Annotated in this window: 188 protein-coding genes and 4 tRNA genes (2 of these 192 running past the window's edge); 80 read left to right on the forward strand and 112 right to left on the reverse strand. The window is 70.6% G+C overall.

The genetic code is table 11. The annotated features are described in order from the left end of the window. The 3 genes in view from ACIA8X_RS04900 to ACIA8X_RS04910 are tightly spaced (at most 17 nt apart) and all read right to left on the reverse strand, a layout consistent with a single transcriptional unit that may run on beyond the window. Window positions 1-428 carry the 5' end (the start) of a dipeptide/oligopeptide/nickel ABC transporter permease/ATP-binding protein gene (locus ACIA8X_RS04900; RefSeq protein WP_393451140.1) on the reverse strand. 1,561 nt of this gene lie to the left of the window's left edge, so only the first 428 of its 1,989 coding nucleotides appear in the window; it begins with the start codon at window positions 426-428; its stop codon lies off the left edge, out of view. Next, on the reverse strand, window positions 425-1,384 hold the full coding sequence (locus ACIA8X_RS04905) for an ABC transporter permease (RefSeq protein WP_393451143.1): 960 nt from the start codon (window positions 1,382-1,384) through the stop codon (window positions 425-427). The genes ACIA8X_RS04900 and ACIA8X_RS04905 overlap by 4 nt, the downstream gene beginning before the upstream one ends. Window positions 1,385-1,401: 17 nt before the next feature. Next, window positions 1,402-3,030 carry an ABC transporter substrate-binding protein gene (locus ACIA8X_RS04910; protein WP_393451146.1) on the reverse strand — a complete coding sequence of 543 codons (1,629 nt, stop codon included), beginning with the start codon at window positions 3,028-3,030 and terminating at the stop codon, window positions 1,402-1,404. A gap of 258 nt (window positions 3,031-3,288) precedes the next feature. On the opposite strand from ACIA8X_RS04910, the gene ACIA8X_RS04915 reads away from it, so the two are divergent. Then, on the forward strand, window positions 3,289-4,014 hold the full coding sequence (locus ACIA8X_RS04915; RefSeq protein ID WP_393451149.1) for a FadR/GntR family transcriptional regulator: 726 nt from the start codon (window positions 3,289-3,291) through the stop codon (window positions 4,012-4,014). Window positions 4,015-4,126: 112 nt separating this feature from the next. Here ACIA8X_RS04915 and ACIA8X_RS04920 read toward each other — a convergent pair whose 3' ends face one another. The 6 genes from ACIA8X_RS04920 to leuA all read right to left on the reverse strand — a co-directional run bounded on the left by ACIA8X_RS04920 (window position 4,127) and on the right by leuA (window position 12,375). Then, window positions 4,127-5,329: an exo-alpha-sialidase gene (locus tag ACIA8X_RS04920; protein WP_393451152.1), complete on the reverse strand. Its 1,203-nt coding sequence runs from the start codon at window positions 5,327-5,329 to the stop codon at window positions 4,127-4,129. Between the two features lie 69 nt (window positions 5,330-5,398). Next, the gene (locus ACIA8X_RS04925) at window positions 5,399-6,058 is read right to left on the reverse strand and encodes a response regulator (protein ID WP_393451155.1); all 660 of its coding nucleotides are present in this window, start codon (window positions 6,056-6,058) and stop codon (window positions 5,399-5,401) included. Continuing rightward, window positions 6,055-7,350: a sensor histidine kinase gene (locus tag ACIA8X_RS04930; RefSeq protein WP_399457800.1), complete on the reverse strand. Its 1,296-nt coding sequence runs from the start codon at window positions 7,348-7,350 to the stop codon at window positions 6,055-6,057. The genes ACIA8X_RS04925 and ACIA8X_RS04930 overlap by 4 nt, the downstream gene beginning before the upstream one ends. Before the next feature lie 68 nt (window positions 7,351-7,418). After that, window positions 7,419-9,494 carry an MMPL family transporter gene (locus tag ACIA8X_RS04935; RefSeq protein ID WP_399457801.1) on the reverse strand — a complete coding sequence of 692 codons (2,076 nt, stop codon included), beginning with the start codon at window positions 9,492-9,494 and terminating at the stop codon, window positions 7,419-7,421. A 166-nt stretch (window positions 9,495-9,660) separates the two neighbouring features. Continuing rightward, window positions 9,661-10,359: a TerB family tellurite resistance protein gene (locus ACIA8X_RS04940; RefSeq protein WP_393451162.1), complete on the reverse strand. Its 699-nt coding sequence runs from the start codon at window positions 10,357-10,359 to the stop codon at window positions 9,661-9,663. A gap of 294 nt (window positions 10,360-10,653) precedes the next feature. Then, a complete protein-coding gene (leuA, locus tag ACIA8X_RS04945) occupies window positions 10,654-12,375 on the reverse strand; it encodes a 2-isopropylmalate synthase (RefSeq protein ID WP_399457802.1) in 1,722 nt (573 codons plus the stop codon). A gap of 319 nt (window positions 12,376-12,694) precedes the next feature. On the opposite strand from leuA, the gene ACIA8X_RS04950 reads away from it, so the two are divergent. The 4 genes from ACIA8X_RS04950 to ACIA8X_RS04965 all read left to right on the forward strand — a co-directional run bounded on the left by ACIA8X_RS04950 (window position 12,695) and on the right by ACIA8X_RS04965 (window position 16,741). After that, on the forward strand, window positions 12,695-13,765 hold the full coding sequence (locus ACIA8X_RS04950; RefSeq protein WP_399457803.1) for a M4 family metallopeptidase: 1,071 nt from the start codon (window positions 12,695-12,697) through the stop codon (window positions 13,763-13,765). 21 nt (window positions 13,766-13,786) lie between these two features. Next, entirely contained in the window at window positions 13,787-14,053 is a 267-nt protein-coding gene (locus ACIA8X_RS04955; protein WP_093909440.1) for a protealysin inhibitor emfourin, read from the forward strand. Window positions 14,054-14,150: 97 nt separating this feature from the next. Next, window positions 14,151-15,494 (forward strand): GH1 family beta-glucosidase, encoded by a 1,344-nt coding sequence (locus ACIA8X_RS04960; protein ID WP_393451170.1) that lies wholly within the window; start codon window positions 14,151-14,153, stop codon window positions 15,492-15,494. After that, entirely contained in the window at window positions 15,491-16,741 is a 1,251-nt protein-coding gene (locus ACIA8X_RS04965; protein ID WP_393451173.1) for an MFS transporter, read from the forward strand. The genes ACIA8X_RS04960 and ACIA8X_RS04965 overlap by 4 nt, the downstream gene beginning before the upstream one ends. 106 nt (window positions 16,742-16,847) lie before the next feature. Here the strand turns inward: ACIA8X_RS04965 and ACIA8X_RS04970 are convergent, their stop codons facing one another. Then, on the reverse strand, window positions 16,848-17,702 hold the full coding sequence (locus ACIA8X_RS04970; RefSeq protein WP_399457974.1) for an NAD-dependent epimerase/dehydratase family protein: 855 nt from the start codon (window positions 17,700-17,702) through the stop codon (window positions 16,848-16,850). Window positions 17,703-17,848: 146 nt separating this feature from the next. Between ACIA8X_RS04970 and ACIA8X_RS04975 the strand changes: the two genes are divergently transcribed. Both ACIA8X_RS04975 and ACIA8X_RS04980 read left to right on the forward strand, forming a co-directional pair. Further along, on the forward strand, window positions 17,849-18,697 hold the full coding sequence (locus ACIA8X_RS04975; RefSeq protein WP_399457804.1) for a helix-turn-helix transcriptional regulator: 849 nt from the start codon (window positions 17,849-17,851) through the stop codon (window positions 18,695-18,697). 180 nt (window positions 18,698-18,877) lie between these two features. Further along, the gene (locus ACIA8X_RS04980; RefSeq protein WP_393451179.1) at window positions 18,878-19,354 is read left to right on the forward strand and encodes a hypothetical protein; all 477 of its coding nucleotides are present in this window, start codon (window positions 18,878-18,880) and stop codon (window positions 19,352-19,354) included. Window positions 19,355-19,404: 50 nt separating this feature from the next. Here ACIA8X_RS04980 and ACIA8X_RS04985 read toward each other — a convergent pair whose 3' ends face one another. Next, the gene (locus tag ACIA8X_RS04985) at window positions 19,405-19,743 is read right to left on the reverse strand and encodes a P-II family nitrogen regulator (RefSeq protein WP_399457805.1); all 339 of its coding nucleotides are present in this window, start codon (window positions 19,741-19,743) and stop codon (window positions 19,405-19,407) included. A 231-nt stretch (window positions 19,744-19,974) separates the two neighbouring features. Here ACIA8X_RS04985 and era point away from each other — a divergent pair, with 231 nt between their 5' ends. From era to ACIA8X_RS05010, 5 genes are all read left to right on the forward strand, one after another. Continuing rightward, entirely contained in the window at window positions 19,975-20,943 is a 969-nt protein-coding gene (era, locus tag ACIA8X_RS04990) for a GTPase Era (RefSeq protein ID WP_093909436.1), read from the forward strand. Window positions 20,944-21,319: 376 nt separating this feature from the next. Continuing rightward, complete coding sequence (locus tag ACIA8X_RS04995; protein WP_399457806.1) at window positions 21,320-22,390, forward strand: PhoH family protein; 1,071 nt, start codon at window positions 21,320-21,322, stop codon at window positions 22,388-22,390. Window positions 22,391-22,405: 15 nt separating this feature from the next. Continuing rightward, complete coding sequence (gene ybeY / locus ACIA8X_RS05000; RefSeq protein WP_093909433.1) at window positions 22,406-22,903, forward strand: rRNA maturation RNase YbeY; 498 nt, start codon at window positions 22,406-22,408, stop codon at window positions 22,901-22,903. Beyond that, the gene (locus ACIA8X_RS05005; RefSeq protein ID WP_393451189.1) at window positions 22,900-24,207 is read left to right on the forward strand and encodes a hemolysin family protein; all 1,308 of its coding nucleotides are present in this window, start codon (window positions 22,900-22,902) and stop codon (window positions 24,205-24,207) included. Before ybeY ends, ACIA8X_RS05005 begins: the two co-directional genes overlap by 4 nt. 4 nt (window positions 24,208-24,211) lie before the next feature. Beyond that, the gene (locus ACIA8X_RS05010; RefSeq protein ID WP_393451192.1) at window positions 24,212-24,571 is read left to right on the forward strand and encodes an MmcQ/YjbR family DNA-binding protein; all 360 of its coding nucleotides are present in this window, start codon (window positions 24,212-24,214) and stop codon (window positions 24,569-24,571) included. Here the strand turns inward: ACIA8X_RS05010 and ACIA8X_RS05015 are convergent. Beyond that, window positions 24,533-26,017 (reverse strand): MFS transporter, encoded by a 1,485-nt coding sequence (locus tag ACIA8X_RS05015; protein WP_393451195.1) that lies wholly within the window; start codon window positions 26,015-26,017, stop codon window positions 24,533-24,535. The genes ACIA8X_RS05010 and ACIA8X_RS05015 overlap by 39 nt on opposite strands. Window positions 26,018-26,165: 148 nt before the next feature. Between ACIA8X_RS05015 and ACIA8X_RS05020 the strand changes: the two genes are divergently transcribed. Both ACIA8X_RS05020 and ACIA8X_RS05025 read left to right on the forward strand, forming a co-directional pair. Continuing rightward, the gene (locus tag ACIA8X_RS05020; RefSeq protein ID WP_393451198.1) at window positions 26,166-26,987 is read left to right on the forward strand and encodes a helix-turn-helix transcriptional regulator; all 822 of its coding nucleotides are present in this window, start codon (window positions 26,166-26,168) and stop codon (window positions 26,985-26,987) included. A 72-nt stretch (window positions 26,988-27,059) separates the two neighbouring features. Further along, a complete protein-coding gene (locus tag ACIA8X_RS05025; RefSeq protein WP_393451201.1) occupies window positions 27,060-27,413 on the forward strand; it encodes a cytidine deaminase in 354 nt (117 codons plus the stop codon). An 81-nt stretch (window positions 27,414-27,494) separates the two neighbouring features. Here the strand turns inward: ACIA8X_RS05025 and ACIA8X_RS05030 are convergent, their stop codons facing one another. Next, window positions 27,495-27,908, reverse strand: a complete 414-nt coding sequence (locus ACIA8X_RS05030) for a nuclear transport factor 2 family protein (RefSeq protein ID WP_393451204.1) — start codon at window positions 27,906-27,908, stop codon at window positions 27,495-27,497. 112 nt (window positions 27,909-28,020) lie between these two features. On the opposite strand from ACIA8X_RS05030, the gene ACIA8X_RS05035 reads away from it, so the two are divergent. Further along, entirely contained in the window at window positions 28,021-28,821 is an 801-nt protein-coding gene (locus tag ACIA8X_RS05035) for a VOC family protein (protein ID WP_393451207.1), read from the forward strand. A gap of 53 nt (window positions 28,822-28,874) precedes the next feature. Here the strand turns inward: ACIA8X_RS05035 and ACIA8X_RS05040 are convergent, their stop codons facing one another. The 3 genes from ACIA8X_RS05040 to ACIA8X_RS05050 all read right to left on the reverse strand — a co-directional run bounded on the left by ACIA8X_RS05040 (window position 28,875) and on the right by ACIA8X_RS05050 (window position 32,363). Next, a complete protein-coding gene (locus ACIA8X_RS05040) occupies window positions 28,875-30,032 on the reverse strand; it encodes a carbohydrate kinase family protein (RefSeq protein ID WP_393451210.1) in 1,158 nt (385 codons plus the stop codon). Between the two features lie 106 nt (window positions 30,033-30,138). After that, window positions 30,139-31,428 (reverse strand): glucarate dehydratase family protein, encoded by a 1,290-nt coding sequence (locus ACIA8X_RS05045; protein WP_393451213.1) that lies wholly within the window; start codon window positions 31,426-31,428, stop codon window positions 30,139-30,141. Beyond that, window positions 31,425-32,363: a 5-dehydro-4-deoxyglucarate dehydratase gene (locus tag ACIA8X_RS05050; protein ID WP_399457807.1), complete on the reverse strand. Its 939-nt coding sequence runs from the start codon at window positions 32,361-32,363 to the stop codon at window positions 31,425-31,427. The genes ACIA8X_RS05045 and ACIA8X_RS05050 overlap by 4 nt, the downstream gene beginning before the upstream one ends. 113 nt (window positions 32,364-32,476) lie before the next feature. Between ACIA8X_RS05050 and ACIA8X_RS05055 the strand changes: the two genes are divergently transcribed. Beyond that, a complete protein-coding gene (locus ACIA8X_RS05055) occupies window positions 32,477-33,262 on the forward strand; it encodes an IclR family transcriptional regulator (RefSeq protein WP_393451219.1) in 786 nt (261 codons plus the stop codon). A gap of 231 nt (window positions 33,263-33,493) precedes the next feature. Further along, on the forward strand, window positions 33,494-34,681 hold the full coding sequence (locus ACIA8X_RS05060) for an MFS transporter (RefSeq protein WP_399457808.1): 1,188 nt from the start codon (window positions 33,494-33,496) through the stop codon (window positions 34,679-34,681). A 30-nt stretch (window positions 34,682-34,711) separates the two neighbouring features. On the opposite strand, the gene ACIA8X_RS05065 is transcribed toward ACIA8X_RS05060, so the two are convergent. The 5 genes from ACIA8X_RS05065 to ACIA8X_RS05085 all read right to left on the reverse strand — a co-directional run bounded on the left by ACIA8X_RS05065 (window position 34,712) and on the right by ACIA8X_RS05085 (window position 40,926). Further along, the gene (locus tag ACIA8X_RS05065) at window positions 34,712-35,704 is read right to left on the reverse strand and encodes an adenosine deaminase (protein ID WP_399457809.1); all 993 of its coding nucleotides are present in this window, start codon (window positions 35,702-35,704) and stop codon (window positions 34,712-34,714) included. A 20-nt stretch (window positions 35,705-35,724) separates the two neighbouring features. Further along, window positions 35,725-36,630 carry a ribonuclease Z gene (locus tag ACIA8X_RS05070; protein ID WP_393451228.1) on the reverse strand — a complete coding sequence of 302 codons (906 nt, stop codon included), beginning with the start codon at window positions 36,628-36,630 and terminating at the stop codon, window positions 35,725-35,727. Window positions 36,631-36,651: 21 nt separating this feature from the next. Then, window positions 36,652-37,005 (reverse strand): histidine triad nucleotide-binding protein, encoded by a 354-nt coding sequence (locus tag ACIA8X_RS05075; protein WP_393451231.1) that lies wholly within the window; start codon window positions 37,003-37,005, stop codon window positions 36,652-36,654. Window positions 37,006-37,125: 120 nt separating this feature from the next. Next, entirely contained in the window at window positions 37,126-40,353 is a 3,228-nt protein-coding gene (locus ACIA8X_RS05080) for a S41 family peptidase (protein ID WP_399457810.1), read from the reverse strand. 75 nt (window positions 40,354-40,428) lie between these two features. Then, window positions 40,429-40,926 carry a hypothetical protein gene (locus ACIA8X_RS05085; RefSeq protein WP_393451237.1) on the reverse strand — a complete coding sequence of 166 codons (498 nt, stop codon included), beginning with the start codon at window positions 40,924-40,926 and terminating at the stop codon, window positions 40,429-40,431. Between the two features lie 222 nt (window positions 40,927-41,148). Here ACIA8X_RS05085 and ACIA8X_RS05090 point away from each other — a divergent pair, with 222 nt between their 5' ends. Next, on the forward strand, window positions 41,149-41,553 hold the full coding sequence (locus tag ACIA8X_RS05090; RefSeq protein ID WP_399457811.1) for a hypothetical protein: 405 nt from the start codon (window positions 41,149-41,151) through the stop codon (window positions 41,551-41,553). An 11-nt stretch (window positions 41,554-41,564) separates the two neighbouring features. Here the strand turns inward: ACIA8X_RS05090 and ACIA8X_RS05095 are convergent, their stop codons facing one another. The 4 genes from ACIA8X_RS05095 to hrcA all read right to left on the reverse strand — a co-directional run bounded on the left by ACIA8X_RS05095 (window position 41,565) and on the right by hrcA (window position 45,622). Then, window positions 41,565-42,317: a 16S rRNA (uracil(1498)-N(3))-methyltransferase gene (locus ACIA8X_RS05095; protein ID WP_393451243.1), complete on the reverse strand. Its 753-nt coding sequence runs from the start codon at window positions 42,315-42,317 to the stop codon at window positions 41,565-41,567. Further along, on the reverse strand, window positions 42,314-43,390 hold the full coding sequence (locus tag ACIA8X_RS05100; RefSeq protein ID WP_399457812.1) for a nitronate monooxygenase: 1,077 nt from the start codon (window positions 43,388-43,390) through the stop codon (window positions 42,314-42,316). The genes ACIA8X_RS05095 and ACIA8X_RS05100 overlap by 4 nt, the downstream gene beginning before the upstream one ends. A gap of 78 nt (window positions 43,391-43,468) precedes the next feature. Then, window positions 43,469-44,605: a molecular chaperone DnaJ gene (gene dnaJ / locus ACIA8X_RS05105; protein WP_393451249.1), complete on the reverse strand. Its 1,137-nt coding sequence runs from the start codon at window positions 44,603-44,605 to the stop codon at window positions 43,469-43,471. Next, window positions 44,606-45,622 carry a heat-inducible transcriptional repressor HrcA gene (gene hrcA / locus ACIA8X_RS05110; RefSeq protein ID WP_393451252.1) on the reverse strand — a complete coding sequence of 339 codons (1,017 nt, stop codon included), beginning with the start codon at window positions 45,620-45,622 and terminating at the stop codon, window positions 44,606-44,608. It abuts the gene before it with no gap. 346 nt (window positions 45,623-45,968) lie between these two features. On the opposite strand from hrcA, the gene ACIA8X_RS05115 reads away from it, so the two are divergent. Beyond that, the gene (locus tag ACIA8X_RS05115) at window positions 45,969-46,700 is read left to right on the forward strand and encodes an MBL fold metallo-hydrolase (protein ID WP_399457813.1); all 732 of its coding nucleotides are present in this window, start codon (window positions 45,969-45,971) and stop codon (window positions 46,698-46,700) included. Window positions 46,701-46,742: 42 nt separating this feature from the next. Then, complete coding sequence (locus ACIA8X_RS05120; RefSeq protein ID WP_399457814.1) at window positions 46,743-47,552, forward strand: DUF3097 domain-containing protein; 810 nt, start codon at window positions 46,743-46,745, stop codon at window positions 47,550-47,552. 14 nt (window positions 47,553-47,566) lie between these two features. On the opposite strand, the gene hemW is transcribed toward ACIA8X_RS05120, so the two are convergent. Further along, window positions 47,567-48,799, reverse strand: a complete 1,233-nt coding sequence (gene hemW / locus ACIA8X_RS05125; protein ID WP_393451261.1) for a radical SAM family heme chaperone HemW — start codon at window positions 48,797-48,799, stop codon at window positions 47,567-47,569. A 75-nt stretch (window positions 48,800-48,874) separates the two neighbouring features. Then, window positions 48,875-50,971: a SpoIIE family protein phosphatase gene (locus ACIA8X_RS05130; RefSeq protein WP_399457815.1), complete on the reverse strand. Its 2,097-nt coding sequence runs from the start codon at window positions 50,969-50,971 to the stop codon at window positions 48,875-48,877. A 102-nt stretch (window positions 50,972-51,073) separates the two neighbouring features. On the opposite strand from ACIA8X_RS05130, the gene ACIA8X_RS05135 reads away from it, so the two are divergent. Together ACIA8X_RS05135 and ACIA8X_RS05140 are read left to right on the forward strand one after the other, a co-directional pair. Next, window positions 51,074-55,186, forward strand: a complete 4,113-nt coding sequence (locus tag ACIA8X_RS05135; RefSeq protein WP_393451267.1) for a HAMP domain-containing protein — start codon at window positions 51,074-51,076, stop codon at window positions 55,184-55,186. 12 nt (window positions 55,187-55,198) lie between these two features. Continuing rightward, the gene (locus ACIA8X_RS05140; RefSeq protein WP_393451270.1) at window positions 55,199-55,774 is read left to right on the forward strand and encodes a two-component system response regulator; all 576 of its coding nucleotides are present in this window, start codon (window positions 55,199-55,201) and stop codon (window positions 55,772-55,774) included. A gap of 84 nt (window positions 55,775-55,858) precedes the next feature. Here ACIA8X_RS05140 and ACIA8X_RS05145 read toward each other — a convergent pair whose 3' ends face one another. After that, window positions 55,859-57,733: an AMP-dependent synthetase/ligase gene (locus ACIA8X_RS05145; RefSeq protein ID WP_393451273.1), complete on the reverse strand. Its 1,875-nt coding sequence runs from the start codon at window positions 57,731-57,733 to the stop codon at window positions 55,859-55,861. Window positions 57,734-57,935: 202 nt separating this feature from the next. After that, window positions 57,936-59,804, reverse strand: coding sequence for a translation elongation factor 4 (gene lepA / locus ACIA8X_RS05150; RefSeq protein WP_393451276.1), 1,869 nt, complete (start codon window positions 59,802-59,804; stop codon window positions 57,936-57,938). 230 nt (window positions 59,805-60,034) lie between these two features. Between lepA and rpsT the strand changes: the two genes are divergently transcribed. Then, complete coding sequence (gene rpsT, locus ACIA8X_RS05155; RefSeq protein WP_393451279.1) at window positions 60,035-60,301, forward strand: 30S ribosomal protein S20; 267 nt, start codon at window positions 60,035-60,037, stop codon at window positions 60,299-60,301. 186 nt (window positions 60,302-60,487) lie between these two features. Here rpsT and ACIA8X_RS05160 read toward each other — a convergent pair whose 3' ends face one another. The 10 genes from ACIA8X_RS05160 to leuS form a co-directional block, all read right to left on the reverse strand. Continuing rightward, a complete protein-coding gene (locus ACIA8X_RS05160) occupies window positions 60,488-60,886 on the reverse strand; it encodes a nuclear transport factor 2 family protein (protein ID WP_393451282.1) in 399 nt (132 codons plus the stop codon). A 345-nt stretch (window positions 60,887-61,231) separates the two neighbouring features. Further along, window positions 61,232-62,221: a DNA polymerase III subunit delta gene (gene holA, locus ACIA8X_RS05165; RefSeq protein WP_393451285.1), complete on the reverse strand. Its 990-nt coding sequence runs from the start codon at window positions 62,219-62,221 to the stop codon at window positions 61,232-61,234. Between the two features lie 84 nt (window positions 62,222-62,305). Continuing rightward, entirely contained in the window at window positions 62,306-62,584 is a 279-nt protein-coding gene (locus tag ACIA8X_RS05170; RefSeq protein ID WP_399457816.1) for a hypothetical protein, read from the reverse strand. A gap of 8 nt (window positions 62,585-62,592) precedes the next feature. Continuing rightward, a complete protein-coding gene (locus tag ACIA8X_RS05175) occupies window positions 62,593-62,838 on the reverse strand; it encodes a hypothetical protein (RefSeq protein WP_393451291.1) in 246 nt (81 codons plus the stop codon). Between the two features lie 324 nt (window positions 62,839-63,162). Further along, window positions 63,163-64,002, reverse strand: coding sequence for an arylamine N-acetyltransferase (locus ACIA8X_RS05180; protein WP_393451294.1), 840 nt, complete (start codon window positions 64,000-64,002; stop codon window positions 63,163-63,165). 4 nt (window positions 64,003-64,006) lie between these two features. Then, complete coding sequence (locus ACIA8X_RS05185) at window positions 64,007-66,322, reverse strand: ComEC/Rec2 family competence protein (protein ID WP_393452065.1); 2,316 nt, start codon at window positions 66,320-66,322, stop codon at window positions 64,007-64,009. Between the two features lie 704 nt (window positions 66,323-67,026). Next, on the reverse strand, window positions 67,027-68,100 hold the full coding sequence (locus tag ACIA8X_RS05190) for a helix-hairpin-helix domain-containing protein (RefSeq protein WP_393451296.1): 1,074 nt from the start codon (window positions 68,098-68,100) through the stop codon (window positions 67,027-67,029). Window positions 68,101-68,503: 403 nt separating this feature from the next. Beyond that, window positions 68,504-69,349 (reverse strand): DegV family protein, encoded by an 846-nt coding sequence (locus tag ACIA8X_RS05195; RefSeq protein ID WP_393451299.1) that lies wholly within the window; start codon window positions 69,347-69,349, stop codon window positions 68,504-68,506. Between the two features lie 93 nt (window positions 69,350-69,442). Then, window positions 69,443-70,255 carry a hypothetical protein gene (locus ACIA8X_RS05200; RefSeq protein ID WP_393451302.1) on the reverse strand — a complete coding sequence of 271 codons (813 nt, stop codon included), beginning with the start codon at window positions 70,253-70,255 and terminating at the stop codon, window positions 69,443-69,445. A gap of 193 nt (window positions 70,256-70,448) precedes the next feature. Further along, a complete protein-coding gene (leuS, locus tag ACIA8X_RS05205) occupies window positions 70,449-73,343 on the reverse strand; it encodes a leucine--tRNA ligase (protein WP_393451305.1) in 2,895 nt (964 codons plus the stop codon). A gap of 470 nt (window positions 73,344-73,813) precedes the next feature. Between leuS and ACIA8X_RS05210 the strand changes: the two genes are divergently transcribed. Then, window positions 73,814-75,181, forward strand: coding sequence for a cytochrome b/b6 domain-containing protein (locus tag ACIA8X_RS05210; RefSeq protein WP_393451308.1), 1,368 nt, complete (start codon window positions 73,814-73,816; stop codon window positions 75,179-75,181). Continuing rightward, window positions 75,181-76,794, forward strand: coding sequence for an NADH-ubiquinone oxidoreductase-F iron-sulfur binding region domain-containing protein (locus ACIA8X_RS05215; RefSeq protein ID WP_393451311.1), 1,614 nt, complete (start codon window positions 75,181-75,183; stop codon window positions 76,792-76,794). The genes ACIA8X_RS05210 and ACIA8X_RS05215 overlap by 1 nt, the downstream gene beginning before the upstream one ends. A gap of 166 nt (window positions 76,795-76,960) precedes the next feature. On the opposite strand, the gene ACIA8X_RS05220 is transcribed toward ACIA8X_RS05215, so the two are convergent. Continuing rightward, window positions 76,961-77,033 (reverse strand) — tRNA-Ala (locus ACIA8X_RS05220). Between the two features lie 112 nt (window positions 77,034-77,145). On the opposite strand from ACIA8X_RS05220, the gene ACIA8X_RS05225 reads away from it, so the two are divergent. Continuing rightward, complete coding sequence (locus tag ACIA8X_RS05225) at window positions 77,146-78,348, forward strand: glycosyltransferase 87 family protein (RefSeq protein WP_393451314.1); 1,203 nt, start codon at window positions 77,146-77,148, stop codon at window positions 78,346-78,348. Here the strand turns inward: ACIA8X_RS05225 and ACIA8X_RS05230 are convergent. The 8 genes from ACIA8X_RS05230 to ACIA8X_RS05265 all read right to left on the reverse strand — a co-directional run bounded on the left by ACIA8X_RS05230 (window position 78,327) and on the right by ACIA8X_RS05265 (window position 83,303). Continuing rightward, window positions 78,327-78,560, reverse strand: coding sequence for a hypothetical protein (locus ACIA8X_RS05230; RefSeq protein ID WP_003976229.1), 234 nt, complete (start codon window positions 78,558-78,560; stop codon window positions 78,327-78,329). The two genes, ACIA8X_RS05225 and ACIA8X_RS05230, sit on opposite strands and share 22 nt — an antisense overlap. Window positions 78,561-79,006: 446 nt before the next feature. Next, window positions 79,007-79,079 (reverse strand) — tRNA-Ala (locus ACIA8X_RS05235). A 98-nt stretch (window positions 79,080-79,177) separates the two neighbouring features. After that, window positions 79,178-79,849: a histidine phosphatase family protein gene (locus ACIA8X_RS05240; RefSeq protein WP_393451317.1), complete on the reverse strand. Its 672-nt coding sequence runs from the start codon at window positions 79,847-79,849 to the stop codon at window positions 79,178-79,180. Next, window positions 79,846-80,292, reverse strand: coding sequence for a ribosome silencing factor (rsfS, locus tag ACIA8X_RS05245; RefSeq protein ID WP_393451320.1), 447 nt, complete (start codon window positions 80,290-80,292; stop codon window positions 79,846-79,848). Before rsfS ends, ACIA8X_RS05240 begins: the two co-directional genes overlap by 4 nt. A gap of 98 nt (window positions 80,293-80,390) precedes the next feature. Further along, window positions 80,391-82,103, reverse strand: coding sequence for an LCP family protein (locus ACIA8X_RS05250; RefSeq protein ID WP_393451323.1), 1,713 nt, complete (start codon window positions 82,101-82,103; stop codon window positions 80,391-80,393). Between the two features lie 25 nt (window positions 82,104-82,128). Continuing rightward, window positions 82,129-82,767 (reverse strand): nicotinate-nucleotide adenylyltransferase, encoded by a 639-nt coding sequence (gene nadD / locus ACIA8X_RS05255; RefSeq protein ID WP_393451326.1) that lies wholly within the window; start codon window positions 82,765-82,767, stop codon window positions 82,129-82,131. 79 nt (window positions 82,768-82,846) lie between these two features. Then, on the reverse strand, window positions 82,847-83,011 hold the full coding sequence (locus tag ACIA8X_RS05260; protein WP_093909386.1) for a hypothetical protein: 165 nt from the start codon (window positions 83,009-83,011) through the stop codon (window positions 82,847-82,849). 130 nt (window positions 83,012-83,141) lie between these two features. Beyond that, on the reverse strand, window positions 83,142-83,303 hold the full coding sequence (locus tag ACIA8X_RS05265; RefSeq protein WP_393451329.1) for a hypothetical protein: 162 nt from the start codon (window positions 83,301-83,303) through the stop codon (window positions 83,142-83,144). 124 nt (window positions 83,304-83,427) lie between these two features. On the opposite strand from ACIA8X_RS05265, the gene ACIA8X_RS05270 reads away from it, so the two are divergent. Next, entirely contained in the window at window positions 83,428-84,564 is a 1,137-nt protein-coding gene (locus ACIA8X_RS05270) for a M48 family metallopeptidase (RefSeq protein ID WP_393451332.1), read from the forward strand. 55 nt (window positions 84,565-84,619) lie between these two features. Here ACIA8X_RS05270 and ACIA8X_RS05275 read toward each other — a convergent pair whose 3' ends face one another. The 5 genes from ACIA8X_RS05275 to proB form a co-directional block, all read right to left on the reverse strand. Then, window positions 84,620-85,693 carry a hypothetical protein gene (locus ACIA8X_RS05275; protein ID WP_393451335.1) on the reverse strand — a complete coding sequence of 358 codons (1,074 nt, stop codon included), beginning with the start codon at window positions 85,691-85,693 and terminating at the stop codon, window positions 84,620-84,622. Between the two features lie 121 nt (window positions 85,694-85,814). Continuing rightward, window positions 85,815-86,393, reverse strand: a complete 579-nt coding sequence (locus tag ACIA8X_RS05280) for a hypothetical protein (RefSeq protein WP_393451338.1) — start codon at window positions 86,391-86,393, stop codon at window positions 85,815-85,817. Window positions 86,394-86,578: 185 nt separating this feature from the next. Continuing rightward, the gene (locus tag ACIA8X_RS05285; RefSeq protein ID WP_393451341.1) at window positions 86,579-87,865 is read right to left on the reverse strand and encodes a glutamate-5-semialdehyde dehydrogenase; all 1,287 of its coding nucleotides are present in this window, start codon (window positions 87,863-87,865) and stop codon (window positions 86,579-86,581) included. A 74-nt stretch (window positions 87,866-87,939) separates the two neighbouring features. Next, window positions 87,940-88,395, reverse strand: coding sequence for a hypothetical protein (locus ACIA8X_RS05290; RefSeq protein WP_393452068.1), 456 nt, complete (start codon window positions 88,393-88,395; stop codon window positions 87,940-87,942). A 194-nt stretch (window positions 88,396-88,589) separates the two neighbouring features. After that, window positions 88,590-89,696 (reverse strand): glutamate 5-kinase, encoded by a 1,107-nt coding sequence (gene proB / locus ACIA8X_RS05295; protein ID WP_393452071.1) that lies wholly within the window; start codon window positions 89,694-89,696, stop codon window positions 88,590-88,592. 212 nt (window positions 89,697-89,908) lie between these two features. Between proB and ACIA8X_RS05300 the strand changes: the two genes are divergently transcribed. Next, window positions 89,909-91,315, forward strand: coding sequence for a polysaccharide pyruvyl transferase family protein (locus tag ACIA8X_RS05300; RefSeq protein ID WP_399457817.1), 1,407 nt, complete (start codon window positions 89,909-89,911; stop codon window positions 91,313-91,315). A gap of 121 nt (window positions 91,316-91,436) precedes the next feature. Then, window positions 91,437-93,509 (forward strand): hypothetical protein, encoded by a 2,073-nt coding sequence (locus ACIA8X_RS05305; RefSeq protein ID WP_399457818.1) that lies wholly within the window; start codon window positions 91,437-91,439, stop codon window positions 93,507-93,509. Here ACIA8X_RS05305 and ACIA8X_RS05310 read toward each other — a convergent pair. The 27 genes from ACIA8X_RS05310 to ACIA8X_RS05440 all read right to left on the reverse strand — a co-directional run bounded on the left by ACIA8X_RS05310 (window position 93,478) and on the right by ACIA8X_RS05440 (window position 133,242). Further along, window positions 93,478-94,704 carry a glycosyltransferase family 2 protein gene (locus ACIA8X_RS05310; protein WP_393451350.1) on the reverse strand — a complete coding sequence of 409 codons (1,227 nt, stop codon included), beginning with the start codon at window positions 94,702-94,704 and terminating at the stop codon, window positions 93,478-93,480. The genes ACIA8X_RS05305 and ACIA8X_RS05310 overlap by 32 nt on opposite strands. 268 nt (window positions 94,705-94,972) lie before the next feature. Beyond that, entirely contained in the window at window positions 94,973-97,045 is a 2,073-nt protein-coding gene (locus ACIA8X_RS05315; RefSeq protein WP_399457975.1) for a hypothetical protein, read from the reverse strand. 161 nt (window positions 97,046-97,206) lie between these two features. Next, window positions 97,207-98,706, reverse strand: coding sequence for a D-ribitol-5-phosphate cytidylyltransferase (locus ACIA8X_RS05320; RefSeq protein WP_393451353.1), 1,500 nt, complete (start codon window positions 98,704-98,706; stop codon window positions 97,207-97,209). A 181-nt stretch (window positions 98,707-98,887) separates the two neighbouring features. Next, window positions 98,888-100,081, reverse strand: coding sequence for a hypothetical protein (locus ACIA8X_RS05325; protein WP_393451356.1), 1,194 nt, complete (start codon window positions 100,079-100,081; stop codon window positions 98,888-98,890). Between the two features lie 93 nt (window positions 100,082-100,174). Continuing rightward, window positions 100,175-101,734, reverse strand: a complete 1,560-nt coding sequence (locus ACIA8X_RS05330; RefSeq protein WP_393451359.1) for an alkaline phosphatase D family protein — start codon at window positions 101,732-101,734, stop codon at window positions 100,175-100,177. Between the two features lie 168 nt (window positions 101,735-101,902). Beyond that, window positions 101,903-103,387, reverse strand: coding sequence for a VCBS repeat-containing protein (locus ACIA8X_RS05335; RefSeq protein WP_393451362.1), 1,485 nt, complete (start codon window positions 103,385-103,387; stop codon window positions 101,903-101,905). A gap of 72 nt (window positions 103,388-103,459) precedes the next feature. Then, the gene (locus ACIA8X_RS05340) at window positions 103,460-104,980 is read right to left on the reverse strand and encodes an FG-GAP-like repeat-containing protein (protein ID WP_399457819.1); all 1,521 of its coding nucleotides are present in this window, start codon (window positions 104,978-104,980) and stop codon (window positions 103,460-103,462) included. Window positions 104,981-105,150: 170 nt separating this feature from the next. Continuing rightward, the gene (locus ACIA8X_RS05345; protein WP_399457820.1) at window positions 105,151-106,638 is read right to left on the reverse strand and encodes an FG-GAP-like repeat-containing protein; all 1,488 of its coding nucleotides are present in this window, start codon (window positions 106,636-106,638) and stop codon (window positions 105,151-105,153) included. Window positions 106,639-106,896: 258 nt separating this feature from the next. Further along, window positions 106,897-108,342, reverse strand: a complete 1,446-nt coding sequence (gene obgE / locus ACIA8X_RS05350; RefSeq protein WP_393451371.1) for a GTPase ObgE — start codon at window positions 108,340-108,342, stop codon at window positions 106,897-106,899. A 106-nt stretch (window positions 108,343-108,448) separates the two neighbouring features. Further along, on the reverse strand, window positions 108,449-108,703 hold the full coding sequence (rpmA, locus tag ACIA8X_RS05355) for a 50S ribosomal protein L27 (protein ID WP_030051735.1): 255 nt from the start codon (window positions 108,701-108,703) through the stop codon (window positions 108,449-108,451). Window positions 108,704-108,717: 14 nt separating this feature from the next. Continuing rightward, complete coding sequence (gene rplU, locus ACIA8X_RS05360; protein ID WP_007381993.1) at window positions 108,718-109,038, reverse strand: 50S ribosomal protein L21; 321 nt, start codon at window positions 109,036-109,038, stop codon at window positions 108,718-108,720. A 283-nt stretch (window positions 109,039-109,321) separates the two neighbouring features. After that, window positions 109,322-113,461 carry an Rne/Rng family ribonuclease gene (locus tag ACIA8X_RS05365; RefSeq protein ID WP_393451374.1) on the reverse strand — a complete coding sequence of 1,380 codons (4,140 nt, stop codon included), beginning with the start codon at window positions 113,459-113,461 and terminating at the stop codon, window positions 109,322-109,324. 262 nt (window positions 113,462-113,723) lie between these two features. Next, on the reverse strand, window positions 113,724-114,506 hold the full coding sequence (locus ACIA8X_RS05370; RefSeq protein ID WP_393451377.1) for a TIGR03936 family radical SAM-associated protein: 783 nt from the start codon (window positions 114,504-114,506) through the stop codon (window positions 113,724-113,726). A 48-nt stretch (window positions 114,507-114,554) separates the two neighbouring features. Further along, window positions 114,555-115,700 carry a hypothetical protein gene (locus ACIA8X_RS05375; protein WP_393452077.1) on the reverse strand — a complete coding sequence of 382 codons (1,146 nt, stop codon included), beginning with the start codon at window positions 115,698-115,700 and terminating at the stop codon, window positions 114,555-114,557. 182 nt (window positions 115,701-115,882) lie between these two features. Then, window positions 115,883-116,521, reverse strand: a complete 639-nt coding sequence (locus ACIA8X_RS05380) for a hypothetical protein (protein WP_393451380.1) — start codon at window positions 116,519-116,521, stop codon at window positions 115,883-115,885. Further along, the gene (locus tag ACIA8X_RS05385) at window positions 116,463-116,972 is read right to left on the reverse strand and encodes a putative T7SS-secreted protein (protein ID WP_393451383.1); all 510 of its coding nucleotides are present in this window, start codon (window positions 116,970-116,972) and stop codon (window positions 116,463-116,465) included. The genes ACIA8X_RS05380 and ACIA8X_RS05385 overlap by 59 nt, the downstream gene beginning before the upstream one ends. 732 nt (window positions 116,973-117,704) lie before the next feature. Next, on the reverse strand, window positions 117,705-119,678 hold the full coding sequence (locus tag ACIA8X_RS05390; protein WP_393451386.1) for a TIGR03960 family B12-binding radical SAM protein: 1,974 nt from the start codon (window positions 119,676-119,678) through the stop codon (window positions 117,705-117,707). An 88-nt stretch (window positions 119,679-119,766) separates the two neighbouring features. Further along, a complete protein-coding gene (locus tag ACIA8X_RS05395; protein WP_399457821.1) occupies window positions 119,767-121,272 on the reverse strand; it encodes a CHAD domain-containing protein in 1,506 nt (501 codons plus the stop codon). Window positions 121,273-121,385: 113 nt separating this feature from the next. Continuing rightward, window positions 121,386-122,585, reverse strand: a complete 1,200-nt coding sequence (gene rodA, locus ACIA8X_RS05400; protein ID WP_393451392.1) for a rod shape-determining protein RodA — start codon at window positions 122,583-122,585, stop codon at window positions 121,386-121,388. Next, window positions 122,582-124,843: a penicillin-binding protein 2 gene (mrdA, locus tag ACIA8X_RS05405; protein ID WP_399457822.1), complete on the reverse strand. Its 2,262-nt coding sequence runs from the start codon at window positions 124,841-124,843 to the stop codon at window positions 122,582-122,584. Before mrdA ends, rodA begins: the two co-directional genes overlap by 4 nt. A gap of 128 nt (window positions 124,844-124,971) precedes the next feature. Continuing rightward, window positions 124,972-125,652, reverse strand: coding sequence for a rod shape-determining protein MreD (gene mreD / locus ACIA8X_RS05410; RefSeq protein ID WP_393451398.1), 681 nt, complete (start codon window positions 125,650-125,652; stop codon window positions 124,972-124,974). A gap of 13 nt (window positions 125,653-125,665) precedes the next feature. Then, on the reverse strand, window positions 125,666-126,619 hold the full coding sequence (mreC, locus tag ACIA8X_RS05415) for a rod shape-determining protein MreC (protein ID WP_393451401.1): 954 nt from the start codon (window positions 126,617-126,619) through the stop codon (window positions 125,666-125,668). 208 nt (window positions 126,620-126,827) lie between these two features. Beyond that, entirely contained in the window at window positions 126,828-127,847 is a 1,020-nt protein-coding gene (locus ACIA8X_RS05420; protein ID WP_062720616.1) for a rod shape-determining protein, read from the reverse strand. A gap of 268 nt (window positions 127,848-128,115) precedes the next feature. Continuing rightward, window positions 128,116-128,529 (reverse strand): nucleoside-diphosphate kinase, encoded by a 414-nt coding sequence (ndk, locus tag ACIA8X_RS05425; protein ID WP_004001296.1) that lies wholly within the window; start codon window positions 128,527-128,529, stop codon window positions 128,116-128,118. Between the two features lie 117 nt (window positions 128,530-128,646). Next, on the reverse strand, window positions 128,647-128,979 hold the full coding sequence (locus ACIA8X_RS05430; protein ID WP_393451405.1) for a DUF4233 domain-containing protein: 333 nt from the start codon (window positions 128,977-128,979) through the stop codon (window positions 128,647-128,649). Between the two features lie 10 nt (window positions 128,980-128,989). Then, entirely contained in the window at window positions 128,990-130,477 is a 1,488-nt protein-coding gene (locus ACIA8X_RS05435; protein WP_393451407.1) for a bifunctional folylpolyglutamate synthase/dihydrofolate synthase, read from the reverse strand. A 140-nt stretch (window positions 130,478-130,617) separates the two neighbouring features. Then, on the reverse strand, window positions 130,618-133,242 hold the full coding sequence (locus ACIA8X_RS05440; protein WP_399457823.1) for a valine--tRNA ligase: 2,625 nt from the start codon (window positions 133,240-133,242) through the stop codon (window positions 130,618-130,620). A gap of 136 nt (window positions 133,243-133,378) precedes the next feature. Here ACIA8X_RS05440 and ACIA8X_RS05445 point away from each other — a divergent pair, with 136 nt between their 5' ends. Continuing rightward, window positions 133,379-134,389, forward strand: a complete 1,011-nt coding sequence (locus ACIA8X_RS05445; protein WP_393451413.1) for a hypothetical protein — start codon at window positions 133,379-133,381, stop codon at window positions 134,387-134,389. Window positions 134,390-135,204: 815 nt separating this feature from the next. Here ACIA8X_RS05445 and clpX read toward each other — a convergent pair. The 5 genes from clpX to ACIA8X_RS05470 form a co-directional block, all read right to left on the reverse strand. Next, a complete protein-coding gene (gene clpX, locus ACIA8X_RS05450; protein WP_393451416.1) occupies window positions 135,205-136,491 on the reverse strand; it encodes an ATP-dependent Clp protease ATP-binding subunit ClpX in 1,287 nt (428 codons plus the stop codon). Between the two features lie 181 nt (window positions 136,492-136,672). Next, window positions 136,673-137,353: an ATP-dependent Clp protease proteolytic subunit gene (locus tag ACIA8X_RS05455; RefSeq protein ID WP_393451419.1), complete on the reverse strand. Its 681-nt coding sequence runs from the start codon at window positions 137,351-137,353 to the stop codon at window positions 136,673-136,675. A gap of 50 nt (window positions 137,354-137,403) precedes the next feature. Beyond that, window positions 137,404-138,009 carry an ATP-dependent Clp protease proteolytic subunit gene (locus tag ACIA8X_RS05460; protein ID WP_393452080.1) on the reverse strand — a complete coding sequence of 202 codons (606 nt, stop codon included), beginning with the start codon at window positions 138,007-138,009 and terminating at the stop codon, window positions 137,404-137,406. A 345-nt stretch (window positions 138,010-138,354) separates the two neighbouring features. Next, complete coding sequence (tig, locus tag ACIA8X_RS05465; protein WP_393451422.1) at window positions 138,355-139,749, reverse strand: trigger factor; 1,395 nt, start codon at window positions 139,747-139,749, stop codon at window positions 138,355-138,357. A 209-nt stretch (window positions 139,750-139,958) separates the two neighbouring features. Next, window positions 139,959-140,035: transfer RNA gene (locus ACIA8X_RS05470), tRNA-Pro, on the reverse strand. A 132-nt stretch (window positions 140,036-140,167) separates the two neighbouring features. Between ACIA8X_RS05470 and ACIA8X_RS05475 the strand changes: the two genes are divergently transcribed. Beyond that, window positions 140,168-140,238: transfer RNA gene (locus ACIA8X_RS05475), tRNA-Gly, on the forward strand. A 64-nt stretch (window positions 140,239-140,302) separates the two neighbouring features. On the opposite strand, the gene ACIA8X_RS05480 is transcribed toward ACIA8X_RS05475, so the two are convergent. Continuing rightward, complete coding sequence (locus ACIA8X_RS05480; protein ID WP_393451425.1) at window positions 140,303-142,456, reverse strand: serine/threonine-protein kinase; 2,154 nt, start codon at window positions 142,454-142,456, stop codon at window positions 140,303-140,305. 55 nt (window positions 142,457-142,511) lie between these two features. After that, the gene (locus tag ACIA8X_RS05485; protein WP_004001285.1) at window positions 142,512-142,706 is read right to left on the reverse strand and encodes a hypothetical protein; all 195 of its coding nucleotides are present in this window, start codon (window positions 142,704-142,706) and stop codon (window positions 142,512-142,514) included. Window positions 142,707-143,245: 539 nt separating this feature from the next. On the opposite strand from ACIA8X_RS05485, the gene ACIA8X_RS05490 reads away from it, so the two are divergent. Beyond that, the gene (locus tag ACIA8X_RS05490) at window positions 143,246-144,472 is read left to right on the forward strand and encodes an acyltransferase family protein (RefSeq protein WP_393451428.1); all 1,227 of its coding nucleotides are present in this window, start codon (window positions 143,246-143,248) and stop codon (window positions 144,470-144,472) included. Between the two features lie 30 nt (window positions 144,473-144,502). On the opposite strand, the gene ACIA8X_RS05495 is transcribed toward ACIA8X_RS05490, so the two are convergent. Together ACIA8X_RS05495 and ACIA8X_RS05500 are read right to left on the reverse strand one after the other, a co-directional pair. Beyond that, window positions 144,503-144,982 carry an HD domain-containing protein gene (locus tag ACIA8X_RS05495; protein ID WP_393451431.1) on the reverse strand — a complete coding sequence of 160 codons (480 nt, stop codon included), beginning with the start codon at window positions 144,980-144,982 and terminating at the stop codon, window positions 144,503-144,505. 722 nt (window positions 144,983-145,704) lie between these two features. Beyond that, window positions 145,705-146,886, reverse strand: a complete 1,182-nt coding sequence (locus ACIA8X_RS05500) for a PP2C family protein-serine/threonine phosphatase (RefSeq protein WP_393451433.1) — start codon at window positions 146,884-146,886, stop codon at window positions 145,705-145,707. A gap of 162 nt (window positions 146,887-147,048) precedes the next feature. Here ACIA8X_RS05500 and ACIA8X_RS05505 point away from each other — a divergent pair, with 162 nt between their 5' ends. After that, complete coding sequence (locus tag ACIA8X_RS05505; RefSeq protein ID WP_399457824.1) at window positions 147,049-148,305, forward strand: GNAT family N-acetyltransferase; 1,257 nt, start codon at window positions 147,049-147,051, stop codon at window positions 148,303-148,305. A gap of 28 nt (window positions 148,306-148,333) precedes the next feature. On the opposite strand, the gene ACIA8X_RS05510 is transcribed toward ACIA8X_RS05505, so the two are convergent. Continuing rightward, a complete protein-coding gene (locus ACIA8X_RS05510; protein WP_393451439.1) occupies window positions 148,334-149,143 on the reverse strand; it encodes an Fpg/Nei family DNA glycosylase in 810 nt (269 codons plus the stop codon). 321 nt (window positions 149,144-149,464) lie between these two features. Further along, window positions 149,465-149,950, reverse strand: coding sequence for a ribose-5-phosphate isomerase (locus tag ACIA8X_RS05515; protein WP_393451442.1), 486 nt, complete (start codon window positions 149,948-149,950; stop codon window positions 149,465-149,467). A 217-nt stretch (window positions 149,951-150,167) separates the two neighbouring features. Here ACIA8X_RS05515 and ACIA8X_RS05520 point away from each other — a divergent pair, with 217 nt between their 5' ends. Further along, window positions 150,168-151,658 (forward strand): amino acid permease, encoded by a 1,491-nt coding sequence (locus tag ACIA8X_RS05520; protein WP_393451445.1) that lies wholly within the window; start codon window positions 150,168-150,170, stop codon window positions 151,656-151,658. Between the two features lie 81 nt (window positions 151,659-151,739). Here the strand turns inward: ACIA8X_RS05520 and ACIA8X_RS05525 are convergent, their stop codons facing one another. Further along, the gene (locus ACIA8X_RS05525; protein ID WP_399457825.1) at window positions 151,740-153,725 is read right to left on the reverse strand and encodes a protein kinase; all 1,986 of its coding nucleotides are present in this window, start codon (window positions 153,723-153,725) and stop codon (window positions 151,740-151,742) included. Between the two features lie 277 nt (window positions 153,726-154,002). On the opposite strand from ACIA8X_RS05525, the gene ACIA8X_RS05530 reads away from it, so the two are divergent. Beyond that, window positions 154,003-154,728 (forward strand): hypothetical protein, encoded by a 726-nt coding sequence (locus tag ACIA8X_RS05530; RefSeq protein WP_399457826.1) that lies wholly within the window; start codon window positions 154,003-154,005, stop codon window positions 154,726-154,728. An 83-nt stretch (window positions 154,729-154,811) separates the two neighbouring features. On the opposite strand, the gene ACIA8X_RS05535 is transcribed toward ACIA8X_RS05530, so the two are convergent. Further along, entirely contained in the window at window positions 154,812-155,393 is a 582-nt protein-coding gene (locus ACIA8X_RS05535; RefSeq protein ID WP_399457827.1) for a biotin transporter BioY, read from the reverse strand. Window positions 155,394-155,843: 450 nt separating this feature from the next. On the opposite strand from ACIA8X_RS05535, the gene ACIA8X_RS05540 reads away from it, so the two are divergent. The 7 genes from ACIA8X_RS05540 to ACIA8X_RS05570 all read left to right on the forward strand — a co-directional run bounded on the left by ACIA8X_RS05540 (window position 155,844) and on the right by ACIA8X_RS05570 (window position 163,887). Beyond that, complete coding sequence (locus ACIA8X_RS05540; protein WP_399457828.1) at window positions 155,844-157,067, forward strand: ROK family protein; 1,224 nt, start codon at window positions 155,844-155,846, stop codon at window positions 157,065-157,067. Between the two features lie 218 nt (window positions 157,068-157,285). Continuing rightward, a complete protein-coding gene (locus ACIA8X_RS05545; RefSeq protein ID WP_393451457.1) occupies window positions 157,286-158,353 on the forward strand; it encodes an ABC transporter substrate-binding protein in 1,068 nt (355 codons plus the stop codon). Between the two features lie 8 nt (window positions 158,354-158,361). Next, the gene (locus tag ACIA8X_RS05550; protein WP_393451460.1) at window positions 158,362-159,213 is read left to right on the forward strand and encodes an ABC transporter permease; all 852 of its coding nucleotides are present in this window, start codon (window positions 158,362-158,364) and stop codon (window positions 159,211-159,213) included. Continuing rightward, window positions 159,189-159,923, forward strand: coding sequence for an ABC transporter ATP-binding protein (locus tag ACIA8X_RS05555; RefSeq protein WP_393451462.1), 735 nt, complete (start codon window positions 159,189-159,191; stop codon window positions 159,921-159,923). The genes ACIA8X_RS05550 and ACIA8X_RS05555 overlap by 25 nt, the downstream gene beginning before the upstream one ends. Window positions 159,924-160,083: 160 nt before the next feature. Beyond that, entirely contained in the window at window positions 160,084-161,427 is a 1,344-nt protein-coding gene (locus ACIA8X_RS05560; RefSeq protein ID WP_393451465.1) for an LLM class flavin-dependent oxidoreductase, read from the forward strand. 11 nt (window positions 161,428-161,438) lie between these two features. Continuing rightward, window positions 161,439-162,359: a TauD/TfdA dioxygenase family protein gene (locus ACIA8X_RS05565; protein ID WP_399457829.1), complete on the forward strand. Its 921-nt coding sequence runs from the start codon at window positions 161,439-161,441 to the stop codon at window positions 162,357-162,359. A gap of 121 nt (window positions 162,360-162,480) precedes the next feature. Further along, window positions 162,481-163,887: an amino acid permease gene (locus ACIA8X_RS05570; protein ID WP_393451471.1), complete on the forward strand. Its 1,407-nt coding sequence runs from the start codon at window positions 162,481-162,483 to the stop codon at window positions 163,885-163,887. A gap of 105 nt (window positions 163,888-163,992) precedes the next feature. Here ACIA8X_RS05570 and ACIA8X_RS05575 read toward each other — a convergent pair whose 3' ends face one another. Genes ACIA8X_RS05575 through ACIA8X_RS05585 form a run of 3 tightly spaced genes read right to left on the reverse strand, consistent with a single transcriptional unit; the run spans window position 163,993 to window position 166,896 of the window. Next, window positions 163,993-164,772: an SAM-dependent methyltransferase gene (locus tag ACIA8X_RS05575; RefSeq protein WP_399457830.1), complete on the reverse strand. Its 780-nt coding sequence runs from the start codon at window positions 164,770-164,772 to the stop codon at window positions 163,993-163,995. Between the two features lie 13 nt (window positions 164,773-164,785). Then, window positions 164,786-165,439, reverse strand: a complete 654-nt coding sequence (locus ACIA8X_RS05580) for a histidine phosphatase family protein (protein WP_399457831.1) — start codon at window positions 165,437-165,439, stop codon at window positions 164,786-164,788. After that, window positions 165,436-166,896, reverse strand: a complete 1,461-nt coding sequence (locus ACIA8X_RS05585; RefSeq protein WP_399457832.1) for an FGGY-family carbohydrate kinase — start codon at window positions 166,894-166,896, stop codon at window positions 165,436-165,438. Before ACIA8X_RS05585 ends, ACIA8X_RS05580 begins: the two co-directional genes overlap by 4 nt. 167 nt (window positions 166,897-167,063) lie before the next feature. On the opposite strand from ACIA8X_RS05585, the gene ACIA8X_RS05590 reads away from it, so the two are divergent. From ACIA8X_RS05590 to ACIA8X_RS05635, 10 genes are all read left to right on the forward strand, one after another. Further along, entirely contained in the window at window positions 167,064-168,485 is a 1,422-nt protein-coding gene (locus ACIA8X_RS05590) for an ABC transporter substrate-binding protein (protein ID WP_399457833.1), read from the forward strand. 4 nt (window positions 168,486-168,489) lie between these two features. Continuing rightward, window positions 168,490-169,371 (forward strand): carbohydrate ABC transporter permease, encoded by an 882-nt coding sequence (locus tag ACIA8X_RS05595; RefSeq protein WP_093908427.1) that lies wholly within the window; start codon window positions 168,490-168,492, stop codon window positions 169,369-169,371. Beyond that, the gene (locus tag ACIA8X_RS05600; RefSeq protein ID WP_399457834.1) at window positions 169,368-170,222 is read left to right on the forward strand and encodes a carbohydrate ABC transporter permease; all 855 of its coding nucleotides are present in this window, start codon (window positions 169,368-169,370) and stop codon (window positions 170,220-170,222) included. Before ACIA8X_RS05595 ends, ACIA8X_RS05600 begins: the two co-directional genes overlap by 4 nt. Continuing rightward, window positions 170,219-171,304: an ABC transporter ATP-binding protein gene (locus ACIA8X_RS05605; protein WP_393451487.1), complete on the forward strand. Its 1,086-nt coding sequence runs from the start codon at window positions 170,219-170,221 to the stop codon at window positions 171,302-171,304. The genes ACIA8X_RS05600 and ACIA8X_RS05605 overlap by 4 nt, the downstream gene beginning before the upstream one ends. Beyond that, window positions 171,301-172,128 carry a DeoR/GlpR family DNA-binding transcription regulator gene (locus ACIA8X_RS05610; protein WP_393451490.1) on the forward strand — a complete coding sequence of 276 codons (828 nt, stop codon included), beginning with the start codon at window positions 171,301-171,303 and terminating at the stop codon, window positions 172,126-172,128. Before ACIA8X_RS05605 ends, ACIA8X_RS05610 begins: the two co-directional genes overlap by 4 nt. Beyond that, window positions 172,106-173,194 carry an ABC transporter ATP-binding protein gene (locus ACIA8X_RS05615; protein WP_393451493.1) on the forward strand — a complete coding sequence of 363 codons (1,089 nt, stop codon included), beginning with the start codon at window positions 172,106-172,108 and terminating at the stop codon, window positions 173,192-173,194. Before ACIA8X_RS05610 ends, ACIA8X_RS05615 begins: the two co-directional genes overlap by 23 nt. Next, a complete protein-coding gene (locus ACIA8X_RS05620; protein ID WP_399457835.1) occupies window positions 173,191-174,219 on the forward strand; it encodes a 2-hydroxyacid dehydrogenase in 1,029 nt (342 codons plus the stop codon). Before ACIA8X_RS05615 ends, ACIA8X_RS05620 begins: the two co-directional genes overlap by 4 nt. 247 nt (window positions 174,220-174,466) lie before the next feature. After that, window positions 174,467-175,894, forward strand: a complete 1,428-nt coding sequence (locus ACIA8X_RS05625) for an FGGY family carbohydrate kinase (RefSeq protein ID WP_393451498.1) — start codon at window positions 174,467-174,469, stop codon at window positions 175,892-175,894. A gap of 26 nt (window positions 175,895-175,920) precedes the next feature. After that, window positions 175,921-177,018, forward strand: a complete 1,098-nt coding sequence (locus tag ACIA8X_RS05630; protein WP_393451501.1) for a glycerophosphodiester phosphodiesterase family protein — start codon at window positions 175,921-175,923, stop codon at window positions 177,016-177,018. Beyond that, window positions 177,018-177,254, forward strand: coding sequence for a hypothetical protein (locus tag ACIA8X_RS05635; protein WP_393451503.1), 237 nt, complete (start codon window positions 177,018-177,020; stop codon window positions 177,252-177,254). Before ACIA8X_RS05630 ends, ACIA8X_RS05635 begins: the two co-directional genes overlap by 1 nt. Window positions 177,255-177,257: 3 nt before the next feature. Here ACIA8X_RS05635 and ACIA8X_RS05640 read toward each other — a convergent pair whose 3' ends face one another. After that, window positions 177,258-177,902 carry a DsbA family protein gene (locus ACIA8X_RS05640; protein ID WP_393451506.1) on the reverse strand — a complete coding sequence of 215 codons (645 nt, stop codon included), beginning with the start codon at window positions 177,900-177,902 and terminating at the stop codon, window positions 177,258-177,260. A 202-nt stretch (window positions 177,903-178,104) separates the two neighbouring features. On the opposite strand from ACIA8X_RS05640, the gene pepN (ACIA8X_RS05645) reads away from it, so the two are divergent. The 3 genes from pepN (ACIA8X_RS05645) to ACIA8X_RS05655 all read left to right on the forward strand — a co-directional run bounded on the left by pepN (ACIA8X_RS05645) (window position 178,105) and on the right by ACIA8X_RS05655 (window position 183,287). Then, entirely contained in the window at window positions 178,105-180,705 is a 2,601-nt protein-coding gene (gene pepN, locus ACIA8X_RS05645; RefSeq protein ID WP_393451509.1) for an aminopeptidase N, read from the forward strand. 209 nt (window positions 180,706-180,914) lie between these two features. Further along, window positions 180,915-181,976 carry a hypothetical protein gene (locus ACIA8X_RS05650; protein WP_393451512.1) on the forward strand — a complete coding sequence of 354 codons (1,062 nt, stop codon included), beginning with the start codon at window positions 180,915-180,917 and terminating at the stop codon, window positions 181,974-181,976. Between the two features lie 294 nt (window positions 181,977-182,270). Next, on the forward strand, window positions 182,271-183,287 hold the full coding sequence (locus ACIA8X_RS05655; protein WP_393451515.1) for a hypothetical protein: 1,017 nt from the start codon (window positions 182,271-182,273) through the stop codon (window positions 183,285-183,287). A gap of 6 nt (window positions 183,288-183,293) precedes the next feature. Here ACIA8X_RS05655 and ACIA8X_RS05660 read toward each other — a convergent pair whose 3' ends face one another. The 3 genes from ACIA8X_RS05660 to ACIA8X_RS05670 all read right to left on the reverse strand — a co-directional run bounded on the left by ACIA8X_RS05660 (window position 183,294) and on the right by ACIA8X_RS05670 (window position 187,146). Continuing rightward, the gene (locus ACIA8X_RS05660) at window positions 183,294-184,517 is read right to left on the reverse strand and encodes a serine hydrolase domain-containing protein (RefSeq protein WP_399457836.1); all 1,224 of its coding nucleotides are present in this window, start codon (window positions 184,515-184,517) and stop codon (window positions 183,294-183,296) included. A gap of 135 nt (window positions 184,518-184,652) precedes the next feature. Next, a complete protein-coding gene (locus tag ACIA8X_RS05665; protein ID WP_393451521.1) occupies window positions 184,653-186,443 on the reverse strand; it encodes a TIGR03767 family metallophosphoesterase in 1,791 nt (596 codons plus the stop codon). 247 nt (window positions 186,444-186,690) lie between these two features. Next, the gene (locus ACIA8X_RS05670) at window positions 186,691-187,146 is read right to left on the reverse strand and encodes an NUDIX hydrolase (RefSeq protein ID WP_399457837.1); all 456 of its coding nucleotides are present in this window, start codon (window positions 187,144-187,146) and stop codon (window positions 186,691-186,693) included. A 192-nt stretch (window positions 187,147-187,338) separates the two neighbouring features. Here ACIA8X_RS05670 and ACIA8X_RS05675 point away from each other — a divergent pair, with 192 nt between their 5' ends. After that, the gene (locus tag ACIA8X_RS05675; RefSeq protein WP_393451526.1) at window positions 187,339-190,623 is read left to right on the forward strand and encodes a S8 family serine peptidase; all 3,285 of its coding nucleotides are present in this window, start codon (window positions 187,339-187,341) and stop codon (window positions 190,621-190,623) included. 63 nt (window positions 190,624-190,686) lie between these two features. Here ACIA8X_RS05675 and ACIA8X_RS05680 read toward each other — a convergent pair whose 3' ends face one another. Next, on the reverse strand, window positions 190,687-191,415 hold the full coding sequence (locus tag ACIA8X_RS05680) for a hypothetical protein (protein WP_393451529.1): 729 nt from the start codon (window positions 191,413-191,415) through the stop codon (window positions 190,687-190,689). Between the two features lies 1 nt (window position 191,416). After that, the gene (locus ACIA8X_RS05685) at window positions 191,417-191,947 is read right to left on the reverse strand and encodes a sigma-70 family RNA polymerase sigma factor (protein ID WP_393452083.1); all 531 of its coding nucleotides are present in this window, start codon (window positions 191,945-191,947) and stop codon (window positions 191,417-191,419) included. A 308-nt stretch (window positions 191,948-192,255) separates the two neighbouring features. Between ACIA8X_RS05685 and ACIA8X_RS05690 the strand changes: the two genes are divergently transcribed. From ACIA8X_RS05690 to ACIA8X_RS05700, 3 genes are all read left to right on the forward strand, one after another. Continuing rightward, window positions 192,256-193,272 (forward strand): aspartate-semialdehyde dehydrogenase, encoded by a 1,017-nt coding sequence (locus ACIA8X_RS05690; protein WP_393451532.1) that lies wholly within the window; start codon window positions 192,256-192,258, stop codon window positions 193,270-193,272. A gap of 208 nt (window positions 193,273-193,480) precedes the next feature. After that, window positions 193,481-196,057 carry an aminopeptidase N gene (gene pepN / locus ACIA8X_RS05695; protein ID WP_393451534.1) on the forward strand — a complete coding sequence of 859 codons (2,577 nt, stop codon included), beginning with the start codon at window positions 193,481-193,483 and terminating at the stop codon, window positions 196,055-196,057. 143 nt (window positions 196,058-196,200) lie between these two features. Continuing rightward, a complete protein-coding gene (locus tag ACIA8X_RS05700; RefSeq protein WP_393451537.1) occupies window positions 196,201-196,680 on the forward strand; it encodes a DUF1203 domain-containing protein in 480 nt (159 codons plus the stop codon). Between the two features lie 40 nt (window positions 196,681-196,720). On the opposite strand, the gene ACIA8X_RS05705 is transcribed toward ACIA8X_RS05700, so the two are convergent. The 3 genes from ACIA8X_RS05705 to ACIA8X_RS05715 are packed head-to-tail and all read right to left on the reverse strand — an operon-like array spanning window position 196,721 to window position 199,553. Further along, window positions 196,721-197,617 carry a LysR family transcriptional regulator gene (locus ACIA8X_RS05705; RefSeq protein ID WP_393451540.1) on the reverse strand — a complete coding sequence of 299 codons (897 nt, stop codon included), beginning with the start codon at window positions 197,615-197,617 and terminating at the stop codon, window positions 196,721-196,723. Between the two features lie 14 nt (window positions 197,618-197,631). Continuing rightward, a complete protein-coding gene (locus tag ACIA8X_RS05710) occupies window positions 197,632-198,549 on the reverse strand; it encodes a DMT family transporter (RefSeq protein WP_393451543.1) in 918 nt (305 codons plus the stop codon). A gap of 35 nt (window positions 198,550-198,584) precedes the next feature. Then, entirely contained in the window at window positions 198,585-199,553 is a 969-nt protein-coding gene (locus tag ACIA8X_RS05715) for an EamA family transporter (protein ID WP_393451546.1), read from the reverse strand. 135 nt (window positions 199,554-199,688) lie between these two features. Between ACIA8X_RS05715 and ACIA8X_RS05720 the strand changes: the two genes are divergently transcribed. After that, window positions 199,689-200,201 carry a MarR family winged helix-turn-helix transcriptional regulator gene (locus ACIA8X_RS05720; RefSeq protein WP_393451548.1) on the forward strand — a complete coding sequence of 171 codons (513 nt, stop codon included), beginning with the start codon at window positions 199,689-199,691 and terminating at the stop codon, window positions 200,199-200,201. An 11-nt stretch (window positions 200,202-200,212) separates the two neighbouring features. On the opposite strand, the gene ACIA8X_RS05725 is transcribed toward ACIA8X_RS05720, so the two are convergent. Then, window positions 200,213-201,718 carry an FAD-dependent monooxygenase gene (locus ACIA8X_RS05725; RefSeq protein WP_399457838.1) on the reverse strand — a complete coding sequence of 502 codons (1,506 nt, stop codon included), beginning with the start codon at window positions 201,716-201,718 and terminating at the stop codon, window positions 200,213-200,215. 100 nt (window positions 201,719-201,818) lie between these two features. Between ACIA8X_RS05725 and ACIA8X_RS05730 the strand changes: the two genes are divergently transcribed. Beyond that, the gene (locus ACIA8X_RS05730) at window positions 201,819-202,400 is read left to right on the forward strand and encodes a TetR family transcriptional regulator (RefSeq protein ID WP_393451553.1); all 582 of its coding nucleotides are present in this window, start codon (window positions 201,819-201,821) and stop codon (window positions 202,398-202,400) included. Between the two features lie 194 nt (window positions 202,401-202,594). On the opposite strand, the gene ACIA8X_RS05735 is transcribed toward ACIA8X_RS05730, so the two are convergent. The 3 genes from ACIA8X_RS05735 to ACIA8X_RS05745 form a co-directional block, all read right to left on the reverse strand. Next, window positions 202,595-202,852: a hypothetical protein gene (locus ACIA8X_RS05735; protein ID WP_393451556.1), complete on the reverse strand. Its 258-nt coding sequence runs from the start codon at window positions 202,850-202,852 to the stop codon at window positions 202,595-202,597. A 69-nt stretch (window positions 202,853-202,921) separates the two neighbouring features. Then, the gene (gene malQ / locus ACIA8X_RS05740; protein ID WP_399457839.1) at window positions 202,922-205,054 is read right to left on the reverse strand and encodes a 4-alpha-glucanotransferase; all 2,133 of its coding nucleotides are present in this window, start codon (window positions 205,052-205,054) and stop codon (window positions 202,922-202,924) included. Then, window positions 205,055-205,264, reverse strand: coding sequence for a hypothetical protein (locus ACIA8X_RS05745; RefSeq protein WP_393452086.1), 210 nt, complete (start codon window positions 205,262-205,264; stop codon window positions 205,055-205,057). 234 nt (window positions 205,265-205,498) lie between these two features. Here ACIA8X_RS05745 and ACIA8X_RS05750 point away from each other — a divergent pair, with 234 nt between their 5' ends. The 5 genes from ACIA8X_RS05750 to ACIA8X_RS05770 all read left to right on the forward strand — a co-directional run bounded on the left by ACIA8X_RS05750 (window position 205,499) and on the right by ACIA8X_RS05770 (window position 209,909). After that, entirely contained in the window at window positions 205,499-206,104 is a 606-nt protein-coding gene (locus ACIA8X_RS05750) for an RNA polymerase sigma factor (RefSeq protein ID WP_393451562.1), read from the forward strand. Continuing rightward, window positions 206,101-207,015 (forward strand): zf-HC2 domain-containing protein, encoded by a 915-nt coding sequence (locus tag ACIA8X_RS05755; RefSeq protein ID WP_393451565.1) that lies wholly within the window; start codon window positions 206,101-206,103, stop codon window positions 207,013-207,015. Before ACIA8X_RS05750 ends, ACIA8X_RS05755 begins: the two co-directional genes overlap by 4 nt. A gap of 94 nt (window positions 207,016-207,109) precedes the next feature. Next, window positions 207,110-207,910 carry an ABC transporter ATP-binding protein gene (locus ACIA8X_RS05760; RefSeq protein ID WP_393451568.1) on the forward strand — a complete coding sequence of 267 codons (801 nt, stop codon included), beginning with the start codon at window positions 207,110-207,112 and terminating at the stop codon, window positions 207,908-207,910. Further along, entirely contained in the window at window positions 207,907-209,304 is a 1,398-nt protein-coding gene (locus ACIA8X_RS05765) for a hypothetical protein (protein WP_393451571.1), read from the forward strand. The genes ACIA8X_RS05760 and ACIA8X_RS05765 overlap by 4 nt, the downstream gene beginning before the upstream one ends. Then, window positions 209,301-209,909 carry a hypothetical protein gene (locus ACIA8X_RS05770; RefSeq protein ID WP_393451574.1) on the forward strand — a complete coding sequence of 203 codons (609 nt, stop codon included), beginning with the start codon at window positions 209,301-209,303 and terminating at the stop codon, window positions 209,907-209,909. Before ACIA8X_RS05765 ends, ACIA8X_RS05770 begins: the two co-directional genes overlap by 4 nt. 120 nt (window positions 209,910-210,029) lie before the next feature. On the opposite strand, the gene ACIA8X_RS05775 is transcribed toward ACIA8X_RS05770, so the two are convergent. After that, window positions 210,030-210,566 (reverse strand): HNH endonuclease, encoded by a 537-nt coding sequence (locus ACIA8X_RS05775; RefSeq protein WP_093908392.1) that lies wholly within the window; start codon window positions 210,564-210,566, stop codon window positions 210,030-210,032. A gap of 324 nt (window positions 210,567-210,890) precedes the next feature. On the opposite strand from ACIA8X_RS05775, the gene ACIA8X_RS05780 reads away from it, so the two are divergent. Beyond that, a complete protein-coding gene (locus ACIA8X_RS05780; protein ID WP_393451577.1) occupies window positions 210,891-211,985 on the forward strand; it encodes a mechanosensitive ion channel family protein in 1,095 nt (364 codons plus the stop codon). A 124-nt stretch (window positions 211,986-212,109) separates the two neighbouring features. Here the strand turns inward: ACIA8X_RS05780 and ACIA8X_RS05785 are convergent, their stop codons facing one another. Together ACIA8X_RS05785 and ACIA8X_RS05790 are read right to left on the reverse strand one after the other, a co-directional pair. Continuing rightward, entirely contained in the window at window positions 212,110-212,370 is a 261-nt protein-coding gene (locus ACIA8X_RS05785) for a hypothetical protein (protein WP_393451579.1), read from the reverse strand. A 149-nt stretch (window positions 212,371-212,519) separates the two neighbouring features. Next, window positions 212,520-213,452 carry a LysR family transcriptional regulator gene (locus tag ACIA8X_RS05790; protein ID WP_393451582.1) on the reverse strand — a complete coding sequence of 311 codons (933 nt, stop codon included), beginning with the start codon at window positions 213,450-213,452 and terminating at the stop codon, window positions 212,520-212,522. 149 nt (window positions 213,453-213,601) lie between these two features. Between ACIA8X_RS05790 and ACIA8X_RS05795 the strand changes: the two genes are divergently transcribed. From ACIA8X_RS05795 to ACIA8X_RS05855, 13 genes are all read left to right on the forward strand, one after another. Continuing rightward, window positions 213,602-214,834 (forward strand): MFS transporter, encoded by a 1,233-nt coding sequence (locus tag ACIA8X_RS05795; protein ID WP_393451585.1) that lies wholly within the window; start codon window positions 213,602-213,604, stop codon window positions 214,832-214,834. A gap of 170 nt (window positions 214,835-215,004) precedes the next feature. Next, window positions 215,005-216,216 (forward strand): ROK family protein, encoded by a 1,212-nt coding sequence (locus tag ACIA8X_RS05800; protein WP_393451588.1) that lies wholly within the window; start codon window positions 215,005-215,007, stop codon window positions 216,214-216,216. 93 nt (window positions 216,217-216,309) lie between these two features. Beyond that, window positions 216,310-217,671 carry an ABC transporter substrate-binding protein gene (locus ACIA8X_RS05805; RefSeq protein ID WP_393451591.1) on the forward strand — a complete coding sequence of 454 codons (1,362 nt, stop codon included), beginning with the start codon at window positions 216,310-216,312 and terminating at the stop codon, window positions 217,669-217,671. 6 nt (window positions 217,672-217,677) lie between these two features. Then, the gene (locus tag ACIA8X_RS05810; protein ID WP_393451594.1) at window positions 217,678-218,619 is read left to right on the forward strand and encodes a carbohydrate ABC transporter permease; all 942 of its coding nucleotides are present in this window, start codon (window positions 217,678-217,680) and stop codon (window positions 218,617-218,619) included. A 2-nt stretch (window positions 218,620-218,621) separates the two neighbouring features. Further along, a complete protein-coding gene (locus ACIA8X_RS05815; RefSeq protein ID WP_393451597.1) occupies window positions 218,622-219,512 on the forward strand; it encodes a carbohydrate ABC transporter permease in 891 nt (296 codons plus the stop codon). Between the two features lie 7 nt (window positions 219,513-219,519). Next, window positions 219,520-220,785: a 6-phospho-beta-glucosidase gene (locus ACIA8X_RS05820; RefSeq protein WP_393451600.1), complete on the forward strand. Its 1,266-nt coding sequence runs from the start codon at window positions 219,520-219,522 to the stop codon at window positions 220,783-220,785. Further along, a complete protein-coding gene (locus tag ACIA8X_RS05825) occupies window positions 220,776-221,747 on the forward strand; it encodes an N-acetylglucosamine kinase (protein ID WP_393451603.1) in 972 nt (323 codons plus the stop codon). The genes ACIA8X_RS05820 and ACIA8X_RS05825 overlap by 10 nt, the downstream gene beginning before the upstream one ends. Before the next feature lie 198 nt (window positions 221,748-221,945). Beyond that, entirely contained in the window at window positions 221,946-223,415 is a 1,470-nt protein-coding gene (locus tag ACIA8X_RS05830; RefSeq protein WP_399457840.1) for a hypothetical protein, read from the forward strand. Window positions 223,416-223,429: 14 nt separating this feature from the next. Continuing rightward, complete coding sequence (locus ACIA8X_RS05835) at window positions 223,430-224,545, forward strand: glutamate ABC transporter substrate-binding protein (protein WP_393451609.1); 1,116 nt, start codon at window positions 223,430-223,432, stop codon at window positions 224,543-224,545. Window positions 224,546-224,639: 94 nt separating this feature from the next. Further along, entirely contained in the window at window positions 224,640-225,971 is a 1,332-nt protein-coding gene (locus ACIA8X_RS05840) for a hypothetical protein (protein ID WP_393451611.1), read from the forward strand. A 22-nt stretch (window positions 225,972-225,993) separates the two neighbouring features. Beyond that, window positions 225,994-228,516 (forward strand): tetratricopeptide repeat protein, encoded by a 2,523-nt coding sequence (locus ACIA8X_RS05845; protein WP_393451614.1) that lies wholly within the window; start codon window positions 225,994-225,996, stop codon window positions 228,514-228,516. Between the two features lie 3 nt (window positions 228,517-228,519). Continuing rightward, the gene (locus tag ACIA8X_RS05850; RefSeq protein ID WP_399457841.1) at window positions 228,520-229,995 is read left to right on the forward strand and encodes a PP2C family serine/threonine-protein phosphatase; all 1,476 of its coding nucleotides are present in this window, start codon (window positions 228,520-228,522) and stop codon (window positions 229,993-229,995) included. A gap of 98 nt (window positions 229,996-230,093) precedes the next feature. Then, on the forward strand, window positions 230,094-230,686 hold the start of the coding sequence (locus ACIA8X_RS05855; protein ID WP_399457842.1) for a VWA domain-containing protein. The gene runs 754 nt beyond the window's last position; only the first 593 of its 1,347 coding nucleotides appear in the window; the start codon lies at window positions 230,094-230,096; its stop codon lies off the right edge, out of view.

The following is a 230,686-nucleotide window of genomic DNA, read 5'->3' on the forward strand; positions in this document are numbered from 1 at the left end:
GCGGCCAGTGCGATGCCCGGGAACGCCATCACCACGTCCAGGCAGCGCATCACCGTCTCGTCGACCGCCTTGCGGGAGGTCGCCGCGATCGCGCCGAGCAACGCTCCCACGACCAGCGCGAGCCCGGTCGCGCCAAGACCGATCGCCAGCGACCAGCGGGCGCCGTACATCAGCCGGCTGAGGATGTCCCGGCCGAGGCTGTCCTGGCCCATCCAGTGCTCGGCGGACGGGTGTCCGGTGCCGTCGACGGGGGCCTGCTGGTCGAGCGGGTCGTGCGGGGCGAGGAGCGGGGCGAACAGGGCCATCAGGATCACGACGGCCAGGAAGCAGACGGCCACCTTCGACAGCAGCGGCAGCTTGCGCCAGCCGCGCAGCCGGATGCCGGGCCGGGACAGTGCCTCGGCCAGGCGCTTGCGGTTGAACGTCATGCCGCCTCCCGCAGTCGCGGGTTGACCAGGAGATAGAGGATGTCGATGACCAGGTTGACGACCACGAAGCCGATCGCCGTGGTGAGGACGACACCTTGGACGACGGCCGGGTCACCGTTCTTCACGGCGTCGATCATGAGCTTGCCCATCCCGGGGAGGGAGAAGATCGTCTCGATGACGACGGCGCCGCCGAGGAGGTAGCCGACGCGCAGGCCCAGCACGGTCAGCGGGTTGATGAGCGCGTTGCGCAGGACGTTGCGGCCGACGACGACCACCGGGGGCAGCCCGCTGCCGATCGCCGTGCGCACGTAGTCCTTGTCCAGCTCCTCCACCACCGCCGTGCGCACGATCCGCGTCAGCTGCGCCGCCACCGGCAGCGACAGCGCGAGGGCGGGCAGGGTCATGGTCTTCAGCCAGCCGGTGAAGGAGTCCGCCGGGTTGATGTAGCCGCCGGTCGGGAACCAGCCGAGGTCGACGGCGAGGTACTGGATCATCAGCAGCGCCAGCCAGAAGCCGGGGGCGGCGACTCCGGTGAGGGAGACGACGCGGATGATCTGGTCGGGGAGCCGGTCGCGGTAGATGGCCGCCGTCACGCCGCCGAGCAGCGACAGGACGACCGCGATGCCGAGGCCCAGGAAGGTGAGCTGGATGGTGAGCGGCAGCGCGGTCATGACCTGGTCGACGACCGGCGCCCGGGTCAGGGCGCTGGTGCCCATGTCGCCGTGGAGCAGGTCGCCGAGGAAGGCGACGTAGCGGACGGGGAGGGGATCCAGCAGGCCGTTCTCCTCGCGGAAGTCGTGCAGCTGCTGGGCGGTGGGGTTGGCGCCCTGGAAGAACGCGGACGCCGGGTCGACGTCCGAGAACCGCATGACCAGGAACACGAACAGCACGATGCCCAGCATCAGCGGCACGAGCAGCACGACGCGGCGGGCCAGGATCCTGACGACGGTGACCACTCAGGAGCTCCTAGGGCCTAGGACCATTTGGCCTGGAGGAGGTTGATGCCGGGGTACGGCTGTGCCCTTATCCCGGTGAGCTGCTTCGGGTTCCAGGCCGTCATCAGCTCGTTGTGGACGACCGGGTAGAGCACGGCCTGCTCGGCGACGACGTCGATGTAGTCCTGGACCATCGTCTTCTTCTTGTCGGTGTCCGGCTCCTGGGTGGCCTGGTCCATGTCCTTGAAGAGCGCCTTGGCGACGGAGTTGTCGGCCCACCGCGTGTACTGCATCCACAGGTTCTCGGGGCCGTAGTTGTAATGCATGATCAGGTCGGCGTCGAGGCCGAACTGGTTGGGGTTCGAGGCGGCGGCGACCACCTGGTAGTCCTGCTTCTGGTCCATCTTGGTGAAGACGGCCGTCGTCTCCTGCGGGGAGAGGGTGGTCTTGACGCCGATCGCGTCCCAGGACGCCTTGATGGTCGGCAGACAGTCGACGATCCAGCTCACGTTCACGGCGAGGATCTCGATCTCCAGCCCGCTGACCCCGGCCTCCTTCAGCAGCGCCTTCGCCTTGTCGGGGTCGTGGTCGTAGACGGTCTTGGCCTTGCGATAACTGGGGTTGGCCTCGTTGAGGAAGGACGACGCCGGCTTCCCGTGCCCCTTGAGGGCGACCTCGATCATCTTGCCGGTGTCGATGGCGTAGTGCAGCGCCTGGCGGACCCGTACGTCGTCGAAGGGCTTGTGCTTGGTGTTGAACATCAGGAACAGGTTGTTCATCCCGGCGCCGCCCGCGACCGTGAGCCCGCCGCTCTCCAGCTGCTGGATATTGGCGTACGGAATGTTGTCCGCGATCTGCGCACCGGCGCTGGCGCCCGAGATCCTGGCCACGCGCGGCGCGGCGTCCACGATCGTCAGCCAGTTCATCTTCTTGAAGGCGGCCTTGCGCGGGCCGTTGTAGTCGGGATACGCCTCGAAGGTGGTGTTGGACTTCGGGTGGTGCGCGGTCTGCCGGTACGGCCCCGAGCCGATCGCCTTGCCCGCGATGGCGTCCTCCCAGGCACCCGGCTGGGAGTAGACGTGCTTCGGCATGATCTTGGCGAGGGTGAGCCGCGAAATCCCGTCCGGGAAGGGGAACTTGAGCACCAGCTCGACGTTCTGCGCGTCGATCTTGCGCACTTCCTTCAGCCAACCGGCGAAGAACCCCTTGGCGAGGGTCTGCGTCTTGGGGTCGAGGATCCGGTCGAAGACGAAGACCACGTCGTCGGCGGTCACCGGCTTACCGTCGTGGAACTTCGCGCCCGCCCGTAGCGCGAACTTCCAGGACGTGCTGTTCGGGTCGGCCGGCACCTGGGTGGCGAGCGCGGCGTACGGCTCGCGGGAGATCGGGTCGGTGTCGAGGAGCCCCTCGTAGATGTGGTTGTTGGCGGCCATGCAGAAGGCGGACGCCGTCTGGGTGGGGTCCCAGCTGCCGTCGTTGCCGTAGCCGATCACCGCGGTGAGCGTCCGGTTCTGGCCACCGCCCCCGCCGGTCTCATTGGTGGACTCCGGCCCCGACGAACAGGCCGACAGCGACGCGGAGACGGCGGCGGCCGCGCCCAGCGCGCCGGTGTACTTCAGGAACGACCGGCGGTGCAGCGCCGGCACGTCGTGGGTCACGTCGCGCACGGTTCCTCCAGCGGAGAAAGAGGCCTGATGGGGTTCGGAACGATCTCGGATCGGTGAGGAGATACGACGTCCTACGTCCTGACGGTCAGCGCGACCATAGGTGGGGCGCTGAGGGCGGTCAAGGGATCTCACACGAATGGCGCATCTGCCACAGGTCGGACCAATGGCGCTGTGAAATGGCGAGAGTTGATCCCCCGTCAGAGCCGTATCCGGCAGACATGGGACGTGGGACGTCCGGGTGCGCGTACCATGCGCCGCATGCCCGGGCAGCCCAGGAACAGCCGTACGTCCCGTACGTCCGAGGAGTCCAGGAACAGCCGGATCCAGCGCCAGGTCATGCAGCTGATCATCGACCGCAGGCTCCAGGCCGGCGCCCTCCTGCCCACCGAGGCCGAGCTCATGGACGACCTCGGCGTCAGCCGCAACTCCGTCCGCGAGGCGCTCAAGGCGCTCCAGGCCCTGGACATCGTGGAGATCCGGCACGGCTACGGCACGTACGTCGGCGAGGCCTCGCTCACCCCGCTGATCGACGGGCTGACCTTCCGCACGCTCGCCCGGCACGACCATGACGCCGGGGCCCTCGCGGAGATCCTCCAGGTGCGGGAGGTGCTGGAGGAGGGGCTGATCCGGCGGGTGGCGGCGACGGTGACGGAGGCGGAGCTGGATCGGCTGGAGGGGGTGGTGGTGAGGATGGAGGCGGCGGGGTGTGCGGGGCGGGCGTTCCCGGAGCTGGACCGTGAGTTCCATGAGCTGCTGTACGCGTCCCTCGGCAACGACCTGGTTCCCCAGCTCCTCGGTGCGTTCTGGACGGTCTTCCGCCGGGTGTCCGGCGCGCGAGGGCGCCCCGACGACCCGTCACCCGAGCTGACGGCTCGCTGGCATCGCGAGATCGTGACCGCCCTGCGGGCGCGGGACGTGGAGGGGGCCCAGCAGGCGATGGCGGTGCATTTCCGGGGGATCGCGGCGCGGGCGGGGCGGCCGTAGGGTTTTCGCCCCCGCCGCCCCTACCCCGTCCCATCCTTCTGGGGCTCCGCCCCAGACCCCGCTCCTCAAACTCCCCCAGAGGGGGCACCCCCAAGGGGCTGATTTCAGCCCGCTAACTCAGGTCAGCCACCGGCACCCGCCGGAACTCGATCGTCTCGTACGTCCCCGTCACCCCCGTCTCGTACAGGATCCCGACCGTGCGCCGGTCGAGCGGCACCAGGTCGGAATACGCCGCCCGCTGCTGAGACAGCGTCAGCGCCTTCGTGAACGTCGATCCACCGTCCGTACTGCGCCACACCGCCATCGACTGGCGGGCAGTGGGAACGGAGGGCCCGGAGAACAGCAACGGGGCTTCCGCGCCGGGGAGTTGGAGGACACTCCCCTCCACCACGGGGACGTCGTCCAGGGTGGACTGGACGGTGTACGGGAGGTCCAGGGTCTCGGCGCCGTCACTGGAGTGGGCGTCGAGCCGGTTCCCGGCGCTCGTGCCGTGCTGGTCGCGGGAGTTGAAGTACACCCTGCCGTCGGGGAGTTCGGCGGCAGTGGACTCGTTGGCGTTGCTCTCGCCGTCGTAGGTGTCGTCCACGAAGCCCAGGCGCCAGGTGAGCCCGGCGTCGTCGCTGTAGATCGCGTGCCCGCCGTAGTACCTGGGCTCCTGGCCGGTGTCACCGGAGCCGGCCGGCGGAGCCACCGAGTGGTTCGAGGGGACGACCAGCCGGCCCGCGTACGGGCCCTTCCTGAGCGCGATCGCATGCCCGGGTCCCGTCGCGTACCAGCGCCAGTTCGCCGGCTTCACCTGCCGGGTGATGTCCCGGGGGGAGGAGAAGCGCCGCCCGTCGTCCAGGCTCCGCTGCACGAACACCCGCCGGCTCTCCTCCGGCGTCACCTCGCCCCGCATTATCTCCGCCTCCGTCACAGCACCGCTGTTGTAGGAGGTGACCAGCACGACCGCGCCCGTGCGCGGGTCCACCACCGGCGCCGGGTTGCCCCGCGTGTCGCCCTCCCCGGCGGCGACCACGGTCAGCGGGCCCCAGGTGCAGCCGCCGTCGGTGGAGCGTCTGAGGACGACATCGATGTTGCCGGTGTCCCCCGCACCGTCGTGCCGGCCCTCGGCGAAGGCCAGCACCGTGCCGCGCTGGGTCGTGACGGTCGCCGGGATGCGGTAGGTGTCGTAACCGCCCTCGCCCGACAGGTACGGGACGGAGGAGGTGCAGCCGGTGTCCGCCGAGGCGGTTCCGGTCGTCGTGAGGGGGGCGGTCAGGAGGACTGCGGTGACTAGGAACGTACGGCTGAGTGTGCGGCTCAGGATGGTCATCGAGTTCCTTCGGGTTCCCTTGAGGTCCCTTGAGGTCCTTTGACGGGGTGTCAGCAATTGACCTGTCCGTCACAGGCTCCCCGGTGTCACCATCCCTGACTCATACGCCACGATGACCAGCTGCGCCCGGTCCCGCGCCCCCAGCTTGCCCATGATGCGGCTGACGTGGGTCTTCGCGGTCAGCGGGCTCAGTCCCAACGCCTCCCCGATCTCCGTGTTGTTGAGGCCGCGCGCGACCAGCGTCAGCACTTCGCGTTCACGTTCGGACAGGCATTCGGGCCCGCCGGCAGGGGGTGCGGAGGGGCTGCGCAGGAAACGCTCGATCAGCCGTGCGGTCGGGCCCGGTGACAGGAGGGACTCCCCCGCTGCCACCGTGCGGATGGCGTCGAGGAGTTCGGCCGGCCTGGTGTCCTTGACCAGGAATCCGGAGGCGCCGGCCCGCAGCGCGTCCACGATGTTCTCGTCGGTGTCGTAGGTGGTGAGGACCAGGATCCGCACCCCGGCCAGGTCCTCGTCGGCCGCGATGAGACGGGTCGCCTCGATGCCGTCCAGGTCGGGCATGCGGATGTCCATCACGACGAGGTCGGCGCGGGCGCTGCGGGCCAGTTCCGCGGCCTGTCGGCCGGTGCCCGCCTGGCCGACGACCTCCATGTCCGGGGCCGACTCGACCAGCATGGCGAACGCCTCGCGGACCAGCGTCTGGTCGTCCGCGAGCAGGACGCGGATCACCGGTCACGCTCCCGGTCCGTTCCGACGGTTCCGACCGTTTCGGCGGTTCCGGCAGTCTCGACCGTTCCGACGGGCAGTACGGCCGTCACCTGGAAACCCCCCTCGTCGCGTGGCCCGGCGTCGAGTGTGCCACCCACGCTGCGGGCCCGTTCCCGCATGCCGACGAGTCCGTAGCCGGGGGCATCGTCCGCGCCCTCGGGATTCGCGCCCCCGGGACACACGCCCTCGTCGATGACGGACACCCGCAGGGCGCCCCGCTCCTCGGACAGCTCGACGCGTACGGCGGGTTCGGGCCCCGCGTGCCGTACGACGTTCGTCAGCGCCTCCTGCACGATCCGGTACGCGGCCGCGCCCACGGCGGGCGGCGCCTGACGCACCCGTACCGCCGTCTCGACCCGCGCCCCGGCCAGCCGCGCCGCCGCCACCAGGTCCGGCACTCCGTCGAGGCCGGGCAGCGGGCCGCGCCCCTCGCCGGCGACCCCCTGTTCGCGCAGCAGGTCCAGAGTCGTACGGAGTTCTCCGCGAGCCGTGCGGCACGTCTCGGCGATGTCGTCGAGCGCCTTAGCGACCGCCGCGCGGTCCAGCCGCTCCGGGTCCGCGGCCAGGACGTGCGCGGCCACCGATGTCTGCACGCCGATGAGGGTGATGCTGTGGGCCAGCAGGTCGTGCAGGTCGCGGGCGATGCGCAGGCGTTCCTCGGCGACGCGGCGGCGGGCCTCCTCCTCGCGGGTGCGTTCGGCTCGTACGGCGCGGTCGACTATGGCGGCGACGTACTGGCGGTAGTAGCGGACGTCGATGCCGCAGAAGAGGAACGCGACGACCCAGCCGGAGATCCGCAGGATCTCCATCGTCCCGTCGGGGTTGGTGAGGGTGTTGAGGAGCAGCGTCACGCCGAGGACGGTGGCGCCGACGAGCAACGTACGGCGGACCGTGCCGGTTGCCGCGACCGTGTACAGCACCACCATCGTCGCGAAGATGGGAGCGGCGTGGTTGTTGTCGAGGGCGTGGTACGGCGCGATACAGACCATCACCGCGAGCAGGACCGGCAGCGGATGGCGGCGCCGCCACACGAGGGGTACATGGCCGGCGAGCAGCAGGGTCCAGCCCAGCGCGTCGGGCCGGAGCCCCTTGTCGCCGAGCAGGGCCATCGCCGTGGCGGGGACGGCCCACGCCACGGCCAGCAGCGCGTCGTTGCGGGTGCGGTGCGGGGCGGTCAGGGGGTCGCGGTTGATGGCCGCCATGACCCGCTCACCGATGCGGCGCGGGCCCCCCGCCTTCGTCGTCTGCTGCACTGGCTCATCCTCCGCCACACGGGCGCCCCTCCGGGAGGGGAGGGACGCCCTGACGGTGCGGGCGAGGCTCACACCGGCTCCGGCTGGCGTTCCCGCCGTACCGGGGGCTCGGGCGCCCGGGACAGCTCGCCCGGCCACCACACCTTGCGCCGCAGCGCGACGCTCGCGCTGGTGACCAGGTAGGTGCGGACGAGGAAGGTGTCGAGCAGCACGCCCACCGCGATGACGAAGCCCAGCTCGACGAGGGCGACCAGCGGCATGTTGGTGAGCACCGCGAAGGTGGCGGCGAGGACGAGTCCGGCCGACGCGATGACGCCGCCCGTGGTGCGGAGCGCGGTGAGCGCGGCCGTCGCCGGTTCGGCACCGGTCAGGCACTCCTCGCGCATCCGGTGCATCAGGAAGATGCCGTAGTCCACGCCGAGGGCGACCAGGAACACGAAGGACAGCAGCCCCAGCCCCGGATCCGTGCCCTCGAAGCCGAACACCGGCCCGAAGACGAGCCCGCCGATGCCTAGCGCCGCGCCCCACACCGCGACCACGGCCGCCACCAGGATCAACGGCGCGACGAGCGAGCGCAGCAGCGCGACCAGGATCAGCAGCACGGACAGCAGCACGAGCGGCACGACGACCAGCCGGTCCCGGGCGTTGGTGTCCTTCAGGTCGATCTGCTCGGCGCTCGGCCCGCCGACGTAGGAGCCGTCGAGCCGGTCGCGCAGGGCCTCGATCGTGGCGGTCTCCCCGGCGGACTGAGGAGGTGCAGCGGCGAGGACGGAGATCTCGGTCCAGCCCTCTCCGGTACGGCCCTCCTGCGCGCTGTCGACTCCCCGGGTGGAGCGGATCGAGGCGAGGGTCGCCTCGGCGCGGTCCTGCGGCGTGATGACGCTGATGGGCTGGGTGCCGCGCTCGGGGTAGGCCGCGGCGAGCGTCTCCATGGCGGCGACCGCGTCGGGCTTGCTGGTGAAGGAGTCCTCCTGCTTGAGGTCACCCGGCAGGTTGAGGGCGCCGAGCGCGAGCGCGCCGAGCAGGACGGCGCCGGCCGCGAGGACGGTGCGGGGCCGGCGTCCGGCAGAACTGCCCATCGCGGTGAACAGGGACCGGCGGGCCTTGGGTGTGCTGCCGAAGCGCGGCACGAGCGGCCAGAACACGCGCCGGCCGAGCAGCACGAGGAGCGCGGGCAGCAGCGTCAGCATGGCGGCCAGCGCGCACAGCACACCGACGGTGCCGAGCGGGCCCATGCCCCGGCTGGAGTTGAGGTCGGCGGCGAGCAGGCACAGCAGCCCGACGGCGACGGTGCCCGAGGAGGCGAGCACGGCGGGCCCGCAGCCCTTGAGCGCGGCGACCATCGCGTCGTACGGCCGCTCGATGCGCCGCAGTTCCTCCCGGTACCGGGAGACGAGGAGCAGTGCGTAGTCCGTCCCCGCACCGAAGACGAGGATCGTCATGATCCCGGAGCTCTGGCCGGACACGGACGTCCCGAACCCCTGGTTGAGGCCGTAGGCGACGCCCATCGACAGATAGTCGGCCAGGCCCGCGACGGTGAGCGGCACCAGCCACAGGAACGGGCTGCGGTAGATGAGGACCAGCAGCAGGGCCACCACCGCGGCGGTGGTGTAGAGCAGCGGTCCGTCGAGCGAGTTGTAGACCTCGCCCGCGTCGGTGGCGAGCGCTCCCTCACCGCCGACGTCGACACCGAGCCCGTCCCCGCCCCGCGCGATGTCTCTTACGGCGTTGACCAGTTCGTCCCGGGCCTCCTCGTCCTGGCCCGGCTCGGTGCTGGCCACCGGGTACATCAGGGTGGTGCCGTCCCGGGACGGGATGCCCCGCGGTTCGGCGGTGAGCGGGTGCGCGCTCGCGATCCGCTGAATCTGCTCCGCGGCCGTCGCCTTGTCACCGGCGGTCAGCCCGCCATCCCGGTGATAGACGACGACCATCTCGGTGGCCTCGCCACCGGGCAGCCGGTCCTGGATCTTGGCGACCTGCGTGGAGTCGGCGCTCGCCGGCAGGTAGTCGATGGCACGGTCACGCTGGACGTCCGCCAGCTTCGACGCGAACGGCGAGGCGATCGCGAGCACTGCGATCCACAGCCCGAGCACGAGCCAGGGCACGGCACGCCGTCGCCGCACTGCTGTCCTTACGGCCCCCATCTGACGGGCCTCCCTCCGGTCCGGATGTCTGGGTCGGTTCCAGACTTCCGGCACGGGGGTGCCGATTCGTCGGGCGGGAGGGCGAGTTGGGGGCTACTACCGGGGGCGGCGCAACGACGTGATTACTCCCCGGGGAGTACGCGGCGGCCTCGGGTGACCAGGGTGACTAGGACGGAGTGCGCGCCGCCGCGGCCAACAGGCGGGTCACGTCCTCGGCGCAGATGGTGAGGGCGCCGCCGACCGTCGCGAGGACGTCGCGCTCCGCGGGTGTGTACGGGCCGTCGGCGAGGGCGATCCGGGCGCCCTGCAGCAGGATGGACTCACGGCCGGCCGGAGCGAGGTGCGGGGCGAGCGGGTCGAGGGCCTCATGGAGCTCTATGGCCAGCCCGGCACCGCAGGGCTCGGAGAAGACCCGCCCGGTGTCCGCGGCCAGCGCCTCCACCAGGGCGTTCAGCTGCTCTTCCGTACAGTCGTCGAAGCCGGCCGCACGCACCGTGGCAGCGGCGGCCTCCAGGGCCGGACGGGCACAGGTGCCGCCCGCCGCCAGCACCGCGAGGGCGACGGTGTGCACGGCGTCGCGGAGCATCGCGGAGAAGCGGGTGGTGGTCGGGTGGTCCAGGACGTCGGTGCCGAAGTGACGACGGCAGGCCGCGCACTCCACGACGGGCGCGGTCTCACCGCGCGGCAGGACGGGCATGCCGAGCAGGGTGAAGCGGCGCTGTCCGGTCAGCCGCTGGTAGTTGCGGTCGCCCCCGCATCCCGGGCAGAAGAACTCGCCGTCACCCACGGCCGACCACGCGGTGCGGGTCCCCAGGATGCGCGCAAGCCTGGCGGCACGACCGTCTTGTCCCCGTCCTGGCAGCACGTCGCACCTCCGTAACGCCGCGGCAACATCGCCGCGCTTGCGTGATGTTAGCCACATCCCGGAGCCGGAGTCAGTACCCCGGACGAGACCTTTCCGTGACCTGCACAGGTCAATGGCCGAAAACAGACCCGCCCCGCCCACCGAGAAACGGTGGACGGGGCAACCCTTAGGGGCGCGGGGCTGTATCGACTTGCGGCTCCGCCGCGTGGGCGCGACCAGCCACGACGGCGCCGCAGCCGACCGGCGAACCCATCGGGGCACTTCCGTAGTCGCGCCCCCCAGTGGAGCGAACCGTCAGCGAGCAGCTCGGTTGACGGCGGAGACAACGGCCTTCAGCGACGCCCGCGTCGTGTTGGCGTCAATCCCGATCCCCCACAGGACCTTGCCGTCGATCGCACACTCGATGTACGAGGCGGCCTGCGCGGACGCCCCCTCGCTCATCGTGTGCTCCTGGTAGTCCAGCAGCCGAGCATCCACACCCACGGCGTCCAGCGCGTCGAAGAAGGCCGAGATCGGACCGTTGCCGGTACCGGTCAGCACGGTGTCGACGCCATCGACCATCGCCTCCACCTTCAGCGTGTCCACGCCGTCCGTGTCCGTCGTCGACTGACCGTTCTTGACCTGGATACGACCCCACGGGTTCTCGGGGTTCGGCAGGTACTCGTCCTGGAAGGTCGCCCAGATGTCACCACCGGTGACCTCGCCGCCCTCGGCGTCCGTCTTGGCCTGGATGATCTTCGAGAACTCGATCTGCATCCGGCGCGGCAGATCCAGCTTGTGGTCGTTCTTCAGGACGTACGCGATACCGCCCTTGCCGGACTGCGAGTTGACGCGGATGACCGCCTCGTACGACCGCCCCACGTCCTTCGGGTCGATCGGCAGGTAGGGAACGGCCCACTCGATGTCGTCCACCGTCACACCCTTGGCGGCCGCGTCGGCCTCCATGGCGTCGAAGCCCTTCTTGATGGCGTCCTGGTGGGAGCCGGAGAAGGACGTGTAGACCAGGTCGCCCACGTACGGGTGGCGCGGGTGGACCTCCATCTGGTTGCAGTACTCCCACGTACGACGGATCTCGTCGATGTCGGAGAAGTCGATCTGCGGGTCGACGCCCTGCGAGAACAGGTTCATGCCCAGGGTGACCAGGTCGACGTTGCCGGTGCGCTCGCCCTGCCCGAACAGACAGCCCTCGACGCGGTCGGCACCGGCCATCAGCGCCAGCTCGGCCGCGGCGACGGCCGTACCGCGGTCGTTGTGCGGGTGGACGGAGATGACGACGTGCTCGCGGCGGGAGATGTTGCGGCTCATCCACTCGAAGCGGTCCGCGTGCGTCGACGGGGTCGAACGCTCCACCGTGGCGGGCAGGTTGAGGATGATCTCGCGGCCCGGACCCGGCTGGTAGACGTCCATGACCGCCTCGCAGACCTCCAGCGCGAAGTCCAGCTCGGTGTCGGTGAAGATCTCCGGCGAGTACTGGTAGCCGAACTCGGTCTCCGGCCCCAGCAGCTTCTCGGCGTACTCGATGACCAGCCGCGTACCGTCGACGGCGATCTGCTTGATGTCGTCCTTGGAGCCACGGAAGACGACCCGGCGGAAGACCGGCGCGGTGGCGTTGTACAGGTGGACGGTGGCGCGCTTGGCGCCCTTCAGCGACTCGACGGTCCGCTCGATCAGGTCCTCGCGGGCCTGGGTCAGTACGGAGATGGTGACGTCGTCGGGGATCGCGCCCGGCTCCTCGATGATCGACCGCACGAAGTCGAAGTCCGTCTGCCCCGACGCCGGGAAGCCGACCTCGATCTCCTTGTAGCCCATCTTGACCAGCTGGTCGAACATCCGGCGCTTGCGCTCGGGTGACATCGGGTCGATCAGCGCCTGGTTGCCGTCGCGCAGGTCGGTGGAGAGCCAGCGGGGGGCGACGGTGACGCGGTTGTCCGGCCAGGTCCGGTCGGGGATGTCGACCTGCTCGTAGCGGCCGTACTTGTGGATCGGCATAGTGCTGGGCTGCTGGCGGTTCGCCATGTCTGCGGGGCTCCTCAGGATGTCCGGAAGGACGGCCGACGACGCAACGCGAAGCTCCGCGGGGAGGGAGTCGACCTGGACTACAGGCCCTCGCCGCGGCAGCTAAGAAGAAGCAGCCCAAAACGCATGATGCGCAGCATGCTAGCCGAGCCACTCCCGGTGCGGGGCGTCGTATCAGTATGCGGGACCCGGGGGACGAACAGGACAAAAAGTGCGCTATACCACTTCGTCACGGAGCGTGCGGCTCCCTGTCCGCATATTTCACCAATCATGGTTGCGGGTAGTGACAGAGGCATAACGCAGTGCAAGGGTGCCGGTCATGACGACCAACGGGGGCTTCGAGCCCGTCTTCTGCACCGTCGTACCACCACACGTCCTCGACAAACTGGCCCGGAACGACGACCCCGCGCTCTCCGGTCCCGCCCAGCGGACCCTGATGCGAGACAGCGAGCTGCGCGGCCGGCGCCGCGTGACGACCGAGTTCGCCCTCGCGGCCGCCCCGACGGCGAAGGCACCGTCGGACCAGCCGCTGCGCACCATCTACGACGCCGAGCACAAGACCGCGCTGCCCGGCACCAAGGTCCGCGGCGAGGGCCAGGACCCCGGCCAGGACGCCACGGTCAACCGGGCCTTCTCCGGCCTCGGCGCCACCTTCGAGCTCTTCCTCAAGGCCTACGGCCGGCACTCGATCGACGGCGACGGCCTGCCCCTGGACGCGACCGTGCACTACGACGAGGACTACGGCAACGCCTTCTGGAACGGCGAGCAGATGGTGTTCGGCGACGGTGACGGCGAGATCTTCCTCGACTTCACCATCCCGATCGACGTCATCGGCCACGAGCTGACCCACGGCGTCACCCAGTACACGGCCAACCTCACCTACTACGGCCAGCCGGGCGCCCTGAACGAGTCCATGTCGGACGTCTTCGGCGCCCTCATCAAGCAGTACACGCTCGGCCAGACCGCCGCCGAGGCCGACTGGCTGATCGGCGCCGGCCTGCTCGCGCCCAGCGTCTCCGGCAAGGCCCTGCGCTCCATGAAGGAGCCGGGCAGCGCGTATGACGACGACGTCCTCGGCAAGGACCCGCAGCCCGCGACCATGGACGACTACGTCCGCACCGGCCGCGACAACGGCGGCGTCCACATCAACTCGGGCATCCCCAACCACGCCTTCTACCTGGCCGCCACCGCGCTCGGCGGAAACGCCTGGGAGAAGGCCGGACAGATCTGGTACGACGTCCTGACCGGCGGCGAGCTGACGGACCGGGCCATGTTCACGGACTTCGCCGAGCTGACCGTCAAGGCGGCACGCGAACGCTTCAGCGACGGCAGCGAGGAGCTGCAGGCCGTGTCGAAGGCGTGGGAGCAGGTCGGGGTGCAGATCTCCTGAGTCCGTACTAGACAGAGACCCATGCGTATTCAGGTACGGCGCACGGGTGGATTCGCGGGCATCGAGCGGCTCGCCGAGGTGGACACCTCGGGGCGGCCCGACGCCCAGGAGTGGCAGGCCCTGGCCGAGCGCGCGGTCGCGTCCGGCCGGGGCACGCCCCCGATCGGGGTTCCGGACGGCTTCAGCTACCAGATCACCGTGGACGGCAACACGGTGTACTGCGCGGACCCCCGGCTCACCGACGAGCAGCGCAAGCTGATCTCCAGGGTGCTGAAGGAAGGAGCGTGACGGACGGTTTCACGCGGGGGCCGTGACGGGCGGTTCTCGCGGGCGCCGTAACGGGCAGTTCACGCTCGGCCGTTGACTTCCGTTACCGCCGGTACGGATGATCCGGCGCATGGCGACTGATGCGCGCGGCGCGACGAACCCGATACCGCAGTTCCCGGCCGGCTTCCTGTGGGGCGTCTCGACCTCGGCCCACCAGATCGAGGGAGCGACGGACGAGCGCGAGGCATCCGTGTGGGACGCCTTCACGGCCGAGCCGGGACGGGTGAAGGACGGCTCCACGGCCGCGGTGGCCTGCGACCACTACCACCGCTACCGCGAGGACGTGGCCCTGCTGGCCGACCTGGGCGTGGACGCGTACCGCTTCTCGATCTCCTGGCCGCGGGTGAACGCGCCGAAGGGCCTCGACTTCTACGACCGTCTGGTGGACGAGCTGTGCGCGGCGGGCGTACGGCCCGTCCCGACCCTCTTCCACTGGGACCTGCCGGTCGGGCTCGACTGGCTGGACCGGGACACGGCCGCCCGATTCGCCGAGTACGTGTCCGTGGTCGCCGAGCGCCTGGGCGACCGCGTCAAGAAGTGGATCACGATCAACGAGCCCGCCGAACACACCCTGCTGGGCCACGCCCTGGGCACCCACGCGCCGGGCAAGCAGCTCCTCTTCGACGCGCTGCCCGTCGCCCACCACCAGCTGCTGGCCCACGGCCAGGCCGTACGGGCCCTGCGCGCGGCCGGCGCCACGGACATCGGCATCGCCAACTCACACGGCCCGACCTGGCCGGCATCACAGGAACAGGCGGACCTGGAAGCGGCCGGCTTCTACGACGTACTCCTCAACCGCCTGTTCGCCGACCCCCTGCTGCTGGGCGAATACCCGGAGGGAATCGGCGAGTTGATGCCGGGAGACATCGCGTCGGACCTCAAGGTCATCGCGGAGCCGCTCGACTTCTACGGCATCAACTACTACGCGCCGACCCGCGTGGGCGCCCCGCAGGGCACCGAGATCGAGTTCGGCGGCATCAGCATGCCCGCCGAACTACCCTTCTCGGTAAGGGAGATCGAGGGCGTGCCGACGACGGACTTCGGCTGGCCCGTCGTCCCCGATGGCCTCACGGAACTCCTCACCGGCTTCCGCGAGCGCTACGGCGACCGGCTCCCGCCGATCGTCATCACCGAGAACGGCTGCTCCTACGAGGGCGTCGACGACCAGGAGCGGATCGCCTACCTGGACGGCCACCTCCGCGCGCTGCACCGGGCGGTGGAGGCGGGCGTGGACGTCCGCGGGTACTTCGTCTGGTCGCTGCTGGACAACTTCGAGTGGGCGGAGGGGTACGCGCGGCGGTTCGGGCTGGTGCACGTGGACTTCGAGGACGGCGTGACGCTGACGCGGACGCCCAAGGCGTCGTACGGCTGGTTCCAGGAGCTGCTCCGGGCCCAGAGATGACCGCGGCCCCACCGGGAGCCCTCGCCGAGCCCGGCGACCGGGTCGGCGGGGGCTGGACGGCGGCGCTGTCGCTCGCCAACGTGGCGATCTGGGTGGGCTGGTACGGCCCGCTGCAGATCCTGCTGGCCCAGCAGGCGGAGGACTTCGCACCCGGCACGGGGATGTCGAAGGAGACGCTGCTGGCGTGGGTGACGGGCGTGGGGGCGGTCGTGTCCCTGTTCGCCAACCCGCTCTTCGGCGCGCTGTCGGACCGCACCACGGGCCGCTGGGGCCGCCGTACGCCATGGATCGTGGCCGGGGCGGCGGGCGGAGCGCTGTCGCTGCTGCTGCTCGCCGGGGCGGACGGGCTGTGGACCATGGCGGTCGCCTGGTGCCTGGTCCAGCTGACCCTGAACGCGGCCTTCGCGGCGGTGACGGCGGCGGTGCCGGACCGGGTGCCGAGGCTCCAACGGGGCGTGGTGGGCGGCTGGTTGGGGGCGGCGCAGATCCTCGGGGCGGTCGCCGGTACGGGCCTGGCGACGGCGGCGGGCGGGATCGCGGCGGGGTATGCGGCGTGCGCGGTGTTCGCGGTGGCGGGGGTGCTGCCGTACGTCCTGCGGTACCGGGATCTGAGGCTGGGGGTGGCGGACCGGCCGGCCTGGTCCCGGGGTTCCTTCGTGCGCGGCTTCTGGCTGAGCCCACGCCGCTACCCGGACTTCGGCTGGGCCTGGCTGACCCGCTTCCTGATCAACCTGAGCAACGCGCTGGTGATTCTGTACCTGCTCTACTACCTGCGAGACCGCCTGCATTACGACGACCCCGAGCAGGGCGTACTCATCCTGACCGCGGTGAACAGCGTGACGCTGCTGGCCACGGTCGTGGTGGGCGGCGCCTGGTCGGACCGGGTGGGCCGCCGCAAGCCGTTCGTCCAGTGGTCCGGGGTCCTGATGGCGGCGGCCACCGTGCTGCTCGCCGGCTGGCAGACGTGGACCGGCGCGATCGTCGTGGCGGCGCTGCTGGGCCTGGGCCTCGGGGTGTTCATGTCGGTCGACTTCGCGCTGATGACGGACGTCCTCCCGAAGGCGCTGGACCGGGGCAAGGACCTCGGCGTCATCAACATCGCCAACGCCCTCCCCCAGGTGGCCGCCCCCGCCCTCGCCGCCCCGATCGTGACTTACCTGGGTGGGTACCGGGTGCTGTATCTGGTGGCGGCGGGGGCGGGGTTGGCGGGGGCGGTGCTGGTGGGACGTATCAGGGGCGTCGATTAGACGCCGTTAAGGGGCGCGGGGCTGTATTGGATTTGCGGCTCCGCCGCGTGGGCGCGACCAGCCGCAACGCACCCGCAGACGCCAGACGGCCCACAGCGGCACTCCGTCACAGCGCCCCAGCGTCCCGCGCCGCATAAACCGACGGATACAGCGGCCGATACCCCAGCTCACGACGAATCCGCTCCGTGGAGGTGATCGCAAGCCACGGATCGGGGTCGACACGGTCATGGAGATCCGCAGGCACCTCGACCCCGTTGAGCTGGTGCAACTCAACCGCCGTCACGGGCGCGTCGTCAGCGATGTTGTACACCCGTCCCGCGATGCCCGGCGCATGCAGAATGCGCAACAGCCCCTGGGCGACATCCACATGGTGACCCATGTGCAGCCGCTGGGTCGCCGCCCACTTCCCGGCCCACATCAGGGACTGGGCGAGATGCGGATCCCCCTCGCCGTAGACGAAGGGAAGCCGGCCGACCCGAACGTCCAGCCCCTCCAGCGCGAGCAACTCCCGCTCGGCCTGCGCCTTGGACTCGGGGTAGGCGCCCCACATCGCCCCGCCGGGCCGGGTCTCGTCGTCCTCGGTGAGCGGGCGGCCCCGTCCGACGCCGTACACCAGCCCCGTGCTGACCTGCACGAACCTCCCCACCCCGGCGGCCAGCGCGGCGCGGCCCAGCTCCACGGCCGCATCCCGGTTGACGGCCCACGCCTCCTCGTCCGGCACCCCGCGGAAGGACGCGGCGACGTTCACGACCGCGTCGACCCCGGCGACGGCCTTGCCCAGCACCTCCGCGTCCCGCAGGTCGCCGACGACGACCTCGGCGCCCAGCTCGGCGAAGGGCTCGCCGCGCGCCGCGTCCCGCACCAGGACCCGCACCCGCTCCCCCGGCCGGGCCTGCGCCAGCAGCCTCGGCACGAAACGCCGGCCGACCTGCCCGGTCGTACCGGTCACCAACGTCAACATGTTCTGCGTGCTCTGCGTGTTCCGCATGTTCCGCTCCTCTCGTCACCGACCACCCTCGGCCGGAGCCGGTACGAGCGGGAGAGACCCGTTGATCAGGGGATCGGCAGTCCCTGGATAAGCCGGGCGGTGTGCCGCAGCCTGGAGGGGTGAACCGAGCCGAACTCGCCGACTTCCTCCGCCGCGGCCGTGCCCGCCTCGACCCCTCCGACGTGGGCCTCACGGCCGGCGCCCGCCGCCGTACGCCGGGGCTGCGCCGGGAGGAGGTGGCGGCGCTGGCCGGGATGTCCGTGGACTACTACGCGCGGCTGGAGCAGTCCCGGGGACCGCGCCCGTCCCGCCAGATGCTGACGGCGCTGGCGCGCGCCCTGCGCCTCACGGACGACGAACGCGACCACCTGTTCCACCTGGGCGGCGAGGAGCCCCCGCGGCGCGAGACGGCGTCCGGGCATGTGCGCCCCGGCCTGCTGCTGATCCTGGACCGTCTGCACGACACACCGGCGCAGCTGGTGACCGACTGCGGCGAGGTGCTCGCCCAGAACACCATGGCCAAGGCTCTGGTCGGCGATGTGATGTCCCGCCCCCCGCGCGACCGCAACCTGGCCCGCCTGTTCTTCCTGGACCCGACCGCCCGCTCCCTGTTCCCGGACGAGGACCGCGCTGCCCACGCGCGCGGCCACGTCGCGAGCCTGCGCGCGGTGGCCGCGGCCCGCCCTGATGACCCGGAACCGGCCGCGCTGGTCGCCGAACTCCGGGCGTCCAGCGAGGAGTTCGCCCGCCTGTGGGACGAACACCAGGTGTCCCAGCGCGACCGCGCGACGAAACGCTTCCCGCACCCCTTGGTCGGCCTCCTGGAGCTGGACTGCGAGGTCATGCTCAGCCACCAGCACCACCAACTCCTGATCGTGCACACGGCGCGACCAGGGACGGAGACGTACGAGCGGCTGCAGTTGCTGCGGGTGGTCGGGCTGCAGGACATGTCGCCCAGCAAGGCCTGAATAGTTGAGGCCAGAAATCACCCTTGCCGACCCTCGCCCCACGCGCATCAATGGAAACGGCGGTTCCGACGGACCGTCAGATTCAGCTCTCCACGCAGTGTGCCCGCACCCACCTGCCGAGCAGTTCCGCGACCCCCCACAGGCAGGCATTCCCCCACCCCCGAAAGGGAGCGAATCCCCATGAGACGAACGCGAATCGGAGCAGGTGCGGCGCTGGTGACCGGGGCCCTCGCGGCCACCGGACTGGCCTTCGCGCCCGCCGCCCTCGCCGTCGCCCCCGGAACCGCGACCATCACCGCCGACTGCGGCAGCTTCGGCGGCGGCGAGGCCACCCTCACCGCGACGCAGAACGGCACCGCCGCCACGATCACCGTCAACTCCTCCGCGATCACCGCGCCGATCGCGCTCGGGGAGGACTCGATCTCCTCGACTCTCACCCTGGTGAAGGCAAGCGGCGGCACCGTCGCCTTCTCCGGCACCGAGAACCCGGCGATGGCCGCCGGCGACCCCGTCCAGGTCGGCCCGCTCAGCGGCACCGTCGCCTCCGGGGACAGCCTGGAGGCCTTCGGCGGCTCGCTGCAGATGACCGTCCTCGGCATCACCATCACCTGCACGGCGACCGGGCCGCAGTCGCCGGGCCCGTTCGTGTTCGACTGAGGCGCGTGACGCGCTGACGGGGTGCGGTCCCGGCGTCTGACGTCCGACGCCTACAGCGCGTCGGGGCCGCGCTCGCCCGTCCGTACCCGTACGACCGTCTCGACGGGCAGCGCCCACACCTTCCCGTCCCCGATCTTCCCCGTCTGCGCGGCCTTCACGATGGCGTCGATGGCGTCGTCGGCCGCGGCGTCCTCGACGACGACCTCGATACGGACCTTGGGCACCAGGTCGACCTGGTACTCGGCGCCGCGATAGACCTCGGTGTGCCCGCGCTGACGGCCGTAGCCGCTGGCCTCGGTCACGGTCAGACCGTGCACACCGATCTCCTGGAGGGCGGTCTTGACCTCGTCGAGCCGGTACGGCTTGACGATCGCGGTGATCAGCTTCATGCCTGCTTCTTGACCTTCTGCGCGGCGGGAACGGAAGAGGAGACGGACGCGAGGAGACGGACGCGGTGATCGGGGCACCGTGCCCCAGGACCCCGTGATCGTAGGCGGTCCCGGCGTGCACCGTAAGGTCCCGGCCGGTGCGCTCCGAACCCGGCGACCGCGCCGGACGCGGCGCCCGCGCGGCAGGGGCGGTCGCTCCCTTGTGCGGCAGGGGTTTGTGGATCAGGGAGAATGGGCGCCATGAGCGTTCGCAGCAAGTCATCCGAGCCGTCGGCATCGTCGGAGGCACCCCACCGCGCCGGCTTCGCCTGCTTCGTGGGCCGCCCCAACGCGGGCAAGTCCACCCTTACGAACGCTCTGGTCGGCCAGAAGGTCGCGATCACCGCGAACCAGCCGCAGACGACGCGGCACACGGTACGCGGGATCGTGCACCGGCCCGACGCCCAGCTGATCCTGGTCGACACCCCTGGACTGCACAAGCCGCGCACGCTGCTGGGCGAGCGGCTGAACGACGTCGTACGCACCACCTGGGCCGAGGTCGACGTGATCGGCTTCTGTCTGCCCGCGAACGAGAAGCTCGGCCCCGGTGACCGCTTCATCGCGAAGGAGCTGGCGTCGATCAAGAAGACGCCGAAGATCGCGATCGTCACGAAGACCGACCTCGTGGACAGCAAGACCCTCGCCGAGCAGCTCATCGCCATCGACCAGCTCGGCAAGGAGCTGGGCTTCGAGTGGGCCGAGATCGTGCCGGTCTCGGCGGTCGGCGACAAGCAGGTGGACCTGCTGGCCGACCTGATCGTCCCGCTTCTGCCGGAGGGGCCGGCGCTCTACCCCGAGGGCGATCTCACCGACGAGCCCGAGCAGGTCATGATCGCGGAGCTGATCCGGGAGGCCGCGCTGGAGGGCGTCCGCGACGAGCTGCCGCACTCCATCGCGGTCGTGGTGGAGGAGATGCTCCCCCGCGAGGACCGCCCCGCCGACAAGCCCCTGTTGGACATCCACGCCTTCGTCTACATCGAGCGCCCCAGCCAGAAGGGCATCATCATCGGGCCCAAGGGCAAGCGGCTGAAGGACGTCGGGATCAAGTCGCGCAAGCAGATCGAGGCGTTGCTCGGCACGCCGGTGTTCCTGGACCTCCATGTGAAGGTCGCGAAGGACTGGCAGCGGGACCCGCGCCAGCTGCGCAAACTGGGGTTCTGACTCGGATCCTCGCCCCCGCCGCCCCTACCCGTCCCATCCTTCTGGGGCTCCGCCCCAGACCCCGCTCCTCAAACGCCGGAGGGGCTGGTTTTTCAGCCCGTCCGGCGTTTGAGGACGAGGCCCTTTCGAGGCCGAAACGGGGGTCTGGGGGCGGAGCCCCCAGGGACGGGACGGGTAGGGGCGGCGGGGGCGAGGAAACCGACCAGGGGTGACGGGGGGCGTACCCCGGGTGAGCGGGCCCGCCTCCTGGGCGGACTCGTCCCGTGAAAAGGCCTACGGCGTTGTCAGTCCCCCGGCGTACTCTTGAAATCGCCAGGCCGCCCACGTGGCAGGCGAGTCGTATCGAGGAGGATGAGCAGGCCTACAGAGCCGGCCCATGACTCAGACACCCACAGCTCACACCCCCGCGCAGGGGAACGCACGAGCACAGTTCACCGTCCCCGCCCAGCACCCCATGGTGACCGTCCTGGGGTCCGGCGACTCCCTCCTGCGCGTGATCGAGAAGGCCTTCCCGGCGACCGACATCCATGTCCGGGGCAATGAGATCAGCGCGCTCGGCGACTCCGCGGAAGTCGCCCTCATACAGCGCCTGTTCGACGAAATGATGCTGGTGCTCCGCACCGGGCAACCGATGACGGAGGACGCAGTGGAACGCTCGATCGCCATGCTCAGAGCCAGTGAGAACGGCGAGGGGGACGGCCAGGAGACCCCGGCCGAGGTGCTCACCCAGAACATCCTCTCCTCCCGCGGCCGCACGATCCGCCCCAAGACCCTCAACCAGAAGCGCTACGTCGACGCGATCGACAAGCACACGATCGTCTTCGGCATCGGCCCCGCCGGCACGGGCAAGACCTACCTCGCCATGGCCAAGGCGGTGCAGGCCCTGCAGTCCAAGCAGGTCAACCGCATCATCCTGACCCGCCCTGCGGTGGAGGCCGGTGAGCGTCTTGGATTCCTGCCGGGCACGCTGTACGAGAAGATCGACCCGTACCTGCGCCCGCTGTACGACGCGCTGCACGACATGCTCGACCCGGATTCGATCCCGAGGCTGATGGCCGCGGGGACCATCGAGGTCGCGCCGCTGGCGTACATGCGTGGCCGGACGCTCAACGACGCCTTCATCATTCTCGACGAGGCCCAGAACACCAGCCCCGAGCAGATGAAGATGTTCCTCACCCGCCTCGGCTTCGACTCGAAGATAGTCATCACCGGTGACGTGACCCAGGTCGACCTCCCGGACGGCACCAAGTCCGGCCTGCGGCAGGTGCAGGACATCCTGGACGGCGTCGACGACGTCCACTTCTCCCGGCTCTCCTCGCACGATGTCGTCCGGCACAGGCTGGTCGGCCGTATCGTCGACGCGTACGAGAAGTTCGACAACACGCACGGCACCCAGAACGGCACGCACAAGGGCCGAGGCGGCAAGGCCGGGCACAAGGGGAAGTAGAGAAGACGCACGACCATGTCGATCGACGTCAACAACGAGTCCGGAACCGAGGTCGACGAGCAGGCGATCCTCGACATCGCCCGCTACGCGCTCGCGCGGATGCGCATCCACCCGCTCTCCGAGCTCTCGGTGATCGTCGTGGACGACGACGCCATGGAGCAGCTCCACATCCAGTGGATGGACCTGCCGGGGCCCACCGATGTCATGTCCTTCCCGATGGACGAGCTGCGGCCGCCGTCGAAGGACGATGACGAGCCGCCGCAGGGGCTGCTCGGCGACATCGTGCTGTGCCCCGAAGTCGCCGCCAAGCAGGGGGCGGAGGCGCCCACGCAGCACTCCATGGACGAGGAGCTCCAGCTGCTCACCGTCCATGGTGTGCTGCATCTGCTCGGGTACGACCACGAGGAGCCCGACGAGAAGGCCGAGATGTTCGGCCTGCAGGCCGCCATCGTGGACGGCTGGCGTTCGGAGAAGGGCCTGACCGGGCCCTCCCCGGCCCCGACCGTGTCATGAGCATCCCCCTCGTCTCCGGCGCGATCGCCCTCGTGATCGTCGCCTGGCTCGCCGCCTGCGCGGAGGCGGGCCTGGCGCGCGTCTCCAGCTTCCGCGCCGAGGAGGCCGTACGCAGCGGCCGTCGCGGCAGCGCGAAGCTCGCGCTGGTCGCCGCCGATCCGACGCGCTATCTGAACGTCGCGCTGCTGGTCCGCGTGGCCTGTGAGATGGCCGCCGCGGCGATAGTGACGTACGCCAGCCTCCAGGAGTTCGACAGCACCACAGAGGCGCTGCTGGTCGCCATAGCGGTCATGGTCCTGGTGTCGTACGTCGCCGTCGGGGTCTCCCCGCGCACCATCGGCCGTCAGCATCCGCTGAACACGGCGACGGCGGCGGCGTATGTGCTGCTGCCGCTCGCGCGGATCATGGGGCCGATCCCGTATCTGCTGATCCTCATCGGCAACGCGCTCACGCCCGGCAAGGGCTTCCGCCGCGGTCCGTTCGCCTCGGAGGCGGAGCTGCGCGCCATGGTGGACCTCGCCGAGAAGGAGTCGCTGATCGAGGACGAGGAGCGCCGTATGGTGCACTCGATCTTCGAGCTGGGCGACACGCTGGTGCGCGAGGTCATGGTCCCGAGGACCGACCTCGTCGTCATCGAGCGCTACAAGACCATCCGCCAGGCCCTCACCCTCGCGCTGCGCTCCGGTTTCTCGCGCATACCGGTCGTCGGGGAGAGCGAGGACGACGTGGTGGGGATGGTGTATCTGAAGGACCTGACCCGCAAGACGCACATCTCCCGGGACGCGGAGAGCGAGCTGGTGTCGACGGCGATGCGGCCCGCGGTGTTCGTGCCCGACACCAAGAACGCCGGTGATCTGCTGCGCGAGATGCAGAAGGAGCGCAATCACGTCGCCGTGGTCATCGACGAGTACGGCGGCACGGCCGGCATCGTCACCATCGAGGACATCCTCGAGGAGATCGTCGGCGAGATCACCGACGAGTACGACCGTGAGCTGCCGCCGGTGGAGGAGCTGGGCGAGGACCGGTATCGGGTCACGGCGCGGCTGGACATCACCGACCTCGGTGAGCTGTACGGCCTCGACGAGTACGACGACGAGGACGTGGAGACGGTCGGCGGGCTGCTCGCCAAGGCGTTGGGCCGGGTGCCGATCGCCGGGGCGTCGTCGGTCGTGGAGCTGCCCGACGGCCGTGCGCTGCGGCTGACGGCGGAGGCCGCGGCAGGCCGCCGGAACAAGATCCTGACGGTGCTGGTGGAGCCGGTGGGTCCGGTGGACTCACCGGAGGAGGAGACGAAGCCGGAGTGACGGAGTGACCCCTCAGGAGCTGCGGACCTTCTGTCTATCCTTCAACGCGGCGGTGGAGGACTTCCCCTTCGCCCCGGAGATCTCGGTCTTCAAGGTGCTGGGCAAGATGTTCGCCCTGAGCTGGATCGACGACCGCCCCCTCAAGGTCAACCTCAAGTGCGACCCGGAGGACGCGGTGCGGCTCCGCGGCGAGCACGAGGGCCTGATCATCCCCGGCTATCACATGAACAAGCGGCACTGGAACACCGTGACGGTGGACGGCGACCTCCCGGACCGCCTGGTCCGGGAGCTCATCGAGGACTCGTACGACCTCGTCGTCGCCGGTCTACCGCGAGCCGAGCGGCTCCGCCTCGACCGCTCCTGAGCCGGCCGTCTCTGAACCGGCCGCTCGCCGGGTCCGCAGGCCGAGCGCGATCAGGGCCGCGGCGACCAGCAGGATCCCCGCGTCGAGGGCCATGACCGTGCGGGTGCCGGAGAGCAGGTCGTCGGCGGTCGTCGCGAGGACGCCCAGCAGCGGGATGCCGACCGTGAGGCCGACCTGCTGCGTGGAGGTGACCAGGCCGGTGACCAGGCCCTGCTCCTCATCGGGGACGCCGGAGGTGACCGTCAGGCCGTAGGAGATGATCGCGCCCAGGTGGAACATGCTCGCCAGCGAGACGGCTGCGGTGGCGAGCCAGACGGACCAGGTGTGCGCGTTCAGGAACAGCAGGCCCGCGATGAAGGCGCCCTGGCCGGCCAGCGAGACGACCAGGGTGCGGCGCGCGCCGAGACGGCTGACGAACCGCGGGGTCAGCGCGCCGGCGATCACCGACATGACGCCCTGGAAGCCGAAGACCAGGCCCGTCTCCCAGGCCGACAGGTCCAGGATCTCCTGCAGGTACAGGGTGAGCACGAAGATCACCGTCGACATCATCGAGAAGGTGACCAGACCGCCCAGGTTGCCCCATGCGACCGTGCGGCGGCGCAGCATCGGCAGGGAGACCAGGGGTGCCTCGGTGCGGGACTCGACGACCACGAAGGCGGTGAGGAGCGCGATGCCCGCGATCAGGGTCGCGATGACGTCGGCGCGGCCGAAGCCGTGGTCGGCGGCCGTCGTCAGGGCGTAGATCAGGGACAGCAGACCGCCGGTGACGGTGATCGCGCCGGGCACGTCCAGCCGCGGGCGCTCCGGGGTGCGGGACTCGGGCAGCAGGCCGGGCGCGAGCGGCAGCACGACCAGCGCGAAGAGCGCGAGCAGGGCCATCGTGGAGCGCCAGCCGAGCGCGTCGGTCAGGACACCGCCCGCGACCATGCCGATGGTGAAGCCGAGGGACATGAGCGTTCCGGAGATGCCGAGGGCGCGGGCCCGGGCGGGGCCTTCCGCGAAGGTGGTCGTGAGCAGGGACATGCCGGTCGGGACGATGACCGCCGCGCCGAGGCCCTGGAGCGCGCGTCCGGCGAGGAACGACGCGGGGTCCCAGGCGAACGTCGCGAGCACCGAGGCCGCGGCGAACAGGGCGAGGCCGGTGAGGAACAGCTTGCGGCGGCCGTAGAGGTCGCCGATGCGGCCGAAGAGGAGCAGGAAGCCACCGGACGGCAGCGCGAACGCCGTGACCGCCCACTGCAGCGCCGACTGGCTCATGCCGAGGTCGGCGCCGAGGACGGGGAGGGCGACGTTCAGAACGGAGAAGTCGAGCGCGACCATGAACTGGGCGGCGCACAGGACGAACAGGACGAGTTTGTCGCGCGTCGACATCCGGGGGGTCCGGGGGGTGTCGAGCGGTGGGGTCGTGGGGGAGCTGGTGGTGGGACTGTCGGAGTCGATCGCCATGGGCAAGAGCCTGCGGGCGCCGGAATAGCCGTGGGGAGCGGGAAGTTGTCCTGGTGGTGGCACCACCAGCCAACAGGACGAGGGGGATTCGTACGTGGCCCAGGGCGCGCTGAAGAGCAGACGGCGAAGTGAGCTGCGGGAGTTCCTGATGACCAGGCGGGCCCGGGTGACACCGGCCGAGGCGGGGCTGCCGGACGGTGGGGCGCGGCGCCGTACGCCGGGGTTGCGGCGTGAGGAGGTCGCGGTGCTGGCCGGGGTGGGGGCGTCGTGGTACCAGTGGCTGGAGCAGGGGCGGGAGATCTCCGTGTCGCCGCAGGTGCTGGACTCGGTGGCGCGGGTGCTGCGGCTGAGCAACGCCGAGCGGCGGCATCTGTATGTGCTGGCCGGGATGAATCCGCCCGAGCGTGAAGTGGCGCCCGAGAAGCAGGACATGTGCGACGGGCTGCGGCGGCTGATCGACGCGTGGATGCCGTATCCGGCCCACATCATGGACCGGTACTACAACGGAGTGCTGCACAACGACGCGGCGGCGACGGTGCTCGGCATGCACCCCGGCAAGCGGTGGAACTGCCTGATCGACTTCTTCACGGACCCGATGTACCGGTCGCGGTCGAGGAACTGGGACCGCAACGCCCGTACGGTCGTGGCGCAGTTCCGTGCCGCCTGCTCGGCCTCCCCCGACGACGAGGGGTTCCAGGCGGTGCTGGCCGAGGCGAAGGCGTCCAGCCCGGAGTTCCGCGAGCTGTGGGAGCGGCGGGACATCGAGGACGCCGGGCAGATCCGTAAGGAGTTGGACCATCCGCTGGTCGGGCTGCTGTGCCTGGAGTCGAGCGTGATGCAGATGCCGGTGCGGCCCGATCTGTCGATCGTCCTGCACACGCCGCTGGACGAGGCGAACACGGCGGCGAAGCTGGAGTGGCTGGCGTCGCCGGAGGGGCGGCGCGGGGCGATGTATCCGGTGGCCGGGTAGGCCGTACCCAGTGGCCGGTCGGGCCGTACCCCGTGCTCGGTTGGGCCGGTCGCCGCTACGTATGCTCAGGTCATGACCGACAACAGCGCGCTGGACCCCGAGGACCGCAAGATCGTCACCCTGGCCCGTTCCGCGCGGGCCCGCAACGGTGTGCCCGAGGGGGCGGCCGTACGGGACGAGACCGGCCGTACGTATGTCGCCGGGACCGTCGCCCTGGACTCGTTGCGGCTGAGCGCGCTGCGGACGGCGGTGGCGATGGCGGTGGCTTCGGGGGCGAAGTCCCTGGAGGCGGCGGCGGTCGTGACGGAGGCGGAGTCGCCGTCGGCGGAGGACCTCGCGGCGGTGCGGGACCTGGGCGGGCCCGAGACGCCGGTGTTGGTGGCGGGGCCGGACGGGGCGGTGCGTTCCACGGTGACGGCGGGCTGAGGTCCGCCCCGAAAGAGCCTCGTCCTCAAACTCCCCCAGAGGGGGCACCCCCAACGGGCTGACCTTGCCCGGACCGGCGTTTCAAGTCCGGGCCGCCCCCGTGATGTGGCTCAACACGCACCGCCAACCATCGTCACGACGCACGAAGACGTCGGTCGTCCACTCGTCGGCGTCGAAGCGCTCGCCCTGGTAGTGGGCCGTGTTCGTCACCCGGGCCGTCAGGACAGCCGAGTCGCCGTAGACCTGGATCCTGGGCTCGCCCACGAGCTGGAACGCCGAGTGGGTCAGGTCGCCGGATTCGACGTACGTCAGGAACTGGGCCCTGGTGGAGATGCCCGACTCGGAGACGATGACCCAGTCGTCGGCCATGAAGTCGGCGATGCGGGTGGGGTCGTTGGAGACCATGGCCTCCGCCCAGGCGTGTGCGAGGGCGGCGAGGCGGTCGGCGTCCGGGGGTTCGGGGGGTTCCGGGGCCGTGTGCGCGTCGTCGCTCATGGGCGGATGGTAGCCAGGGTCGGGCGGCGCGGCGCCCGGAGAGCGTCCGAGGGGCGAGTGTCAGTGGCCGGTGTCACGCTGGGGGCAGACAGGTCTGCGAAAGGGCGTCGCCATGATCACCACTGACCTCACCGCCGGCTCCCCCTGTTGGCTCGACCTCGGTGCCCCCGACGTCCGGGCCACCGCGGCCTTCTACGGCGCGGTGCTCGGCTGGGAGTACGAGTCCATGGGCGAGGCGGAGGACTTCGAAGGCGGGATGTTCAAGAAGGACGGCAAGACGGTCGCGGGGCTCGGCAAGCTCACCGAGGAGGGGGCGCGCTCGGCCTGGATGCTCTACTTCACCGTCACCGACGCGGAAGCCGCGAAGCAGGCGGTCGAGGGCGCGGGCGGCACGGTGCGGGTGGCGCCGATGGACCTTGAGGACTGGGGTCGGATGGCGCAGTTCAGCGACCCGTTGGGCGGCCAGTTCGCGGTCTGGCAGCCGGGGAAGGACACGGGCTTCGAGCTGGCGGACGAGCCGGGGTCGCTGTCGTGGACCGAGCTGTACACGAGCGACGCGGGGGCGGCGAAGGAGTTCTACGGCACCGTCTTCGGCTGGCAGTACAGCGATATGGAGCTGCCGGGCGGCGGGGGCGCGTACACCCTCATCACGCCCGCGGGACAGCCCGAGGAGCGGATGCAGGGCGGGCTCATGGAGCTGCCCAAGGAGAACCTCGCGCTGGCGGGCGGGCAGCCGTACTGGCACCCGGTCTTCAATGTCGACGACTGCGACGCCGCGGTCGCCAAGGTCACGGAGAACGGCGGCAGCGTACAGATGGGGCCGGAGGACGCGGAGGGCGTCGGCAGGCTGGCCGTGTGCCTCGACCCGTCGAACGCGGACTTCGTAGTGCTGAAGCCGGCGCCGCCCAGCTGAGGCAACGCCCAGGTGAGGCGACGCCCAGGTGAGGAGTCCTGCCGGACTGCGCTTCACGCCAACCGTCTGAACCCGATCGTCGGCACCGCCCGCCGCAGCGGCCACGGTCTCGTCGCCTCCTCCGGCACCAGGTCCGCCAAGAACGCGTACCGGCGCAGTGCCTCGGGGTCCTGCTGGTCATGGGACTGCACCCGGCGCCACCACGCGCCGATCTCGGCCCAGCCGGGGGCCGACAGGGAGCCGCCGAACTCCTGGACCGAGAGGGCGGCGGTCAGGCCCGCGAAGGCGAGGCGGTCCGCCAGCGGCCAGTCGGCCAGGGTGCCGGCGACGAAGCCGGCGACGAAGACGTCCCCGGCGCCGGTCGGGTCGAGGGCCTCGACCTCGATGGCCGGCACCACGGCCGTCTCCCCGGTCCGGCCGTCCACGGCGTACGCGCCCTCCGCGCCGAGGGTCACCACGGCCACCGGGACATACGCCGTGAGGGCGTGGGCCGCCTCGCGGGGGCACTCGGTGCCCGTGTAGCGCATGGCCTCCTGGGCGTTGGGCAGGAACGCCTCGCAGTGCTCCAGGTCGGCGAGCCCCGCCAGATCCCACGCGCCCGTGTCGTCCCAGCCGACGTCGGCGAAGATACGGGCGCCCTTGCTCGCGGCCTGCGCGATCCAGGGCGCGCGAGTGCCCGGCACCAGGGAGGCGACGGCGGCGCGCGCGCGTGGGGGGCAGTCCGGCGCCGGTTCTTCCGGGGGCGGCTCATGGCCGTGGGAGACCATCGTGCGCTCTCCCTCGTACGCCATCGAGACCGTCACCGACGAGTGCCAGCCCGGCACCGTGCGCGACGGCGAGAGGTCGATGCCCTCGCCGTGCTCCAGCGCGTCCCAGCAGTACTCGCCGTAGTGGTCGTCGCCGAAGGCCGCCGCGAGCGACGTCTTCAGGCCGAGGCGGGCGAGGGCCGTCGCCATGTTCGCGACGCCGCCCGGGCTCGACCCCATCCCGCGCGCCCAGGACTCGGTCCCGCGCACCGGGGCCGAGTCGAGGCCGGTGAAGATGATGTCGAGGAAGACCGGGCCCGTGAGGTACACGTCCCAGGGCGGGTCGGCGGGCGTGCGCAGGCCGACGAGGGGGTCGACCTGGGCCCGGCGATACGGCCCCGCCGCCTTGGGCAGCGGTCTCTGGGGCGAGGGTCCCTTTCCGTTGGGCGCGGTGGGCGTGGTCACGGTGCGCTCCCTGGCGTGGTGCTGATCTGGCCAGTGTGCACCACGCCACCGACAACGCCACGGCGATCCCGCCGGATCCACCCTGTCCGGGCAGGTCGGCGGCCTCCTACCAGCGAGGCACCGTCGGCGTCACCCACCCCGGCTCGGCGATCCGCATCGCGGCCGCGTCGTCGCGTTCCCGCAGCGAGCCGTCGTCTTCCAGCCACCGCCGGTGCAGTTCCGCCAGCCGGTCGCGGTCCAGTTCGACGCCGAGGCCGGGCGCGTCCGACACGGCGACCTTGCCGTCGTCGAAGGTGAGGCGCTCGGTGAGGACGTCCTCGGACTGCCAGGGGTAGTGGGAGTCGCAGGCGTGGTGGAGGTTGGGCACGGTCGACGCGACGTGGGTCATCGCGGCCAGGGAGATGCCCAGGTGGGTGTTGGAGTGCATGGACACCCCGACTCCGAAGGCGCGGCAGATCGCGGCCAGCTGCTGGGTGTTGCGCAGCCCGCCCCAGTAGTGGTGGTCGGAGAGGACGACCTGGACGGCGTCCTTGGTGAACGCCTCCTTGATCTCCGTGAACGTCGTCACGCACATGTTGGTCGCCAGCGGCACCCCGCCCCGCGCGGCCACCTCGGCCATCGCGGCCGTACCGAGGGTCGGGTCCTCCAGGTACTCCAGGACGTCCCCGAGCTCCCGTGCCACCTTCAGCGAGGTCTCCACGGACCAGGCCCCGTTGGGGTCGAGGCGCAGGGGGTGCCCGGGGAAGGCCTTGGCGAGGGCCCGTACGGCGGCGATCTCCTCCTCGGGCGGGAAGACGCCGCCCTTGAGCTTGAAGGAGGCGAACCCGTACCGCTCCTTGAAGCGGCGCGCCTGCTCCACGACCCCCGCCGGGTCGACGGCGGCACCCGAGTCGTCCTTCTCCGAGGGCACGCCCTGCGGATGCTCGGCCCACTTGTAGAACAGGTACGCGCTGTACTCGACCGCGTCCCGCACCTTGCCCCCGAGCAGCGCGTGCACGGGCAGCCCGAGCGCCTTGCCGAGGGCGTCGAGGCAGGCGACCTCGAAGCCGGAGACGACGGACAGGCGCAGCTTGTCGGCGGTCTGGACACCGCGCAGTCCGCCGACGTCGACCTGCCCGGAGACCCGGGACTGGTCGACGGCCACCTCGTCCGCGACGACGAACAGGCCGTTGAGGTCCCCGACTTGACGACCGATCAGCTTCTCCGCGAACGGCCGGGCGAGCTCCAGGTACTTGGTGTCGCCGTACGTCTCACCGACCCCGACGACCCCGCCCGCCGTCTCGACCTCCACGATCAGCCGGGGCGTGTACGGCTGGTGCACGCCCTGGGTGTTCAGCAGGGGCGGGTCGGCGACCAGGATCGGCGTCAGGCGGACATCGGTGATCGTGAGGTTCACAGTGCGGCTCCTACGAGGTCGAGTCCGGCGGTGAGCAGGGTGCGCAGGTCGGCCAGGTCGGCGGCCGACGGGTCGGTGAGCGGGGCGCGTACGGGGCCGACGGGGCGGCCTCGCAGCCGGGCCGCCGCCTTCACCAGGGACACGGAGTATCCGGGCACCCGGTCGCGGAGTTCGACGAGCGGGACGTAGAAGTCGCGCAGCAGCTTGTCGACGGTGCCGTGGTCGCCGGCCTGGAGGGCGGCGAAGAAGGCGTTCGCGATCTCGGGGGCGAAGGCGTGGACGGCGGAGGAGTAGGCGGGGACGCCGACGGTGGCGTAGGCGCGGGCCTGGATCTCGGCGGTGAGGGCGCCGTTGAAGAAGAGGAAGTCCTCGGGGGCGGCGAGGGTGAGGCGCTGGAGGCGGTCGAGGTCGCTGTGGCCGTCCTTGAGGCCGATGACGTTCGGGATGGCGGCGATGCGCTTCAACGAGGCGACCGTGAAGGCGACTTGACCGCGCTGGTAGGCGATGAGCGGGAGGCGGGTGCGGGCGGCGATGTGCTCCAGCTGGGCGACCAGGCCGTCCTGCGGGGCGGCGATCAGATAGTGCGGCAGGACGAGGAGGGCGTCGGCGCCGGCCTCCTCGGCGATGCGCGCGAACCGGACGGCCTGCGCCCAGCCGTACCCGGTCCCGGCGACGACGGGCACGCGCCCGCCCGACTCCTCGACGGCGATCGAGACGGCCTGCCGGTACTCGTCCTCGTCCAGCGAGAAGAACTCGCCGGTGCCGCAGGCGGGGAAGAGGGCGCCGGGAGCGGTGGCCAGCTGGTCGGCGACGTAGGCGCGGAAGCCGTTCGGGTCCAGCGAGCCGTCCTCGTGGAAGCTCGTGAGCGGGAACGACAGGACGCCCTGTGCCATGCCGTCCCGCAGTCGCCGGGCCGTGTCCGTATCGAGGCTCACCCTCGTCATCTCCCCATGTAGACGCCATCCACGTATGAAAATGGAGATTAGATACGCGAACGGCGACCGTCAATGGCGCGGTCGAGCCGATTCGAGCCGATTACGATCGCCCCATGTCAGAGACAGGTGGCGTCCGCGAGGTGAAGTCCGCGGCGCGGACGGTCGAGTTGCTGGAACTCCTCGCCGCGCGCGGCGACCGCCCGGCGCGCCTCCAGGAGCTGGCCGACGAACTGGGCGTGCCGCGCAGTTCCATGTACGCGCTGCTGCAGACCCTGATCTCCCGCGGCTGGGTCCGCACCGACGTCACCGGCTCGCTCTACGGCATCGGCATCCACGCCCTGCTCACCGGCACCACCTACCTCGACTCCGACCCGCGCGTCCGCGTCGTACGCCCCTATCTCGACGAGGCGTCCGACGCGCTGGGCGAGACGATCCACCTGGGGCGGCTGGACGGCCGGGACGTGGCGTATCTGGCGACGCGCGAGTCGCACGAGTACCTGCGGACCATCAGCCGCGTCGGCCGGCGCCTCCCGGCTCACGCGGGGGCGCTGGGGAAGGCGCTGCTGGCGGAGCGCCCCGAGGCGGAGCTGGCCGAGGGCCCGTACGCGGCCCTCACCCCCAACACCCACACCACCCGCGACTCCCTCGCCGCGGACCTCGCCGAGGTGCGGGCACGCGGCCACTCGGTCGACCGCGAGGAGGGCGTCCCCGGCATCGTCGGCTTCGGCTTCGCCCTGCGCTACGACATCCCGGCCCAGGACGCGATCAGTTGCTCGGTGCCGGTGGCCCGGCTGTCGGCGGGGCACGAGGAGCGGATCGTCGCGGTGATGCGGGAGATCAGGGCGAAGATCGAGGCCACGGTTCCGGGTGGCGGCGGGTCGGTGCACTGGCGCAGGTGAGGGCCGGGGTCGGGGCACTTGGGGGGCACTTGAGGGGTGTGTGCGGGGCGCTCGTTTACCCGACCTCCCCCACCCCAAACAGAACGTGCCCCACATCACACCGCCCCCACTTCTTCGCGGCTCCCCCTCCTTGATACAAATTCTCCGCGCGTTCCTGTCCGTCGACGGCCTGCGCTCCTCCTCCTCTTGGCTCCTCCTGAGCCGCTCCTTTCGCATGCCCTGGGAACGCCCGTGCTCGCCCCCCGCACCACCCCCTGGCCCCTCGTCGCCCTTTTCACGGCCGGGTACCTCGCCCCGTATCTGCTGCCGACCGTCGTCGGCAGGCTCGACTCCGGGCTTCCGCTTTCCCCCACCCAGGCGGGTGCCGTCGGCAGCGCACTGCTGCTGAGCTCGGCGTCCGCCGGGTTCGCGCTGGCCTCGCGCGTCGACCGGATCGGGGCCCGCAGGCTGGCCCGCGTCGGCCTCACCCTCGCCCTCCTCGGCTACGGCGGGGCGGCCCTCGCGCACCCCGTACCGGCCGTCGTCCTCGGCGTGCTCGTCGGCGGTTTCGGATCCGGTACGGCCACCGCGGTCGCCGCCACCCGCATCGCCGCCCAGCCCGACCCGCACCGGGCCACCACGGTCGGCCTCCTGGGCGTCTCCGCCCTCGCGGGCGCCGTCTATCTGACGGTCCCGCACCTCGGCCCCGGCCACGGCCTCCCGCTCGCCGCGATCGCCCTCACCGCGCTGGCCGTATGGCCGCTGACGGGCCGCCTCCCGGCCGCCACGGCCAAGCCGCAGCAGAGCGGTTGGGACAGGTCCCCCCTGCCACACCGCCGCCAGGGCCTGACCCTCGCCGTCTGCATGCTGTGCTGGTCGCTCGCCCAGAACTCCCTCTGGGGCGTCAGCGGCCGGATCGGACTGACGCAGGCGCATCTGACCGAGGCCACGGTCGGCGCGGTGTTCGCCGTCGCGCTCGGCGCCGGGCTGCTCGGCGTCACCGGGGCGGGCGCGCTCGGCCCGCGCGTCGGTCGGGCGCTGCCCATCGGCGCCGGTACGGCCCTCATCGCGGCCTGCATCACGCTCAGCGCGTCGGCCACCGACCTGCCGACCTTCGCGACCGGCGAGATCGCCTGGAACACGCTCTACCCGATCGTCCTGTCGTACGTCATCGGCCTCGCCGCCGCCCTCGACGGGCGCGGCCGCTGGGCGGTGCTCGTCGGTTCGGCGTCGTCACTGGGCACGGCGGCGGGCCCGCTGACCGGGAGCGTGCTGTCGGCGCAGGCCGGGTTCCCGGTGATGGGGGCGGTGCTGGCGGTCGGGTTGCTGGTGATCGCCGTACCGCTGACGGTGGTGGCGCTGGGCACGGGCAGGCGCCCGCTGCCGGTGGTGGAGATCGCGGTGGAGGCACCTGCCTACGACAAGGCAACCGCAGCCTGAGCGCCCTGAGCGCCCTGAAGGGGCACTCGGCTAGGGGAACTCGTACGCCTCGACCTCCGCGAGATACCTCTCCCGCCGCTCCTCGTCATCTTCCAGGAAGGACGCCACAAAGGAGTTCCGGGCGAGCTCGCGCAGCCGGTCCTCGGTCAGGCCCAGCGCCGAGCGCACCGCGTCGAAGTTGTCGCCCGCGTACCCGCCGAAGTAGGCCGGGTCGTCGGAGTTGACCGTGCACATCAGCCCGGCGTCGAGCATCGCGGGCAGGGGATGGTCGGCGAGGACGTCGACGGTGCGCAGCCGCACGTTCGACAGCGGACACAGCGTCAACGGCACCCGGTCCCGCACCAGCCGCTCGACCAGCGCCGGGTCCTCCATGCACCGCAGCCCGTGGTCGACGCGCTCGACGCCGAGGACGTCGAGGGCCTCGGTGATGTAGGCGGGCGGCCCCTCCTCGCCTGCGTGCGCGACGCGACGCAGCCCGAGGGCGGCGGCGGCCTCGTAGACCTCGCGGAACTTCACCGGCGGGTGCCCGACCTCGGCCGAGTCCAGGCCGATGCCGACGATCCGGTCGAGATACGGCTCGGCGGCCCGGAGCGTCTCCATGGCCGACTCGGCGGAGTCGTCGCGCAGGAAGCACATGATGAGCCGGGTGGAGATGCCGTGGTTCGCCTCGCTGCCGGCCAGCGCCCGCCACAGCCCCTCGACGACCGTGCCCAGCTCGACTCCCCGCTTGGTGTGGGCCTGCGGGTCGAAGAAGATCTCCGCGTGCCGCACGCCCTGGCCGGCGGCGCGGGCGAGGTAGGCGTTCGCGAGGTCCGCGAAGTCCTGCTCGGTGCGCAGGACGGCCATGAGCTCGTAGTACAGGTTCAGAAAGGACTGGAGGTCCTCGAACTGGTAGGCCTTGCGCAGCTCGTCGGTGTCGGCGTACGGCAGCTCGACGCCGTTGCGGGCGGCCAGTTCGAAGGCGAGCTCGGGTTCGAGGGTGCCTTCGATGTGGAGGTGCAGTTCTGCTTTCGGGAGGGGCATCGAAGCATCGTACGGCGAGGTCAGCGCCGCTTCGGCAACGGTACCCGCAGCAGGTCGTGCGCCACGGTCAGCTCCCCGTCGAACCCGGCGTCCCGGGCCTGCCGCTCGAACTCGTCGGGCTCGGTGTAGCGCTGGCTGAAGTGGGTGAGCACGAGATGCCGTACGCCGCAGTCGAGGGCGACGCGAGCGGCCTGACCAGCCGTCAGATGCCCGTGTTCCACGGCGAGTTCGACGTCCTCGTCCAGGAAGGTGGACTCGATGACGAGCATGTCGCAGCCCTCGGCGAGGGTGTACACGCCGTCGCACAGCCGGGTGTCCATGACGAACGCGAACCGCTGCCCGCGCCGCACCTCACTGACGTCGTCGAGCGAGACTCCGCCGAGCACCCCTTCCCGCTGGAGCCGCCCGACGTCCGGCCCCTTGATGCCGTGCGCGGCGAGGCGGTCGGGCAGCATGCGGATCCCGTCGGGTTCGACGAGGCGGTAGCCGTACGACTCGACGGGGTGCGACAGCCGTGCGGTGTGCAGCGCGTAGCCGCCGGTGTCGGCGATGACCCCGTCGGCGCTGATGGGCGCCTCGGCGATGTCGACGGTCTCGCGGTAGGCGGTGGCGTAGCGCAGCCGGTCGAAGAAGCGCTGCCCCGAGCGGGGGTAATGGGCGGTGACGGGATGCGGAACCTTGTCGAGGTTGATCCGCTGGATGACGCCGGCGAGGCCGAGCGAGTGGTCCCCGTGGAAGTGGGTGACACAGATCCGGTTCAGGTCGTGCGCGGCGGCCCCGGCACGGAGCATCTGCCGCTGGGTGCCCTCGCCGGGATCGAAGAGGATGCCCTCGCCGTCCCAGCGCAGCAGGTACCCGTTGTGGTTGCGGTGGCGGGTCGGAACCTGGCTCGCGGTCCCGAGGACGACCAATTCACGTACGGACACGGCGACTTCGACTTACTTCCGTTACCCGGGGGGCCACTGCATGCCGCGGCCGCCGAGGATGTGGGCGTGGGCGTGCCAGACGGTCTGACCGGCGCCCGCACCGGTGTTGAAGACGATGCGGTAGCTCTCCAGCTTGTCCTCGTCGGCGACGGCCTGGGCCTCACGCAGGACGTCCGCGGCGAGGGTCGGCTCGGCGGTGGCGAGGGCGGCGGCGTCCGGGTAGTGCGCCTTGGGGATGACCAGGACGTGGGTGGGCGCCTGGGGGTTTATGTCCCGGAAGGCGACGGTCGTCTCCGACTCCCGCACGATCGTCGCCGGGACGTGGCCCTCGACGATCTTGCAGAACAAGCAGTCGTCCTGCGGCTCCCCTGCCATGTTCCCTCCGGGGGTTGGACGGATCTCTACGTGGGGCATCGTATCGTCGCCGACTGACGGTAGTCGGTGGCTGGTCGCGCCCACGCGGCGGAGCCGCAAATCGATACAGCCCCGCGCCCCTCAGGTGGGCAAACTGGGCGGCGTTTTGGCCGGCCGTTGCTCCAGTGCCTCCAGGGCGATTCGGATCGCCTCGTCCAGTTGGGCGTCACGGCCTGCCGCGTAGTCCTGTGGGCGCTGGAGGACCTCCACGTCCGGGTCGACGCCGTGGTTCTCCACGTCCCAGCCGTGGCCCTCCAGCCAGATGGCGTACTTCGGCTGGGTGATCAGGGTGCCGTCGACCAGGCGGTACCGGCTGTCGATGCCGATCACGCCGCCCCAGGTCCGCGTGCCCACCACCGGGCCGAGACCCAGCGCCTTGATCGCCGCGTTGACGATGTCCCCGTCGGAGCCGGAGTACTCGTTCGCCACCGCCACCACGGGCCCGCGCGGGGCGTCCACCGGGTAGCTGTTCGGGCGCATGCCGCGCGGCACTTCCCAGCCCACGATCCGCCGCGCCAGTTTCTCCACGACCAGCTGCGAGGTGTGTCCGCCGCCGTTCTCGCGGACGTCCACCACGAGGCCCTCCCGTGCCACCTCGACCCGTAGGTCACGGTGGATCTGGGCCCAGCCGGGCGCCTGCATGTCCGGTACGTGCAGATAGCCCAGCCGTCCGCCGGACTTCTCGTGGACGTACGCCCGCCGGTCCGCCACCCACGCGTGGTACCGCAGCGGCTGCTCGTCCGCGATCGGGACCACGACCGCATGCCGTACGTCCCCGCCGCCCGCCGGTGAGATCGTCAGCTCCACCGCCTTGCCCGCCGTACCGACCAGCAGCGGCCCGGGTCCGGTCACCGGGTCCACCGGCACCCCGGCCACGGCGACGATCGCGTCACCGGCCCGCACCGCGACCCCGGGTGCGGCCAGCGGCGCCCGCGCGTCGGGGTCGGAGGTTTCCGACGGCAGGATGCGGTCGATGCGCCAACTCCCGTCTGGGTGGCGGGAGATGTCGGCGCCGAGGAGGCCCTGCCGGGCCCCGCCGCCGTGCCCGCCGCGCGGCGAGACGTAGGCGTGCGAGGTGCCCAGCTCGCCCTGCACCTCCCACAGCAGGTCCATCAGGTCGTCGTGGGTCGCCACCCGGTCCACCAGCGGGCGGTAGCGGTCCAGTACGCCCGGCCAGTCCACCCCGCTCATGTCCGGCCGCCAGAAGTGGTCGCGCATGATGCGGCCGGTCTCCTCGAACATCTGGCGCCACTCCGCCGACGGGTCGACCGTCTGCCGTACCCGGGACAGGTCCACGGTGATGTTCGTGTCGCTGTCCTCGTCGCCGGAGGCCCGCCGGTCGCTCGGTACGACCTTGAGCCGGCTGTCGGTCCACAGCAGCACCCGTTTGCCGTCGCCGCTGACCTCGAAGTGGTCGGCGTCGTCGGCGAGATGCTCGACGCGCCGCTGGAGAAGGTCGTAGCGCTCCAGCTCGGTCTTGGGCTCGGGGTCGTCGGGCGTGGCCCGGGAGGCGCCGAGGGCGCCGCGCACGGGGTGCCGCAGCCACAGCACGCCGTCCTTGGCGGCGCGCAGGTTGGTGTAGCGGGCAGCCTCGACCGGGAACGGCACGATGCGGTCGGCGAGCCCTTCGAGGTCGATGCGGGTGGTGGGGGTGCCCTCGCTGTCGGGCGTCTCGTCCTTGTCGGGCGCGTCGAAGGGGCGGCCGTGCCGCTGCGGGCCGAAGGGGGACGGGGTGGTCGCGGCGAGGGTGATCAGGTGCGGGCGGGAGCCGACCACGAAGGCGAGGTCGAAGACGTGCTCGTCGTAGACCGGGTCGAAGGCCCGCGTCGACAGGAACACCAGGTGCTTGCCGTCCTGGGTGAACGCGGGCGCGTAGTCCTGGAAGCGCAGCGGGGTCGCCTCGGAGACCGACAGGTCGGTGGTGTTGGCGAGTTTGAGCTGGGACAGCGGGCGCGGGCCGGGGTGCGACCAGGCGAGCCAGGCCGAGTCCGGCGAGAAGACCAGCCCGTCCACGTCGCCGTCCTCGCTGCGGTCGACCTCGCGCACCTCGCCGGTCTCCCGCTCGACGAGCAGTACCCGCCCGTCGTGCGCGGCGACCGCGGCCCGGCTCCCGTCGGGCGCCATGGCGAGCCCCAGCACCCGCCCGAGCTGCCCGGCGGCGAGCCTGCGCGGCGTCGCCCCGGGTGCGAGCCCGGTCGCCGGGGCGAACTCCAGCGCGTCGTCGCCCTCCGCGTCCGTGACCCAGACGACCCACTCCTCGCCCTCCGCCCGGAAGGTGCGGGGCCGCCGGGCCCGTACCCCCGGCTCGGCGGCGAGCGCACGGGCGGGACCGGAGCGGTGGGTGACCCAGTGCACGGCACCCCTCACGGCGACCGCGCTGCCGCGTGCGGTGTGGTCCGGGGCCGCCGACCCGAACCAGCGGGCGGCGTTCAGCGGGAACGGCTGCCGGTCCGTGCGCTGCCCGCCGAGCCGGATGTCGAGCCTGCGCGGCTCGGCCCCGTCGAGGTCGTCGAGGAGCCACAGTTCACCGGCGCAGGCGTAGACGACGCGGGTGCCGTCGCTCGCGGCGTGGCGGGCGTAGAAGCCGTCGACAGGTGTGTGCCGCCGCAGATCGGAACCGTCGGGGAGGGAGGAGTACACCGCCCCGACGCCCTCGTGGTCGGAGAGGAAGGCGATGCGCTCCCCCACCCACACCGGGTACTCGATGTTCCCGTCCAGCTCCTCGTGGAGCCGTACGAAGTCCCCGGTGCCGTCCGGGTCGATCCACAACTTGCCCGCCGTACCGCCCCGGTAGCGCTTCCACCGCGCCGCCTCCAGTCCCATGGGCGCGGAGGCGAGCACGAGGTGCGGTCCGTACGCGACATCGCCGACGGGGCCGTACGGCAGCAGGGTGGCCGGGCCGCCGTCGAGCGGGACCGTGTGGGCCCAGCTGCGGCGGCTGCCCGCCTGGCCGTGGGTGGTGATCGCGAGGACCTGGCCGTCGGGGGTCCAGCCGCGTACCCGGGTCTGTCCGCTGCCCCAGTGGGTGAGCCGCCTCGACGGGCCGCCGTCGACCGGCGCGATGTGCACCTCGGGGGCGCCGTCGCGGGTGGAGGTCCAGGCGACGGTCGTCCCGTCGGGCGAGATGCGCGGCAGGCTGACCGGCATGTTGTCGGCGCTGACCCGCCAGGCCCGGCCGCCGTCGAGCGGGGCGAGCCAGACGTCGTCCTCCGCGGTGAAGGCGACCAGGTCGCCGTGCGGATGCGGATAGCGGAGGTATGAGGATGAGGTCGGCGTCGGGGGCGGGGACGCGGCCGAGGTCTGTGTCACCCGATCACCCTAGGCAAGGGCGGCGGCCACGAACAGGCTCTTGGATCACTTGCCCGAACTCCCCTGCGGGACCGCTCACTTGCCCTCCGGCCAGCAGTTCGGGTGCTGCTTGCAGTAGACGGTCTTGGTGACGGTCACCGTGACGGTGGGCCCGGGCTGCTGCCCGTTGCCCGGGTTGACGGGCGAGGGCGTGGAGTCGCAGTCGCCGAGCCCGTTCACGTGGAACCACTCCTTGCCGTCGATCTTGGCGACGAGGTCCCCGCGCACACAGGAACCGCTCACGGCCCGGGTGATCCGGCCGGTGACCACGATGTCCTTGCCGTCCTTGGTCTCGCCCTCGCAGTCGACCTTGACCACGGTGTTCTCGGTCGCGCTGGGCGCGGCGGAGCCGCCCTTGCCGCCCTCGTACGAGCCCGTGCAGTTGAGCCACTGCACGTCGGCCTTCTGCCGCTCCAGCTCCTTGGTCACCGTCTGGTCGGTCGTGAACGCCACGGTGGCGCTGCTCAGCCCGCCCGGATCACAGCCGACCGCCCCGCCGACGGCGACCACGGCGAGCCCCGCCACACCGGCCACCCGTGCCTCGTAGGCGCGACGACCGGCGGGACGTGGGCGACCCGTGGTGCGACCCGTGCGGCCCCAAACCCTCCTGAATGCCCCCATGGACGGCAGCCTGCCACTGTCCCGGCCGACGCGGTAGAGCGCATACGGCCACTCCGTGCTCGCGCACGTCACGTCCGGCTCATCGCGGCGGAAAACCTGGAGACCAGGCGCTGCCCGGCGCCGTAGCGTGGCCGGATGCGATCCGACCGCAGGCTGCGCAGACTCGTCGTGGACGAGCGGACGACGTACCTCTGGAGTGTCCGGCACAAGCACCGGGACGGCGACGTCTGCCGCGAGGTCCTCAACCTCTACCGGGACGGCGCCCGCACCCGGATCGTGTTCCGGGCGGGCGAGGCCGGTTCGGGCCGCATTGTCGCCGAGGGCTGGTTCTTCTCGGGCTGCGTCGCCGACGGCCGCGGCGCCCTCCTCAACCTGCGCGAGCCCGGCGTCGTACGGGCCCTCGTCGACGAGGCGCAGACGCGCGGACTCCTGCCCGGCGGTGGGGAGTTGGACGGCTGGGAGCTGTTCTCCGCGGTCGCCGAGGCGGTCGACCTCAGCCGCGCCAAGGGCCGCGCCGAAGCTCCACGTACATCGGCGTAAGGCCTGCGATGTCAGGACCAGCGGCCCGTACGGCCGAGGAGCAGTGCGGTCGCCGCGGTTCCGGCGGTGGAGGTGCGCAGGACGGTGCGGCCCAGACGGTACGCCTTGGCGCCTGCCTCCTCGAAGAGGGCCAACTCCTCGGGGGACACGCCGCCTTCGGGACCGACGACGAGCACGATCTCGCCCTCGGCGGGCAGTTCGGCGGTCGCGAGCGCCTCGCTGCCGTAGTCGCGTTCCTCGTGCAGTACGGCGGCGAAGTCGGCCTTGGCGAGGAGGGCGGCCACCTGCTTGGTCGTCGCGGCGTCCGCGACCTCGGGGAAGCGCAGGCGTCTGGACTGCTTGCCGGCCTCGCGGGCCGTGGCACGCCACTTGGCGAGCGCCTTGAGGCCGCGGTCGCCCTTCCACTGGGTGATGCAGCGGGCGGCCGACCAGGGCACGACCGCGTCCACGCCGGTCTCGGTCATCGTCTCGACCGCCAGCTCACCGCGGTCGCCCTTGGGGAGGGCCTGGACGACGGTGATCCGGGGGCTGGGCTCGGGCTCGACCGGGAACTCGAAGGGCTCGACGACCAGATGGTCCTTCCCCGACGCGCTGAGGACGACCCCTGCCGCGCCCCGGCCCCGCCCGTCGGTGATCACCACGTCCTCGCCGGGCTGCAGCCGTCGTACGGAGACGGCGTGCCGTCCCTCCGCGCCGGTCACGTCGATGATCGAGCCGGGGCCCACACCCTCCAGGGAGTCGACCACGAACACCGGCGCGGTCATCGGAGCCCTCCCTTGCCCGACAACGCTGTCTTGGCGGCGTCCAGTTCGGCGACCAGCACCTCCACCAGCTGCCCGGCGGGCATTTCACGTGCCATCCGGTGCCCCTGCCCCGCCCACAGCGCCATGCCCTGCGGGTCGCCGGACGCGGCGGCCTTCTTGCGCACGGGCGAGGTGAGGTGGTGGACCTCCGGGTAGGCAGCGGGGGCGTACGGCCCGTGCTCGCGCAGGAAGCGGTTGACCAGGCCACGGGCCGGCCGCCCGGAGAACGCGCGCGTCAACTCGGTGCGGACGAACAGGGGGTTGGTCAGCGCCTGCTTGTGCAGGGCGTTGGCGCCGGACTCCGGGGTGGCGAGGAAGGCGGTCCCCAGCTGGGCGGCGTCGGCGCCGGCGGCCAGGGCGGCGGCGATCTGGCTGCCGCGCATGATGCCGCCCGCGGCGACGATGGGCAGGCCGACGGCCTCACGGATCTGCGCGATCAGCGACAGCAGTCCGATGCCGGTGCCGTCGGTCTCGGGGTTGTCGCGGTGCGTCCCCTGATGACCGCCCGCCTCGACGCCCTGCGCGATCACGGCGTCGGCGCCGGCCCGCTCCACGGCGAGGGCCTCGTCGGGGGTGGTGGCGGTGACGAGGGTGAAGGTCCCGGCGCGCCGGAGGGACTCCAGCACCTCGCTGCTGGGGACGCCGAAGTGGAAGGAGGCGACGGGAACGGGGTTGTCGAGCAGCACGGCCAGCTTGGCCTCGTACCCGTCGTCCCGCCCGCTGTCCGGGTCCCCGAGCTCGATGTCGTACCAGGCGGCCTCGCCGGCCAGCTGGTGTGCGTAGACGTCGACCGCGGCCTTGTCGGCGTACTCGGACTGCGGCATGAAGAGGTTGACCCCGAAGGGCTTCGTGGTCAGCCCGCGCAGCTGCTTGATCTCCTGGTACATCCCGTCGGCGGTTTTGTACCCGGCGGCGAGAAACCCGAGCCCGCCCGCCTCGGACACGGCCTGGGCGAGATGCGGCACGGAGACGCCGCCCGCCATGGGGGCCTGCACGATCGGATGAGGGAAGAGATCGGTCAGTGCGGAGGACATGACGGCATGTTGTCACGTCCCCCGAACAAGTCCGAATCTGCCCCGCCCCATGGCACGGGGTGGGGCCGGACCACCGGATCAGCGGCCGTTGAACGCGTCCTTCAGCCGGGAGAACAGCCCCTGCTGCCCAGGCTGGAACTGCCCCTGCGGCCGCTCCTCACCGCGCAGCTTGGCCAGCTCCCGCAGCAGCCGCTCCTGCTCGGGATCCAGCTTGCTGGGCGTCTGCACCTCGACGTGGACGATCAGGTCGCCCCGCCCGCCGCCGCGCAGATGCGTCACGCCCCGCCCGTGCAGCGGAATCGACTGCCCGGACTGGGTACCCGGCCGGATGTCGACCTCCTCGAGACCGTCCAGCGTCTCCAGCGGCACCTTCGTACCGAGGGACGCCGCGGTCATCGGGAGCGTCACCGTGCAGTGCAGGTCGTCGCCGCGCCGCTGGAAGGTCGAGTGCGGCAGCTCGTGGATCTCGACGTACAGATCACCGGCGGGACCACCACCCGGACCGACCTCGCCCTCACCGGCGAGCTGGATCCGGGTGCCGTTGTCGACACCGGCCGGGATCTTGACCGTGAGGGTCCGACGGGACCGTACGCGGCCGTCCCCCGCACACTCGGGACACGGCGTGGGAACCACCGTTCCGAACCCCTGGCACTGCGGGCAGGGGCGGGACGTCATGACCTGGCCCAGGAAGGACCGCGTGACCTGGGACACCTCGCCGCGCCCGCGGCACATGTCACACGTCTGCGCGGAGGTGCCCGGCGCCGCGCCCTCACCGTTACAGGTGTTGCAGACGACGGCCGTGTCGACCTGGATGTCCTTCGTCGTACCGAAGGCCGCCTCGTCGAGCTCGACCTCCAGCCGGATCATCGCGTCCTGACCGCGCCGGGTGCGCGAGCGCGGACCGCGCTGGGACGCCGTACCGAAGAACGCGTCCATGATGTCCGAGAAGTTCCCGAAGCCACCGGCGCCGAAGCCGCCCGCGCCGGCGCCGCCGGCCTGGGACAGGGGGTCGCCGCCGAGGTCGTAGACCTGCTTCTTCTGCGGGTCCGACAACACCTCGTAAGCGGCGTTGATCTCCTTGAACCGCTCCTGGGTCTTCGGATCGGGGTTGACGTCCGGGTGCAGCTCGCGAGCGAGCCGCCGGAAGGCCTTCTTGATCTCTTCCTGCGACGCGTCGCGACGCACGCCGAGAACGGCGTAGTAGTCCGTGGCCACTTACGACTCCGCCAGGATCTGTCCGACGTACCGTGCCACTGCGCGTACCGCTCCCATCGTTCCCGGGTAATCCATGCGGGTCGGTCCGACCACGCCGAGCTTGGCGACTGCCTCGCCGCCCGAACCGTAGCCGACCGACACGACGGACGTGGAGTTGAGTCCCTCGTAGGCGTTCTCATGACCGATGCGTACGGTCATGCCCGAATCCCCGGCCTCGCCAAGCAACTTGAGGAGCACGACCTGCTCCTCAAGCGCCTCCAGGACGGGCCGGATAGTGAGGGGGAAGTCATGTCCGAAGCGGGTGAGATTGGCGGTGCCGCCGATCATCAGCCGCTCCTCGTTCTCCTCGACGAGTGTCTCCAGGAGGGTGGAGAGCACGGTCGAGACGGTGCCGCGGTCCTCTACGTCGAAGGCCTCCGCGAGGTCCTCGACGAGCGTCGGCACATCGGTGAAGCGCCGCCCCGCGACCCTGCTGTTGAGCCGCGCGCGTAGATCCGCGAGCGAGGCCTCCCCGAAGGGCGCCGGGCAGTCGACCATCCGCTGCTCGACCCGCCCGGTGTCCGTGATCAGTACGAGCATCACGCGCGCGGGTGCGAGCGAGAGCAGCTCGACGTGCCGGACGGTGGACCGGGTCAGCGACGGGTACTGCACGACGGCGACCTGCCGCGTGAGCTGCGCGAGCAGCCGCACGGTGCGCGCCACGACGTCGTCCAGGTCGACGGCGCCGTCCAGGAAGTTCTGGATGGCGCGCCGCTCCGGCGGGGTCATCGGCTTGACGCCGGCGAGCTTGTCGACGAACAGCCGGTAACCCTTGTCGGTGGGGATCCGCCCGGCGCTGGTGTGCGGCTGGGCGATGAACCCGTCGTCCTCCAGGGCTGCCATGTCATTGCGAATGGTCGCCGGGGAGACGCCGAGGTTGTGCCGCTCGGTCAGGGCCTTCGACCCCACCGGCTCCTCGGTGCCGACATAGTCCTGGACGATGGCGCGCAACACCTGGAGCCTGCGTTCACTCAGCATCCCGCGCACACCTCCAGTCGTTCCCTTTGCCACCTTGTCTGGCACTCTGTCCACCCGAGTGCCAGCCGCCCCCGGCCCAGTGTACGGCGGTGGGGTACGCCCCGGGCAAGGCCGGTTCCGCGACGCCGTGCCCGGACGTGCTGTCTTGGCCAAGCGGCGCCGGGGAAGTGAGGGTGCGTTCCCGCGTCGTTCGGTGCGTGCTCTCGGTGCGCTGGACGAAGGTCCTCGTAGCGGAGCTACTAGGGCCTTTGGCCGGTGCGGCGAGTGGGGGTCCCCCCTCTGGGGGAGCGTGCCGGGCGGCGTGGGGATGTGCCCTCACTTCCCCGGTGTCGCTTAGCGTCGCGGTATGACGGTGACTTGGGAAGAGCTGGGGTGGGAGCGGCTGGCGGCCGGGGTCGGGCGGTGCCGGCTTCCGGGGTGGGACTGCACGGCAGGGCTGGTCGTCGGGGACGGGACGGCGTTGATCGTCGACGCCGGGTCGAGCCTCGGGGAGGGCGTGCGGTTGCGTACGCAGGCACAGTGGCTCGCGGGTCACCGTGTGACTCATCTCGCGCTGACGCATCCCCACTTCGACCATGTCTTCGGGGCGGCGGCGTTCGCGGGTGCCGAGGTGTACGGCGCGGTGGGCGTGGACACGGTCCTCGACGGCCGGCACGCGCGCGACGAGCTGCGCGGGGACGCGGTCCGCAACGGCCTGGACGCCGCCGCGGCGGAGGAGGCCGTGGACGCGCTGGTCCACCCCCACCACCTGGTGAGCGGCGAGTGGACCCTCGACCTGGACGGCGCCCGCCAGGTCCTGCTGGCGAACGTGGGCCCCGCCCACACGGCCCACGACCTGGTGGTGCTCGTGCCGGGCGACCCCGAGGTGGTCTTCTGCGGTGACCTGGTCGAGGAGTCCGGCGAACCCCAGGCCGGCCCCGACGCCGTACCGTCGCACTGGCCGGCGGCCCTGGACCGCCTCCTCGACCTGGGCGGCGAGGACGCGCTGTACGTGCCCGGTCACGGAGCGGTGGTGGACGCGGAGTTCGTACGACGCCAGCGCGACGCCCTCGCGGCCCGATTCGGCGTGTCGCGGTGATCCGTACTCCACCCGGCCCAGACTTCTCCTATCGTCATCCGAATGCGCCAGTACTCGCCGGACCTGACTCCGCCCTGGAAGAAGCCCAAGCCGGTGGCGGAGGTACCCGCCGACCCGGGCCTGGTCGTCGAGGAGGCGGGCACGGGTTTCTGCGGCGCGGTGATCCGCTGCGAGGCGGGCACGGTGACCCTGGAGGACCGCTTCGGCAAGCACCGGGTGTTTCCGCTGGAGCCGCGCGGGTTCCTGCTGGAGGGGCGAGTGGTGACCCTCGTACGGCCCACGTCCTCGGCTCCCGCCCGTCCCACCCGTACGGCCTCCGGTTCGGTCGCCGTCCCCGGCGCACGCGCACGCGTGGCCCGCGCCGGCCGCATCTACGTCGAGGGCCGCCATGACGCGGAACTGGTCGAGAAGGTGTGGGGCGACGACCTGCGCATCGAGGGCGTGGTCGTGGAGTACCTGGAGGGCGTGGACGACCTCCCGTCGATCGTGGCCGAATTCGCACCGGGGCCGGACGCCCGCCTGGGGGTCCTGGTGGACCACCTGGTGCCGGGCACGAAGGAATGGCGCATCGCCGAGTCCGTGACGAGTGAGCACGCCCTCGTCGTGGGCCACCCGTACATCGACATCTGGGAGGCGGTGAAGCCGTCGTCGCTGGGGATCGCGGGGTGGCCTCGCGTCCCGCGCGGGCAGGACTGGAAGACGGGGGTGTGCCGGGCGCTGGGGTGGCCGTCGGAGAACACCGGGGCGGTGTGGCAGGCGATTCTGCAGCGGGTGGGGTCCTACAAGGACCTGGAGCCGGAGTTGCTGGGGCGGGTGGAGGAACTGATCGACTTCGTGACGGCTCCGGCGTAGAGCCGTCACGTCCCTCAGTCCACCAGGTCCCGCACCACCGCGTCCGCCAGCAAACGCCCTCGCAGCGTCAGTACCGCGCGTCCTTCGTCGTACGGCTCCTGCTGCAGAAGTCCGTCCGACAGGGCGCGGCGGGAGGCCCGCAGGCCCTCCTCCCGCAGCAGCTCCAGCGGCGCCCCCTCCAGCAGCCTGAGCTCCAGTAGGATCCGCTCCACCCTGCGGTCCTCCTCCGACAGCAGCTCCCGACCGGCCCCCGGCGACCGCCCCGCCGCCAGCGCCGCCGCGTACGCGCCCGGATGCTTCACGTTCCACCAGCGCACCCCGCCCACGTGCGAGTGCGCCCCCGGCCCCGCGCCCCACCAGTCGGCGCCCCGCCAGTACAGCTCGTTGTGCAGGCAGCGGGCGGCCTCGGAGGTCGCCCAGTTGGACACCTCGTACCAGTCGAAACCGGCCGCCGTGAGCGTCTCCTCGGCGATCAGGTACCGGTCCGCGTGGACGTCGTCGTCCGTCATCGGGACCTCGCCCCGGCGGATACGACGGGCCAGCTGGGTGCCCTCCTCGACGATCAGGGCGTATGCGCTGACGTGATCCGGGCCGGCGCCCAGCGCCGCCTCCAGCGAGGCCCGCCAGTCGTCGTCGGACTCGCCCGGCGTGCCGTAGATCAGGTCCAGGTTGACGTGCTCGAAGCCCGCCGCGCGGGCCTCCGCGACGCAGGCCTCCGGGCGCCCCGGTGTGTGCGTGCGGTCCAGGATCTTCAGCACATGCTGCCGCGCGCTCTGCATGCCGAAGGAGATCCGGTTGAAGCCGCCCCGGCGGAGGGTGGCGAGGTAGGCCGGGTCGACCGACTCCGGGTTCGCCTCCGTGGTGATCTCCGCGTCCGGCGCCAGTCCGAACTCGTCGCGGATCGCCCCCAGCATCCGTACGAGATCGTCGGCGGCCAGCAGCGTCGGCGTACCGCCGCCCACGAAGACCGTGCGGACCTCGCGCGGGTCGTCGCCGAGGACCTTGCGGGCAAGGCGGACCTCGTCGACCAGCGTCTCGGCGTAGTTGTCGCGGGACGCCAGTACCCCGCCCGTGCCGCGCAGCTCGGTCGCCGTGTAGGTGTTGAAGTCGCAGTAGCCGCAGCGGGTCGCGCAGTACGGGACGTGCAGATAGAAGCCGAGGGGGCGGTCGGCGGACCCGGCGAGCGCGGGCGCGGGGAGCGCGCCGTCGTCGGGGGCGGGCTCGCCGTCGGGGAGTGCGGAGGGCATGGGTTCCATTGTCCCGTACCCAGCCGGTTGCTCGGGCCCGGCGGTCCTGCCGGGCCGGTTGTGCGGGCCTTCCGGCTACTCGGCCTGCAGCACCAGCAGCGCCAGATCGTCCTCCGGCGGCCGGCCGCCGAACTCGTGGACCAGCCTGCGGATCCGTTCCGCGATCAGCTGGGCGTTCAGGCCCGTGCACCCCGCGAGCGCGGTCGCGAGGCCGTCGCCGTCATCGAACTGGCGGGACCCGCTGCGCCGCTCGGTCACCCCGTCGGTCACGCACAGCAGGGTGTCGCCGGAGCGCAGCTCGAAGGTCTCGCTGGTGTACGTCGCGTCCTCGACGACCCCGAGCAGGGTCTGCGGCTGAGCGACCGTGTGGACCTCGCCGCCCGTCCCGAGCAGGAGCGGCAGGGGGTGACCGGCGGAGGCGAGGGTGCAGCGGATGCCGCCGTCGAAGGGGGTCAGTTCGCCGTACAGCAGGGACAGGAAGCGGGTCTGCGGGTCGTCGCCGGGGACGACCGGGCCGACCAGCGCGCGGGCGGCGGCGTCGGCGGCTTCCGTGGCGTCGTCGAGGAGGAGCTGGTTGAGGCGGTCGAGGACGTCGGCGACCCGGTAGCCCTCGCGGGCGAGGAGCCGCAGCCAGGGGCGCGCGATGCCGATCACCACAGCCGCCTCCGGGCCCTTGCCCTGGACGTCGCCGATGGCGAAGCACCAGCGGCCGTCGCCGGCCGGGAAGAGGTCGTAGAAGTCGCCGCTCGGGCCGCCCTTGTCGCACGGCTCGTACACCAGGGCGCTGGCGACGCCGGGGATCTCCGCGACCGCGCCGGGCAGCAGGCCGCGCTGCAAGACCCGGCTGATGGTGGCCTGCCGGGCGTACTGGCGGGCCGCGCCGATGGCGAGGGCCACCCGGCGGCTGAGGTCCTCGACGAGCCCGGTGACCTCGTCGGGGAAGCGGTCCAGGCCGGCCCGCCCGATGACCAGCGTGCCCAGCGGGCGGCCGCCGGCGATCAGGCGGTACGCGAGCGCCGTGCCGCGGATCCCCCGCTCGCCGAGCGACTCGGCGGGCCAGGGATAGGGGACCGGGCCGGTGCGGTGGTGGTCGGACGGCTGCGGCGGCTCCTTCTCCAGGGCGCGGCGGAGTTCCTCGATGAGGTTCTCGGAACCGTGCCAGACGCGGGCGAGCTTGGGCCCGGCACCCGCGGCGCCGTCCGCCAGCCGGCCTCCCCCGCCCCCGCCCTCGTCGGACCGGGGGTAGCCCCAGCGCCCGGCGACCTCGTCCTCCAGCCACACCGCGCACCAGTCCGCGAGCCGCGGCACGATCAGCTGGCCGGCGAGCGCGGCGACCAGGTTCTCGTCGAGCTGCCCGGCGAGCAGGTCGGAGGCCTCGGCGAGGAAGGACAGGGCGCCGCGGTTGAGCCAGTCCCGTTCCCGTTCGGGGCGATGGGGGTATGCCGGGTGGCCCGGATACGCCGGGTGGCCCGAACGCTGCGGATACTCCGCGTACCCCAGCTCATGGGGGCCCCCGGGCTCCGCCGAAGGAGACGGCGGCTCCGGCGCGAGGATCTCGGCCACGCGCAACTCGCGCTCCAGCGCGCGCTCCTCGGCGTACGCCTCGATGTCGTCCCTGCCCGCCAAGGGATCCTCGGCGGGCAGCCGCGCCCACACGGTCTTGGCGCCGGTGCGGTAGGTGACCCCCCAGGACTCGGCGAGCCGGGACACCAGCCGCAGGCCCCGGCCGTACTCCGGTGTCTCGTACGGCGCGTCGACCTCGCCGTCGCGCGGGGCACGCGAGGGGTGGTGGTCCAGGACCTCGACCAGGAGGGCGCCGGTGTCCTCCTCAAGGCGACAGGTGAGCTCGACATCGGTGCCGGCGTGCACGACGGCGTTGGTGACCAGTTCGCTGACGGCCACGACGGCGTCGTCGACGAGACGGTCGCTGACGCGCTCGGTGCCGGGGAGCCCTGAGGTGGCCCACTCGGTGAGGGCGGCGCGCACGAGGGAGCGGGCGGAGCCCGGGGAGAGGGGAGTGCCGGGGAGGGTGGTGCGGGTTTCGGTGCACGGGTGAAGGTCGCGGTCCGCGCGCGGGCGTGTGTCGTGATCCGCGCGCGGGCGCGCGCTCTCTGGCGCAGGCGCATCAGAGGCACGGGTAACGGTCTCCCGTTGCACCGGAATGGCCCCCATGGACAGCTCCCCGAGCGGTTCGGACGAATACGCCTCAGTCGACGCCGACAGAGTGACAGACTGGCCACGCCCATAAGCACCGAGTTACCGAAGTGGGCCGCCATGAGTGAAAACCGTGCTACCCGTGTGCTCGAAGACGGACAGAAAGACGGTCAAATTCGAGCATCGGAACTGCGCCCGCTGCTCGCCGCGATGACCGCGGCCCGCGACGGCGACTTCCGCCGGCTCCCGGAGACCGGCGAGGGAGTGGTGGCCGAACTGACGGCCGTGTTCAACCAGATCATGGACCGGAGCACGCACTTCAACAGCGAAGTGCAGCGGGTGAAACGGGATTTGGTACGGCACGGCAGGCTCGACGAGCGGCTCTCGGCGAGCCCGGGCCAGGGCGACTGGACGACCCGGGTCAACGACGTCAACCACGTGCTCGACGCCCTGGTGGCCCCGGCGGCGAACGCGACGCGCGTGCTGGACGCGGTGGCCGGCGGCGACCTCACCCAGCGCGTCGATCTGCACGACGGCAGCCGCCAGTTACGCGGCGACCTGCGGCGCCTCGGCCGGGCCGTGAACAAGATGGTCGACCAGCTCTCCCTGTTCACCGGCGAGGTGACCCGCGTGGCCCGCGAGGTCGGCACCGAGGGCCGGCTCGGCGGCCGGGCCAAGGTGACGGGACTGTCCGGCAGTTGGCGGGACGTGACCGAGGCGGTCAACACGATGGCGTCCCGGCTGACGGCCCAGGTGCGCGACATCGCCCTGGTGACGACGGCCGTGGCCCGCGGCGACCTGACCCGTACGGTCACCGTCGAGGCGACCGGCGAGCTGCTCGAACTCAAACTGACCGTCAACACGATGGTCGACCAGCTCTCCGCATTCGCCGACGAGGTCACCCGCGTCGCCCGCGAGGTCGGCACGGAGGGGCAACTCGGCGGGCGGGCCCAGGTGCGGGGCGTCAGCGGCGTATGGAAGGACCTCACCGACAACGTCAACTTCATGGCGTCGAACCTCACCTCCCAGGTCCGCAACATCGCCCAGGTCACCACCGCCGTCGCCAACGGCGACCTGAGTCAGAAGATCACCGTCGACGCCCAGGGCGAGATCCTCGAACTGAAGTCGACCATCAACACGATGGTGGACCAGCTCTCCGCCTTCGCCGACGAGGTGACGAGGGTCGCCCGCGAGGTCGGCACGGAAGGAAACCTGGGCGGGCGAGCTCAGGTGCGCGGCGTCAGCGGCGTATGGAAAGACCTCACCGACAACGTCAACTTCATGGCGGACAACCTCACTTCGCAGGTCCGCAACATCGCCCTCGTGTCCACCGCCGTGGCCCAGGGCGACCTCGGCAAGAAGATCACGGTCGAGGCGAAGGGCGAGATCCTGGAGCTGAAGTCGACCATCAACACGATGGTGGACCAGCTCTCCGCCTTCGCCGACGAGGTCACCCGCGTCGCCCGCGAGGTCGGCACCGAAGGCAACCTCGGCGGTCAGGCCCAGGTGCGCGGGGTGAGCGGCGTATGGAAGGACCTCACCGACAACGTCAACTTCATGGCGCTGAACCTGACCTCCCAGGTCCGCAACATCGCTCAGGTCACCACCGCCGTCGCCAACGGCGACCTCTCCAAGAAGATCACCGTCGACGCCCGCGGCGAGATCCTCGAACTCAAGGACACCGTCAACACGATGGTGCAGCAGCTGCGCGCCTTCGCCGACGAGGTCACCCGCGTCGCCCGCGAGGTCGGCACCGACGGCCGGCTCGGCGGCCGGGCCCAGGTGCTGGGCGTCTCCGGCGTCTGGCGCGACCTCACGGACAACGTCAACTACATGGCCGACAACCTCACCTCGCAGGTGAGGAACATCGCCCAGGTGACGACCGCCGTCGCCAACGGCGACCTCTCCAAGAAGATCGACGTGGACGCGCGCGGCGAGATCCTGGAGCTGAAGACCGCCATCAACACGATGGTCGACACCCTCTCCTCCTTCTCCTCCGAGGTCACCCGCGTGGCCCGCGAGGTCGGTTCCGAGGGTCAACTCGGCGGCCAGGCCCGGGTGGAGGGCGTGTACGGCACCTGGAAGCGCCTGACGACGAACGTGAACGAACTCGCGTCGAACCTCACCACCCAGGTCCGCGCGATCGCCGAGGTCGCCTCAGCCGTGGCCCAGGGCGACATGTCCCGCTCGATCACGGTCGAGACCCGAGGCGAGGTCGCCGAGCTGAAGGACAACATCAACCTGATGGTGGCCAACCTGCGCGAGACGACCCGCGCCAAGGACTGGCTGGAGTCCAACCTGGCCCGCCTCGCCGCCCTGATGCAGGGCCACCGCGACCTGATGGAGGTCGCCGACCTGCTGCTGCGCGAGCTGACCCCGCTGGTCAACGCCCAGTACGGCGCGTTCTTCCTGGCCGACCCGGACGAGGAGAGCGCCTCGCTGCGGACCGCGGTTCCGGCGAAGGGGCTCGCGTTCATCGCCGGGTACGGCTCGGCGCAGGGCACGACGATCGAGACCGGCGGTCTCCCTGTGCACGGCCTGGTCCGGCAGGCGGCCCGCGAGAAGAAGCGGATCCTCGTCGAGGAGGCCCCGCCGGACTACATCAAGATCAACAGTGGGCTCGGCGAGGCGGCGCCCACCAGCGTCGTCATCATCCCGATCCTCTTCGAGGACAAGCTCCTCGGCGTGATCGAGCTGGCGTCCTTCTCCCGCTTCTCCGACGTGCACCTGGCGTTCTTCGACCAGTTCGTGAACACCATCGCCGTCGCCATCAACACGATCATCGCCAACTCCCGTACGGAGTCCCTGCTCGGCGAGTCCCAGCGCCTCGCCATGCAGCTCCAGGAACGCTCGGACGAACTCCAGATGCAGCAGGCGGAGTTGCAGCGCTCGAACGCGGAACTGGAGGAGAAGGCAGCTCTGTTGGCCACCTCCTCCCAGTACAAGTCGGAGTTCCTGGCGAACATGTCGCACGAGCTGCGGACGCCTTTGAACTCACTGCTGATCCTGGCGAGGCTGCTCTCCGACAACCCGGACGGCCATCTCTCCGACCAGGAGGTCCAGTTCGCGACGACGATCCACCGCTCCGGCTCCGACCTCCTGCAACTGATCAACGACATCCTGGACCTGTCGAAGATCGAGGCCGGCCGAATGGACGTACGCCCGAAGAAGCTGCCCCTCATCAAACTCCTCGACTACGTCCACGCCACCTTCCGCCCGCTCACCCTGGACCGGGGGCTCTCATTCGAGGTGTCGGTCGGCGACGACGTGCCGCGCGAGATGTTCTCGGACGAGCAGCGCCTGCAGCAGATCCTGCGCAACCTCCTCTCCAACGCGATCAAGTTCACCGCGACGGGCCGGGTCGAGCTGCGGGTGAACCGGGTGAAGGACCCCGAGCACCACTACGTCCGCGAGGGCGACGAGGTGATCGCGTTCGCCGTGTCCGACACCGGCATCGGCATCGCGCAGGAGAAACTCCCGGTGATCTTCGAGGCGTTCCAGCAGGCCGACGGCACCACCAACCGCAAGTACGGCGGCACGGGACTCGGGCTGTCCATCAGCCGGGAGATCGCGGGCCTGCTGGGCGGCCGTATCGTCGCCGAGAGCCAGCCCGGCGAGGGCTCCACGTTCACGCTGTACGTCCCGGTCGTCAGCCCCGGTCACGCCGCCACCGGCCCGACCCCCGAGGACCGTCTGCTGCCGGTGCCGGACCAGTTGTCGACGGAGCCCTTCACGGGCACCCACGACACGGACGAGTCCTGGCCGATCCCGGTCAAGCTGGAGGCCTGGCAGACGGGCCGGGCGGGCCGGGTGCTCCCCGGCCGAAGGGTACTGATAGTCGACGACGACATCCGCAACGTCTTCGCGCTCACCCATGTCCTGGGCCGGGTCGGCATGCCGGTCCTGTACGCGGAGAACGGCCGCGAGGGCATCGAGACACTGGAGCGGAACCCGGACGTCGAACTCGTCCTGATGGACATCATGATGCCGGAGATGGACGGTTACGAGACGATCTCCGCCATCCGTCGCACCCCGCGCTGGGCCGACCTGCCCATCGTCGCGCTGACCGCGAAGGCCATGCCCGGAGACCGGGAGAAGTCCATCGCGCGGGGCGCCCACGACTACGTACCGAAGCCGGTGAACGTGGATCAGCTGCTGACCGTCGTCTGCGACCTCCTGGACCCCGAGGGCGCACCAGAGCCGACGGAACCGGAGAAGACACAGACTGAATGAGGCACAGCCATCATGAGTGTTGAGGCAACGACCGACGAGCGTGCGGGAATCCTCCTGGTCGACGACATGGAGGACAACCTGATCGCGCTGGAGGCCGTCCTGGGGTCCCTCAACGAGCCGCTCGTGCGCGCGCGGTCGGGCGAGGAGGCGATGAAGGCGCTGCTGCGCCAACGCTTCGCCCTGGTCCTGCTCGACGTCCGCATGCCGGGCATGGACGGCTTCGAGACAGCCACCAACATCAAACGGCTCGACCAGACCAAGGACGTCCCGATCATCTTCCTCACAGGTGCGGAGGACGACCCCGGCTACGCCTTCCGCGGCTACGCGACAGGCGCCGCGGACTACTTGACCAAGCCGTTCGATCCGTGGGTACTGCGGGCGAAGGTGACGGTGTTCCTGGACTTGTACCGCAAGGGCCGGGAACTGGAGCGCCTACTGACCCAGAAACCGACGCACAGTGCCGAGTTCCTCATACGTCTGACGGCCCTGGAAAGGGAGTTGGACGGGGAGAACCCACCGGACATCGCGAAGCTGCGGAACCAAGTCCGGGAGCTACGGCACCTGGCAGGCGGACGGCAAGTGTCTTGACCTAAGGGGCGCGGGGAACTGCGCGACCAGCCACGACGAACCCCGCAGCCGCCAACGGTCCCCCGCCGCCCCTCCGCTCCCGCGCTACGCCTCCCGCGTACCCGCGTACATCTCCTCGATCAGCCCCTTGTACTCCCGCTCCACAACCGGCCGCTTCAACTTCAGACTCGGCGTGATCTCCCCGTGCTCCACATCGAGATCCCGCGGCAGCAGCCGGAACTTCTTGATGGTCTGCCACTTCTGCAGCCCGGCGTTGAGCTGCTTCACATAGCCGTCGACCATCTCGACGGTCGCCGGCGCGGCCACGATCTCCGCATACGACTTCCCGGCGAGCCCGTTCTCCTCGGCCCACCCCAGAATCGACGGCTCGTCCAGCGCGATCAGCGCCGTGCAGAAGTTCCGGTCGGCCCCGTGCACCAGGATGTTGGACACGTACGGGCACACCGCCTTGAACTGCCCCTCGACCTCGGCCGGCGCGATGTACTTGCCGCCCGACGTCTTGATCAGGTCCTTCTTACGGTCGGTGATGCGCAGGTACCCGTCCGGGGACAGCTCACCGATGTCGCCGGTGTGGAACCAGCCGTCGGACTCCAGCACCTCGGCGGTCTTGTCCGGCAGCCCGTGGTAGCCCTCCATGATGCCGGGACCGCGCAGCAGGATCTCGCCGTCGTCCGCGATGCGCACCTCCGTGCCGGGCAGCGGCTTGCCGACCGTGCCGGTGCGGTAGGCCTCGCCGGGGTTCACGAAGGACGCGGCCGAGGACTCCGTGAGGCCGTAGCCCTCCAGGATGTGGATGCCGGCGCCGGCGAAGAAGTAGCCGATCTCCGGGGAGAGGGCGGCGCTGCCCGACACACAGGCGCGCAGGTTGCCGCCGAAGGCCTCGCGGATCTTGGCGTAGACGAGCGTGTCGGCGACCTTGTGCTTGGCGGCGAGGCCGAAGGGCGCGGAGTGGGTGCCGGTGCGCCGGAAGTTGTCCTGGGTGACCTTGGCGTACTCGCGGGCGACCTCGGCGGCCCACTGGAAGATCTTGAGCTTGGCGCCGCCGCCCGCGCGGGCCTTGGCGGCGACCCCGTTGTAGACCTTCTCGAAGATGCGCGGCACGGCGGCCATGTACGTCGGCTGCACGACCGGCAGATTCTCGATGATCTTGTCGACACGGCCGTCGACGGCGGTGACGTGCCCGACCTCGATCTGCCCGGAGGTGAGCACCTTGCCGAAGACGTGCGCGAGCGGCAGCCACAGGTACTGCACGTCCTCGGGGCCGACCAGCCCCGTCGCGGCGATCGCCTTCGCCATGTACGACCAGTTGTCGTGCGGCAGCCGTACGCCCTTGGGGCGGCCGGTGGTGCCGGAGGTGTAGATCAGGGTGGCGAGCTGGTCCTTGGTGATCGCACCGACCCGCTCCTTGACCAGCTCGGCGTCCTTCTCCAGCCGGGCCGCGCCGCGCTTCTCCAGCTCGTCCAGGGTGAGGATCCAGTCGGCGGTCTCGACCCCGGCCGGGTCGATCACCACGACATGGGTGAGGTTCGGCAGCTCGGCGCGCTTCTCCTGCGCCTTGGCCAGCTGCGCCGCGTCCTCGGCGATGAGCACCCGGCTCTCGGAGTCGGAGAGGATGAACGCCGACTCGTCGGCGTTGGTCTGCGGATAGACGGTGGTGGTGGCCGCGCCGGCGCACATGATGCCCAGGTCGGCGAGTATCCACTCGATCCGGGTCGATGAGGCGAGGGCCACCCGCTGCTCGGGCTGGACGCCCAGCTCGATGAGCCCGGCCGCGATGGCGTAGACCCGCTCGGCGGCCTGCGCCCAGCTCAGCGACTTCCAGTCGTCCGGCCCCTGGCCGGAGGCGGGAGGCAAGGGATAGCGGTATGCCTCGGCGTCCGGTGTGGCCGCCACGCGCTCCAGGAAGAGGTTCGCCACGCTCGGCGGACGGTTCTCGATCAGTGTCTGTGTGTCGCTCACGACATCCTCCGGGGCCCGCGACAGTGCGGCTGGCTCAGGTTGCGGCTGTTGTTTAACTCGCGAGTAACTATCGAGCAGGGATCAGAGTAAAGGGCGACCGGCCACTGCGTAAGGGGCGGCGGGCTGTCACTTCATACAGAGGAAAGACACGGGCCCGCCGCGCACCGGCGCGACGGGCCCGTTAAATCCGCACACCTCGGGACTATTTCTTGCCCTTGCCCGATCCCGCACTGTCATCACTGCTCAGTACGGCGATGAAGGCCTCCTGCGGAACCTCCACGGAACCCACCATCTTCATCCGCTTCTTGCCTTCCTTCTGCTTCTCCAGCAGCTTCCGCTTACGGGAGATGTCACCGCCGTAGCACTTGGCGAGGACGTCCTTGCGGATGGCGCGGATGGTCTCGCGGGCGATCACCCGGGAGCCGATGGCGGCCTGGATGGGCACCTCGAAGGCCTGCCGGGGGATCAGCTCGCGCAGCTTGGCGACGAGCCGCACACCGTACGCGTACGCCGCGTCCTTGTGCGTGATCGCGGAGAAGGCGTCCACCTTGTCGCCGTGCAGCAGGATGTCGACCTTGACCAGGCTGGAGGTCTGCTCGCCGGTGGGCTCGTAGTCCAGCGAGGCGTAACCGCGCGTCTTGGACTTCAGCTGGTCGAAGAAGTCGAAGACGATCTCGGCGAGGGGCAGGGTGTAGCGGATCTCGACCCGGTCCTCGGACAGGTAGTCCATGCCGAGGAGGGTGCCGCGCCGGGTCTGGCACAGCTCCATGATCGACCCGATGAACTCGGTCGGCGCAAGGATCGTGGCGCGTACGACCGGCTCGTACACCTCGTTGATCTTGCCCTCGGGGAACTCGCTCGGGTTGGTGACGGTGTGCTCGGTGCCGTCCTCCATCACGACCCGGTAGACCACGTTGGGCGCGGTCGCGATCAGGTCGAGCCCGAACTCGCGCTCCAGCCGCTCGCGGATCACGTCCAGGTGGAGCAGACCGAGGAAGCCGACGCGGAAGCCGAAGCCGAGGGCGGCGGAGGTCTCCGGCTCGTAGACCAGGGCGGCGTCGTTGAGCTGGAGCTTGTCGAGGGCCTCGCGCAGCTCCGGGTAGTCGGAGCCGTCCAGCGGATACAGACCGGAGAAGACCATCGGCTTCGGGTCCTTGTACCCGCCGAGCGCCTCGGTGGCCCCCTTGTGCTGGCTGGTGACGGTGTCACCGACCTTGGACTGGCGGACGTCCTTCACACCGGTGATGAGGTAACCCACCTCACCGACACCGAGTCCGTCGGCGCCGAGCATCTCGGGCGAGTTCGTCCCGATCTCCAGCAGCTCGTGCGTGGCGCCGGTCGACATCATCCTGATGCGCTCGCGCTTGTTGAGCTGGCCGTCGATGACACGGACGTACGTCACGACGCCGCGGTAGGAGTCGTAGACGGAGTCGAAGATCATCGCGCGGGCGGGGGCGTCCTTGACGCCGACCGGCGCCGGGACCTCCTTGACCACCTTGTCGAGCAGCGCGTCGACGCCGAGGCCGGTCTTCGCGGACACCCGCAGGACGTCGCTCGGGTCGCAGCCGACGAGGTTCGCGAGCTCCTCGGCGAACTTCTCGGGCTGCGCGGCCGGCAGGTCGATCTTGTTCAGTACGGGGATGATCGTGAGGTCGTTCTCCATCGCCAGGTAGAGGTTGGCGAGGGTCTGCGCCTCGATGCCCTGGGCGGCGTCGACGAGGAGGACGGTCCCCTCACAGGCCGCGAGCGACCGCGAGACCTCGTAGGTGAAGTCGACGTGCCCCGGGGTGTCGATCATGTTGAGGATGTGCGTGTTGCCGGGTTCGTGGGTGGGAGCCCACGGCAGCCGCACCGCCTGGGACTTGATCGTGATGCCGCGCTCGCGCTCGATGTCCATCCGGTCGAGGTACTGAGCACGCATCTGCCGCTGCTCGACCACACCGGTCAGCTGAAGCATCCGGTCGGCGAGCGTGGACTTGCCGTGGTCGATGTGCGCGATGATGCAGAAATTGCGGATCAGAGCCGGGTCGGTACGGCTCGGCTCGGGCACATTGTTAGGGGTCGCGGGCACGCAGGGTCCTGTCTCTTGAGGCGCCTTATGCCTCGGGTCGGATCGATACGTAGGTTCCATGGTCCCACGGGCGGCGACCGGGGGACGTTTTGGGCCGTCGGGCGGCCCACTGGTAGCCTGGGTGGCTGTGTCTCATGCCCTCTCAGCGCGAGGCACTGAACATGACAAGGCAAGTGATGCGAAGGCACATCCCGTGCTCGCACGCATCTCTACGTTGAAGAGGCTCATTCGTGGCGAACATCAAGTCCCAGATCAAGCGGATCAAGACCAACGAGAAGGCTCGGCTGCGCAACAAGGCCGTCAAGTCCTCCCTGAAGACCGCGATCCGCAAGGCCCGTGAGGCCGCTGCCGCGGGTGACGTCGAGAAGGCCAACGAGTACCAGCGCGCCGCGTCGCGTGCGCTCGACAAGGCCGTCTCGAAGGGCGTCATCCACAAGAACCAGGCCGCCAACAAGAAGTCGGCGCTTGCTTCGAAGGTCGCTTCCCTCAAGGGCTGAACCTTTATCTGGTCTGATCGCCGGAAGGACCCAGAGCGGGCCCTCTCTCATCCGCTCCCGACCGGCACCCCGGATTCGCACGCGGCCTGCGTTCGCCACGCGGGTGCGGATCCAGCAGCCTGATCCGAAGGCCCCGGCACCTCGCCCTTCCCCAGGGCGCGAGCCGGGGCCTTCGGCATGCCTGCGTCACGTCCAGAAGTCGTTGGCCTTGTCGATGTCCGAGACGCACTCGTCGAGATCGGTGATCTTCTCACCGACGATCCGGAAGACGATGCCGCCGTTCTCGTCGATGCGCTTGTCGCCCCGGGCCGCGGTGAAGCGGTGCACGGACATGGCGTGCCCACGTCCGTCGACGAAGATGTCGCGCAGCTCGACCTGGAAGGAACCGCCCGTCTCCGAGTAGAGCCGGCCGTAGTACCCGTCGAGGATCGAGTCGATCCCCTTGAAGTCCCCCGAGAGCGGATGGGAACCGGGCACGTGGTGTGCGCAGTCCCCGGTCATCAGGCCGCGCAGGGTGTCCATGTCTCCGCGCTGGAAGGCTTCGTAGCCCTTGCGGACGAGCGCGGCGTGCGGGTGTTCAGCCATGACGGTCGCCACCTTTCCCGATCCGGCGATGAACGGCTGATACGCCCGATTCTCCTCTCCTCGCCCAGGTCCTGTCGTTTGGATCAAGCCGGCTGTGAGGTGCGGCGCCTTTCAACGGACCCGAGCGGGGGCGATGGGGGTGCCTCCGCGCGAGGTTGTTCGAGCGTGGAGGAGCGTGCAGCTGCAAGGCGGAGGAGGGAGTCGACGCGATGGGGGTGCCGGCCGCCCCCCGCGCGAGGTCGTTCGAGCGTGAGGGAGTCGGCGAGTGACGACAACGCGGCTGGGGTCCCCCTCCGGGGAGTGCGTGCCAGGGCCCGCGACGCCGCATGATCCAAACGACAGGGCCTAGCCCCGCCCCCCGGACCGAGCCGCCCGCGCGATGGCCACGACCGCCTTCTCAAGGGCGTACTCGGGGTCGTCCCCGCCGCCCTTCACACCGGCGTCGGCCTCGGCGACCGCCTGCAACGCGACCGCCACTCCGTCCGGCGTCCACCCCCGCATCTGCTGCCGGACACGGTCGATCTTCCAGGGCGGCATGCCCAGCTCCCGCGCGAGGTCGGCGGGGCGCCCACCGCGGGCCGAGGACAGCTTCCCGATGGCCCGCACGCCCTGTGCGAGCGCGCTGGTGATCAGGACCGGCGCCACGCCCGTCGCCAACGACCACCGCAGCGCCTCCAGCGCCTCCGCGGCCCGCCCCTCGACCGCCCGGTCCGCGACGGTGAAGCTCGACGCCTCGGCCCGACCGGTGTAGTACCGCCCGACGACCGCCTCGTCGATGGTCCCCTCGACATCGGCGACCAGCTGACTCACCGCGGCCGCCAGCTCCCGGAGGTCGCTCCCGATGGCATCGACCAGCGTCTGGCAGGCCTCGGGCGTCGCCGACCGCCCGGTCGCCCGGAACTCCTGCCTGACGAACGCCAGCCGGTCCGCCGGCTTCGTCATCTTCGGGCACGCCACCTCCCGCGCCCCCACCTTGCGGGCGGCGTCGAGCAGCTTCTTGCCCTTGGCCTGACCGGCGTGCAGCAGCACCAGGGTGATCTCCTCGGCGGGCGACCCCAGATACGCCGTCACGTCCTTGATCGTGTCGGCCGACAGATCATGCGCATTGCGCACGACCACGACCTTGCGCTCCGCGAACAGCGAGGGACTGGTCAACTCGGCCAGCGTGCCCGGCTGCAACTGCTCCGGAGTCAGCTCCCGCACGTCCGTGTCGGCATCGGCGGCCCTGGCGGCAACCACCACCTCCCGCACGGCACGATCGAGCAACAGCTCCTCCTGACCCACGGCAAGGGTCACGGGGGCGAGGGGGTCGTCATTCGCACTCTTCCTGGCCATCGCGTAAAGCATGGCATGGGGGACTGACAACGGGGGCGGCACCCGTGTCCGCCCGGTTGCGGGCAGCGGGCGGCGCGGCCCGGTCTAGCGGGCGGGTGACGCGGAGGCGGGGCAGCGGGCATCGCGGCCCGGTCTAGCGGGCGGGTGTGCGGGCATGCCCGGCGCCTTGGCGTCGGCCATCGCGTAGGCCTGGCTGAACATCAGCGGCAGCCCGACTCCGGCCAGCATCCCCTGGACCACGGCGATGGAGAGGCGGGGCAGCGGGCAGCGGGCAGCGGGCAGCGGGCAGCGGGACCGGCCTAGTCGGTCGGGCGATCGGATGGGCGGCGTGGCCCACGCCGGGCCGACCGCAACGCCCGGCACCGGTCGAGCTACGGCTCCTCCCGCCACCCGTCCCACTCCCCCGCGAACTCGTCCAGCTCCCCCGGATCCAGCCGCCCCGCCTCGTCCCGCAGCACCACCAGCCACTGCGCGTCCTCGGCATCGTCCTCCCCGGCCAGCGCATCCCGCACCAACCGCGGCTCCTCGTCGATCCGGAACCGCTCCCCGAGCGCCTCCGCGACCTCCTCCGCCGCGTCACGATCGGGCAGCACCAGCACATGTCTCACATCACTCACGGAGCAATTCTCAGGCACCCGCCGAGGCACGAACCCGAGTCCGCGCACGAACAACCCTGCTGGTCCAGAGCAACCCCGAGCGCGCCGTCCAACCCACGGTGCGATTCGCCCGAGCGGTCCGGCTGGCCCGACTCGACCAACCCACGGCGCGATTCCCGAGCGACTTGACCACCTCGACCCGATTCGCCCGAGCGACTTCACTACCTCGGCGATTAGCCCGAGCGGTCCGGCTTCCCCGACCAGCTTCCCGGTCCGGCTTCTCTGATCAGGCTTCCCCGGTCCGACTCTCCCGGTCCCGCTCCCCCGAGCGATCCCCCGCCCGAATCAGCCGTCCCGGCTCGGCTTGCGTACCACCGGCACCCGGTCCAGCTCGATCCCGAACCGCTCCCGGTACACCCCCAGCACCTCCTCGTCCGTGCCCAACTCCCGCTCCTCACGGGTCCCGTCGGCCGCCGTCGCCTTGAACGTGCGGCCGCTGAGCGTGATCCGTCCTCCTTCCTCCGTCACCCGCGAACACACCAGCGACTGTGTGAAGTGCGAGGCCGGCGAGGTGCTGTGCCACCACGCCCCCACCACGAAGTCGCCCAGCACCCGAGGCCGCCGCTCCAGCCGGTACTCCGGCCTGCCGTCCATCACGACCTCCAGGTCCGCCGCCTCCGCCACGTCGTGTCCGCCGCGCACCCCGGCCGCGTCCGGCCCGGCCTCGACGATCCGGAACACGCCCGCCGGATCCACCTGCTCACCCCGAGCCTCGAACGCCAGCGGATAGTGACTGTGCGCCCCGAAACCGACGTCCGCCAGCCACGCGCCCCCGTCCACCGTCCCCACCTTCAGCGCCATGTGGTCGTAGGGAATCCCGAGCTGCCCCTCCTTCCCGTGCACCCGCGCCGCGAGCAACGTCACGTCGAAGCCCAGCGCCATGAGCAACGCCCCGAACGCGCCGTTCAGTTCGTAGCAGAACCCACCCCGTCCGGCCCCCACCACCTTGTCCAGCAGCCGCTTCTCCTCCAGCACGATGTCCTCGCCGAGGTGGATGGACAGGTTCTCGAAGGGCACGGTCTGCAGATGGCGCACATGCAGCTCGCGCAGCACATCCACAGTGGGCCACGCCGGGTGCTCGACCCCCAGGCGGCGGAGATAGGCATCAACCTCAACGGAATCCATGCCCTCAGTCTCCCGCCACCATGAGTTCCGCGCCCGTACCCGCGACCGCCAGCGCCCCGTCCTCGTCCGTCCGCAGCACCACCGCGCCCTGTGCCCGCAGCGCCGCGACGGTGCCGGGAGCCGGGTGTCCGTACGGGTTGTCCGCACCGCAACTGATCAACGCCAGCCGCGGCGCCGCCCGTCGTATGAGCTCCGGGTCCTGGTACGCCGAGCCATGGTGGGCGACCTTGAGCACATCCACGCCGCCCAGCAGCGCCCCGGCCGGCGATCTCAACAGCGCCCGCTGGGCCGGGGGTTCGAGATCCCCGAGCAGCAGGAGCCGCAGCCCGGCCGACCTGACGAGCAGGGTGACACTGGCGTCGTTCGGACCCTCCGGGGCCGGCACCGGGTGGGGCGGCGGCCACACCACCTGCCAGCTCAGGGCCCCGGTGCGCCGCGCCTCCCCGGCGGCGGCCCGCGTCACGGGGATGCGGTGAGCGGCGGCCTCCCTTCGTACGAACTCCACTTGGTCCACGGGCTCTTCGTGCCCCGTCGTCTCGATCGCGCCCACCTCACGCCCACGCAGCACGCCGGGCAGGCCCGCGACGTGGTCGGCGTGATAGTGGGTCAGCACGACGAGCGGGATCCTGGTGATCCCGAGCGTGCGCAGGCACCGGTCTACCAGCGTCGGATCCGGGCCGGCGTCCACGACCACGCCTGTGCCCTCGCCCGCCGCGAGTACCGTCGCGTCGCCCTGCCCCACGTCGCACATCGCGAACCGCCACCCGGGCGGCGGCCACCCCGTGACCACCCTGGTCAGCGGCGGCGGCTGGAGCACCACCAGCAGGAGCAGCACCCCGCACAGGCCGCACCACCAGGGGTGCCGCGACAGTCGTCGGCCGACCAGCAGGACGACCACCGTGGCGAGCGCGAGCAGCGCCGCCCCGGTCCAGCTGCCGGGCCAGTCCACGCCCGCCCCGGGCAGTGCCGCGCCCGTCCGGGCGACGTCCGCGATCCACCCGGTCGGCCAACTCGCGCACCAGGCCAGCACCTTGGCCACGGGCATCGCGAGTGGTGCCGTCGCCAGGGCCGCGAACCCCAGCACCGTCGCCGGTGCGATCGCGAACTCCGCGAGCAGATTGCACGGCACCGCCACCAGGCTCACCCGAGCCGACAGCACCGCCACGACCGGCGCGCACAGGGCCTGCGCGGCAGCCGCGGCCGCCAACGCCTCGGCCAACCGCGGCGGCACCCGGCGCCGACGCAACGCCGCGCTCCAGCGGGGCGCGAGGGTGAGCAGGGCGCCGGTCGCGAGCACGGAGAGCAGAAAGCCGTAACTGCGGGCCAGCCACGGGTCGTACAGCACCAGCAGCAGTACGGCCGTCGCCAGCGCCGGGATCAGTGATCTACGGCGTCCGGTCGCCAGGGCCAGCAGCGCGACTGCCCCGCAGGCCGCGGCCCTCAGCACGCTGGGGTCAGGCCGGCACACGACGACGAACGCGAGGGTGAGGCCTCCGCCGAACAGCGCGGTCGTCCGCAGGGAGATGCCGAGGCGAGGCGCGAGGCCACGGCGCTCGACCCGTTGGGCCAGGCCGGGTGGGCCGATGAGCAGGGCGAGGATGATCGTGAGGTTGCTGCCGGAGACGGCGAGCGTGTGGGCGAGATCCGTCTCCTTGAACGCCTCGTCCAGCTCCGGGGTGATCCGCGAGGTGTCGCCCACGACCAGCCCCGGCAGCAGCGCCCGCGCGTCCGCCGGCAACCCGTCGGTCGCCTCCCGCAACCCGCCCCGCAACCGCCCCGCCAGCCGCTGCACCGCGGTCGGCTGCCCCACGACCTCCGGCACGGCGGGGTCGCTCACTCGCAGCACGGCCGCGATCCGGTCCCCGTCGTCCAGCGCGGGCGCGAGACGAGCGGTCACGCGCAGCCTCGTGGAGGGGAGAAGCCGCAGCCAGGGCGAGTGTCGGTCGGCAGCGGACCGGGGGGTTCGGTTGGGGTCCTGGGATGTTCGGTTGGCGTCCTGCGGTGTGCGGTCGTCCTGCGATGTTCGGTCGGCGTCGCCGGCAGACCCCCATCCACCGTCGACGATCATCAGCACCGGCGCCCGCGTGACCACCACGGTGCCGTCTGCCTGCTCGACGCTCCGTACGTCCGCGTTGACCAGCACGGAGGCCGGCGCCATGTGATTCCCTCTGACCCGGGGCCGGGTGAGCCGCGGATCTGAGGTGACCTCCACCTCGGCGGTCACGGTGACGTACTCCCGCGCCAGCCCCGGCACCGGTCCGCGCCGCAGATCGGCCCCGTGGAGCCCGGCGGAGAGGGCTGCCGCGGCGACGCAGAGCAGGACAGCGGCGGCGGAGGTGCGGGGCCAGGTGAATCGCGCGGGTACGGTGTCCTGCCTGTGCGGCCGCTTGAGCGAACCCGGCGAAGAATCCCGCCCCGCCGCTGCGCGCCGACCGGGCGTGGGCTCCAGTCGGGACGTGGAATCCAGTCGGGACGCGGAATCCAGTCGGGGCGCGGAATCTTGCCCGGGTTCGGAATCTTGCCCGGGTTCGGAATCACTTCGAGGTACGGGACCCCGACCGGCCACGGAATCCCGACCGGCCATGGAACCCCTCCAAGGCACGGAATCCGGAACAGGCACGGAACCCCATCGAGGCAGGGAACCCCGCCGAGGTTCGGAATCCCGACCAGCGGCGGAACCCCGTCGAGACACGGAACCCCACCGAAGCACGGAACCCCGCCGAGGCTCGGAATCCCGTCGGAGCACGCCCTCATGACCAGCACATCCATCGCCTCGCCGCCTCAACAGCAGTACGCCCGCCGCGACCAGGCATACGACCGCCGCGCCGGCCACCCACACCGATGAGACGTCCAGCATCAGCGCCGCAGTCGCCCAGGCGGCGAGAGCGGGTGGGACGAGTCGGAGGTCCGTCGGTCCTTCCTGTCGGGGGTGGGACTCGCCGAGCCGGCTCCCGGACGCGGCGTGAACGGCGGCGCGGGAGGGCGCAAGCTCGGTTGTGCGGGCGGGTCCGCGGGCGTCGCGGCTCATGGCCGAACGAGATTCCGGAGATCGGCGAAACGGCGGGCGCCGATGCCGTTGACTTCTTGCAGCTCGTCCACCGAGCGGAAGCCGCCATGCTGGGTGCGGTAGTCGATGATGTGCTGGGCCAGCACCGGGCCGACGCCCGGGAGGGTGTCGAGCTGGTCGACGGTGGCCGTGTTGAGGGAGACCGGCGCGGTGGGCGCAGCACCGGCCACCGCGGCAGCACCCGAGCCAGTGCCGGGCGCCGCGCCGGGGACGGCGGCCGGAGCGCCGACGATCACCTGCTCGCCGTCCACCAGGAACCGGGCCCGGTTGAGGCCGTCGGTGTTCGTACCGGGACGCACCCCACCGGCCGCGCGCAAGGCGTCCGTGACCCGCGAGCCCGCCGGGAGGCGATGGATCCCCGGCTCACGGACCTTGCCGCTGACGTCCACCACGATCTGTGCCGCAGCCGTGCCCTCGGCACCCGGCACACCGGCCGCAGACGCACCCGCCCCGGGCCCCTCACCTGGCTCCCCGCCCCCGTACGGGGGCGCCGCCCGCACCACCTCGGGCGCCCGCACGGACTGCGCCCGGCCGCTCCAGAAGTGCTGCACGGCGAACCCGGCGGCCAGGACGAGGACCACGGTGAGCGCGACGACGCTCCGCCGCTCCAGCCCACACCTCGCCTGCAGCCAGACCGGCATCCGCTCCCGCACCGCCAGCCCGGCCCGTGACCGCCACTCCCCGGTGCCGGAGTCATCGCTCCCGGGATCAGCTCGGTGACCGGGCCCTGCGACCGCACCGGCACCCGCTGTACCCGGCTCCAGCACCGCACCGGCACCCGCCAAGCGCGATCCCAACACCGCATCCCCACGCGGAACATCGGAGCCCACAGGGACATCAGCAGACGGCCCCTCTGGACTCAAGCCCACATCCCCGCGCCGGATATCGGGACTCACCCCCACATCCCCACGCCAGGTACCGGATTCCGCGACCCCACCAGCCCCAGGAACACCCGGCCCCACCACCCCACCAGCCCGCGGCACACCCGAACCCCCGGACCAGCCGCCGCCCCCGTCCTCCGCCTCCCCCATCGGTGGCCCTGCCCCTAACTCCCCCCACTCCCCCGCCCGTTCGGCGAAAATCACCTCCACCCGTCGGCGCAGTTCCTCCGCCGACGCAAACCGCTGCTGCCGAGCCCGACCACCCCCCGCATGCAGGCGTCGGTGACGAGCACGGACGTCGGAGTGCGGACCGCGGCCCGGACCGCTGGTCACAGTCGTCGCGCGGGTGAGCGTGCGTGTGCCCGTACGTGTAGTACGTGATCGAAATGCCATGCAACGAGGATCAGACACCCCGCCCCACCCGCGATGATCTTGCTCAATTCCCGGGGATTACCGCCCAGTTGTGGATAACTCCGCCACCCACACGAGTGGCTCCGAGCTGCTCCGAGTGACTCCGAGCGTCTCGGAGTGACTCATCCGCCGAAAACGCCCGTCACCGCGGCGAAACCACAACCCCCAACAACCCAGGCCCCGTATGCGCCCCGATCACCGCCCCGACCTCACTCACATGCAGATCGGCCAACCCCGGCACCCGCGCCCGCAACCGATCCGCCAGCGCCGACGCCCGGTCGGGAGCGGCGAGATGGTGCACCGCGATGTCGACCTGCGCCGTGCCCGCCCGGTCGGCCGCGATCTCCTCCAGGCGGGCGATCGCCTTGGACGCCGTCCGCACCTTCTCCAGCGGGCCGATCCGGCCGCCCTCCAGCTGCAGCAGCGGCTTCACCGCGAGCGCGGAGCCCAGTAGAGCCTGCGCGGCGCCGATGCGGCCACCGCGGCGCAGATAGTCGAGGGTGTCGACGTAGAAGTAGGCGGCCGTCGCCCCGGCCCGCTTCTCCGCGGCCGTCACCGCGTCGTCCATCGTGCCGCCCGTCTCCGCCGCCTCGGCCGCGGCGAGCGCGCAGAAGCCGAGGGCCATGGCGATCATCCCGGTGTCCACCACCCGCACCGGCACCGGCGCCTCGCGCGCCGCGAGGACCGCCGCGTCGTAGGTGCCGGAGAGCTCGGCGGAAAGGTGCAGGGAGACGATGCCGGTCGCGCCGGACTCGGCGACCTTGCGGTAGTGCTCCGCGAAGACCTGGGGGCTGGGGCGCGAGGTGGTGACAGGGCGTCGCTTCTGCAACGCCTGGGCAAGGGAACGGGTCGAGATCTCGGTGCCCTCGTCCAGCGCCTGATCGCCGAGGACCACGGTCAGGGGCACCGCGGTGATGCCGTGGCGCTCCATCGTCCGCGGCGGCAGGTAGGCCGTTGAATCGGTGACGATCGCGACATGGCGGGACATGAGCTGGAGGTTACCTGCCGTAGCGCCCGGGCGGCAGCCCGACCCCGCTCACCCGGTCGTGCCTTGACCGGATCATCGACTGCTCACCGGGGCTCAAGTCGTGCTCTCGGGGCGGGTCTTCTTCTGCCAGGGGTACGTCGGGCGGGGGCCGGGCGGGGTGATGGCGGGCCTGGTCGGCTCCTCGGCACGCTGCGTCCGGGGGCTGTCCGGCCAGGTCTGCTCGGTCGTCGCGGTCTCGGGGGCGGGGGCCTCCGGCCACGGGGGCGGCGTCGACGACGGAGACTGCGACGAGGAAGGCTTCGGCGGCGTCGACGACGTTCCCGACGGACGTTCCGTCGGAGACTCGGCCGGAGAGGGCTCCGTCGTCTGCCAGTGCCGCAAGGCGCCGGTCTCCACGTCGATCTGTGCGCTGAGGCTGTCCAGGTCGTCTTCGGCGAAGCGGTGGGCGCGGTCGCGGGCCGCCCAGCGCAAGGAGTCCGCCGAGTGCACGATGCGCTCCGTGCGCTCGCGCAGGTCGGGCAGTCGCTCGGCGAGCGTCGAGCGGTCGGGGTCGGACTCCAGGCGCCGCAGTTCGGCGTCCAGTTCGTGCCCGTGCGCGCTGAGGCGCTGGAAGAGGCCGAGGGACTCCTTGAGGGACTCGTCCTCGGTCGCGCCCGCGTGCAGCGCGTCCTGGGTGGCCCGCATGGAGGTGCGCAGCTTCAGCCGCAGCTGGGCGATCTCGCCGACCGGACCCGGCTGGGCGAAGGACTTGGCCCGCAGGGTGTGATCCTCGACGGTGCGCCGGGCGTGGGTGATCGTCTCGTCCACACGGCGCTTGGTTGCGCCGACCACCTTCACCGTGGCGTACGCACCGAGCGCCACAAAGAGCACGAAGAGCAGGGCGACGACTGCGATCACTGCTTCCACGAGCTCCTCCTCCGGCCGACCACGGCACATGCCGCGTCACTCTTCAACGGTAAACGCAGCGGGCAGGCCCGGAGTTCCAGCAGAACCCCGAACCTGCCCGTAGGGGATCACCCCGAGCCAAGATCACCCGGAGACATCCGCCACAATCACGCCAAATTCCGAGCCACCTCAGGCTCACACCGCCCGACAGGGCCTACGCCGGAACGATGTTCACCAGCTTCGGCGCCCGCACGATCACCTTGCGGATTCCGGCCCCGTCCAGCGCCGCCACGACCTTCTCGTCGGACAGCGCGACCTTCTCCAGCTCCTCCTCGGAGATGGCCGGCGAGACCTCCAGGCGGGCCTTGACCTTGCCCTTGATCTGCACGACGCAGGTCACGGTCTCGTCCACGACGTACGCCGGGTCGGCGACCGGGAAGTCCTGGTGGACCACCGAGTCGGTGCGCCCCAGCTTGCGCCACAGCTCCTCGGCGATGTGCGGGGCCAGCGGCGCGGCCATCAGCACCAGCGCCTCGGCCACGGAGCGCGACACCGCGCCGCCCGCCTTGGTCAGGTGGTTGTTCAGCTCGGTGACCTTGGCGATGGCGGTGTTGAACCGCATGCCCTCCAGGTCCCCGCGCACGCCGTCGATCGCCTTGTGCAGGGCACGCAGCGTGTCCTCGTCGGGCTCGGCGTCGACGACCGTCACGGCACCGGTCGTCTCGTCGACGACGTTGCGCCACAGCCGCTGCAGCAGCCGGAACTGGCCGACCACCGCGCGCGTGTCCCACGGCCGGGAGACGTCCAGGGGGCCCATCGCCATCTCGTACAGCCGCAGTGTGTCGGCACCGTACTCGGCGCAGATCTCGTCCGGAGTGACCGCGTTCTTCAGGGACTTGCCCATCTTGCCCAGCAGCCGGGAGACCTTCTCGCCCTGGTAGTAGTACGCGCCGTCGCGCTCCTCCACCTCGGCGGCCGGCACCGCGATGCCACGGCTGTCGCGGTAGACGTAGGCCTGGATCATGCCCTGGTTGAACAGCTTGTGGAACGGCTCAACCGAGGAGACGTGCCCCAGGTCGAACAGGACCTTGGACCAGAAGCGCGCGTACAGCAGGTGCAGCACGGCGTGCTCGGCGCCGCCGACGTACAGGTCGACGCCACCGTGCGGCTGGCCCTCGCGCGGGCCCATCCAGTACTGCTCGATCTCCGGGTCGACCAGCTTCTCGCTGTTGTGCGGGTCCAGGTAGCGCAGCTCGTACCAGCAGGAACCGGCCCAGTTGGGCATGGTGTTGGTCTCACGCCGGTACCGCTTCGGGCCGTCGCCCAGGTCCAGCGTGACGTTGACCCAGTCCTCGTTGCGCGACAGCGGCGTCTCGGGCTGGGTGTCGGCGTCGTCCGGGTCGAAGGTGCGCGGCGAGTAGTCCTCGACCTCGGGCAGCTCCAGCGGCAGCATCGACTCGGGCAGGGCGTGGGCGATGCCGTCCTCGTCGTAGACGATCGGGAAGGGCTCGCCCCAGTAGCGCTGGCGGCTGAACAGCCAGTCGCGCAGCCGGAAGTTGACGGTGCCCTCGCCGACACCGGACCGCTCCAGCCACTCGGTGATACGTGCCTTGGCCTCGGCGACGCCCAGGCCGTCCAGGGAGACACCCTCACCGGTGGAGTTGATGATCTTCGCGTCGTGCGACCCGAAGGCGTTCTCCCACGTCGAGGTGTCCGTGCCCCGTCCGTCCGTCGGCTCGACGATGCAGCGGATCGGCAGCTCGAAGGCGCGCGCGAACTCGAAGTCACGCTGGTCGCCGCAGGGTACGGCCATGATCGCGCCGGTGCCGTAGCCCATCAGGACGTAGTCGGCGATGAAGACGGGGACCTTGTCGCCGTTGACCGGGTTGGTCGCGTACGAGCCGATGAAGACGCCGGTCTTGTCCTTGGCCTCGGCCTGGCGCTCGACGTCCGACTTGGAGGCGGCCTGGGCGCGGTAGGCGGCGACGGCCTCGGCGGGGGTCGCGTGACCGCCGGTCCAGACGTCGTGGGTGCCCTCCGGCCAGGCGTCCGGGGTGAACTTGTCGACCAGCGGGTGCTCCGGGGCCAGCACCATGTAGCTCGCGCCGAACAGGGTGTCGGGGCGCGTGGTGAACACGGTGATGCGCTCGCCGTCGATCGGGAAGTCGACGCGGGCGCCCTCGGAGCGGCCGATCCAGTTGCGCTGCTGCAGCTTGATGGCCTCGGGCCAGTCCAGCTCGTTCAGGTCGTCCAGCAGCCGGTCGGCGTACGCGGTGATCCGCATGTTCCACTGGCGCAGCTTGGCCTTGAAGACCGGGAAGTTGCCGCGCTCGGAGCGCCCCTCGGCCGTGACCTCCTCGTTGGCCAGCACGGTGCCCAGGCCGGGGCACCAGTTGACCGGCGCGTCCGAGGCGTACGCCAGCCGGAACCCGCCCAGAACGTCGGCGCGCTCGGCGGTGCTCAGCTCACTCCACGCGCGCGTGGAGCCATCAGCGCCACCGTCGGCGCCCGGTACGGCACGCTCACCGGACTCGAACTCGGCGACCAGCTCGGAGATCGGGCGGGCCTTCTTCGCCTCGTCGTCGTACCAGGAGTTGAAGATCTGCAGGAAGATCCACTGGGTCCACTTGTAGTAGTCCGGGTCGATCGTGGCGAACGACCGGCGCTTGTCGTGGCCCAGGCCCAGCCGGCGCAGCTGGACCTTCATGTTCTCGATGTTGGCCTCGGTGGAGACACGCGGGTGCGTGCCGGTCTGCACGGCGTACTGCTCGGCGGGCAGGCCGAAGGCGTCGAAGCCCAGGGTGTGCAGGACGTTGTGTCCGGTCATGCGCTGGAAGCGCGCGAAGACGTCGGTCGCGATGTAGCCCAGCGGGTGGCCGACGTGCAGGCCCGCACCGGAGGGGTACGGGAACATGTCCATGATGAACTTCTTGGGCCGGGCGACGACCGCGGGGTCGCCCGCCAGGTCACCCTTCGGGTTCGGCGCCGCGTACGTGCCCTCGGCGTCCCAGAAGTCCTGCCAGCGTGCCTCGATGTCGGCCGCCATGGCGGCCGTGTAGCGGTGCGGCGCTGCTGCCTCGGCGGCGGCAGCGGGGTTCGTCTCGCTCATGATCCTCAAAGCTCCATCGATCGTCTCTGCCGGCGGCTGCGGTTCTCCGGAAACGAAAAATCCCCTCGCACAGGAGGGGACGCCGCGCCGATTCCGACCATCCGATTCGCCCGGTGGTCGGGATTGATCAGCGCGGCCCGCTAAGCAGAAGGCGTACGGCACGCATGGCGTCAGGGTACCGCAGCGCCGGATCGGGTCGCGACGGACTTCCGGCGAGGGCCACGATGGACCTCCGCAGGGGGCGCGCGATGAACAACAGGGCCCCCGCTTGCGTACCTCAGAGTTGTGAAGACCTCGAAAAGTTGAACAACGCTCAACTGTTACCTGGCGTAACAGTCGCTAAGGGACAACACAAGCCCCGTACAGCCCGTAGATAACAACGCAATAACTCAAACGCCGTACCCACCGGTATGGAGCCACTTAGAGTGCGGCAGCGGGACCGCCTTCCCGAACCGCTCGGAGTTGCCCCCATGAACCCTCGTCGTAGTAACAGTTCGCTCCCCAAGACGGGCCGGTCGGCCTACGGGGTGGCGACCGCTGCTGTTCTGCTGCTCATACCCCTGGTCGTGTTCCTCGGCGGCACCTGGCTCCAGGAGTTCCTCAACTTCGGCGCCGGTGTGTTGTCGCTCGTCTGCCTCACCTGCTCGGTGATCTGGGGCCTCGTCGCCCAGGACCGGATGATCCTCAACACCCGCCAGCGGATCATCGCGCAGGGCATCCACCGGGTGACCGCCGTGGCCTCGATCGCGTTCCTTCTGGTGCACATCGGCGTCAAGCTGGCCCTGGACCACGCCAGCCCGGTCGCCGCGCTGATCCCCTTCAGCCTGGTGCTCTTCGGCGGCGACGAGATCCCGGGCAGTGCCTTCCTCATCGGCCTGGGCTCCCTGGCCGCCCTGCTCATGGTCTTCGTGGGCGTCACCGGCGCCCTGCGCAACCAGTTCGCCTCCCCCGCGCCGGTCGCCGCGCGCTGGCGCGCCATGCACATGCTGGCCTACCCGGCCTGGTGTGCCGCCCTGATCCACGGCCTGTTCGCGGGCCGCCCCGCGGCGACCTTCTTCATGGTCTGCTACGAGCTGTGCGTGGTCGCCGTCGCAGCGGCCCTCGCGCTGCGCGCCGCCCCGCGCCCCGTCAAGCGCAAGGTCGCCGACCGGATCGCCCAGCTCATCGGCAACGAGCCGGGAGGCCGCGAGGACCTGGAGGAGAGCCGCGCCAGGGCGGCCTCCGGGAACTCGCTGCCGGGCTACGAGGACCAGCGCCCGTCCCGCTCGCCCCGCCCGTCGCGCGACGAACGGACCGGCCCCCTGCCCGGCATGCCCGCCCAGGCCCCCTCGGCCGCGGAGACCACAGGCGGCTTCGCGGCCGCCTACCGTGCCGTCAACCCCCGCTCCCACGGGCAGCAACAGCAGCCGTACGCCGACCAGACCGCACGCATGGACCTGCCCCTGGACATGCAGCCGACGGAGGCGATCCCACGCGTCGACGGCGGTGGAGGCAGCAGCACCGGCAACTGGCCGATCCCCTCCCCGCCGCCGGTCGGCGAGGCTCCCCCGTCGGCCTACGACCCGCTCAACGACACGGGATACAACATCCCCGTCTACGGCAATTCGGGCACCCCGGGCTATGGCTCGGGGGCTCCGGGCTACGGTTCGGGAGCCGCCGGCTACGGCTCAAGTGATGTGTACGACACCGCTGAGACGAACGCCGTCTTCGGTACGTACAACCAGAACGACACGTACAACAACAGCGGTCCCGCCACTGAAACACTCCCCGGTGCCTCGTACGACTTCGACGCACCGGGTTCGGGCGAACCTTGGAACACGCCTTCCGGAGGCTTTTAGTGAACGAGGCCCTGCCCGACGTACCAGAAGTCCGCGTGGTCGGTCTTCCCCAGCTCACGTCGGGCTTCGACCTTGTGGAAAGACTCGATCTGCCCATGCATCTGAAGGTGCACGGGCCGCTCGAACCGATGGGCGGCGAGCAACTCGCGAAGCTCGCCGAGAACATCAGCCTGAAGGGCCGCGGCGGCGCGGGCTTCCCCTTCCACAAGAAGCTGCGCTCGGTCGCCGAGTCCGCGATCAAGCGCGGGGTACGGCCGGTCGTCGTGGTCAACGGCAGCGAGGACGAGCCGGCCTGCCGCAAGGACACGGTGATGATCAACCGTGCCCCGCATCTCATCCTGGACGGCGCGCTGCTGTGCGCCGAGGCCCTGGGTGCCCGCACGCTCGTGGTGGCGGTCACCCGTGAGTCCACCCAGCGCTCCATGGAGGCCGCCCTCGCCGAACGCGGCCTCAGCAACAGCCGTCGGTCCGCGCTACGCGCGTTCGTGCAGCGCAACCCGGTGCGCATGGTCACCGGCGCCGCCGCCTCCGTGATCCGCTCCATCGACGGCGGCCCGGCGATCCCGCCCGGCCGCAAGGTCAGCGCCTCGCAGAACGGCGTCGGCGGCGCCCCCACCCTGCTGTCCAACGCCGAGACCTTCGCCCAGCTGGCCATCGCCGCCCGCATCGGCCCGGAGCGCTACGGCAACACCGGCCTGTACGACGAGCCGGGCACCGTCATGCTCACGGTCTCCGGCGCGGTCGCCCGCCCCATGGTCATCGAGGTCCCCACGGGCGTTCCGCTGCGCTACGTCCTCCAGCTCGCCGGCGCCCCGCCGGTCCCGCAAGGCGTCCTGACCGGCGGCTACCACGGCAAGTGGATCGACGCGGCGACGGTCAACGAGGCGATCGTCTCGCGCAACTCCCTGGACGCGGTGGGCGGTTCGCTGGGCGCCGGCGCGATCCTGCCGATCACTCAGGAAACCTGCCCGCTCGGCGAGTCCCTCCGCGTCGCACAGTGGCTGGCCGAGGAGAGCGCGGGCCAGTGCGGCCCCTGCTACCTCGGTCTGCCCGCCGCCGCGCGCGGCATGGAGGACATCCTCAACGGCGGCGGCCCTGCCGCCCTGGAGGCGCTCAAGCAGGTCGCCAAGAACGTGAAGCGGCGCGGCGCGTGCTCGCACCCGGACGGCTCCGCGATGTTCCTGGAGTCGACCATCAAGGCGTTCACCGACGACCTCGCGGCCCATGTCCTCGGCAACGGCTGCGGACGTCCCGTGGAGGGCGTTCTGCCGCTCTTCGAGGGCGGCATGGGCCCCTCGGGCATCCCGGGCGGCGCCGAGTCCGAGGAGAACGGCCCCAGCCGCCAGAAGATCTACGTCGACTGGACGCTGTGCCGCGGCCATGGCCTGTGCGCGGACATCCTCCCGGAGGTCTTCCAGCTCGGCGCCGACGGCTTCCCGACGGTCGCCCAGGCGAAGGTGCCGCGCTACGCCGAGGCCAAGGCCATCCGCGCGGTCCGCCGTTGCCCCGCCCTCGCCCTGCGCCTGGAGGAGGACACACGCGCGCAGGACTCGTCCCGCAACAACCTGCCGGTCCTCTCCCAGGGCCGCGGCAGGCGCGCCCTGGGTCGCTGAGACCGGGCACGCACGCGTAGAGGGGCCGTCGCCAAGCCGGACGGCCCCTCAAGTGTCTCTGAAACCAGGGGCAACCGGGTGAGACCAGGGGTCCGCGGAACGAAACCAGAGGTCTCGGGAACGAAAAAGATCCCGCCGAATCGAACCGATCCGGCGGGATCTACTGTGGAGCTAAGGAGAATTGAACTCCTGACCTCCTGCATGCCATGCAGGCGCTCTACCAACTGAGCTATAGCCCCTCGCTTTGGTCCGCCCGGTTTCCCCGGCGGCGACGCCAACATTACCGGGCGACCTGGTGCAGCACCAAATCGATTCCGGTCCGCACCGATACGGGCGCTAATGTCGCCCTTTGTGACCGTGATCGCGTCCCCCGCCGTCCGCCGTCGAGCACCGGTCGCCCTGGGGGTGTGCCTGGTCTCCTTCGCCGCGTTCTGGGTGGCGCAGCGGGCCGCGCACGTCTCGATGATCGACCTGATGGTGTACCGGGCCGAGGGCGCGACCGTACGGGCCGGCGGCGACCTGTACGCGCTGCGGACGACGTCCGCCCGGCTCCCGACCACCTACCCGCCGTTCGCGGCCCTGCTGTTCACTCCGCTGACCCTCCTCGACACGGCGACGATGCGGGCCCTGGGGACCGCCGGGAACCTCGCCCTGTTCGTGGTGTTCGTACGGCTGTCCCTTCGTCTGGTCGGGCACGCGCGCGTGGAGAGCGTGTGGTGGGTCGCGGCACCGGCCGTGTGGTGCGAGCCGGTGTGGACGACGCTGCGGTACGGGCAGATCAATCTGCTGCTCGCCGTCCTGGTGCTGTGGGATCTGTCACGGCGCCCGCAGGACCGCTGGGCCGGCGTCGGCATCGGGCTCGCGGCGGCGGTCAAGCTGACGCCCGCATTGTTCGCGGTGTTCCTGCTCGTCACGGGCATCGTGGCGTACCGCAGGCACGGCCCGGGCGGCCCCTGGCTGCGGCACGCGCGCGTGGCGGCCGCCTCGTTCGCCGGGGCGACCCTGCTGGCCGCGGCTGTACTGCCGTACGACTCCTGGCGTTTCTGGACCCGCATGGTGTTCGCGGCGGGGCGCGTCGGGCACGCCGAGGACACCGCGAACCAGGCCCTGCGCGGCGTTCTCGCGCGGCTGCTGCACACGCCGGAGCCCGGGGCCGTCTGGGTCGTCACGGCGGCCGTGGTGGCCGTTGCAGGGCTGGGCGTGGCCGTGGCGGCGGAGTTGCGCGGGGAGCGGGCCTGGGCGGTGACCGCGTGCGCGGTGACGGCGCTGCTCGTCAGCCCGGTGTCCTGGTCGCACCACTGGGTGTGGTGCGTGCCGGTCGTCCTGCTGCTCGCCACGCGCGCGCACCGGGCCGCGGCCCTGGGCACGCTGCTGGTCTTCTCCTCGTACGCCCTGTGGTGGGTGCCACACGGCCTGGGACGGAACGAACTGCGCCAAAACGGCACCGAGTTGATGTTGTCGGCCGGCTACGGAACGGCAGGCTGCCTATTCCTCGTGATCGCCGGGGTCGCCTTCCGCAACCCCGGCCGTGGTCAGGCCGTGACGAAGGAATAGAAGCGCTTGAGTGTGCAGTGTTCTTCGAGGAGACGACCGTAGATCGGTTCACCCTCGAGTTCACGGTAGGTCTCGATGGGGTCGCCTTTTATGATCAGCGCCCGAGCGCATTCCTCGCACCAGTACTGGTAGTCGGGGTTCACCGGTTCCATGTCACGGACGATCGGCGTTCCGCTGCCGCACCAGTCGCACTTTCGCCTGTGTGCACCCATCGATCAGCTCCAGCTGTGGCCGCAGGCCGTGCACACGTAGGAAATTCCGCCGTTGTCACCGAGGAGCTGCGCGACATGGACGGAACCGCAGGAAGGGCAGCTGAGGCGAGTGATCGTATCCCGTGTCAGCACTGCTTCGAAGAGGTGATCGACCTCTCCGAGGATGCTCGCAGGCATCACCACTCCCTCCCGTCCGGGCCGCGCCCCCTTCCGGCCGTTTGATTCTGCCACGGCCGGACCAATACGGTCAGCGACGCCTCAGTACCAGTCCGGACACGGCAGCCTCCGCGACCGTACGAACCGTGCGAACACGCACCCCAAAGCGCCTCTTGAGAGGTATACGCCTGCGAGGCCCAAGTGACTCAAGCCGGACCCGGAGCAGTTCGGTGCGGATACCAGAAGATCCCGCCGATCGAAGCGATCGGCGGGATCTTGTTGTCTCGCTGTGGAGCTAAGGAGAATTGAACTCCTGACCTCCTGCATGCCATGCAGGCGCTCTACCAACTGAGCTATAGCCCCGCGACACACGGTGGAAGCCGCATGTCGTCTTGTCTCCCGCTCGGCGGGCGAACAAGAAGAACTGTAGCCTGCGACCTGCCGGAAAGTGAAATCCGGCGTCAGTCGTCGTCGCCGAGCACAGGCTCCGGCAGGGTGCCGGCGTTGTGCTCCAGCAGACGCCAGCCGCGGGCGCCCTCGCCCAGGACGGACCAGCAGCAGTTGGTCAGGCCGCCGAGGCTCTCCCAGTGCCCGGGCGCCAGGCCCAGGAGGCGGCCGATGGTCGTCCGGATCGTGCCGCCGTGGCTGACCACGACGAGCGTGCCGTCGTCCGGGAGCTTCTCGGCGTGCCGGAGCACCACGGGCGCGGCACGGTCGGCGACCTCGGTCTCCAGCTCGCCGCCGCCTCGGCGCACCGGCTCACCGCGCTTCCACGCGGCGTACTCCTCGCCGTGGCGGGCGATGATCTCCTCGTGCGTCAGGCCCTGCCAGACGCCCGCGTAGGTCTCGCGCAGGCCCTCGTCGTGCGTCACCTCCAGGCCGGTGAGCCCGGCCAGCTCGGCGGCCGTGTCGGCGGCGCGCTGGAGGTCGGAGGCGATGATCGCGTCGGGCTTGAGGCTGACGAGCAGCCGCGCGGCGCGACGGGCCTGGGAGACGCCCGCCTCGGTGAGGGCGACGTCCGTGGAGCCCTGGAAGCGGCGCTCCACGTTCCAGGAGGTCTGGCCGTGCCGCCACAGGATGACGCGGCGGCCCCGGCCGGACCTGCCCGCGAGCACGTCGCCGGTGGCGCTCATCGCCACTCACCGCCCAGCTCGGCCGCCTCCTCGGCGGCCTGCAGCTTGGCGTGCTCCGCCGCCTTGCCGCGGGTGGCCTTGGCGTCGTCGGGCAGTTCGAGCTCGGGGCAGTCCTTCCACAGCCGCTCAAGGGCGTAGAAGACACGCTCCTCGCTGTGCTGGACGTGCACCACGATGTCGACGTAGTCGAGCAGCACCCAGCGGGCCTCGCGGTCGCCCTCCCGGCGCACCGGCTTGACGCCGAGCTCCGTCTGGAGCCGCTCCTCGATCTCGTCGACGATCGACTTGACCTGGCGGTCGTTGGGTGCGGAGGCCAGCAGGAAGGCGTCCGTGATCGACAGCACGTCGCTGACGTCGTAGGCGATGATGTCGTGCGCGAGCTTGTCGGCGGCTGCCTGGGCAGCGGTGGTGACGAGCTCGAGGGAACGGTCGGTAGCGGTCACTACAAGGCTTTCGGGTCGGCGGTCACTTGACATCAAGGGTCTCACGGACCGCCGACAGCACCCCACGTGATTATCGGCTCACGTGGGGTGCCCCGCGGTTATGAGGACGAGGGTTCGTAGTCCTGGCCCAGGACCACCGAGACATCCGCGTTCCCCGCGACCTGGCCCTTGGTGACCGCGTCGGCGGACAGGCCCAGGGTCTTGGCGACCTCGGTGGCGTTCTCCTTGTCGGCGGCGTCGGCGTAGACGACCTCGGACGTGGCCTCGGCGGACGCCGTGCCGCCCTCCAGGAAGGTGAAGCCGCCGTTCAGCAGCACCACGCGCGCCTTGTCGGTGTTGCCCTTGGCGCCGCTGGCGTTGCGGACGGACACGCGGACGGCGGCGTCCTTGTCGGGGCTCTTGGCGGTGCCGCCGAGGACGTCCTTGACGACACTGGCGCTTGCCCGGGCGCTCAGTGTGCCGTCGGTCTGGACGGGCAGCATGGCCGTCTTGTAGTCGCCGCCCTTGGCGAGGTCGGCGAGCTTGGCGAGGAAGGCGCCGAGGTCCTTGTCGGTCAGCGGCGGCTCGATGATCATGCCCAGCGTCTGCACGGTGGTGGTCGCGCCCTGCGTGTCCGAGGTCAGCTTGCGCAGTGTGGCCTGCATGACCTGCCCGAACCGCTCCAGCTGGGCGTTCTGGGCCTCGCCGGAGGCCTGGTAGGTGGCGTAGGCGATCGCCATCTTGCCGCTGAGGGTCTGCGCCTTGCCCTTGCGGACGAGGGGCGCGGCGCCCTTGGACTTGGCGTCCGGGTCGGGCACGTCGGCGTTGATGTCGACCTCGATGTTGCCGACCAGGTCGACCAGGTTCTGGAGGTAGGGGGTGTCCAGCCGCCAGGTGCCCTGGATCTCGGTACCGAGGACGGTGTCGATCGCGTCGCGCGTGCCGGCGGAGCCGTCGTCGTCGACCGACCTGGCGAGGGTGGTCGCGCTGCCGTCGTCGCCGGCCAGGGCGAGGGAGTTGGGCAGCAGGACGGTGGTGCCCTGCTCGGTGGTGGTGTTGTCGACGAGCAGCGCCGTGGAGGTGCCGCCCTTCTTGGTGTTGTGCAGATGGACGACGATCACGTCGCGCTTCTGGGCGGCCACCGGGGTGCCGGTGCCGGTCTTCTCGTCCGACGACGACAGACCGGGCAGCTTCCCGGCGTACCAGAGGTATCCGACGCCGCCGGCCGCGACGAGCGCCAGCACGACCGCGAGGGCGATCACGCGCGCGCGTGCCCGGCGCCGGGCCTCCTCACGGCGCTCGGTGCGGTTCTCGGTGAACTTCAGCCAGTCGATGACGTCCTCGGAGTCCTGGTCGGGCTCCTCGACGAAGGCGAACTGCTCGGTGCGGTAGTCCCGGTCCCCGCGCTCCTGCGTCCGGGGTTCCTCGGTCGGCTCGACCGGCCCGGCCTGCTGCGGGATGTAGGCAGTCTGCTCGGTGACGCGGGGCTGGTGACCGCTGGTGGCGGTACGGCCGTACGGGTCGTACGGCGGTGAGTGCCCGCCGGCCTGCTGCTGGTGCGTGCCGGTGCCGTACGGGTCGTAGGAGGGCGTGGGCGGCTGCCGGCCGGTGTCACCGGTGCCGTAGGGGTCGTACGGCGCGGCCGGCTGCTGCCGGTCGGTCGCGTACGGGTCGTAGCCGTAGCCCTGCTGCGCGTAGGGGTCGTACTGCTGCTGGGGCGGTTGCTGCTGCGGTACCGGTCGGTACACCGGCCGCCCGTACTCGTCGTAGCCGACCAGTTCGTACTGGTCGGGGTCGTATCCTGCGGCCCCCGCGTCGTATCGGTCGTTCACCGTCGCCCCTCTCGGCTCACTCGCCTCACTCGCCGCGGTACAGCTCGCGCTTGTCGATGTAGCGCACGACTCCGTCCGGCACCAGATACCAGATGGGGTCTCCCTTTGCGACTCTCGCGCGGCAATCGGTGGACGAGATGGCCAGAGCGGGAACCTCGACCAACGAGACACCGCCTTCCGGGAGCCCGTCGTCGTCGAGGTGGTGGCCGGGCCGGGTGACCCCGACGAAGTGCGCGAGGGAGAACAGCTCCTCCGAATCCCGCCAGGTCAGGATCTGGCCGAGGGCGTCAGCGCCGGTGATGAAGAAGAGGTCGGTCTCGGGGTTGAGCGCGCGCAGGTCACGCAGGGTGTCCACGGTGTACGTCGGGCCGCCGCGGTCGATGTCGATGCGGCTGACGGAGAACTGCGGGTTCTCGGCCGTGGCGATGACCGTCATCAGATAGCGGTCCTCGGCCGGGGAGACGTGCCGGTGGCTCTTCTGCCAGGGCTGGCCGGTCGGTACGAACACGACCTCGTCGAGGTGGAACTGCGCGGCGACCTCGCTGGCCGCGACGAGGTGGCCGTGGTGGATCGGGTCAAACGTTCCGCCCATGACGCCGAGACGGCGCTTGCCGGGGTTCGACGGGCCGTTTCCGGGGCCGGTAGGCATGTCCTGCTCTCCCATGCGTGCAGACCCTACCGGCCCCGCCTGAGAGCTCCGGCCGACAGTTGTCCGGGCGGAGCGGGAAGGGCCTGGCAGGCGCTCAGCGGTCGCGGTTGAAGCGGGTCGTGATCCACAGCAGCAGCATGAGGATGATGAACGCGCCACCTCCGGTGGCCCACGGGCTGATGCTCTGGTGGTTGCCGCCGTGCTCCTCGCCCTCGGCGGCGAGGGTGACCAACTGGGCAGCTGCGCTGTGGAAGCTCATCTTCGGCGTGACCTATCGGTGTGGGCGGGATAAAGATGTCGGCCCATCGTAAGCGGGCGCCCTGACGGCGGACACGCCGACTCCACCGTTGGAGAGCCTCCGACGGCCCGCGGGGAACCTTCCCGGGGGCTCATTCGTCCTTCCGCCTGTAGCCCCGCAAGAGGAACCACGCGGTCAGCACACAGCCCACGACCATCACGATCAGCACGACCCGGAGCAGATTCCCCGTCCCCTGCTGCTCGGCCGCGCTCGCGGCCTCGGTGAGCCAGGCGGCTGCGGGGTTGTGCTCCATGGCGCGGAACTCCTTCGCTGTAGTGCCCGTCCACGGTAACTCCGCCTAGGCTGGGCTCTGCTTCGGGGGCGCAAAGGGCGGAACAAGGCTCCGCAAAGAGCCGCACAGAGCCATCCACGAGCACATGGGGGAAGACATGTCCGACGGCCACGAGCACAACGGGCACGAGAACGTACCGAGCAGGCAGCGCAGGCGCTTCCCGGGCATCTCCTCGCGTGCCTACGAGCACCCCGCCGACCGCTCGGCCCTGGTGGCCCTGCGCAAGCTCAGCGGCTTCGACACGGTCTTCAAGGCACTGAGCGGCCTGCTGCCCGAGCGCAGCCTCAGGCTGTTGTTCCTGTCCGACTCGGTCCGGGTGTCGGACCAGCAGTTCACCCACCTCAACGACATGCTGCGGGACGCCTGTTACATCCTGGACCTGGAGAAGGTCCCGCCGATGTACGTCAACCAGGACCCGGTGCCGAACGCGATGTGCATCGGCCTGGACGAGCCGATCATCGTGGTCACGACCGGTCTGGTGGAGCTGCTCGACGAGGAGGAGATGCAGGCGGTGATCGGCCACGAGGTGGGCCACGCCCTCTCCGGCCACTCGGTGTACCGCACGATCCTGCTGTTCCTGACCAGCCTCGCCGTCCGGGTCGCCTGGATCCCGCTGGGCAACCTCGCGATCATGGCGATCGTGACGGGCCTGCGGGAGTGGTTCCGCAAGTCGGAGCTCTCCGCCGACCGGGCAGGCCTGCTCGTCGGCCAGGACCTGCAGTCCTCGATGCGCGGCCTGATGAAGATCGCGGGCGGCAATCACCTGCACGAGATGAACGTGGACGCGTTCCTGAAGCAGGCCGAGGAGTACGAGGCGGGCGGCGACCTGCGCGACTCGGTCCTGAAGATCCTGAACGTCCTGCCGCGCTCGCACCCCTTCACCACGGTCCGCGCGGCCGAGCTGAAGAAGTGGGCCGAGTCCCGCGACTACCAGCGGCTCATGGACGGCCACTACCCGCGCCGCACCGAGGACAAGGACACCTCGGTCACCGACTCCTTCCGCGAGTCTGCGTCCCATTACGCCGATCACGTGAAGTCCTCCAAGGACCCGCTGATGAAGCTGGTCACGGACATCGCGGGCGGCGCGGGAGACCTGGGCGGCCGGGTCCGGCGGGGCTTCGGCGGCTTCACGGGCACGACGACGGCGACACCGAAGGACGAGCCGAGGCGGGGGGACACGGACGACACGGACGACCAGGGGTCAGGCAGCTCCGGCAGCTGAGGACAGGGGTCCGACGGCTACGGCTGAGGACAGGGTCCGACGGAGGAGGACCGGCTCACACCTTCGGCTGGGCCCCCGCCGCCAGAGACCCGCACAGCGCCGTGGCCCCACCCGTGGCGTAGGGGTCGGTCCCCGCCGGGCCGCCCTCCTTCGCCGTCTGCCCGGCCAGGAGCGGGTGGAGCCGGTTCGTGGAGTCCTCGGCGCAGGACAGCGGTCCGGCCTGGACGTAGGAGACGACCAGCTGCGCCTGGTGCAGCCGCAGGTCCTCGCGGTCGAAACGGAAGTGCAGCTCGCGCCGGACGGTGAACAGTGACGCCTCGCCGACCTGCTCCGCCTGGGCGGCCCGCAGCGCGTACACGAACGTATGGTCCGCCGTGACCTCCAGCGTGGTCGAGTCGGTCTCGGCTGCCTGGAGCGTGCCCTGCACGCGGATCTTGCGGTCGGCCAGCTCGGTCTCGGAGGAATCGAAGCGAACCAGCCACCCGGTCGGAGCGTGTCGCCCGTCCGCGGCCGGCTGCCTGAAGCTCTGGTCGAACTGGTCCAGTTGATCGGGGTCGAGCAGCACCCGGACCGGCCGGACCTGGTCGCCCGTGAGCACCTCGGGATACAGCGCGGACCGCACGATGTAGTCCTTCGCGATGCTCAGCGCGTTGGTCACCTGGCTGTCCGAGAAGTGCGCCGTCCGCCGCGCGGCCGGAAGCGGTATGCCCTCCGCGCCGATGCGGAACTGCGCGGCGGGACTCTGCGCGTACAGACGCTCGGTGTCGGTCGCCCCGGGCACCTTGCTCTGCGGGGCGAGCGGGATGACGGTCATCCGCAGGGGCTCGGCGGGCGGCCCGGAACTGGCGGGGCTCTGGTAGGGATGCCGTACACCCATATAGATCGCCGTACCGAAGGCCACGGCGATCAGGAGGACGAGGATCAGTGCCTGCCGGGACAGCCCCCGGCGCAGGGGTGGACGGCTGCGGACGGCGGGCGCGTGATCGCCCATGCGCTCCTGCGCGGAGAACTCCTGAAGGCGGGCAGCGCGCACGAACGACTCGTCGAAGACGACGGATCGGTACTCGTCCTCTCCACCTGCGGGTCCGCCCTCGGGTGTCCCCTCAGGTGGGTCTCCAGGCCCTCCCATACTTTCAGGGTAGGTCGCCGGAAGCCCCGGTAAACGCCCTGGTACACGACAAGTTCTGACAGGTTCTCACCAGGTTGGTCAGACCGCTGTCCGTAGCGCTCAGGCCCGCGATCAGGTCCGGTCAGGGCGTACGCGGGGTCGCCGAGATGGCCGGCTGGGAGTGGTCGGCGGAGGCGGAGGGAGCGACTCCGTTGCCCTGTTCGAGACCGGTGGACGCGGGCGGCGGGACCTGCTGGTCCCGGCCGCTGGAGGAGGCGCCGCGATAGACCGCCGTGAAGGCCAGCGCGACCATGCCGATGCCCATCACGAGGGCGAGGATCCAGGCGACGGGACGATGCCAGCGGACCTGCTTGCCGTACGTCCCCGGGGCGCCGTAACGGCCCTCGACTATGTCCGTGTCGTCCAGATCGTCGAAGTCCGGATCATGGCCGAAAGGGGTGTGGCCGTCGGGGCCGTACCCGTCGTCGTACCGCTCGCCCCGGCCGTGTGCCCGGCGTGCTTCCGCCTCGGAGGCCTCCGCTCTCGCCTGGGCGGCGGCCAGCAGGCGCTCGACGGCGGTCGGCTCGTGCACCACGGCCGCCTGCACGAAGGCCTCGTCGAAGACCACGGAGGCGAACTCTTCGTCCGACACCCCGCGGTCGTGGTCGTCGTCGGGCTCCCAGCCGTCAGGGAACGGCGTGCCCCCCACGTCCTCCGGCACGGGATCCAGAGTAGACCTGGGGGGTCAATTTGGGCAGACGGTAGGGAAATTCATCCGCCTTATGAGACACCTGGCGCGCAGTACGGAAGCGGCCTGGGGGCGCGTGTCGGACGCATATGCCCTGGCCGTGCGCCGTGCGCCCCGAGGGCCGCCAACGCGCCCCGATGACGCGGATTCGGCGCGGCTCAGCGCCGTACGTGCCCGTCCCCGGTGACGATGTACTTCGTGCTGGTCAGCTCCGGCAGCCCCATCGGGCCGCGGGCGTGCAGCTTCTGCGTGGAGATGCCGATCTCCGCACCGAAGCCGAACTGGCCGCCGTCGGTGAAGCGGGTGGAGGCGTTCACCGCGACCGTCGTGGAGTCGACCAGCTGGGTGAAGCGGCGGGCGGCCTGCTGCGAGGTCGTGACGATGGCCTCGGTGTGACCGGAGGTCCACAGCCGGATGTGCTCGACGGCCTTGTCCAGCGAGTCCACGACCGCGGCGGCGATGTCGTACGAGAGGTACTCGGACTCCCAGTCCTCCGCCGTGGCCTCGACGACGGTCGCCTTGGAGTCCTTGGCGTACGCCAGCACCCTCTCGTCGGCGTGCACGGTCACCCCGGCGTCGGCGAGGGCGTCCAGGGCGCGCGGCAGGAACTCGGGGGCGATGTCCTGGTGGACCAGGAGGGTCTCGGCGGCGTTGCAGACGCTGACGCGCTGGGCCTTGGAGTTGATCAGGATCTCGATGGCCATGTCGAGGTCGGCATGGGCGTCGACGTAGACATGGCAGTTGCCGGTGCCGGTCTCGATCACGGGGACGATCGACTCCGTGACGACGGTCTGGATCAGCGACGCGCCACCGCGCGGGATCAGCACGTCGACCAGGCCGCGGGCCCGCATCAGCTCGCGCACGCTCTCCCGGCTCTCCCCGGGCACCAGCTGCACGGCGTCGGCGGGCAGGCCGGCCCCGCCCACGGCGTCGCGGATCACCCGGACGAGCGCCGAGTTCGACTCGTACGCCGAGGCCGAGCCGCGCAGCAGCACCGCGTTGCCGGACTTCAGGCAGAGGGCGGCGGCGTCCACGGTGACGTTCGGGCGGGCCTCGTAGATGATCCCGACGACGCCGAGCGGGACGCGGACCTGGCGCAGGTCGATGCCGTTGGGGAGGGTGGAGCCGCGCACGACCTCGCCGACCGGGTCGGGCAGCGCCACGACGTCCCGCACGTCGGAGGCGATGGCGCGCACCCGCTCCGGCGTCAACGTCAGCCGGTCGATGATCGCCTCGCTGGTGCCGGCCTCGCGGGCCTTGGCGATGTCCTTGGCGTTGGCCTCGACGATCTCGCTCGTACGGACCTCCAGTGCGTCCGCGATGGCGAGCAGCGCGTCGTCCTTCTCGGCCCGCGGCAGCGGGGCGAGGTCGGCGGCGGCGGCCTTGGCGCGGTAGGCGGCCCGGTTGACCGGGGACATGGAGTCGTACGGCGAGAGCGTGGTCATGAAAGAAGGGTAGTGCGGTTGCCAGGCCGGTTCAGCGCGCATTCCGAACCGCGAGACAAACCCTGCGGGGCCGCTCAGTAGGGGTGGACGCCCACGGGAGTCGCGGGTGACGGTCCGTAGCCCTCGGCGATGCGCAGGTGGTAGGTCTCGCGGTCGATGACCTCCAGGCCGACGATCTCCCAGGGCGGCAGCCCCGCGCTCTGCCGGTGCTCGCCCCACAGGCGCAGGGCGACGGCCGCGGCGTCGTGCAGGTCGCGGGCCTCTTCCCAGTAGCGGATCTCGGCGTGGTCGTTGGCGTATCTGCTGGTCAGCAGAAAGGGGTGGTCGTGGGCGAGCTGTTCGAGGGCGCGCCGCACCTCCTTCAGCGGGGCCTCCTGGCCGGAGACGCTGAGGGTGACGTGCCACAGACGGGGCAGATCCTTGGGCTCCTCGTACCGGTCGCCGGCCGCGACGCTCGTCAAGGCGCGCTCCTCACCGGCCGCACGGGACGAGGCCCCACCGGCACCGCGGGACGCCGCCCCAGGGCGCACTCGTCTCACGACGGCCTCCTTTACGCATGCCCGGAATCGGGGTGGTGCGGAATGCCTCCCCGAGACAAAGTTGAGCAGGCCGCAAGGGCTTGTGGGGCGGTTTTGCGGAACGTCCACCTGAGGGCGACATCGCTAGCGGGGCGTTCCCCCCGTTTTCGGCCCGGCCCGAGAGCCGCCCCCCTCCCACACGCCCCTCAGGGATGCAGGATCACCAAGTCGTCCCGATGGACGACCTCCCGCTCGTACTCCGCACCCAACTCCCGCGCCAGCTCCCGCGTCGAGCGTCCGAGCAGTTGCGGAATCTCCTTGGCGTCGAAGTTGACGAGTCCGCGGGCCACCGCGCGCCCCGCGCTGTCGCGCAGTTCGACCGGGTCGCCCGCGCTGAACTCGCCCTCGACGGCGGCGATTCCGGCCGGCAGCAGGGACGTGCGGCGCTCCACGACCGCCCGTACCGCACCGTCGTCGAGGGTGAGCGAGCCCTGGGGTGTGGAGGCGTGCTGGAGCCACAGGAGCCGGTCGGCGGAGCGCTTGCCGGTGGCGTGGAAGTAGGTGCCGGTGTCGCCGCCGTGCAGTGCCTCGGCGGCGTGGATCGCGCTGGTGAGGACGACCGGGATGCCAGCGGCGGCGGCGATCCGGGCCGCCTCGACCTTGGTGACCATGCCACCGGTGCCGACGCCGGCCTTGCCCGCGCTGCCGATCTCGACCTGGGCGAGATCCTCCGGCCCCCGCACCTCCGCTATCCGCGAGGTGCCCGGCTTGCGGGGGTCGCCGTCGTACACGCCGTCCACGTCGGACAGGAGGACCAGCAGATCGGCCCGTACGAGGTGGGCGACCAGGGCGGCGAGCCGGTCGTTGTCGCCGAAGCGGATCTCGTCCGTGGCGACGGTGTCGTTCTCGTTGACGATCGGGAACGCGCCCATCGCGAGCAGCTTGTCGAGGGTGCGCGAGGCGTTGCGGTGGTGGGCGCGGCGGCTCATGTCGTCGCTGGTCAGCAGGACCTGGCCGACGCGGACGCCGTAGCGGGCGAACGAGGCGGTGTAGCGGGCCACGAGCAGACCCTGGCCGACGCTGGCGGCGGCCTGCTGGCGGGCCAGGTCCTTGGGGCGCCGGCGCAGGCCCAGCGGGGCGAGACCGGCCGCGATGGCGCCGGAGGAGACGAGGACGACCTCCCGCTCCCCGCCGCTACGGCTCTTGGCGAGGACGTCGACGAGCGCGTCCACACGGTCGGCGTCCAGCCCTCCCGACGCGGTGGTCAGCGACGAGGACCCCACCTTGACGACGATCCTGCGGGCCTCGCGCACACCCTGCCTTGCCCCTGCCACCTGTGCTCTTTCCCCTCGCGTACATCCGGTTGCCTGCTCGGCAATCTACGCGAAGCGGATCGTTCGGCGCGCGGGGATTCCAGCCCCCGGACAGGCGGGCGGTAACTGTTTGCTCACGCGTCGCGCACGGCAAAAAGGTTGCGTTGGTTGCCTATAGAAAACAACGACAGGGCAAACATATTTTGAACTCTGTGTCACACAATGTTCACGATGTACGCCGCGGGAAGCGCCTCCTCGTCCGCTCCGGCAAGAGCCCCTACGACGTGGTTTCCGTGGAGGAGTCCCTGCACCGGGACGTCATCGCCACCAACTCCGGCAACCTGATCTTCAGCGACGCCACCCACAAGATCCTCGAGACCCCGCACACCGAGGTCGTCTCGAACGGCATCCGCACCGACGTCTCGGCGGCCGGCCGGATCAACGAGGAGTACGACGCCTTCGTCGTCCCGCTCGCGAACGCGTTCCGGCCTTCGTTCGAGGGTCAGTTGAAGCGGCTGACTCGGCTGATCGGCAAGCTCCGGATCCCCGTGGTCGTGGTGGGGGTCGGCGCACAGGCCGGGCTCGGCTACAACGCGGCGCGGCTGAAGGGCATCGAGCCCGCGGTGCGCGAGTTCGTCTCCGCCGTGCTCGACCGCAGCGCCTCGATCGGGGTCCGGGGCGAGTTCACCGAGAAGTACCTGAAGGACCTGGGCTTCAGGGACGTCGAGGTCATCGGCTGCCCCTCGCTGTTCCTGTACGGCAAGGAACTCACCGTCACCAAGCGGGAGCCCGCCCTCGGCGCCGGCTCCCGGATCGCGGTGAACGGCTCGCACAGCGCGGTGAAGTCCCAGGGCCTGGACCGGGTCATCGACCGCGCCCACGCCCGCTACCCCCACCTGCGTTTCATCGGCCAGAACATCAGCGACGCACGGCAGTTGCACTGGCGGGACCTGTCCGACCCGAACGGCCAGGTGACGGCGATGCCGACGCACCCCGAGCACCCGATGTACCAGGAGGACAAGGTCCGCGTCTACGTCGACCCGGTCACCTGGATCGACGACCTGCGCGGGTTCGACTTCTCCTTCGGCTCCCGCATCCACGGCAACATCGCCGCGCTGCTCGCGGGCACGCCGGCGACCGTGCTGTGCGGTGACTCGCGCACGCTGGAGCTGTGCCGCTACTTCGACATCCCGCACCGCCGGATCGACAAGCTGCCCGAGGACCTGGACCCGGCGTCGCTGTACGAGGAGGCCGACTTCGGCGCCCTGATGAGCGGCCACCATGAGCGGTTCGAGCGGTTCACGGCGTTCCTGGACCGCAACGGCCTGGAGAACACGTTCACCCACGGCGACGGCGGCGCCGCCTTCGACGAACGCATGAGGTCGCTGGCCTTCCCGGCGGGCGTGCGCCCCTGGAACGACGCCGACCTCACCTCGCTCACCACCCGGTTCGGCTGGCTGCAGAGCCGTATCGGCGAACTCGCCCTGGACAACGACCGGTTGCGGCGGGAGCTGTCCCGCGCCAAGGGCGGCCCGGCGCTCCCGGCGACGTCCGTCTACCGCCGGGCGCGGCGCGTGGTGGGCGGCCCGATCCGGCGGGCGTTGCAGTCCGGACGGTAGGGGCGGCGACTGGCGGCAGCCCGGTCACTCCAGGCCCCCAGGACACGTGCGTGTCGTCTGCAGGCCGCCGCGCGTTAACCCGGACGCACGACGTCCCGCGCCGACCTTGGAGTGACCGCAGTTGCCCACACCCCTGTCCCGCATCCCGGCGAGAGCGCTCGTCACGGCTCTCCTGGTCGCCGCCTTCGTCGCCCAGGCCGTGGCGGCGCTGCGCCCGCACGTCCCGCTGCTGCTGGCCGCGACGGTCGTGTCCCTGGCCGTCGAGGGCGTGCTGTACCGCTGGCACCGGGGCATGCTGTCGGTGTTCGCCAAGTCGCACGCGGACATCACCGTGCGGCATGTGCTGCGGGACCTGCTGCTGGTCGTGGCCCTGCTGCGGCTCGGCGAGCAGCATCGGGAGACGCTGTACACGCCGCTCGTCGCGGGTCTCCTCGCCTTCTACGCGCTGCACTGCGCGATCCAGGCGGTCTCGGTGCTGGTCCGCCGTACCCGCACCCTGCCGGTGGTCACCCGCAACATCGACGCCTCGGCCCTGCGCCTCTCCCCCGCCCCACCGGTCCTGCTGCGCCGCCCCGGCGACCGCCTGCTCGTGTTCGGCCTCCCGGCCACCGCGGGCCTGCTGACCACGGCGGCCACCGACGACCCCCGCTGCGCGGCCCTCGGTATCGCGCTGTCCCTCGGGCTCGCCCTCCTGGGCCTGTACGACCTTCTGGTACGGCTGCTGCCGAGCCGTCGCCCGGCGGGTGAGCGGGAGGCGCTGGCCTGGCTGGACGCGTGGCTCGCGGAGTACCGGCCGACGGCCGGCCTGTACTTCTCCGGCGGCGCCTCCTCGGCGTACCAGGCGAACATGTGGCTGGAGCCGCTCGCGCAGTTGGAGGGCCGTCCCCTGATCGTGCTGCGGGAGCGGTTCATGGTGCAGAAGATCGCGCCGACGGACGTACCGATCCTGTGTCTGCCGAAGGTCTCCACGCTGATGCGTCTGGAGGAGTCCTCGCTCCAGGTCCTCATCCACCCGTCCAACTCCGGCAAGACCTCCCAGGTCCTGCGCATCCCCACGCTGAAGCACACCTTCGTCAACCACGGGGAGAGCGACAAGCTGTCGTCCTGCAACCCGTACGCGAAGGCGTACGACGAGGTGTGGGTGGCGGGGCCGGCGGCGCGGGAGCGGTACGCGCTGGCCGAGGTGGGCGTCGAGGACAAGGACGTCGTGGAGATCGGCCGACCACAGCTGGACGCCGTACGGCCATGCGAGGGCCCGTCGGACCGTGCCCGCGGCGGAGCCGCTGACGGCCACCGCACGACCGTCCTGTACGCGCCGACCTGGGAGGGCTGGGACGGCAACCCCGGCAACACCTCGGTGGTCGAGGCCGGTGAGAACCTCGTGCGGGCGCTGCTCGCGGAGCCTGGTGTACGGCTGCTGTACAAGCCGCATCCGCTGACGGGGTCGGTGGATCCGCGCGCCGGGGCGGCCGATCTGCGGATCCGTGAGCTGATCCGGGCGGCGAACCGGGAGCGGGCGGCCGAGCAGCCGCGCGAGAACGGTGAACTCGCCCAGCTCACACGGGAGTTGGACCGGCTCACCACGACGACCGACCGGGCCGGCGCCGATCAGGTGGAGCGGATGCTGCTCCAGGCGGTGCCGGAGCCGGGGCGGGCTCAGGCGGTGGCGGCGGCCACGGCGGCCTGGGAGGAGGCGTACTGGGCGTCACTGCCGGAGGGGGAGCACCAGGTCGTCACGGCCGCCCGGCCCACGCTGTACGCCTGCTTCAACGTGGCCGACCTGCTGATCAGCGATGTGTCGAGCGTGATCAGCGACTTCCTGGCGAGCGGCAAGCCGTACGCCGTGGCGAACACCAGCGGCCTCGCGGAGGACGTGTTCCGCAAGGCCTTCCCGACCGTGCGCGCGGCGACCGTGCTGACGCCGGACGCGGGCGGGGTGCCGGAGCTGCTGGACACGGTGCGGCACCCCGAGAGGGACGAACTGGTCCAGGCGCGGGCGGAGTTGAAGCGGCACCTGCTGGGGCCGGACGAGCCGACGTCACAGGTGCGCTTCAACGACGCCGTACAGGCGCTGTGTTCGGCGGCCCGGCAGCACCGGGCGCGGATGGCGGAGCGGCTGGCGGCGGAGTTCCCCGCGGAGATCCCCGACCAGCGCCGGTCCGTCACGCCGCAGCAGCCCGCCCGCCCGGCGTAGCCCCGCGCGAGGACTTCAGCACCCGGCGCGCCTTGCGCACCGCACGCCGCACGAACGAGTCCACGCCGCCCTCCCGGTACCCCGGGAAGACGCGGGCCTCGCGCGGTTCGGCGAGGTACACGGAGTCAGGTATCCCGGCCACCTCGTCCCGGAAGTGCGGGTAGGCGAGGTAGACCCGGCGGCCCTTCTTCTCCAGGAGGGCCGCCGCCTGCTTCTTGGCCTTGATGAACTCCACGACGGACAGCAGGAGTTCACCCCGCTGTTCGGCGACCAGGTGCAGCCGCAGACGCTCCTCGACCTTGAAGCGGCGGGCGATGCTCGCGGTCCAGTAGGCGTCCATGAGGGGCGCCGCCAGTTCGAGCTTGTGCTGCCTGACCTTCTCGCTGTCCTTGGCGTACTTGGGCCCGAACTGCGGCAGCAGGGTGATGAGGAAGGGGCGGACCATCAGGGTGTCGCGCCGGTCGCCCGCCGGCACGTGCTCGGCGATCAGGTTCATCAGGGCGCGCGCGGAGTCGAAGCGCAGGGTGTAGCTGCCGCTCTTGGTCACGTGCTTGCCGTCGTCGCGGCCCACCAGGTAGTAGCAGGTGTGGTCGGCGACCACGGAGACGCCGTTCGCCCGCAGATAGGCCTCCATCGTGAACACCGCGTCCTCGCCGGTCCACAGGGACTCGTCGAAGCGCATGTTGTGCTTGGTCAGCAGCTCGCGGCGGAACAGCTTCTGCGCGCTCAGGGTGAACTTGATGTTGGAGGAGAAGACGTCGGTCCGCTCCAGCGTCTCGCCCCACATCGACTTGGGCGCGGTGCGGTTGACGCCCTCGACCCGGCCGAGCACGACGTCCGTGCCGTTCTGGTCGGCCATCGCGACCATGCGCTCCAGGGCCTCGGGGCCCAGTCGGTCGTCGGCGTCCAGGAAGAAGACGTAACGCCCGGCCGCCTTGCCCAGGCCGACGTTGCGCGGGCCGCTGGGGCCACCGGAGTTGTCCTGCCGGATCACGGTCACCGGCATCGGGACCCGGGCGGCGAACTCCTCCAGGCACTCCCCCGTGCCGTCCGTCGACCCGTCGTCGACGGCGATGACCTCGATGCGCTCCGGATCGATGGTCTGTGCCTCGACGGATGCCAGGCACTCGATCAGATACGGCATCGCTTCGTACGCCCCGATGATCACACTCACATCAGGCTGCGTGACGGTCACGTTTCCCCCTTATCAACGGGATATTTCCCCCGTATCGCCTCATTCGCTACTTGATAGACGGCTGGATGATGGAAGCGGTTGCCTCGAACCCATACATTCGTGACTCAGGTCACATAGCGAACTGACATGGACTTACGTTATTCGGGAAACGTAAGAGGCCTGCTAGAAGCGGTGCGGCCGAGCACAAGAGACGACGGTGCGGGCGCCCACGAGAAACGGCGCGGCCCCCGAGGAGTGCTCCTCGGGGGCCGCGCCGTTGGTTCGCGGATCAGGCCGTCACATCGTCCCCGGCCACGGCCACCCGCGGCCCGGGTACGGTCGCCGGTTGGGCCTCGGCGGCTCCGGCCGCCGCCCGTGACTCCTGGCCGACGTTGCGCGACTCGGCCTTGATCGCGAGGTTCGACACCGCGGTGTTGAACTGGACGATGGAGGTCGGCTCGTCCGGCCCCAGCAGGTACCGCTTGAGGTCCTTGCGGTCCTCGGCCAGCGGGTCGGCGGACGGCTCCCGTACGGCGTCCAGCAGCTCGCCCAGTTCGGCAGCGCTGTTGGCCAGGATCGTCGCGGCGCGCACCGCGGTGTTCTGCCGCTTGAACTCCTCCACGCCCAGCTCGGCTGAGTCCGTGACGGCGTACGGCTTGCCGCTGGCGATGAAGTCGGAGACCACGCTGGAGATGTCGGAGACCATCGCGTCGGAGACGTTGAAGCAGTCGTACAGCCGCGGCTCGGCGCCCGTGATGACGCGGTGCTCGTGGCCGGGGAAGGAACGCCAGTACGCGGTGTTCCACTCGGTGCGCAGCCGGGCGACCTCCTCGTGCCGGGCGGGGTCGACCAGCCCGTCGCGGGTGGCCTCGGCCTCGTCGCCCTTGACGCTGCCGCTGCCCTTGCCGGACAGCTCGGCGAGGCGGGCCTCGATACGGGCCAGCTCGGCCTTGGCGGCGGTCTGCGCGGCGGCGTCGACCGTGAAGCGCGGGTCGGCGGCGCGCTCGGTGGCGGCCTGCTCGACCAGGGCGGTGATCCGGCGGTGCGCGGCGCCGGCCTCCTTGCTGACGGTGCCGGTGAAGGGGTGCGGCTTGTACAGGACACGGACCGGCGGATCGGCCTTGACCAGCTTCTTCACGATGTTCTCGCCGGCCAGCACGATCGAGGTGTTGCCGGGGTTGCCGTCCCAGCCCTCCCAGGTGGGGGCGTACAGAACGGTCGGGATCCGGCCCTCGGGGACGCCGCTCCAACCCTGGATCGGCGCCAGCTGCGGGCGGCCGACCTCGACGATGTCGTCGTCGCGGACGCCGACGTCGGCGATGGCGTAGCGGTCGCGGCCCGCGCGCCCGGCGGTCCACACCTCGTCGTAGACCTTGCTGTACGGGTTGACGCTGGCCAGCTTGTCGCTGTCGCCGTGGCCGATGAAGACGTGCTTCATGGTCGGGACGCGCAGCAGGTGGATGTTCTTGCCGACGTTCGCGGCGTAAAGCGCGACGCGCACGTTGGAGAGGTCCAGGTTCATCAGGTGCACGCCACCGGGCACGCAGATGACCGGGACCGTGGTGGGCGCCATGTTGTTCAGGATGGCGCGCTCACGCAGGATGATCAGCGGCTTGGAGTCCAGCTGCTCCATGGTCTCCAGCCACATGTTGACCTGGTAGGCGGAGTCCTTGGAGCCGGAGAAGTACAGCACCGTCTCGGGCCGGTACTCGCCCAGCCAGTCGTCGACGGCGGCCAGGACGGTCTCCGCGTTCGGCGGGATCTTGCGGCCGCGGACGTACGGCACGAGCGTGAAGACGTACAGGAAGCCGAGGCCCACGGTGACGCCGATGCCGATGAAGCCGGCGACGGCCGACTCCAGGGCGGCCGAGACGAGGATGCCCGCGACGGCCGCGAGGTCGAGGTGCAGCATCTTCTCGGCCGAGCGGTGCAGCAGCCGGCGCGGCGGGGCGTCCGGGATGCGGATGCGGGAGGCGAGGTCGACGCTGCGGGTGGCGACCGGCATACGGCGGCGGTTGCGGATCAGGGTGACCAGCGCGCCGTGCGGGGCCTGGAGGCCGTAGAAGGCGATGAAGCAGGCGATCGCGCCGTAGTAGATCAGGTCGTCCGCGAAACCGAGCCGGGCCAGCAGCAGGATCAGCAGCAGCTGCCTGATCAGGAAGCGGATCGACAGACCGGCCCGGACCTTGCTCAGGCGGTTGACCAGATAGCTGCCCTTGCGGTGCAGATAGTGGTCCGCCAGGTACGTCACGGCGGCCGCGGCCGCGAAGGCGGGAACGCTCGGGATGAGCGCGGCCAGCATGAGCGCCGGAAAGCCCAGGATCATGAGGGCCGCCGCAGCGAGCTCGGCCGGGCTGCCCACCCGGGCGACGCGAATAGCGGTGGATATCACGGAGAACCTGCTCAGGGAGTGGGGCCGGTCTGATGGGTGAGGTGTGAAGAGGGAAGGACTCAGGCCCCTGTGAATTCTTCGTGAACGAAGAATCGCAGAGGCCTGAATTCCATAAGGCTATTAACCGCTGATTATGCCACGCCGTCCTGGCGGTCCAGAACACTCGCCAGCGCCTGCTCGAAGCCGGACGCCTTTCCGGCGGGCGCGGTCGGGTCCTGCTGGCGGACGTCGATCACATGGCCGGTCAGCTCGGAGAGCAGCACGTCGAGGGAGGTGCGGGCGACGGCCTCGGAGGAGAGCAGGCTGCCCGCGGGCTCCTGGCCGAAGGCCTTGGTGCGCATCGGGGTGGCGGTGCGCTCCGGGTTGATGCAGTTGACGCGGATGCCGTCGCCGGCCCACTCGTCGGACAGGGCCTGGGTGAGGTTCACCATGGCGGCCTTGGTCGAGGAGTACAGGCTGTACTCGGCGCGACCGCGGGTGTAGCTGCTGGAGGTGTACAGCAGCAACTGGCCCTTGGTCTCGGCCAGGTACTTGTACGAGGAGCGCGCGATCTGCACCGGGGCGAGGTAGTTGACCTTCAGCGCCTCCTCGATGGTGGCGTTGTCGGTCTCGGCGAGCTTGCCGATGCGCAGGACACCGGCGGTGTTGACGACGTAGTCGATGCGCCCGGTCTCGGCGTACGCCTTGGACAGCGCGTCGTCGACCTCCTCCGGGTTCTCGACGTGCGTGCCGGTGGTGGAGCGGCCGAGCGCGTACACCTTGGAGCCGTAGGACTCGGCGAGCTCGGCGATGTCCTTGCCGATGCCGTACGAGCCGCCGAAGACGACGATCGTCTTGCCGTTCAGCAGCTCGCGGTAGGCCTCCTCGTCGTACTGCTCGGGCGTGGCCGTGGAGGCCAGCTGGAACAGCTTGTCGGCGATGAAGACGTCGACGGGCTGGGTGACCTTCATGTTGTACTCGTCACCCGCGACGACGTGGATCGGCACGTCCGGCAGGTACTTGAGCACGACGGAGCAGTCGTCGGTGGCCTGGAAGTTGGGGTCGCCCGCGGCGACCTCGTAGGCCCGCTTGATCGTGGACAGCTTGAAGGCCTGCGGCGTCTGGCCGCGGCGCAGCCGGGAGCGGTCCGGGATCTCGGTGATGAACTCGCCGTCGTCGCCGTGCGTGCGCGTGACGATGATGGTGTCCGCGGACGGGATGGCGACGTCGACGGCCTGGAAGCGCTCCAGCGCCACGACGCAGTCGTCGATGACGCGCTGCGACAGCAGGGGGCGGACGGCGTCGTGGAACAGGACGTTGAGGTCCTCGCCCTCGGCCAAGCCCTCACCGAGGGCGTCGATGGCGCGCTCGGTGGTCTCGTTTCGCGTGGAGCCGCCCTCGATGATCTTCTTGACCTTCGTGAACCCGGCCTTGGCGACGATCTTCTCGATGTCCGGCACATAGCCGGGCGCCATCAGCACGATGATGTCGTCGATCGAGTCGGCCTTCTCGAAGGTGGTCAACGTGTGCTCGATGACTGCCTTGCCGGCGATCTTCAGCAGCTGCTTGGGGATCGACAGACCCACCCGCTGACCGGTGCCACCGGCCAGGATCACTGCGGTGGTACGGGGCTTGGCTATGTGCTGGGACACAGGTGACCTACCTTGTGGCGACTGGGAACTTGGAAATGGTCCCACTTGGGGTTACCGCAGTGCAAGGTGAGCGCCCCCGGCTGCATATGTGCGCGCAACCTGTCATTCACCTTGTACGCATGGTCCTTGCCGAGAGTACCCGCGAGGGTTCCGGGGAATTGCTGTGAGTAACCGCACAAGCTCACCGAAGCCGCAGCCGCTTGAGGCAGCGGTGGCCGAGGACCCGCACCAGCTCCTTGGACGACGTCTGGTGAACCGAGCGCGACTTGGCGGCCGCGGTGTGCCGCACGGGCGCGGCGGCAGCAGCGGCGAGGGCACCGTAGAGCGCCTGGGCGGCGGCCTCGGGGGCGATGCGCGGCTCCGCCTCGGTGCGGGTCGCCGACTTCTGCGTCTCGGACAACAGCCGCATATCGCCCAGGACGCGCACCCCCGTCCCCCCGATACGCTCCGCGATCTCCGCGCCGATCTCGGCGGCCTCCTCGACGGCCCACCGCGGGGTGCAGATCTTCACGTCGCCGGGACCGGGAGCGCACGTGTTCTTCATATGCATCACGGCGCCGTTCCGGACGAGCTGTGAATAGAGCTCCTCGGGCAGTTCATTGGCGCGGAATTCCTTATTAAGATTCCGCAGCATTTCGGTCTCGGCGAGGGTGAGTGACCGATTCGCGGCGTCCGGAACCGGTCGTAGAAGGTGCGGGGGCAGTCCGAGCAACGCCTCGAAGGTGCGCATCAGCCCCTCCCGGTGCCGGTCGTCGACCACGACGACGGTGACCCGCTCGGGACCGACCACCCGGGCCCAGCGCTCGACGAGCCGGTCGTGCCGGTGCCGGTGCCAGAAGCTGGGGTTGGGCTTCTCGTACGGCGGCTTCCTGAGCATGTGCTCCAGCCAGTCCTCGTAGCCCATGCGCAGACCGTTCTGCACGTACTGCTGCCACTGCGAGGGCATGATCCGCGCCAGCGGGCGCAGCGTGACCAGGACGTGCACACGGTCACCGCCGAGCTGCCCGACGATCCGCCCGATCGTCTCGTCGTCCGGGGCGTCGGCGAAGAACTCGCTGCTGATCACGGACGTACGGCGCCCCGTGGCACGCACCCGCTCCAGCAGCCGTTCCCAGTGCCGCTCGGTGGGCAGGGCGTCGCCCAGCATTCCGGTGCGGGCACAGGCGGCCAGGACCGCCTCCATGGGGTGCCGGGTGGTGGCCGGCCACTCGACGCCGTACCGCGCCATCTCGTCCTTCGCCTCGAACAGCGCGCCCTGGATCGATGTGGTGCCCGTCTTGTGCGGGCCGATGTGCAGCAGGCGGGTCCCGGTGGGCAGCGGGGTGATCACGCCGCCGTTCGCGGGGAGTTCATCTCTCGTACAGTCCGTCTCCATGGTCAGAGGACGGTAAGAGCCCTTCCTGAGACTGTGCTGAGAGTGACCTGGGACACGGATGAGTCCCAGGCCCCCCACCTACGGTGATCGGAGTTACACGACCTCGACGCCCGGCCGCCCCGCCTCCACCCGCAGCCGCGCCAGCGTGCTCGGCGTGGCCGTCTGCTGCCGGACCGTGTCCACGATCCGCACCTGTGCGTCGATGCCGTCCCGGCGGATGTCGAAGAGGTGGTAGCCGCGGTGGGCGTCGAGCAGCTTCCAGTGCGGGTTGTCCGGCAGGCGCGGGTCCCACTCCTTGTGGAAGGCCGCCTGGTCCTGGTCGCCGTTGCTGGAGATGGACGTCCCGACGAACTCGGCACCCACGACGTCGGAGCCCGGGTCGGCGTAGTCCTCCTTGAGGTCGCTGATCATCGTCAGGTGGCGGTCGCCGGTGAACACGACCGGGTTGCGGACGTCCTTGAACTCCCGCATCAGGGCGTTGCGTTCGACTTGGTAGCCGTCCCAGGCGTCGTAGTACCAGAGCTTGCCCTCGCCGACCTGGAGGTCGGTCTCGGCCATCATGATCTGCGAGCCGATCATGTTCCAGCGGGCCGGCGAGTGACGCAGCCCGTCGATGAGCCACTGCTTCTGCTCGGCGCCGAGCATGGTGAGCGACGGGTCCTGCGCCGCCTCCTGGCTCTTGACCTGGTCGCTGCGGTACTGCCGGGTGTCCAGCACGCTGAGCCTGGCCAGGCGGCCGAACTCCAGGCGGCGGTACATCTGGATGTGCGGGCCGTTCGGGATGGCGCTCGCGCGGACCGGCATGTGCTCGTAGAACGCCTGGTAGCCGGCGGTCAGGCGGGCCACGAAGGCGTCGTGCGGCTGCTTGTCCGGGTCCTGCGGGATCTCGCCGGCGAAGTCGTTGTCGATCTCGTGGTCGTCGAAGGTGACCACCCAGGGCGCGCCCGCGTGCATCGCGGCGAGGTCCGGGTCGGAGCGGTACTGGGCGTACCGGTTGCGGTACTGGACCAGGCTGTACGGCTCACCCGTGCCCTCGTGCCGCCGCACACCCGTCGCCGACGGGGTCGACTCGTAGATGTAGTCGCCGACGAACAGCACGAAGTCGGGGTCCTGGTCCAGCATGTCGGCGTACGGCGTGAAGTAGCCGTGCTGCCAGTTCTGGCAGGAGGCCAGCGCCATGCGCAGCCGGCCGCCGGAGCTGTGCGGGTGGGGCGCGGTGCGGGTGCGGCCGGTGGGCGAGAGCTGGCCGCCGGCGCGGAAGCGGTACCAGTACGTACGGCCCGGGCGCAGCCGCCGTACGTCCACGTGGACGCTGTGCCCCAACTCGGGCCGGGCCTGGGCGACACCACGCCGCACCGGTTTCCTGAACCGCTCGTCCTCCGAGAGCTCCCACTCGACGGACACCACGCTGTCGGGCATCCCGCCGCCGTTCAGGGGGTCCGGGGCGAGGCGTGTCCACAGCACGATGCCGTCGGGCAGTGGGTCGCCGGAAGCGACGCCGAGGCTGAACACGCCGTCGGGCAGCGGGGTTTCGGCGGCACGGGCGGCCGTCGGCAGCCACAGCTGGGCGGAGGCCGCGGCGCCGAGCACAGCGGCTCCGGCGGTCAGAAAGCGGCGTCGGTCGGGCGATACGGTTCCGGAAACACCGGTCATCGTGCGAACTCCCCTGCCTCGCTGGCCTCTTGGACTCTTCGGATGCTCACGCCCGTGGGCGGCCTGGCTGCTGAACTGCGAGCTTCGCGTGCATGACAAATAGGGAGACAACAGAAAACCCGTTGCGGCACGGGAACGTGCCCTTGCCACAACGGGTCTGTCGGTGGATCAGTAGTTGAACCCGGACCCCAGCTTCGCGTTCGCCGCGACCGTGCCGAGCGTCCCGGCCCCGAAGGTGAACGAGCCGGTCGGGGTGATCCCGGCCGACGTGGGCCGGAACACCCACACCGACCCAGCGTTCGCGTTCTCCCCAGTCGCGCCGACGACGAGTTCGGCACGGCCGTCCTGGTCGGCGTCAACGAGGTGGGTGGTGCGGCCGAAGACGTCGTCGGTCTCCGCCGCGCCCGGCACGTCGGCGGTGTCCTGGTTGACGCCCGTCGCACCGGCGCCGGTCAGCCCGCTCGCGCCGCCGCGCAGCACGATGACGCCGCCGGCGTCGCTCAGCCCGTCGTAGTCCTCGCCGGGGACGCCGGTCGAGACGTCGGCGTACCCGTCGCCGTTGACGTCGGCGACCGAGACGTCGGAGCCGAAGCCGTCCCCGCGCTCGGCGGCGCCCGGGACTCCGGCGCTGTCCTGGTTGACGTACATCGCCTTGGTGCCGACGGGCCCATCGGCGGAACCCGGGACGAAGGCGACCCGGCCGCCCTTGGGGATCGGGGTGTCGAGGTCGCTGTCGTAGCCGTCCACGGGACGCCCGACGACGATGTCCGCGTACCCGTCCCCGTTCACGTCCCCGAGGTCGAGCGACTCGCCGCCCTGCACCCGCCAGTCCCTGCTGTCCCGGAGCACGACCCCCTCGGCGAGCCCGTCGGCCGTGCCCTGCCAGTACGTGATCCGCCGGGCGTCGTACTCGTCACCGTCGTTCATCGTGCCGACGACGTCGTCGATGCCGTCCCCGTTCACATCGCCGGTCGCCAGATCCAGGAACCGGGGGTCGGAGTCGTCGAGGACGCTCTGCTCCCCGCCGCTCGCGGCGCCGTCCCGCCCGAAGGGCCCCTTGATGACGCGCAGCTTGACCATGCTCTCGACGACCACGAGATCCGGCGCGCCGTCCCCGTTCACATCGCCGACGGTGAGCTCACCCCGCTCGCTGAGCCGGTCGTACGTCTCGTGCCCGTACGCCAACGCGGCCCCGCCCGACAGCCCGTTCGCGCCGCCCCAGACGACCTGGACGAGCCCGGTCTCGGCGCCCCCTTCGACGCTGTCCTCGCCGGTGACACCGACTATGAGGTCGTCGTAGCCGTCCCGGTCGAGATCCTCGCTGCTCACCGCGCTGCCGAACAGGTCGCCCGTCTCGGCGGAGTCGGTGACGCCGGCGGTGTTCTGGCTGATGACCTGCTTGGAGGCGGTCTTCAGCCCGCTTGCCGAGCCGTACACCACGGCGACGTACCCGGCCTTCGTCTTGCCGTCGACGGTCGCCTCGGGCGCCGCGATCGCCACGTCCGCGTAGCCGTCGCCGTTGAAGTCGTCCTGGAGCTTCGCGGTGGCCGACGGGGTGTCCCCGGCCGCGTGGGCGGCGGGCAGAACCGCCGCACCCGTCACCGCCATGACGACGGCGAGTCCCGTGCGCCAGGTTCCTGTGCGCCTGTTCATGGTGCTGTCTCCTGTCGTTTCGTGGGGGGATGTTCGTACGGGATGGGTCTTCGTACGAGGACGTCGTCGCCGTCAGTCCGCCAGCGAGGCCCCGAACTTGGCTCCGGTAGCGGGAAGCCCCATGGTGGCCGAGCCGAACGAGAAGGAACCGCCGGCCGTGATGCCGCCGGAGGTGGCGGAAAAGACCCACACGGAACCGAAGTTGGCGTTCTCCGCCGGGTCGCCGACGACCAGGCCGTCCTTCTTGTCGCCGTTGCCATCGACGAGGGCGGTCTCGGCGCCGAAGAGGTCCGCCTTCTCGGCCGCGCCCGGCACCCCGCTGCTGTTCTGGCTGAACGACTTGACGCCGGTGGCGGTCAGGCCGTTCGCGCTGCCGCGCAGCACCAGGACGGTGCCGGCGTTGCTGATGCCGTCGAAGTCCTCGCCGGGCAGGCCGGTCGCCACATCGAGGTAGCCGTCGCCGTTGGTGTCGCCGATCGACAGCGCCGAGCCCATGCCGTCGGCGCGTTCTCCGGCACCCGGCACACCCGGCGTGTCCTGGTTGATCCACACCGGCTTGCGGAGGGTGGACACCCCGTCGGGACCGCCGTGGACGACGATCAACGCGCCGCCCTTGGTGGGGAGATCGGCATCGCTGTCCATGCCGTCGTTGGAGTGACCGACGACGATGTCGCCGTACCCGTCCTTGTTGACGTCGCCGATCACGACGTCCTCACCGCCGACGATCCGCCCCTGGCCGTCCTTGAGCCAGCCCCTGTGGGTGAAGCCGCCCGGGCCGCCCGTGAGCAGGGCGACGGCGCGCGCGTCGGACTCCTCGGTGCTGGTGGTGCGCACGGCGAGGTCGGCGATTCCGTCGCCGTTGACGTCACCCGCGGTCAGCGAATGGAAGATCGACAGCCGCTCGGGGTCGATGCTGAAGTAGTCCTTCTTCGCGGGCTGTCCGGACCGGGTGAACGGCCCGTGCCACACCGTGCCGTCCCCGCGGTAGGCGGCGGGCTCGTCGTTGCTCCAGTCTTCGTCGCCCTTCGTCACCAGGTCCGGACGCTTGTCGCCGTCCACGTCGGCAACGGTGAACTGACCGTTCCACTCGTTGTACGGCGCCCATGCCAGACGCGTCGGCGCGGCCGAAAGCCCCTTGGGGCCACCCCAGTTGACGACGACCTCGTATCCCTGGTCGATGCCCTCCTGGTACGCCGAGACACTCGACAACAGGTCCGCGTACCCGTCCCCGTCCAGGTCCGCGCTCTGCAGCGCTGTGCCGTATCCGGTCTGATCCCCACGGTTCGTCCAGGTCAGCGCCTGCTTGCGCGAGGTCGACAGCCCACCGGAGGAGCCGTACAGCACACTCACCGCACCCGCCTTCGCCTGGCCGCCCACCGCGGTGCCGGGCGCGCCGATCGCCAGGTCGGGATACCCGTCCCCGTTGAAGTCGTCGTGCAGCCGCTTGGTGCTCGGCGTGGTGGCCGTGGCCTCGGTGGTGGCGGCGTTGACGGCGGGAACCGTGAGCGCGCCCGCGACGAGTACGACGCCGGTGGCGAGGACGAGCCGTCTGCGGCGGGAGACGGACGTGCGGCGGTGGGAACGCGAAGTCATGTGTTTCCTGTCGGACGTGGTGCGAGGGGACTTGGTGTGAGGGGCTGTGGTGTGAGGGACCGTGATGTGAGGGGCCGTGGTGTGAGGGGCCGTGGTGTGAGGGGCCGTGGTGTGAGGGGCGGAAGCCGGCCGGCGAGGCGCGCTCCCGCCTTCGGATGGTGACCGTGAGGTCAGCGCGGGAACTCGGCACCCAGTCGGGCACCGTCCGGGTTCGTGCCGAGCGCCTTGGCGCCGAACACCAGCGATCCCGTGGCGGTGACCCCGGAGGCGGTGGAGCGGAACGCCCACACCGAGCCGGCGTTCGTGTTCTCGCCGGGGGCGCCGACGACCAGGTCGGCCCGCCCGTCGCCGTCCCCGTCGAGCAGGGCGACGGCCTCGCTGAAGTAGTCGCGGCGCTCGGCGGCGCCGGGAACACCCGACGTGTTCTGGCTGAACACCTTCGAACCGGCGCCGGTCGGGCCGGACGCCCCGCCCGGGATCACGGCGACCGTGCCCGCGTCGTCCACCCCGGCGAAGTCCTCGTAGGGGTTGCCGGCCACGATGTCGGCGTATCCGTCGCCGTTCACGTCGCCCACCGCGACGGACGCGCCGAAGAGATCGCCCGCCTCGTCGGCACCCGGTACGCCGGGAGTGTCCTGGTGGATCATGCGCGGATCCCTGGCCGGCAGTCCCTGCGCGGGGCCCAGGACGACACCGACCCGGGAGCCGTACTGGCTCGGGTCGCTCGGCTCCTCGTCGCTGATGCCCGAGCGGGGCCGACCGAAGACGAGGTCGTCACGACCGTCGCCGTTCACGTCGCCGAACTCGATGTCCTCGCCGCCCTCGATCCTGTGGCCCTGACCGTCCCGCAGCGCGGTGAGGGGTTCGAAGCCGTTCCGGGTGGCGTGGAGGTAGTTGAGGGTGTGGCCCGAGTGCTGGCCGCCCGGCTCCCAGTCGGCCGCCATGGTGAGCGAGACGAGATCGGTGCGGCCGTCACCGTCGACGTCCCCGGCCGCCATGTCCAGCACCGAGTCGTCGTACTCGTAGACGGAGAGGTCCTGGGTCCGGGCGGGCACGCCCTCCCGGGTGAAGGGGCCGAACCGCACGCCCCCGGACGAGGCCAGGTCGGTGTGACCGTCGCCGTCGAAGTCGCCCAGGACGCTGAAGTGGGTGGCGAAGGCGTGCCCCGGCTGCAGGAGCGTTCCGCCGGACAGACCGGCGGCGGAACCCCACAGCACGGTCTGGCTGCCCGTGCGCGCCTGGCCATCCCACGTCCAGTCCTCGCCGGACGCGGGCACCACCAGGTCGGTGTAGCCGTCGCCGTCCAGGTCGGCTGCGACGATCCGGTCGCCGAAGTGGTCGTCAACCTCGGGCGTGCCGGGGATCCCGGGCGAGGCCTGCGTGATGACCTTCTTGCTCGCGAGATCCAGCCCGTGCGACGAGCCGTACACGAGGGCGACATAACCGGCAGCCTTCTTCCCGCCGACCGTGGCGAGCGGGGAGCCCGTGACGAGATCCTCGTACCCGTCGCCGTTGAAATCCTGCCGCACACCCGCCGCCGCGGCCGTCTGCGGTTGCTCCTGCGCCTGTGCCTGTGCCACGGGCAGAGCACCGCAGACGGTGGAGAGCAGGGCGAGCGCGACGGCACACCGTGTTCTGTGCGAGGCAGGCAAGGGCACGTCTGACTCCGGTTGTCGCAAGGGCAGTTGACGGCGGACGAGGATCAAGATCCTCATCCGCACCGCCCAGTACGACTCACCACGAAGCACAGGGGTTGCCCTGCGGTACCTCGCAAATTTCCCCGACGTTCACCTTTTCAGCCCGTCCGGCTTTTCAGCCCGTCCGGCGTTTGAGGACAAGGCCCCTTAAGGGCCGAAGCGGGGGTCTGGGGGCGGCAGCCCCCAGCAGGGCCCGCACCAACGCCGGACGCCCCAGGATCAGAACGGCTCGAAGTCGTCGTAATCCCGAAGGGCCTCGTCCCGCTCGGCATCCCGGTCACGCCGCCGCTGCGCAGCCGGCCGCGGCGCCTCGAAGCGGTGGTCCTCGCCACGCCGCCCCAGCATCTCCGCACCGGCCGTCAACGTCGGCTCCCAGTCGAAGACCACGGCGTTGTCCTCGGGCCCGATGGCGACGCCGTCACCCGACCGAGCCCCGGCCTTCATCAACTCCTCTTCGACACCGAGCCGGTTGAGCCGGTCGGCGAGATACCCGACGGCCTCGTCGTTGTTGAAGTCGGTCTGCCGCACCCAGCGCTCGGGCTTCTCACCGCGCACCCGGAACAGCAGCTCGCCGCCGGCCTCCTCGCGGGTCACGGTGAAGCCCGCGTCGTCCACGGCCTTCGGCCGGATCACGATCCGCGTCGCCTCTTCCTTCGGCTTGGCGGCACGCGCGTTGCCCACCAGCTCGGCCAGCGCGAACGACAGCTCCTTCAGCCCGATGTGCGCCACCGCCGACACCTCGAAGACCCGGTATCCACGGGCCTCCAGATCCGGCCGCACCATCTCGGCGAGGTCCTTGCCGTCCGGTACGTCGATCTTGTTCAGGACCACGATCCGGGGCCGGTTGTCCAGCCCGCCGTACTCCCGCAGCTCCGCCTCGATGATGTCCAGGTCGGAGACGGGGTCCCGGTCGGACTCCAGCGTCGCGGTGTCCAGGACGTGCACGAGCACACTGCACCGCTCGACGTGCCGCAGGAACTCCAGGCCCAGGCCCTTGCCCTGGCTGGCGCCCGGGATGAGACCGGGGACGTCGGCGATGGTGTAGACGGTCGAGCCCGCCGTCACCACGCCCAGGTTCGGCACCAGCGTCGTGAAGGGGTAGTCCGCGATCTTCGGCTTCGCGGCGCTCAGCACCGAGATCAGCGACGACTTCCCGGCGCTCGGGTACCCGACCAGCGCCACATCGGCGACGGTCTTCAGCTCCAGGACGATGTCCTGGAGGTCGCCCGGCTCACCGAGCAGCGCGAACCCCGGCGCCTTGCGCCGCGCCGACGCCAGCGCATGGTTGCCGAGCCCGCCCCGGCCGCCCTGCGCGCCGACGTACGACGTGCCGTGCCCGACCAGGTCGGCGAGGACATTGCCCGCCTTGTCGAGTACGACGGTGCCGTCCGGCACGGGAAGGACCAGGTCCTGCCCGTCCTTGCCGGACCGGTTGCCGCCCTCGCCGGGCTTGCCGTTGGTGGCCTTGCGGTGCGGGGAGTGGTGGTAGTCGAGCAGCGTGGTGATCGACTGGTCCACGGTGAGGATCACGTCCCCGCCGCGCCCGCCGTTGCCGCCGTCGGGGCCGCCCAGCGGCTTGAACTTCTCACGGTGAACGGAGGCACAGCCGTGGCCTCCGCTACCCGCGGCGACATGCAGCTCGACGCGGTCCACGAAGGTGGTCATGGGATGTGCCTCCAGTTACGTACGGGGTGTTCTTTGAGAACTAACACGCGAAAGGCGGACCCGCTTCCCGTGAGGGAAGTGAGGTCCGCCTCGCGAAAGCTTCCGATCAGGCGACCGGAACGATGTTCACGACCTTGCGGCCACGGCTGGTGCCGAACTCCACCGCACCGGCCTGCAGCGCGAACAGCGTGTCGTCGCCGCCACGACCGACGCCCGCACCGGGGTGGAAGTGGGTGCCGCGCTGACGGACCAGGATCTCGCCCGCGTTGACGACCTGACCACCGAAGCGCTTCACGCCGAGGCGCTGAGCGTTGGAGTCACGACCGTTACGGGTGGACGATGCGCCCTTCTTGTGTGCCATCTCTCCTCAGTCCCTTACTTCGCAGCCGCGGGGATCTCAGTGACCTTGATCGCCGTGTACTGCTGGCGGTGGCCCTGACGACGGCGGTAGCCGGTCTTGTTCTTGTAGCGAAGGATGTCGATCTTGACGCCCTTGTGGTGGTCCACGACCTCGGCCTGGACCTTGATGCCGGCCAGCACCCACGGGTCACTGGTCACAGCGTCGCCGTCGACAACGAGCAGGGTCGAGAGCTCGACCGTGTCGCCAACCTTGGCAGTGGAAATCTTGTCAACCTCAACGATGTCGCCGACAGCAACCTTGTGCTGGCGACCACCGCTGCGCACGATGGCGTACACGCGGATCTCACTCTCTCGCTCGGGAACGGCACCCCCGCAGTCCAGCCGCCCGGCTCGCGAGTGGCCTCTCCGGAACACAAAGTGCTCTGGAGGAAGAGGTTTACGGGGATGTGGCGTGCCTCTACATGCGGACACGCCGACGGTCAAGGTTACGGGGCCGTGGCCGAGGGGGTCAAACCGGGCCGGGCCCCACGAGAGTGCGGCCGGTCACAGGGACCGGCCGCACCTCGCATCACTCGTAGCTGAGCGTCACTCGTCGGCGAGCATCAGCCGCCGATGAGCATCACTCGTCGGTGGCGGCCGAGACAGTGGTCTTCTTCGCCGTCGACTTGGCCGCGGCCGTCTTGACGGTCTTCGCCGCCTTCTTGGTCGTCGCCTTCTTGGCGGCCGTCTTCTTGGCCGCTGTCTTCTTGGTGGCTGCCTTCTTGGCCGTGGCCGTCTTGGCCGTCTTACGGGCCGTCTTCTTGGCCGGAGCGACCTCCTCGACGCCCTCGTCGGCAGCCGGGGCCTCCGCCTGAGCCTCGTCGCCCGCCGGGACGACCACCACGGCCGCCTCCGCGGACGCGGTCGGCGCGGTGGCCTTGCGCACGGCGCGACGGCGCGGGCGGGCCGGAGCGGCACTCTCGGCGACCGCCTCGGCCGGAGCCTGCTCGGCCTGCTCGACCGAAGCCGCAGCAGGAGCCGCGGCCGCAACCGAGACCTCCGCCACCTGCTCGGCCGCAGGCGCCGCGGTCTCGCTGACCGTCACCACGGCGGCCTCCGCACCCGCGGGCGATCCGGCGGGCGCCGACACCTTGCGGGTCGCGCGACGCCGCGAACGCCCCTTGGGCGCGGCCTCCTCAGCGGCCGGAGCGGTGGCCGCAGCCTCCGTGACCGGCGCTTCGGCACCCGTGACCTCGGCGGCCGGGGTCTCGACGACCACGTCCTCCATGGCCACCGGCTCGGCCTTCGCCGCTGCCGCCGACTCCGGCTGCACCGGGCGGGCGATCTCCTCGGCGACGGTCACGTCCTGAGCCGTGGCAACCCTCTCGGGCTTGCGGGGCGCGCCCGCCGGAGCGGACACCCGCCGGCCGCCACGGCGCCGCGAACGACCGCCCCGCCCGGCTGCGGCCTCCGCCTCGGCGACGCTGCTGTACAGCTCCTCGTCCGGCGCGAAGGCGGGCTCGGCCAGCGCGGCCGGCTCGGCGACCTCTGCGGCCACCTCGGCCTCGGTCTCCGCCTCCTCCTCGGCCGTCTCGACCGGCTCGGCGGCGACGGACGCCTCGTGCACATGCTCGGGCCCGGCACCGGCACGCGCGCGCTTCTTGCGCTTGCCGCCGCCACCGCCGCCGACGGCCGTCGGCTGCTCCATGTGCACGATGACGCCGCGCCCGTTGCAGTGGACGCAGGTCTCGGAGAAGGACTCCAACAGGCCCTGCCCGACCCGCTTACGGGTCATCTGCACGAGCCCCAGCGAGGTCACCTCGGCGACCTGGTGCTTCGTACGGTCACGGCCCAGGCACTCCAGCAGACGCCGCAGCACCAGGTCGCGGTTGGACTCCAGCACCATGTCGATGAAGTCGATGACGATGATGCCGCCGAGGTCGCGCAGCCGCAGCTGACGGACGATCTCCTCGGCCGCCTCCAGGTTGTTCCTGGTGACCGTCTCCTCGAGGTTGCCGCCCTGACCGGTGAACTTGCCGGTGTTGACGTCGACGACGACCATCGCCTCGGTCCGGTCGATCACCAGCGAACCGCCGCTGGGCAGCCAGACCTTGCGGTCCAGCGCCTTGGCGAGCTGCTCGTCGATCCGGTAGGTGGCGAAGACGTCGACCTCGGAGGTCCACTTCGACAGTCGGTCGGCGAGGTCGGGCGCGACGTGTGAGACGTATCCGTGGATGGTCTCCCAGGCCTCGTCACCGCTGACGACGACCTTGGAGAAGTCCTCGTTGAAGATGTCCCGGACGACCCGGACGGTCATGTCCGGCTCGCCGTACAGCAGCGTCGGCGCGTTGCCGTTCTTGGACTTCTTCTGGATGTCCTCCCACTGCGCCTGCAGTCGCTCGACATCGCGGCGCAGCTCGTCCTCGCTCGCGCCCTCGGCGGCGGTGCGCACGATGACGCCCGCGTCCTCGGGGACGATCTTCTTGAGGATCGTCTTCAGCCGGGCCCGCTCGGTGTCGGGCAGCTTGCGGCTGATGCCGGTCATCGAGCCCTCGGGGACGTACACGAGGTAGCGGCCCGGCAGGGAGACCTGGCTGGTCAGACGCGCACCCTTGTGCCCGATCGGGTCCTTCGTCACCTGGACGAGCACGGACTGACCGGACTTCAGGGCGGACTCGATGCGCCGCGGCCCGTTGGCCATGCCGAGCGCCTCGAAGTTGACCTCACCGGCGTACAGGACGGCGTTGCGTCCCTTGCCGATGTCGATGAAGGCGGCCTCCATCGACGGCAGCACGTTCTGGACCTTGCCCAGGTAGACGTTGCCGACGTACGAGGTCGACTGCTCCTTGTTGACGTAGTGCTCGACGAGCACGTTGTCCTCGAGAACGCCGATCTGCGTACGGTCGCCGTGCTGCCGGACGACCATCACGCGCTCGACGGCCTCACGGCGGGCCAGGAACTCGGCCTCGGTGATGATCGGAACGCGACGGCGGCCCTGCTCACGGCCTTCCCGGCGGCGCTGCTTCTTGGCCTCCAGGCGCGTGGAGCCCTTGATGGACTGCACCTCGTCGGACGGCTCGGCACCCCTTTCCCGCGCGGGACGGGGCTCACGGACCTTGACGACGGTGCGCTCGGGGTCGCCCTCGCCGGGCTCGCTGTCGGCGGCGGTGTCACCGGCACGACGCCGACGGCGACGGCGGCGACGGCTGCTGGAGCTGGAGCCGGCACCCTCGTCGCGGGCGTCCTCGTCGTCCTCTTCCTCCTGCTCGGCGGTGTCCTCGGCGTCCTGCGCGGCCTGCGCGGCGGCGAGTTCCCCGGCCTCCGCGTCGCCGCCCTCGGCGTCCGCGGTCTCACCACGACGACGACGACGGCCACCACGCCGACGACGCCGACGCGACCCGGTCTCCTCGGCCTCGTCGACTTCCTCGCCCTCGGCAAGTTCCTCGGCGGCCTCGTCGGCTTCCTCGGTCTCGTCCTCGGCGGCTACCTCGACGCCCTGGGCCTCGGCCTCCTCGCCGAACGCGCCACCCCGGCGCCGACGACGACGCCGCGACGCGGCGGGCTGCTCCTCCGGGAACTCCTCGACGTCCTCGGCCTCCGGCTCCGCCTCCGCTGCCGCCGCGGCGGCAGCGGCCCGCTGGGGCGTCTGGAACTGCGGCTCGGTGAACACGGGCGCCTGGAACACGGCCATCGCGGGCCGGGCCGGGCGCGGGGCCTCGGACTCCTCGTCGGCGGTGGCCCGAGCGGGCTCGGCGAACCCGGCGGCGGCACGGCGCACGACGCGACGGCGACGGCGCGGGCCGGCTTCCTCGTCGGCCTCGGCGGCGGGCACCTCGGCGGGCTCGGCGGCCTCCGTCTCGATGCGGGAGGTCACGGGGGTCTCCGCGATCACCGGCGTCTCGGCAGGGGCCTCGGCCTCGGCGACGGCGGCCGCCTCGGGCGCGGACACCCGCCGCGTGGCACGACGACGCGCACGACGGGGGGCGGCCTCCTCGGCGGCCTCGTCCGACGCGACGGGCGCGGCAGCCTGAGCCGGCTCCTCCGCCTCAGCGGTGACCTCGGCACTCACGGGCGCCTCGGCGCTCTCCTCGGCCGCGGCGGGCGCGGCTGCCCGACGGGTGGCACGACGACGCGAACGACGCGGCGCCTCCTCCTCGGCAGGGGCGGCGGCTTCCTCAGCGGCAGGCACCTCAGCGGCGGCAGCCGGCACCACGGTCTCGGCGGTCTCAGCGGCCTCCTCCGCGGCCGGAGCACCGGCAGGCGCGGACGCCCGACGGGTGGCACGACGACGCGTACGAGTCGGCACGACCTCCTCGGTCACCTCCGCGGGCACTTCGGCAGCGGCCTCGCTCTCCTCCTCGGCGAGGGAAGCGGCAGCGGCAGCGGCAGCAGCCGGGACTACGGTCTCGGCGGTCTCGACGGCAGCCGGCGACCCGACGGGCGCGGACGCCCGACGAGTGGCACGACGACGCGTACGACCGGCAGGCGCGGCCTCCACCGTCTCCTCGGCCTCTTCGGCTTCCACGGCCTCAGGAGTCACCTCGGCCGCAACGGCCTCGACGCTCTCCTCAGCCTTCTCGGCCTCATCGCTCAACGCCGCTACATCTGCGGCATCGGCGACCGGTATGGCCGGCTCGACCACCTCTGCGGACTGCGCCTCGGCGCCAGCCGTCGGCGGACCCGCCGGGCGGGACGCGGCACGGCGCCGACGACGCGGCGGCAGGGTGTCGCTGGGAGTGTTCAGTTCGGAACCCTCAGTGGGTTCGGTCGGTTCGAGCATGCGGGCGTTTCTCCCGTCAGGCTCCCGGGCGCCGCGCCTGGTCCGGCGAAATGCCGGTGACGTCCGCGGCTCGCGCGATGCGCGACTGCCGCCGTCCGGGGCGCGGGCGCCGCACGGGAGCTCTCTGTGTCCTGTCTCACCGGTTCCGTACGCCTCATGCGCACGGCCTGGCGAAAGTCTTGTGGTCGGTGCGCTGCCCGACCCAGGTGGCTCCCGAGTACGAGGGCGGCGCTTCGACGTACGTCCCTACGCGGAACCTTCCTTACGCCGGCGCCGTCGCGGCGGCAGCGGTCTCGGCCTCTGATGGGGCCGTCGCTGCCTCGCGGTCGGGCGCGAGCGGGTCGGTCACCGTGCTGGTCTCTTCATCGAACAGCCCCTGCGCCAGCCTGGTCACCGCTGCGGGGACCGGCGGCGCCAGGTCGGCCACGGCGCGGAGACCGGACAGGACGTCGTCGGGTCGTACGGCAGGCGTCACGTGCCGAACAACCAGCCGCAGTATCGCACAGGGCTGGTCGGTCGGCCTATCAGCCGTCGAACTGTGTGTTTCTGTTCCTTCGCTGCTTTCCAGGTGGACGACCGCCGAGCGGGCGTCGAAGGTGCGCACGCCGTTCTTGGTCATGCGCTGGACCTCGACGACGTCGGCGGCGTTGAAGGCGGCGACCGCGCGCCCGGCATCGGCCGGATCCACGCCGACGAGCCGCAGCTCCCAGACGGACGCCGTGAGCCGGTCGGCGAGCCCGGAGGTCCGGGCCTCGACCGCCTCGATGACGTCGAGCCCGGCGGGCATCGACTCGTCGAGGAGCACTCTCAACTGCTCCGGATCGCGCGCTTCGGTGAGCGCGATCTCCAGGTACTCCGCCTCACTGCCCGTGCCGGTGGGTGCGGCATTGGCGTACGACACCTTCGGATGCGGCGTGAACCCCGCCGAGTACGCCATCGGCACCTCGGCACGGCGCAGCGCACGCTCGAAGGCGCGCTGGAAGTCACGGTGGCTGGTGAACCGGAGGCGGCCGCGCTTGGTGTAACGCAGTCGAATGCGCTGCACCGCGGGTGCGGGCGGCGGGCCTTCGGGCTGTCGCTTGCCCAGTGTCGTTCAGTCCTTCGTGAGAGCGGTCGTACTGCTACCAAGAGTACGTGTCTCGCGGCCCCGAGGTTCCCGCCCGGCGACGGCCTCCCGCTGCTTCGGCTCCCCGAACACCATCCGCCGGAAGTCGGCGCGCGCCTGCCGGGCGGACTCGCGGGCGGCGGTGAGGGCCTGCCGGGTGGCTCGCCCCACACTCCGCGCCGCCTCGGCGACGGGCCGTAGCACCGCGTCCCGCACGACGTGCCCGATCGGCGTGAGCACCATCCGGTACACCCAGCGCACCGGCTCGACGAAGGTCCAGCGGAAGAGAGTCGCAAGGAAGCGCCCCACGGCGAGCGAGATGTGCCCGGCGATGCGCCACGCGTGCCCGAGCGCGTCCCAGATCTCCCTGCCGATGACGGCGAGCACCCGGCCGACGGGCGCGAGGACCCAGCGGTACAGGGCCAGCGCGGGCAGTACGAACAGCACGCGGGCGATCCAGTACAGGGCGACCCCGATGCCGGTGACGACCGAACTCACTACCCACACAAGGCCCTTCGCGCACCAGGCGATCGCCCGCCCGACCGGCGTGAGGATCCACTCGTACACCCACAGGGCGGGCACCACGACGAGATACCGCACCAGCCACGCCAGCGCGCCGAACACGCCGATCCCGATCGCGGCGAGCACCGCGCCGAGCCCCTTGAGGACCCACATCACGGCATGCCCGACCGGCGTGAGCACGCGCGCGTACACCCACGCCAGCCCGGCTCCGATCCCTCGCGCCACCCACGCGCATGCGTGCCCGATGCCCCGGGCCACCCACGCACACGCGTGCCCCACCGGAGTCAGCACATACCGGTACACCCACACCGCGGGCACGACGACCAGCACGTTCCCCAGCCAGGCGAGCCCCTTCGCGAGGGGCACGACGACATACCGCCACAGCCCCACGAACGGCCACACGAACACCGCCCGCCCGAGCCACAGCAGCGCCCGCCCCACCGGCCGCAACACCGTGTCGTTCAGAAACCGCCCGGCGACGACGAGCGCGTCCCACACCATCCGCACCGGCACGACCAGCACGAGCACGACGATCCGCACCGGCAGGCGAATCGCGACGGCCAGACACCCTTCGGGTTCCTGGCGCGGCGGTGGTGGTTTCACGAGGTCCATATCGTCGTAGACGCCGAAAAGGCCCTGGTGGATGCAGATCGGAGCAGGATCCGACAACTACTTCCCACGACCTTCACGACCAGTGGCCCGCCGGTACTGGCCGAAGGCCGAGACGGCCGGAGAGGTCGAGGGAGATGTCCAGAAGGTCACGGTCGGCCCGTAGGAGCCGTCCTCCTCGTCGCTCACCTCGACGGTGATCTCCGGTCGGGGTGGCGCGTGGACAGAACTCCCTGCCAGCACTCCCCCAGGGCCAGCGCGAGTTGGGGCAGTTCCTCCCCGAGCCGATCGTCGTCCATCAGGGGGGTGTTACCGAAGGTGGACCACAACTCGACGTGATTGGTGACGGCTTCGATACGTTGCCGATCGTCGCCCAGGTTCGTGAACCAGTCGTCGACGGTGCCCTGGTACTGCTGACCGTTCTTGATCAGCTGGGACGCTTCCTGCTGCGCGGAGCCACCGGTGCCGGACCCCTCACTGTTCATCTTCAGCGGCTCGACCGCGGAGTCGTTCGCGGCGTGCTGGGCGAGGTCCACGGCACCGGCGCCCGCCAGGCCGACGCCCGTGGCGATCCCGGCGGCGGAGACAGCGTTGAGGGGTACTCCGGCGACAGCACCGACGCTTGTGGCGTCCAGGGCGATGCCGAGACCCTCACCGCCTGCGCTGTCGCCCAGATGCTGGATCATGGCGTTCCCGAAGGAGGCAAGGTCGTTGACAACGGTCTTGCCACCGTCGACCAGCCCTTCACCGGCATCGCTGAAGAAGTCACCGACCGCGGACCAGAATCCCGGACGCTCCGGGGCGGGCTCCGTGGCCTTCTTCACCGACGTGGCCGCGGTGTGCCCCGCGCTTTCCACAATCCTGAAAGGGAATCTCGGTGCTGTCCCCTCTGCTGCGCGCCTCACCGACTTGCCGAGCGCGGGCATTCTTGGCAGTTGCGGCGGCCGCCTCACCTCGCGTGAATTGGGATATCGCCTCGTCGGCGCGCTGCTGGGCCGCGTGCAGGGTGTGGACGTATTCGTTCAGGGCATTCGCGGCCGCATGGAATTCGTTGCCTGCTTCGACCCATCTGGCCGGCTGGCCATGGAACCGATCACGGAAGGCATCGGCGGCTTCACCACGCCAGCCATTCTCGGTGTCGATTTTCACCAGCCCTTCGCCGGCTTCTATGAGTACGTCACCGTAGGCGAGCAGCGACTGTGCCGTCGTGGCCAGAGCATCCGGCGCACCCGGGACGAGCTCGCGGGGATTCGACGTCTCGCCGAGCCGGGCCATCAGGACGCCCCCGGGTCCGCTCCGGACGAGGACTGCAGAACTCCCTGAGCCGAGAGTTCAATATGCCGCTCAGCCGCCTCATAACTCTTGACGCAGTGATTCAGCCGGTCGGAGACCTCTGCCCCGTCAGAGGCCAGGTGGGAGACACCGATGTTCCACCGATCACAGAAATCGACGACCGCCGTGGCCAGTTCATCGTGTCCGAAATCGATAGTCAACGCCCTCCCCCATACTCAGTTCCCGAACCGAGTCACCCGACACGAACCCATTAAGGACCGCAATCGAGAGAAGAGGCTAGCAACGGATCCGAGAGGCCGGACCGGGCAAGATCTGATTTGAGAGGGAATTTGATGTTGAGTTCGACGCCCTTCACGCTCTTGAGCGTCGTGGGGTAGTCACCCCTGGCGGTCTGGCCAGGGTGCTCAGATATCGGTTATCCCGGCTTCTGAACGGTCGTCCAGCTGGAAGCCGACGAGGTCCGCACGTTCACCGCGGGGTTCCTGCTTCTCCTCCTGCGGTGCCTTCTCCGTGGCAGTCCCACTGGGCGCAGAAGTAGTGCTCTCATCGCCACCCCCAGCGCGATCACCCAGCGCTGAGCCCCCCTCCGATCAAGAGGGGGGCTCAGCGGTCGCCGCAGGAGGCGTAAGCCAGGTCCACGAAACTCAGGCAGCCAACTCGTCCTCACTCGCCTCTGCCAGGGCATCAACCACCCGATCGAGTACGCCACTCACCTCAGTGCGAGTGACCGCTCGGCGTCGGCCCAGCGTTCTTCACCGTCAGCGGCAGCAGTTTCTTCCCGGTCGGCCCGATCTGGATGTGCGTGTCCATCTGCGGGCACACCCCGCAGTCGAAGCACGGCGTCCACCGGCAGTCCTCCACCTCGGTCTCGTCGAGGGCGTCCTGCCAGTCCTCCCAGAGCCAGTCCTTGTCGAGGCCGGAGTCCAGGTGGTCCCAGGGGAGGACCTCCTCGTACGTCTTCTCACGTGTCGTGTACCAGTCGACGTCCACGCCGAAGGCGGGCAGCACCTTGTCCGCGCAGCTCATCCAGCGGTCGTACGAGAAGTGCTCGCGCCAGCCGTCGAAGCGGCCGCCGTCGTCGTAGACCGCGCGGATGACCGCGCCGATGCGGCGGTCGCCCCGGGAGAGGAGGCCTTCGACGATGCCCGGCTTGCCGTCGTGGTAGCGGAAGCCGATGGAGCGGCCGTACTTCTTGTCGCCGCGGATCTTGTCGCGGAGCTTCTCCAGGCGGGCGTCCGTCTCCTCGGCCGAAAGCTGCGGGGCCCACTGGAAGGGGGTGTGGGGCTTGGGGACGAAGCCGCCGATCGAGACCGTGCAGCGGATGTCGTTCGAGCGGGAGACCTCGCGGCCCTTGGCGATGACCTTCGTCGCCATGTCGGCGATCTGCAGGACGTCGTCGTCGGTCTCCGTGGGCAGGCCGCACATGAAGTACAGCTTCACCTGGCGCCAGCCGTTGCCGTAGGCGGTGGCGACCGTCCGGATCAGGTCGTCCTCCGAGACCATCTTGTTGATGACCTTTCGGATTCGCTCCGAGCCCCCCTCGGGGGCGAAGGTCAGGCCGGAGCGGCGGCCGTTGCGGGTCAGCTCGTTCGCCAGGTCGATGTTGAAGGCGTCGACGCGGGTGGAGGGGAGGGACAGGCCGATCTTGTCCTCCGTGTAGCGGTCGGCCAGGCCCTTCGCGACCTCGCCGATCTCCGAGTGGTCCGCCGAGGAGAGGGAAAGGAGGCCCACCTCCTCGAAGCCCGTCGCCTTCAGGCCCTTGTCGACCATCTCACCGATGCCCGTGATCGAGCGCTCCCGGACCGGACGGGTGATCATGCCCGCCTGGCAGAAGCGGCAGCCGCGGGTGCAGCCGCGGAAGATCTCGACGGACATGCGCTCGTGGACCGTCTCGGCCAGGGGGACCAGGGGCTGCTTGGGGTACGGCCACTCGTCGAGGTCCATGACGGTGTGCTTGGACACACGCCACGGGACACCCGACTTGTTCGGTACGACGCGGGCGATACGGCCGTCGGGGAGGTACTCGACGTCGTAGAACGCCGGGATGTACACCCCGCCCGTCTTCGCCAGACGGAACAGGACCTCCTCGCGGCCACCCGGCCGGCCCTCCGCCTTCCACTGCCGGATGATCTTCGTCATGTCGAGCACGGCCTGCTCACCGTCGCCGATGACGGCGGCGTCGATGAAGTCGGCGATCGGCTCGGGGTTGAAGGCCGCGTGACCGCCGGCCAGGACGATCGGGTCGTCGACGGTCCGGTCCTTGGACTCCAGCGGGATGCCGGCCAGGTCCAGGGCCGTGAGCATGTTGGTGTAGCCGAGCTCGGTGGAGAAGGACAGGCCGAACACGTCGAAGGCCTTCACCGGGCGGTGGCTGTCCACCGTGAACTGCGGGACGTCGTGCTCCCGCATCAGCGCCTCCAGGTCCGGCCACACGCTGTACGTGCGCTCGGCGAGGACGCCCTCCTGCTCGTTCAGGACCTCGTAAAGGATCATGACGCCCTGGTTGGGCAGCCCGACCTCGTACGCGTCCGGGTACATGAGCGCCCAGCGGACGTCACAGGACTCCCACGGCTTGACCGTGGAGTTGAGCTCTCCGCCGACGTATTGGATCGGCTTCTGCACATGCGGGAGCAGCGCTTCGAGCTGCGGGAACACGGACTCGGCAACCGCAGCGGCTTCGGCAGGCATCTCGCGAACCTTCGTGAGCGGGACTGAACTGACAGGGGTGACCATCTAGCCTAACGCGATCGCGGACACCCCCCGCACGTCCGAAGGCTCACAGGACGTCCGTCGCGTCCTTGGTCCCGTCCCAGAACCCGGGCAGCTCGGCCTCCACGGCCGCCGCCCGCTGCTCCTCACGCCCGTACAGCAGCCCGTACGTGAAGGCGCTCTCCCCGGCCGCGTGCGCGACCGCGGCCAGCTCGCGCAGGGTCCCGCGGGCCATGACGCTGTCCTGGTGCTCGCCGAGCAGGTTCTGCAAGGACTTCATGGTCTTGACCAGGTCCTTGGCCGGCTTGCCGAGCGCCGGGGTGACCGCCTCCGCCGCGTAGCGGGTGCGCTTGGTCTTCTTGCGGGCCTCGTGGATGGCGACGTCCCGGTCGCTGCCGGGGTCCAGCTCCAGCGCCTGCTCGACCAGCGCGGAGACCTTCCCGAAATCCTTCTTCACGGCCTTGGGGAGCACCTTGCCGGGCTTCTTCCCGGCCGCCTCGCGCAGCGGCGGGTCGGCGAGCAGCGCGTCCAGTACGTCGAGCAGGGCGAGGTAGCGCTGGGAGTCGAGGATCCCGATCAGCCGGCTGCTCGCCCCGCCGGGCCGGTCACCCGCCCAGTGGCTCACCCGCTCGGCTACCGGCCCGTAGATCAGCGTGTGGGGAATCTCGTCGAGTGCCGCACTCAGGCGTTCGTTCAGCACCTCGCGGTCCCGGTCCACGCCCAGCTCGCCGGCCAGCCACTTCAGCTCGTCGCCGATCGGGTCGGTGACCGCCCGGTCCAGGACCTTGCCGAAGGACTTGAAGGTGCTGCGCATCCGGCGGGTGGCGACGCGCATGCTGTGGACGGAGTCCTCGGCGTCCTGGCGTACGGCGGGGTCGAGCCCGACGATCGCGTCCCGCTGGGCGCGGACGTACGCGAGCACGTGGTCGCCGGCGGTCACGGCGTCCTCGACGGAGGCGGAGGCGAGCTTCTTCTTCGGGGCCGTCTCGGCCAGCGCACGCGCGAGCTTCGACGCCGACTTCGACGGCCGTACCCCCGCCTTGCGCAACCGCTTCTCCACCTTGTCGAGGAAGGCCGGGTCGACATCGTCGGCCAACTCCACCTCGATCTCGGCCCACTGCGCGCTGCCGTCTCCTCCAGCGAGCCGTTCCGCCCGTACGGCGTCCACGCTGACCTCGGCCAGCAGCCGGCCGTCGGCGTCGACGAGGTCGCGCACGTCACGGTCGGAGCGCAGCCGGACCAGGGGCACGAGCTCGGTACCCCGGACGCGGGAGCGGACGAGGCCGGCGAGGGTGTCGGGCAGTGTGTCGGACAGCGGGGCCTGGATCTCGTCCCGTACGCCCGGGCTGACAGGGAACTTCAGATGCCAGCCCGCGTCGGAACCGCCCGTCCTGCGCCGAAGGGTGATCGACGACGCGGCGAGGCGCTCGTCGGCGGTGTCGTAGTAGGTGGCGTCCAGCTGCGCGACACCCTTGTCGATGACGGCGGCGACCCCTGCGACGCCGGTCAGATCGGGCAGGCCGCTGTCGTCGGATTCATACTTCCGCTCGATTTCGCGCTTCGTGTCCGCCATGACCCGAATCTAATCGGAGTCACGACGGGATGACAGTGCTTACCGGCCATGAACCGCAGGTAAACGAACAATGACGGGCAGGGTGATGGGCAGGGTTCAGCCCTGCCCAACGCTCACGCCGACATCGGTCTCTGCACCCGGATCGACTGCAACAACCCCACCGCCACCCACACCGCGAACATCGACGACCCGCCGTACGACACGAACGGCAGCGGCAGACCGGTCACCGGCATGATCCCCAGCGTCATCCCGATGTTCTCGAACGCCTGGAAGGCGAACCACGCCACGATCCCCGCCGCGACGATCGTCCCGTACAGCTCGGTCGTCTCGCGCGCGATCCGGCAGGCCCGCCACAGGATCACGCCGAGGAGCAGGATGATCAGCCCGCCGCCGACGAAGCCCAGCTCCTCCCCCGCCACCGTGAAGACGAAGTCGGTCTGCTGCTCCGGCACGAACTGGCCGGTCGTCTGCGACCCGTGGAACAGCCCCGAACCCGTGAGCCCGCCCGAGCCGATCGCGATACGCGCCTGGTTGGTGTTGTAACCGACGCCCGCCGGGTCGAGCTCGGGGTTGGCGAAGGCCGCGAAACGGGCGATCTGGTAGTCGTCCAGGACGCCCAGTTGCCAGATCGCGATCGCACCGATCGTCCCCGTGCCGATCAGCCCGAAGACCCAGCGGTTGGATGCGCCGGACGCGAGCAGCACGCCCAACACGATCACCACCATCACCATGACCGAGCCGAGGTCGGGCATGAGCATCACGATCAGCATCGGTACGGCGGCCAGGCCCAGCGCCTGCACGACGGTGCGGTGGTCGGGGTACTGCTTGTCCCCCGCGTCCACTCTCGTCGCCAGCAGCATCGCCATGCCCAGGATGATCGTGACCTTCACGAACTCCGAGGGCTGCAGGGAGAAGCCGCCGGGGAGCTTGATCCAGGAGTGGGCGCCGTTGATGGTGGAGCCGAGCGGGGTGAGCACCAGCAGGATCAGGAAGACCGAGACGCCGTACAGGATCGGCACGGCCGTACGCAGGGTGCGGTGGCCGAGCCAGACCGTGCCGATCATCAGGGCGAAGCCGATACCGGTGTTCAGCAGATGCCGGATCAGGAAGTAGTACTGGTCACCCTGGTTGAGTTCGGTGCGGTTGCGGGTCGCCGAGAAGACGAGCAGCGAGCCCATCAGCGACAGGGCGATCGCCGCCAGCAGTATCGTCCAGTCGAGCCTGCGGGCGAGCGAGTCACGGGCGAACAGACGGGTCCAGCCCGCCCGTTCCGGCCCGTACCCGGAGACCTGGAAGCTGTTGGCGCCGGTCATGTGAGCATCCTCCGGCTTCCCCGCCTACGGCTCCGCTGCCGCCTGCGCCGTGTGTCGCGGTTCTCGGCCGTCGGCGTCGCCACCGTGCCGGCGAGCTGCTGCTCGTCCGGTTCGGCCTCGCCCTTCTGGCTGGCCCGCTGTTCCTTCGCCGGGTCCTTGGAGACCTTCGGCGAGGTGATGGTGCCGTCCGTCCGGACCTTGGGCAGGCTCTTCTGCGGCGTCGGCAGGAGCGCCTTCTTCTTGTCGATCGTGCCGTCGTCGGAGACGCCGTACAGCGCGTCGTAGATGTTGCGCACGGCCGGACCCGAGGCGCCGGAACCCGTACCACCCTGGGAGATCGTCATGACGACCGTGTAGTCCTTGGTGTACGTGGCGAACCAGGAGGTCGTCTGCTTGCCGTAGACCTCCGCCGTACCGGTCTTGGCGTGCATCGGGATCTTGTCCTGCGGCCAGCCGACGTCCGCGAACCGCCAGGCGGCGGTACCGCGGGTGGCGACGCCGGCCAGGGCGTCGTCCATCTCGGCGAGCGTCTTCTTGCTTATGGGCAGCTTGCCGTGGGACTTGGGCTTGATCTCCTGGACGGTCTTGCCGTCGGCGCCGACGATCGCCTTGCCCACGGTCGGGTCGTACAGGGTGCCGCCGTTGGAGATGGCCCCGTAGATCGTGGCCATCTGGATCGGCGTGACCAGGGTGTCACCCTGCCCGATGGAGTAGTTGACCGAGTCACCAGCGCGCAGCCGGTTGCCTTCGAGGCAGTTCTCGTAGGCGATCTTCTCGGCGTACGAGCCGTCCTTCTTGCCGTACTTGCACCAGGCGTCCTTGTTCGCCTTCCAGTAGTTCTGCTTCCACTGACGGTCCGGAATACGCCCGGTCACCTCGTTCGGCAGATCGATACCGGTCTCCGCGCCGAGGCCGAACTGGTGCGCCGTCTTGTAGAACCAGTCCTTCGCGTTCTTCTTCGGCTTCGTACCGCCGTCCCGCTTCCACTCCTGGTGGGAGAGGCCGTAGAAGACCGTGTCGCAGGAGACCTCCAGGGCGCGGCCGAGACTGATCGGGCCGTACCCCTTGGACTCGAAGTTCTTGAAGACCTGGCCGCCGATCGAGTAGGAGCTCGAGCATTGGTAGGGGCCGTCGAAGGAGTATCCGGCGTTGACCGCGGCGGCCGTCGGGACGACCTTGAAGATCGAGCCGGGCGCGGACTGGCCCTGGATGGCGCGGTTGAGGAGCGGGTAGTTGGACTCCTTGCCGGTCAGCCTCGTGTAGTCCTTGGCGGAGATGCCGCCCACCCAGGCGTTGGGGTCGTAGGTCGGGTTGGACGCCATGGCGACGACACGGCCGGTCTTGGCCTCCATCACCACGACCGCACCGGAGTCGGCCTTGTACCGCTCGTTGGTGTTGCGGTCCCACCCCTTGCGGGCTTCCTTCATCGCGTCGTTCAGCTCGTACTCCGCGACCCGCTGCACGCGTGCGTCGATGCTGGTGACGAGGTTGGAGCCGGCCTGCGCGGCATCCGCCTTGGCCTGCCCGATGACCCGGCCGAGGTTGTCGACTTCATACCGGGTGACCCCGGCCTTGCCCCGCAGCTCCTTGTCGTACTCCCGCTCCAAACCCGAGCGGCCGACCTGGTCGGAGCGCAGGTAGGGCGAGTCACTGTCCTGAGCCTGCTGGATCTCCCCGTCCGTCACCGGCGAGAGATAACCCAGCACCTGCGCGGTGTTGGCCTCACCCGGGCTCGCATAACGGCGCACCGCCTGCGGCTCCGCCGTGATACCCGGGAAATCCTCCGCACGCTCACGGATCTGCAGGGCCTGCTTCGCCGTCGCCTCGTCGGTGATGGGGATCGGCTGGTACGGCGAGCCGTTCCAGCACGGCTGGGGCGTCTGCGCATCACACAGCCGCACCTTCTCCCGCACCTCCTTCGGCGTCATCCCCAGCACACCCGCAAGCTTCGTCAGCACCGCCTCACCGTCGTCCGGCATCTTCAACAGATCCGTACGCGAGGCGGACACCACCAACCGCGTCTCGTTGTCCGCCAGCGCCACACCGCGCGCGTCGAGGATCGAGCCACGCACGGCGGGCTGCACGACCTGCTGGACGTGGTTGCCGGACGCCTCCTTGGCGTAGGCGTCGCCCTCGCGGATCTGCAGGTACCACAGGCGTCCGCCGAGGGTGCCGAGGAGGGAGAGGACGAGGACTTGGATGACGATGAGCCGGATCTGGACGCGTGGGGTCCGACCGGTCTCGGGGATGTTGGTCACTGCGGCTGCCTCCCCCTCTCAGTGCGAGCACCAGTGCGGATACGACGGTGTGTGTACGAGTGATGAACGAAGGGCCCGCGCCGCGCGGTTCCGGTGATCGTCACCCGTTCCGGTGAACTCTCCTGCGGTCACAGCCGCTTGACCCCCTTGATACGCCCGGCGCGCGCCGTCCGCGCCCGTCCGGCCTTCACCTTCAGGCCGCCCAGCCCACCGCGCTGACTGCCGATGCGCAGGCCGGTGCCGCCGGAGAGCCAGCCGGAGGAGATGTTGGGTTTCTTCGCCTGGGAGTTGCTCTCGGCGAGCGGATCGTTCTCCGCGCGCCGGGCCAGCGCCATGATCCCGGGAACCACGAACGGCGCGAGCAGCAGGTCGTACAGCGCGGCCGTGAACAGCAGGCTGCCGAGGCCGACATGGCGGGCGGCGGTGTCCCCGACGAGGGCGCCGACACCGGCGTACAGCAAGGTCGAGCCGATCGCGGCGACGACCACGACCACCATCGGCCCGGTGGCCGACTTGAGCCGGCCGTTGTCCGGTTTGACGAGCCCGACGAGGTAGCCGATGACGCACAGCACCAGCGCATAACGGCCGGCGGCGTGATCGGCGGGCGGGGCGAGGTCGGCGAGCAGGCCTGCGCCGAAGCCGACGAGGGCGCCGCCGACATGGCCGTAGACCAGGGCGAGGCCCAGCACGGTGAGGAGCAGCAGATCGGGGACGGCGCCCGGGAGGTGGAGGCGGGAGAGGACGCTCACCTGGAGCACCAGGGCGACGACGACCAGGGAGGAGGAGAGCAGGATTCGGTTGACGCGCATCAGGCTTCAGCTCCTACTGCTCTTGCTCGTACTGGTTCTGGCCGTCGGCCTCGGGTACGCCGGACGGTGTGACGGTGACCGTCACGGTCGGCCTCGGGGTCGGCTTGGGCTTGTCGGGGAGCACCGTGTCGCGCGGGTCCTTCTCGGGGGCCTGTACGACGACTCCGACGATGTCGAGCTTGCTGAAGCCGACGTACGGCGTGACGTACAGGGTGCGGGTGAGGTTGCCGCCGGACGGGTCGACGCGGGAGACGACGCCGACGGGGACGCCGGGCACGAAGGGCTTGTCGGCCTGCGAGCCGAAGGTGACCAGGCGGTCGCCCTTCTTCACCTCGGCCTTGCCGTTGAGGAGTTCGACGCGCAGCGGACGGTCGCCCTGGCCGGAGGCGAAGCCGAGCTCGTCGGTGGATTCCATGCGGGTGCCGACGGTGAAGTCGGGGTCGTTGGCGAGGAGCACCGTCGCGGTGTTCGGGCCGACGGTGGTGACCCGTCCGACCAGCCCGTCCCCGTTCAGGACGGTCATGTCGCGCCGGAGGCCGTCGTTCGCGCCGGCGTCGATGGTGATCGTCCAGGAGAAGCCCTGGGCTGCTCCTATGGCGATGACCTCGGCGCCCTTGATGCCGTACTGGCCCTGGCCCGCGATCTTCAGCATCTTGTCCAGCTGCTGCAGCCGGCTGCGGCTGCGGTCGTCGCTGCCGAGCTTCGCCTTGAGGGCGGCGTTCTCCTGCTCCAGCCGGGCGAGCCGGTCATGGCGGTCGCCGGAGTCACGGATCGCGGCGACCGCGTTGCCGACCGGGTTCACCGCGGTCGACACACCGTCCTCGATCGGGCCGAAGACCGCTGCGGCGGCGGACCTCGCGCCGTCGACAGGGGAATCCTCACCACCGCGGATGTCCACCGTGATCAACGCGAACGCGATGGCGATCAGCAGCACCAGGAGCAGCCGGCTCTCTCGTGTGTCCCTCACGTGCGGCGGCCGTGCCCTTCCTCATAGGAATTCGGGAAACCCCCGGTAAACCCGAGGGGTTCTGTATACGGAGTCCGTATGCCGAGTCGGATGCGAGTTGTACGCGGAGTTTCGAGGTTTGGGGGCTCTTCAGGGAGCTTATGCCTCTATATCAACGATCCGCCGTACGAGAGGAGATCATCCCGTACGGCGGAATCGAAGAGTTACGTCATCTGCGGGGCTGGGCGTCCAGCACCTGCTGCAACGCCTCGAACTCCTCGACACACTTGCCGGACCCGAGCGCCACGCTGTCCAGCGGGTCCTCGGCGATGTGGATCGGCATGCCGGTCTCACGGCGCAGGCGCTCGTCGAGGCCGCGCAGCAGGGCGCCGCCGCCGGTCAGAACGATTCCTCGGTCCATGATGTCGCCGGACAGCTCCGGCGGGCACTTGTCGAGGGTCGTCTTCACGGCGTCCACGATCGAGTTGACCGGCTCCTCGATGGCCTTGCGCACTTCGGCCGCGGAGATGACGACGGTCTTCGGCAGCCCGGAGACGAGGTCCCGGCCGCGGATTTCGGTGTGTTCGTCAGCGTCGAGGTCGTACGCCGAACCGACCGTGATCTTGATCTGCTCGGCCGTGCGCTCACCCAGCAGAAGGGAGTACTCCTTCTTGATGTGCTGGATGATCGCGTTGTCCAGCTCGTCGCCCGCGACGCGGATGGACTGGGCGGTGACGATGCCGCCGAGGGAGATGACCGCGACCTCCGTGGTGCCACCGCCGATGTCGACCACCATGTTGCCCGTGGCCTCGTGGACCGGCAGGCCGGAGCCGATGGCGGCGGCCATGGGCTCCTCGATGATGTGCACCTGACGGGCGCCGGCCTGGGACGACGCCTCGATGACGGCGCGGCGCTCGACGCCGGTGATGCCGGAGGGCACACAGACGACGACCCGCGGACGAGCCAGATACCGCCGCTTGTGGATCTTCAGGATGAAGTAGCGGAGCATCCGCTCGGTGATCTCGAAGTCGGCGATGACGCCGTCCTTCAGCGGACGTACGGCAACGATGTTGCCAGGGGTCCGCCCGATCATCTTCTTCGCTTCGGCGCCGACCGCAAGGATGCCACCGGTGTTGGTGTTGATCGCGACGACGGACGGCTCGTTGAGTACGATCCCGCGACCCCTGACGTACACCAGCGTGTTGGCGGTCCCGAGGTCGACAGCCATGTCACGGCCGATGAACGACATTGAGTTCCCCATCAGGATTCGTCTGGCCTTCCTGGGAGCTTTTGATGGCTTTTCAGGTCGGCGAAGTAGGTGCTGTGACGTGAAGGCTTCCATCGTAGACGCGCCTTCGCGAACACTGCGGGAGGGTCTTCGCCATTGTCATCAGATGGCGAGCCGCCCCGCTTGTAGGGACGGGCCATCGGGGGCACTCGTTCCCTCGATCGCCACGCATATGCCGCGGGGCAGCAGAGTTTCTACGGCCGCCCCGGATCGGGCCGGTTGAAAGGGCTCAGGCACGGCCCGGGAAGAAAATCTTCACCTCGCGCTCGGCGGACTCCTCGGAGTCGGAGGCGTGGATGAGGTTCTCGCGGACGATCACGCCGTAGTCACCGCGGATGGAGCCGGGGGCGGCGGCGATCGGGTCGGTCGGGCCGGCCAGCTGGCGCAGCCCCTCGATGACCCGCTCGCCCTCGACGATCAGGGCGACGACCGGGCCGGAAGCCATGAACTCCACCAACGGCTCGTAGAAGGGCTTGCCCTTGTGCTCTCCGTAGTGCTGCTCCAGCGTCTCCTGGTCCAGCGTGCGCAGCTCCAGCGCGGTGATCTGCCAGCCGGCCTTGCGCTCGATGCGGCTGATGATCTCGCCGGTCAGGCCGCGGCGGACTGCGTCGGGCTTGAGCAGGACGAGGGTGCGCTGGGTCACGGAAGGGCTCCTTCTTACAGCCGGTGGTGCGGTGGGATGAGGCTACAGGGCGTTCCCAGATGCCTGTTACGCAGTGTCAGCTTGGGCTCAGGCCCCGGACCGGCCGCTTTCCCCGCCCTATGCCTGCGCCGCGAATCTCGCCTTAGCCTCGTCTACCTTTCTGCCGAAATGCACCGACGCCCACCACAGCGCCGCGAAGATCACGCCGAGGAAGAACATCGTGGGGACGATGAAGCCGGAGGCGATGAGCGCGATCTGCAGGGCCCAGCCGAGGGCGACGCCGCCGGGGCGGGTCACCACACCGCACAGCAGCAGGCACAGGAACATCGCGATGCCGCTGACCGTCCACACCTGCGACATGGACAGGTCGGGGTCCTTCATGGCGACCAGACCGGCGAAGCCGATGACGAAGAACTCGCCGATCAGGGTCGATGAACAGAGCGTACGCATCTTTCGGAACTCAGCCCTTCCCGAGCAGCAGCCGGGCTTCGCCGACCGTGATGACGGACCCGGTGACCAGCACACCGCCGCCCGCGAACTCGCCCTCCTCCTCGGCCAGCGTGATCGCGGCCTCCAGGGCGTCCGGCAACCGTGGCTCGACCTGCACGCGCTCGTCGCCGAACACCTCGACGGCGATGGCGGCCAGTTCGTCGGCGTCCATGGCGCGGTGCGAGGAGTTCTGCGTGACGACGACCTCGGCGAAGATCGGCTCGAAGGCCTCCAGCAGCCCCCGCACGTTCTTGTCGCCGCTCGCCCCCACGACCCCGATCAGCCGGCTGAAGTCGAAGGCCTCCCCGATCGCCTCGGCGGTCACCCGCGCCCCCGCCGGGTTGTGGGCGGCGTCCAGCACGACGGTGGGTGAGCGCCGTACGACCTCCATACGGCCCGGCGAGGCGACGGCCGCGAACGCCTTGCGGACCGTGTCGATGTCCAGCGACTCGGCCCGCGCGGCGCCGACACCGAAGAACGCCTCCACGGCGGCGAGGGCGACGGCGGCGTTGTGCGCCTGATGCGCGCCGTGCAGCGGCAGATACACCTCGGGGTATTCGCCGCCCAGTCCGCGCAGGGTCGCCAGCTGTCCGCCGACGGCGACCTGACGCGACACGACGCCGAACTCCAGGCCCTCACGGGCCACGGTCGCGTCGACCTCCACGGCCTTCTTCAGCAGCACCTGCGCGGCGTCCACCGGCTGCTGGGCCATGATCACGGTGGCGTCCTGCTTGACGATGCCGGCCTTCTCGATGGCGATCTCGCCCGGGGTGCCGCCGAGCCGGTCGGTGTGGTCGAGGTCTATGGGCGTCACGACGGCCACATCACCGTCGATGACGTTGGTGGCGTCCCAGGACCCGCCCATCCCCACTTCCACGACGGCGACGTCGACGGGCGCGTCGGCGAAAGCCGCGTACGCCATGCCCGTGAGCACCTCGAAGAAGGACATGCGGTACTCCTGCGAGGAGTCGACCATCTCCACGTACGGCTTGATGTCGTCGTACGTCTCGATGAACCGCTCGGCGGAGATCGGCGCGCCGTCGAGGCTGATCCGCTCGGTGATCGACTGGACGTGCGGAGAGGTGTACCGGCCGGTGCGGAGTTCGAAGGCGCCGAGGAGGGCCTCGATCATGCGGGCGGTCGACGTCTTGCCGTTGGTGCCGGTGATGTGGATGGAGGGGTACGCCCGCTGCGGATCGCCCAGCACGTCCATGAGTGCGGCGATGCGGGTGACCGAGGGCTCCAGCTTGGTCTCGCCCCAGCGGGTGGCGAGCTCCGCCTCGACGGTGCGCAGGGCCTTGTCGACCTCGGGGTCCTCGGGGCGGCCGGGCACGTCGGCCTCCGGCGGGCCGCCCTGGGTACGCAGGGTGCGGCTGCCGGCCTCGATGACCGCGAGGTCGGGGTCGCGGTCGGTTTCCGCCGCGATGATCTCGTCGAAGGGGTCGTCGCTCTCACTCACGGGGTCAGTCTACGGAGGGGGACTGACAGCGTGCGTACGGAGTGGGCGCGGAGTGCCTAAGGAGTGGGAGGGCTCGTGCCGTCCGGCGGGCGCGGGGAGGTTTGTGGCTGGTCGCGCAGTTCCCCGCGCCCCTTGGTCGGCTACTGCTGAGGCAGCCGATCCAGCTGGGCTGCGATCCGGGCGATGTCCTCGTCGGCCTTGGTGAGCCGGCCGCGGATCTTCTCCACCACCTGGTCCGGCGCCTTCGCCAGGAACGCCTCGTTGCCGAGCTTGGCCGTTGCCTGGGCCTTCTCCTTCTCGGCCGCCGCGAGGTCCTTCGCGAGGCGCTTGCGCTCCGCCGCCACGTCGATCACGCCCGAGAGGTCCAGCGCGACCTCCGCGCCCGCGACCGGCAGGGTCGCCGTGGCCGTGAAGGACTCGCCCTCCGGCTGGAGGCGCAGCAGCTGGCGGATGGCCGGCTCGTGCGGGGCGAGGGCCGTGCCGTCGAGGGTCAGGCGGGCCGGGACGCGCTGGCCCGGCTGCAGACCCTGGTCGGCGCGGAAGCGGCGGACTTCGGTGATGACCTGCTGGAGGGTTTCGATCTCCCGCTCGGCGGCCTGGTCACGGAAGCCGCTGTCGCTCGGCCACTCGGCGATCACGATCGACTCGCCGCCGGTGAGGGTGGTCCACAGGGTCTCCGTGACGAACGGAACCACTGGGTGCAGCAGCTTCAGCGTGACGTCCAGGACCTCGCCGAGGACGCGCTTGGAGACCTCGGCCGGCTCGCCGCCCGCCTGGAACGTCGTCTTGGACAGCTCGACGTACCAGTCGAAGACCTCGTCCCACGCGAAGTGGAAGAGGGCGTCGGACAGCTTGGCGAACTGGAAGTCCTCATAGAACGCGTCGACTTCGGCGACGACGGAGTTCAGGCGGGACAGGATCCAGCGGTCCGTGGAGGACATCTTCGACGCGTCCGGCAGCGGGCCGTCCACCGTCGCACCGTTCATCAGCGCGAAGCGGGTCGCGTTCCAGATCTTGTTGGCGAAGTTGCGGGAGCCCTGGACCCAGTCCTCGCCGATCGGGACGTCGACGCCGGGGTTCGCACCGCGAGCCAGCGTGAACCTCAGGGCATCACTGCCGTACTTGTCCATCCAGTCCAGCGGGTTGACCGCGTTGCCGAAGGACTTCGACATCTTCTTGCCGAACTGGTCGCGGACCATGCCGTGCAGGGCGATGGTGTGGAACGGCGGGGTGCCGTCCATCGCGTAAAGGCCGAACATCATCATCCGGGCGACCCAGAAGAAGAGGATGTCGTAGCCGGTGACCAGGACGGAGTTCGGGTAGAACTTCGCGAGCGACTCGGTCTGTTCGGGCCAGCCGAGGGTCGAGAAGGGCCACAGGCCGGAGGAGAACCAGGTGTCGAGGACGTCGGTGTCCTGGTTCCAGCCCTCGCCGGTCGGGACCTCGTCGTCGGGACCGACGCAGACGACCTCGCCGTTCGGGCCGTACCAGACCGGGATGCGGTGGCCCCACCACAACTGCCTCGAGATGCACCAGTCGTGGAGATTGTCGACCCAGTCGAAGTACCGCTTCTCCATCTCCTGCGGGTGGATCTTGACCCGGCCGTCGCGGACCGCGTCACCGGCGGCCTTGGCGAGCGGGCCGACCTTGACCCACCACTGCATGGACAGGCGCGGCTCGATGGTGGTCTTGCAGCGTGAGCAGTGGCCGACGCTGTGGACGTACGGCCGCTTCTCGGCGACGATCCGGCCCTCGGCTCGCAGCGCGGCGACGATGGCCGAGCGGGCCTCCAGCCGGTCCAGGCCCTGGAAGGGGCCGTGGGCGGTGATGACCGCGTGCTCGTCCATGATCGTGATGGCCGGCAGGTCGTGCCGCTGGCCGATCTCGAAGTCGTTCGGGTCGTGGGCAGGGGTGACCTTGACGGCACCCGTGCCGAACTCGGGGTCGACGTGGGTGTCGGCGACGACCGGGATCGAGCGCTCGGTCAGCGGCAGCTTGATGAGCTTGCCGATCAGGTGCTTGTAGCGGTCGTCGTCCGGGTGGACGGCGACGGCGGTGTCTCCGAGCATCGTCTCGGCACGGGTCGTGGCGACGACGATCGTCTCGTCCCCGTCGCCGTACTTCATGGAGACGAGCTCGCCGTCGTCGTCCTGGTACTCGACCTCGATGTCCGAGATGGCCGTAAGACACCGGGGGCACCAGTTGATGATGCGCTCGGCGCGGTAGATGAGCTCATCGTCGTAGAGGCGCTTGAAGATGGTCTGGACGGCCTGGGACAGGCCCTCGTCCATGGTGAAGCGCTCGCGGGTCCAGGCGACGCCGTCGCCGAGGCGGCGCATCTGACCGCTGATCTGGCCGCCGGACTCGGCCTTCCACTGCCAGACCCGCTCGACGAAGGCCTCGCGGCCCAGGTCGTGCCGGGACTTGCCCTCCTTGCCGAGCTCGCGCTCGACGACGTTCTGCGTGGCGATACCGGCGTGGTCCATGCCGGGCTGCCACAGCGTCTCGAAGCCCTGCATGCGCTTACGGCGCGTCAGGGCGTCGATGAGGGTGTGCTCGAAGGCGTGCCCGAGGTGCAGGCTGCCGGTGACGTTCGGCGGCGGGATGACGATGGTGTACGGCGTCTTGTCGCTCTTCGCGTCCGCCTCGAAGTAACCGCGCTCTACCCAGCGCTCGTACAGCGGCCCCTCTACGTCGGCCGGCGCGTACTGGGTCGGCAGTTCGGTGTCGGGCGCTGGTGGCTGCTGCTGAGCGTTCTCGGTCACGCGCTCAGTTTAGGGGTGACCCGGGGGTGCCCCGAAACGCGTTTGTTCTGTAACGGTGGGCACCCCGATGCCATGCGTTGCCTGCGTCTGCGCCAGGATGTCAGGAACACATAAGCATCTGGAGGGGAACCCAGAAATGAGCTACAACCAGCCGGGCCCGTACGGCGGGCAGCCTCAGCAGCCCGGTCCGTACGGTGGGCAGCCGCAGCAGCCCGGTCCGTACGGCCAGCCGCCGCAGGCGCCCCAGCCCGGCTACGGCTACCCCCAGCAGGCGCCGCCGCCCCAGCCCCCGGCTCAGCCCCAGGGCCAGCCCGGCTACGGCTACCCGCAGCAGGCGCCGCCCGCCCAGCCGGGCTACGCCTACCCGCAGGGCGTCCCGCCGCAGCAGCCGCCGTACGGCCAGGCCCCGTACGGGGTACCGCAGCCGCCGGCGCCGGGTGGCGGCAACAAGAAGGCCGGCCTGATCATCGGCGCGGTGGCCGTCGTGGTCGCGATCGGTGTGGGGGCGTACTTCGTGTTCGGCGGCGGTGGCGCGGGCAACAGCGCCGTCTCGGACGACACCAAGGGCTACAAGCTGACGCTTCCCTCGACCATCGGCGACTACAAGAAGTCCACGCTCGGCTCGCGGGAAGGCGCCCTGAGCGGCGACGACAAGAAGGAAGCGGAGTCGATCGGAATCCAGGACCCGCACCGCGCCCAGGGCACCTACACCACCTCGTCCGGCGGCAGCACCGTTCCCACCGGGCAGGCCATGAGCCTCGAGGGCTACTACGGCGACATCTCCGACCCCGAGGCCTCCATCGATGCGTACTTCGAGCTGGCCGAGAAGAAGTTCTCGGAGTCTGGGACGGAGACCGGTACCAAGACGAAGACCGAGCTGGTCGGCGACCCCGAGGTGGTCGAGCCGGACGGATTCGAAGGCGCCCTGATGAAGTGCCAGACGGTGAGGTTCACCCCCACCGAGCCGCAGGCCGGAGCGCCGAGCAGCTTCGAGGTGCCCTCGTGCGCCTGGGCCGACTACAGCACGCTCGGCCTGGTGCAGGCCGTCGATCTCGCCAAGTCCCAGACAGGCGGGCAGGTGTCCACGGTCGAAGAGGCCGCGGCGGAGGCGGTGAAGGTGTACGAGGCCACCCGCGTGAAGGAGTAACGGCGCCGGTCACGAGCACCAGTCGTGAACACGCAAGCGGGCCCCGAGCCGGGGCCCCTCCGCATTTACCAGGCGTGCGGGACGGCGCGATGCTACGCGCTCTTCTCGTGCCGCCCGTTGTTCTTGCCCACGATGCGCGGCACCAGCATCGGGTTCACGTTCGAGCGGACGACGTCCGCCCTGATGACGACCCTTCGATCGACGACACGGCCTCCCTCGCCGCCAAGCTCCGTAACGATGCCCGCTTGAAGGACTGATCCATCAGGACTCATGCGTGAGGGGCTCAGCCAGCTGTCTGAGCCCCTCATTCGTAGGAGATGTACCACTACCTAAGCAGCCCGCGACACAAATCGCCCCTCCCTAGGCCCGCTTACAGGCAGCGACGGCATGGGACTCCTTGACGTTAATGACTTTCAGCTCCGCGAGACACTGCGGACTCGGTAGATCGCCCCAAGGAGCCGGAGCATGCGTAGCCGGATAGCTGCATGCATGCTTCACCTTGGGTCCCACCACATAGTCCCTAACCGCAAGGTAGCTCGCGCAGTCAGCCAAATCGGCGTGTGCCGGGGCCGCTGTCACCAGGGGAACGACCCCCGCAGCAACCGTCACAGCCACGGTCGCCAGTACACGCTTCGCCTTCAAGGACATCATGTCCTTCCCTCCCGTTTACTTCGGTCACAGAAGATCCAAACAGAGGGCAGACGTAAGGCACAAGCGTTCGATAGAGATCGTCTTGATCTTTTCGGTAAACAGTGAGGGTGCCCGGCCGACTCATCGGCTGGGCACCCTCACCTAGGTACGAGCACAGCGCAGCGTTACGCGCTCTTCTCGTGCCGCCCGTCGTTCTTGCCCACGATGCGCGGGACCAGCGTCGGGTTCACGTTCGAGTGGACGACGTCCGCCGTGATGACCACGCGGGCGACGTCCTTGCGGGACGGCACCTCGTACATCACCGACATCAGGACCTCTTCCATGATGGCGCGCAGGCCGCGCGCGCCCGTCTGGCGGAGGATGGCCTGGTCGGCGATGGCCTCCAGGGCCTCACGCTCGAAGTCGAGCTCCACACCGTCGAGTTCGAAGAGGCGCTGGTACTGCTTGACCAGCGCGTTGCGCGGCTCGACGAGGATCTGGAGCAGGGCCTCGCGGTCCAGGTTGTGGACCGAGGTGATGACGGGGAGGCGGCCGATGAACTCGGGGATCATGCCGAACTTGACCAGGTCCTCGGGCATGACGTCCTCGAACTGGTCCTTGGCCTCCAGCTCGCGCTTGGAGCGGATCGTCGCGCCGAAGCCGATGCCCTTGGCGCCGGCCCGGGACTCGATGATCTTCTCCAGCCCGGCGAAGGCGCCGCCCACGATGAACAGGACGTTCGTCGTGTCGATCTGGATGAACTCCTGGTGCGGGTGCTTGCGGCCGCCCTGCGGCGGGACCGAGGCCGTGGTGCCCTCCAGGATCTTCAGCAGGGCCTGCTGGACGCCCTCGCCGCTCACGTCGCGGGTGATCGACGGATTTTCACTCTTCCGCGCGACCTTGTCGATCTCGTCGATGTAGATGATCCCGGTCTCGGCCTTCTTGACGTCGTAGTCGGCCGCCTGGATCAGCTTCAGCAGGATGTTCTCGACGTCCTCGCCGACGTACCCGGCCTCCGTCAGCGCCGTGGCGTCCGCGATCGCGAACGGCACGTTCAGCATGCGGGCCAGGGTCTGGGCGAGCAGTGTCTTGCCGGAGCCCGTGGGGCCCAGCAGCAGGATGTTGGACTTCGCCAACTCGATGGCGTCCTCGCGGCTTTGACCGCCGCCGTTCTCGCCGGCCTGAACGCGCTTGTAGTGGTTGTAGACGGCGACGGAGAGGGCCTTCTTCGCCGCCTCCTGGCCGACCACATAGCCTTCGAGGAACTCGTAGATCTCGCGCGGCTTGGGCAGTTCCTCCCAGCGGACCTCACTGGTCTCCGCGAGCTCTTCCTCGATGATCTCGTTGCAGAGATCGATGCACTCGTCGCAGATGTACACACCAGGGCCTGCGATGAGCTTCTTGACCTGCTTCTGGCTCTTGCCGCAGAACGAGCACTTGAGCAGATCGCCGCCGTCACCGATGCGTGCCACGGTGTGCTTCCCCTTCGCCTGGGAGACGCCTGGACGTTTTAGGTTCCAGCGGCTCCTGGTGCTGCCTTATGTCCGACGGTACCTTGCCTGGCCCCCCGTTCGGGCCCCCCTTGGCGCGGTTCACTTTGACGTGCACCGTCCCAAACCGTGCCAAGGGGCAGCAGACAATACCGGGTCCGCGTCAGCGAACGTCGGCGTTGTTCATCTTCCGGGTGGAGATGATCTGGTCGATCAGCCCGTACGAGAGCGCGTCCTCGGCCGTGAGGATCTTGTCGCGCTCGATGTCCTCGCGGATCTTCTCGATCGGCGTGGTGGAGTGCTTGGCCAGCATCTCCTCCAGCTGCGCACGCATCCGGAGGATCTCGTTGGCGGCGATCTCCAGGTCGGAGACCTGACCGCGGCCGGTCTCGCTGTACGGCTGGTGGATCAGCACACGCGCGTTCGGCAGCGCCATGCGCTTGCCAGGCGTGCCGGCGGCCAGCAGGACGGCGGCGGCGGAGGCCGCCTGGCCCATGCAGACCGTCTGGATGTCCGGCTTCACGAACTGCATCGTGTCGTAGATGGCCGTGAGCGCGGTGAAGGAGCCGCCCGGGCTGTTGATGTAGACCGAGATGTCCCGGTCGGGGTCCATCGACTCCAGGCACAGCAGCTGCGCCATGACGTCATTGGCGGAGGCGTCGTCGATCTGCACGCCGAGGAAGATCACGCGCTCTTCGAAGAGCTTCGCGTACGGGTCGTACTCGCGGATGCCCTGCGAGGTGCGCTCGACGAAGCGGGGGATGACGTACCGGGACTCGGCCACGGGGCCCGCGTACTCGGCGCGCGAGCGGTCGTACAGGCTGCTGCCGGGGAAGTCGTTCACTATCTGTCTCCTAGGGGCTGAGGCGGTCGGCTGGGGGCGCTACGGGGGTCTCAGGCCCCGGTGCCGCCGCCGCCCGGCATGCCGGCGGCCGTTTCCATCACTTCGTCGATGAGGCCGTACTCCTTGGCCTCGTGAGCGTCGAACCAGCGGTCGCGGTCCGAGTCACGGGTGATCTGCTCGATCGACTGACCGGTGTGCTGCGACGTGAGCTCGGCCATGCGCTTCTTCGTGTGCAGCAGGCGCTCGGCGTGGATCTTGATGTCGGAGGCCGAACCGGCCAGGCCCGCGGAGGGCTGGTGGATCAGGATCTCGGCGTTCGGCAGCGCGAAGCGCTTGCCCGGCGTTCCCGCGCTGAGCAGGAACTGCCCCATCGACGCCGCGAGACCCATGGCGATGGTCACCACGTCGTTCTTGATGTACTGCATGGTGTCGTAGATCGCCATGCCTGCCGTGATCGAGCCGCCGGGGCTGTTGATGTAAAGGAAAATGTCCTTTTCCGGGTCGGCGGCCAGGAGCAGCAGCTGTGCGGTGATCTTGTTAGCGATGTCGTCGTCGACCGGCTGGCCGAGGAAGATGATCCGCTCGTTGAGCAGCCGGTTGTAGACCTGGTCGCCGAGGCCACCACCGATGGAAGGCTCGCCGGCGGCGGAGGGCATCAGATTCGTCACGTATCCACCTGCTCGTCTTACGACGGCGTCCGGGCCGTCTGCACGTGTTCTGCGGGCAACGGGGGCTCCCCTGCCCTCATACTCATGGACCCTAACGCGCAGGCTGGGCAGTGCCATCCCGGTTCCGGGAGTGTTCGCCGGGGGCGTAGAGCCTCCGGCGGTGGGCGGATGCTCGCCGCGGCTCCGCCGCGTTGTGGGCGGCTGCGGGTCCGTCGTGGCCGTTCGCGCAGTTCCCCGCGCCCCTTGGCGGCGCCGCCCAGCCGTACGACAGAGGGGCCCCGGGACGTGATACGTCCGCAGGGCCCCTCGTACGACCTACCAGGCGCCGTGGGCTCAGCCCTCGGACTTCTCCTCGTCGGCGGCGTCAGCCGTACCCTCGGCGGCCTCCACCGTCTCCGTGGCCTGCTCGACCTCGTCCTCGTCGTCCAGGTCGATGACCTCGCCGTTGGTGTCCTTGACCGTGGCCTTCTCGACCACGACGGCCAGGGCCTTGCCGCGGGCGACCTCGCCGACCAGGAGCGGAACCTGGCCGCCCTCGACGACCGCCTGGGCGAACTGGTCGGGCGACATGCCGGAGGAGGCGGCGCGGCGCATGAGGTGCTCGGTGAGCTCCTCCTGGTTGACGTTCAGCTTCTCCTGCTTGACGAGCTCGTCGAGCACGAACTGCGTCTTGATGCCCTTGACCGCGGCTTCCTTGGTCTCGGCGTCGAACTCCTCGACCGTCTTGCCCTGGATCTCGAGGTACTTCTCGAGGTCGAGACCCATCTGGCCGAGCTGGTGGTGCTCCAGGTTGTGCTTACGGGTGTTGATCTCGTCCTCGAGCAGCTTCTCGGGGACGGGCACCTCGACGAGCTCCAGCAGCTTCTCCAGGACGCGCTCCTGGGCCTGCGTGGCCTGGTCGAACTGCTTCATGTTCTCGAGGCGCTTGCGGCTGTCGGCCTTGAGCTCGTCGAGGGTGTCGAACTCGGAGGCGAGCTGCGCGAAGTCGTCGTCCAGCTCGGGCAGTTCGCGCGCGGCGACCTGGCTGACCTTGACGGTGACCTCGGCCTCCTTGCCGGCCGCGGAGCCGCCCTTGAGCTCGGAGGTGAAGGTGGTCTCGCCACCGGCCTCCAGGCCCTTGACGGCGTCGTCGATGCCGTCCAGCAGCTCGCCGGAGCCGATGGTGTAGGAGACGCCGCTGGCGACGCCGTCCTCGAGGACCTCGCCGTCGACCTTGGCCTCCAGGTCGATGGTGACGACGTCGCCGTCCTCGGCGGCGCGCTCGACGGGAGACGTCGACGCGAAGCGCTCACGGAGCTGCTCCACGGACTTCTCGATGTCCTCGTCGGTCACCTCGACGGCGTCGACCTCGACCTCGATGCCGGAGTAGTCCGGGATCTCGATGGTCGGGCGGATGTCGACCTCGGCGGTGAAGTTCAGCGTGTCGCCGTCCTTCAGCTCGGTGATGTCGACCTCGGGCTGGCCCAGGACGTTGAGCTCGGCCTCGTTGACCGCCTCGGTGTAGAACTTCGGGAGCGCGTCGTTGACGGCCTCCTCCAGCACGGCGCCGCGGCCGAACCGCTGGTCGATGACGCGGGCCGGGATCTTGCCCTTGCGGAAGCCCTTCACCGTGACCTGCTGGTTGATCTTCTTGTACGCCGCGTCGAGGCTGTCCTTGAGCTCCTCGAAGGGCACCTCGACAGTGAGCCGAACCCGAGTCGGGTTCAGGGTCTCCACGGCGCTCTTCACGGTTCGGTCTCCTTGTGGCTGACTTCTTGGGTTCTGCCGGAGCCAGACTGGCCCGGCGGATTTCGCCGCCCGGGAGGACTTCATCAGATGGAGAGACACACGGGCGTGCAGCTTGCATAGTAACGGCAGAGGCAACACGCCCTCAAAGGCGATCACGGAACGCGATCACACGAGGTCGTCGCGCGCGTGGCCGGATTGGTGACCGGTCCTGGTCGGGGTGGCGGGATTTGAACCCACGGCCTTCCGCTCCCAAAGCGGACGCGCTACCAAGCTGCGCCACACCCCGTGCTGGTGCGACACGTAGGGTACATGGCCGCAGGCAGTGAGGCCGCCGCATTTACGGGGTGTGCGCCGAGGGTGCCGGACCCGCTACGATGCCTGCAGTGCCGCGGTCACCTGACCTGCGGCGCGTCGCTGTGCGGGCGTAGCTCAATGGTAGAGCCCTAGTCTTCCAAACTAGCTACGCGGGTTCGATTCCCGTCGCCCGCTCTGGTGTGAGTCTTCGGGCCCGGATTCCCTGGTGGATCCGGGCCCGAGGCGTTTGCGGGCCCGGTTACAGGCTGCGCACGTCCACCGCGTACACCGAGCGGATGCCGTACGGGACGTACAGGGCGTCGCCGTGCGGGACCGGGGTGGTGCCGGTGTAGACGAAGACGGGGTCGGTGCGTACGTCGCGGCCGGGGACGGTGTGGAGTTCCTTGCCGGTGCGGCGGTCCAGGGCGGCGAGGCGGCCGCCCGGGGAGGCCAGGAAGACGTAGGTGTCGGAGATCGCCGGGGCGCCGGGGCGTTCGATCGAGGACGGGGTGCTCCACAGCGTGCGGCCGGTGGTGGGGGCCACGGCGCGGACCTCGCCGCTGTTGAGCGTGAAGTAGAGGGTGTCGTGGCTGACCACGGCCCGGGATCCCGAAGGTACGGCGCGGGCCAGGGGGACCTGGCGGTGGCCGGTGCCGTCGGCGTCGAGGAGGGTGACGCGGCGCTGGGTCGGGAGGGACGAGTCGGCGTACGACTGTCCGAGCAGGACGAGGCGGCCGCCGCTGCGGCCGGCGAAGGTCAGGCCGCCTGGGAGCTTGGCCGTCCAGCGTGGCTTGCCGGTGGCCGCATCGAGCCGGGAGACGGTGGTGCGCTTGTCGTTGTTGCCGGTGCACAGGAGGTAGCCGGTGCCGTCTGCGGCACGCACCGAGCAGGTGTCCTGGGCGGGTGCGGAACGCTTCCAGCGGGGCTTGCCGGTGGCCGGGTCCAGGAGGACGTACGTGTTGTCCTCCCCTTCGAGCAGCAGGAGCAGGCCCTCGGGGATGAGCCGGGCGCTGCCGGACTCCACGGAGGGCGGCATGCCGGTCAGGGCCCTGCTCCACCGCAGGGCTCCGGTGCGGGCGTCGAGGGCCTGGACGGCGTACTGCGACACCTCGCTGTTATTGCGGGCCCGGTTGGCGAAGGTGAAGACGCGGTGGTTCGCGGCGCCGAGGAGTTCGCCCTCGCTGGTTCCGGAGTCCGGGTCGGGGTTGTCCTCGACCGTGTGGCTCCAGTCGACCTTGCCGGTGGCGAGCGAGAAGCGGACGGCCTTGATGCTGTCGCCGGCGCAGATCAGCCCGCCGTCGAGCGCCGCGCAGTTCGAGAAGGGGCCGGTCTCGCCGGCGGACTTGTTGCCGTCCTTGGCCTGCCATGCCTGCCAGCCCGCGGGCAGGTCGTGCTCGACCGGGGTCGGCTCGGCGTTGACCGCGACGACGGTGACGGTGGTCGCGGCGGCCAGCAGCAGGGCGCCCAGCGCGGAGAGGAGCACCAGTCGTCGGCGGCGCCGGGGGCGGGGTGGGGGCGGCTCGTCGGCAGGGAGGTCGGGGGCCGGCTCGGGGCGCGGGTCGGGCAGGCGGCCGTCGCGGAGCAGCGAGAGGAGTTCGCCCGTGGTGGGGCGGGACTTGGGGTGCTTTTCCAGACAGAGGCGGATGAACGGGAGCAACTCGTCCGGTACGCCGTCGAGTTCCGCGTCGCCGTCGACGACCCGTACGGCCGTCTCGTAGGGGCTCGGGCTGTCGAACGGGCCGCGGCCGGTGGCGGCGTACGCGAGGACCGAGCCGAGGGAGAAGACGTCGGCGGCCGGGCCCACGTCCTGCGGGGAGGAGAACTGCTCGGGGGACATGAAGGGCGGGGTGCCCATCACCCGGCCGGTCTGGGTGAGGACGTCGGAGGCCGCGAACTCGGCGGCGCGGGAGATACCGAAGTCGATGACGCGGGGGCCGTCCTCGGCGAGCATCACATTGGCCGGTTTCAGATCCCGGTGGACCATTCCGGCGCGGTGGATGTCGCGCAGCGCCTCGGAGAGGCCGGCGGCGAGTTCGCGCAACTCGGGCAGCGGCAGCGGGCCGTGGCGGCGGACGTGGGTGCCGAGGTCCTCGCCGGGGATGTAGAGCGTGGCCATCCAGGGGCGCGGCGCATCGGCGTCCGCGTCCACGACGGGGGCCGTGAAGGCGCCGCTGACCTGGCGGGCTGCGGCCACCTCGCGGCGGAAGCGGATGCGGAACTCGTCGTCGTCGGCGTACTGCGCGTGCACGACCTTCAGCGCGAGGCGACGACCGGAGGCGGAACGGGCCAGGTACACCACGCCCATGCCGCCGGAGCCGAGGCGGTCCTCGATCCGGTAGCCGCCCACCTCCGCCGGGTCGCTCTCGCGCAGCGCCATCCCGTACGTCCCCCGATCCGCACCGTCGTTCCGCAACGTTCGACGATCACGGACGAGGGTATCCGTACCCCTTCGGGCCGCCCCACGGACCCTAGAACTGGATGGAGTTGATGGTCTCGGCTATCGAGTTGAGGAATCTCTGGATGTCGTCCGCCATGCCCGTCGAGGCAAGGAAGAAGCCGAACAGCACGGCGACGACGGCGGGGCCGGCCTTCAGGGATCCGCCGCGGATCAGCACCACCAGGACGATCGCCAACAGCAGTACCACTGACAGCGAAATGGCCACAACAGATCACACCCTCGGTCGGTCCGCTCTCCCGCCAGGGGATGCAACCCCGCGCACCCCCGCCAGAACCATCGTGCCACCAACCGGGCCCCGCTATGCGGCACGTGACGTTTCGTTCGCCACACCTGTGCTGGATCTGTGCGGACCCTTGACGCGCACCGACCTCTCCGCTTGCGCCCGTACGGCATTTCGACGAGGCGCTCGTACAGATATTTCGGCGGGATCGTTTCCATCGCCACACAACGTGTTCGCCGGTATTTCGAATTCGCAGCCCGGTGATCATTTCATCGACGTCACCTCCTGGCCATATGCACTACTTAGTCAGGATGAATCCGGACAATGAGGGTGACAAGTAGGTGTCTGCCAGGTGCATGTTCGCTGTACACGCGAAGTCGTGCGCAATAACCGCTAATGACCTCGGGGGTTTTACGAAATCACACAGACAACGCTAGGGTGCCTCAGATGTTCCACGCTGTCTCGTCCCCCGCATGCGCAGCGAGGTCCCGGATCGACTCCCCCGGATTCCGGCGGGAGGGTCTGTGACGAACTCGTTGCGACCGCACGGCCACAACAGAGCGCCACTCCCCCCGGCACAGTCGCCGGCGGACGGAGTGCCGAGTCCGCGCTCGCCGCAGAACCGGCAGGCTCAGGCCGACAACAGACCCGCGTCCAGCGGTGCCAAGCAGCGCGACGCGTTCTTCGACAACGCCAAGTACCTGGCGATCGTCCTCGTCGCCATAGGACACGCCTGGGAGCCGATCAAGGGCGACAGTCGGATCCTGGAGGCCGTGTACACCGTCGTGTACACCTTCCACATGCCGGCGTTCATCATCATCTCCGGCTTCTTCTCCCGCAGTTTCGACGCGAGCCCCAGCCGGCTCAAGCGGCTGATCGCCGGCGTCGCCGTGCCGTACATCGTCTTCGAGACGGCCTATCCGCTCTTCAAGCGCTGGATCGACGAGGACCCGACCCAGGAGATCAGCCTCCTGGACCCCTGGTACCTGACCTGGTTCCTGTGCGCGCTGTTCATCTGGCGGATGACCACCCCCATCTGGAAGATGGTGCGCTGGCCGCTGCCGCTCGCGCTCGGCCTCGCCATGATGGCGACGGTCACCCCCGAGATCGGCGACGACCTGGACCTTCAGCGGGTCCTTCAGTTCCTGCCGTACTTCGTGCTGGGTCTGATCATGAAGCCCGAGCACTTCCACATGGTGCGCACGCGCACGGTGCGGATCCTGTCCGTGCCGGTGTTCGCGGTGGCGCTGGTCTTCGCCTGGTGGGCGGTGCCGCGCATGAACACCGCGTGGTTCTACCACCGGGACGCGGCTCAGGAGCTGGCCGCGCCGTGGTGGAGCGGGCCGGTGATGGTGCTGGCGATGTTCGGCTGCTCGCTGCTGCTGACGGCCTGCTTCTTCGCCTGGGTGCCGCGGCGCCACATGTGGTTCACGGCGCTCGGTGCGGGCACGCTGTACGGCTATCTGCTGCACGGCTTCGTCGTGAAGGCCGGTGACTACCAGGGCTGGTTCGACCATGCCTGGCTGCAGCGGCCGCTCGGTGAGATCTTCGTCAGCGTTGTCGCGGCGATCGGTGTCACATTGCTGTGCACCAGGCCGGTGCAGCGGGTGTTCCGGTTCTCGATGGAGCCCAAGATGGAGTGGGCGTTCAAGCGGGATGCGGCGGAGGTGGCTCGGGCGCGTGAGAAGCGTGAGGGGTCGGGCGCGGGTTCGGGCTCGGGCTCGGACGCGCGCGAGAAGGTCAATGCCTGAGTCTGCGCTGTAACTTCACAACGAGGGCCCTCACGACGAGGAGCCTCGATCGTCGACCAGACCGAGAAGTGCGTGCATCCGTGCGTACTTCTCGGTCAGTCGTTTTCGGGTCGGTTCGTCCAGGGCCGCGAGGCGGTTCGGGTCCGCGTTGTGCGCCAGGTCCGCCTGTTTCACCAGTAGTGCGCCGGGGGTGGCGAGGATGCGGGCCGCGTAGGTCTCGGGGGGTTCTCCGGGGCGCTTGGTGAGCGCGCGCACGATGGCCTTCGTACGGGGGCTCAGTGCGGCCTCTTCGAGCCAATGGTCGGACAGGGCGTCGTCCTCTACGGCGTCGTGCAGCCAGGCTGCGGCGATCTGGGCGTCGTCGCCGGCGTGGGCGCGGACGCCCTCGGCGACGGCCCTCAGGTGCTCGGCGTAGGGGCGGCCGGCCTTGTCGGTCTGGGGCGCGTGGGCGGCTCGGGCGATGGCCTCGACGGCGGCCAGGGACAGGTGGGGTCGGGGAGTCTCGGTCACCGGTCCAGTGTCTCGCCCCCGCCGCCCCTACCCGTCCCGTCCTCCAGCGGCTCTGCCCCTTCGACCCCGGGGCCCTTCTGGGGGCTCCGCCCCCAGACCCCCGTTTCGGCCCCTAAAGGGCCTCGTCCTCAAACGCCGGACGGGCTGAAAATACCGGCCCGCGTCGACAGGTGACCGCCGCTCGCGGGTGGGTGGGGGTTGGGGACGGAGTCCCCCTCGGGTGGGTGGGGGATCGGGACCGCGCGACCTCGTCCTCACACGCCGGGCGGGCTGAAATGCGCGGGCCCGCGTCGAGAAAGTGCCGTCGCTCCACCACCACGCCCCCTGCGGGTGGGTGGGGGCTAGGGACGGAGTCCCCCTCGGGTGGGTGGAGGATCGGGACCGAGTCCCTCTCGGGTGGGTGGAGGATCGGGACCGCGCGACCTCGTCCTCACACGCCGGGCGGGCTGAAATGCGCGGGCCCGCGTCGAGAAAGTGCAGTCGCTCCACCACGACACCCCCTGCGGGTGGGTGGGGGCTAGGGACGGAGTCCCTCTCGGGTGGGTGAGGGATCGGGACCGAGTCCCCCTCGGGTGGGTGGAGGATCGGGACGGTACGACCAGGGCCTCCAACACCGGGCAGGCTGGAATGCCTGCGCCAGCGTTGAGAGGTGGCGGTCGCTTGCGGGAGGGCTGGGTTGATCGGACCGGGGCTGTGGAGTGCCGTGAGTGGGGCTGGGGGCGTCAGCGTGGTGTTGGCTGGGGAGTTGGGCCTTCGCGGGAGATCAGCAGGAGGGCTCGGTCGTCGTTGACGTCCTTTGCCACTGCCTCGATGAGGTGCCAGGCGGCGCCGTGGAAGCCGCCGGCGACGTAGCGGTCGGCCTCGCCCGTGAGGCGGTCTATGCCCTCGACGATGTCGCGGTCGGAGGTTTCCACGAGGCCGTCTGTGAAGAGCATCAGGACGTCGCCGGGGCGGAGTGAGCCCTTGACCGGGTCGAACTGGGCGCCGTCGTAGACGCCCAGGAGGGGGCCTTCGGCGGCCTTCTCCTCCCAGCGGCCGCTGCCCGCGCTCAGTTGCAGGCCCGGGGGGTGGCCCGCCGAGTACAGCTCGTAGTCGCCCGAGTCGAGGTCCAGGACCAGGTGGATCGAGGTCGCGAAGCCCTCGTCCCAGTCCTGGCGGAGCAGGTAGCCGTTGGCGGCGGGGAGGAACGCGTGTGGGGGCAGGCTGCCCAGGAGGCCGCCGAAGGCTCCGGACAGGAGGAGGGCGCGCGAGGCCGCGTCCATGCCCTTGCCCGAGACGTCCGTGAGGACCACCTCCAGCGTGCGGCCGCCGTTCGTGCGGGCCGCGACCACGAAGTCGCCGGAGAAGGACTGACCGCCCGCCGGGCGCAGGGCCATCTCGCGATGCCAACCGTGGGGCAGCTGTGGGAGCTTGCTCTGGACTCGGATGCGTTCGCGCAGGTCGAAGAGCATCGTGCCGCCGCGCCGCCAGGGCACGCCCACCCGGCTGCGGAACTGGGCGATGAGCAAGCCGAAGAAGCCGCACGCCGCCACGACGAGGACGATGCCCGGAGTGACGCGGGACGGGCCCTCCGTGTACGGGCCCAGCTGCACCGACTCCACGATCAGCGCGGTGGCCGCCGCCGCGTACAGGCCCAGCAGGCTCGCCGGGCGCAGCAGCAGGCCGCCCGCGACGATCGGCAGGACCAGTGCGGCCGGGGAGAACCACACCGGGTTGGCCATCGTCACGGCGCAGATCAGAGGGACTGTGAGGAGCAGGCCGGCCAGTGCGATCCAGTCCGAGCCGTCGCCGCGGAAGTAGTCCACGGCGCTTCTGCGCACGCCGACACGGGCCCGGTGCCACTGCATCTTCACCCGGGCCGTGAACGTCTCGGCCACCGTGCGCCGCTCTCGTCCTGCTGCCATTAGTTCGGGACCCTATCCATCGGACCTGCTGCTTGGCACGGGAGGTCCCACTTGTCCCCCGTCCGAGGTTCAACTTCACAGTGAACTTCACGGAAAGCGCTCTCGCCGCCGCCAACGAGAAATTCCCTCGCTCGTCCCGCAATGCCCTGGTAGGCATGATTCATGGCGAATGACAGTGCGAGTGAGACCGGCCGTCCCGAGCTGCGGGTGCTGCGGCAGGACGAGTGGAACATCTGGTACGACGCCCTCATCCGCTCCTTCGGCGGGGTCCCGGAGGCGGCCGAGGAGCGGGAGTTGTGGAACTCCCTCACCGAGCTCGACCGTTCCTTCGGCGCCTGGGACGGCGACGTGTGCGTGGGGACGGCGGGCGCGTTCAGTTTCCGGCTCACCGTGCCCGGTGGCGCTCCGGTGCCCGCCGCCGGCGTGACCATGGTCAGCGTCGCCGCCACGCATCGTCGGCGCGGCGTCCTGACGTCGATGATGCGGCGGCAGCTGGACGACGTCAGGGAATGGGGCTGGCCGCTGGCCGTCCTGACCGCCTCCGAGCCGGAGATCTACGGCCGGTTCGGCTACGGCGTCGGCAGCTTCCAGGTGAGCACCGAGATCGACACGACCCGCGTCCGGCTGTCCGTGCCGCCCGGCACCGATGACGTACGGCTGCGCTACGCCGTACCCGCCGACGTCCTCGACGTCTGCGAGGCCGTGTACGCGCGCAAGGTGGCCGACCGGCCCGGAATGCTCGCCCGGCTGCCCGGCTGGGAGCGGCTCGGGGTACTCGACCCGGAGAGCGAGCGGGAGGGGGCGTCGCCGCTGCAGTGCGTGCTGGCGGAGCGGGACGGCGAGGTGGTCGGGTACGCGCGCTTCCACGTCAAGCCGGACTGGGACCGCAGCGGGCCCAAGGGCGCCGTGCAGCTGCGGGACGTACAGGCCCTCGACCCGGCGGCGCAGGCGGCGCTGTGGCGGTTCCTGTTCGGCATCGACCTGACGTCCACGGTGAAGGCGTACGCGCGGCCTGTGGACGAGGCGTGGCAGCACCAGGTCTCCGACATTCGGCGGTGTGCGGTGCGGGTGCGGGACGCGTTGCATGTGCGGTTGGTGGATGTCGGGGCGGCGCTTCAGGCGCGGACGTATCAGGCGCCGGTGGATGTGGTGTTCGAGGTGGAGGACGCCTTCTGCCCGTGGAACGCGGGGCGTTGGCGGCTGTCCGGGGATGCCAAGGGTGCGTCGTGCGAGCGTACGACGGACGCGGCCGATCTCGCCCTGTCCGTACGGGAGTTGGGGGCGGCCTATCTCGGTGGCGTGAGTCTTGCGGCGCTGGGTTCGGCCGGGCGGGTGCGGGAGATTCGGCAGGGGGCGTTGGCGGAGGCGTCGGTGGGGTTCGCGTCCGCCGTGGCGCCTTGGTTGCCGCACGGGTTCTGACGCGTGGGTCGACGCCCGGGCGGCTCGGCTACGGGGTCTGGCAGTCCGGGCACCAGAAGAGGTTGCGGGCGGCCAGGTCGGCGGTGCGGATCTCGGCGCCGCAGAGGTGGCAGGGGAGGTTGGCCCGGCGGTAGACGTAGACCTCGCCGCCGTGGTCGTCGACGCGGGGTGGGCGGCCCATCGCCTCCGGGGTGTGCTCGGGGCGGACGGTGTCGATGCGGTTGTTGCGGACGCCCTCGTGCATGAGCTCGACCAGGTCCGTCCAGATGGTGTCCCACTGGGCGGGGGTGATGTCCTTGCCCGCGCGGTACGGGTCGATGCGGTGCCGGAAGAGGACCTCGGCGCGGTAGACGTTGCCCACGCCCGCGATGACCTTCTGGTCCATGAGCAGGGCCGCGATGGTCGTACGGCTGCGGGAGACGCGCTGGAAGGCGGTGTGCGGGTCGGCGTCGGCGCGGAGGGGGTCGGGGCCGAGGCGGTCGTGTATCGCCTCTTTCTCGGTGTGCGTGATGAGGGCGCAGGTGGTGGGGCCGCGGAGGTCGACGTATGCGGTGCTGTTCGCGAGGCGGAGGCGGACGGTTTCCGTGGGTGGGGGTGCGGGGGTGGCGCCGAAGTTGACCTTGCCGAAGAGGCCGAGGTGGATGTGGATCCAGTCGGCGTCTCGGAAGCCGAGGAAGAGGTGTTTGCCGTGGGCCTCGGTGTGGGTGAGTTCCGCGCCGGTGAGGAGTGCTGCGGCGTCTGAGAACTTGCCCTGGGGGCTGGTGATGTTCGGGGTCGTGCCGAGGAATGCGGCGGCGTAGTCCTGGGCCAGCCGGTGGATGGTGTGCCCCTCAGGCACGGTGGCTCCTTTTTTGTCTGCGGGTGGGTGGGCGGCGGTCAGGTTTTCGCCCCCGCCGCCCCTACCCGTCCCGTCCTCCAGGGGCTGCCGCCCCTTTGACCCCACCTTCTGGGGGCTGCCGCCCCCAGACCCCCGCTTTCGGCCCTGAAGGGGCCTCGTCCTCAAACGCCGGACGGGCTGAAAGTGCCTGGGCCCGGCGCCGAGAAGGTGGCGCCCGCCTCACCAAGCGCCCCCTGCGGGTGGGTGGGGGATCGGGACGGCGGGGCCTCGTCCTCATGTGCCGGACGCCAACGAAGCCAGGGACGGAGTCCCCTCCTGAAGCTACTGCTGCGGGTGGTGCGGCGGGATCGGGGGCAGGTCGCCCGTCGTCTCGTAGTCGGCCAGCATCGTGATGCGGCGGGTGTGGCGGTCGTCGCCCGAGTACGGGGTGCCCAGGAAGGTCTCGACGAACTTCGTCGCCTCCTCCTGCGTGTGCATGCGCGCGCCCACCGCGACGACGTTGGCGTTGTTGTGCTGGCGGCCCAGCGCCGCCGTCTCCTCGCTCCAGGCCAGTGCCGCGCGGACGCCCTTGACCTTGTTCGCGGCGATCTGCTCGCCGTTGCCGGAGCCGCCGATCACGATGCCGAGGGAGTCGGGGTCCGCGACCGTCCGCTCCGCCGCGCGGAGGCAGAAGGGCGGGTAGTCGTCCTGGGCGTCGTAGATGTGGGGGCCGCAGTCGACCGGGTCGTGACCGGCCGCTTTGAGCCACTCGACGAGGTGGTTCTTGAGTTCGAAGCCCGCATGGTCGGAGCCGAGATACACGCGCATGGAACGAGTGTGACACGGGTGTTTCGGGGCAGCAGCGCCGGGTGTCGATCGCGTCAACTGTGACGCACGCCATGGAAGCTCAAGAAAACCTCAAGTAACAATCCCGAATCAAAGGTTCCAGAATTCGTTCTCCTCCGATTCACTGGGCCGACTCGTACATCACACCAATACCGCTCGTACGAGAACCGCTCCCCACGGCGCAAAGGAAATCCGTTCCATGACTTCGCAGCCGCCCCAGACCCAGAAGACGGCCGGCTCGTCCGGTTCGGCCGGACCCGCTCCCGGCGGGCATGGCCTGCAGGCCGGGCTCAAGAACCGGCATCTGTCCATGATCGCCATCGGCGGTGTCATCGGCGCCGGACTCTTCGTCGGGTCCAGCTCCGGTATCGCCACCGCCGGCCCCGGCATCCTCCTCTCCTACGCCCTCGTCGGCACGCTCGTGGTGCTGGTGATGCGGATGCTGGGTGAGATGTCCGCGGCCAACCCGACGTCCGGGTCGTTCTCCGCCCACGCCGACCGGGCGCTCGGGCGCTGGGCCGGCTTCTCCATCGGCTGGCTCTACTGGTTCTTCTGGGTCGTCGTGCTGGCGGTCGAGGCGACCGCCGGTGCGGTGATCCTGGAGGGCTGGATCCCGGCCGTACCGCAGTGGGGCTGGGCCCTGATCGTGATGGTGGTGCTGACCGCCACCAACCTCGTCTCCGTCGGCTCCTACGGCGAGTTCGAGTTCTGGTTCGCCGGGATCAAGGTCGTCGCGATCGCCGCGTTCATCGTCATCGGCGGGCTGGCCGTGTTCGGCCTGCTGCCGGGCGTCGACAGCGACCAGGCCGGGCTCAGCAACCTCACCGAGCACGGTGGCTTCCTGCCCAACGGTGCCGGCGCCATCCTGACCGGTGTGCTGCTGGTCGTCTTCTCCTTCATGGGCAGCGAGATCGCCACCCTTGCCGCCGGTGAGTCCGAGAACCCGCAGCAGGCCGTCACCAAGGCCACCAACAGCATCATCTGGCGAGTGGCCGTCTTCTACCTCGGCTCGATCTTCGTCGTGGTGGCCCTGCTGCCCTGGGACAGCAAGGCGATCGCCAAGGACGGCTCGTACGTCGCCGCCCTCGACTCGCTCGGCATCCCGCACGCCGGTCAGATCATGAACTTCATCGTGCTGACCTCGGTGCTGTCCTGTCTCAACTCCGGCCTCTACACCGCCTCCCGCATGGCCTTCTCCCTCGGCCAGCGCGGTGACGCCCCGAAGGCCTTCGGCCGCACGACCGGCAACGGCGTGCCTCGTACGGCGATCCTGGCCTCCGTCGTCTTCGGATTCGTGGCGGTGTTCTTCAACTACGCCTACCCGGACTCCGTCTTCCTCTTCCTCGTCAACTCCTCCGGCGCGGTCGCCCTGTTCGTCTGGCTGGTCATCTGCTTCTCGCAGCTGCGCATGCGCAAGATCATCCAGCGCGAGTCGCCGGAGAAGCTCGTCGTGAAGATGTGGCTGTACCCGTACCTGACCTGGGCGACGGCCGCGCTGATCGTCTTCGTCCTCGGCTACATGCTCACCGACACCGAACACGACGGCCGCAAGACGGTGCTGCTGTCGCTCCTCGTGGCGGCGCTCGTCCTGGTGACCGCCTTCGTGAAGGAGAAGGTCGGCCGTGGGCGCGCGGCGGGTGTCGAGGTGGCCGCCTCGGCCGAGCCTCGCGACGAGGTCAAGACCGGCTGAGACCGGCCAGTGCCTGTGGAGGGGCGGTGGGGTGCGTATGGCGCCCCGCCGCCCCTCCCTTTTGTCTCTCACATTTGTCTCTCACAGCACCGTGAAGCCGTCTCTCACCTTCTCGTAGGTCTTCAGGGCCTCGGCCTCGATGTCCGGCTGGTACCACGTGTTGATCTGGTACGACTTGCCGTCCACGGTGAAGCCCAGCAGCCGGGCGTGCCAAGGGGCGCCCTGGAGCGTGAAGGTGTACTCCCAGACGACCGCCGGGTACCCGCGGAACGTCGTCCGCTCCAGACGGATCTTGCGGTACTGCTGCCCCTGCTGGGCGTCCTTCTCCGACTTCTGCCAGGAGTCCATCAGGTCGTCGCGGGCCAGGGACGACTTCGCGGCGAGTTCCTGTTTGGCGTCCGGTGACGTGTAGTGCACCTCCGACCCCGTCTTGACGTCCCGTTGCCAGCCCTCGGGCGGCACCCACGCGAACCCGCCCGCCTCCCGGCGCGCCCCGGGCGGCAGGCTCTGCGGCCTCGACGTGCCCTCGACCGTGGACGAGGGGTCGGCGGAGGGGGTGGACGCGGCCGAGGCGGACGGTGACGAGCCGGCCTCCTTGCCCTCCGGCGACCCGGAGTCGGTCGCCAGGACGACCGCGACGAGGGCGCTCGCGGCGACGACACCCACGGCGACGGCGATACGCCCCGTACGGCGCCGCCCGCGCCGGGGTTCCGCCGGGACCGGGGGGCCGGGGAGCTCGCCGGGCGGCATCGGGGTGTACGGCCGTGCGGCGCCGGGCGACACGAGTTCCGGCTCCGGGGCCCGTCGTTCGGTCACCGCTTCGGCGCGGGAGAGGCTGACGCCGGCGCGGCGGGGAGGTGTGGAGGGGAGTTCGGCGGAAGCGGAGGGGGAGGGGGTGCCCGAGGAAGGGGTGACGGAGGGGGAGGTGGCGACTGGGGTCGGGTTGGTGATCGAGGGGCGTGGCGGTATCGCGTCGTGTATGGCGTCGTCCGGCTGGCGGGGGTCGCGCGGGGTGAGAGCGGGGGGCTGCTGCAGGAGGGCGGGGGTGGGTGTCTCCCTTGGGAGCTGGAGTTCGGGGGTGGGGGCGGCCGTTGTTGCGGGATCCGGGGTCGGCTCGGCTTTGTGGAGGGGGCTCGCGGTCGGCTCGGGCTCGGGCGTCGGCACCGGTTCGGGCCGCGATTCGAGCCGTGGCTCGGGATCCCGTTCCTCCACCGCCCTCCGGAGTTCCCCAACCGCTCCCCCGGCCACCGGCATCGTGGGCGTAGGCGTGAGCGGGGGCGCCGACGTCGGCGCCGGAAACGCCACCCCCTCCAGGGCCGTCTCCAAGTCGTCCAGGCCGGGGCGGCTCGACGGGTCCTTCTCCAGGAGGGCGGCCAGGATGTCCCGCAACGGGCCTGCCGTCGGCGGGAGTTCGGGTTCCTCGTACAGGACCGCGTGCAGGGTTGCCAGCGTCGTGTCGCGGGAGAACGGGGAGCGGCCGGCCAGGGCCGAGCTCAGCGTGGCGCCCAGGGACCAGATGTCGGACGGTGGGCCCTGGGGGCGGCCGGATATGCGCTCGGGGGCCATGTAGTCGGGCGAGCCGACCAGCATGCCGACCATGGTGAGGGCCTTCGCGTCCTGGATCGCCGCGATGCCGAAGTCCGTCAGGACCACCCGGCCCCGCACGTTCGTCCCCTCCGCCTCCGCCCTTGCCTCCACCAGGACGTTGCCCGGCTTGATGTCCCGGTGCAGGACACCGCGGGCGTGCACCTGACGCAGTGCCGCCACGAGGCCCATGCCGATCCGGGCCGTTTCGCGGGGGCCGAGGGGGCCCTCTTCCGCCATGGTCCGTTCCAGGGAGCGGCCGGCCACCAACTCCATGACGATCCACAGGCGTTCGCCCTCGTCGACCACGTCGTAGACCCGTACGACGTTGGGGTGGTCGATCCTCGCCGTCGCCCGCGCCTCGCGCAGGGTGCGTTCGCGGCGGGTGCGGGTGTCCTCCGGGTCGAGGCCGTCGATGCGCATTTCCTTGACGGCGACGAGACGGTCGAGTATTTCGTCGACGGCCCGCCACACGCGCCCCATTCCCCCCTGGCCGATACTCTCGACCAATCGGTAGCGCCCCGTCACCAGCAATCCCGGAAGCCCGCCGCTCCTCGTGTTTCCCGAATTCCCCGCGTTTCCCGTGTTTCCCGTGTTCTCCGTTTTTCCCGGCAATCCACTGCACCCCCCTCGAAGCCGCATCGGACTTCCGCCATTGAAACACAATGGTCACACTTCGCGCCGTACCAGCATAGTGCGGAGAAATCTTGTGGTAGCTCTTCAAGTACTGCGAATTCAGGCGCAGGCAAGGGGGGCGAACATGAGTTCTCGTCGCACGACGGCCATCGCGGGATCGCTGGTCGCGGCATCTTTCTCGGCAGTTCTGATCCTTTCCGCCACGGCCGGGGCCGATGACCAGGGGCCCGGGAGCAACAAGGGGGGAAAGGTCATCGACGAGGCGCCGGCAGGGGTGAAGCTGACCACTGAACTGCCCGAGAAAATCTCGGTGGACAACGGTTCACAGGAGACCGACATCACCGCCACGGTGAAGAACGAAGGGACCGAGGAAAGCGGAGAGATCAGGCTTTTGGTCGTCGGGTTCGACGGCCTCACGGTCAAGAATGTCGAGGGGTGTTCGGCGATCGAGGAAGGAGATCTGCCGGAGGGCTCGAACAGCGGTTTCAGCTGCCCCCTCGACAATCTGCCGGCCGGTGAATCGAAGTCGTACGCCGTCGACGCGACGTACGACCTGGGCAAGACCGGCAAGATCTGCCTGCCCGTCCAGACGAGCGACGGCAAGAAGACGTACTGGCAGCAGGGCCCGGTGCCGTTCGGTACGACGAACCCGTCGCCCGACGCCCCGGCCACCCCACTGCTCCTCGGCACCGACAACACGCCGGTCGCGCCCGGCGCCGACGAGTTGCCCAGGACCGGCCTCGGCCGTGACGTCCTGCCGCTGGGCGTGGCCGGCGCGACGCTGGTCGCGGCGGGTGCGGCCGGGCTGTGGTGGTCGCAGCGACGGCCGCGGCGGGCACGGGAGGGCTGAGACGCGACAAGAGGCTCGCCGGGCTGGTCGCAGCGCGACCCGGCGAGCCTCTTGAGTGTTCCGCGGGAACCGCGGCTACGGCGTCAGCGGTTGAGCAGCTTCCAGGTGGTGGGCAGGGCGCCCATCGCCAGGGCGGCCTTCAGGGCGTCGCCGATCAGGAACGGGGTGAGGCCGGCCGCGATGGCGGCGGTCGCCGACATGCCGGTGGCGAGGGCCAGGTAGGGGACGCCGACGGCGTAGATGATCGCCTCGCCCAGCAGCATCGCGCCCGCCGTGCGCAGCGCGGTGCGGTCGGCGCCGCGGCGGGCCAGGGCGCCGACGACGGTGGAGGCGAGGATCATGCCGAGGATGTAGCCGAAGGACGGGGCCGCGGCGCCGGAGGTGCCGTCCGCGAACCACGGCACGCCCGCGATGCCCGCCAGCGCGTACAGCGCGAGGGAGAGGAAGCCGCGTCCGGCGCCGAGGGCCGTGCCGACCAGCAGCACCGCGAGGGTCTGGCCGGTCACCGGCACCGGGGAGCCGGGCACGGGCACGGCGATCTGGGCGGCGAGGCCGGTGAACGCGGCGCCGCCGACGACGAGCGCGATGTCGCGGACTCGGGAGGCCGGGAGCAGGTCGACGAGGACCTGTCCGGTGCGGGCGGGGGCGGCGGCTGCCGTGCTCATGGGGACTCCGCGGGGTGAGGGCAGTACGGGACGCTGTGACGCTATCCCAGGGTGTTTCGGTCCCTCACCGTCAGTGGTCGACAAAGGGCGGTTCGCGGGCTTGGTGGGCTTCGGACAAAGGGTGGGCGTTACACCGGGTACGGGGTGACACCGGTCACTGAGGCAAGGACGTCCAGCTCACAAGCGTGTTGCCGGTGTGTGAAGAGGCGTCTCGCCCGTCGGTCGCCGTCTGGGCAGCGGTGGGCCGCTTTGCTAGCTTCGAGCGCATGGTCGCCCAGTCCCGGAACTTCTCGTCGCGTCGCCACGTCGACCTGCGACGCGTGGGCGCGGCCGCCTGTCGCCGTCCGGGGTGAGTCGGCCTCAGTACTCCGGTGCTTCGTACTCCGGTGCTTCGGTACGACTCGCCCGTCCCAGACGGCGCAGTTTCGGACCGGCCCCGAGGAAGTTCCCATGCCCCGTACCGCGGCAGCACCCACCCCTTCGCCTTCGCTCTCGTCTCCCATCCCCCGTATCGCCGACCGCGACCGGCGCCGGACCAGCGCCAGCGCCATCCTGCGGTCCGTGCTCGAACACGGGCCGGTCGCCCGCAGCACCATCGCCCGGCTGACCGGTCTGTCACCGGCGTCGGTGACCGACCACTGTGCCCGCCTCACCGGGCTCGGGCTCATCCGCGAGGCCGCCGCACCCCGGCAGGCCAAGGGCGGCGTCGGCAGACCGCATGTGCCGGTCGACCTGGACGCCTCGCGGTTCGTGGTGGGCGGGGTGCATGTGGCCGTGCCGTACACCACCGTGGCGCTGCTCGATCTGCGCGGACGGGTCGTCGCCGAGCGGGAGTTGAGGCACTCGGGGGCCATCGAGCCGTACGACGTCCTGGCCCGGGCCGCCGACGGGCTGGCCGCGCTGCTGGACGGGGCGCCGGGCTGTCGGCCGCTCGGCGTCGGGTTCGCCGCGGGCGGCTGGGTGGACCGGGACTCCGGGACCGTCGTCGCGCACCCGCTGCTGGGCTGGCGCGAGGTGCCCGTGCGGGAGGTGCTCGGCGCGCACACCGGGCTGCCGGTCCATGTGGACGGGCACGCGCGGGCTTTGGTGAACGCGGAGCGGCTGTTCGGGCGGGCCCGGGGCAGCGGGAGTGTGCTGCATCTGTTCGTCGGCAACGTGGTCGACGCGGCGTTCGCGACGCATGACGAGGTGCATCACGGTCCCCGCTCGCAGGCCGGCGCCATCGCCCATCTGCCGGTGCCGGGCGGCACGGAGACCTGCGACTGCGGGCGGGTCGGCTGTCTGCAGGTCGAGTTGAGCGAGCGGACGTTGTGCCGACGGGCGCGGGAGGCCGGGGTCGTCGACGGGGTGAACCCGACGCATGTCGTGCGTGCGGCGGCGGGCGGGGACCCGGTGGCCGTACGGCTGCTGACCGAGCGGGCGCGGATGACCGGGCGCGCGGTGGGGCTGCTGCTCGATGTGCTCAACCCGGAGACGGTCGTCGTCACCGAGCTCGGCGTGCTGAGCCGGCAGGACTGCCTGGACGCGCTGCGCGAAGGGGTGGGGAGCGAGCGGGCGGCGGCCGTCGCGCCGACCAGTTTCGCGGATTCCGTACTTGCCACGGCCGGTGGCTCGGTGGCTCTGGACGTGCTGTATCGGGATCCGTTGGGCGCGTCCTTCGAGCGTTCCACCTGAGGCTATTTAATTCAGAAACTCGGAATATTGACAGGGATCGCCGATGACCGGGAACATCCTGCTCATGAGCCTGTTCGTGAGCTGTCGCACCCTCTGTTGCTGACACACCGCCACGTGTGAAGCGCTCAATTCCTCCTGCGTGAATTTCCCCCGCCCCGGCTTTCTCCTGCCCGGAATTCCGCATGCATTCCCATCACTTTGGCTTACGGAGTCCTGCCATGCCGTCTCTGCCTGCCCCGGGCGTCGATCGCCGTCTCTTCCTGACCTCACTGCTCGGCGTCACCGCCGCGGCCGCCGGCCTCACCGGCTGCGCCGAAAGCAGCGCCGCCGACGCCGCCGAGGGCGCCTCCACCGCCCCGCTCGCCGCCAAGGTTCCCGCCGGGACCAGCCTGAAGATCGCCTCGTATCAGAACACCCAGCAACTCCAGTTCAGACTGGCCAAGTTGGGCGATCCGCCGTTCACCATCAGCAGTTGGCTGAACATCGGCGCCGGGCCCGATGTCATCAACGCCTTCCGCTCGGGCTCCCTGGACGTCGCCAACAACGCGGGCATTCCGCCGATCCAGGCGTACTACCAGGGCTTCGACGCGAAGATCGTCGCGATCAACATCACCCGTAAGCCCAACTACCTCTTCGCCACCAAGCCCGGCAGCGACATCCGGTCGGTCGCGGACTTCAAGGGCAAGCGGCTCGCCTTCTCGCAGGGCCAGGCGCAGGGCGTGGTCCTGCTGCGCGCGCTGAAGAAGGCCGGCCTGAAGTACGACGAGGTGGAGCTGGTCCCGCTGACCAGCAACCAGTTCCTGACCGCCCTGCAGTCCGGCCAGGTCGACATCGCCCCGCTCGCGAACCAGCAGGCGCCCGCCTATCTGGGGCCGTACGAGTCGAAGGGCGCCCGCGCCATCACCACCGACGTCGTCGACCTGCTCAACCTGCTCTGGGCGCCGGTCTCCGTGCTGAACGACCCCGCGAAGGCCGCCGCGGTCGCCGCGTACATCCCGTACTGGGCGAAGGGCCAGGTGTGGACGTACGAGAACCCCGACGCCTGGAACGAGGAGTTCTACGTCAAGACCCAGAACCTCACCCTCGCGCAGGCCGAGGCCATCACCGAGCTCGCCAACAAGCCGCTGTACCCGCCGAGTTGGGACGAGGCCATCAAGTGGGAGCAGGAGACCGCCGATCTGCTCGCGGAGGGCGGCTTCGTGAAGAAGTTCGACGTCAGCGAGCTCTTCGACCACCGCTTCGAAGGCATCGCGGCGAAGTCCGTACCCGCGGAATACCGGAGGTGACCACCGCCATGACCACCACGACCGTGAGTACCGCGGCACCCGTCGCGGAGCACGAGCCGGCGCCGGACCGTCGCGTCCGCCGGCGCCGCTCCCTCGCGCCCGGCAAACGCGTCCCCGCCGCCCGCCTCGCCGGGCCCGCCCTCGTCGTCGTCCTGTGGGCGGTCGCCTCCGCCGCCGGGGCACTGGACCCCGGCGCGATCCCGGCGCCCTGGACGGTGGTGGAGACCGGCGCCCATCTGTGGACCGACGGGACCCTACTGGGCGACATCCTGACCTCGCTGCAGCGCGCCGGCACCGGGTTCGTTCTCGGCCTCACCGCCGGGATCGCCCTCGCGCTGGCCTCCGGGCTCAGCCGGACCGGGGAGGCGCTGATCGACGGGACGGTGAACCTCAACCGGGCGATCCCGACCCTCGGTCTGATCCCGCTGTTCATCCTCTGGCTGGGCATCGGCGAGACCTTCAAGATCGCCATCATCGCGATCGTCGTCTACATCCCGATCTACCTCAACACGCACGCCGCGCTGTCCGGCATCGACAGCCGGTTCGTCGAACTCGCCGAGGTGCAGGGGCTGAACCGCGTCCAGTTCATCCGGCAGATCGTCATCCCCGGCGCGCTGCCCGGATTCTTCGTGGGACTCCGGCTCGGCGTCACCGGCTCCTGGCTGGGTCTGGTGGTGCTGGAGCAGATCAACGCCACCAGCGGGCTCGGCTACATGATGTTCCAGGCGCAGAACTACGGCCAGACGGACGTCATCCTCGTCGGCCTCGTCGTCTACGGCATCTTCGGCCTGATCTCCGACAGCACGGTCCGCATCATCGAACGGAGGGTGCTGTCGTGGCGCCGCACACTGAGCAGCTGACCCGTCCCGCCGTCCAGCTGAGGGGCCTGACCCGCTCCTTCGAGGGGCGTACGGTCCTCGACGGCATCGACCTCGACCTGCCCGCCGGTCAGTTCACCGCGCTGCTGGGCCACAGCGGCTCCGGCAAGAGCACCCTGCTGCGGGCCGTCGCGGGCCTCGACCACGAGGTGGCCGGCAGCGGGCAGCTCAGCGCGCCGGAGCGGGTGTCCGTGGTGTTCCAGGACTCGCGGTTGCTGCCGTGGCGGCGGGTGCTGGACAACGTACTCCTCGGTCTTGACGGCAAGGAGGCCGACAGGAAGGGGCGGGAGGCCCTCGAAGAGGTGGGGCTGAAGGGGCGTGAGCGGGCCTGGCCGAGCGAGTTGTCGGGGGGTGAGGCGCAGCGGGCGGCGCTGGCGCGGTCGCTGGTGCGGGAGCCTGAGCTGCTGCTGGCCGATGAGCCGTTCGGGGCGTTGGACGCGCTGACCCGCATCAGGATGCATGTCCTGCTCAGGGAGTTGTGGGAGCGGCATCGGCCTTCGGTGCTGCTGGTCACGCATGACGTGGACGAGGCGATCGTGCTGGCGGACCGGGTGCTGGTGCTGGAGGAGGGGCGGATCGGGCTCGACCTGGTCGTCGACCGGCCGCATCCGCGGTCGTACCGGGATCCGTTGCTCGGGGAGTACCGGGAGCGGTTGCTTGCCGCGCTGGGTGTGACCGAGGACGTCGGGTGACCGTCGGGTGGGTGGGGGTTCGGGACGGCCATGCGCTCGTCCTCGAACGCCGGACTGGCTGAAATGCCGGGACCGGCGCCAGAAAGTCACCGCCCCCGCACAGCCCACCCCAAGTCACCGCCCCCGCAATCCCCCTTTCTATCCAGATCAAGGGACCTCCATGCCCAGACAGCTCCACCTCAACGCCTTCCTCATGAACACCGGCCACCACGAGGCCTCCTGGCGGCTTCCCGAGAGTGACCCCTACGCGCATGTGGACCTGGCCCACTACGTCCACCTGGCCCGTATCGCCGAACGCGGGACCTTCGACTCGCTCTTCCTCGCCGACGGCCCCCAGCTGTGGAACAACCTCGCGCAGCGCCCCGCCGGTGCCCTTGAGCCGCTCACGCTGCTCACCGCGCTGGCGACGGCCACCGAGCACATCGGGCTGATCGCCACCGCGTCCACCTCCTACAACTCCCCCTACAACCTGGCCCGCAAGTTCGCCTCGCTGGACATCATCAGCGGCGGCCGGGCGGGCTGGAACATCGTCACCACCGCCGGTGCCGAGGCCGCCCGGAACTTCGGGCTTGACGCCGAGCCCGCGCACGCCGAGCGGTACGCCCGGGCCGGCGAGTTCCTGGACGTCGCCCTGAAGCTCTGGGACAGCTGGGAGGACGACGCGATCGTCGCCGACAAGGCGGCCGGTGTGTGGGGCGACGACGCCAAGATCCATCCGCCGCGGCACAGGGGGACGTACTTCAACGTCGAGGGCGCGCTCAACGTGCCGCGTACGCCGCAGGGTTACCCGCTGCTCGTGCAGGCCGGGTCGAGCGAGGACGGCAAGGACTTCGCCGCCCGGTACGCGGAGGCGGTGTTCACCGCGCAGCAGACGGTCGAGGACGCGCGGGCCTTCTACGCCGATCTCAAGGAACGTACGGCGGCTACCGGCCGCGACCCCGACCACATCAAGGTGCTACCCGGCATCGTCCCGGTGATCGGCTCGACGGAGGCCGAGGCGCTGGCGGCCGAGCAGGAGCTGGAGGACCACATCGTGTACGCGCACGGGGTGGGCCGGCTGGAGAGCCTGCTGCAACTGGCGCCTGGATCCCTGGAGTTGGACGCCGAGCTGCCCGCTTCCCTGCCCTCCGAGGATGCCATCGAGGGCGCCAAGAGCCGCTACACGCTTGTGGTGGAGCTGGCCCGGCGCGAGCGGCTCACCGTGCGGCAGCTCATCGGGCGGCTCGGCGGCGGCCGCGGTCACCTCACCTTCGCCGGTACGCCCGAGCAGGTCGCCGACGCCATCGAGACGTGGTTCACGCAGGGCGCCGCCGACGGGTTCAACATCATGCCGCCGGTGCTCCCGTCCGGCCTCGACGCCTTCGTCGACCACGTCGTCCCGATCCTGCGCGCCCGCGGCCTGCTCCGCGGTGAGTACGGCCCGCGGCAGACCCTGCGCGAGCGCTACGGCCTCCCGCGCCCCGCCAACCAGTACGTCAGCCCGTCCGCACCCGCCCTCGTCTGAAAGGACCGCACATGTCTCTCGACTCCCTCGACTCCCTCGACATCCAGAAGGTCACCGCCAACATCGGCGCCCGTGTCTTTGGCGTCGACATCTCCCAGCCCCTCGCCGAGGAGCAGGTCGCCGCCCTGCGCGAGGCCCTCAACGTCCACAAGGCCCTCGTCTTCGACGACGTGAACCTCGACGACGCGAGCCACCAGGCCTTCGCCCGCCACTTCGGCGACATCACCACCGCCCACCCGACCGTGTCCGCCGTCGACGGCGCCGCGAACGTCCTGCCCGTGGACAGCGAGCGCGGCCGGGCCAACCACTGGCACACCGACGTCACCTTCGTCCTCAACCCGCCGCAGGCCACCACCCTGCGCAGCATCACGATCCCGCCGTACGGCGGCGAGACCCTGATCGCCAGCTCGGCGGCCGCCTACCGCGACCTGCCCGAGCCGCTGCGGCAGCTGGCCGACACCCTGTGGGCCGAGCACACCAACGACTACGACTACGCGGTGCCGGACGAGGAGATCGACGCGGACAAGGCCGAGCAGCGCGCCGAGTTCACCTCGATCAAGTACCGCACGGCCCATCCGGTCGTCCGCGTCCATCCGCTCACCGGGGAGCGCGGGCTGTTCATCGGCGGGTTCGCCCAGCGGATCGTCGGCCTGTCGGTGGGCGAGTCGCGCAAGATCCTGGACCTGCTCCAGTCGTACGTCACCCGGCCCGAGAACGTCCTGCGCTGGCGCTGGTCCCCGAACCAGCTGGTCGTCTTCGACAACCGCATCACCCAGCACTACGCCATCGACAACTACGACGGCCTGCCGCGCCGCCTGCACCGGGTGACCGTCGCCGGTGACGTGCCGGTCGGCATCGAGGGCAAGGAGAGCTACTCGATCGAGGGGGACGCGTCGCACTACACACCCGTGGCCACCCCCGTCGCCGCGTGACCTGGGCGTCACGTACAGTGCGGCGAGTGTCCGCATAGTGGGCAGTCTCTCCTTCTGAGCGGAGAGGCTGCCCAGACTGTGGGCGTTTTTTGCCCTCTCACGCATTGGACGAGCCGCGCCCATGCCCAGCACCTCCACGGAGACGCCCGCGAAGGCGGACGGCGTCTCCCCCGGCCAGAACCCCGGCCTGAACCACGGACTCAAGCAGCGCCATCTGTCGATGATCGCCCTCGGCGGCGTCATCGGCGCGGGCCTGTTCGTGGGGTCCGGAGCCGGTATCGCCGCCGCCGGCCCCTCGATCGTCATCGCCTATGTCGTCTCCGGCCTCCTCGTGATGCTGGTGATGCGGATGCTCGGCGAGATGTCGGCCGCCCATCCGTCGTCGGGCTCCTTCTCCGCGCACGCCGAGCGGGCCATCGGGCCCTGGGCGGGCTTCACGGCCGGCTGGTCGTTCTGGGTGCTGCTCTGCACGGCCGTCGGCCTGGAGGGCATCGGTGCCGCGAAGATCGTCACGACCTGGCTGCCGCATACGCCCGAGTGGGCGTGGGTGGCCCTGTTCATGGCCGTCTTCTGCGGGGCCAACCTGGCCGCCGTGAAGAACTTCGGCGAGTTCGAGTTCTGGTTCGCCGCGCTGAAGGTCGGCGCGATCGCGCTGTTCCTGGTGCTGGGCGGGCTGGCCATCGCGGGCGTTCTGCCGGGCACGGACGCGCCGGGCACCGCACACCTCACCGGCGAGGGCGGATTCCTCCCCAACGGCACCGAGGGCCTGATCATCGGCCTACTGGCCTCGCTCTTCGCCTACGGCGGCCTGGAGACGGTCACCATCGCGGCGGCCGAGTCGGAGAACCCGGTCAGCGGCGTGGCCAGCGCCGTGCGCACGGCCATGTGGCGCATCGCCCTCTTCTACATCGGCTCGATGGCGGTCGTCGTCACCCTCGTCCCCTGGGACTCCAAGGCGGTCGTCGAGAAGGGCCCGTACGTCGCCACCCTGGACCACCTGGGCATCCCCGGCGCCGGCCAGCTGATGAACGTCGTGGTCCTGGTGGCCCTCCTGTCCGCGATGAACGCCAACATCTACGGCTCGTCGCGCATCGCGTACTCCCTCGTCCAGCGCGGACAGGGCCCGAAGGCGCTGGGCCGGGTGTCGGGCGGCGTCCCGCGCATCGCGGTGCTGGCCTCCTCCGTCTTCGGATTCGTGTGCGTGGTGCTGAGCTACTGGCGCCCGGACGACGTGTTCCCCTGGCTGCTGAACATGATCGGCGCGGTCATCCTCGTCGTCTGGATCTTCATCGCCGTCTCCCAACTGCGGCTGCGCCGCCGCCTGGAGCGCGAGACGCCGGAGAAGCTGGTCGTGCGGATGTGGGCGTTCCCGGTGCTGACGTGGGTGGCGCTGGCGGGGATGGCGGCGATCCTCGTGTTGATGGCTCGGGAGCCGGACACGCGGGTGCAGCTGTACTCGACCGGGGGGATGACGGTGTTCCTGGCGGTGGTCGGGTACGCGTGGCAGCGGGCTCGCGCGAAGGGCTGACGCCCATCCCGCCCGAGGAGTGAAGGAGCCCCCGCGAGGTCGTGAGTCGCGGGGGCTTCCTGTTGCCGTTGCCGGGTGGCCGTCAGGCCGTAGACCTTGCGGGCGTCAGGCCTTGCGGCCGAGCGCGCCGTGCTGGCCGATCGGCTGCGGATCGGTGTCGCTCGGCTCCGGGTGCCACAGCGGGACCGAGACGAGGCCGGGGTCCACCAGGTCCAGGCCCTCGAAGTAGGCGGCGATCTGGTCGACGGGGCGCAGGAAGTACGGGACCGCGCCGGTCTCGTTGTAGGCGTCCTGGGCCTGTTCGTAGGCCGGGTCGGTGCCTCGGGAGCCCTCGTTGAGGGAGAGGTAGCTGCCGGAGGGCAGGCCGGCCAGGAGGCGGCGGACGATGTCGCGGGCCTGGTCGTAGTCGGCGACGTGGCCGAGGATGCCGCTGAGGATCAGGGCCGTGGGGCGGGTGAGGTCGAGGGTGCGAGAGGCCGCCTCAAGGATCTTCTCCGGCTCGTAGAGGCTCAGGTCCTCGTACGCCGTCACGCCCTCGGGGGTCGAGGTGAGCAGCGCGCGGGCGTGTGCCAGGACCAGCGGGTCGTTGTCGACGTAGACGATCCTCGACTCGGGGGCGAGGCCCTGGGCGACCTCGTGGGTGTTGTCGACGGTCGGGAGCCCGGTGCCGACGTCGAGGAACTGGCGTACACCCGTCTCCGCGACCAGGTACCGGATGCTGCGGCCCAGGAAGGACCGGCTGCTGCGGGCGATGGTGACGATGCCGGGGAAGACGGCGGTGTAGGCGTCGCCGGCCGCCTCGTCCACGGGGTAGTTGTCCTTGCCGCCCAGCCAGTAGTTCCAGATCCTGGCCGAGTGCGGTACCGAGGTGTCGATCTCCGTCATGCGCCCCATGGTGCTACGGCAGGTCGGCCTCGCAGGGCACATTGAGGGAGAGAAGTGCGGCGGACCCGTCGGTTCTTACGAGGAGTTCACTGATCGCGGCGTTGCGCAACCGGGGGAACACTCTGCGGTACTCCCCGACCGGGATCGACAGCAGCGTGCACAGCACCAGCCGGAAGAGCGTGTTGTGGGCGACGACGAGGACGCGTTCGCCCGGGTGGGCCACGGCGATGCGACGCAGGGCGGCGGCACCGCGTTCGGCGGCGAGGGCAGGGTTCTCCGCGTCCGGGAACGGGTGGGCCACGGGGTCGGCCCGGAAGGCCTCCGCGGCGACCGGGTCCTCTGCCGCGAACTCCGCGAGCGTACGTCCCTCCAGCACCCCGAAGTCGCATTCGCGCAGGCCGGGTTCGCGGTGCGGGGTGAGCCCGAGGGCCCGGCAGGCGGGGTCGGCGGTGATGACCGCCCGGGACACGGGCGAGGTCCAGATCGCGTCGACCGGGTGGGTGGCGGCCCAGCGGCCGAGGGCCTCGGCCTGGGCGCGGCCCGTGTCGGTGAGGGCCACGTCGCTGATCCCGGCGTAGCGGTTCTCGGCGTGCCAGACCGTCTGCCCGTGCCGGGCCAGCAGCAGCGTCGTACCTGTGCTCGTCCCCATGCTCACGCTCGTACTCATGATTCCGCAGTATCCACGTCCAGGCGGGCATGCGCGTGTGCCGCGACCGGGGGCGGGAGCCAGCCTCGGGTGGTCAGCTCGTCGATCAGTCGGGCGTACGGCTCGGCAAGGAGGGCGGTGCGGTCGGGGCGGGGCTCGACCGTCGTGCCGATGCGGACCATGGCCTCCGCCGCCTCCGCCAGATCCGGTGCCGCGCCCGTGCCGTACGCCGCCAACGCGGCCATGCCCAGGGCCGGTTCCGTCTGCTGGGGTACGCGGGCCGGGCGGGCCAGGACGTCGGCGCGCAGTTGGTTCCAGTACGGGCTGCGGGCGGCGCCGCCCGTGAAGGTGAGGGGGCCGTCCAGGGGGGCGCCGAGGTGGTGGAGGTAGTCCAGGCACAGGCGTTCCGTGAAGGCGACGCCCTGGAGGAGTGCGGCCCACAGGTCGGCGTCCGAGTCCGGTTCGCCCAGGAGCAGCGCGCTGGCGTCCGGGGCCAGGAACGGGAAGCGCTCGCCGGGTGACACCAGGGGGTAGGTGATCGCGCCGGACGGCTCGTACGCGGCGGCCGCCTTGTCCATCGCCGACGGGTCCGCGCCCGGGAACGCCGCCGTGAGTACCCCCGCGCCCACGCTTGAGGCGCCGCCCGGCAGCCAACTCCCGTCCGGCGCACGGTGGTTGTAGACCACGCCGGTCGGGTCCCGGACCGGCGTCGGGGACGCGCCCTTGAGGACCAGCGTGGTGCCGAGCACCGAGTTCCAGGAGCCGGGGCGCAGGGCGGCGGAGGCGATCTGGGCCGCGCAGCCGTCGGTCATCCCGGCGATGACGGGGGTGCCGGCGGGGATGCCGGTGGCTTCGGCGGCGGTCGCGGAGACCTCGCCGAGGGGGGTGCCCGGGCGTACGACGTCGGGGATCGCCGGGTCGGACAGGCCGAGGCGGGGCAGCATCGACGGCCACGCGTCGCGCTCCACGTCGTAGCCGGTCTTGAGGGCGTGACTGGAGTCGGCCGGGGGCAGCTCGCCGGTGAGGAGGGAGACGACCAGGTCCGGCTGGTGGGTGATCCGGCCGTGGCCGTAGGCCTCGGTCAGCCACAGCGCCTTCGGCAGCGCCCAGGTGTCCTGCACCGCGAGCCCCGCCATCCGCGCCCGCGCCCCCTCCGCCGACGCCCGCCTGTCGTCGTACATCAGCGCCGGGCTCATCGGCCGCCCCGCCCCGTCCGTCAGCAGCACGGTCCCGGACGTCCCGCACACCGCGAGCCCACCGACGCGCACCCGGGGCCGCCCCCGCAGCGCGGCACGGGACGCCGCGCACAGCCCCTCCCACCACTCCCCCGGATCCTGCTCGTGCCGCACGCCGTCGCGCCGCCCCGCGAGGGGCGCCGAGCCGCTGCCGAGGACGGTGCCGTCCCCGGTGACCAGCAGGACCCGCACGCTCTGGGTGCCCAGGTCGATCCCCAGCCAGGCCTCGTGCTCGTCAGTCATCCGGCCTCCCGCACATCTGGATCCGTGAACTTCACACTCTGCCCTGAGATTTTCCCCTGCGCGAGGGATTGACGCCCAACTTCCGCCGTTCCACCCTCTGTTAACGAGTCGACTCGCCGCGTTAACCCGAACACCGGACCGGACCGAACCCCACGTGGAGGTCACGGATGAACACGCACGCGCACGACCGCCGACGGTTCCTGGCGCTGAGCGCCGCCCTGGCAGCCACGCCCCTGCTGTCCGCCTGCGGTGCCGGATTCGGCGGCGACGACAACAAGAGCGACGGCTCGGCGGCGGACGACGTCACCGGCTCCTTCGACTGGAAGCGGGAGAAGGGCACGACCGTCAAGGCACTGCTCAACAAGCACCCGTACACGGACGCGCTCATCGCCGACCTGAAGTCCTTCACCGAGAAGACCGGCATCAAGGTCGAGTACGACGTCTTCCCCGAGGACAACTACTTCGACAAGCTCACCGTCGACCTGTCCAGCGGGCGCGCCTCGTACGACGTCTTCATGCTGGGCGCGTACATGGTGTGGCAGTACGGGCCGCCCGGGTGGCTCGAAGACCTCGGGCCCTGGATGCGCAACTCCTCGGCCACCGGCACCGAATGGGACCAGGCCGACTTCTTCCCGAACCTCCTCCAGGCCGACCAGTGGTCACTGAAGGCGGGCGCGCCGCTCGGACAGGGCGGGCAGTACGCCCTGCCGTGGGGCTGGGAGACCAACGTCGTCGCCTACAACACGGACGTCTTCAAGAAGCTCGGCCTCAAGCCCGCCGAGACCTTCGACGAGCTGCGCGAGATCGCCGGGGCCATCAAGCAGAAAGCGCCGGGCGCCGGTTTCGACGGCATGTACGGGATCGCCGTACGGGGGTCGAGGAGCTGGGCGACCATCCACCCGGGCTTCATGACCATGTACGCCCGCAACGGGCTCAAGGACTTCCGCGTCGAGGGCGGGAAGCTCACACCCGCCATGAACAGCCCCGAGGCCGTCGCCTTCACCGAGGACTGGGCCGGCATGGTCAAGCAGGGCGGGCCACCGTCCTGGACGTCGTACACCTGGTACCAGTGCTCCAGCGACCTCGGCGCGAAGAAGGCCGGGATGCTGTTCGACGCGGACACGGCCGCCTACTTCCAGGCCGTTGAGGGGGCGAGTCCCGCCTCCGGGAAGATCGCCTTCCACCCGGGGCCGAAGGGACCGGACGGCTCCCTCGCCACCAACATGTGGATCTGGTCGCTCGGCATGAACGCCAAGAGCAAGAAGAAGAGCGCCAGCTGGCTGTTCCTGCAGTGGGCGACCGGCAAGGAGCACCTGCTCAAGAGCGCGATCACGCACAACCACATCGACCCGGTCAGGAAGTCCATCGCCGACGCCGGCGCCTACAAGGACAAGATGAGGCACCTGCCCGGCTTCATCGAGACCTTCGAGACTGTCGTCGACCAGACGAAGATCCAGTTCACCCCGCAGGCCCAGTTCTTCGACGCGACCACCAGCTGGGCCGCCGCCCTCCAGGAGATCTACGGCGGTGGCGGCGCCAAGTCGGTGCTCGACGGGCTGGCGGGCGACCTCGCCGACAAGGTGGGCTAGCGCGATGGGATGGCGGCTCGCCCTGCGCCCGTACGTCCTGATCGTCCCCGCCCTGCTGCTGACCTGCGGAATCCTCTACCCCTTCGGGCTCGGCCTCTACTACACCCTGTTCGACTTCTCGGCGAGCAAACCGCAGCCGGACATGGTGCGGTTCGAGAACTACGAGACGGTCTTCACGCAGGAGGCCTTCTGGAACTCGGCGTGGGTGACGGTGCTGTACGCGGTCGGCGCGGCCTTCGTGGAGACCGTGCTGGGCGTGGCCGTCGCCCTGCTGCTGCACCGGTCGTCGATCGTCGGTCGGGTGCTGGAGAAGATCCTCATCCTGCCGCTGATGATCGCGCCGGTGATCGCGGCGATCATCTGGAAGCTGATGCTCCAGCCGTCGGTGGGCGTGATCAACTACCTGCTGAAACCCTTCGGACTGGGGGGAGTTCAATGGACGGACACCCCCACCGGCGCGCTGCTGTCGTCGATCGCCGTGGACGTGTGGGTGTACACCCCGTTCGTCGCGATCCTCGCCCTCGCCGGGCTGCGGTCGCTGCCCACCTCCCCTTTCGAGGCGGCGGCCGTGGACGGTGCGGGCTGGTGGTACACGTTCCGGCGGCTGACGCTGCCGATGCTGTGGCCGTACGTCCTGGTCGCGGTGATCTTCCGGTTCATGGACTCGCTGAAGGTGTTCGACATCATCTACGCCCTGACGGAGGGCGGACCCGGTGACTCGACCGTCGTCCTCCAGATCCGCGCCTACCTGGAGGCGATCCGCTTCCAGCGGTACTCGTTCGGCATCAGCTACACGATCGTGCTGTGGGCCGTGGTGTATCTCGCCGCGATGGTGCTGGTGAAGCACCTGGGGAAGATCCAGCGGAAGGCGGCCGAGGTGAAATGACCGTCAAAACGACCATCAAGACAACCATCAAAAAGCGCCTGTTGGGGTGGCTGGCCGACGCCGCCCTCATCCTCTACTTCGTCTTCGCGCTGTTCCCCATCGCCTGGATGGTGATCCTGTCGCTGAAGCCCACGAACGAACTCTTCTCCACCTACTTCTCCTTCTCCCCCACCCTCGACGGCTACCGCACGGTCCTCGGCGACAGCGAGGGCATCCCGTTCGTGCGGTTCTTCGTCAACAGCCTGGTGGTGTCCGTGGGAGCGGTCGTCCTGTCGCTCCTCGTGGGACTCCCGGCCGCGTACGCCTCCGCACGCTGGCGTTTCAAGGGCTCCGAGAACCTGATGTTCACGCTGCTGTCGTTCCGGTTCGCGCCCGAACTCACCGTGATCATCCCGCTGTTCGTGCTCTACCAGAAGCTCGGCCTGTTCGACACGTACGTCGGCATGATCTGGGTCCTCCAGCTGGTCACGCTGCCGCTGATCGTGTGGATCATGCGGTCGTACTTCGCGGACCTCACGCCCGAGCTGGAGCAGGCGGCGCTGCTGGACGGCTACACACGCAAGCAGGCGTTCGTGAAGGTCGCCCTCCCGCTGGTCAAGCCGGGTGTGGCGGCCGTATCACTCCTCGCCTTCATCTTCGCCTGGAACAACTTCGTCTTCCCCCTCATCCTCACCTCCAACGAGGCCCAGACCGTGACCGTGGGCGCGCTGTCCTTCCTCGGCGGCGACCGGCCCAAGTACAACCTCACAGCTGCCGCCGCGCTCGTCTCCGTCGTACCGCCCCTGCTGCTGGCCCTCACCATCCAGCGCTATCTGGTGCGCGGACTGTCGTTCGGGGCGGTGAAGTCATGATCACCCTGCACGGCATCAGCAAGACATACGGAAAGACGAAGGCCCTGGACGACCTCGAACTCGACGTCCGCGAGGGCGAGTTCTTCTGCCTCCTCGGCCCGTCCGGCGCCGGCAAGACCACGACCCTGAAGACCGTCGCCGGGCTGGAGACGCCCGACGCCGGCACGGTCGAGCTCGACGGCAAGGACATGCGCGGGGTCGAGCCGTACGACCGGGGCGTGGCGATGTGCTTCGAGAGCTACGCCCTCTACCCGCACAAGTCGGCCTACGACAACCTCGCCTCGCCGCTCCGCTCCCCACGCCACCGCCTCCCCGCGGCCCAGGCAAGGGAGCGGATCGGTGAGATCGCCGAACTCCTCGGCATCTCCGCCCTGTTGGACCGTCCGGTAGGCCAACTGTCCAACGGCCAGCGCCAGCGGGTCGCCCTCGGCCGCGTCCTGGTCCGCCCGGCCCGCGCCTTCCTCCTCGACGAGCCCCTCTCCCACCTGGACGCCAAACTGCGCCAGCAGATGCGGGCCGAGCTGAAGGCGATCGGCGCGGTGCGGCGCACGACCACCCTCTACGTCACCCATGACTCGGTCGAGGCGCTGGCGCTCGGCGACCGGATCGGGGTGATCCGGGACGGGCGGATCGTGCAGACGGGGACGCGGGAGGAGATCTGGTACCGGCCCCACGACACGGAGGTCGCGCGGGCCTTCGGGCGGCCCCGGATCAACCTGCTGCCGGGAGCCCTCGCGCCCGACGGGAGCTTCCGCTCGGCGGACGGCAAGGTCGAGCTGCCGATGCAGGCCGACGCCGCCCCCGGCACGGAGGTCCTGGTCGGCGTCCGCCCACGGGACATCGAGCTGAGGGGCCGGGGACACGAGCTCACCGGCACCGTCTACGTCACCGAGGTGCTCGGCCGGTCCGTGGAGGTCACCGTCCGGCTCGGCGAGCAGCACGTGTCGCTGGTCGCCCCGCGCGGCGACGCGGCCGGCCTTCGACCCGACGATCCGGTCCGGCTGTCGGTCCGGCCTGAGAACCTGCTGCTGTTCGAGGCCGACCGGCCGGAGCGTCCAGGACGACGGATCGAGAAACGATGAGCAGCAACCACAGCAGCGGTCAGCAGGGCCCCGCGGCCCGCCAGGCCGCCATGGCCGAGCAGGTCCTCGCCGACGGCTCGGCGACGGCAGCCGAGCTGGCCGAGCGGTTCGGCGTGAGCCTGATGACGATCCACCGGGACCTCGACGAGCTCGAACGGCAGGGAATCGTGAGGAAGTCGAGGGGCGGGGTGACCGCGCAGCCGTCCGGTGTCTTCGAGTCCAACGTGCAGTACCGCCTCAAGACCATGCGCGCCGAGAAGGCCGCCGTCGCCGACCGCGCCCTGAAGCTGATCGAGCCCGGCATGGCGATCATGCTGGACGACTCCACCTCCACCCTGGAGATAGCCCGCAGGCTGCGCCTCGGCGAGGTCACCCCACTCACGGTCGTCACCAACTTCCTGGAGGCCATCAACCTCCTCTCCGACCAGCGCGGCATCCACCTCATGGCCCTCGGCGGCGACTACGACCCGCTGCACTCGTCCTTCCTCGGCGTGTCCTGCGTCGAGGCGATCGAGCAGCTGCGCGTGGACGTCTGCTTCGCGTCGACGTCGGCCGTGCGCGGGGGTTACGCCTACCACCAGGAGCAGCACATCGTGTCGGTGAAGCGGGCCATGCTCGACGCGGCCGCCCGCAACATCCTGCTGATCGACCACACCAAGCTCGCCCGCGTCGCCCTGCACCGGGTGGTCCCCCTCTCCCGCTTCGACCTGCTCCTGGTCGACGACGGAGCGTCGGCGGAGGCACTGCGGGACCTGGACGAGCACAAGGTCCGTTACGAGGTATGCGCGACGAAGGGCAGCGATGACCGAGCTGGAGCTACGTGATCTGCGCAAGACCTACCACGCACGGGGCCGCCCGGCCGTGGACGCCGTACGCGGCATCGACCTGACCCTGCGCTCGGGCGAGCTGCTCGGCCTCCTGGGCCCCTCGGGCTGCGGGAAGTCCACCACCCTGCGGATGATCGCCGGGCTGGAGTCGGTGACCGGCGGGGACATCCTGGTCGGCGGTTCATCGGTGATCGCTCGCCCCGCCCAGCAGCGCAACATCGGGGTCGCGTTCGAGAACTACGCCCTCTACCCACCCCTCACGGTGGCGGAGAACCTGGCGTTCGGCCTGAAGGCACGCAGGCGAGCCGACCGAGGGGACGTCGACCGCAAGGTCAAGGAGATCGCCGACCGCGTCGACCTCACCACCGTCCTCGACGCCCGCCCCGCGGGCCTGTCCAGCGGCCAGAAGCAGCGCGTGTCCCTGGCCCGCGCCCTGATCCGCGAACCGGACGTCCTGCTCCTCGACGAACCCCTCTCCCACCTCGACGCGGCCCAACGCGACACGACCCGCCGCGAACTCAAACGCATCCAACGCGACCTGGGCCACACCACCATCCTGGTCACCCACGACCAGGAGGAGGCCCTCTCCCTCGCCGACCGGATCGCCGTGATGAAGGACGGCGTGATCCAACAACTCGGCACCCCGTACGAGATCTACGACTCCCCCGCCAACGTCTTCGTCGCGGACTTCGTGGGCGAACCCGCGATCAACCTGCTCCCCGGCACGGCGACGGACGACGGCCACGCCCGCCTCTCCGACACCGTCCGGCTCGCGCTGCCGATGCCGGTGCCGGCCGGCCGGAAGGTGACGGTCGGCATCCGCCCCGAGGACCTGACCCTGACCCTGACCGGCGAGACCAACGGCCTCGCCGCCCGCGTCGTGGCCCACGAACCGCTCCTGGAGTCGGGCATCGCCACCCTCGCCCTCGACGGAGTCGACAGCCACCTCGTCGTCCTCACCGACCCCGAGGTCCGCCTCGCCCACGACGACCGCGTCCACGTCACCGCCGACCCCGACCTCACCCATGTCTTCGACGCCGAAACGGGAGACTCCCTCAGATGACCAACGGGAACAGCGTGCGCGTGGTGGCCGCCGGCGACCACTTCATCCTGCCGTCACTCATCAGAGAGGCACTGGCACACCAACTCACCTGTGATGTAACCGAGTTGCGACTCGGCTGGCCCCTGGAGCCCTTCGGCCCGGTGGCCGAGGTGACGGAGGCGAGCGACGCCGAGGACGAGCTGATCGAGGCACTGGCGGGTGCGCAGGTGCTGGTCACGCAGATGGGCCCGGTGACGGAACGCGTCCTCGACGCCTGCCCCGACCTGCGGCTGGTGGTCGTCTGCCGGGGCGGCCCGGTGAACGTCAACCTGGACGCCGCCAAGCGCCGAGACGTCCGCGTCTGTTTCGCCCCCGGCCGCAACGCCGCCGCCACCGCCGAGTTCACCGTCGGCCTGATGCTGGCGGCCCTGCGCCGGATCCCCCAGGCCCACGACCTCCTGGCCCGGCAGGGCAGTTGGGAAGGGGCCACCTACTACACCTACGAGCACAGCGGCCTCGAACTGGAGGACCTGCCGGTCGGGTTGGTCGGCTACGGGGCGGTGGGCAGCAGGGTCGCGCGGGCGCTGTGCGCGTTCGGCGCAAGGGTCATGGTCCACGACCCCTACGTCCACGGCGAGATCCACGGCCTGCGGGTCGCCTCCCTCGACGAACTCCTGCGCCGCTCCCAGGTGATCACCCTGCACGCCCGCCTCACGGCCGAGACCCGAGGCCTGATCGGCACCCGCGAACTGGCCCTGCTGCCGGAGGGGTCGGTGGTGGTGAACGTGGCGCGGGGGCCGCTCCTGGACGAGGACGCGCTGTGCGACGCGCTGGCGAGCGGGCACGTGTCGGCGGCGGCCCTCGACACGTACGCACGCGAGCCACTCCCGCCGGACTCACGCCTGCACGCCCTGGCCGACCGCGTCGTCCTGACCCCGCACCTGGGCGGGGCGTCCCGCGCGGTCGCGGAGAAGGCGGCACGCATCGCCGCCGAAGAGGTGGGCCGCTGGGCTCGCGGAGAGCCGCTGGCGCACTGTCTGACCTGAGCAAGATGGCCAGGTGAAGGGCCGGGTGAGAGCCCACCAACCTCCACTGGGCCGACGACACCGGCCGCGAGGGAGCCGCAGGGGCGCGCCGGTGTCGAGGCGGCGAACGCGCGGAGGCCCGAAGGGTCGAGCACGATCGCCGCCTCGACACCGGCATGTGGCGCCCCGGAGGCGACCGAGCCATTTATTCGGCACGCCAACTGCAGAAGGCACGGCACAGCCGACCGAGCCAAAGAGGTGGGTTGGAATGTACGTCGGTATCGATGTAGGCACATCCACGGTGAAGGCTGCCGCCTTCGACGCCACCGGCCATGAACTGGCCGTCGCATCCCGCCCGGTGCGCCTCACCCTGCACGGCGGGTTCGTCGAGCAGGACATGGACGAGGTGTACGGGGCAGTGATCGCCGTCCTCGGCGAGGTCACCGCGCACTCCCCCGAGCCGATCGAGCTGGCCGGCCTAACCGGCCAGGGCGACGGCGTCTGGCTGCTGGACGCCGATGGCCGCCCCGTACGCCCCGCCGCCTCCTGGATGGACGGCCGCGCACACGAGCTGGTCGACCGCTGGCTGGCGGACGGCACGTTCCAGACGGTGTTCCGGCGGACAGGGAACGCGATGTTCCCCGGCTGCCCCGGCCCGCTCCTGGCGTGGCTGGACAGCCACGAGCCGAAGTCCCTCGACGCGGCCACGGCCGCCGTGTACTGCAAGGACATGGTGTTCCAGCGGCTGACGGGCGCGGGCCCGACAACCGACGTGTCGGACGCGTCGATGCCCTTCCTGGACCCGCGCACCCGCACCTACGACAACGGCGTGGTCGAACTGCTGGGCCTGACCCACCGGCGCGGCCTGCTCGCCCCGGTCAGCGACCCGGTCGCGACGGCGCACACGCTCGGCGAAGGCCTCCCGGCCGGGACCCGGATCGCGAACGGGCCGTACGACCTACCGGCCTGCGCACTCGGCGCCGGAGTGACGTCCCCCGGTGACGGTCTCCTCATCGTCGGCACCTGTCTGGCCAGCCTCGTCGCGACCACCGACCTCGATCTGACCGGCGAACCGGCCGGGCTGTACATCAACACCGACCGGCCGGGGCACTGGCTGCGCGCGATGCCCGCGATGGTCGGCACGGCCGCACTGGACTGGGTGCTGTCGACGACCGGCGTCCGGCACGAGGAGGTCGACGGGCTGCTGGCGGAGACCCCTCCGGGGGCGCACGGCGTACGCGTACTCCCGTACTTCGCCCCCTCCGGCGAGCGCGCCCCCTTCGTCGAGCCACGCCTGCGCGCCGAACTGACCGGCGTCTCCCTGGAGACGACCCCCGCCGACCTGATCCGGGCGACCTGCGAGGGCATCGGCTACGCCGCCCGGCACTGCCTTCAGGCGGCGGGGCTCACCGGGACGCTGGCGGTGTGCGGCGGCGGTACGCGCAGCCCTGCCTGGATGCGGCTGCTCTCCGACGTCCTCGGGCGTCCGCTGCGGGTCGTCGAGGGCGAGGTGGGCGCGCGGGGCGCGGTGCTGGCGGCGGCCGAGCGGTACGGGGTGGCGCTGGACGCGGAGGCGTGGACGAGGCCGACGGCGGTCGTCGAGCCGGACGCGGGGCGGGCGGCGTACTACGCGAAGGGGTATGAGGACCACCTGGCCCGCCTGACGGAGGCGCGCGGCCGGGCACGCAGTACCTGAAGAGCCCTACGAAGAAAGGGAGTTGCATGGACCCGAGACGTAGATCCCTGCTGCTCGCGGCCGCCGGCACCACAGCGGCCGCTGCCGTACCCACGACCGCCGCAGCCGTACCCACGACCGCCGCGGCCGTCCCCGCGACGAGGACCGCCGACTCCCACCCTCCGACCCGCCCGATCGTCATCGGTCACCGCGGCGCCGCCGGCTGGCGCCCGGAGCACACGGCGTCCTCGTACACGTACGCCGTGCAGACCGGCGCCGACTGGATCGAACCGGATCTGGTGCCGACCAAGGACCACGTCCTGGTCGTCCGGCACGAGAACGAGATCTCGCAGACGACGGACGTGGCCGCGCACCCGGAGTTCGCGGACCGCCGTACGACGAAGACGGTGGACGGACGGGCGGTGACCGGCTGGTTCACCGAGGACTTCACGCTGGCGGAGCTGAAGACGCTGCGGGCGGTGGAGCGGCTGCCGCTGGTCCGCAACCGCAACACCGTGTTCGACGGCCGGGACCGCGTCCTCACCTTCCAGGAGGTCGTCGACCTGGCGCGCGGACTGTCGAAGACGTACGGCCGGACGATCGCCGTCTTCCCGGAGACCAAGCACCCGACGTACTTCCGCTCGATCGGCCTGCCGCTGGAGCCGAAGCTGGCGTCCGCGATCCGCCGCAACCGGCTGGGCCGGCGCGAGTGCGTCGTGCAGTCCTTCGAGCCGACGAGCCTGAAGCGCATCGCGGCCGAGCGGCTGGGGGTGCCGCTGTGGCAGGCGCTGGGGACGACGGGTGGGCCGTACGACCTCGTCTCCGCCGGTGATCCGACGACGTACAAGGACATGATGACGCCGGCGGGGCTGGCGCGGATCGCCGCGTACGCGGGCTGGATCGGGCCGGACAAGTCCTCGCTCGTCGGCACGTCCCTGCTCGCGGACGCGCATGCGGCGGGGCTGCGGGTGGGCCCTTACACCTTTCGGGCGGAGAACCAGTTCCTGCCGGCGGATTTCCGGCGCGGTACCGGAGCGAACGATTTCGGGGACGCGTTCGCCGAGTACGCGCTGTACTTCGGGATGGGGGTCGACGCGGTGGTGACCGACTTCCCGGATCTGGCGGTGATGGCGAGGAGGGGTTGATGGCGCGAAGCCGGGCCTGCCCGAACTGCGGCACGATGCAGGAGTTCCAGAAGCTCGACGGCGCCGAGAAGGCGGCCGTCCGTGAGAAGAAGGGGGCCCGCCACTATGTGGATGACCTCTGGCGTTGCACTGCCGTCGGCTGTCTGACGTACTTCCCGGCCGGACGCCTGCGCGACCACGACCTCCTCCCCGAGAAGTTCCGCAAGGAGGAGGCCGCCGCCACCGAGCCGGAGTGACCCCTACAGGTTGCTGAAGTCCGGCCCCTTCGTCCGCGTCCGCTTGATCTCGTAGAAGCCCGGCACGGAGGCCACGGCGAGGGTGCCGTCCCACAGCCGCGCGGCATCCTCGCCCTTGGGGGCCGGGGTGACGACGGGGCCGAAGAAGGCGATCTGCTCGCCGTCGGCGCCGGGGACGGCGATGACCGGGGTGCCGACCTCCTGGCCGACCTTCTCGATGCCCTCCTTGTGGGAGGCGCGCAGCTCGGCGTCGAACTCGAAGTCCTCCTGGTCGGCGTAGTCGATCAGGTCGGCGGGCAGGCCGGCGTCGGCGAGCGCGCCGGCGATGGCCTCGGTGGTCGGGCCCTCGCCGTTGTTGTGGAAGCGGGTGCCGAGCGCGGTGTAGAGGGGGCCGAGGACGTCGGCGCCGTGCTTCTGCCAGGCGGCGGTCACCACGCGCACCGGCTTCCACGCGTGCGTGGCGAGCATCTCGCGGTATTCCTCGGGGAGGTCATCCAGCTTGTCCTCGTTCAGCACGGCCAGGCTCATGATGTGCCAGCGGACCTCGATGTCGCGGACCTTCTCCACCTCCAGCACCCAGCGGGAGGTCATCCAGGCCCAGGGGCACAGCGGGTCGAACCAGAAGTCGACGGGAGTCTTCTCCGACATGTCTCTCCTCATGAGGCAAGCGTGTGTCCGCGGAACATGTGGGGGAACGCCGCTGCTCGCCCCACCATTCCCCGCCAGACCATTGCCTGCCCTCCCCGCCCGGCCATTCCCCGCCCGCCCATTCCCCGGTGCCGTGCGGGAGAGGCGCATGGCAGGATCAGGACTGTCCGCATACTGAACATCACCCCAGGGAGTGCCACTCGTGCCCGGTGAGAATCTGTCCCGTGACGAGGCCCGGGAGCGGGCCGCCCTGCTGTCCGTCGACGGGTACGACGTGTCCCTCGACGTGCGTTCCGCCATCGGCGACGGAGACCCGGAAGGCGGGGCGCCGCGCACCTTCCGCTCGGTCACCACGATCCGCTTCCGCTGCGCCGAGCCCGGCGCCACCAGCTTCGCGGACCTGATCGCGCCGAGCGTGACGGCCGTCTCCCTCAACGGCACGGACCTGGACCCCAGCGAGGTCTTCGACGGCTCGCGGATCACCCTGGAGGACCTGGCCGCCGACAACGAGCTGGTCGTCGACGCCCAGTGCGCCTACTCCCGCACGGGTGAGGGCCTGCACCGCTTCGTCGACCCCGAGGACGGCGAGATCTACCTCTACACGCAGTACGAGCCGGCCGACTCCCGCCGCGTCTTCGCGAACTTCGAGCAGCCGGACCTCAAGGCGCCGTTCCGCTTCGAGGTGCGGGCGCCCGAGGGGTGGACGGTGTGGAGCAACGGGACCGGTGAACTCGCCGACGGGATGTGGAAGTTCGCCGAGACGAAGCCGATCTCGACGTACATCACGTGCGTCGTGGCGGGCCCGTACCACTACGTCACGGAACTCTACGAGCGCACCCTCGCCGACGGCACGACGCTGCGGATCCCGCTCGGCGCCATGTGCCGCAAGGGCCTCGCCCCGTACTTCGACGCCGACGACATCTTCCTGATCACCAAGCAGGGCCTGGACTTCTTCCACGAGCACTTCGACTACCCGTACCCGTTCGGGAAGTACGACCAGGCGTTCGTGCCGGAGTACAACCTCGGCGCGATGGAGAACCCGGGGATGGTGACCTTCCGGGAGGAGTACATCTTCCGCGGCAAGGTGACGCAGACGTCGTACGAGGGCCGGGCCAACGTCATCCTGCACGAGATGGCGCACATGTGGTTCGGCGATCTGGTCACCATGGTGTGGTGGGACGACCTGTGGCTGAAGGAGTCCTTCGCGGACTTCATGGGCACGTTCGCGAACGTCGGCGCGACCCGCTTCAAGGACGCCTGGATCACCTTCGCCAACCGCCGCAAGGCCTGGGCGTACCGCGCCGACCAGCTGCCCTCCACACACCCGATCACGGCGGACATCCGTGACCTGCAGGACGCGAAGCTGAACTTCGACGGCATCACGTACGCCAAGGGCGCCTCCGTCCTGAAGCAGCTCGTGGCGTACGTCGGTCAGGACGCGTTCCTGGAGGGCGCGCGGCGCTACTTCAAGCGGCACGCGTACGGCAACACGCGCCTCGGTGATCTGCTGTCGGTGCTGGAGGAGACCAGCGGCCGGGACATGGGCGCGTGGGCGCGGTCCTGGCTGCAGACGGCGGGCGTGAACTCGCTGACCCCGCAGGTGCTGCTGGACGCGGAGGGGCGGATCAGTGAGCTCGCGGTGCTCCAGGAGGCCGCTGAGTCCCACCCGGAGCTGCGGCCGCACATGGTCAAGGTGGGCCTGTACCGGCGTACCGAACACGGCGCGCTGGAGCGCTACTCCTGGGCGGCGCTGGATGTCGACGGGCCACGGACCGTGGCCTCTTACATGACCGGCGCGGAAGCCCCCGAGCTGGTGCTGGTCAACGACGACGACCTGACGTACTGCAAGACCCGCTTCGACGAGACGTCGCTGGCGACGCTGCGTTCCGCTCTCGGCGCCATGACCGATCCGCTGGCCCGTGCCCTGTGCTGGTCGGCGCTGTGGAACATGACGCGGGACGCGCTGCTGCCGGCGCGGGACTTCGTCGACCTGGTGCTGCGGTTCGCGGGGCGCGAGTCGGACATCGGCGTGCTGCAGATGCTGCACGCGTGGGCGAACTCGTCGCTGGTCCACTACGTGGCGCCGGACTGGCGGCCGACCGGCGAGCGGCTGGTCGCCGAGGGTGCGCTGCGGGAGCTGCGGGCCGCCGGGCCGGGCAGCGAGCAGCAGCTGGCGTGGGCGCGGTTCTTCGCGTCGGCGGCGTCGGGGCCGGAGGATCTGGGGCTGCTGCGGGGGCTGCTGGAGGGCACGGAGAAGATCGAGGGGCTGAACGTCGACCAGGAGCTGCGGTGGGCGTTCCTGGGCCCGCTGGCCGCGCACGGGGTCGCCGACGAGTCGGTGCTGGCGGCCGAACTGGCCCGTGACGACACCGCGTCCGGCAAGCGCCATCAGGTGCGCTGCCTCGCCGCGCGGCCCTCCGAGGCGGTGAAGGCGCAGGCGTGGGCGCAGGTCGTCGAGTCCGACGCGCTGTCGAACGCCCTGGTCGAGGCGACCATCGCGGGCTTCACCCAGCCCTCGCAGCGGGAGCTCATCGCGCCGTACGCCGACAAGTACTTCGCGGTGATCGAGCGGGTGTGGGAGGAGCGGTCGATCCAGATCGGCATGGACGTGGTCCGGGGTCTGTTCCCGGGGCTCCAGCAGTCGCAGGCCACGCTGGACGCCACGGACGCGTGGCTCACGGCCCACGAGGGCGCGGCTCCGGCGCTGCGGCGGCTGGTGCTGGAGGCGCGGGACGATCTGGCGCGGGGGCTGCGGGGGCAGGCGTGCGACGCGGGAGCTTCCGGATCGGCGTCAACCGCATAAGACCTTTGGCCAACGGTCTGGGCACTCCGTGACCGTTACGGAATTCAGGCAATAGCAGCCGTAACCCCTGGCCCAACCCGAACGGACCAGGGGTTTTCCGTGCCTACTCGGCATCCGAACACCCGTCCTTTAGTGCCAGGTTGTCCGTTTTTGTCGACGGGCGTGTAACAGCGGTTAGGGGGCGGATCAGACGCGGGAACCTCCGGGTCATGAACCACAACACCCCGGTCCCCCCGCTCTCCCCCCGCCCCCTGCGCCACCTCTCCGAGGTGCACCGCCGTGTCATGACGGCCGCTCAGCTGAAGTCCCACGGCGTCCCGGCCGCCGAGGCCAACGAGCAGTGCCGCCCCGGCGGCCCCTGGCGGCAGATCCTCCCCGGCGTCTTCCTGCTCCACCCCGGCATGCCCACCAGCGAGGAGCGCCTGCACGCGGTGCTGATGTACGCGGCGCGGGACCGGACGCCCGGGGTGCCGTCCCAGCCGAACCCGGGCGAGGCGCACGCCACCCCCGCCTATGCCGAGGCGATGATCACGGGCCTCGCGGCGCTGACCCTGCACGGCTTCTCGGCCACGCCGCCCCTCACCGCCCTGGACACCATCGACGTCCTGGTCCCCCGCATGCGCCGACTGCGCTCCACGGGATGCGTGCGCATCCTGCGCACCCCCGCGCTGCCCACCCCGCAGCAGGTGACGGGCCTCCCGGTGGCCCCGGTGCCCCGCGCCCTGGCCGACGCGGTCGCCGAACTGACGGACGCGGGCGCCGTACGCCGCCTGCTCACGGAGGCCGTCCGCGCCGGCCACTGCGAACCGGCGTCGGTGGTACGGGAGTTGAACCAGGCGAAGCTGCTGTCCCGCCCCCACGTCGTGGACGCGGTGGACTCCCTGCTCGCCGAGGGCCGCGCGATCGCGGAGGACCGCCTCTACGAGATGGTCCACGACTACGGCCTCCCCGACCCCGTCTGGAACGTCGACCTGCGCCTGCCCGGCGGCCCGCACCTCGGCGGCCTGGACGCCTACTGGCCGGACCAGGCGGTGGCGGTGGAACTGGACGCCCGGGCCCCGCGCCAGGACCACCGCGAGGACGACGACGCCCTCTGGTCCGAATACGCCCGCAAGCGCGAGCACTTGGAGCGGCTGGGCATCACGGTCGTGTACATCACCCCGAAGAAGCTCCGGGACGCGATGGAGCAGCAGGCCGCGGTGGTCCGTACGGCGCTGATGGCGGCGGCGGACCGGGATCCGGCGGCGTATGTCGTGGTGCTGCCGAGGTAGTGACGGACCGCGCGGGCAGCACCAGGAGGGGAGAGGAGGGGGCCGCCGTGCCTGACATCGGCGGCCCCCTCCTCGTGTCGTGGTGTCCCCGGTCACCCGCCGGGTCTCACTCCTCGAACTCGGGGATCAGCTCCCCCACCAGCCGGATGCTCCGCAACACGCTCTCGTGGGGCAGCGCCCCCACCTGCTGGAAGCACATCAGCCGGTCGATGCCCAGGTCGGCGTAGCCGCGCAGCTTCTTGCGGACGGTCTCGGGGCTGCCGACGATCAGGGAGTCCGGTCCTTGAGCGTTCGGTGCGGGGCGCCGAACGCGAGCGACTGCCCATCCTGTTCGTCTTCGGCGGCACTCCCGGCTGGGCCGCTCCCGGCGGCCCGAAGACGCCGTACCCGGACGACTCGCGCGCCGCACCACCCGACGACCTGGCCGACTGGGACCGCTTCGTCGAGGCGGTCGCCACCCGCTACCGCTCCCGGATCGGGGCGTACGAACTCTGGGACAGCGTGGGGGCCACCTCTCACTACGACGGGAAGATGTCCACTCTGGTCGAGATGGTGCGGAGGGCCGATCGCATCATCGGGCGTGCCGACCCGGACGCGAAGGTGGCCTGCCCCTCCTTCGGCAAGCTGTGGGAGCCCGAAGGCAGGGCGCTGCTCGAGAAGTTCGTACGTTCCGGCGGATACGAGTTCTGCGATGCCGCAGCGCTCAAACTGCACCCGCGCCGGGCCGACGGCCCACCCGAGGACATCATCGAGCTCGCGGCGAAGGTCGAGGACGTCTTCCGCGATCACAACGTGGCCCACCGCGTGTGGAACACCGGCCCGGGTGCGGAGATCGACGACGGGGCCCGGCTGTCCGACCGGCGCGCCAACGACTATGCCGTGCGTTTCTATCTGGTCGGCCTCTACATCCGTAAGTCGAACGTCGACCGGATGTATTTCTACTCCTGGGGCAGCCGGGGCGTCCCCCTGGTCGTCCAGCCCGTTGGCGGCGAGCCCACGGAGGCGGGCCGTCGCATCGGGCGGTTGCACGGCTGGCTTGCGGACAAGCGGGTCAGCTCCTGCGGAAAGGGGAGCGGCGTGGGTCTGCCGGACGGCGTCTTCGAGTGCGTCTTCCGGCACGGCCCGGATCGTGAACCCGACGCGGCGGGCCCCTGGCTGGCGGTCCGGTGGACCCAACACGGCCGCGTGAGCGACCGGTTGGGCAAGGGCGCCCGTCTGCTGCGCCGGATGGACGGCAGCAGCGAGCGGGTGCGGCCGGGTGCGCGGGTGGACTACGGGGAGACGCCGGTGCTCGTGGAGTACCGGGCGTGAGCCGACTCAGCCAAGGTCGCTGAGCCCGGCGGGGGCGAGCCAGGTGTTCCGCGCGTGCCCGGAACCGGGGAGGGAAGCCTTCGCCGACGCCTTCCCGCAGAACTCCGCCTCGATCACCGCCCCCGTGTCCCCCGACCAGTCCCCGTTGAGGTTGAAGGCCAGGGACTTGCGACCGTCCTTGGTCGTGATCGCCTCGGATATCGAGCCATGGATGCCGCCGCCGTGGCCCCAGACCGTGACGCCGCAGCTCAGCTCGGTCTCCATCAGGCCGAGGCCGTAACCGTTGGCCTCGTTGACGGGGACCGTCGTGGTCATCTCGGCCAGCTGTTCGCGCGGGAGGAGCCTGCCGCGCAGGAGGGCCGAGTAGAAGCGGTTCAGGTCGGTCGAGTTGGAGATCATCTCGCCGGCCGCGTAGGCGAGGGACGGGTTGATCTCCGTGACGTCGTACGTCGGGCCGGTCGCTGTCTCGGCCAGCTTGGAGTAGGCCCGGCTGCTGGGCCCGGGCACCGTCACGCGGGTGCCCGGGACGGACGTGGCGGTCAGGTGCAGTGGCTTGATGATGCGCTCACGGATCGCGTCGCCGTACGGACGCCCCGTGGCCTTCTCGATCACCATTCCGGCGAGCACGAAGTTGGTGTTGGAGTAGTTCCAGGACGTCCCCGGCTCGAAGTCCGGTTTGTGGGTCATGGCGAGCGCGACCAGGTCCTCGGGCTTCTTAGTGTCGTAGCGGTGCTCGAAGAAGCCGTCCTTCAGGAAGTACGTGCGGCCGAAGTCCTCGTCCGCCGTGTAGTTGAAGATGCCGCTGGTGTGGTTGAGGAGCTGGCGGAGGGTGATGCGGCTGCCGTCGTGGCCGTTGCCCCGCACCGCCCCCGGCAGCCACTTCTCCACCGTGTCGTCCAGCGACAGCCTGCCCTCCGCCTCCAGCTGGAGCAGCACGGTGGCGACGAACGTCTTGGTGATGCTGCCGACCCGGTAGCGGTCGTCCGCCGAACGCGGCTTCCCGGTCTTGATGTTGCCGACGCCCGCCGTCGCCGACCACGCGCCGCGTCCGTCCTTCGCCGTCACCGTCACGCCGGGGACCCCGTCCCCCACCGCGGCCTCGATGGCCTTGCGCGTCGCCTCGTGGTCGGTTCCGGCGGGCCCCGCCGCCATCGCGGGAGCCGCGAGGGCCACGGACAGCGCCACCGCCGTCGCCGCCACCAGGGCCGTGCGTGCCGTACGTACGCTCATGTCTCTCCCCCTTCCGCCCGCTCACGTCGAGCGGGGTCGGGGGGAGAGACTCGGGGTGCGGGTGCGAAGGTTGACGCCCTGTGCGGTGGTTGACCTTGTTTCGGCCAGGTCCTGCCGAGGAGGGGTTCGGCGGCGTCAGCCCTTCTTCAGCACCAGTTCCGTGTTGCGGTCCTTGCGCTCGCCGGCGAGCTTCGTGCTCGCGCCGGGCGCGTTGAAGGACAGCTCGCGGTAGAGGGCGGCCAGGCCCGTCTGGGAGAGGTCCGTGAAGCTGGTGCGGTGCGGGGCCGAGGACTCGATCAGGGTGGTGAACAGGGAGAGCGTGCCGTCCTTGTTGTCCACCACCTCGATGATCCGGGCGAGTTGGGGGAAGTCGACGTGGGAGGCGGTGGAGATCTCCCAGAAGGAGCGGCCGCCGGTGCCGGTGTGCGGCGTGATGACGTTCTTGTGGATGTGGCCGTTCACCCAGGCGAGGACGTTGGCGTGGCTGCCCAGCAGCTTGAGCAGCTCGGCGCCGCCGACGCGCCGCTCGCTCGGGCGGGCCGGGTCGCGGCGGAGGTTGTCCATCGTCTCGCTGGTGTGATGGCTGAAGATGATCGCGTACGAGTCCTTGTTCTCCCGCAGCGTCCGGTCCAGCCACTTGAACTGGGCCGCCCCGATGGACCCTTCGTAGTGCCCGCCCGGGTCGGTGGTGTCGAGGCTGATGCCGATGACGTCGTCGGCGATCCGGAAGCTGTAGTACTGGGTGCCCGCCTCCAGGTTGGCCGTCGAGTAGCCGTGGCCGACCGGGCCGTGGCCCTGGAAGGCCGGGTTCAGGTGGGCCTGGACGTACTCCTTGGGCGTGAACGGGGCGCGGCTCTCGTCCGGCGTGACCGAGCGCATCGAGCGGGCGTGGGCCTTGAGGAAGTCCTTGAAGACGGTGCCCCGCGGGTCCTTGTCCTGCTTGAGGGAGTCCTGGAGCTTCTTGGCGTCCGCGGCGGAGACGTTCATCAGCTTCTTGCCGCCGACGGCGAGGTCGGTGAGGTAGGAGTCGCTGTGCGAGGCGTAGGTGCCCAGCGGCATCGCGTCGTGGTTGCCGACCGTCGAGTACCACGGGATGTTCAGGCCGGGGCTGCGCAGCTCGCGGATCGCGGCGTCCAGGAAGCCCTCGATGTGCGGGAAGCCGAGCTGCTTGTCGGCGTCGCGGATGCTGTCGTCGGCCTGCCAGTACAGCTTGAGGCCACTGTTCTGGACGCCCTCGTAGCGCCGCGGGTCGCCGGTGTTCGGGGTGACCCGGCCGCCGCTCATCACCGTCAGGAACCACTCCAGCTCGGACTTGCAGTTGTTGTCCGTGTTGTCACCGGTGGTCATGGCGAAGTGGAACGGGGCACCGGTGACGGGGCCGCCCCGCAGCGCGTTGAGCCGCTCGACGAGCGCCACCGCGCCCGGCACGGTCAGCGCCTCCTGCGGCCGCCAGGCGTGCACGTCGGTCGAGCGGAGGTACTCGAGGCGGAGCGGGTGCTGGGCGTCGATCAGGTGCAGATCGGTGAGCTGGACGAAGGCGGCGAGCGCCGTACGCCGGTTCTCGCGGCCCGACTTGGCCGACGCCAGGTTCTCGCGGACGACCCGCTTCCAGCCGGGGCCGTCGCCGAGCCGGCGGTAGCCGGAGGTGCCGCGCGGGGCGGCGAGGTTCGTGAGCGTGGTGCCCCGGGTGTACGGCGCGAGGGCGGCCGGCAGCCGGCGGGAGGCGCCGACGGGGGCCTCGGCGGCGGCGTTGCCCGTGCCGGTGCTCGCCGTACCCGCGGTGTCCGTGGTCGTGGCGGCCTGGCTGTCGGTGGGCCGCAGGGCGTAGCCGACGCCGGCGGAGAGAGTCACCGCTCCGGTGGCGGCGAGCAGGGTGCGGCGGTGGACCCCCAGCGCGGAGCTGGCGACAGAGCGTATGCGCGACATGGCGCGATCTCCCCGAGTGCGAACTGCGTCGGCAGTGGTCACGGGCGATCGCTGACGCGAACGTCCCGCTCACTGTGGATCGTTGGCACCGGGAATGACCTGCGCATGAACATGACGGCAACGCGCAGCGCCGATCACCGTACGTGGATCTTCGCCCACCTTCCGCGTTCACGGCCGCTCCTCGAACGGCCGGGACGCGGTCACTCCGTGTTCATCTTTCGGGGTAGTGAAGCTACTTCGCGAGCTATTACCCGGCGCTGTGGATCCGCCCCGCGGCCGGCCGCTCGCGCCACAGCGACAGCCCCTTGTCGACCATGGGGACGCGGATCAGCTCCGGCACCGCGTCCATCGGATGCCAGGCCGCCATGTCGGTCGAGCCGTTGGCCTCGTAGCGCAGGTCGCCGCCGACGATCCGGGCCTCGTAGACGAGCCGTACCCCGTGATGGTCGACGTTCCGGCCGAAGCGGCCCGGGAAGGTGCGGTGGGAGGAGTCGATGCCGAGCAGTCCCGTGGGTTCGACGACATAGCCGGTCTCCTCGTCCACCTCCCGCACGACCGTGTCGTAGGGATCCTCGCCGTGCTCCATGCCGCCACCCGGCAGCACCCACTCGAAGCCGCCGCCGGGCGCAGGGGACCGCGCGAGGAGGAGCTGTCCGTCACGAACGCATATGGCGTAGGCCGCCACCCTCAGCTTCTTGCGCACATACGGACATTAGCGTCCAAGCGTTGTGTTCCGTATGTGCTTTATCTCCCCAAAGCCACTAGGGGGTTTTCCCCATCCGTCCATTTCGATTCGGTCAACTCTTCCCAAACATCCTTCCCTTGCATAAAGCTGTGCGGTCGTCCGGTATCGCATACCGGACGCCTCCTGCTCCTTTACCTACAAGGGATGCCGATGACCCTCACCCCCCAGCGCGATCCGAAGCCGGGCCCGAGACGCGCGGCCCTCATAGCCGTGGCCGCCGGTCTCGTCGCCGCGCTCTCCGCGGCCGGGCCGATACCCATGGCCATCGCCGCTGACACCGCGCCCGCCGCGGCGGACCCGAGCGTCAAGTCCGCGCACGACAAGCTCGGTTCGGCCGACGCCGACCTGCTCGCCGAGGCCAAGGCCGACGGCGACAAGAACGTCACGATGATGGTCGCGACCGCGCCCGGCCAGACCGAGAAGGTCGCCGAGCAGCTGGACGCGGTCGGCTCTGTGGGCCGTAGCTACGACAAGCTCGGCTACGTCCGGGCCACCGTCCCCACCGGCAAGGCCGACAAGGCCATCGCCGCGGCGACGAAGCTCTCCTCGGTGCACGGCATCGACCTGCGCGAGGAGATACCCCTGGACGACCCCGCCGTCGACACGAAGAAGTCGACGGCCGCCGCCACCTCGTACGCGGCCCCGGGCAAGAAGACCCCGGCCGAGAACCCGTACAACCCGGCCTTCGAGACGGGCGCCGTCGACTTCGTCGAGGACCACCCGAAGGCGGACGGCCGCGGCATCACCATCGGCATCCTCGACAGCGGCGTCGACCTCGGCCACCCGGCGCTCCAGAAGACCACCACCGGCGAGCGCAAGATCGTCGACTGGGTCACCGCGACCGACCCGATCATCGACAACGACCGCACCTGGCGCCCCATGGTGACCTCGGTCTCCGGGCCCACCTTCACCTTCGGCGGCAGCACCTGGACGGCGCCCGCGGGCTCGTACCAGATCAGCACGTTCCTGGAGTCGTACACCACGGGGGGCGACGCGGCGGGCGACGCCAACCGCGACGGCGACAAGACCGACTCGTGGGGCGTCCTCTACGACGCCGCGAACGGCACGGTCCGGGTCGACCTCAACAACAACCACGACTTCGGTGACGACACCCCGATGAAGCCGTACAAGGACGGCTTCCAGATCGGGTACTTCGGCACCGACGACCCGGCCACGGACGTCGCCGAGCGCCAGCCGTTCGTCGTGGAGATCCGCAAGGACGTCCCGATGGACCCGTTCGGCGGGGACTGGGTCGGCCAGAAGCGCGACTTCGTCAACATCGGCGTCATCGAGTCCGAGCACGGCTCGCACGTCGCCGGCATCACCGCCGCCAACGGCCTGTTCGGCGGCGAGATGAACGGCCAGGCCCCGGGCGCGAAGCTCGTCTCCTCCCGCGCCTGCACCTGGAGCGGCGGCTGCACCAACGTCGCGCTCACCGAGGGCATGATCGACCTCGTCGTCAACCGCGGCGTCGACATCGTCAACATGTCCATCGGCGGTCTCCCGGCGCTGAACGACGGCAACAACGCGCGCGCCGAGCTGTACACGCGGCTCATCGACACCTACGGCGTGCAGCTGGTGATCTCGGCGGGAAACTCCGGCCCCGGCGCCAACACCATCGGCGACCCGGCGCTGGCCGCCAAGGTCATCTCGGTCGGCGCGACCATCTCCAAGGAGACCTGGGCCGCCAACTACGGCTCGGTCGTGTCCAAGCCGTACGCGATGATGCCGTTCTCCTCGCGCGGTCCGCGTGAGGACGGCGGCTTCACCCCGACGCTGTCCGCGCCGGGTGCCTCGATCAACACCATCCAGACCTGGCTGCCGGGCGCCCCGGTCGCCGAGGCGGGCTACACCCTGCCGGCCGGCTACGGCATGCTCCAGGGCACCTCGATGGCGTCCCCGCAGGCGGCGGGCGCGTCCGCGCTGCTGCTGAGCGCCGCCAAGCAGAAGGGCATCGATCTGACGCCCGCGAAGCTGCGCACCGCGCTGACCTCAACCGCCGATCACATCAAGGGGGTTCAGGCGTACGAGGAGGGTGCCGGCCTCATCAACATCGAGGACGCCTGGGACTCGATCCGTGACGGCGCCACCGCCCACGAGTACACGGTCAAGGCGCCGGTCGACACCGCGATCGACCAGTTCCTGAAGACGCCGGGCTTCGGCACGGGCGTCTACGACCGCGAGGGCGGCCTCAAGGCCGGGCAGCAGAAGACGTACGACGTCACGATCACCCGTACGTCCGGCGCGGACAAGGCGATCCGGCACGAGCTGCACCTGGAGAACAACGCGGGTGACACCTTCCGCATCGTCGGCTCCGACGAGATCAGCCTCGGCCTGAACAAGCCGGTCACCGTCAAGGTCGCCGCCAAGCCGTCCTCGGCGGGCATCAAGAGCGCGATCCTGGAGGTCGACGACCCGCGCACCGAGGGCATCGACAAGCAGGTCCTCAACACGGTCGTGGTCTCGGAGCCGCTGAAGTACACGTACTCCACGTCCGGTACGACCCAGCGCAACAGCAACAAGTCGTACTTCGTGACCGTCCCCGAGGGCGCGAAGGCGCTGGAGGTCGCGATCGGCGGGCTGAAGGACAAGAGCCAGACCCGGTTCATCGCCATCCACCCGTACGGCGTCCCGTCCGACCCCACCGGCACGCCGAACTGCTACAACAACTACCTCGACGGCAACGGCTGCAAGCCTGACGTGCGTTCCTACGCCGACCCGCAGCCCGGCGTCTGGGAGATCGAGGTCGAGTCGCGCCGTACGTCGCCGCTGCTCGACAACCCGTTCAAGCTGGACGTCACCGTCCTCGGCGCGGCCTTCGACCCGGAGACCGTGACCATCCCCGAGGCCAAGGTCGGCACCCCGGCCGCCGCCTCCTGGAAGGTGACCAACAACTACGCCGCGATCGACGGCAAGCCGGCCGGCGGCCCGCTCGGCTCGTCGAAGACGGCGCGTCCCACCATCGCCGAGGGCGCCACGCAGACCACCACGGTCGAGGTGCCCGAGGGTGCCACGTCGCTCGACGTCACCATCGGCAACGTCTCCGACGCCGCCGCCGACCTCGACCTGGTCGTCCACGACGCGGCCGGCACCGAGGTGGGCAGCTCCGCCGACGGTGACTCGGAGGAGTCGGTCTCGGTCGCCAACCCGGCCGCCGGAACGTACACCATCGACGTCATCGGCTACTCGGTGCCGGCCGGCTCGACGGCGTACGACTACCTGGACGTGTTCTTCTCCGCCTCGCTCGGCACCGTCACGGTCGACGAGTCGCCGGTGAAGCTCGGCACGGGTGACTCGGCCACGCTCACCGGCAGCGTCACCGCGCAGGCGGCCGCTCCGGAGGGCCGCGAGTTCTTCGGCCAGGTCCGGCTGCTGAACGCGCGCGGCACGGTCGCGGGCGTGGGCAGCGTGAAGATCGAGAAGGTCACGCCGTAGTCAGTGGCACGGCAGTGGGGGCGGGCGTCCGTGCGGGCGCCCGCCCTCGTCGTTTCACCGGTCTCAGCAGCCGAGCTCCCGTGCCTTTGACAGCGAGGCGGTGATCCAGGCCCGTTCGGGGGCGATGTCCTGCTCGCCGACCGCCCAGAAGTCGGGCCGGCTTGCGCCCTGGGGGATGCCGATGAGTACCTGGTCGCCCTTGCGCAGGCCCGGCACGAGGTTCTCGTCGACCACGAACGTCAGCTCCCGCTCGCCCTTGTCCGGCTTGTAGTAGCGGGTCATGTCCAGGGTGACGCGCACGGACGCCGCACCGGGGACCCGCTCGACGGAGGTGGCCCGCCCCTCGGCCACCACGCGGGAGCAGGCGAGGTAGTGCGGGCTGCCGAAGTCGGTGTCGCCGGACTGCATGGAGGGGACGGCCTGGTCCGCCTTGCTCGCCCCCGCGTCGGAATCGGCGCCGGACCCGGCCTGGGTCAGCAGCCAGCCCATGCCCGCCAGCACGGACGCGGCGGCGGCCACGGCGAGCGAGCCGAGGGCGACGGTGAAGATCCGGCGCCGGGCGCGGGTGGGCTGTCGTACGGGAGCGGGGGCGGGCGAGGGCTCCGGTGCCGGTGGCTCGGCGAGCGCGTGCCCGATCATGTCGAGCTGCTCGCGCAGCAGCGCCAGGTCGGCCGCGGCGGAGTCGTGCTCGGCCATGAAGGCGGCGTCCGCCCGGACCTCGTCCGTGAGCGGTTCACCGGTGATCGCGGCCATCAGCGCGTCGGCGCCCCGGCCCTGGTTCTCGGCGGTCACGTCACACCACCTCGTCCTCGTGCAGGCGGGCGCGCAGGGCCCGTACCGCCGTGTGCAGCCTGCTCTTGACCGTGCCCTCCGGGATGCCGAGCTCCTCGGCGATCCCGCGCACCGACAGATCGGCGAAGAAACGCAGGACGAGGACCTGACGCTGGGCGTCGGGCAGGTCGTCCAGGCCCTGGGCGACGGCGAGGGAGAGCAGGCTGGTGTCCTCGCCGGAAGGGTGGGCGGCCGGCTGGCGCAGGGAGGCGAGCCGTTCGCCGAGCCGCTCCTGGCGCTTCTTGGCCCGGTGCCAGTCCATGGCGAGGTTGGAGGCGACGACCGCCGCCCACGCCGACACGTCCCGCGGCGCCTCCCGCCCGCTCGCGGCACGCTCCAGCAACCGCAGCCGGACCTGCTGTACCCCGTCCAGCAGGTCCGCCTGCGGCACCCCGCCCAGCGCGAGCACCGCACGCACCCGACGCTCCTGGGCCGCGTCCAGGGGATCTCTGTGATCGACCTCCTGGGCACGGCGGGCCTTTCTGCGCAGCACAAGCCACCCCCTCACCGCGTTTCCTCTACGACGCCGCAGCGCACGGAAACGTTCGACCCGGTCGCCGGGAGTTTTTCCGAGGTGTACGTCACACCGCCGCCCGAGCGCAGCACAGCTTGCGGCACGAGGGCCCCGTGGGACGAATTTATGCAGCTCAGCATGGGTGCGGACGGGAGTTCCGGAACCGTCCGGGCGGTCGGGGTGTCCCTGTCCGGGGGTATGAAGCGCAAAGAATTGGACAGGCGGACCTGGGTCGGCCGCATCATGGAAAGGCCGCAGACATGCAAGAACGCCCAGAAGGAGTCGCTGTGAGGGTCGGAATCGTCGGAGCCACCGGTCAGGTCGGCACGGTCATGCGCAGGATCCTCAAGGAGCGCGACTTCCCGGTCACCGAGCTGCGCCTGTTCGCCTCGGCCCGCTCGGCGGGGACGGTCCTGGACGGCGTGACGGTGGAGGACGCGACCACGGCCGACTACTCCGGCCTGGACATCGTGCTGTTCTCGGCGGGCGGCTCGACCTCGAAGGCCCTGGCCCCGAAGGTCGCCTCCCAGGGCGCCGTGGTGATCGACAACTCCTCGGCGTGGCGCCGCGACCCCGAGGTCCCGCTGGTCGTCTCCGAGGTCAACCCGCACGCGATCGCCGACCGCCCCAAGGGCATCATCGCCAACCCGAACTGCACGACGATGGCCGCGATGCCGGTGCTGCGGCCGCTGCACGCCGAGGCGGGCCTCGAAGCCCTCGTGGTCGCCACCTACCAGGCCGTCTCCGGCTCCGGTCTGGCCGGCGTGGACGAGCTGTTCGAGCAGGTCAAGAAGGTCGGCGACGACGCGCCGAAGCTGACCCACGACGGGTCGGCGGCGGAGTTCCCGGCGCCGAACAAGTACGTCGCGCCGATCGCGTACAACGTCCTGCCGCTGGCGGGCTCGATCGTCGACGACGGTCGACACGAGACGGACGAGGAGCAGAAGCTCCGCCACGAGTCCCGCAAGATCCTGGAGATCCCCGAGCTGAAGGTCTCCGGCACCTGTGTGCGCGTCCCGGTCTTCTCCGGCCACTCCCTCCAGGTCAACGCCCGCTTCGCCCGCCCGATCAGCGTGGAGCGCGCCAAGGAGCTGCTGGCCGGCGCCCCCGGCGTGGCCCTCACCGACGTCCCGACCCCGCTCCAGGCGGCCGGCCAGGACCCGTCGTACGTCGGCCGGATCCGCCAGGACGAGACGGTCGAGCACGGCCTCGCCCTCTTCCTCTCCAACGACAACCTCCGCAAGGGCGCCGCGCTGAACGCGGTGCAGATCGCGGAGCTGGTGGCGGCCGAGCTGAAGGGCTGACCGCCCGCGCGACCCTAAGGAGGGGCGGGGCACCGGAGAGGTGCCCCGCCCCTCCTGTGTGCTGACCGATGGGCTGACCCATGTGCTGACCGACGGTTCAGGTACAGGGCTTTCCCTACGGCGTTGTCGCGAGGGCCCTGGGACGTCGCCTCCCGTGCAGGTCCCGTGGAAGGATGGCGCAACCCACACATATCGAGGAGATGACCGCGTGCCTGGCACAAACCTGACTCGCGAAGAGGCGCAGCAGCGGGCGAAGCTGCTCACCGTTGACTCGTACGAGATCGATCTCGACCTCTCCGGCGCGCAGGAGGGCGGCACCTACCGGTCCGTGACCACGGTGCGCTTCGACGTCGCCGAATCCGGCGCCGACTCCTTCATCGACCTCGTTGCCCCGACCGTCCACGAGGTGACCCTCAACGGCGACGCGCTCGACGCGGACGAGGTCTTCAAGGACTCCCGGATCGCGCTGCGCGGCCTGCTTGAGGGCCCCAACGTCCTGCGGGTCGTCGCCGACTGCGCGTACACCAACACGGGCGAGGGCCTGCACCGCTTCGTCGACCCGGTCGACCAGCAGGCTTACCTCTACACCCAGTTCGAGGTGCCGGACGCCCGCCGTGTCTTCGCGTCCTTCGAGCAGCCCGACCTGAAGGCGACCTTCCAGTTCACCGTGAAGGCCCCGGAGGGCTGGACGGTCATCTCCAACTCGCCCACCCCGGAGCCCAAGGACAACGTCTGGTCCTTCGAGCCGACGCCGCGCATCTCGACGTACATCACGGCGCTCATCGTCGGCCCGTACCACTCCGTGCACAGCGTCTACGAGAAGGACGGCCAGTCCGTCCCGCTCGGCGTCTACTGCCGTCCCTCGCTCGCCGAGTACCTCGACTCGGACGCCATCTTCGAGGTGACCCGGCAGGGCTTCGAGTGGTTCCAGGAGAAGTTCGACTACGCGTACCCGTTCAAGAAGTACGACCAGCTGTTCGTGCCGGAGTTCAACGCGGGCGCGATGGAGAACGCGGGCGCGGTGACCATCCGCGACCAGTACGTCTTCCGGTCCAAGGTGACGGGGGCGGCGTACGAGGGCCGCGCGGAGACCATCCTGCACGAGCTGGCCCACATGTGGTTCGGCGACCTGGTCACCATGGAGTGGTGGAACGACCTGTGGCTGAACGAGTCGTTCGCCACCTACACCTCCATCGCCTGCCAGGCGCACGCCCCGGAATCGCGCTGGCCGCAGGCGTGGACGACGTTCGCCAACCAGATGAAGACGTGGGCGTACCGCCAGGACCAGCTGCCGTCGACGCACCCGATCATGGCCGAGATCCGCGACCTGGACGACGTGCTCGTCAACTTCGACGGCATCACCTACGCCAAGGGCGCCTCGGTCCTCAAGCAGCTCGTGGCGTACGTCGGCCAGGACGCGTTCTTCAAGGGCGTCCAGGCGTACTTCAAGCGGCACGCGTACGGCAACACGCGCCTGTCCGACCTGCTGGGCGCCCTGGAGGAGACCTCCGGCCGCGACCTGAAGACCTGGTCGAAGCAGTGGCTTGAGACGGCGGGCATCAACATCCTGCGCCCCGAGATCGAGACGGACGCGAGCGGTGTGATCACGTCCTTCGCGATCCGCCAGCAGGCCCCGGCGCTGCCGGCCGGCGCGAAGGGCGAGCCGACGCTGCGCCCGCACCGCGTCGCGGTGGGCCTGTACAACCTGGACGCGACCTCCGGCAAGCTGCTGCGCGCCGAGCGCATCGAGCTGGACGTGGACGGCGAACTGACCGCCGTACCGCAGCTGTCGGGCAAGCCCCGCCCGGACGTGATCCTCCTCAACGACGACGACCTCTCGTACGCGAAGGTCCGCCTGGACGAGCAGTCGCTGGCCTTCGTGACCGAGCACCTCGGCGACTTCGAGGCCTCGCTGCCCCGGGCCCTGTCCTGGGCGTCCTCCTGGGACATGGCGCGCGACGCCGAGCTCGCCACCCGCGACTACCTCTCCCTGGTCCTGTCGGGCATCGGCAAGGAGTCCGACATCGGCGTCGTGCAGTCGCTGCAGCGCCAGGTGAAGCTGGCGATCGAGCTGTACGCCGCCCCGGCCACCCGCGAGGCCCTGCTGACCCGCTGGACGGACGCCACGCTGGCCCACCTGCGCGCGGCGGACGCGGGCAGCGACCACCAGCTGGCGTGGGCGCGGGCGTTCGCGGCGACGGCCCGCACGCCGGAGCAGCTGGATCTGCTGGAGGCCCTGCTGGACGGCTCCCAGGCGATCGAGGGGCTGGCCGTGGACACGGAGCTGCGCTGGGCGTTCGTGCAGCGCCTGGCTGCGGTGGGCCGCTTCGACGAGACGGAGATCGCGGGCGAGTACGAGCGGGACAAGACCGCGGCCGGCGAGCGCCACGCCGCCACGGCCCGCGCCGCCCGCCCGACCGCCGAGGCCAAGGCGGAGGCCTGGTCGTCGGTCATCGACTCCGACAAGCTCCCGAACGCCGTCCAGGAGGCGGTGATCTCGGGCTTCGTCCAGACCGACCAGCGCGAACTCCTCGCCCCCTACACGGACAAGTTCTTCGAGGTCGTCAAGGACGCCTGGGACTCCCGCTCCCACGAGATCGCCCAGCAGATCGCGATCGGCCTCTACCCGGCGATCCAGGTCTCCGAGGAGACGCTGCGCAAGACGGACGCGTGGCTGTCGTCGGCAGAGCCGAACGCGGCGCTGCGACGCCTGGTCTCGGAGTCCCGGGCGGGCGTGGAGCGCGCGCTGAAGGCGCAGGCGGCGGACGCGGCGACGGAGCGGTAACCGTCGTCGTACGTACGTCGACAGGGGCGCCCGGTGCTACGGCAGCGGGCGCCTCTTGTATGCGGCGCCTCTCGTCCACGGGCTCGGAGCGCGATGTCCGTTTACCGCCGGTGGGCGGGGCCGACGCGCGTGAGGCTGGGGACATGACGACCCACCCGGCACACCCACGCCCCATCGATCCGACGGCCCTCAAGGAGTTGCGCTCCGCCGACGACGCGGGGCGCCGCATGGTCCCCGTGACCGACGAGGAGGGCGGGGCGCCCCTGCGCTGCTGCCTGCGCCGCAGCGCACCCGGCGAGCTGATCGCCCTCGTGTCCTACGCTCCCCTGCGCCGCTGGGCGGCCGAAGTCGGCGCCGACCCCGGGGCATACGACGAGCAGGGCCCCGTCTTCGTCCACGCCGAGGAGTGCGCGGGGCCCGACGGGGACGGCCTGCCCTTCACGAACGCCCACCGCACCGTGCGCCGTTACTCGGCCGAGGGGCGCATTCTCGGGGGTCGGCTCGTGGATGCGGGGGCCTTCGCGGAGGCTCTCGCGGAGGCGTTCACCGACCCGGCGGTGGCGCTCGTCCACGTCCGGGCCGTCGAGTACGGCTGCTTCCTGTACGAGGTACGCCGGCCCTGACACGAGGTACGCCGGCCCTGAGTTCCGCCGCTGCGGTGCGTCAGCCTGCCGCGGCCTCCCGCAGCGCCCCGAGCACCCTCCCCACCGCGGCCCCGGCCTCACTCCCCCTCCGCACCGCCGCCACCACATGCCGAACCGGCCGCGGCTCCCCCACCTCCCGCATCACCACCCCACCCCGCGCCACGGCGGCCATCCGCGGTACCAACGCCACCCCCATCCCGGCCTCCACCATCGCCAGGATCGCCGTCCACCCGGCCGCCGAATGCCCCTGCCGAGGAGTGAACCCGGCCGCCTCGCACGCCCCCCGCGTGATGTCCGACCACGGCCCGCTGCCGCCGAAGATCCAGTCCTCCCCGGCGAGATCGGCCAGCCGCAGCCCTTCGACGTGCGCCAGTTCGTGCCCCGTCGGGAGGGCGACGTCCAGCGGGTCCGCGAGCAGTTCCACCCGTGTGAAGCGCGCGTCCCCGACCGTCGGTGCCTGCGCGGCCAGGGACAGGGCGAGGTCGACCTCCCCCGCCGCCAGCACCTCGTACGCCTCCCCCGCCTCGGCCTCCCGCACCCGTACGACCACCCCGGGGTGCGTCTCGCGCAACGCCCGCACGGCCGGTACGACCAGCGCGGGCACCGCCGTGGAGAAGGCCGCCACCCGCACCTCGCCGACCTCACCGTGCACGTAGGCCGCCAACTCGGCGTCCGCCCGCTCCAGTTGCTCGAACACGGCCTCGGCGTGCCGCAGCACCAGCCGCGCCGCGTCCGTGAGCCGCACCCGCCGTCCCTGTGCCTCCAGCAACGGCACCCCGACCTGCTTGGCGAGGTTCGTCAGCTGCTGCGACACGGCCGACGGCGTCATCCGCAGCGCCTCGGCCGTCGCGGTCACGGTCCCCCGCTCGCGCAACGTCCGCAGGATCTGCAGCTTCCGGATGTCCCACTCGACCATGGCGGCAACCTACGTCACCGACGCGCCGCAGCCCCCAGGACGACCCCGCCGAGAATCAGCGCCATGCACAGCACCTGCGGCAGGCCGACCGTCTCGCCGAGGACCGCCCAGGACAGCAGGGCCACGCACACCGGCTGAAGGTAGTAGACGACCCCGGCCCGGCTCGGGCCGACCAGCGCGATCGCCCGGTTCCAGGCGAAGAAGGCGACGGCGGAGGAGGCGACCCCCACGTACAGGATCGGCAGGACGGTGCCGGGTGTCGGGTCGAAGCCGCCCTGCACCGCCAGGCTCACGCCTTGCGCGGGCAGCAGCAGCGCCGTGCCCAGCAGGAACGTGGTGAACAGGAAGGCCGTACCGCCGAGTTCTGCCGGCCGGCGCCGCAACAGGCCGCTGTACGAGGCGAAGCAGCAGGCCGCCGCGATCATCCACAGATCTCCCGCCGCGAAACGGGCCCCACCGGCGCCTCCCCCGATCAGCAGCACGACGCCCGCGCAGGCCGTCAGCAGTCCCGCGACCCTGCGCGCGCCCAGCCGTACCCCCGCGACCCGCTCGAACACGGCCATCAGAACCGGCGAAGCGGCCATGATCATGCCCATGTTGGCGGCGGGCATGGTCAACCCCGCCTGGTTGACGAGGGTGTTGTAGGCGGTGACGCCCAGGAGCGCGGCGAGGAGCACGAAGCCGAGGTGGCGGCGGATCAGCTCCCGCTGCCGCCAGGCCTGCCGGGCGCCGAACGGGGCCACCGCGACCAGCGCCACCAGCCACCTCCAGAACGCCTGCTGCACCGGCGGCACACTGTCGTGCAGCGCGCGGGACGTGACGAAGCTGCCGGACCAGACGACGGTGGCGAGGGCGGCGAGCGCGATGCCGAGGGAGGTCGCCTTGAGGAGGGGGGTCGGGGTGGGGGCTGTCCTGGGGAGGACGACGGTCACGGAGGTCCTTTCGCTGGTCGGTGATCGGGTTCGATCTACCGTCGCAGCGCCAGACCAGTCACGTCCATCGAATCTTTTCGGCCCTTTCCTTCAGTAGAACTGAAAGGTTGTCGGGCCTTGGAGCGCGCCCCGATCTGTCCCACCACCGTCGCGCCGAACGCGAGCGCCATGCCCGTGAGCTGCACCGGCGTCAGCGCCTGACCCAGCGCCGCCCAGCCCACCACCGCCGCGGTCAGCGGGGACAAGGGGCCGAGGAAGGTGACCTGCGTGGCGCTGAGGCGGCCGATGCCGCGGAACCAGAGCCAGTACGCGACCGCCGTGTTCGCCAGCGCAAGGTAGAGGTAGCCGACGGTCGCCCGGCCGTCGAGCGCGGGCGGCGCACCCTCGACGAGGAGGGCGAGCGGGGCGATGAGCAGGCCGCCCGCGGTGAGCTGCCAGCCGGTGAGGGCGAGCGGGCCGACGCCGTCCGGGCGGCCCCAGCGCTTGGTCAGGACGGTACCGGCGGACATGGACACCGTGGCGGCGAGGGCCGCCAGCACGCCGACGGCATCGAGCGCACCGGCCGCCTTCAGCACGACGAGGCTGACGCCGAACGCCGCCACGACGCCGGTGAGCACGTTCCGCACCGTCGGCCGTTGCCCCAGCAGCAGCGCCGAGAGGCCCACGACGAACAGCGGGCCGACCGAGCCGACGACGGCCGCCAGACCGCCGGGCAGCCGGTACGCGGAGAGGAAGAGCAGCGGGAAGAAGGCGCCGATGTTCAGCGCCCCCAGCACCGCCGACTTCCACCACCAGGCGCCGCGCGGGAGGACGCGGGCGACGGCGAGCAGCAGCAGACCGGCGGGCAGGGCGCGCATCAGGCCGGTGAACAGGGGGCGGTCGGCCGGCAGGAACTCGGTGGTGACGGCGTACGTCGTGCCCCAGGAGACGGGGGCGAGCGCGGTGAGGAGTATCAGGGCCGGGCGGGAGGCACCGCCGGCACGGTTGCCACGGTTGACGGCCATGAGGCACACCCTTCAAGTAGGTCAGCGGTAATTAGCTTAGCGCTAAGCCACTCATCGTCAAGCTACTCATTGCAAAGCCACTTAGCATCAAGCCACTTTCTTGCGGTCGACCTTCCGGCCGCCGATACTCGGCTCATGAGCGAACGCCCACAGCGCAAGGACCCCGTCGACGCGATCATCGACCAGTGGGCGACCGTGCGCCCCGACCTCGACACCAAGGCGATGGAGGTCTTCGGGCGGATCTTCCGCCTCTCCCGCACGATGGGCGACCGGATGGAGAAGGCGTACGCGCCCCACGGCATCTCACGCGGCGAGTTCGACGTCCTGGGGACCCTGCGCCGCTCCGGCGACCCCTACACGCTCTCGCCCCGCCAGCTCTCGGCGACGCTGATGCTCACCACCGGAGGCATGACCGGCCGCCTCGACAAGCTGGAACGGGCCGGCCTGCTGCGCCGCTCCCCCGATCCGCACGACCGCCGCGGTCTGCACGTCACCCTCACCGAGAAGGGGTTGGCCCTCATCGACGAGGCGGTCGGCGCGGGCCTCGCCGCCCAGACGGAGGCCCTGTCGGCCCTCGACGACGCACAGGCCGACCAGCTGGCCGACCTGTTGCGGGAGTTGCTCGCGGGGACGTCCGAGCAGCGGTAGGCGGGCTCCACTCACCCCAGGTGAGCGGCGAGCGCCGCCTCGACCGCCGCCGTGTCCGTCGCCGCGCCCGTCGCCCACGCCACGTATCCGTCGGGCCGCACCAGCACGGTCGTACGACGGTCGCCCGCCCAGCGCTCGACGGTGAGCCGGTCCTTACGGGCGCCCTGGCCGTCGTACGCCTCCGCCCCGCCCGTCACCGCCTCGCCCGCCTTCGGCGCGATCAGCACGAACCGTCCGCCGCGCAGGGCCTCGTAGAGGCGGCCGCCGCCGGCAAGTGCGACGTCGGGGGCGCGGGTGCCGGTGAGGCGGTGGGCGCCGCGAGGAGCGGGGTACCGGTAGCCGATGCCGGAGATCTGGGCCAGGGCCTTCGTCCGGGCGGGCCGGGCCATGCCGACGAAGGCGGAGACGAGGGCGCGTACGGCACGCAGGCCCGGGCTCTGCGCCCGCGCCAGCCGGACCAGCCCGCCACTGCTGCGCAGCACGGCCTTGCCGACGGGGTGACGCTCGGCCTGGTAGGTGTCCAGCAGACCCTCGGGCGCCCGGCCCCGCACGGCCGCGGCCAGCTTCCAGCCGAGGTTGGCCGCGTCCTGGAGGCCGGTGTTCATGCCCTGGCCGCCGGCCGGCGAGTGCACGTGCGCGGCGTCGCCGGCGAGGAAGACCCGCCCGACCCGGTATTCGGGCGCCTGCCGTTCGTCGCTGTGGAAGCGGGAGAGCCAGCGGGCGTCGTGCATGCCGTAGTCGGTGCCCAGGGCGCGACGGGTGACGTCCTTGACCTCGTCGAGGTCGAGCGGGACGTCGTCGGGGACCTCGTGGCGGCGGCTCCAGCCCATGACGCGGTACCAGCCGTCGCCGAACGCCGCGATCATCGCGAAGGCATCGCCCGCGCCGTTGACCGTGAGCACACCCTCCGGCCGCTCGGCGAGCCGGACGTCCGCCAGGAACAGGGACTTGATGACGGAGACGCCGGGGAAGGGCAGACCGACGGCCTGGCGTACGGCACTGCGGTGACCGTCCGCGCCGACGACGTAGGCCGCGCGACGCGTGACGACCGTCCCGTCCGGGCCGCGCACATCGAGATCGACCCCGCTGTCGTCCTGCCGCAGCCCGACGACCTCGTTCTCGAAGAGGAACTCGACGCCGAGCTCGCGCGCCCGCCGCTCCAGCAGCCGCTCGACCTCGTACTGCGGGGTGATGAGCAGGAACGGGAAGCGGGACGGCAGCGTGCCCAGGTCGAGCGAGAGGCGACGGAAGAGACGTAGCTCGGTGATGGTGCTGCCGGTGGCGAGCAGCGGGTCGGCGAGGCCGCGGGCGTCGAGCTGCTCCAGGGTGCGGGCGTGCACACCGAAGGCACGGGAGAGGTTGCTGATCTTGTGGGGGCGCTTCTCGACGAGGACGACGGAGACGCCGGCGGCGGCGAGGTCGCCGGCGAGGAGCAGGCCGGTGGGGCCGGCGCCGACGACGATCACGGAGTGGGGGATGCCCGCCGGGCTGGTACGGGTGCCGTTCGTGCCGTTCATGATGCCCTCCTGATTGCCAACGCTTGTTGGTCAACGCTTGTTGGCAACGCTAAGGCCGCGACCCTTGGGCGTCAACACTTGTTGGCCTACGATTGTTGGCATGACGCACAGCAAGCCCCCGACCCCACCCCGCCGCTCCGACGCCACGCGCAAGGCGATCCTCGACGCCGCCCGCGAGCGCTTCGCGACCGACGGGTACGACCGCGCCACCATCCGCGCCATCGCCAAGGACGCGTCCATCGATCCGTCGATGGTGATGCGCTACTACGGCAACAAGGAGGGCCTGTTCGCGGCGGCCGTCGCCATCGACCTGCGGCTGCCGGACCCGGCCTCGTTGACGCGGGACGACGTCGGCCGGGTGCTCGTGACGCACTTCCTGGGCATGTGGGAGAAGAACGAGGTGCTCACGGCCCTGCTCAGGGTCGGCGCGACCAACCAGGCCGGGGCCGAGCGCATGCGGGGCATCTTCGGCGACCAACTGCTGCCGGTCGCGCGCAGGGTGTGCCCCGACCCCGAGCAGGCCCCGGCGCGGGCGGCGCTGGTGTCGGCGCAGTTGCTGGGGCTGGCGCTCACGCGCTACGTCCTGCGGTTTCCGCCCGCCGTGGAACTGGCCCCCGAGGAGGTCGTGGCCTGGCTGGCGCCCACGGTGCAGCGGTATCTGACGGCGCCGCACCCGGCGTGAGGGTCCCGGACGCGGGAGTCCCGGACCGGTGGCCGTCGTCTGCCGCAGAACGCACCGAGGGCGCCGGCCTCGTCGTCACGTACGGCGGATAGCGCGTGTGACGACAAGGGCCGACGCCCTCGGGAAGAGCTGTGAGCGGACGCAGCCGCTCTGATCAGGCCTTCGTCAGACCTGTGCCAGGCCTTGGACCTGTGTCAGGCCTTCGCCTTGGCCTTTGCCTTCGGCTGGCGGTCGGTGGAGCGGTCCAGGACCATCACCAGGCCCGCGATGACCGCGAACAGCACGAGCGGGGCCAAGACGAACTGGCCCAGCGTATCCATGACGCTCAGGCCCTGGCCGGGGTCGTCGCCGTCGTCACGCGTGAGCGCGAGCGCGGGGGACGACATGAGCAGCATCATCAGCGTCGTACCGGCAGCCAGGGCGCCGGCGCGCAGGGCGTTCTTCTTGTCCACGGTCCCAAAAGTACAGAACCCCACGACGGGCCGCGCGCCCGGGGTGCCCTAGGTAACGCCCGGGGTGCCCTACGTATCGCCCCGGGTGCCCTGGGAATGCCGGCCCGCGTCCCCCCGCACCGCCTCCACCAGCGCCCACACCCTCGCGGACGCCGCCAACTCCTCCAGCGTCACCGCCCTCCCCTCCGCGTCGGCGATCGGCAGCCGCCAGTTCGGGTACTGGTCCCACGTCCCGGGCAGATTCTGCGGCCGCCGGTCGCCCACACCGTCCGGGAGCCAGATGCCGACCATGCGGGCCGGTGTGCGCAGCAGGAAGCGGTGGACGGCCTGGATCTCGGCCTCCTCGCCCGAGACGCACTGCCCGCCGTGGGTGCCCCGCAGCAGCTCCAGCCGGGACAGCAGCTCCAGCCACTCGCCCGTGTCCGCCGACGCCTGAGCCCGCTCCTGTTCCAGGGGGCGGGTCAACAGGCCGAGGCTGTCGCGGAGTTCGACGTGTTCGCCGGTGAGGCGGGCCGCGGTGGGCGGCAGGTCGTGGGTGGTGGCGGTGGCGAGGCAGTCGGCGCGCCAGGACTCGGGCGGCAGGGGACGGCCGTCCCCGTCCCAGTCCCGCTCGAACCACAGCACCGAGGTGCCGAGCACGCCCCGCGAGCGCAGCGTCTCCCGCACCCCCGGCTCGACCGTGCCGAGATCCTCCCCGATCACCAGCGCCCCGGCCCGGGAGGCCTCCAACACCAGGATGGCGAGCATGGCCTCGGCGTCGTAGCGGACGTACGTCCCCTCGGTCGGCGCATGCCCCTGCGGCACCCACCACAGCCGGAACAGCCCCATGACGTGGTCGATGCGCAGGGCGCCCGCGGAGCGGAAGAGCGCCCGCAGCAGTCGGCGATACGGCTCGTACCCCGACTCGGCCAGCCGGTCCGGCCGCCAGGGCGGCAGCCCCCAGTCCTGGCCTCGCGCGTTGAAGGCGTCCGGCGGTGCGCCCACCGACATGCCGGCCGCGAAGTACTCCTGCTGCGCCCAGGCGTCGGCGCCGTCGGGATGCACGCCGACCGCGAGGTCGTGCACGATCCCGACCGGCATCCCGGCCTCCCGGGCGGCCCGCTGGGCGGCGGTCAGCTGGGTGTCGGTGAGCCAGGCGAGACGGCAGTGGAAGTCGATCCGGTCCATCAACTCGCCCCGCGCGCGGGCGGTTTCGGGCGACCGGGGATCCCGTAGCCCCGCCGGCCAGCGCCGCCAGTTGGAGCCGTGCGCCTCGGCGAGCGCGCACCAGGTGGCGTGGTCCTCCAGCGCCTGCCCCTCGCGCGCGAGGAAGTCGACGTACGCGGCCCGTCGCCCCGGCCCGAGCGGCACCTCGCGCACCAGCTCCAGCGCCTCCCGCTTGGCCTCCCACACCGCGTCCCGGTCGATCAACTCCCCCTTCTCCAGCACCGCTTCCCGCAGCCGCCCGGCCCGCTCCAGCAGCCCTTGCACGCGCTCGCGGTCCTCGACGTACGCGAACTCGGGCACGTCCTCGACCCGCAGGTGCACGGGGTCGGGGAAGCGGCGGGAGGACGGGCGGTAGGGCGAGGGGTCGGTCGGGGCGCCGGGTACGGCCGCGTGCAGCGGGTTGACCTGCACGAATCCGGCGCCGAGCGCCCGGCCGGCCCAGGCGGCGAGTTCGGCGAGGTCACCGAGGTCGCCCATGCCCCAGGAGCGGCGGGAGAGGAGGGAGTAGAGCTGGACGAGGAAGCCGTACGAGCGTCCGGCGGGCGTGGGCAGCCGGGGCGGGGCGACGACCAGGTGGCCGGTCGCCGTACGGCCGTCCGGTGCGGTCACCGTCAAACGGTGGACGCCGAGCGGGAGTTGGCCGACGGTGGCCCGGCTCTCGCCCTGCTCGGTCTCGATGTGCAGCCGGGTGCCGGACGGCAGCGCGGCCAGCGCTTCGGGCTCCGCGTCGCCGCTCCAGCACACCACCGTCGGCGGCAGCAGCCGCTCCCGCAGCTCCCGCTCGCGGGCGGCGAGCGCGGCACCGACGGCGGCGGGCGTGCTCGTGTCGACGCCGAGGGCGGCCAGGGCGAGGGTGAGCGCGGTGGCGGAGGCCGTGACCGTGCGGTCGGGGGACGGCCGGTAGGAGGGGGCGACGCCGCACAGCTCGGCGAGCCGGGACAGATCGTCGGAGGGGAGTTCCTGGTCCGGGGCGCCGGCCGGCCGCTGTGCTGTCATCTACGGCCTCGGGGGGTACATGTCCATATCCATACCGGTGTCCATACCCACGTCCATGCCCATGTCCCAGGCAGCCGCCTCACTGGTAAGCGGCGCGGCGTCGGCGAGCGGCGGCTCACTGGTCAGGGGCTCGGCGTCGGGCAGGGGCGGTTCGCTGGTGAGGGGGGTCTCGGAGCAGGCGCCCTCGGCGCTGAAGACACAGTCGTGCATCTCGGGCTCGATGGGCGCCTCGGGTTTGGACAGGGCGGAGAGCAGAACATGTGCGGCCACTGTGACCTCCTTGTGTCTAGTACGACGTCCGGTACCGCAGCCCTACCCAGCAGACGTCACGGCAGACGTACAGGAACGAACAACGTGCCTCTCGTCACATTCTCCGCTGTTCCGCGAGCGTGAACCGGCCGCCCCGGAGTCGTCGATAGAGGGGGTGTGAGACTGTTCCGCCCCATGGGGGGCCACCGGGAGACGGACGAGGAGCACTCGGACGCGGCGCTGCTGCGCGCCGTCGCGGGCGGGGACTCGGCCGCGCTGGCCACGCTCTACGACCGGCACGCGGGATGGCTGCACGCACGGCTGCGTCGGCGCTGCGCCGACCCCGAGGTGGTGCGCGAGGTGCTGCAGGACACGTTCGTGACGGTGTGGCGCTCGGCCGACGCGCACCATGGTGAAGAGGCCGGCGGCTGGCTGTGGACCATCGCCGCGCGGCGCCTGGTCGACGCACGGCGCGCGCACGAGCGGGCCACGCGGCTTCAGGCTCCGCCGGTGGACGAGGCGCTAACCGGGCACCCGCCGGCGACGGCCGTGCCGTCCACCGAGGAGCGGGTGCTGGCGGGGCTGGAGTACGGCGATGTGGGCACCGCCCTCGACCGGATCTCGCCCGAGCTGCGCGACGTGCTGCGCGCGACGGTCGTCGACGGACTGTCCACCCGCGAGACCGCCCGCCTGCTCGGCATACCCGAGGGCACGGTCAAGTCCCGCGCGATGCGCGCCCGCGCCGAACTGCGCGCCGCACTCGCCCAGTTGCACCCCTCACCGTTGGAAGGCCCGGCATGACCGACTGGCACGCGTCCGACACCCTCGTCACCCACTACGCGAACGACTCGCTGACGGACCCGGACGCCTGGTCCCTGGAGAAACACCTGGAGTCCTGCGCGCACTGCGCGGCCCGGGTGTCACGGGCGGTGCGGGAGACGTCGGCGGGGGTGGTGCTGGCGGAGGTACGGGAGTCGGTACTGGGGGCGGTGCTCGGGGCGGGCGAGAGGGCGGCGGCGGAGGGCACGTCGGACGCGCGGGGTGCCCGGACAGCCCGGTACCGGTACCTCACCACTCCCCCCACCGGTTCCCGCGCGGCCCGTGTGCTGTGGGCCGCCGGTCCCGCCGTCCGTGGTGCCTGGTCGGCTGCCGTGCTGGGGGTGGCGCTCGCTGCGGTCCTGCTGGCCCGGTTCGCCGACTTCGCGGGGGCGCGGCCCCTGTTGCTGGCCTTCGCTCCGGTGGTGCCGGTCGCCGGGGTCGCCCTGTCCTACGGGGCGCACGCCGATCCGCTGCACGAGATCGCGGCTGCCACCCCCTCGGCGGGGCTCCGGCTGGTGCTGACGCGGACGACCGCCGTGCTGGCGGTGAGCCTGCCGCTGCTGACCCTGGCCGGGTTGCTGCTGCCGTCGTCGGGCGCCCCCGGCGCGGCCGCCTGGCTGCTGCCCGGGCTCGCGCTGACGCTGGTCGCGCTGGCCCTGGCCGGCTACGTCGGCTTCCGTGCCGCCACGGCCCTGACCGGCGGCGGCTGGCTGTGCGCCGTACTGGCCCCGGTGCTCACCGCGGACGGCCGACTGACCGCACGCCTGGCCGAGCAGACCTCGGTGTACCTCAACGGCGCACAGGCCCAGGGCGGCTGGGCGGCGGCGGCAGTCCTGTGCGCCGCGCTGCTGGCGGCCCGCCGTTCCGCCTACGACCACCTGGACCGGCGTTGACCCCGCCCGAGCGGCCCGGGCCCGGCCCCGGTCCGACCCGAGGCCGGATCCACCGACCACAGCCGCGCCCACGCCCGACCCACCTGGAGCCCCCTTGCCCACCATCCGCGTGACCGACCTCCACGTCCGCCACCGCAGGACCGTCGCCCTCGACTCCCTCGACGTCGACTTCGGCCCCGGCGTCCACGGACTGCTCGGTCCGAACGGGGCCGGCAAGACCTCGCTGATCCGGGTCCTCGCGACGGTCGCCGAACCGACCGGCGGCCGGGTGGAGATCCTCGGCGAGGACACCGGGGAGCAGCGGCGCCGCAGCGCGGTGCGACGTCAACTCGGCTATCTGCCCCAGGAGTTCGGCTACTACCCGGGCTTCACCGTGCGGGAGTTCGTCGCGTACGTGGCGTGGCTGAAGGACATGCCCGCCGCCGACACCCCGGCCGCCGTCGAACGGGCCGTCACCCGGGTCGGCCTCGCCGACCGGATCGACGCGAAGGTCAAGACGCTGTCCGGCGGCATGGTCCGCCGGGTCGGCATCGCCCAGGCCATCGTCAACGACCCCCAGGTGCTGCTCCTCGACGAGCCGACCGCCGGACTCGACCCCGAACAGCGCATGGAGTTCCGCGAACTGCTGCGCGAACTGGGCGCCTCGGCCACGGTCATCGTCTCCACCCACCTCGTGGAGGACGTGGCGGCGGCCTGCACGGAGGTCACCCTCGTCGACGCGGGCCGAGTCGCCTACCGCGGCACACCCGAGTCCCTCGCGGCTCTCGGTGACACGGCGGCAGGCGCCATCGGCGACAACCCGATCGAGCGCGGTTATACGGCCGCTCTGCGCGCCCACCGCGACCACGAGTCCCCCACCCGCACGGCCCGCACCCTCGGAGGGACGACCCGATGACCCTCGTAACAGCGCAGGGGCAGGAGCAGGGGCCGGGACAGGAGCCGGGGCCGCAGGCACACCACAACGCACCGAGCGCCCCTCCCCCGCGCACACCCCGCCACCCCCTCCAGGCCGAGTTCCGCCGCGGCTTCGCCCCCTGGACCGGCGCCGCCCTGTTCCTCACCCTCGCCGCCACGCTGGCCACCACGTCCACGGAGTGGCAGGGCGGGTGGGCCGAGACCCGCGAGCAACTGCACACGGTGGCCCTGTTGCTCGGCGTCCCGCTGGCGCTGGCCGCCGGCTGCCGGCAGGGCGGCCGGGAGCGCAGACGCCGTACCGAGCAGCTGCTGGCGACCGCCGTGCGGGGCCCGCTCGCCCGGTTCCTGGCCTCGGCTCTGCCGGTCGCGTGCTGGATGGTCGCCGGGTACGCGGTGGCCGCCGCCCTGGCCCTGCTCGCCACCGCGCTCCGTGCCACCGGCGATCGTCCGGACCTCGTCGCGCCGCTCACGGACGCGGTCGCCCTGGCGTCCGCCGCCCTGGTGGGCCACGTCGTGGGCCGGCTCCTGCCCTGGATGGTGACGGCGCCGCTGCTCGCGGTGGCCGGGTACGCCGTCCTCGGCATCGTGACGTATGACAGCACGGGCCCGCTCCGGCAGCTGACCCCCATGGGCTCCGCGTCGGACATCGACGTACCGGTGTGGTGGCAACCGCCCGTGGTGGCGGTGTGGACGGGCGGTCTCGCGGCGGCGGCGGTCCTCGCGTACGCGGCCCGCCGCCGGTTCACGGCCCTGTTGCCGCTGGTCGCCGCGACGGCGGCGGGCACCCTGCTGGTGCAGACCGGCGACGGCCTGTGGCACACCAACCCACTCGCCCGGCAGCAGGTGTGCGACACCTCCACCGCTCCGCAGATCTGCGTCAACGCCCGCTACAAAGACCTCCTGCCGCAGGTCACGGATGCCTTGTCCGGCCTGACCGACCGACTGCACGGCGTACGGAACCTGCCGGTCCGCTTCACCGATCTACCGGGTGAGCCCGGCCCGGACGAGGTCCACCTGCCGATCACCACGCCGATCGGCTGGACGGTCGTACGGGGAAAACTCGCTGATCCGCGGCGGTTCGCATGGGAGGCCGGCATGGCGCTGTACGGCCGCAACGAGTGCGACAAGGCCGTGGACCCGCGTGTGGCCAGGGCCGACGACGCCGTGGAGCACTACCTGGCGCCGAGTCCGTCGGCCCCGGACTTCGACCGGCTGAACGCCAAGGGGAGCAAGGCCGACCGTGCGGACCTGCGCGAACGGCTCGACGCCCGCGCCCGCCTTAAGGCGATGGGCGGTGAGGAGCGCCGCGCCTGGCTGTCCGCGTACTTCGCGACCGCGCGCGCCTGCGACCCGAGCGAGGTGCCGGCCCTGTGACGACGTCCGGCCCGTTCCTCTACGCCCGCTCGCGCACCCTCCCGCGCACGGTCGCCGCGCTCGCCGCGACCGCCGCCCTCGCGGTCTGGGCCGCGCACGGCCTGGACGCCTATCTGGACCCGGACCGCAGGGTGCCGGTGATCGCGCTGGCCCCGCTGTTCGCGGCGGCGGTGATCGGTACGAGCCTGTACTCGGCCTCCGACGAACTGGACCGCACGGCCGTCCGCCCCTGGTGGCGGCGCCGTCTGCTCCACCTGGTGGCCCTCACCGCGCTGGCCGCGGCCCTGCTGCCGTGGGCCGTCCTAGGGCACCCGTCCTTCTTCGGTCCGCCGGCCATGATCCGCAACACCCTCGGCTGCATCGGCCTCACCGCGGCCGCGGCCGCCCTGCTCGGCGCCCGGCTGAGCTGGCTGCCGGTCTTCGGATATGTCAGCGCGGTGTATCTGGGCGCCTCCGCCCTGCACGGGGCCGCGGTGCCGCTGTGGGCTTGGCTGGTGCAGCCGGCCGGGGAGCGGGGCGCATGGGTGGTGGCGCTCGTCGCCTTCGGCGTGGGCGCAGTGATGTATGTCCTGCGGGGCGCGCGGGCGGAGGGGGCGCGGGACTGAGAGATCCCACATCGCCCGACTGGGAAATCCCACGCCGCCCGACTGCGAGATTCCGTGTCGGGGGCCCCGCGGGCTGACCGCGGAGCCCCGGAGGCACCGGGTATGCGAAAGCCCGGGTCGTCAGGCGGAAATGCCGTCGATCCGGGCCATGGCGTCCTCCGCGCCGAACGGTTGCAAGTACGGCAACCAGCGCGGGTCCCTATGCCCGGTGCCGATGATGCGCCAGGCGAGACCGGTGGGTGGAGCGGGTTTGTGGCGCAGCCGCCAGCCGATCTCGAAGAGATGTCGGTCGGCCTTCACGTGGTTGCAGCGGCGGCAGGACGCCACCACGTTGTCCCAGACGTGCTTGCCCCCGCGGCTGCGCGGAATGACATGGTCGACGCTGGTTGCGACGCCACCGCAGTACATGCACCGGCCCCCGTCGCGCGCGAAGAGTGCCCTGCGGGTCAGAGGAACGGGCCCCCGATAGGGAACCCGGACGAATCGCTTGAGCCGGACCACGCTGGGTGCGGGGACTGTGACGGTTGCGCTGTGCATAAAGGCGCCGGATTCCTCCAGGGAGACAGCCTTGTTCTCCAGGACGAGGACGAGCGCGCGGCGGAGCGGTACGACGCCGAGTGGCTCGTACGACGCGTTGAGGACCAGGACATGCGGCACGGATGCCTCCTTGGGCGTCGGCGGCGCGTGGCTCGCGCCGGGACGATCTGTAGTCAGTCTCCCCTCTTGCCTGGTGAAAGCGCCACCATGTCCCGGTAACGGGCTGGGAGTGTTTTCGACCACATCTGATATTCATCCCCCGGGCGACGAACGCTTCATCCCACCAGTTCATCCCCGGGTGGGCACGTTTCCTCCCTCGAACATGGCGGCGATCCACACACGATGCCCCGTTAGTGTGGTGACCCTGCCCCACTGGTGACCTTTTCGTGACCTTGACCACCTGACCATCTGCCGGTGGGGCGGGCCGCACTGGAGGTACCCGCCGTGACCTTGCCCGCCCTTCTCCTGGCCGCCGGTTCGACGCCGTCGCCGTCTCCCTCTGAGAGCGAGACGCCGTCCGTTCCCACGGTCCAGGACGCCCAGGAGAGCGCGACCCAGGCCGCCGGCTGGGTCGAGCAGAACTGGTCGACCTGGCTCGCGATAGGTCTCAGGGTCCTGCTGATCCTGGTCATCGCGGCGGTGCTGAGAGTGCTGATCCGGCGCGCGATCACCAAGTTCATCGACCGGATGAACCGCACCGTGCAGGCGGTGGACGGCACGGCCATCGGCGGCCTCCTGGTCAACGTGGAGCGCCGTCGTCAGCGCTCCCAGGCGATCGGCTCGGTCCTGCGCTCGGTGGCCAGCTTCCTGATCATGGGCACGGCCGCCCTGATGGTCCTGTCCGCCTTCGACATCAATCTGGCCCCGCTGCTCGCCTCCGCGGGTGTGGCGGGCGTCGCGATCGGCTTCGGCGCCCGCAACCTGGTCACCGACTTCCTCTCCGGCGTCTTCATGATCCTGGAGGACCAGTACGGCGTCGGCGACAGCATCGACGCGGGCGTCGCCTCCGGCGAGGTCATCGAGGTCGGCCTGCGCGTGACCAAGCTGCGCGGCGACAACGGCGAGATCTGGTACGTCCGCAACGGCGAGATCAAGCGCATCGGCAACCTCTCGCAGGGCTGGTCCACGGCGGGCGTGGACGTCACGGTCCGCCCCTCCGAGAACCTCGACCGCGTGAAGGCCGTACTGAACGAGGTCGGCGAGGCGATGAGCAAGGAGGAGCCCTGGAACGAGCTCCTCTGGGGCCCGATCGAGGTCCTCGGCCTGGACAGCGTGCTGCTGGACTCGATGGTCGTCCGCGTCTCGGCGAAGACCATGCCCGGCAAGGCCCTCACGATCGAACGCGAACTGCGCTGGCGCATCAAGCGCGCCTTCGACGCCGCCGACATCCCGATCGTCGGCCGCGCCCCCCTCACGCTGGAGGAGGAGGCCGCGACCGACCCGACGGCGGGCATGGCGGCCCCGTCGGCGTACTCCAACACGTCCTCGCCGCAGGCACAGGCGGCTACGCCACTGGCGCCGCCGAGCGTGACGAAGTAGCCCCGCGGGGCGGGCCGGGTCAGGCGTACGACGCAGGGGGCGCGCGAGTCTGCGCGCCCCCTGCGCCGTGTGTGCGGGCAGAGGGCGGCGGGCAGAGGGCGGCGGGCAGTGCGTGTCGCGTGCCTCAGTCGACCCACCCGCGCCACCGCGGCCACGGCGGCTCACACCGCCCCTCGGCGATGGCCTCCTCGTAGGCCCGCCGGGCGATCTCGTCCAGCTCGTCCGCGGTCGGCGGCGGGCTCCCCACGCCGGACATACGGGAGTAGGCCACCAGGCACTCGCCGTGCGGCACGGGCCGCGTCGCCCAGAACACGAAGGACACGCCCGCGAGGATCACGGCAAGTGAGGCGAGGGCGAGCAGCGAACGGCGACGGTCACGCGGCATCCGCGCAGACTAGCGGCGACCGATCAGGGCCGTGCCGCGAACGATCAAGGCTCTACCGCGACCGATCAGGACTGCGCCACGACCCATCAGGGACGCGCCACGATCTATCTCGACCGTGCCACGACTGGTCATAGTCGGCCGCAAACCGGTCACCGCGCCCAGGCCGGCGTCCAGATCTCCATCTCCCGGTACTCGGTCCGAGTCGCGGCGAGGTGGGCGCGCAGTGCCGCGAGTGTGGGGTGCGGGTTGTCGGCGCGCCAGAGCAGGGAGTGCGGATAGACCGGGGTCGGGTCACGCAGGGGGATGCGGCGCAGGTCCTGGTCGGCGGGCCAGACCAGGCGGGTGTCCGCGCCGACGAAGGTCGCCAGTACGGCGGAGTCGGCGATCGTGTCGAGGAGCGGCTCGGTGCCGAAGTCGGGCCCGGTCGCCTCGATGGTGAGCCCGAACTCGGCGGCGAGGGCTGCGTAGTAGGCGGCCCATTCGGTGCCCTCGACGATGCCGGGCATCCAGATGCGATGCCCGGCGAGCCGGTCGGGTGTCACGGTGCGGGCGGCGGCGAGGGCGTGCCCCGGTCCGGTCAGGAGCTGCACCGGCTCGTCGTACACGTGGACGGCGTCGATGCCGTCGGGCAGCTGCCGCGCGGGCTCGGGGCGAACGAATCGAAACGACGCGTCGATCGTGCCGGCGCGCAGGGCGGCGACGGCCGCGTCGACGTCGAAGAGGGTCAGGACGTCGAGGTCGGTGCCGGGGTGGGCGCGGTGGAAGTCGCGCAGCAGGACCGCCGGGCCGAGCCGCCGGCCGATCACGTCGACCCGCAGGGCGCGGCTGCCGGGGCGCACGGAGGCGACGGCCCGTTCCTCGGCCTGGAGGAGGGCACGCGCGTGGGGCAGGAACGCCTGTCCGTCGATGGTGAGCCGGGCCCCGCGTGCGGCACGGGTGAACAGACGCACCCCGAGACGCTTCTCCAGCGCCGCGATGCGCTTGGAGACGGCCTGCTGGGTGACCGCCAGGGTCGCGGCGGCGTCCTGGAACCGGCCCTCGTCCGCCACGGCGACGAAGGTGCGCACGGCTTCGAGGTCCACGGCGTCATCGTAGGCGTACAACTTCTGGTTGTGCCGGTGGACGCGATCGGTTGTTTGATCCGGGGAATCGCCTCTGGCTTGGATGGCTCCGGTCAACGTGAGGTTGGGGCCGGGCTGAGGGCTTGGGCGGGGCTGGGTTGGGGCTGGGTATGACGGGCGAGCGGTCGCTGGGGCGGGACTTCGGGTTGCTGTGGGCGGCGTACGGGGTCAGTACGTTCGGGACGCGGCTGGCCTTCGACGCGTTGCCGCTGATCGCGGTGGTCGTGCTGCACGCCGGGGCGACCGAGGTGGCGTTGCTGGCGGCCTCGGGGCTCGCGGTGGGGGCGCTGGTGGCGGTGCCGCTCGGGGCGTGGGTGGAGCTCCGCCGGAAGCGGCCGGTGATGGTCGTGGCGGACCTGGTCCGGTGCGGCGCGCTGCTGAGCATCCCGGTCGTGTTCGCGCTGGGCGGGCTCGGGCTCGGTCAGTTGGTGGTGGTGTCGGTGGTGGTCGCGGCTGCGGACATCACGTTCACGGCGGCGAGCGGGGCGTATCTGAAGTCCCTCGTGCCGCGCGAGGACCTGCTGGTGGCGAACGGCCGCTTCGAGGCCACGATGTGGACGGCCACCGCACTCGGGCCACCGCTCGGCGGGGTGGCGGTCGGCGTGCTCGGCCCCGTGACGACGGTGCTGGCGGACGCGGTCAGCTATCTGCTGTCGGCGCTGGGGATCCGGGCGATCAACGGTAAGGAAAGGCAACAGCCCTCCCCTGCCGCCTCCTCGGGCCTGCGGATGAGCGACCTCCCGGCAGGCTGGCGGCACATCCTCACGCACCCCACCCTGCGCCCGCTGTTCCTCAACACGGTCCTGGTCAACGCCCTGATCATGGCACCGGCCCCACTGCTCGCCGTCCTCATGCTCGGCCAACTCGGCTTCACCCCCTGGCAGTACGGCCTCGCCTTCGCGGTCCCCTGCCTCGGCGGCCTGCTGGGCTCACGCCTGTCCCGGCGCCTGGTCGCCCGGCACGGGCGGCGCAAGGTCCTTCTCACCGCGGGCACCCTGCGCGCCTGCTGGCCCGTCGGCCTGGCCTTCATCGGCCCGGGCACGCCCGGTCTGCTCCTCGTCATGGCCGTCGAGTTCATCCTGATCACCTGCATCGGCGTCTTCAACCCGGTGCTCGCCACCACCCGCCTCGACCAGACCCCGCCGGACCGGACCACGCGCACCCTGTCGGCATGGTCGATCACCGGCAAGACGACGACCGCTGCCGTGACGGCACTGTGGGGCCTGCTGGCGGCGCTGACCGGCCCGCGCCTCGCGATCGCCCTCGCCGGAGTGCTGCTGCTGGCGACACCGCTTCTGCTCCCGTGGCACGAACGCGTGCTCCAGCACAGCGCGCCCAAGTAGCGAGCCCAGGTAACGACCGCGTTGCCTGGTATAGACCTCTCTTGACGCGAGTCCCCGGCGGGCGTACCTTCCTCGCAACCCAATAGGAAACTTTCCTAACAGTGATCCTGGATGGACTTCCGTCGTAGATCGCTGAGAAGCTGGTCAGCCGAAAGGCAGGTGTCGACCCCATGGCAGGAAACGCCGGTACGCCGGGCACCCCTCGCGTCCTGCGCGCCATGAACGACCGTGCCGCCCTGGACCTCCTCCTGGAGCACGGCCCGCTGTCCCGCACGCGGATCGGCAAGCTCACCGGCCTGTCCAAGCCGACCGCCTCCCAGCTGCTGGCCCGCCTGGAGGCCGCCGGCCTCGTCCTGGCCACCGGCACGACGGAGGGCCGACCCGGCCCCAACGCCCAGCTGTACGAGGTCAATCCGACCGCCGGGTACGCCGCCGGGCTCGATGTCACCCCAGAACGCATCCTCGCCGCCGTCGCCGACATCACCGGCCGCACGGTCGGGTCGTACGAACTGCCCACCCCCGGCAGACGCCCGGCCCATCCCGTCGTGCGGCAGGTCACCGACGCCCTGGACGGCGCGGTGAAGGCGGCGGGCCTCGCCCGCGACGACGTCCACCGGCTCGTCATCGGCACCCCCGGCGCCTTCGACCCCAACACGGGCCGACTGCGCTACGCCTCCCACCTCCCCGGCTGGCACACCCCCGCATTGCTCGACGAGGTCGCGGCCGCCGTGCCGATGCCGGTCGAGTACGAGAACGACGTCAACCTCGCGGCGGTGGCCGAGCAGCGGCTCGGCGCGGCCCGCGGCCACGAGGACTTCGTACTGCTGTGGAACGAGGGCGGCCTCGGTGCCGCCCTGGTCCTCGGCGGGCGCCTGCACCGCGGCTGGACCGGCGGCGCGGGCGAGGTGGGTTTCCTGCCGGTTCCGGGCGTACCCCTGGTCCGTCAGGTGACGAAAGCCAACAGTGGCGGCTATCAGGAGCTCGCCGGTTCGCAGGCGATCCCCCGGCTCGCACTCGAACTGGGCATGACGAACATCCCGTCGGGCTCCTACGCCGAGGCCGCCGCCACCCTCGTCCAGCGGGCCGCCACCGAGGACACCGTCCTGCACCGGCTCCTCCTGTCGACCTACGCGACCCGGCTGGCCACCGGCCTCGCCTCCCTGGTCTCCGTACTCGACCCCGAACTGGTCGTCCTCAGCGGCGCCTCCCTCACCTCCGGCGGCGAGGTGCTGCGCGCCCTCGTCCAGGACGAGCTGGAGGAGCTGGCCGCGTCCAGGCCCCGGCTCGTCGTCGGTGACGTCCGTGAACACCCGGTGCTGCAGGGCGCGTTGGAGAGCGCGCTCGCGGCGACACGCGACGAGGTCTTCGACACCTCGCGCTGACCGCCCTCCCTGTCCTCCAGACACCACCCACACCCCTCAGACACCCCCCGCCTTCCCTCACCCACCCCTGTCCCGCCCTTGGGAGATTTCGCCATGCCCGGAAAGTCCTGGAACGTCATACCCTCAGCGTCCCGCAAGACAGCCGCCGCCCTCGCCGCCACCGCCTCCCTGGCCCTGCTCGCCACGGCCTGTACCGGCCAGTCGGAGTCCAGTGCCACCGACGACCCCAACGCCAAGACGACGATCACCTTCTGGCACGGCTGGAGCGCGCCCGCCGAGGTCAAGGCGATCCAGGCGAACGTCGACCGCTTCGAGAAGGCCCACCCGAACATCACGGTGAAGGTCGTCGGCAACATCAACGACGACAAGCTCAACCAGGCGCTGCGCGCGGGCGGTTCGAACGGCCCCGACGTGGTGTCGTCCTTCACGACGTCCAACATCGGCAAGTTCTGCTCCTCCGGCGCCTTCCTCGACCTCAAGCCCTTCATCGAGAAGTCCAAGCTCGACCTCGACAAGATCATCCCGAAGCCGATGCTGGACTACACCCAGTTCGAGGGCACCCGCTGCGCCCTGCCGCTGCTGGGCGACGCCTACGGCCTCTACTACAACAAGGACGCCTTCGAGAAGGCGGGCATCACGTCCCCGCCGAAGACCTGGTCGGAGTTCGCGAAGGTCGCCAAGAAGCTGACTGTCAGCAAGGGCGACAGTTACCAGCAGCTCGGGTTCATGCCGACGTACCACGGCTACGAGACGGTCGTGGACCACTACATGTCCCAGTGGGACCACGCCTACTTCGACAAGGACGGCAAGTCCAACATCGCCGAGGACCCGGCGTTCGCCGAGATGTTCACGTACCAGAAGAAGCTGATCAACGACCTCGGCGGCTTCGAGAAGCTGGAGAAGTACCGCAACACCTTCGGTGACGAGTGGGGCGCCAAGCACCCGTTCCAGACCGGCCAGGTGGCCATGCAGCTGGACGGCGAGTGGCGGCTCGGCATGGCGAAGGACGCCGGGACCGACTTCGAGATCGGCACCGCCCCGATGCCCGTCGCCGACGACGAGGTGGACGAGTACGGCAAGGGCTTCCTCTCCGGCACGATCATCGGCATCGCCCCGCAGAGCGAGAAGCAGAACGCCGCCTGGGAGCTGGTGAAGTACCTGACGACCGACACCGAGGCCGTCGTCTCCTTCGCCAACGCCATCCACAACGTGCCGTCCACGTTCGCGGCCCTGAAGTCGCCCGACCTCAAGGTGGACCCCGGCTTCAAGACGTTCCTGGAGATCGCCCAGAACACGCACTCGAACACCCCGCCGGCCTCCATCAACGGCTCCACGTACCAGACGACCCTTCAGGACTTCGGCTACCAGTACGAGTCCGGCAAGGTGAAGGACCTCAAGGCCGGTCTGGAGAAAACGGCCCAGCAGATCGACACCGACATCGAGCAGGCGAAGTAGCCTCCGATGACCACGCACACTCTCCGCGCGAAGCGCCGCAGGTCGGCGCTTCGGACGGTGGCCTTCCTGTCACCGTGGCTCATCGGGTTCGGCGTCTTCTTCGCCTATCCGCTGGTGTCCACCGTGTACTTCTCGTTCATGAAGTACGACGGCTTCGGCACACCGGTCTTCCGCGGCCTGGGCAACTGGGCCTACGTCTTCAACGACTATCCGCTGTTCTGGCCGGCGCTGCGCAACACGCTCTGGCTGGTGCTGGTGATGGTGACCTGCCGGGTGGTGTTCGGCCTGGGCATCGGCCTGCTCATCACCAAGATCAAAACCGGCACGGGCGTCTTCCGCACCCTCTTCTACCTGCCCTACCTCGCCCCGCCGGTCGCCGCGACCCTGGCCTTCGTCTTCCTCCTCAACCCCGGCACCGGCCCGGTCAACTCGGTCCTCGAGGGCCTCGGCCTGCCGACCCCCGGCTGGTTCACCGACCCCGCCTGGTCCAAGCCGGCCCTCACCGCGCTCGCGCTGTGGGGCGTGGGCGACCTCATGGTCATCTTCATGGCCGCGCTGCTCGACGTACCGAAGGAGCAGTACGAGGCCGCGGAGCTGGACGGCACGTCGGCCTGGCAGCGGTTCCGGTACGTCACGCTGCCGAACATCTCGCCGATCGTGATGTTCGCCGTGGTCACGGGCGTGATCCAGACGATGCAGTACTACACGCAGCCGCTGGTGGCCGGAAAGGTCGCCTCGGGCATCATCGGCGGCTCCGGCCAGCAGTTCGAGCCCGGCTACCCGGACAAGTCCACGCTGACCCTCCCCCAGCTCGTCTACAACCTCGGCTTCCAGCGCTTCGACTACGGCTCGGCGTGTGTGGTCGCGCTCGTCCTGTTCGCCCTCGCCATGGCGTTCACCGCGCTGCTGATGCGGCGCCGGGGCGGACTGATCCAGGCAGGTGACTGACCATGACCCAAGTGCTCGACAAACCGGTTCAGTTGGGAAACCCAACAGTCGCCGAGCGCACGGCACGCCGCAAGGCACTCCTGGAATGGATAGCGATCCACTCCCTCGGCATCGCGGCCGCGCTCTTCTTCACCCTGCCCTTCGTCTTCGTCGTCCTGACCTCGCTGATGAGCGACCAGCAGGCGCTCACCCGCGACCTCGTCCCGGACGCCTGGGAGTGGGGCAACTACACCAAGGTCTTCGACACACCGGGCTTCCTCACCTGGTGGAAGAACACGCTGGTCTACGCCGGCCTGGGCACGGTCCTCACCGTGGTGTCGTCCGTCCCGGTGGCGTACGCGCTCGCCAAGTTCCGCTTCCGCGGCCGAAACCTCTCGCTGATGCTGGTCATCTCGATGATGATGCTGCCGCCGCAGGTGATCATCATCCCGATGTACCTGTTCTGGGCGAAGCAACTGGACCTCTCGGGAACCCTCTGGCCCCTGATCATCCCGATGGCGTTCGGGGACGCGTTCTCGATCTTCCTGCTGCGCCAGTTCCTGACGACGATCCCGAACGAGTACCTGGACGCGGCGCGGGTGGACGGCTGCGGCGAACTGCGCACCCTGCTGAAGGTCGTCCTCCCGATGGCCAAACCGGGCATAGCCGCAGTGGCCCTGTTCCAGTTCTTCTACGCGTGGAACGACTATTTCGGCCCCCAGATCTACGCGTCCGAGAACCCGGGCGCCTGGACCCTGTCCTACGGCCTGGAGTCGTTCAAGGGAGCGCACCACACCGACTGGAACCTGACCATGGCCGCGACCGTACTGGTCATGGCCCCCGTGATCGTCGTGTTCTTCTTCGCGCAGAAGGCGTTCGTAGAGGGCGTCACCCTCACCGGAGTAAAGGGTTGAACCACTCATGAAACTGACCGTGGTCGGCGGAGGCTCGACCTACACCCCCGAACTCATCGACGGCTTCGCCCGGCTCAGGGACGCCCTGCCCATCGAGGAACTGGTCCTCGTCGACCCCGCCGCCGAGCGTCTTGAGCTGGTGGGCGGGCTGGCCCGCCGTATCTTCGCCAAGCAGGGCCATGCCGGCCGGATCGTCACGACCTCCGACCTGGACTCGGGGGTCGAGGGCGCCGACGCGGTCCTGCTCCAGCTCCGCGTCGGCGGGCAGGCGGCCCGCCAGCAGGACGAGACCTGGCCCCTGGAGTGCGGCTGCGTCGGCCAGGAGACGACCGGCGCGGGTGGTCTGGCGAAGGCGCTGCGGACGGTGCCGGTGGTCCTGGACATCGCCGAACGGGTCCGCCGTACGAACCCGGACGCGTGGATCATCGACTTCACCAACCCCGTCGGCATCGTCACCCGCGCCCTTCTCCAGGCCGGCCACAAGGCGGTCGGGCTGTGCAACGTGGCGATCGGCTTCCAGCGGAAGTTCGCGGGGCTGCTCGGCGTGACACCGTCCGACGTCCACCTGGGCCACGTGGGCCTCAACCACCTCACCTGGGAGACGGCGGTACGCCTCGGCGGCCCCGACGGCGCCGACGTACTGCCGAAGCTGCTGGCCGAGCACGGGGACGCCATCGCGGCGGACCTGAAGCTGCCGCGCACGCTGCTGGACCGGCTGGGCGTGGTCCCGTCGTACTACCTGCGGTACTTCTACGCGCACGACGAGGTCGTACGGGAGCTGCGCACGAAGCCGTCCCGGGCCGCCGAAGTGGCGGAGATGGAACGGCAGTTGCTGAAGATGTACGGCGACCCGTCGCTGGACGAGAAGCCGGAGCTGCTCGCCAAGCGGGGCGGCGCCTACTACTCGGAGGCGGCGGTCGACCTGGCCGCCGGACTGCTGGGCGGGGGAGGCAGCCCGCACCAGGTGGTGAACACGTACAACAACGGCACGCTGCCCTTCCTCCCCGCCGACGCGGTCATCGAGGTGCAGGCGGCCGTGGGAGCGGACGGCCCGGCCCCGCTGCCGGTGCCCCAGGTGGACCCCTTGTACGCAGGGCTGATGGCGAACGTCACGGCCTACGAGGACCTGGCCCTGGACGCGGCGCTGCGCGGCGGCCGTGACCGGGTTTTCCGGGCCCTCCTCGCGCACCCGCTCGTCGGCCAGTACGCCTACGCCGACACCCTCACCGACCAACTGATCGCACACAACCAGGAGCATCTCGCGTGGGCATGACCGCACGTGTCCTCGCCGTCGACGCGGGCAACAGCAAGACCGACGTCGCGGTCGTGGCGGACGACGGAACCGTCCTCGCCACGGCCCGCGGCGGCGGGTTCCAGCCGCCGGTGGTGGGGGTCGAGGCGGCCGTGGACCAGGTGGCCGAGGCCGTGCAACGGGCCTTCGCCACGGCCGGGGTGACCTCGGTCGACCACGTCTCCGCATGTCTGGCCAACGCCGACTTCCCCATCGAGGAGGAGCTGCTCGCCACCGCCCTGCACGCGCGCGCGTGGGGCACGGACGTCGAGGTCCGCAACGACACCTTCGCGATCCTGCGGGCCGGGATCACCGAACCGCGCGGGGTCGCCGTGGTCTGCGGCGCCGGCATCAACTGCGTCGGCATGCGCCCCGACGGCCGTACGGCCCGCTTTCCCGCGATCGGCCGTATCTCCGGTGACTGGGGCGGCGGTTCGGGCCTGGCGGAGGAGGCCCTGTGGCACGCGGCCCGCGCGGAGGACGGCCGCGGAGTACCTACGACGCTGGCCCACACCCTCCCCGGCCACTTCGGCCTGCCCACCATGTACGCCCTGATCGAGGCCCTGCACCTGGAGGACATCCCCGCCGCCCGCCGTCACGAACTGACACCGGTGCTGTTCGCCACGGCGGCGGACGGCGACCCTGTGGCCCGCGCGATCGTGGACCGCCTGGCCGACGAGGTGGTGACCATGGCCACGGTCGCGCTGACCCGCCTCGGCCTCCTGGAGGAGGAGACACCGGTCCTCCTGGGCGGCAGCGTGCTGGCCGCCCAGCACCCCCAGCTGACCGACGGAATCCGAGACCTCCTCATGTCCCGCGCCCCCAAGGCGGTACCGCAGGTGGTCACGGCGAGCCCGGTACTGGGGGCCGCGCTGCTGGGGCTGGACGCGGTGGGGGCGGGGGCGGAGGTACAGGAGCGGGTGCACGGCCACTTCACGTCCTGAACCCCGGTCCGCACCCTTTCGGCCTGGGGAACCGAACTGATTCCCACCGCGTGTTCATGGGCAGGGGTGGTGCGAGACCCTGCCCGGCCGCCGGCAGGCAATCCACTGCGATCCGATCAAGATCCAGTGAAGGCCGGTGCGGATGTCAGTCCCGCCAGGGATACTTGCGGCGACGGATGACCACGGGGGAGGTCAGCAGTGACACAGACGCCGAAGAGCAGCGCACCACCGGATCCCGGCCCGGCACCCGGCGCGCCCACCATGCCGTCCGTACCGCCGCAGCCGGCCCAGCCCGAACAGCACAGCGGCGCCGTCCGGCCCCTTCCCCCCGCTCCACCGCCACTGGCACGCCGCACCGCCTTCGCCGAGGGCTTCGACCAGCTCCGCGCGGCCGCCACCACCGAACCCGGCCGCCTGCGCATCATCGGCGCCCTTCTGGCCCTGTGCGTCGTCGCCTTCGGCGCCGTGGCCGCCTGGCAGATGACCGACCGGGCCGCCGCGGCCGACGACGTCCTCAACCGCAGCCAGCCCCTCAGCTCCGACGCGGCCGACATCTACCGCTCCCTGGCGGACGCCAACACCGCGGCGGCCAGCGGCTACCTCGCCGGCCTGCAGGAGAAGCCCGCCATGCGCGAGGGCTACGAGACGGACATCCGCACGGCCGCCGAGAAACTCGTCAAGGCCGCCGCCAACTCCGAACCGGGCTCCCCGTCGGCCAAAACGATCGCCGAACTCAGCAGGCTCCTGCCGGAGTACAAGGGCCTGGTCGAGACCGCGAGGGCCAACAACCGCCAGGGCTACCCCGTGGGCGGTGCGTATCTGCGCGCGGCGAACGAGATGATGCAGCAGAAGATGCTGCCGTCGGCCGAGAAGCTCTACCAGACGGAGAACCAGCGTCTGAGCTCCGACTACGCGGACGCGAAGTCCTTCCCCTGGGCGGCGGCCGGCCTCGGCCTCCTCGCCCTGGCCGCCCTCGTCTGGGCCCAACGCCGCAACTACCAGCGGACGAACAGGGTCCTCAACCACGGCCTCGTCACCGCCACAGCCGCCTCCACCGTGGTCCTGCTGTGGCTCGCCGTGAGCCACACCGTGGCCCGCGCGGGCCTGGACGACTCCTACGACCACGGCGTCCGCTCGCTGAACGTACTGCACGAGGCCCGCATCGCCTCCCTGACCGCCCGCAGCGACGAGAACATGAACCTGGTCCGCAGAGGCGCGGACACGAAGACGCTCGCCGACGACACGGTCGTGGACGCGTACGAATGGGGCTACGACCGGCAGATCGACCAGCTGGGCGAGGCCCTGGACCAGGCAGAGGGCCTCGCGGACGACTCGGCCGGCACCAAGCCGGTCCAGGACGCGAACGGCTTCATGAAGGTCTGGAAGGACCGCCACAAGCTCGCCCGCGACGACAACAACTCCGGCAACTACCAAGCGGCCCGCGACCGCGTCATCGGCGCCGCCGAGGAGCCGACGAGCGTGTGCTTCGACAACGTCGACAAAGCCCTGGCGACGGCGCTCACGCACGAACAGAACGAGTTCAGGCAGGCCGCGAGCGACGGCCGTGACTCGCTGACCGGCCTCCCGACCGGCGCCGCTGTCCTCGCGGTCCTGGGCGCGACCGGCGCGGTCCTCGGCATCGGCCGCCGACTGTCGGAGTACCGGTGAGAGGGGGCACGAGGATGAACGCACGCGGCACGACGAACGCGGACGACTCGGCCGGTCTCCGGACCGCGGCAAGCCTTACCGCAGCAGGCCCCTGGCGGCGTCTGCGGGCCCTGCGGGCCGGCCTGCGCGGCTGGGGCGGTGTGGGCGCGATGGCGGCCCTCTGCGCCCTGGCGGTGACGTTCGTGCTGCTGCTGCCGCTCACGCAGCCGCCGAGCCACGACGGCGGCACGGCCACCGGAGGCCAGAGCGTCGCCCACGTCAGCCAGGCGAAGGCGGAGGACTGCGAGAACCCGCAGGACCAGAGCCTGTCGCCGTCCGGCGGCGACGGCAAGGCGCCGACGCTGGACGCGATCAAGGCCCGCAAGGACCGCCGCCTGATCGTCGGCGTCGACACCAACAGCTACCGCTGGGGCTACCTCGACCCGAACAACCCCGCCGGTGAGCTGGAGGGCTTCGACATCGACCTGGTCCACCGGATCGCCGAGGACATCCTCGGTGACCGCGACGCGGTCCAGTTCAAGGCCATCCCGACCAGCCGCCGTATCGAGGCGATCCAGAAGGGCGAGGTCGACATGGTGGTCCGCACCATGACGATCAACTGCGACCGCATCGGGCAAGTCGCCTTCTCCGCGCCCTACTTCGTGACCGGCCAGCAGGTCCTGGCGCCCAAGACCTCGACGATCACCGGGTTCGACAAGACCCTGGCCGAGAAGAAGGTGTGCTCGGCTCAGGGCTCCACGGCGTACGACAACCTGGAAGCGGGCAGGAAGTCCGGCGACCTTCCGGACTCCACCGACATCAAGATCACCGTCCCCAACCAGCTCGACTGCCTGGTGAAGTTGCAGCTCGGCGAGGTCGACGCGGTGGTGACCGACGGCGCGCTCGCCGCCAGTCAGGCCGCGCAGGACCCGACGGTCGAACTGAAGGGCGGCCTGTTCACGGACGAGTACTACGGCGTGGCGATGAAACGGGGCTCCGACGATCTGGTACGCCAGGTCAACCGGACTCTGGAGAACTACATCGAGGACGGCGACTGGGAGACGTCGTACGAGAAGTGGCTGCACCCGACCATGGACCAGGGCGACAAGAAGTCGGCGTCGGCGACTCCTCCCGAAGCCCGGTACAAGTGACGGACCATCAACTGACGGACGTACGACGCACCACAACGGACTACGGCACACCTGACCACACCACAACGGACCACAACGCAGCGAGAGGTGATCGATGGGCGTCACGGACCCCGCCGGGCCGGTGATGGACCGGGACGAGGTGGACCGTGCGCTGGCGCGGCTCGGCGCGGAGCACGAGGCGATCGAGACCTCGCTCCTCGCCCTGCAGGACCACGCGGGCCGCAGACTTCTCGAAGGCGCCGAGCTGACGGGCATCACCAAGGAGCGCTGGACGGCCGCGGACGCGTCGATCACGCTGCTGTGGGCGTACTTCGACGCGTACACGGACGCGTTGCGCTCCGCCCGCGACATCCGCGCCCGCCGCCGCTGGTCCAGCCGCGAGGACCTGGTGGAGCTGACCGAGCTGCTGCGCGGCGAGTCGGTGACCGTGGCGGGCTCGGCGACCGCGACGGCCAACGCGCCGACGCTGCAAGGCGGTTCGAGCAAGCTCAGCGAACAGTTCACGCTGGTCACCCTGGTGGACCGGATGAACGAGCTGTACGCGACGTCGCTGGACATGGTCGTCGCCGCCGACGCGGTCTGGTCGGCGCTGCCCGCCCGGATCGACCTCCTGGCCGCGGAGCTCCAGCGCACCCGCCGGCTCGCGCACTCCGTCGGCGTACGCCCCGGCGAGCACCCGGCGGGCGACGACCTGGAGCGCATCACGCGCACGCTCACCAAACTGCGCGCTGAGGTGGTCTCCGACCCGCTCGCGTACTGGCTGCCCACACACGGGAGTTCGGCACCCGGCGGCGGCAAGCCGGACACCACGGTCTACGACCGCGAGGCGCGCGCCCTGGAGGACGTACGCCGTGAGATCGACGCGGTACTGACGGTCCGCCAGGATGCCGAGCAGCGTCTGGTCAAGCTGCGTGACGTGCTGTCCCGCGCGGACCGTACGCTCGCCGAGGCCCGCACCGCGCGCGGCGAGGTGCTGGCGAAGATCGCCGCCACGGAGGTGCCCGTCGTCAGCGGCCCGCCGACCGTGCTGCAGGAGCAGCTGGCGACGGCCGCCGAGTACCGCAGACACGCGCAGTGGCACCGCCTGTCCCCGCTCCTGGAGACCCTGGAGCAGAAGGCGGACGACGAACTGCTGCGCGCCCGTGAGTCGTTGACCGCGGTCACCGCACCCCTGGCGGTCCGCGCCGAGCTGCGCGGCCGCCTCGACGCGTACAAGGCGAAGGTCGCCCGGCACGGCCTGGCGGAGGACCCGTTCCTGATCGAGCGCTACGACGCGGCCCGCCGCATGCTGTGGAGCGCCCCCTGCGACCTGCGCGTCGCCGAACAGGCCGTCCTGCGCTACCAGCACGCGGCCGCGGAACTGCTCGGCGGCCCGCGGGTGCCGGGGCCGCGGGGGCCCGAGGACCGGAGGGGGCCGGGATCATGAGGCACAGGGGGGAGTCGTCGTCATGAGTCAGGCACAGCAGACCTGCCAACGGCCGGACTGCGACGGGACGTACGAGGACGTGGGCGACGGTGAGCTGTACTGCGACACCTGCGGCCTCGCCCCGGTCGTCTCGGCGACCGGCATGGTGGGCTCGCCGCCCACCGGGGTGACGGGCGGCGGCAAGGGCTCGGCGGGCAGCGGCAGCTCCCGTTCCACCAGCCGCGGCAGCTCCCGTACGTCGTCGCAGTCGTCGAAGTCCCGGCGCTCGGTGTCGGGACGGCTGTCGCGCGCGCTGTCGGGCCGTTCCACGGGCCGCTCTGTGTCGGTGCGCAGCTCCGGCTCGGGCGCCGGCTCCAGCGGCCGCGGCCGGCTCGGCGTCGGCCTCGTCCAGGTCCCGGACGTCCCGCGCCCCGACCCGCGCGAGATGGTGCTGGAGAACCCGGAGGTGCCCGAGCGCAAGCGGTTCTGCTCCCGCTCGGACTGCGGCGCGGCGGTCGGCCGGGCCCGCGGCGAGCGCCCGGGCCGTACGGAGGGCTTCTGCACGAAGTGCGGTCACCCGTATTCCTTCGTCCCGAAGCTGAAGGCCGGCGACATCGTGCACGGCCAGTACGAGGTCGTGGGCTGTCTGGCGCACGGCGGCCTGGGCTGGATCTACCTCGCCGTGGACCGCGCGGTCTCCGACCGCTGGGTGGTGCTCAAGGGCCTGCTCGACACCGGCGACCAGGACGCGATGGCGGCGGCGATCTCCGAGCGGCGCTTCCTGGCGGAGATCGAGCACTCCAACATCGTGCGGATCTACAACTTCGTCGAGCACCTCGACCAGCGCACGGGCTCGCTCGACGGCTACATCGTCATGGAGTACGTCGGCGGCAAGTCGCTCAAGGAGATCGCCAACGGCCGCCGCACGCCCGACGGCAAGCGTGACCCGCTCCCCGTCGAGCAGGCGTGCGCGTACGGCATCGAGGCGCTGGAGGCCCTCGGCCACCTGCACAGCCGGAACCTTTTGTACTGCGACTTCAAGGTCGACAACGCCATCCAGACCGAGGACCAGCTCAAGCTGATCGACATGGGCGCGGTGCGCAGGATGGACGACGACGAGTCGGCCATCTACGGCACGGTGGGCTACCAGGCCCCGGAGGTCGCGGAGGTCGGCCCGTCGGTGGCGTCCGACCTCTACACCGTCGCGCGCACCCTCGCCGTCCTGACCTTCGACTTCCAGGGCTACACGAACGTCTACGTCGACTCGCTGCCCGACCCCGACAACATCGAGGTCTTCCGCCAGTACGAGTCCTTCTACCGCCTCCTGGTCCGCGCCACCGACCCCGACCCGGCCCGCCGCTTCGCCTCCGCGCAGGAGATGGCGGAGCAGCTGACGGGCGTGCTGCGCGAGGTCGTGTCCCTGCAGTCGGGCCGGGCGAGGCCGTCGCTGTCGACACTGTTCGGCCCGGAGGTACGGGTCACGGACACGGAGCTGTTCCCGAAGCTGGACGGGGAGGTGTCGCGGCTGGGGGCGCGGGTGGCGCCCGCCAAGGAGACGCCCACGGCTTCGCCGGCCGGTTCGCCCGCTCCTTCGGCCAACTCGCCCGCCCTTGGCGCCGGCATCGTCAAGGGCGTCAACGTCTCCGCCGGCGCCCTCGCCCTGCCGGTGCCCCACGTCGACCCCTCCGACCCCAACGCCGGCTTCCTCGCGGGGCTGATGACCACGGCCGCGGCCGAGTTGCTCGGCGCCCTCGGTGCCGCGTCGGCGCCGTCGACCGAGACCCGGCTGCGGCAGATCCGCGCCTGGCTGGAGAACGGCGACGCCGGCGCCGCCCACCAGGCCCTGCTCCAGCTGGAGGACGAGCGGCCCGACGACTGGCGGGTCGTCTGGTACCGCGGGGTGGCCGCGCTCGTCACCGGCGACCACGAGGGCGCCGCGCTCGCCTTCGACGCGATCTACGACGCCTTCCCCGGCGAACCCGCCCCCAAGCTGGCCCTCGGCATGTGCGCGGAGGTGCTGGGCCAGTTGGACAACGCCGCCGAGTACTACCGGCTCGTGTGGTCGACCGACCCGAGCTATGTGAGCGCCGCCTTCGGCCTGGCCCGGGTCCAGCTCGCGAGCGGCGACCGCCGCGGCGCCGTGCAGACCCTGGAGTCGATTTCGGAGAGCTCCATTCACTACACGGCCGCACGCGTGGCGGCCGTCCGCGCGCGGCTGCGTCAACGCACGGCGGCCGCCGCCGACGTACCGTTTCTGGACGACCTGACCGCAGCCGCGGGCCAGGTCGAGGCGCTGGACGCGTACGGGCTGGATCCGGCGCGCCGGGAGCAGTTGTCGGCGGAAGTCCTCGGTTGCGCGCTGGACTGGATACTCTCCGGTGGCCAGGGTTCCGCCCCACCTGCCGCCGGAGGACGGACGCTGCTCGGCAGCGGCCTGGACGAGCGGGGACTGCGTTTCGGTCTGGAGCGTTCGTACCGCACGCTGGCCCGGCTCGCGCGGGGCGGCGAGGAGAGGATCGACCTGGTGGAACGTGCCAATCGTTACCGCCCCCGGACGTGGGTGTAGTTGATGTCGCAGATGCCCCAGTTGTCCGCCTGCCCGAGCTGCGAATGGCCGCTTGAGTCGGGTGACCGTTTCTGCGGTGCGTGCGGATACGACCTGTCCGCCGTGCCCGTACGGCCGGACGACAACCCGACCATCGCCATGAACGGCTCGACGCCGCCCCAGACCGGCGCGCCCGGCCTGGACTGGCCCGTCGCCGCCACACCGGACGGCGCCGCCACCCCGGCGGCCCCCCATCTGCCGGCCGAGCTCCAGGGCACGGACTCCGGCGGCCGTGACCTGCCCCCGGGAACACCCCCGCCCCCGCAGTCACCGCCGCCCCCGGCCGCGAGCGGCCCCGACGCGGCTCCCGGCTTCGCCTTCCCGGCCCCGGGCGCTCCCGGCATGCCGGACGGCCCGCACCCGCAGCCCGCGCCCACCGGTCCGCCCGCCCCGACCGGCTCCCCGGCCTCCCCGGCCTCCCCGGCGTCCGGCGTCCGGTTCGACCGCCCGTCGGAGCCCGAGGAGTACCCGTTGCAGGCGCCCGACCCGCGTGTCGCCCCCGACCTGCCGACCCCCCGCGAGGGCACCAAGGTGTGCGTGGCCTGCCGTGCGGGCCGCGTCGACCACGACGGGTACTGCGAGAACTGCGGGCACGCCCAGCCACGCGAACGCGACCACATGGAGCAGGACGTAGGCCCGGTCGCCGCCGTCAGCGACCGCGGTCTGCGCCACCACCGCAACGAGGACGCGTTCGCCGTCGGCTGCACCGCGCTGCCCGACGGCCGGCCCGCCGTCCTGGCGATCGTCTGCGACGGCGTGTCCTCGGCGACCCGCCCCGACGCCGCCTCGATGGCCGCCTCCCGGGCCGCGAGCGAGTCGCTGCTCACCGCCCTGCCGCGCGGCACGCACCCGCAGCAGGCCATGCACGACGCGATCGTCGCCGCCGCGAACGCGGTCAACGCGCTCGCGGGCGAACCGGCCACGGCCCGCGAGCACGCCCCGCACCAGAACGCCCCCGCCTGCACGATCGTCGGCTCCGTGGTGACACCCGAGCTGCTGATCGTCGGCTGGGTCGGCGACAGCCGCGTCTACTGGGTCCCGGCGGACCGCAGCACTCCCCCGGCCCGGCTCACCGAGGACGACTCCTGGGCCGCGCAGATGGTCGCCGCGGGCCTGATGAACGAGGCCGAGGCATACGCCGACGAGCGCGCCCACGCCATCACGGGCTGGCTCGGCGCGGACGCCTACGAACTGGAGCCGCACACCGCTTCCTTCAAGCCGGACCGTCCCGGTGTGGTGGTGGTGTGCACGGACGGGCTGTGGAACTACGCGGAGGCGGCCGAGGACATGGCCGACGCCCTGCCCCTCGACGCCGTCGCGCGCCCCCTGCACAGCGCCCAGGTCCTGGTCGGTCACGCGCTCGACGGCGGGGGCCACGACAACGTAACAGTGGCCGTCCTGCCGTTCCCCGCGCCGCCGATGGGGGCAGGATCGGCCTGAGGCCGCACCGCGGGGCGAGGCCTCAACGGACCGGAGGGGACCGGTCCGTCGACAGCCATGGCACCGCCATGGAGTTCTTTAGGGGGATTTGAGAACGCATGGCCAATTTCTCGAAATCGAACGTGCCGCAGTTCTCGGTGGACGTGTACCAGAACGAGTACCTGCCGGAGGGCGGTCGCGAGGTCAACGCGATCGTCACGGTGACCGCGACCGGCGGCGGCACGGTCGGCAGCGCGGTCGCGGCACCCCACCTCTACGCGCCGGGTCAGGGCCCGTCCGCGACCGTGGCGATCATGGTCGACTGCTCGGGCTCGATGGACTACCCGCCGACCAAGATGCGCAACGCCCGCGACGCCACGGCCGCCGCGATCGACACCCTGCGCGACGGCGTGCACTTCGCGGTGATCGGCGGCACGCATGTCGCCAAGGAGGTCTACCCGGGCGGCGACCGCCTGGCCGTGGCCGACGCCACCACCCGTGACCAGGCCAAACAGGCCCTGCGCAGGCTCAGCGCGGGCGGCGGCACGGCCATCGGCACCTGGCTGCGGCTCGCCGACCGCCTGCTCTCCTCGGCCGACGTCGCCATCCGGCACGGCATCCTGCTCACCGACGGACGCAACGAGCACGAGTCGCCGCAGGACCTCAAGGCCGCGCTCGACGCCTGTGCCGGACGTTTCACCTGTGACGCACG

This window comes from Streptomyces sp. NPDC051738 (assembly GCF_044453205.1).
In the GTDB taxonomy this organism is placed as follows: Bacteria; Actinomycetota; Actinomycetes; order Streptomycetales; family Streptomycetaceae; genus Streptomyces.

Bases quoted from the DNA above. Each gene is read 5' to 3' on its own strand.
- ACIA8X_RS04965 (WP_393451173.1), top strand. From the start codon at position 15,491: ATGACCGCGGCCCCACCGGGAGCCCTCGCCGAGCCCGGCGACCGGGTC.
- ACIA8X_RS05285 (WP_393451341.1), bottom strand. From the start codon at position 87,865: ATGACCACGCTCTCGCCGTACGACTCCATGTCCCCGGTCAACCGGGCC.
- ACIA8X_RS05095 (WP_393451243.1), bottom strand. From the start codon at position 42,317: ATGACCGCGCCGGTGTTCGTGGTCGACTCCCTGGAGGGTGTGGGCCCC.
- ACIA8X_RS05620 (WP_399457835.1), top strand. From the start codon at position 173,191: ATGACCAACGGGAACAGCGTGCGCGTGGTGGCCGCCGGCGACCACTTC.
- ACIA8X_RS05665 (WP_393451521.1), bottom strand. From the start codon at position 186,443: ATGTCGCGCATACGCTCTGTCGCCAGCTCCGCGCTGGGGGTCCACCGC.
- ACIA8X_RS05535 (WP_399457827.1), bottom strand. From the start codon at position 155,393: ATGAGCACGGCAGCCGCCGCCCCCGCCCGCACCGGACAGGTCCTCGTC.
- ACIA8X_RS05530 (WP_399457826.1), top strand. From the start codon at position 154,003: ATGAGTTCTCGTCGCACGACGGCCATCGCGGGATCGCTGGTCGCGGCA.
- ACIA8X_RS05700 (WP_393451537.1), top strand. From the start codon at position 196,201: ATGACGACCCACCCGGCACACCCACGCCCCATCGATCCGACGGCCCTC.
- ACIA8X_RS05025 (WP_393451201.1), top strand. From the start codon at position 27,060: ATGACCGACAACAGCGCGCTGGACCCCGAGGACCGCAAGATCGTCACC.
- ACIA8X_RS05195 (WP_393451299.1), bottom strand. From the start codon at position 69,349: ATGTCCCGCCATGTCGCGATCGTCACCGATTCAACGGCCTACCTGCCG.
- ACIA8X_RS05390 (WP_393451386.1), bottom strand. From the start codon at position 119,678: ATGCCTGCCGAAGCCGCTGCGGTTGCCGAGTCCGTGTTCCCGCAGCTC.
- nadD (WP_393451326.1), bottom strand. From the start codon at position 82,767: ATGGGAGAGCAGGACATGCCTACCGGCCCCGGAAACGGCCCGTCGAAC.
- ACIA8X_RS05160 (WP_393451282.1), bottom strand. From the start codon at position 60,886: ATGGCTGAACACCCGCACGCCGCGCTCGTCCGCAAGGGCTACGAAGCC.
- ybeY (WP_093909433.1), top strand. From the start codon at position 22,406: ATGTCGATCGACGTCAACAACGAGTCCGGAACCGAGGTCGACGAGCAG.
- ACIA8X_RS05055 (WP_393451219.1), top strand. From the start codon at position 32,477: ATGTCAGAGACAGGTGGCGTCCGCGAGGTGAAGTCCGCGGCGCGGACG.
- ACIA8X_RS04960 (WP_393451170.1), top strand. From the start codon at position 14,151: ATGATCCGGCGCATGGCGACTGATGCGCGCGGCGCGACGAACCCGATA.
- ACIA8X_RS05005 (WP_393451189.1), top strand. From the start codon at position 22,900: ATGAGCATCCCCCTCGTCTCCGGCGCGATCGCCCTCGTGATCGTCGCC.
- ACIA8X_RS04915 (WP_393451149.1), top strand. From the start codon at position 3,289: ATGCCCGGGCAGCCCAGGAACAGCCGTACGTCCCGTACGTCCGAGGAG.
- ACIA8X_RS05550 (WP_393451460.1), top strand. From the start codon at position 158,362: ATGACCACCACGACCGTGAGTACCGCGGCACCCGTCGCGGAGCACGAG.
- ACIA8X_RS05850 (WP_399457841.1), top strand. From the start codon at position 228,520: ATGTCGCAGATGCCCCAGTTGTCCGCCTGCCCGAGCTGCGAATGGCCG.
- ACIA8X_RS05275 (WP_393451335.1), bottom strand. From the start codon at position 85,693: ATGGGAGGGCCTGGAGACCCACCTGAGGGGACACCCGAGGGCGGACCC.
- ACIA8X_RS05815 (WP_393451597.1), top strand. From the start codon at position 218,622: ATGACCCAAGTGCTCGACAAACCGGTTCAGTTGGGAAACCCAACAGTC.
- ACIA8X_RS05720 (WP_393451548.1), top strand. From the start codon at position 199,689: ATGAGCGAACGCCCACAGCGCAAGGACCCCGTCGACGCGATCATCGAC.
- ACIA8X_RS05365 (WP_393451374.1), bottom strand. From the start codon at position 113,461: ATGCTCGAACCGACCGAACCCACTGAGGGTTCCGAACTGAACACTCCC.
- era (WP_093909436.1), top strand. From the start codon at position 19,975: ATGGGCGCCATGAGCGTTCGCAGCAAGTCATCCGAGCCGTCGGCATCG.
- leuA (WP_399457802.1), bottom strand. From the start codon at position 12,375: ATGGCGAACCGCCAGCAGCCCAGCACTATGCCGATCCACAAGTACGGC.
- ACIA8X_RS05635 (WP_393451503.1), top strand. From the start codon at position 177,018: ATGGCGCGAAGCCGGGCCTGCCCGAACTGCGGCACGATGCAGGAGTTC.
- ACIA8X_RS05745 (WP_393452086.1), bottom strand. From the start codon at position 205,264: ATGCACGACTGTGTCTTCAGCGCCGAGGGCGCCTGCTCCGAGACCCCC.
- ACIA8X_RS05330 (WP_393451359.1), bottom strand. From the start codon at position 101,734: ATGACCGGTGTTTCCGGAACCGTATCGCCCGACCGACGCCGCTTTCTG.
- ACIA8X_RS05820 (WP_393451600.1), top strand. From the start codon at position 219,520: ATGAAACTGACCGTGGTCGGCGGAGGCTCGACCTACACCCCCGAACTC.
- hemW (WP_393451261.1), bottom strand. From the start codon at position 48,799: ATGCCCTCCGCACTCCCCGACGGCGAGCCCGCCCCCGACGACGGCGCG.
- ACIA8X_RS05750 (WP_393451562.1), top strand. From the start codon at position 205,499: ATGGGGGGCCACCGGGAGACGGACGAGGAGCACTCGGACGCGGCGCTG.
- ACIA8X_RS05190 (WP_393451296.1), bottom strand. From the start codon at position 68,100: ATGGGGGAGGCGGAGGACGGGGGCGGCGGCTGGTCCGGGGGTTCGGGT.
- ACIA8X_RS04950 (WP_399457803.1), top strand. From the start codon at position 12,695: ATGACGACCAACGGGGGCTTCGAGCCCGTCTTCTGCACCGTCGTACCA.
- ACIA8X_RS05605 (WP_393451487.1), top strand. From the start codon at position 170,219: ATGATCACCCTGCACGGCATCAGCAAGACATACGGAAAGACGAAGGCC.
- ACIA8X_RS05595 (WP_093908427.1), top strand. From the start codon at position 168,490: ATGGGATGGCGGCTCGCCCTGCGCCCGTACGTCCTGATCGTCCCCGCC.
- ACIA8X_RS05240 (WP_393451317.1), bottom strand. From the start codon at position 79,849: ATGAGCGCCACCGGCGACGTGCTCGCGGGCAGGTCCGGCCGGGGCCGC.
- ACIA8X_RS05385 (WP_393451383.1), bottom strand. From the start codon at position 116,972: ATGGCCCGGCTCGGCGAGACGTCGAATCCCCGCGAGCTCGTCCCGGGT.
- ACIA8X_RS05725 (WP_399457838.1), bottom strand. From the start codon at position 201,718: ATGAACGGCACGAACGGCACCCGTACCAGCCCGGCGGGCATCCCCCAC.
- ACIA8X_RS05715 (WP_393451546.1), bottom strand. From the start codon at position 199,553: ATGGCCGTCAACCGTGGCAACCGTGCCGGCGGTGCCTCCCGCCCGGCC.
- ACIA8X_RS04920 (WP_393451152.1), bottom strand. From the start codon at position 5,329: ATGACCATCCTGAGCCGCACACTCAGCCGTACGTTCCTAGTCACCGCA.
- ACIA8X_RS04980 (WP_393451179.1), top strand. From the start codon at position 18,878: ATGAGACGAACGCGAATCGGAGCAGGTGCGGCGCTGGTGACCGGGGCC.
- ACIA8X_RS05100 (WP_399457812.1), bottom strand. From the start codon at position 43,390: ATGTCCTCCGCACTGACCGATCTCTTCCCTCATCCGATCGTGCAGGCC.
- ACIA8X_RS05630 (WP_393451501.1), top strand. From the start codon at position 175,921: ATGGACCCGAGACGTAGATCCCTGCTGCTCGCGGCCGCCGGCACCACA.
- ACIA8X_RS05625 (WP_393451498.1), top strand. From the start codon at position 174,467: ATGTACGTCGGTATCGATGTAGGCACATCCACGGTGAAGGCTGCCGCC.
- ACIA8X_RS05590 (WP_399457833.1), top strand. From the start codon at position 167,064: ATGAACACGCACGCGCACGACCGCCGACGGTTCCTGGCGCTGAGCGCC.
- ACIA8X_RS05460 (WP_393452080.1), bottom strand. From the start codon at position 138,009: ATGCCCTCCGCCGCCGGCGAGCCTTCCATCGGTGGTGGCCTCGGCGAC.
- ACIA8X_RS05570 (WP_393451471.1), top strand. From the start codon at position 162,481: ATGCCCAGCACCTCCACGGAGACGCCCGCGAAGGCGGACGGCGTCTCC.
- ACIA8X_RS05840 (WP_393451611.1), top strand. From the start codon at position 224,640: ATGGGCGTCACGGACCCCGCCGGGCCGGTGATGGACCGGGACGAGGTG.
- ACIA8X_RS05600 (WP_399457834.1), top strand. From the start codon at position 169,368: ATGACCGTCAAAACGACCATCAAGACAACCATCAAAAAGCGCCTGTTG.
- ACIA8X_RS05230 (WP_003976229.1), bottom strand. From the start codon at position 78,560: ATGGGTGCACACAGGCGAAAGTGCGACTGGTGCGGCAGCGGAACGCCG.
- ACIA8X_RS05660 (WP_399457836.1), bottom strand. From the start codon at position 184,517: ATGAGCGTACGTACGGCACGCACGGCCCTGGTGGCGGCGACGGCGGTG.
- ACIA8X_RS05130 (WP_399457815.1), bottom strand. From the start codon at position 50,971: ATGGGGGCCATTCCGGTGCAACGGGAGACCGTTACCCGTGCCTCTGAT.
- ACIA8X_RS05540 (WP_399457828.1), top strand. From the start codon at position 155,844: ATGCCCCGTACCGCGGCAGCACCCACCCCTTCGCCTTCGCTCTCGTCT.
- ACIA8X_RS05835 (WP_393451609.1), top strand. From the start codon at position 223,430: ATGAACGCACGCGGCACGACGAACGCGGACGACTCGGCCGGTCTCCGG.
- ACIA8X_RS05395 (WP_399457821.1), bottom strand. From the start codon at position 121,272: ATGGCGGACACGAAGCGCGAAATCGAGCGGAAGTATGAATCCGACGAC.
- ACIA8X_RS05705 (WP_393451540.1), bottom strand. From the start codon at position 197,617: ATGGTCGAGTGGGACATCCGGAAGCTGCAGATCCTGCGGACGTTGCGC.
- ACIA8X_RS05845 (WP_393451614.1), top strand. From the start codon at position 225,994: ATGAGTCAGGCACAGCAGACCTGCCAACGGCCGGACTGCGACGGGACG.
- ACIA8X_RS05135 (WP_393451267.1), top strand. From the start codon at position 51,074: ATGAGTGAAAACCGTGCTACCCGTGTGCTCGAAGACGGACAGAAAGAC.
- ACIA8X_RS05505 (WP_399457824.1), top strand. From the start codon at position 147,049: ATGGCGAATGACAGTGCGAGTGAGACCGGCCGTCCCGAGCTGCGGGTG.
- ACIA8X_RS05610 (WP_393451490.1), top strand. From the start codon at position 171,301: ATGAGCAGCAACCACAGCAGCGGTCAGCAGGGCCCCGCGGCCCGCCAG.
- ACIA8X_RS05260 (WP_093909386.1), bottom strand. From the start codon at position 83,011: ATGAGCTTCCACAGCGCAGCTGCCCAGTTGGTCACCCTCGCCGCCGAG.
- ACIA8X_RS05580 (WP_399457831.1), bottom strand. From the start codon at position 165,439: ATGAGTACGAGCGTGAGCATGGGGACGAGCACAGGTACGACGCTGCTG.
- ACIA8X_RS05015 (WP_393451195.1), bottom strand. From the start codon at position 26,017: ATGGCGATCGACTCCGACAGTCCCACCACCAGCTCCCCCACGACCCCA.
- ACIA8X_RS05335 (WP_393451362.1), bottom strand. From the start codon at position 103,387: ATGAACAGGCGCACAGGAACCTGGCGCACGGGACTCGCCGTCGTCATG.
- ACIA8X_RS04995 (WP_399457806.1), top strand. From the start codon at position 21,320: ATGACTCAGACACCCACAGCTCACACCCCCGCGCAGGGGAACGCACGA.
- holA (WP_393451285.1), bottom strand. From the start codon at position 62,221: ATGGCCAGGAAGAGTGCGAATGACGACCCCCTCGCCCCCGTGACCCTT.
- ACIA8X_RS05565 (WP_399457829.1), top strand. From the start codon at position 161,439: ATGTCTCTCGACTCCCTCGACTCCCTCGACATCCAGAAGGTCACCGCC.
- ACIA8X_RS04985 (WP_399457805.1), bottom strand. From the start codon at position 19,743: ATGAAGCTGATCACCGCGATCGTCAAGCCGTACCGGCTCGACGAGGTC.
- rpmA (WP_030051735.1), bottom strand. From the start codon at position 108,703: ATGGCACACAAGAAGGGCGCATCGTCCACCCGTAACGGTCGTGACTCC.
- ACIA8X_RS05065 (WP_399457809.1), bottom strand. From the start codon at position 35,704: ATGCCCCTCCCGAAAGCAGAACTGCACCTCCACATCGAAGGCACCCTC.
- ACIA8X_RS05075 (WP_393451231.1), bottom strand. From the start codon at position 37,005: ATGGCAGGGGAGCCGCAGGACGACTGCTTGTTCTGCAAGATCGTCGAG.
- ACIA8X_RS05515 (WP_393451442.1), bottom strand. From the start codon at position 149,950: ATGCGCGTGTATCTCGGCTCCGACCATGCGGGCTTCGAACTCAAGAAC.
- ACIA8X_RS05575 (WP_399457830.1), bottom strand. From the start codon at position 164,772: ATGACGGAGATCGACACCTCGGTACCGCACTCGGCCAGGATCTGGAAC.
- leuS (WP_393451305.1), bottom strand. From the start codon at position 73,343: ATGAGCGAGACGAACCCCGCTGCCGCCGCCGAGGCAGCAGCGCCGCAC.
- ACIA8X_RS04970 (WP_399457974.1), bottom strand. From the start codon at position 17,702: ATGTTGACGTTGGTGACCGGTACGACCGGGCAGGTCGGCCGGCGTTTC.
- ACIA8X_RS05785 (WP_393451579.1), bottom strand. From the start codon at position 212,370: ATGCCGCGTGACCGTCGCCGTTCGCTGCTCGCCCTCGCCTCACTTGCC.
- ACIA8X_RS05265 (WP_393451329.1), bottom strand. From the start codon at position 83,303: ATGGAGCACAACCCCGCAGCCGCCTGGCTCACCGAGGCCGCGAGCGCG.
- ACIA8X_RS04955 (WP_093909440.1), top strand. From the start codon at position 13,787: ATGCGTATTCAGGTACGGCGCACGGGTGGATTCGCGGGCATCGAGCGG.
- ACIA8X_RS05500 (WP_393451433.1), bottom strand. From the start codon at position 146,886: ATGGCAGCAGGACGAGAGCGGCGCACGGTGGCCGAGACGTTCACGGCC.
- ACIA8X_RS05640 (WP_393451506.1), bottom strand. From the start codon at position 177,902: ATGTCGGAGAAGACTCCCGTCGACTTCTGGTTCGACCCGCTGTGCCCC.
- ACIA8X_RS05210 (WP_393451308.1), top strand. From the start codon at position 73,814: ATGAACCCTCGTCGTAGTAACAGTTCGCTCCCCAAGACGGGCCGGTCG.
- ACIA8X_RS05140 (WP_393451270.1), top strand. From the start codon at position 55,199: ATGAGTGTTGAGGCAACGACCGACGAGCGTGCGGGAATCCTCCTGGTC.
- ACIA8X_RS05375 (WP_393452077.1), bottom strand. From the start codon at position 115,700: ATGGACCTCGTGAAACCACCACCGCCGCGCCAGGAACCCGAAGGGTGT.
- ACIA8X_RS05805 (WP_393451591.1), top strand. From the start codon at position 216,310: ATGCCCGGAAAGTCCTGGAACGTCATACCCTCAGCGTCCCGCAAGACA.
- ACIA8X_RS05765 (WP_393451571.1), top strand. From the start codon at position 207,907: ATGACCCTCGTAACAGCGCAGGGGCAGGAGCAGGGGCCGGGACAGGAG.
- ACIA8X_RS05560 (WP_393451465.1), top strand. From the start codon at position 160,084: ATGCCCAGACAGCTCCACCTCAACGCCTTCCTCATGAACACCGGCCAC.
- ACIA8X_RS05520 (WP_393451445.1), top strand. From the start codon at position 150,168: ATGACTTCGCAGCCGCCCCAGACCCAGAAGACGGCCGGCTCGTCCGGT.
- ACIA8X_RS05090 (WP_399457811.1), top strand. From the start codon at position 41,149: ATGCGATCCGACCGCAGGCTGCGCAGACTCGTCGTGGACGAGCGGACG.
- obgE (WP_393451371.1), bottom strand. From the start codon at position 108,342: ATGACCACCTTCGTGGACCGCGTCGAGCTGCATGTCGCCGCGGGTAGC.
- mreD (WP_393451398.1), bottom strand. From the start codon at position 125,652: ATGCGCGTCAACCGAATCCTGCTCTCCTCCTCCCTGGTCGTCGTCGCC.
- ACIA8X_RS05445 (WP_393451413.1), top strand. From the start codon at position 133,379: ATGAGCTACAACCAGCCGGGCCCGTACGGCGGGCAGCCTCAGCAGCCC.
- ACIA8X_RS05585 (WP_399457832.1), bottom strand. From the start codon at position 166,896: ATGACTGACGAGCACGAGGCCTGGCTGGGGATCGACCTGGGCACCCAG.
- ACIA8X_RS05115 (WP_399457813.1), top strand. From the start codon at position 45,969: ATGACGGTGACTTGGGAAGAGCTGGGGTGGGAGCGGCTGGCGGCCGGG.
- ACIA8X_RS05030 (WP_393451204.1), bottom strand. From the start codon at position 27,908: ATGAGCGACGACGCGCACACGGCCCCGGAACCCCCCGAACCCCCGGAC.
- ACIA8X_RS05420 (WP_062720616.1), bottom strand. From the start codon at position 127,847: ATGTCGTTCATCGGCCGTGACATGGCTGTCGACCTCGGGACCGCCAAC.
- hrcA (WP_393451252.1), bottom strand. From the start codon at position 45,622: ATGCTGAGTGAACGCAGGCTCCAGGTGTTGCGCGCCATCGTCCAGGAC.
- ACIA8X_RS05020 (WP_393451198.1), top strand. From the start codon at position 26,166: ATGACCAGGCGGGCCCGGGTGACACCGGCCGAGGCGGGGCTGCCGGAC.
- ACIA8X_RS05525 (WP_399457825.1), bottom strand. From the start codon at position 153,725: ATGGGGCGCGTGTGGCGGGCCGTCGACGAAATACTCGACCGTCTCGTC.
- ACIA8X_RS05430 (WP_393451405.1), bottom strand. From the start codon at position 128,979: ATGCGTACGCTCTGTTCATCGACCCTGATCGGCGAGTTCTTCGTCATC.
- ACIA8X_RS05615 (WP_393451493.1), top strand. From the start codon at position 172,106: ATGACCGAGCTGGAGCTACGTGATCTGCGCAAGACCTACCACGCACGG.
- ACIA8X_RS05270 (WP_393451332.1), top strand. From the start codon at position 83,428: ATGGGGGAAGACATGTCCGACGGCCACGAGCACAACGGGCACGAGAAC.
- ACIA8X_RS05810 (WP_393451594.1), top strand. From the start codon at position 217,678: ATGACCACGCACACTCTCCGCGCGAAGCGCCGCAGGTCGGCGCTTCGG.
- ACIA8X_RS05650 (WP_393451512.1), top strand. From the start codon at position 180,915: ATGAACCACAACACCCCGGTCCCCCCGCTCTCCCCCCGCCCCCTGCGC.
- ACIA8X_RS05180 (WP_393451294.1), bottom strand. From the start codon at position 64,002: ATGGATTCCGTTGAGGTTGATGCCTATCTCCGCCGCCTGGGGGTCGAG.
- ACIA8X_RS05545 (WP_393451457.1), top strand. From the start codon at position 157,286: ATGCCGTCTCTGCCTGCCCCGGGCGTCGATCGCCGTCTCTTCCTGACC.
- malQ (WP_399457839.1), bottom strand. From the start codon at position 205,054: ATGACAGCACAGCGGCCGGCCGGCGCCCCGGACCAGGAACTCCCCTCC.
- ACIA8X_RS05730 (WP_393451553.1), top strand. From the start codon at position 201,819: ATGACGCACAGCAAGCCCCCGACCCCACCCCGCCGCTCCGACGCCACG.
- ACIA8X_RS05340 (WP_399457819.1), bottom strand. From the start codon at position 104,980: ATGACTTCGCGTTCCCACCGCCGCACGTCCGTCTCCCGCCGCAGACGG.
- ACIA8X_RS05675 (WP_393451526.1), top strand. From the start codon at position 187,339: ATGACCCTCACCCCCCAGCGCGATCCGAAGCCGGGCCCGAGACGCGCG.
- rodA (WP_393451392.1), bottom strand. From the start codon at position 122,585: ATGACCGGCGCCAACAGCTTCCAGGTCTCCGGGTACGGGCCGGAACGG.
- ACIA8X_RS05800 (WP_393451588.1), top strand. From the start codon at position 215,005: ATGGCAGGAAACGCCGGTACGCCGGGCACCCCTCGCGTCCTGCGCGCC.
- ACIA8X_RS05325 (WP_393451356.1), bottom strand. From the start codon at position 100,081: ATGGAGACGGACTGTACGAGAGATGAACTCCCCGCGAACGGCGGCGTG.
- ACIA8X_RS04935 (WP_399457801.1), bottom strand. From the start codon at position 9,494: ATGGGGGCCGTAAGGACAGCAGTGCGGCGACGGCGTGCCGTGCCCTGG.
- ACIA8X_RS05795 (WP_393451585.1), top strand. From the start codon at position 213,602: ATGACGGGCGAGCGGTCGCTGGGGCGGGACTTCGGGTTGCTGTGGGCG.
- ACIA8X_RS05120 (WP_399457814.1), top strand. From the start codon at position 46,743: ATGCGCCAGTACTCGCCGGACCTGACTCCGCCCTGGAAGAAGCCCAAG.
- ACIA8X_RS05755 (WP_393451565.1), top strand. From the start codon at position 206,101: ATGACCGACTGGCACGCGTCCGACACCCTCGTCACCCACTACGCGAAC.
- ACIA8X_RS05035 (WP_393451207.1), top strand. From the start codon at position 28,021: ATGATCACCACTGACCTCACCGCCGGCTCCCCCTGTTGGCTCGACCTC.